We start from the raw sequence: 229,496 nt of genomic DNA on the forward strand, positions 1-229,496 counted from the left end.
GCGCTGCCGTCCGACTTGCATGTGTAAGGCATGCCGCCAGCGTTCAATCTGAGCCAGGATCAAACTCTTCAGTTCAAACCCTGTTACTGTTTTCTATTCTTCCGAATAGGTCGCTCACTCAACGTACTGACGATGATTAATCCATCTCTCGACAGATAAACCTTCCTCTGATACTTCGCGTGAGACTCTTGATACTTTTGCTTGGCCAGTTCCAAATAACCGGCCGCACTCACCATCAAGCGCCCACACTTATCGGCTGTTAGTTTTTAAAGAGCAATCCGCCAAGACTTCCTACCTCGCCGCATCGAGCACTTAGCTCAACCGCTTCGTCTTGCGTCGCTGCATCAGCAGCAGAGAAACGAGATTATGAAGAATCTTTTTCTCCTTGTCAACAGTTTTTTCTGCTTTCGCTTCCAAAACTAGGGACTTCGGAGACCGCCTGTTTCTTTGGCGGCGCTCATCTTGCGACGAGGAGCGGAATTCTAGGCCAAGCAAACGCCAATGACAAGGTGATGACGCAAGATTTTTTACAGGCCATCCCGAGACGCTCACTTCCCCGTCCCGAAGACGACGTACATGGGCACCGCAGCCGCCATCGCGGCGTATCCGGCATCGCTCGGGTGAATGTGGTCGCCACTGTCGAAACGCCGCTGCAGCGCGCTCGGCCGCGCCGGATCGCGCAGCGCCTCATCGAAGTCGATGACGCCATCGAACGCCCGGCTCGCGCGGATCGACGCATTGACCGCCGTGCGAATCGCCTCGCGTTCCGGTGGCAGCGACGCCGGCGTGAGCGTCGCGCCGTAAATCTTCAGCCCGCGCTGGTGCGCCTGCGCGATGAGTCGTTGATACCCCCGCAGCAGCGCGTCGGCGTTGACCTCGGTATGCGGCGCATCGCAGTCGAGGCCGCCGTGCGCCGGCATCGCAGCGAAATTGATGTCGTTGATGCCGATCAGCACGATCACCGCGCGCACGCCCGGCTGTCGCAGCGCGTCGCGATCGAAGCGGCTTACGAGCGCCTCGCCGTAACAAGGCGAATTACTGAGCAGCCGGTTCCCGCTGATGCCCACGTTGACGACCGCCGCCTGCCCGCCGTTCTTCTGAGCGATTTCGCGTGCGAGAGCGTCCGGCCAGCGCCGATTGGCGTTCAGCGTCGAGCGCATGCCGTCGGTGATCGAATCCCCGATCGCAACGACTGCCCGCGCCGTCGGATTCTCCACTGACACGTTCGTCAGCCAAGCATACTGCGTGAAACGGGTGCGGAAGGCTGCCGGAGAAGCGTCGTCCGTGCGGTCTCCAGGCGTCGAAACGTAATTGACCTGGCTTGCAACGCGATGCCACGCGACCAGTTTCTGCTCTTTCCCCATGAACATGCTGACCGCGAGCGGCTGACCGGTGGCCACGTCGAACGCGATCGGATCGCTCGTGGCCTGCCCGCCCGGCGCGACCGTCACCATCTTGTTGCCGGCGAATAGCACGGGCCGGGCGCTGCCGCCCTGAATCGCGGGGCTGCTGCCGCTGACGGCGCGCGCAACGCTCATCGACTCGACGACGAGCGGCGCGGTTCCGTACACGTTGCTAATGTGCAAGCGCATTTGCTTGCCGGCAAGCTGCGAATAGATCACTTGCCGGACCGTTCGGCCCCCGACTTCCGGTGCGCGATAAAGCGGCGGCAGATTCGCGAGTTGCGGAATCGATTGGAGCGCCGTGCCCCAGGCGCTGACCCAATGGTCGTTGGCGGGCGATCCGGGCGTCTCGGCGGCGAACGCCAGCGACGCGGCGGTGAACGGAAAAGCGAGCGCGGCCGCGTAGAGTGCGGCGAGAAACTTGAGCTTCATTCGGCGGTGGCGTTCGGAAAAAGTCTAAATTGTGCCCGATCGTCACAGCGAACGCGCCGCCAGATCCGGAAGAAAACGCGCGTGACCGACCCGCCCGCATCGATTGGCCTCACAATGCAGCCAATCCCTTCACGACGTACCTTTATGCAACTCGAAAGCTCCACGCCCCGACTCGATTGGGAAGAGGACGGCGAAAGCCGTTCTGCCCGCTGGCGCTCCGAAAGCGGTAATCAGCCGCCGAAGCGTCTCGTCATCGGTCACGATCAAATGACAGCGGATCACGCCTACCGCCTTGCCTGCGAGGGCACGGCCATTCTCTGGCGCGGCGACTTCCAGAACGCGCGGCAGCTCTTGCAGGCGATGGCCCGGCGAATCGACAACAAACCGCGCAAGGCAAAGAAAGCGGCGTCGGACAAAGACAAGCCGGCGTCCCCGGTCGATGCGTTCAACATGCACCGTCTCGCGCAATCGCAGCGGGCGCGCACCCTCGCGATGCTCGTGCTTCCGCTCGACGAGCAGTACGTCATCCCGCTGCGCCGCGCGCCGGACGTGCGCGAAGCGTGCGAGGAAGCGTACGGCCCGCCGCAAGAGCCGTCGGTAGTCTCGTTGCGCGAGGTCCTCGGTCTGATCGGCGCGCACGAGTGGCGCAAAAAAGGCGTTGAAATCAAGGCGACGGGCGGCCGCATTCATCCGTACTACGGCGTCTTTTCGCCGGTACGCGGCGAGTACGTCGATTTGATCGCGAATCAGCCGTTGCCGTCGACATCGCTCGCGTTCGACGTCGGCACCGGTACGGGCGTGCTCGCGGCGGTGCTGGCGCGGCGCGGAGTGGAGCGCGTCGTTGCCACGGATGTCGATGCGCGAGCCCTCGCCTGCGCTCGCGAGAACATCGACCGGCTCGGGCTGCGCAAGCAGGTTCAGGTCGTCGAGGCCGATCTCTTCCCGGAAGGGCGCGCGCCGCTTGTCGTGTGCAATCCGCCGTGGCTGCCGGCGCGCCCGAGTTCGGCGATCGAGCACGCGATCTACGATGCGGAAAGCCGCATGCTGCGCGGTTTTCTCGGCGGCCTCGCCGCCCATCTGACGCCCGGCGGCGAAGGCTGGCTCATTCTGTCCGACTTTGCCGAGCATCTCGGGCTGCGCACGCGCGCGCAACTTCAGGAATGGATCGATGCAGCGGGGTTGAGAGTCGATGGTCGCATCGACGTGAAACCGCATCATCCGCGCGCGGCCGATAAGTCAGACCCGCTGCATACGGCACGCTCGGCAGAGGTGACGTCGCTTTGGCGGCTCGTTGCCGCGTGAGGGGCGGATTGCGTTCGTCGCACGGGCTCGAAGTGTCGTGAAGTTGGGCGCGAGGCCGAGCCTCGTTGACCGACCGACTGATCCCACGCGAGCTGCCGGACACTCGACGTTTTGCGCCCCGCGCATGCGTCGCATCGCGCTGCGTGAATGGCGGCGCTGAACGGGTCCGAGTCCGTTGCTTGCGGCTCGTCGTCTTGTGACGCTTTGAAGCAAAGCCATTTTCCGTTCGGCGCATGACTCGTCCGCGCGAAGCCGACGGTCGATCTCTTGTGTGCGGCTTGCCCGAAGCCGATTTCCGTTCGCGATAGACTCGTTGCGCGTGTGACGCCGTACGCTCGACAGCTTGCGTCCGGCGCACGGCGCATCTGTGCAGGTGCCTTGCGGCGATTCGGTATTTCCGGCCGGTGCATCAAGGTTGTCCCCGCCTGTCGTTGCGAGGCCCGCAGTTGCCGACTTCGCCTCTGGCGCATGTAGCTCATAGCCGCGATGCGCCGTGCTTTGCCGCTTCACGTTACAAACAAGCGGCGCGCCGCCGCGCAAGCTGAGCGGCAGGAAGCTCGACCGGTCGCTGCAAGGGCAGACGGCTCCAAGCCCGACGTTCTGTAGTGTTCGTTCCTAGCAGGACGTCGCGTCAGGCGCGTGCTTGAAGCTTGCGGGCGCCGCTCGCCGCAACCACCGAATTCACCCACAACCGCGCTCGCCCAGCCACGCAAGCGCGCCCTCCCCCGCGACGAGCCCGCTCGCAAAGCACGCCGTCAACAGATAACCGCCGGTCGGCGCTTCCCAGTCGAGCATTTCGCCCGCGCAGAATACGCCGGGCAGCGCGACCAGCATCGAGCGCTCGTCGAGCGAATCGAACGCGACGCCGCCCGCGCTGCTGATCACTTCCGCGATCGGCCGCGGACGTCGCACACGCAAGGGCAACGCCTTGATGCGCGCGGCGAGCGTGTCGAGATCGGCAAACTCCTCTTTTGTCAGACATTCACGCAGCAGGCCGGCCTTCGCGCCCGCGAGATGCAGCCGGCTCTGCAAATGGCTCGACAGAGACCGAGCGCCGCGCGGATGCAGCACCTCGTCCCGGACGCGCGCGACCGAAAGCTGCGGCAGGAGGTCGACGAGAATGCGCGCGCCGGCGTCGCCTTGCTCCATCAGACGATCGCGGATCTGCGCCGACAGCGCGTAGATCAGGCTGCCTTCGATGCCATGCTCGGTGACCAGGCACTCTCCGACCCGCCAGTCCACCGTGCCGTCCGCCTGTTCGAGGCCGATCGCGACCGACTTCAGCGGCTCGCCCGCGAAGCGTTCCCGAAAATGCGGCGACCAGTCCACGTCGAAACCGCAATTCGACGGCAGAAACGGCCGCACATCGACGCCACGCGCCGCCAGATGCATCATCGCGCTGCCGTCCGAGCCGAGTTGCGGCCAGCTCGCGCCGCCGACCGCCAGCACGAGCGCATCGTGGCGCACGCGCTTTTCGCCGTCGGGCGTCGCGAACCGCGATTCGCCTACACCAGCGTCCGTCCAGCCGAGCCAGCGATGCCGCATATGCAGCGTGACACCCGACGCGCGCAGCCGATGCAGCCATGCCCGCAGCATCGGCGCGGCTTTCATGTCCGTCGGGAAGACGCGGCCCGAGCTTCCCACGAAGGTTTCCACGCCCAGCCCGTGCACCCACTCGCGCAACGCGGCCGCGTCGAAGCGCGCGAGCAGCGGCGCAATGTCCGCGCGACGCTTGCCGTAGCGCGCGACGAAAGCGTCGGCAGGCTCGGAATGCGTCAGATTCATCCCGCCCTTGCCCGCCATCAAAAACTTCCGCCCGACCGACGGCATCGCGTCGAACACATCCACGCTCACGCCGCCCGCCGCGAGCGCTTCCGCCGCCATGAGCCCGGCCGGTCCGCCGCCTACGACCGCGACTTGCGCGGATTCGATGTTTTCAACTGAGGTCATGCTAGCTAGCGAGAAAACGAGGAGCGACATTGTCGCATCGCGTTCAATGGCTGGCGGACGAAGACGCGCGCCCGGCCGTAAGTCATTAAATAACAAAAAAGAATTTGGTGAGCGCCCGCCAGCCGGATACGATCCGGCGATTCGTTGCGTCCACAAATTTCTACTTTCCTGTCGATCATGTCCGTATCTATCGCGCCCGAGCGAACACCTTCCCGGGCCGGCGCCGCCGATGCGCGTCCCGTCATCCGCAGCGCCGCCGACGTCTCGAATCTCGTCAACCGCGGCGCGGCCATCGGCAGCGATGCGCGCATCGTCGTCGCCATCGCGCTCGGCGGCATCTTCCTCGATGCCTATGACCTCGGCGCGCTGGCGTTCGGTGTCAAGGATATCGCCCGCGAGTTCTCGCTGACGCCGACTGGAACCGGTTTCGTCGCCTCGGCGATTACGTTCGGCGCGATCATCGGCGCGTTCTTCGGCGGTTATCTCACTGACAAGATTGGCCGCTACCGCGTGTTCATGGCCGACATGTTCTTTTTCGTCGTCGCGGCGATCGCCTGCGCGCTCGCGCCGAACGCTTGGGTGCTCGGCGGAGCGCGCTTCGTGATGGGACTCGGTGTCGGGATCGATTTGCCGGTCGCCATGGCGTTCCTCGCGGAATTCTCGCGATTGCAAGGGCGCGGGAACAAGGCCGCTCGCGTCGCGATGTGGTGCCCGACGTGGTACGCCGCGATCAGCATTTCGTACTTGCTCGTGCTCGGTCTGTACGCGGCGCTGCCCGCGCACAACGCGGGCTGGCTCTGGCGGCTGATTCTCGGCTTCGGCGCGGTGCCGGCCATCGCGATCATCGCCATTCGCAGCCGCTACATGAGCGAGTCGCCCGTCTGGGCCGCGAATCAGGGCGATCTGCCGGCCGCCGCCGCGATCCTGAAACGCTCCTATGGCGTGGATGCCCGCGTCGACCCGGACGCGCTCGCCGCATCGAAAGCGGCGAAACCGCGCGGCGCGACGTGGAGCAACTACGGCGCGCTGCTGCGCGGCGTGTATCTGCGGCGCACCGTGCTGGCGACGGTCATCGCGATCGCGTCGTCGTTTGCGTACAACGCGGTGGCGTTCGGTCTGCCGGTCATCATTTCGAGTTTCCTCGCGCAGTCGATGCTCACGACGATTCTCGCCTCGCTCGCGCTGAATCTCTGCTTCGCGTTTGCCGGCGGCCTGTTCGCGGTGCGCACGGTGCCGAAGTTCGGCGCGTGGAAGCTGACGGTCGTCGGGTACGCGTTCCAGCTCGTGGCGCTCGTCGGGCTGGCGGTGGTCGGCAAACCGGCGACGGGCGCGCAGGTCGTCATCGCGATTGCGCTGCTCGCCGCCTTTCTGCTCGGCCAAGGCGTCGGGCCGGGTTCGCACAGCATGACGTTCGCGTCGCTGAGCTATCCGACGTCGTTGCGCGGCGTGGGCGTCGGCTTCAATCAGACGCTGATGCGCGCCAGTTCGACCGTTTCGCTCTTCCTGTTTCCGGTGCTGTCGGCGGCGCTCGGAACGAAAGTGTTCTGGATCATCGCAGTCGCGCCGCTCGCCGGCCTCGTCGCGCTGATGGCGGTGCGCTGGGAACCGTCGGGCTATGACGTGGACGCTGAAGACTTCGAGGGAAAACGCGTCGAGTAACGCGCTCGGAGCGATCTGGCCATGAAAAAGCGGTGCGACCGGAAACGGCCGCGCCGCTTTTTTTGTAATGCCTCGATGCATCGGCCAATCGCCTTTCTTCGAGCGACAGCGCACGGGAAGGTGAACAAGACAGCAGAATCCTTGGTTCAGCGAAGCGGTGCGCCCCAGAACGGCCGCGCCGCTTTTTTCTGACGCTTCGATGCATCGGCCAACCGCCTTAGCGCTCGACAAGGCGAACAAGACAGGCCAGCTTTTGGTCCAGCCAAGCGGTGCGCCCGGACACGGCCGCACCCTTTTTTCCGCCGCTTGATCGCCTCGGGAAAAACCCTCCCATCCCGAAAAATGCGATTCACCGACCGGCCGGTCGGTTTATAATCGGCGCACAGCGACTTTCCCAAGAGCGAGTGTCCGCCATGTACACCCAATCTCTCGACCTTCCCGGCCAGCCGACCGCGCCCGACGCGCCCGCCGACGCATCCGCGCAACAGCAACGCTTCGACGCAGTCATGCAAGCGGACGGCAAAATCGAGCCGCAGGACTGGATGCCCGAGGCCTACCGCAAGACACTCGTGCGGCAGATCTCGCAGCACGCGCATTCGGAAATCATCGGCATGCAGCCGGAGGGCAACTGGATCAGCCGCGCGCCGAGCTTGAAGCGCAAGGCCATCCTGCTCGCCAAGGTGCAGGACGAAGGCGGCCACGGTCTCTATCTATATAGCGCCGCCGAAACGCTCGGCGTCTCGCGCGACCAACTCGTCGCCGCGCTGCACGCGGGCAAGGCGAAATATTCGAGCATCTTCAACTATCCGACGCCCACGTGGGCCGACGTTGGCGTGATCGGCTGGCTGGTCGACGGCGCCGCGATCATGAACCAGATTCCGCTCTGCCGCTGCACGTACGGGCCGTACGCCCGCGCGATGATCCGCATCTGCAAGGAAGAGTCGTTCCATCAGCGGCAGGGTTTCGACGCGCTGCTCGCCATGATGAAGGGCACGCAGGCGCAGAAGGACCTCGTTCAGCAGGCCGTGAACCGCTGGTGGTGGCCCGTGCTGATGATGTTCGGCCCGAGCGACAAGGATTCGATTCACAGCGGGCAGTCGTTCGCGTGGGGCATCAAGCGCATTTCGAACGACGACCTGCGCCAGAAGTTCGTGGATGCCACCGTCGAGCAAGCCAAGATTCTCGGCGTGACGCTGCCCGATCCCGACCTCAAGTGGAACGCGGCGCGCGGCGCGCACGACTACGGCGAGATCGACTGGGACGAATTCTGGCGCGTCGTCAATGGCGACGGTCCGTGCAACAAGGAGCGACTCGCCACGCGCGTGAAGGCGCACGACGAGGGCGAATGGGTCCGCGAGGCCGCGCTCGCCTACGCCGAAAAACAGAAGGCGCGTGCGCAAAAGCAAGCCGCCTGAACGGGAGACATCGAATATGAGCAAGGAATGGCCGATCTGGGAAGTCTTCGTGCGCAGCAAGCAGGGGCTGGATCACAAGCATTGCGGCAGCCTGCACGCCGCCGACGCCGCCACCGCGCTGCGCATGGCGCGCGACGTCTACACGCGCCGCCAGGAAGGCGTGAGCATCTGGGTGGTGCCGTCGTCGGCGATCACGGCGTCGGACCCGACGGACAAGGGCGAATTCTTCGAACCGGCGGGCGACAAGATCTACCGGCATCCGACGTTCTTCGTGCTGCCCGACGAAATCAACCATATGTGAGCGCGCGACATGAGCACCGAACATCTCGCCTATGTGCTGCGCCTCGCCGATAACGCGCTGATTCTCGGTCAGCGCAACGCCGAATGGTGCAGCCACGGTCCCGCGCTGGAAGAGGACATTGCGCTGGCGAACATCAGCCTCGATCTAATCGGACAGGCGCGGCTGCTGTATTCGCACGCGGCCACGCTCGAATCAGCGTTGACGGGCGCGGCAAAGACCGAAGACGACTACGCCTATTTCCGTACTGAGCGCGAATTCGCTAACTACACGCTGGTCGAACTGCCGCACTTCGGCCCGCTCGCGGGCACGGCGCGCACCGAGCGCGATTACGCCGTGACCATCGTGCGCAACTTTCTGTACTCGGCTTTCATGGCGCACGTCTGGACCGCGCTTCAGGCTTCGTCGGACGCGCAACTCGCGGCCATCGCGGCGAAGTCGATCAAGGAGACGCGGTATCACGTGCATCACGCCCGCGACTGGCTCGTGCGTTTCGGCGACGGCACCGAGGAATCGCATCGCCGGGCGCAGGCGGCGCTCGACTATCTGATGCCGTACACGCGAGAGTTCTTCCATCCGGACGCGGTCGAGCGCGCAGTGGCCGAAGCCGGCATCGCGCCGCTCGCGAGCGATTTCGAAGCCGTCTGGCGCGACGACGTGCAATCCGCGCTCGACGAAGCCACGCTGCAAGCGCCCGCCGAAGCGAAGCACGTCAGCACGGGCAAGCTCGGCGAGCATTCCGAACACATGGGTTATCTGCTCGCGGAAATGCAAAGCCTCGCGCGGCAGCATCCGGGCGCGAGCTGGTAATCATGGACGCGACGATAGAACGCGCGTGGTCCGCGCTCGAAGCCGTGCCGGACCCGGAAATCCCGGTGGTGTCGATCCGCGAACTGGGCATTCTGCGCGACGTGCGCCACGGCGACGACGGCGTTCTAGAGGTCGTCATAACGCCGACGTACTCCGGCTGCCCGGCGATGTCGCAGATCGCGGAGGACATCGCCGAGGCAATCGAGCGCGCGCAACTCGGCGCGCATCGCGTGGAAACGGTGCTCGCGCCGGCGTGGACCACCGACTGGATCACGGACGAAGCGCGCGACAAGCTGCGCCGCTATGGCATCGCGCCGCCGGCAGGCGCATGCAGCAGCACGGAAAAGCCGATGCGCTTCATGCCCTACAAGAAGGAAGTCATCGCCTGTCCGCGCTGCGGCTCCACGCACACGGAAAAGCTCGCGCAATTCGGCTCGACGGCGTGCAAGGCGCTTTATCGGTGTCTCGATTGCCGCGAGCCGTTCGATTACTTCAAGCCGTACTGACCTCTCCACGACACGACTCTTATGGCGACTCCGCAATTCCATACGCTGCGTATCCGCGACGTGCGCCCCGAGACGGCCGACGCGGTCACGGTTTCCTTCGACGTGCCGCCGGAACTGCGCGACGCGTTTCGTTTCACGCAGGGCCAGTTCGTGACGCTGAAAACGCATATCGACGGCGAGGAAACGCGCCGCTCGTATTCCATCTGCGTCGGCGTGACCGACTACGACCGCGACGGCGAGCTGCGCATCGGCATCAAGCGCGTGCGCGGCGGGCGCTTCTCGAACTTCGCGTTCGATACGCTGAAACCCGGCCACGAAATCGACGTGATGACGCCCGATGGACGTTTCTTCACGCATCTGAACGCGGAACACGCGAAGCATTACGTCGCGTTCTCGGGCGGCTCGGGCATCACGCCGGTGCTGGCGATCATCAAGACCACGCTCGACATGGAGCCGACGAGCCGCTTCACGCTTGTTTACGGCAACCGCAGCGTGGACGCGATCATGTTCGCCGAGGAACTGGAAGACCTGAAGAACCGCTACATGAGCCGGTTCTCGCTGTATCACGTGCTGTCTGACGATTTGCAGGACGTCGAGCTTTTCAACGGCGTCCTCGACAAGGCCAAGTGCACGGCGTTTCTCGAATCGCTCCTGCCGCCCGGCGAGATCGACGAAGCGTTCATTTGCGGCCCCGGCCCGATGATGGACGCCGCCGAAGCGGCGCTGAAGGAATCGGGCGTCGCGCCGGAGCGCATTCACGTCGAACGGTTCGGCACGCCGTTGCCGCAGGCGGGCGCGCCGCAAATCGAGATCACCGAGAGCACGCCGGCGGCCGATCTGGAACTCGTCATCGACGGGAAAAAGCGCAAGCTGCGGCTGCCGTATGAAGGCGTGAGCGTGCTCGACGTCGGTCTGAAGGCGGGACTCGCGCTGCCGTACGCGTGCAAGGGCGGCGTCTGCTGCACGTGTCGCGCGAAAGTGCTGGAAGGCGAAGTCAAAATGGACAAGAACTACACGCTGGAACAGCACGAAATCGACGACGGCTTCGTGCTGACGTGCCAGTGTCATCCGGTGAGCGAGCGCGTGGTCGTGAGCTTCGACGAACGCTGATTCCGCGCGGCAACCCACACCGGCGCGTTCCGGGATTGGCTAAACTGGGGATCGCTCCTGCGAGCGGTCCTTCGTCTTTCCGGCAAGCCGACACCCATGAATACGATCCACGTCACCAATGGCGACTGCGCGGCCGACGCTCTCACTAAGGCGCTGCGGCTCGCCGAACGCACCGAACAGGTCATCGCGCTGCGCGACGATCTCGCTGTCGGGCCGTTGCGGGACATCGACGAATCGCCTGTCGCGCGGGCGGCGTTCTGGCGTCAGGTGTCCAATACGCCTGCCGATATCGAGGATCAGGTGCAGGGCCAGCTCGCGCTGCTTGGGCGGCTTGCGCGCGGCGACGGACAGCTCGTCGTCTGGCACGGACAAAGCGCGGCGGATCAACTCACGCTTCGGCGCGTGGCGTATTACCTGCGCAATGCGCCGCAGCGTCTGAACGAAGCGAAACTGGCGTTCGACGACCTCGCCATCGAGGCGCCGGACGCGCATCCCGAAACCGTGCGCCGGGCGGACCAAGCGACTTCCGTCGGCATGTTCTCGCCCAGACAACTTCTCGCGAAGCTGCCGACAGCCGCGCCTATCTCCGTGCTGCGCATCAGCCGGCTCGCGCTCGAATGGCAGGAGGCGAAGCATTCGAACGCGGAAAACCGTCGGCTGCGTGACAACATGCTCGTGTCCGGAACGTGGCTGGATGTCGATGACACGCTGCTCGAACTCGCCACTTCGGAATGGCAGCCTGCCCATCGCATCGCCGCGGGCGCGATGGCGCGGCGCTTCGATTTCCTGCTGACCGATTCGGTCGCGTTCTGGCGCTGCCGGGAACTGGTCACGGCGGGCCGGCTTAGAATACGCGGCACGCCGTCGGATATGGCTCACGCCGAATTGCGACGCTCATCGACTCAGGCCGAATAAGCCGAAAGAACGCTTCCGACACATGGCCCGCACCAAAGCGCCTGACCACGACACTCAACGCGAACAGATTCTCGAACTCGCCGCCGCCAAATTCGCGCAGACCAGCTATCCGAGCACGTCGATGTCGGACCTCGCCGCCGCGAGCGGCACCTCGAAGGCACGGCTCTATCACTACTACGAGAGCAAGGAAGCGATTCTGTTCGACCTGCTCGACCGCTACACGAAGCGGCTCATGCTGATCATCGCGGAAGTGGAAGGCGCGAGCCAGCGGCGCGGCCTGGGCGAGCGAGAAGCCTTCGCGGAACTCGTGCGCGCGTTTCTGGCGGAATACGAGACGTCGCACAGCCGGCACGTCGCGCTGCTCAACGACGTGAAGTATCTTGAAGATGCGCAGCGCGAAGTCGTGCTCGACCGTCAGCGGGATATCGTCGCAGCGTTCACGCGCCAACTCGCCCGCGCCTATCCGGAGCGCGTGACAAAAGAGAACCAGACCGCGCTCACGATGATGGTGTTCGGGATGATCAATTGGACATTCACCTGGCTGAAGCCGGGCGGCAAGCTCGGCTATCGCGATTTCGCGGAACAGGTCGTCGAGATGATCGAGCATGGACTCGCTGCCGATTAGTTCTGTTGCGCTGCGTCACTATGCCTGTTGCCGTCTAACTCGCTGTTTCTGCGGGGAATTGCTCAAACCTAGAACGCCTCCTCCACTCGTTTTAGGGGTTTTCCCCTACGCGTTTTCCTTGAAAGCGATAAAATTCGTTTTGCTTTGCAGCATACGAACAAGGAGAAACATCGTGGAACTGACCTTCAACCGCACCGCGCCGCAAATCGCCGCCGCCCCCGATCGGCCGTTGCCGGACGCCGCGCGCTTGCCGGTTCTCGTTCGCGAGCTGTCCTCCGCCGATCGTGAGCGCCTGCTCACTCACTTCCTCGCGCTTGACGAAGACGACCGCTTGCTCCGCTTCGGGCAGATCGTGCCGGACCACGTCATCGAAAACTACGTTCAGAACCTGAACTTTGCGAACGACACGGTGTTCGGCGTGTTCGGCAATTCGCTGGAACTGCTCGGCGTCGGTCATCTGGCGTATCTGCCGGCCGAGGGCGAGAAGCGCACTGCCGAATTCGGCGTCTCCGTGCTCGAAAGCGCGCGCGGTCGCGGCATCGGCAGCAAGCTGTTCGAGCGCGCCGCCATGCGCAGCCGTAATACGCACGTTTCCGTGCTGTACATGCATTGCCTGTCGCGCAACGCGAGGATGATGCACATAGCGCGCAAATCGGGCATGAAGATCGAATTCGCATACGGCGAAGCCGACGCGTATCTCTCGCTGCCGCCCGCGGATCAGACGAGCATCATGGCGGAAATGCTGCAAGAGCAAGCCGCCGTGTTCGACTACGCGATCAAGCGCCAGGCGCATCGCGCGTCGCAGGTTTTCCGGGCGTTCATGCCGACGGCCAACGCTGCCTGAGTTCATCGACAGCGCGGTTGGCGCTGTAGGCGACACCATGCGAAGGGCGGCTCAGGCCGCCCTTTTCGTTGTCGGAACGCGCTCAACGCAGCGGCAGCGCGGTCGTCTCCTTGATGCGTTCCAGCGAGAAACTCGAGCGCACGTCGATCACCGAAGGATGATGCAGCAGTTGGTCCTGCACGAAGCGCGAGAAGTGGTCCATGTCGCGCACCTGTACGCGCAGCAGGAAATCCATCTCTCCGGTCATCGCGTCGCAGGCGACCACTTCCGGCCATGACCGCACGGCTTCGCGGAACAGATCGCCGTGCGTCGGCGGATTGGGCGTGCCGGCCGACGCCGGCATGCCGCCGCGTTTCTCCAGCCGAACGTTCACATAAGCCAGCAAACCGAGACCGAGCTTCTTCGCGTCCAGCAGCGCGACGTAGCCGCGAATCACGCCCGTCTCCTCCAGCCGCCGGATGCGCCGCAAGCACGGACTCGGCGAAAGATTCACGCGGTCCGCGATCTCCTGATTCGACAGGCGACCGTTTTCCTGAAGAATCGCGAGGATTCTGCGGTCTATCGTATCGAGTTCGGGCTCGGCCATTTTCGGTCTCCAATGCGCGGACTGTTGGCAGTTTCGTGCGCCATCTTAGGAACCTGCGATTTGTTTCGCAAGTTTTTGCCGCCGCTCGCTGGCTAAACTTCTCTCCACGTCGCGGCGAAGCGCCGCATAGAAAACGGGAGACGCGCATGAGCACTACGACCTGGGAGAACCCCGTCGGCACCGACGGCTTCGAATTCATCGAATACACCGCGCCGGACCCGGTCGCGCTCGGCAAGCTGTTCGAGCAGATGGGTTTCACGGCGATCGCGCGGCATCGGCACAAGAACGTGACGTTGTACCGGCAGGGCGAAATCAACTTCATCGTCAATGCGGAGCCGGATTCGTTCGCGCAACGTTTCGCGCGCCTGCATGGACCGTCGATCTGCGCAATCGCGTTTCGCGTCGCGGACGCGGCGAAAGCGTACAAGCGCGCGCTCGAACTCGGCGCGTGGGGCTTCGACAACAAGACTGGCCCGATGGAACTGAACATTCCGGCGATCAAGGGCATCGGCGATTCGCTGATCTATTTCGTAGATCGCTGGCGCGGCAAGAACGGCGCAGAGCCGGGCAGCATCGGCGATATCAGCATTTACGACGTCGACTTCGAGCCGATTCCCGGCGCGAATCCGAATCCGGTCGGCCACGGACTGACTTACATCGACCATCTGACGCACAACGTGCATCGCGGCCGGATGATCGAATGGGCAGAGTTCTACGAGCGCCTCTTCAATTTCCGCGAGGTGCGCTATTTCGACATCGAAGGCAAGGTGACGGCGGTGAAGTCGAAAGCGATGACCTCGCCGTGCGGCAAGATTCGCATTCCGATCAACGAAGAAGGCTCGGAAAACGCCGGCCAGATTCAGGAATATCTCGACGCATATCGCGGCGAAGGCATTCAGCACATCGCGCTTGGCACCGACAATATCTATGAGACGGTCGACGGCCTGCGCGCGTCGAATATTGCGCTGCTCGACACCATCGACACGTATTACGAACTCGTGGACCGGCGCGTGCCGAATCACGGCGAATCGGTCGCGGAACTGAAAAAGCGCAAGATTCTGATCGACGGCATCCGCGACGAAATTCTGCTGCAAATCTTCACGGAGAATCAGATCGGCCCGATCTTCTTCGAGATCATTCAGCGCAAGGGCAATCAGGGCTTCGGCGAGGGCAACTTCAAGGCGCTGTTCGAATCCATCGAACTGGATCAGATGCGGCGCGGCGTGCTGAAAGACACGAGCGCCTAAGAACCGAAGGGCACAAAAAAAGGGACATGAACGCAGCGTTCATGTCCCTTTTGTCTTGTAGCGATGCTTTCAGGCGGCGGTGTCGTCGTTACTACGCTCGGACTCGCGGCGCTCGCCGCCGCGAACCTGCGGCGTCTGGGAGCGCACTTGCGCGACGGGGGGAACCGACGTGGCCCCGAACGGCGTGCCATTCGCCCGCGCGCCGCCCACCGGCGCGCTGATCGCGAAAAAGGCCGCCGAGACCATCAGGAAACTCTGGATGTGGCGTTGCTTCATTCTTTTCTCCTTCTGACTGCGTGTGTACGGCTGAATGCCGTTCCGCGCTCACGAAACCGCACGCGAAACTGCGCAAGCGCCCGTTTAGACAGAGCCGAGACCGGGGGTTCCGCGCATCGGTCACATTTACACCCTGTAACAAACGTCTCGACGTCCCGGGCCGCGCTTCAACGTTTTGACGCAAACCGCGCCTAAGTGAGGATTTTTTAACGGGTTTCTACCACTGTCTCGAAAGCGCGGGCATCGGCAAACTTGAAGTCCCGGCCTGCGCGTTCACAAGACGCAACGGCCCGAATCATGCTTTGGCGATCCCAAACTCGGGTGGAGGAGCACACAGAATGAACGCCCCGCTAGACGCAGAACAAAGAGCTTCGCTAGAAGCCGCGCTGAAATCCGTCACGCTCGACGACAAATACACCCTCGAACGCGGCCGCGCGTACATGAGCGGCATCCAGGCGCTGGTTCGCCTGCCGATGCTCCAGCAAGAACGCGACAGAGCCGCAGGCCTCAACACCGCCGGATTCATCTCCGGCTATCGCGGTTCTCCCCTCGGTGGTCTCGACCAGTCGCTCTGGAAGGCGAAGAAGTATCTCGCCGCGCATCAGGTCGTGTTTCAGCCGGGCCTGAACGAAGATCTCGCAGCCACCGCCGTCTGGGGGTCGCAGCAAGTCAACCTCTACCCGAGCGCGAAGTACGACGGCGTCTTTTCGATGTGGTACGGCAAAGGCCCCGGCGTCGACCGCTCCGGCGATGTCTTCAAGCACGGCAATTCCGCCGGATCGTCGCAGCACGGCGGCGTGCTCGTGCTCGCCGGGGACGACCACGCGGCGAAGTCATCGACGCTCGCGCACCAGTCCGAACACATCTTCAAGGCGTGCGGGCTGCCGGTGCTGTTCCCGTCGAACGTGCAGGAATATCTCGACTTCGGCCTGCACGGCTGGGCGATGTCGCGCTACTCCGGCCTTTGGGTCGCGATGAAATGCGTGACCGACGTGGTGGAATCGTCGGCGTCGGTGGATATCGACCCGCATCGCACGCAAATCGTGATTCCGACCGATTTCGCGATGCCCGACGGCGGCCTGAACATCCGCTGGCCCGATCCGCCGCTCGTGCAGGAAGCGCGTCTGCTCGACTACAAGTGGTACGCCGCGCTCGCCTACGTGCGCGCGAACAAGCTGGATCGCATCGAGATCGATGCGCCGCACGCGCGCTTCGGCATCATGACGGGCGGCAAGGCGTACCTCGACGTGCGTCAGGCGCTGACCGACCTCGGCCTCGACGATGAAACCTGCGCGCAGATCGGCATTCGTCTGTATAAGGTCGGCTGCGTGTGGCCGCTCGAAGCGCAAGGCGCGCAGGAATTCGCGCGCGGCCTCAAGGAGATTCTGGTCGTCGAAGAGAAGCGCCAGATTCTCGAATACGCGATCAAGGAAGAGCTTTACAACTGGCCCGATGCGCAGCGTCCGCGCGTTTTCGGCAAGTTCGATGAGAAAGACGGCGCAGGCGGCGAATGGTCCGTGCCGATGGGCAACTGGCTGCTGCCCGCGCACTACGAGCTTTCGCCCGCGATCATCGCGAAAGCCATTGCCGCGCGGCTCGCGAAATTCGACCTGCCCGCCGACGTGCGCGCCCGCATTGCGGCGCGCATCGCCGTGATCGAGGCGAAGGAAAAGGCGCTCGCGCGGCCGCGTGTCGAAGCCGAGCGCAAGCCGTGGTTCTGCTCCGGCTGTCCGCACAACACGTCGACGAACGTGCCGGAAGGATCGCGCGCGATGGCGGGCATCGGCTGTCACTACATGACGGTGTGGATGGACCGCAACACGAGCACGTTCAGCCAGATGGGCGGCGAAGGCGTGGCGTGGGTCGGGCAAGCGCCGTTCACCCACGACAAGCACGTGTTCGCCAATCTCGGCGACGGCACGTACTTCCACTCCGGCCTGCTCGCGATTCGCGCGGCGATCGCGTCGAAGGTCAACATTACGTACAAGATTCTGTACAACGACGCCGTCGCGATGACGGGCGGCCAGCCGGTCGACGGCGTGCTGACCGTGCCGCAGATCACGCATCAACTCGCGGCGGAAGGCGCGGCGAAGATCGTCATCGTCACGGATCAGCCGGAAAAATACACGCCGGACGTCGGCCTCGCGCCGGGCATCGACGTGCATCATCGCGACCAGCTCGACGACATGCAGCGCCAGTTGCGCGAAATTCCCGGCACGTCGATTCTGATCTATGACCAGACTTGCGCCACCGAGAAGCGCCGCCGCAGAAAGCGCGGCGCGTATCCCGATCCGGCGAAGCGCGTCGTCATCAACGAGGCCGTGTGCGAAGGCTGCGGCGATTGTTCGGTGAAGTCGAACTGCCTGTCCGTCGAGCCGCTCGACACCGAATACGGCACGAAACGGCAGATCAACCAGTCGACCTGCAACAAGGACTATTCGTGTCTGAACGGCTTCTGCCCGAGCTTCGTCACGGTGGAAGGCGGCCAGTTGAAGAAGCCGAAGGCGACGAGCGTGGCCGGCGACGCGGTGCCGCCCGTCCCGACGCCCGAACTACCCGAGATCGGCCGGCCGTACGGCGTGCTGGTGACGGGCGTCGGCGGAACGGGCGTGGTGACGATCGGCGCGCTGCTCGGCATGGCGGCGCATCTGGAGCAAAAGGGCGTCACCGTGCTGGACGTAACCGGCCTCGCGCAGAAGGGCGGCGCCGTAATGAGCCACGTGCAGATCGCGAACCGCCCGACCGACATTCACGCGACGCGCATCGCGATGGGCGAGGCGGATCTCGTCATCGGCTGCGACGCGATTGTCACGGCCAGCGACGAATGCGGCTCGCGGATGCAGCCGGGTCGCACGCGCGTGGTCGTGAACAGCGCGCAGACGCCAACGGCCGCTTTCATCAAGGACCCGAATTGGCGCTTCCCGGGGGCGAGCGCGGAAGCCGATATTCGCGCGGCGGCGGGCGAGCATGTCGCGCTCGTCGATGCGAACCGCTTCGCCGTCGCGCTGATGGGCGACGCGATCTACACGAATCCGTTCGTGCTCGGCTACGCGTGGCAGATGGGCTGGGTGCCGTTGCGGCATGAGTCGATCGTGCGGGCCATCGAGCTGAACGCCGTGCAGGTCGAGAAGAATCTCGCTGCGTTCGAATGGGGCCGACGCGCCGCGCATGATCTCCCGGCTGTCAGGCGTCTCGCGCAAGGGACGCAGGATGCGACGCCGAGCAAGGTCATCGCGCTGCATACGCCGAAGGCGCTGGATGCGCTGATCGACAAGCGCCTCGACTACCTCTCGAAGTATCAGAACGCCGCATACGCCGCGAAGTATGGACGGCTGGTTGCGCAGGTGCGCGCGGCGGAAGCCGAACTCGGCGTCGGCGACTATCTGCTGACCGAGGCCGTCGCGAAGAATCTGCACAAGCTGATGGCCTATAAAGACGAGTACGAAGTCGCGCGTCTGTATGCCGATCCGGCGTTCATCGAGAAGGTGAAGAGCAGTTTCGAAGGCGACTGGAAGATCAAGATGCATCTTGCGCCGCCGTCTTTCTCCAAGAAGGACGCGCATGGGCATCTGGTGAAGAAGCAGTACGGTCCGTGGATGATGTCCGCCATGCGCGTGCTCGCGCGGCTGAAGTTCCTGCGCGGCACGGCGCTCGATCCGTTCGGCCGCACGGAAGAGCGGAAGATGGAGCGCGCGTTGATCGGCGAGTATGAAGCGCTGGTCAAGGAACTGATCGATGGATTGACGCCGCAGAGGCTGCCGCTGGCGATCGAACTGGCGAGCCTTCCCGATTCGATGCGCGGCTACGGGCATATCAAGGAAAACAACGTCAAGGCGGCGAAGGTGAAGTGGGAAAAGCTGCTGGCGCGGTGGCGTTCGAACGAAGGTGGGGAGAAGCGGCAGGTGGCTTGATTCTCGCCGCTTCACGCTCGAAGGCGGTTCGCGAAAGCGAATCGCCTTTTTTATTTCGATGCGTCCGCATGGCCGAAGATGGTGTCGATGAATCGGTACGCTTCGTCAAGGCGGACTCGCTCGAACGGCGCTGCGTGGTGCGCGTACAGCAACGGCGTTCCCAAGCGATGAATCACCCTCACGTCCAGGCGAAACAGCGTACCGATCGGATACTGCGCGCGCATGCTTTTGCTGCATTCGACGCGCAGGTCGGTGCTCAACCCTTGGCCCGCTAGCGGGCGCACGCGCACGGGTGACGCCGAGTTCTCGCCCTGCGCACGAAACGTCTCAACGATGATCTCCAACGACTGCGCCATGCCTTTATTCGTATTCCGAATTGAATTACGGGAGAGACCGTGGAGATTCGACTGTTCAAGATAAGACATTATCAAAAAAAACGGCGATCCAGTCCCCCGAATCGCCGTCCATTACTACTTCACTAAGCCGCGTTATTTCGCCTTCATCACGCTGGCGTTTGCCGAAGCCACCGCCGTCATATTAATAATCCGCCGCACGGTCGCCGCCGGCGTCAAAATATGAACGGGCTTGGAAGCGCCCAGCAGGAACGGCCCAACCGTCACGCCCTCGCCGCTCACCATCTTCAGCAAGTTGTACGTGATATTCGCCGCTTCCACGTTCGGCATGATAAGCAGATTCGCCTCGCCCGAAAGCGTCGTGCCGGGGAACGCCGCCTTACGCACGGTTTCCGACAGAGCCGCATCGCCGTGCATTTCGCCATCGACTTCGAGATTCGGCGCGCGCTCCGCGATCAGCTTGCGCGCCTCGGCCATGCGCTTGCTCGATGCGCTCGGCACGCTGCCGAAATTCGAGTTCGACACCAGCGCCACCTTCGGCTGAATGCCGAATCGCTCGATCTCGCGCGCCGCGAGAATCGTCATGTCGGCGAGTTGCTCGGGCGTCGGCAATTCGTTGACGTACGTGTCGCTGATGAAGATATTGCGCCCTTGCAGCATCAGCAGATTCATCGCCGCGAAGTTGTCCGCGCCTTCCGCCTTGCCGAGCACCTGATCGATGAACTTGAGGTGATCCTGATACGTATCGATGAGGCCGCAGATCATGCCGTCCGCATCGCCCGTATGAACGAGGATCGCGCCGATCAGCGTGTTGAACTTGCGCAGCGCCGCCTTCGCGCTTTCCGGCGTCACGCCCTGACGCGCCGCGATTTCGTGATACGCCTGCCAGCTCTTCTGATAGCGCGGATCGTCTTCCGGATTCACGATCTCGAAATCGACGCCCGGCTTCAGCTTCGAGCCCATCTTCTGCAAACGCATTTCGACGACCGCCGGCCGGCCAATGATGATCGGCTTCGCGATCTTCTCCAGCAGCACGAATTGCGCGGCGCGCAGCACGCGCTCGTCCTCGCCTTCCGCGAACGCGATGCGCGCCGGCGCGGCCTTCGCCGCCGCGAACACGGGCCGCATGACCATGCCGGTGCGGTAGACGGTCGCGCCGAGCGTCTCGCGATACGCGTCCATGTCCTGAATCGGGCGCGTCGCGACGCCAGAATCCATCGCGGCTTGCGCGACAGCCGGCGCAATCTTGATGATGAGGCGCGGATCGAACGGCTTCGGAATCAGGTACTCCGGACCGAATTCGAGCGAATGGCCTTCGTACGCTTTCGCGACTTCATCGCCCTGATCGGTTTCTTCGGCCAGTTCCGCGATCGCGCGAACGCACGCGAGCTTCATCTCTTCCGTGATGGTCGTCGCGCCGACGTCGAGCGCGCCACGGAAGATGAACGGAAAGCACAGCACGTTGTTGACCTGGTTCGGATAGTCCGAACGGCCCGTCGCGATGATGCAGTCCGGGCGCACCTTCTTCGCCTCTTCCGGCCGGATCTCCGGCTCGGGGTTCGCCAGCGCGAGAATCAGCGGCTTGTCGGCCATGGTCGCGACCATTTCCGGCTTGAGCACGCCCGCGCTCGAACAGCCGAGAAACACGTCGCAACCGTGCATCGCGTCGCCGAGCGTGCGCGCGTCGGTGCTCGCCTGATACCGCTCCTTCGACGCATCCAGATTGCCGCGTCCTTCGTAGATCACGCCCTTCGAGTCGACGACGATCGTGTTCGACTTCTTCAGGCCCAGATCGATGAGCAGGTCCAGACACGCGATGGCCGCAGCGCCCGCGCCCGAGCAGACCAGCTTCACGTTGTCGAGCGTCTTGCCGACCACTTTCAGGCCGTTGAGTATCGCTGCCGACGCGATGATCGCAGTACCGTGCTGATCGTCATGGAAAACGGGAATCTTCATGCGCTCGCGCAGCTTCTTTTCGATGTAGAAGCATTCCGGCGCCTTGATGTCTTCCAGATTGATGCCGCCGAGCGTCGGTTCGAGCATCGCGATGGCGTCCACAAGCTTGTCCGGGTCGGTCTCGTTCAGTTCGATATCGAACACGTCGATGCCCGCGAACTTCTTGAACAGGCACCCTTTGCCTTCCATGACCGGCTTGGCCGCGAGCGGACCGATGTTGCCGAGGCCGAGCACGGCTGTGCCGTTCGTCACGACGCCGACCAGATTCGCGCGCGACGTGTACTTCTGCGCGTCGAGCGGTTCGTCGTAGATCGCCATGCACGCAGCCGCGACACCCGGCGAATACGCGAGCGACAGGTCGAGCTGGTTGGATAGGGGTTTGGTCGGCGTGACCGAGATCTTGCCGGGACGCGGATTCTGGTGGTATGCGAGAGCGCTTTGCTTCAGTTGTTCGTCCATGATTAGCCTGAGACGTTAGAAATTTTTCGAACAGGGTTCACAGCCGGCGGCCGCTCGGCACTGTGGGCGGGATGTGAATCGATGGACCAATGTTGTCAGTCACCCGGCGCGTCGGATAGACGCAGCGTGCCGCCCGGCAGGGATGAAGCGGGCGAACGGAGCCTTGTTTTTAGCTGTTCAGTGTACACCGCGTATCTCAAATGGCGCGACGCAGCATTGCACGCGGAAGCGTTGCTGGGCGTGCGTTTCGTCGGAAGAAGACGCGCGGCTCGCCTTTCAGTCGAGTTCCGCGCCGCGCTTTTCGGGGATCAGAAAGAGCGTCGCCGCCACATCCAGCAAATAGATGCTGGCGAGAAACGCGAGTGCCACCGCGAACGTGTAGCGCGCCGCCAGCGCGCCCACCACGACCGGCCCGAGTCCGCCGACCGCCCGCCCGATGTTGAACAGCACGTTCTGCGCGGTGGCGCGCGCTTCGGTCGGATAGATCTCGGAGATCAGCGCGCCGTAGCCGCCGATCATCCCGTTGACGAACACGCCCATCGCCGCGCCGCCGATCAGGAGCGCGGCCGGGCTCGTCAGGTTCGAATAAACGAAGACCATGGCGACCGCGCCGATCTGATAGGCGAGAAACGCGGGCTTGCGTCCGAAGCGGTCGGCCGCCATGCCGAACAGCCAGATGCCGAGCGCCATGCCGAGCACGGTCGCGGCCGTCCAGACGCCGGATTTCGTGAGCGAATAGCCGAACGTCTTCGACAGATAGCTCGGCAGCCAGATCATCAGCCCGTAATAACCGAAGTTCTGCACTGAGCAGAGCACGATCACGCCGAGGCTCGCGCGCGCGGTACGCGCACTGTCGAACAGGCGCTTCAGCGGCAGCTTGCGCGCGGCGCTTCCGGTGCGGCGCGCGGTGAAAAGCGCAGGTTCGGCCACGCTCCGCCGCACCAGAAACGAGACGACGGCCGGCATCAGGCCGACCGCGAACATGCCGCGCCAGCCGATCATCGGCAGAAGCAGCGGCGTGAGGAGCGCGGCGGCGAGCACGCCGAGCTGCCAGCCGAGCCCGACATAGGACGACACGCGCGCTCGCTGCCGCGCGGGCCACGCTTCCGCGACGAGCGCCATGCCGATGCCGAACTCGCCGCCCAGCCCGACGCCCGCCATCGTGCGATAGAACAGCAAGTCGCCGTATCCGCGTGCGAGTGCGCAAAGACCCGTGAAGACGGCGAACACCAGAATGGTCCACGTGAGCATGCGCACGCGCCCGAAGTAGTCCGACAGCACGCCGAACACGACGCCGCCCGCCACCGCGCCCGCGAGCGTCCACGTGACGAGCGCGCCGGATTGCGCGGGCGACAAGTGCAAGTCGGCAGCGATCGCGGGGAGCATGAAGCCGAGAATCAGCAAGTCGAAGCCGTCCATCGCGTAGCCGAGCACGGATGCGGCGAGCGCATGCCACGCGTGGCGAGGCAAGGAATCGGGGGAGTCGGGTGTCGTCGGGGCGTATTTCATCGAAGGCGGTCGGAAGCGGTCGCAAGCGGTCGGAAGGCGCGGCGAGTGTACTGGCGAGCGGCCCGCCGTCACAACCGGAAAAAAGTCACCCGGAGGCGCGCCGCCGCGCTGCTCGCCCCGCCGCGCAGGCTCGGGTAAAATCGCGGGTTAGCTGTGCATGGGACAACGCAGGCGCTTACGTGCCGGGTCCCGTCGACACGCGCGCAGAAAAACGCCGGACAGCCCTTCGAAAGACGGCTCGTCGGCGTCCGGTTCATGCGCCAGGGCCCTCGCGGCCGCCTTCCGCTTCCAGAAGCGCCACATCAGTCCAAGGATTCGCCCATGACAGGCTTCGATCGCCAGACGATCTCCGACACCACCGCCAAGATGCTGCTCGAAGTGCAGGCGGTGCACTTCAACGCGGAAAAACCGTTCATCTTCACGTCCGGCTGGGCAAGCCCGGTGTACATCGACTGCCGCAAGCTGATCTCGTATCCGCGCGTGCGCCGCGGCCTGATGGAAATGGCCGAAGCGACCATTCTGCGCGATGTCGGCTACGAGCAGATCGACGCTGTCGCGGGCGGCGAGACCGCCGGCATTCCGTTCGCCGCGTGGATCGCCGATCGTCTGATGGTGCCGATGCAGTATGTGCGCAAGAAGCCGAAGGGCTTCGGCCGCAACGCGCAGATCGAAGGCTTGCTGACCGAAGGCCAGCGCGTGCTGCTGGTCGAAGACCTGACCACGGACAGCCGCAGCAAGATCAACTTCATCAACGCGCTCCGCACGGCTGGCGCGACGGTGAATCACTGCTTCGTGCTCTTCCACTACAACATCTTCAAGGAGAGCGTGTCCGTGCTGAAGGACATCGACGTGAATCTCCACGCGCTCGCCACGTGGTGGGACGTGTTGCGCGTCGCGAAGGAACAGGGCTATTTCGAAACCAAGACGCTCGATGAAGTCGAGAAATTCCTTCATGCGCCAGCCGAATGGTCAGCTGCGCACGGCGGCGCCACTGCCACGCCGCAATAAATAATCGTTGCGAGCAGGCGATTAAAACGAAAAAGCCGCTGATTTCAGTCAGCGGCTTTTTTTCGTTTCGGCCGATTGGCGTCTATAACGATTTCGAATCCGACACCGGCGTATCTTCGAGCGAACCGTCGCCTGTATAGGCGGACAGATTCATTAATCCGTTGCTTTGCGCGTACTGGAATAATTCCGAGTCTCGTTCTATGCCCAGTTTGCGCATTGCCGTGTTCTTCTGCGTGCTGATGGTCTTGATACTGCGCCGCAGTTGCCCCGCGATTTCCGTAATGGTCATGCCGGACACGAAAAGGCGCACCACTTCGAGTTCACGCTTCGACAGAATAACGCCGCGCTGCTGCCCCGACGCGCCGATGCCCATGCTGTCGAGCGCCGCCTTCACCGACGGCCCGAGGTATTCCTGCCCGCGCATCACATGCTGGATCGCCCAGCCGATGTGGTTCATGTCGTCGGCCTTGTTGATGATCGACACGACGCCGACTTCACGCAAACGTTTGAGCAAAGCCGGATTTTCGAGCATGGTCAGCACGACGAGCCGGACCTTCGGAAACTGGCGGCCGATGTAGCCGAGCAGCGGCATGCCGTCGCCGTATGAACCGCCGGGCATGGCGAGATCCGTCACCAGCACGTCGCACGGCGTTTTCTGCAATAGCTGGACGAGTTCGGTGGATTGACGCGCCTGGCCAACGACATCGACTTCCGGAAACTTGCTGAGCGCCTGCGCGGCGCCGAACAAAATCACAGGATGGTCGTCTGCAATGATGACCTGAATTCGCTGGCTCATTTATTCTTCTCCCAAATCCGGTCGACTGACTGCCACGCGAATCAAGTTCAAATGGTTCATATGTTGATCTACGAGTTTGAGTCTTCACCATCAGCCGCGCGCACAAAGAAATACGACTGATTCGCGCCATAGGTTTGGCCCCAAGGATCAAGCTTTTAATGCTTTGTTGCAATGTTAAACTGCAACCTCCTACGAAGCGCATCACTGAGACAAAAAACATCGTTGCAGCCGGCGAAACGCTGCTATATGAGTTCCAGCCGCTGCCAGGAGTCAGCCATGCGCCTCGCAAGTCGGATCTTGCGTTCCGGTCACGCTGTCGCTGCATTCACGCTCGGGGTCGCGAGTGCGGCGGCGCTTCTGTGCCATGCGCGCGGCGCGGCCGCGCAAGACGTCTTCTCCGTGACGAGTCCGGAACTGGCCCCCGGCAAGACCGTCGGGCACGAACAGCTCTTCAACGATTCGGATTGCAAGGGCGGCAACCGCTCACCGCAGCTTTCGTGGCGCGGCGCGCCCGCGCAGACGCGCAGCTTCGCCGTGACGATTTTCGATCCCGACGCGCCGGGGCGCGGCTGGTGGCACTGGGCCGTCGCCGGCATTCCGTCGACCGTGACGCACCTGCCGGCGAATGCGAGCGCCTCGGGCGCGTTGCGCAAGATTGGCGCGGTCGAGGCGCGCAACGACTGGGACACGGACGGCTACGGCGGTCCCTGCCCGCCGCCCGGCAAGCCGCATCGCTACATCGTGACTGTGTACGCGCTGAATAGCGACGACTTGCGCCTGCGTCAGGGCACGCCCGCGCTCATGTTCGACCACGAAATCCGCGCGACCGCCATCGCCAGCGCGCAACTGACCTTTACCGTCGGACGATAGCGCCCGCGCGATTGTTTCGCTGCGTGCGTGCGCTAGCCCCGGTAGCACGGAAAACGGCTGCGCTAGACTGACTGCGTCCATGCGTCCATGGTTTTGCCGCGCTGTGCGCCATGCAGCGCCGCGAACCGCGCATCCGGACACGACCGCCGCTCACCATGCAACACGCGCGTCGCTCGCGCGCGCCGCCACGCGCGGCAAGAGGGAATCATGCCGAACATCGTCATCGTCTATCACAGCGGCTACGGTCACACGAAGAAAGTCGCGGAAGCCGTGCTCGCCGGTGCAACCGACGCCGGCGCGAACGGCCGGCTGATGCCCGTCGGCGAAATGGACGACGCCGCCTGGGCCGAGCTCGAGGCCGCCGACGCCATCGTGTTCGGCGCGCCGACGTACATGGGCGGACCGTCCGCCGACTTCAAGAAGTTCGCCGACGCCAGTTCCAAGCCCTGGTTCGAGCAGAAGTGGAAAGACAAGATCGCGGCGGGCTTCACCAACTCCGCGCACATGAACGGCGACAAGTTCCTGACCATTTCCTACTTCGTCACGCTGGCGATGCAGCACGGCATGATCTGGGTCGGCGCGGGCCTGATGCCGTCGAATACGAAAGCCGCCACGCGCAACGACCTGAATTTCGTCGGCGGCTTCACGGGGCTGCTCACGCAATCGCCCGCAGATGCGTCGCCGGAAGAAGCGCCGCCGCCCGGCGATATCGAGACGGCGAAGACGTTCGGCGCGCGCATCGCCGCCGTCGCCGCGCGGTGGGCGGACCGTCCGGGCGCATCGGAAGCGGCTCCGGCCACGCCGTGACGCGTCAGCAGCAGCCGCGCGGTCTCGGCGGCTCGTCTCGCAAGTAGCGCAGACGCGCCGGCGTGATTCGACGGTGCGCACGCTTCGCTGCCCTGCTTCTCTCCCCAGCCGAAGCGCGCGCCGCTTCGACGAACGGCGCTTTCGCACCTTCTAATTCCGCGCAGGAATCGACATCAACCGGTCGCGAAATCGACTTAGAATGGCGGTTTTGCGGCGGCGCACGCGCGGCGGCCACGAACCAGCGAGATCGAGATGACCACGAAAGTATTTGTCGACGGACAGGAAGGCACCACCGGCCTGAAGATTTTCGAATATCTGTCGCAGCGCCGTGACATCGAAGTGCTGCGCATCGACGAGGCGAAGCGCAAGGACGTCGAGGAGCGTCGCCGCCTGATCAACGCGTCGGACGTGACGTTTCTGTGCCTGCCGGATGTCGCCTCCCGCGAGTCGGTTTCGCTGGTCGAGCCGGGCAACGACCGGACCTGCGTGATCGACGCGAGCACCGCCTTTCGCACGCACGACGACTGGGCGTACGGCCTGCCCGAGCTTTCCCGCGCGCAGCGTGACCGGCTTCGCACGGCGAAGCGCATTGCGGTGCCGGGCTGCCACGCATCGGCGTTCGTGCTGTCCATGCAGCCGCTCGTCGCGGGCGGGCTCGTGCCGGCCGATTTCCACGCGCACGCCTATTCGATCACCGGCTACAGCGGCGGCGGCAAGAAGATGATCGCGGAATACGAAGCGGGCGGCGACGCGCGCCTCAATAGCCCGCGCGCTTACGCGCTCGGCTTGACGCACAAGCATCTGCCGGAAATGTCCGTGCGCACTGGCTTGTCGCGCGCGCCGATTTTCACGCCGATCGTCGGACCGTTCCTGAAGGGTCTCGCGGTCACGACCTACTTCTCGCCCGACCAGCTCACGCGCGCCGCCAGGCCGCAGGACGTGCGCGACATGCTCGCCGAATACTATGCGGGCGAGCCGTTCGTGCGCGTGATGCCGTTCGACGCGGAAAGCAATCTGGACAACGGCTTCTTCGACGCCCAGGCCTGCAACGACACGAATCGCGTCGACGTCTTTGTGTTCGGCAACGACGAGCGTTTTGTCACCGTGACGCGGCTCGACAATCTGGGCAAGGGTGCGTCCGGTGCGGCGATTCAGTGCATGAATCTCGCCATCGGCGCCGACGAAGCGACCGGACTGGCGCGCTGAGTGCGCCGAGTGCGCTCAGTCAGACACTGTGTCGAGGACGAGCCGGCCTGCGGGCCGGCTTTTTAATGCGCCGCAACACGAAAACGACGGACGAAAAAAAAGCCCGCCTAGGTCGGCGGGCTGAATCCATATCAGTGGAGACATGGAGGAGACGGGGACCACTATAGCAAGAAATTTGGTGCGTTGCAACAAGGCCGGTCAGGGCTGTGTCATCGACAGAATGAATTGCAACTGATCCGCCGAGATGGGTTTGACGAGGTGGATGTCGAAGCCCGCCTCCAGTGTCATATCGCGATGCTGCGGCTGACCCCATCCGGTTAGCGCGACGAGCAGCATCGCGGCTCCGTTCGGCGCTTCGCGTAGTGCCCGCGCGGCGGCGAGGCCGTCGACCAGCGGCATCCCGAGATCGAGGATCACCACTTCGGGCGCGAACTGCGCCGCCACTTCCACTGCCTGCGCGCCGTTAGCGGCGAGCGCCACTTCGTGACCCATGCCGTTGAGCAAATTTGCGAGGCCGGCGAGCGCGTCGTCGTCGTCGTCGGCTATCAGGATGCGCTTGGTCATGATGGCCTCACCGGTTGGCGGAGATTTCGAGCTTTAGTTTGTTGGAACCGGCTGATGCCGCCGTGATTTCCGTGCGTGCTCCGCGTGCGCCGATATAGAAATGCTGGCGCGCGGGCGAGTTTTGATCGTGCGTCGCGTCCGGCAGACACGAGGCGATGTCTGCGGCGACGCCTTGTAGCGCGTCGGCGCTGGAGCCGCCGTGCGGCGTCCACGCGCAGCGATAGTTCGTCTGCGAGGCGGCGCACTGCGCGTCGTCGCCGTAAGGCGACGCGAGCGGCCGGCCGTCGCTGGCCGTGAGCGAGGAGAAGGTCGGCGATGCCGCGACGATGCGCTTGAGCGCAACGCAGGGGCTCGGCGTATCGTCGGCGCGGGCGGCGGGCGCGGTCGTCAGCACACCGCAATAAAGTGCGGCGAGCGCGACGCCTGAAATCTTCGCTTGCATCCCTGTCTCCTGTCGGCCGCACTTGGGGCTTCAGCCCTTAGTGCGGCCCCATGCATCGCGGTCGGCCGCACTTAGGGCTTCAGCCCTTAGTGCGGCCCCATGCATCGCGGTCGGCCGCACTTGGGGCTTCAGCCCTTAGTGCGGCCCCATGCATCGCGGTCGGCCGTACTTGGGGCTTCAGCTCATAGTGCTGCTTCATGCATCGCGGTCGGCTGCACTTGGGGCTTTGGCCCTCAGTGCTGCTCCATGCATCGCGGTCGGCCGCACTTAGGGCTTTGGTCCTTAGCGCTGCTTCATGCATCGCGGTCGGCTGCGCTTGGGGCTTTGGCCCTTAATGCTGCTTCATGCAACGCGGTCGGCTGCGCTTGGGGCTTTGGCCCTTAGTGCCGCTCGTGCATCGCGGTCGGCCGCACTTGGGGCTTCAGCCCTTAGTGCTGCTCCTTGCATCGCGGTCGGCTGCACTTGGAGCTTTGGTCCCTAGTGCTGCTTTATGCATCGCGGTCGGCTGCACTTGGAGCTTTGGTCCCTAGTGCTGCTTTATGCATCGCGGTCGGCCGCACTTGGAGCTTTGGTCCCTAGTGCTGCTTCATGCATCGCGGTCGGCGCTGTTCGCTACACAACTGCATTCAGAACCGACGCTTCAGCCAGCGCCTATCCATTCGCAGCGGCTCCACGCATCGCCGCACCCGCGAACCCGGCGCGCTGCGGCTAAACATTGAGCCCATACATCGGCGTGCGTTCAAAAGCGTCACGCGCCTTCAGCGTCCCGGCATTCCACGGCGCGGTCTGCCGCCGCTACGGCGCGATCCCTTATCGAAGTCCGCTCAAACTGCTCTGCCAGGCGCGAGCCTGCAAACCGTTTCGCCGCAAATATGAGACCGTTGAACGAGCCCACTATCCATCGCTCGCCTGCCCGCGTATGTTCGGCACCGAATCAAACTCTGATACAGATCGAGCAAACCGTGCGCCCGTTCGCTCGACGCTTCGAGCGCTAGCGCACATAACATCGGCGGTGAAAGCTCAGTGCCGGAGCAGCGCCATCATCGCGCCGAAGCCGACGAACAGGCCGCCAGTCAGCCGATTGAATGCCTGCGCGACCGCCGCGCTTTTCAGCTTCTCGCCGATGCGCGAGCCGAGCCCCGCGTAGACCGCGTACCAGCTGACTTCGATGACCGCGAGCGTCGCAACCAGCACCGCGAATTGCGACAGCACGGGCCGCGACGCATCGATGAATTGCGGCAGAAGCGCCGCCGCGAAGAGGATCGACTTGGGATTGCTGCCCGCAATCACAAAGCCGTTGCGATAAAGCGCCGATGGCCCCGTCGACCGGGCACGCGCGCCGCCGCTTTCGTCGCGCACCTCGACTGCGCCCGCCTTCGCGCGCCAGCTCTTCACGCCGAGCCAAACGAGGTAAGCCGCGCCGATCAGGCGCAGCGCGTCGAAGAGACGCGGCCACGCTTGCAGAAAAACGCCGAGCCCCGCCACCGATATCGACAACATCAGAATTAGCGCGCTGAGGCACCCCGCCATCGTCGCGACGGAGCGGCGCAGCCCGAAGCGCGCGCCGTGCGTCATCACGAGCAGCATGTTGGGCCCCGGAATCGCGGATACGACGAACACCGTGGCGACGAATAACCACCAGACATGCAGGCTCATTGCGGATCTCGGGGAAAGAGCGGGACGTCGATTATGCCGCGTCTTTCCCGCGCCGAACTCACTGCCCGGCGCGCCGCGCGGCCACTCGGCCCAGCACCGCGAAATCCTTATCGCCGTCGCCGTGTGCGAGGGCATCGACCAGGTTATCGCGCACCACGCTCGCCACGGGCAACGGCACGTTCACGGCTTCGCCGGCTGCAATGGCGAGGCGCACGTCCTTCAGCCCAAGACGCGCCTTGAACAGCGCGGGCTCGTAGCGGCGCTCCGCGATCATCTTCCCGTAGCCCTGATACACGGGCCCCGGAAACAGCGAGTTCGTGATGACATCGAGGAAAGTCTGCGCCTCGATGCCGTGACCCGTGACGAGCGCCGCCGCTTCGCCGACCGTCTCGATCGCCGAGCCCAGCATGAAATTCGCCGCGAGCTTCAGCACGTTCGCATGCTCCGGCTGCTGGCCGACGCGCCACGTCTTCTGGCCCATTGCGTCCAGCACCGGCTGCACGCGCTCGATGTCCGCGTCCGCGCCCGCCGCGAGAATGTTGAGCTTGCCCGCAGCGGCGACATCCGGCCGGCCGAGCACCGGCGCGGCCACATAGCCGACGCCGTGCTGCGCGTGCAACTGCGCGAGCTCGACGGCGAGCGCAGTCGAGATCGTCGCCATGTTCACGTGCACGAGGCCCTTCGAAGCATGCTTGAGCAAGCCGCTTTCGACGAGAACGGATCGCAGCGCGTTGTCATCGGCGAGCATGGAGAACACGGCATCGCCGGAGAACGCCTGCTCGGGTGTATCGACCACCGACGCGCCCTGGTCCGCCAATGCCCGGGTTTTCTCGCGCGAGCGGTTCCATACGCGCACCGAGTGACCCGCTTTCAGCGCGTTGCTCGCCATCGCGCCGCCCATTTCGCCCAATCCGATGAATCCGATATCCATTGCCTGTGCTCCTTTCACTGAGTTCCCGTTGCGCCCACGGCGCGCGGCCGTGCGCCAGTAGAGCACATCGCCCGGCAGCACGCAGCGGCGCGCAATGCCATACTTGCTCGCATGGTCAACGCGCGCTTTCATTTTCACGATGAACTGAACGACTTCCTCGCCCGGCCGCAGCGAGGGCGAACGTTCGAGTGCGCGTGTCCGCCGACATCGTCGACCAAGCACATGATCGAAGCGCTCGGCGTGCCGCACACCGAAGTCGGCCTGATCGTGCGTAACGGCGTGCCCGCCGGCTTCGATGCGCAGATCCAGCCCGGCGATTGCATCGAGGTTTATCCGGCGGGACACGCGCCGCCCGATGTCGCGGATGGCGGCTCGCTGCTGCGCCCGCCCTTGCAGCCGGCGAATCTGCGCTTCATCGCGGACGCGCATCTCGGCGGGCTCGCGCAACTGCTGCGGCTCGCGGGCTTCGACACGCGCTACGACAACAACTTCCCCGACGATGAAATCGAGCGCCTCGCGCACGAAGAATCGCGCGTCGTGCTCACGCGCGACCGCGAGTTGCTCAAGCGCCGCACCGTGCTGCACGGCTGCTACGTGCGCGCGCTGCAACCGGACGAACAGTGGCGCGAGATCGCGGACCGGCTGAATCTCGCCGCGCATGTGCGCGCGTTTCGCCTGTGTCTGATGTGCAATGCGCCGCTGCGCGCCGCCGCGCCCGACGAGATCGACGGCCGCGTGCCCGACGGCGTGCGCGAACGCCACACGCGCTTCGTCACATGCGATGTCTGCCGCCGCGTCTTCTGGGAAGGCTCGCATTGGCGGCGCATGCGCGCGCGCATCGACGCGATGGCGGAAACCGGTCCGGCTTGAAGCGAGCAAGGCCGAGCGCGGCAGCCGGGCCAGTACAATACGGCTCCATCGACACTGCGGCCCCGGAGCATCACGTGAACAAATTCCAGCTGGAACAGAACAAGGCGTTCAAACTCGCCAACGACCTCAAGCAAGGCGGGCGCGCACGCGTGGGCGCGGACGACGCGCCGAAAGCCGACCGACGCGAGCAGCGCAAGCTCGATCAGGCGAAGGGGCTCGTCCCGTTCGCGTGCAAGCTCGACGAAAAGCTCGTGAAGCAGCTGAAGGAACGCGCCGAAACGCACGAAGGCGGCATGACCGAAGCGCTCGCCGAACTGCTCGTCGCCGCGGGCCTTTCGCGCTGAGCGCCGCTCAGACGCTCCCTTCTTTCTCGATCACCAGAATGCGCGCCGCCCCGACCGGCTCGGCGTAATGCTCGTCGCCGGCCTGGGCGTGGAAGATATCGCCCGCCTTCAGCGTCAGCGTGCGCTCGCCTTCTGCGTCGCGCACGTGCATCCGCACCAGGCCGTCCATCACGGCGAACACTTCTTCGCCGTCGTTGACGTGCCATTTGTACGGCGCATCCGTCCAGTGCAGACGGCACGACGTGCCGTTCATCACGCAGATATCGAGCGCGCCCCACGCGCGCTCGGCCGTGAACTTGCCGCTTTCGATCACTTTCATGCGATGCCGCCTAGCGAGTGAGTTCGCGCGCTTCGTCGACGTCGGCGTGGCGCGTCGCAGGAATGGCCGCCACCGCGATCAGCGAGAGCACGACGCCGCCCATCACATAGAACGTCGGCGCGAGTTGCGAGCCGGTGACGCGAATGAGCCACGTCACGATGAGTTGCCCGAAGCCGCCGAAGATCATCACCGCGATGTTGTATGCGAGTGAGAGGCCGGTCGAGCGCAGGTGCGCGGGAAACAGCTCGGAGAGCAGCGCGCCGAACGGCCCGTAGTAGCCCGACAGCACGATCGAGAGCGCAGCCTGCACGATCACGAGGCGCATCACGCTCGGCTCCGCCGCGAGCCACGCGAAGAGCGGATAGATGATGACGAGCGTGATCGCGAGCGACCACAGCGTGAGCGCCTTGCGTCCGATACGGTCGGACCACGCGCCCGCCACCGGAGAGAGCACCGTCAACAGCAGATTGCCGACGATCAGCGCCGTGAACGACTGGCCGTACGGCAGCTTGAGTTGCTTGACCGCGAAGGTCGGCAGATACGCGATCAGCACATAGACCGTCACCGTCAGCGCGATCACCGCGCCGAGACCGCACAGCACTTCGCGGCCATGCGTGCGGAAGACCTCGCCCAGCGTCGCGCGGCGCGCGGCCTTCTTCACGTGCATGAACGCTTCCGTGTCCGACATGTTGCGGCGGATATACAGGCCGATTGGCCCGATCACGAGCCCGATGATGAACGGCACACGCCAGCCCCACGACTCCAGCGCTTGCGGCGACAGCCCGCGCGAGATCGCCGCGCCCACGACGGCGCCGAGCAGGAGCGCCGCCGCCTGACTCGCCATCTGGAAGCTGCCGTAGAAACCGCGCTTGGAAAACGGCGCGGCCTCGATCAGAAGCGCGGTGGAACTGCCGAACTCGCCGCCCGCCGAGAAGCCCTGCAACAGCCGCGCGACGACGATCAGAACCGGCGCGCCGATGCCGATGGCCGAGTAAGGCGGCGCAATCGCGAGCAGCAGAATGCCGAGCGTCATCAGCGCGATCACGAGCGTGAGCGCGGGTTTGCGCCCGGCGCGGTCGGCGTACAGCCCGAGCACGATGCCGCCCACGGGCCGCATCACGAAGGCCACGCCGAAGCTGGCCGTGGTGAGGAGAATCGACGAGTAGTCGTTCTCGCTCGGAAAGAAGAGCCGCGCGATCACCACCGTCATAAAGCCGAATACGACGAAGTCGTACCATTCCAGCGCGTTGCCGATCACCGCCGCGCTGACCGCGCGCGCATTCAATGGTCTGTCTGCCATGCGAATCCCTGTAGATTGATCGATCGGCGCCGGGCGTGCGCGGCCGGGATATTTTTTCCTTGGCGAGTGTAAAGACCGCGCGTGGCCTTATCAAGCGACACGCAACGAAGAAAAGCGCGCCGGGCTTCGCAGCCGGGCGCGCTTCGTCGGGGTCGTCGGTTCTAGCTCAGGCCTTCTTCGCGTAGGCGCTGCACCAGCCCTTCGCGGCGACCTGCTTGCCGCCGAACATCGGACACGGCGCGAACGGATCGGACGCCTTGCCCTGATAGAACTGGCAGTTGCCGCAATCCTGGCCCGCTGCGTACTTCGGGAACTTGGCCTTGTCGACCTTGCTCGCGTCCATCTTGTAGCCGAGCGCCTGCGCGGTCGGGTCGCTTTCCTCGACCTTCGGCGCATCGGCGAAAGCGACGCGCGAGCCGAGCGCAAGCGTCGACGCAACGCCTACGCTCGTCATCAGAAATGTGCGACGGGATGTCTTCATGGTGACTCGCTCCATGTTGTATTGGGGGAAAGCGCCGTTCTTACGACGGCGATGCCCGAGCATAACAACACACAAGCGTTTCGATGAGGACAAATGTCGGAGATAAGCGCTAAGGAACGCTCAGCGCAACATGTCGGCGACCCGTTCGCCAATGGCGAGCGACGCTGTCAGCCCCGGCGATTCCATGCCGAACAGGTTCACGAGCCCCGGCACGCCATGCGCCGATTTGCCCTGGATCATGAAATCCGCCGCCGCCTGGCCGGGACCGGAGAGCTTCGGCCGAATGCCGGCGTACGCCGGTTGCAGCGCGCCGTCGGGCAAGCCGGGCCAATACGCGCGAATGGCTGCATAGAAGGAATCGGCGCGGCGCGGATCGACGTCGTAGTTGATCGACGGCACCCATTCCACGTCGGGACCGAACTTCGCCTGCCCGCCCATATCGATTGTCAGATGCACGCCGAGTCCCGCTTCGTTCGGCATCGGATAGATGAGGCGCTCGAAGGGCGCGCGTCCGCTCACGCTGAAGTAATTGCCCTTGGCGAAGTAGAGCGGCGGCACGTGACGGTCGTCGAGGCCGCGAATGCGCCGCGCGATGTCGTTCGCGTGCAGTCCCGCGCTGTTGATCAGATACGACGCCCGGAAACGCGCCGGCGCCTGCCCGCCCGTCTCCACGATAAAGCAGCCTTCGCGCGCCTCGATGCTTGCCAACGGCGTATGAAACACCACGCCTGCGCCGTGATTTTCCGCGTCGCCCTGCAGCGCGAGCATGTATTGATGACTGTCGACAATGCCCGTGCGCGGCGAATACACCGCTTCGACGCATTGCAGTTGCGGCTCCATGTCCCGCGCCTGTGCGCCGCTGATTCGCATGAGCCCTTCTACGCGATTCTCGACGCCCTTCTGCTCGATCGCCGCGAGCTGCGGAATCTGATTGCGCGCCGTGGCCACGAGCAGCTTTCCGCATTGCCGGTGCGGCACGCCATGCGCCTCGCAGAACGCGTACAGCATTTCGCGCCCGCGCACGCACAGTTCCGCCTTGAGCGAGCCGCGCGGATAGTAGATGCCCGCGTGTATCACCTCGCTGTTGCGCGAACTCGTGCCGATGCCGATGGCTTCGCCCGCTTCCAGCACCATCACTTCACGCCCGCGCAACGCAAGCGCCCGCGCGATGGCGAGCCCGACGACGCCCGCCCCGATTACCACGCATTCGATCCGATCCATGTCCTTGCCCGCGCCTTCTCGATGCGACCTATTCTACGTGCGGGATTATTGCGCGTCGCACAATCACGCACGCAGCGAGCAGCGTTTTCCGGTGCAATTCGGAAAAAGGCAAGAATCTGGCCGCCAGACGCTGAAAATAGCGCGGTTCAACGGCGTTTATCGCAAATCGCGAAACCGCAGCTGGCTAGAAGCCCATGAATTTGCGACGCGATTGCCGGTCCAGTTCGATGTCGCGCGCCTCGACGTGGTGCCTGCCGTCGATGCGCGCGTTGCCGAACGCGTTCAACATCGCGCGCCGCATGCCGCGCGGCGACGCCTGCGTGAGCGCATCGAGCGGCGCGTCGCCGAGCGTCTCGGGAAAGCGGCTGCCCCAGGCGTGCGCCTCGCGAATTTCCGCGTAGATAGCCTGCGCGATGCGCCGCGCGCCCTCGCGGTCCGGCGCCGGAATCTCGTAGACGTTCATGCGGTTGAGAAGCGGCTCGGGAATCGCGCGCGCGTCGTTGGCCGTGGCGATCCACACGACATTGCCCGCGTTGATCGGCACCTCGGCGAATTCGTCGATGAAGCTCTGCGCCGTATCGTGTTCCAGCAAAGCGTAGAGCGCGCCGAGCGGATCGTATTGCGCGTCGCCGGTGGCCTTGTCGATTTCATCGACGGTCATCACGGGGTTCGCGTAGCTGCCGTTCACGAGCGCGTCGAAGACCTTGCCCGGCTTCGCATTGCGCCATTGCGACGACGCGCCCGAGAGAATCCAGCCCGCCGTGAGCGAGCTCATCGCGACATAGTGGCAGGACGTGCCGAGCAGCCGCGAAAGCTGCTTCGCAAAGTGCGTCTTGCCGATGCCCGGTTCGCCGAGCAGCAGCATCGGCATGAGTTCGAGGCGGTCGTCGGTTTCGAGGCACAGCGCGATCTGCTTGCGGATATCGTCGAGCGGTTCTTCGAAATTCGGCAGCGATGCCGCGAGATCGTCGATGGAAGGCATGCGGTTGGGCTTCACGCAGAAGCGCAGATTGCCCACCTTCAGCATCTTTTCGTAGGTCGCGCGCAAGGCTTCGCTCGCGCCCTCGGAGAGATCGTTCAGCGCGCCCTCGACATCGTCGAGACTGTAGACCTTGCTGAACGACGCCACTGCCAGTTCTTGTTTGACCACGGCCGTCGTCATGTCGCACCCCGTCTTTTTTCGCTTCGACGAGTTCAGTGTATCGATGAAAGAATCACGCGCAAGCGAGCAGTCGCGGGCGTCTGCTGCCAATTTTGAGAAAGCGGGCACGGACGGCGCACGCGAGTATCATCGTCGCGATGCCGCGGCGGGCGGGTTCGGAACGTGCTCACCAAGCCGCGAGGTTGGAATCGACGGGACGCGGCCTCACATGATCTGTTGATGCGCTGAACCGCGCCCTGTCTGTCTTGTCAGAACGAAGTCGCCGGGCAACACGCGTTCGGCGGCCGCCGCGCCATGTGAGTTGCGCGCGTCGGCTGCCATCCGATTAGCCCGAGCGCCGGAGAAGCTTTCAATGACTAAAACGAATCGCATCGCATTCGCCCGTCTCATCGGATCCGCGCTCGTCTCCTGCGCGTGTCTCGCTGCGAGCCACGGCGTTTTTGCGCAAAGCACGCCGCAACCGGTCAACTGGGAGTTGCAAGTGGTGCGCGACGGCCAGCAGATCGACTCTTTCTCTGCCACCACGAACGTCGGCCAGGCGAAAACCGATACGCATCACAACATCGTGCAGAACCGCGTCGGCTGCGCGGACAAGCCGGCCGGCGACATCGACCTGCAACGCACGCTCACGGTTTCGCCGACACACGCGAGCGCCGACGACATCACGCTCGCCATCGAGGCGCAGGAAACGCTGGAGAGCGACGCATCGCAGACGTCGGCCTCGGGCTGCAAGGTGCCGCCGACACCGCGTCAGGTCGCCGCGTCGCATCCCGGCCTCGTGTTGAAACCGGGCGAATGGGCGCAGTGGCAGATCATCGACAGCAATCCGTCGCTGCTGTACCGGGTGCGCGCGAGCCTGGCTCCGTCCGCGCCGGCGCAGTGACATAGCCCACGCCCGCGCCATCACGCACACAAAAACGAACGCATGCGAAATCCAGAACATCTTCCGCCAGCACCGTCCGCGAATGCGGTCACGCCGGATTTCACGGCGGTGAGCTGGAATCTGCACAAGGGTCGCTCGCCGCTCGGCCTGCGCGCATGGAACGCAATGCAGCGCTGGGTGCAGACCACCAACGCGGACGTCTACTTTCTTCAGGAAGCCATGGCGCGGCGGCTGCCGCAGCCGGTGCTCGCAAGCGGCTTCGGCAAGCCGCTTTCCGCGCCGCTCGACGATGTCTGGCATTGCCAGGCCACCGAAATCGCCACCGCGCTCGAACTGCAGATCGCGCTCGGGCCGAACGTCTTCAAGCCGTCGTGGCGGCACGGCAACGCGATCCTTTCGCCGCATCCGCTGGATCTGTCCGGACGCTGGGACATCTCGGCGCATCGGTTCGAGAAGCGCGGGCTGCTCGTCGCGCGCGCGACCTTCGCGGGTCATGCAATCACGCTCTTGTGCGCGCACCTCGCGCTCACGCGCGCCGCGCGGCTGCGTCAGATGAACTGGATCGCGCACTGGATCGCGAAGGAAGCGCCCGAAGGCCCGCTCGTGCTGGCGGGCGACTTCAACGACTGGCGCAACGATTCGGTGCCGCTTTTCGGCGAACTCGGCATGAATGAAGTGGCGACGATGCTCGGTGAATCGGGGCGCACGTTTCCGGCGTTCTCGCCGGCGCTCGCGCTCGACAAGATGTTCGTGCGCGGTCTGAAGCCGGTCCAGTGGATTGTGCCGACGCAGGATACCGCTTGGCTGTCGGATCACTTGCCTTATATGGCAAAGCTGCGCATAGCGGATTGAAACGGCCGCTCAAGGACGCAACTCAGGGGCGCGTGAGCAGCGCCTCGAGGTCGTTGATGGAAACCGGCTTGGTCAGATGATGATCGAAGCCGGCGTCGAGCGCGGTCTGCCGGTCCTCCGCGCTGCCGTAGCCGGTGAGCGCGAGCAGAAGCGCGTCGCGGGTCGCATCGCGTTTGCGCATCTCGCGCGCCACGTCGAGCCCGTTCATGCCCGGCAAGCCGATATCCAGCACCACGACGTCCGGCCGGAAGTCGTCGATGGAGTCGAGCGCGCACACGCCGTCGGACTCGGTGCGCACTTGGTGGCCGAGCGCCTCCAGCAGCATCGACAGGGCGAAAGCCGCATCGGCGCTGTCATCGACGAGGAGGATACGGCGGCCCAGCGCGCCGTGATTCGTTTCGGCGTTGAAAGTCATGCGCAGTTTTCGCATCTTAATGAGATAGTCGGCCGACTGTAGCACATGCGGCACGGTCGGACAGAAGAGACCGCAATGCCGCCGCGCGACGGCTCTGCTATCGTGATTCTTTCGGCTGCACCCGCACTGCCATGTTCGATCTCTTCGACGACATTCCCAAGCCCGATATCGCGTGGCATCCGGACTGGATCGACGCGGACGCCGGCTCCGACCTGATGGCCGCGCTGATCGACGAAGTGCGCTGGCAGCAGGACACCATGAACACGCCGGGCGGCCGCGTGCCGCTGCCGCGCCTCACCGCGTGGCAAGGCGAGCCCGACGCGGTCTACGTCTATTCGGGCATCCGCAACGTGCCGCAGCCGTGGACGCCCGCCGTCGCTCAGTTACGCGACGCCGCGCAAGCCACGTGCGGTGCGCGCTTCAACAGCGTGCTCATCAACCGATACCGCGGCGGGCAGGACAGCATGGGCTGGCACGCCGACAAGGAGCGCGAGCTCGGCCCGGAGCCGGTAATCGCATCGGTGAGTCTGGGCGCGACGCGCACATTCGAATTCCGCCACGCCCGCACGCACGCCACGCATGCGCTTTCGCTCACGCACGGCAGCCTCCTCGTCATGCGCGGACGCACGCAGCAGGAATGGGTGCATCGCCTGCCGAAAGAGCCGGGCGCGCGCGGCGAGCGCATCAATCTCACGTTTCGCTGGGTGGACGCGTCGAAAGCCCGCAAGTGAGCCGCGCAGACGGCACGATCAAGGCCGCCGCGCGATGAAGTCGATCTCCACGAGCGCATCGCGCGCGAGCCCCGTCACGCCGACACAGGTGCGCGCCGGCAACGGCTTCGGCTGGAAGTACGATCGGTAGACGGCGTTCATCGCGTCGTAGTCGCGTTTGAACTCCGTCAGGAAGATGCGCGCGCTCACGACGTGATCGAGCGTCAGGCCGAGGCCGGTCAAAACGAGAATCAGGTTGTTCATCACGCGCCGCGTTTGTGCCGCGACGCCTTCGGGCAGCGGCGCGCTGTCGTCGTCGGGATCGGTCGGCATCTGGCCGGTGAGAAACACCCAGCCGTCGGCTTCGGCCGCGTGCGAGAACGGGCCGACGGGCGTCGGCGCGCCGTCGATCATCGAGAATTTGGGTGGATGGCTCATGGCGTGGTATCGAGTGCAGGGTCCGCTACGTTAGCGCGTCAAAATTGACGCGGCTTGCAGGAAGGACTGCCGACGCGCCGCAAACAAGAACGCGGCGAACCCTTCGGCCCGCCGCGTCATCCCGTAGCGTCATCCATTACCAGCCGTGGCGATCGTGCCAGCGCTCTTCGCGCCGCTCGCGCCGCCATTCGTGCTCGCGCCATTCGCGCCGCTCACGCCATGCGCGCTCGCGCCAGCGGTCGCCGCCATCGCCATAGCCGTATCCGTACGCGACGGGCACCGCCGGCTGCACGTACACCGGCTGCGCCGGCGCGTAGTAAGGCACCCCGTAGGCCGGCACGCCGATGCCCACTGCGACGTCGACGTGTGCGGACGCCGATGCCGACGCGGCCAGCGCCGCCATGCCTGCGAGCCCGATAACCGTACCAAGAAGTTTCTTTTTCATTTCGCTTTCCTCCCTGCACCGAGTGCCGTGTGAGTCAGATGCAGTCTAGAGAGCGACGCCTGACACAGGTGCAACAGCGATGCCAGAAAGGTAACGCGAAGTAACGGCATGGAGCGCTAGCGCACGCGCTTGCCAGTCTCGTCGATGATTACTTCGCCGTCTTCCTTCGCGAACGGTCCCTTCTGCGGCGAAGGCAGCAGGTCGATCACGAGTTCCGACGGCCGGCACAGCCGCGCGCCGAGCGGCGTATCGACGAACGGCCGGTTGATGAGAATCGGATGCGCGAGCATCGCGTCGATGAGTTGATCGTCGCTGAGCAACGGATCGTCGAGCCCGAGTTCCGCGTAGGGCGTGCCCTTTTCGCGCAGCGCCTCGCGCACGCTGAGGCCCGAACGGGCGATCAGCGCGACGAGCGTCTCGCGGCTCGGCGGCGCCGTCAGATATTCGACGACGTTCGGCTCGATGCCCGCGTTGCGGATCAGCGCAAGCGTATTGCGCGAGGTGCCGCACTTCGGGTTGTGATAGATGGTGACGGTCATGGCGCGCTCCGTGTGACTGTGGATGCTCGCATTCTAGGGCCGCAGTCGCGGCGCGTACACGGAGCATGTCGTGCGCGTCTGCGTCGCGTCATGTCGCCGACCGGATCGCGAGCGTATAAGCGAATCTGCTGTTCATTGGAAAAACGCGGCCTATAACTTGAATTGCGTGCGGCGCGCAGGTTGCTGAACGCGATGCAGCGACATGACACCGTGCCGCGAGTCATTGCGCCAGCGCCGGCACCGCGCGATACCGATGCGCGGCCCGCGCGCCAGCGTGTCACTATCAAGGAGCACAACATGAAATCACGTCTCGTCATGGCGGCCGTCGCCGCCTCGTTGCTTGCTACCGCGGGCGTTGCCTCGGCGCAGCAAAGCTACTATCGGACCGCACAGGTGCCGGGCCAGGCCACGCCCGACACGTGGACGCAGTCCGCCGACACCCAAAGCCAGACCGGCGACATGTCCTACGGCGGCGTTTCCTCCACGCGCAGCGATACCGGCTCGGCCACCATGCGCCGCGACGCGATCTCGAAGCCGTGCACGCGTGGCCCGCAGTGCGACATCTTCTTCGGCAACTGACAAACGCTTGCGCTTGCATCGGTGCATCGGTGCATCGAGGGCGCGTCTTTTCGTCCACGCGGACGCGCCCCTTCTCACTCTCCCAGCGAAGACCGCCCTCATGCTCCGCGACGCGTTCCTCGCCCAGCTTTCCGCCGAAGGCTTTCACGAAGTCGTGACGGTCACGCGCGAACCGGACGTCTCGCTCGACCTTCACGCACATCCGTTCGAAGCGAAGGCGCTCATCGTCGAAGGAGAAATCACCTTGTGCGTCGGCGGCGAGGCGCGGCTGTATCGCGCGGGCGATGTCTTTCATCTGCCGGCGAACGTCGAGCATTCCGAACAATACGGGCCGCAAGGCGTGAGCTATCTCGTCGGTCGCAAATAGCGCCAAGCCGCGCGGCGCACGCTCGTGCCGCTTCGATGCCGGTTCGCGAAGGGTTCGCTACACTCGTGTCATTCAGCGATCTTGCATGCGACCGGAGAGGCCCGATGGCGGCGACGAAGAAGACGGAGAACGCGGCACGCATTCGTGTCGGTATCGGCGGATGGGACTTCGAGCCGTGGCGCGGCACGTTCTATCCCGAAGGTCTCACGCACAAGCGCGAGCTCGAATACGCGAGCCGCGCGCTCACGAGCATCGAGATCAACGGCACGTTCTACCGTTTGCAGAAGCCCGACACGTTCGCCAAGTGGCGCGACGAAACGCCCGACGACTTCGTGTTTTCGCTGAAGGCGCCGCGCTATGCCACGAATCGCCGCGTGCTGGCCGAGGCGGGCGATTCCATCGAACGCTTCTTCGCGAGCGGCGTGCTCGAACTGCAGGACAAGCTCGGCGCGATCAACTGGCAGTTCGCGCCCACCAAGCACTTCGATCCTGAGGACTTCGAGAGCTTTCTGAAGCTGTTGCCGGCCACCGTCGAAGGCCGGGCGATTCGTCATGCCGTGGAAGTGCGGCACGAGAGTTTCGCCGATGCCGCTTTCGTCGCGCTGCTCAGGAAGTACGGTATTGCCGTGGTGGTGGCGGGCGATTCGACGTATCCGCAGATAGCGGATATCACGGCGCCGTTCGTCTACGCGCGCATCATGGGCACGACCGAGAAGCAAAAGCTCGGCTACTCGAAGGCGGCGCTCGATCGCTGGGCCGCGCGCGCGACGCAATGGGCGGCGGGCGGTGCGCCGGAGGACTTGCAGATGGTCGGCAAGGCGCCGTCGAAGGCGTCGGCGCGCGATGTTTATCTCTACGTCATCAGCGGGCATAAGGCCGCTAATCCTGCCGCCGCAATGGCGCTCATCGAGCGGTTGAAGCGGGCGGCGTAGCTCAAGCGGGCGGGGGCGCATTCACGGCGCATTCACGGCGCATGAAACGAGGCGTCGCGGCATGGCGATTCCGTCGTTGCGCACCTGCGTTGCGCGGGCGATCAGGCGCGCCCGCCTGACGCCGGACGACCCTCGCTTTCGCCGACGCCCGGCAACACCGCTGCCGACCTGACACGTTCCAGCGGCACGATGCGCAACTCGGGCGGACACTCGCGCCAAAGCGCCCTTACTTCGCTCCCTGCCCGATCTCGTGGTTCGCCAGAAGCTCGAGCGCCCGCACCATCCCAGAGTGATCCCACGCCTTGCCGCCGTGCGCCGCGCACGCGTTGAAGAGCGCCTGGCACGTCGCCGTGTTCGGCAGCGAGACGCCGAGCGATTGCGCCGTCGAGAGCGCCAGATTCAAATCCTTCTGATGCAGTTCGATCCGAAAGCCCGGATTGAACGTGCGTTTGGTCATCCGCTCGCCGTGGACTTCGAGAATCCGCGACGAGGCGAAACCGCCCATCAACGCCGTGCGAACCTTCTCCGCATCGACGCCGGCTTTCGACGCGAGCAGGAGCGCCTCGCCGACCGCCTCGATGGTCGCCGCGACGATCACCTGGTTCGCGACCTTGCAGACCTGTCCGGCTCCGACATCACCGATCAGCGAGACGTTCTTGCCCATCATGTCGAAGAGCGGCTTGACCTTGTCGAACGTGGCCTGCGCGCCGCCGACCATGATCGTGAGCGATGCCGCTTTCGCGCCGACTTCGCCGCCGGACACGGGCGCATCCAGATAATCCGCGCCGCGCTCGCGAACTTTCGCGGCGAACTCGCGCGTCGCGATCGGCGAGATCGAGCTCATGTCCACGACGATCTGACCGGCACGCAGCGACCCCGCGACGCCGTTCTCGCCGAAGAGCACGCGCTCCACATCGGGCGTGTCCGGCACCATGAGGAACACGATGTCGGCATTCTGCGCGACTTCCCCCGGGCTGTTGCACGCGGTGGCGCCAGCCTGCGTCAGCTCGGCCGGCACGCCGCTGCGCGTGAACGCGGCCAGCTCCACGCCGTTCTTGACGAGATTCGCCGCCATGGGATGCCCCATGATGCCGAGACCGATAAAGCCTGCTTTCGTCGTCATGAATCTGCTCCTTGTATTCGGGTTCCGGTCGGGCGCGCGTGCTGCTCGCGCCCTATTCTGCGATGAAGTGTTTCTTCACGGCCTGCGCCGCGTTTCTGAGCATGCCGAGATCGGCGCACACTGCGACGAGCGTACAGCCCATCGACAGATAACGCTCGGCGTCCTGCTGCACGGGCGCGAGAATGCCGCTCGCCTTGCCGGCCGCGTGCGCCCGCTCGAAGACGTGCGCGATGGCCGCCTGCACGTCCGGATGGTTCGCGTTGCCGAGCTGACCGTACGCGGCAGCAAGATCCGACGGACCGACGAAAAGCGCATCGACGCCGTCTACGGCCGCGATCTCGTCGATGGCATCGACGGCTGCGCGGCTCTCGATCTGCACGGCGACGCTGATATTGTCGTTCGCCATTTTGAAGTAATCCGCGACCGTGCCGTAGCGGTTCCCGCGATGTCCGACCGAGACGCCGCGAATCCCCTCGGGCGGATAGCGCGTCGCGGCGACCGCGCGCGCGGCGTCGGCGGCGCTGTCGACGAACGGAATCAGGAAATTGACGAAGCCGGCGTCGAGCAGCCGCTTGATCCCCACGGGCTCATTCGCGGGCGGCCGCACGACCGGCGCGCTCACGCTGTCCTTGAGCGACATCAGTTGCGGAATGAGCGTGAGCGTGTCGTTGGGCGCGTGCTCGGCATCGAGCAGCATCCAGTCGAAGCCGACGACGCCGAGCAGTTCCGTGACGATCGGACTTGCCAGCGACGCCCAGCAGCCGATGAGCTTCTCGCGGGCGCGCAGAGAAGTCCTGAAGGCGTTGGGCAACGGTTGGTACGGGGTCGACGACGGCATGGTGCCTCCTTGAGGTGGCTGCGCGCTTCCGGATGTTGGCGTCCGGGATATGGTTGTCTGACGTCTTATCTATAGTACCGTCGCTTTTAGTTCCTGAAACAGTCGAGTTAACCCGCACTGCTGCCAGCCTACCAAGGCCTCGCACGCTCGAATGTTGTATGACGTCTTATTTTGACCTTTGATGGCGCCGTCCCCGCTTCTTTGCTGCAAGCCTGTGTTCTCAGCAGCCCAACCGCGCGTCTAAGTAAACAAAAGGATCGCATGTGTATACGTGGTAGTAGTTAACAAGCCTCCCATGAAACAGTGGATAACCGGCTTCGCGCGTTTCGCGTCAGACACTTGCGAAGTAAACAACTTCGGTATGGCAACGAAGTTTTCGGCGCGACGAGAGGACAACTTTCAGCGCGTTCGACGGGGCGCAGACTTATGCAGAAACGGCGAACAGGTTTCGCGGTGCGGTGGTCACAGGGTTGTCCACAGCGACATAGTCGGCGGTTAAAAAAAAGCGCCTCCGAGGAGACGCTTTCGAGCTTTCGAGCCGACGAAACCAACTCACTCCACCGTCACCGACTTCGCCAGATTGCGCGGCTTGTCGACATCCGTACCGCGCGCGCAAGCCGTGTGATACGCGAGCAATTGCAGCGGCACGACGTGCAGGATCGGCGACAGCGCCCCGTAGTGCTCAGGCATGCGGATCACATGAATGCCGTCTTCGCTGACGATGCGCGTGTCCGCATCCGCGAACACATAAAGCTCGCCGCCACGCGCCCGCACTTCCTGCATGTTCGACTTCAGCTTCTCCAACAGCGCGTCGTTCGGCGCGACGGTCACGACCGGCATCGCCTCGGTCACGAGCGCGAGCGGCCCGTGCTTCAGTTCGCCGGCCGGGTACGCTTCCGCGTGGATATACGAAATCTCCTTCAGCTTCAGCGCGCCTTCGAGCGCGATCGGGTAATGCAGCCCGCGGCCAAGGAACAGCGCATTCTCCTTGCGCGCGAACTCTTCTGACCACGCGATAATCTGCGGCTCCAGCGCCAGCACGCTATTGAGCGCCGCAGGCAAATGACGCAACTGACCGAGATACGCCGCTTCCTGCTTCGCATCGACGCGGCCGCGCATCTTCGCCAGGGTCACCGCGAGCACGAACAGGCCGACAAGCTGCGTCGTGAACGCCTTGGTCGACGCCACGCCGATTTCGGTCCCCGCGTGCGTCAGAAACGCGAGTTCCGTCTGGCGCACCATCGCGCTCGTCCCTACGTTGCAGACGGCGAGCGTATGCGCGTGCCCGAGCGATTGCGCGTGCTTGAGCGCGGCGAGCGTATCGGCGGTTTCGCCCGACTGCGAGATGACGACAACCAGCGCCTTCGGATTCGGCACCGACTCGCGATACCGGTACTCGCTCGCAATCTCGACTTGCGTCGGAATCTTCGCGATGGATTCGAGCCAGTACTTCGCCGTCAGCCCCGAGTAATAGCTCGTGCCGCACGCGAGAATCAGGAGACTGTCGATGCCCGAGAACACGTCGCCCGCTTCCTCGCCGAAGAGACGCGGCTCGAAACTGTCGGCTTGCGGAATGGTGTCCGTGATTGCGCGCGGCTGCTCGAAAATCTCCTTCTGCATGAAATGGCGATACGGCCCGAGCTCCACCGCGCCGCCATAAGCCGTCACGACGCGCACTTCGCGCTCGGCGGGCAAGCCGTCGCGGTCGGCGATCTTCACGCCGTCGAGCGAGATTTCGACGACATCGCCTTCTTCCAGAAACGCGAAGCGGTCGGTGCTGCCGGCGAGCGCGAGCGCGTCCGATGCCAGGAAGTTCTCTCCCTGGCCCACGCCCACGACGAGCGGCGAACCCTGGCGCGCGCCCACGACCGTATGCGGCTGATCCTTATGCATCACCGCGATGGCGTACGCGCCGTGCAGTTGCTTGACGGCCTCGCGCACGGTCTGGAACAGATCGCCGCGATACATGCTGTGAATCAGATGCGCGATGACCTCGGTATCCGTCTGCGACACGAACTCATAGCCCTTGTCGCGCAGCGTCGCGCGCAGCGACTCGTAGTTCTCGATGATCCCGTTATGCACCAGCGCGACGGTATCGCGCGAAAAGATCGGGTGCGCGTTGTCGGTGACCGGCGCGCCGTGCGTCGCCCAGCGGGTGTGCGCAATGCCCGTCATGCCGCCGATGCCCGTTTCCCGCACTTGCGCGTCGAGATCCGACACGCGCGCGACGCTGCGCGCCCGGCGCGGCTCGCCGTTGCTCAGCACAGCCACGCCGCACGAGTCGTAGCCGCGATATTCGAGCCGCCGCAATCCTTCGACGAGCACCGAGACGATATTCCGTTGCGCAACCGCGCCGACAATTCCGCACATGTCGTTATTCCTTTGATGTCAAAACCGAACGCACAATGAAAAAAAGCCGAGCCTTCCGGCCCGGCCTCGCGCGCTTCACACTTTCTTTTTGGTCGGCCGGATGTAGCCCGTCTTGCTGACCTGGTGCTTTTCGTTCAGCACCAGTTCGCCTTCGCCGACATCCTTCCAGACGGTCGTGCCCGCCGCGATGGTCACGCCGCGCCCGACGCGCACCGGCGCCACGAGCTGCGTATCCGAGCCGATGAACACGTCGTCGCCGATCACGGTGCGATGCTTGTTCGCGCCGTCGTAATTGCAGGTGATCGTGCCCGCGCCCACGTTGACGCGCGCACCGATATCCGAATCGCCGATATAAGTGAGGTGGTTCGCCTTCGAGCCGCGGCCCATCACGGCGTTCTTCACTTCCACGAAATTGCCGACATGCGCTTCGTCGCCGAGCACGGCGCCCGGACGCAGCCGCGCGTACGGTCCGAGCACGACGTTCGCGCCGGCGGTGCCGCCTTCGATATGCGTGTACGCATCGACGCGCGTTCCCGCGCCGATCGACGCATCGCGAATCACGCAGTTCGGCCCGATGCTCACGTTGTCGCCAAGCGTCACGCGGCCTTCGAACACGCAGTTGACGTCGATAGACACGTCCGCGCCGCATTCGAGCGTGCCGCGCACGTCGATGCGCGCAGGATCGGCGAGCGTCACGCCCGCTTCCAGCAGCGCATACGCGACGTTACGCTGATGGATGCGCTCCAGTTCGGCCAGTTGAACCTTGCTGTTCACGCCGAGCGTTTCCCACTCGGCGTCCGGCTGCGCGGTGACAACTTCGACGCCCGCTTCGATCGCGCGCTCGACGACGTCCGTCAGATAGAACTCGCCCTGCGCGTTGTCGTTCTTCAGCGACGCGAGCCATTGTTCGAGCGTGCGCGTCGGGGAAACGACGATGCCCGTGTTGATCTCGGTGATGCGCCGCTCCGCTTCGCTCGCGTCTTTCTGCTCGACGATCTTTCGCACCGCGCCGCCCGCGTCGCGCACGATGCGCCCGTAGCCGGTCGGATCGTCCACCGTCACGGTCAGCACGCCGTAGCGTTCGCTGCTGGCGGCATCGAGCAGACGCTTCAGCGTGCTCGCGCGCGTGAGCGGCACGTCGCCGTACAAAACGAGCGTCGGCACCGAGGAATCCAGAAGCGGCAGCGCCTGCTGCACGGCGTGTCCCGTGCCGAGCTGCTGCTCCTGCACGGCGAATTGCACGTCGGGCGCGCCGACGGCTTCGCGCACCTTCTCGGCGCCGTGTCCGATCACCACGACGAGGCGCGTGGGCGAAAGCGTTCGCGCCGTGTCGATGACATGCGCGAGGAGCGGCCGGCCCGCCAGAGGATGAAGGACTTTCGGCAGGGCGGAGCGCATGCGCTTGCCCATGCCGGCAGCCAGAATCACGATGTTCATCGCTTGAGTTCTGCAGGTTTCAGGTCGCGCCAATATAGCATGCGAACTTTTTCGAAAATGCGTGCGAAAGCCGCGCCGCGTCTCGTGCTACGGGCTTTCACAGATCGTCGAACTGGACAATTGAAATGGCGTTTCGCGATGCTGACGGTTCGCTTGCGCACGGTTCTTCGTCGAACGCGATATCGCCTTGCGGATCGGCCTCGCCGGTGGCCCGCAGGCTCGCGAACGGAAAGAGCGCCGGATCCATCAGATGCGACGGCACCACCTTCGAGAGCGCATTGAACATGTTCTCGACGCGCCCCGGAAAACGCTTGTCCCACTCGCGAATCAGCGCCTTCATTTCGGCGCGCTTCAGGTTCGGCTGACTGCCGCACAGGTTGCACGGAATGATGGGAAATTCGCGCAGTTCGGCGAACTTTTCCAGGTCCGTTTCCTTGACGTACGCGAGCGGACGGATCACCACGTTCTTGCCGTCGTCGGATTGCAGCTTGGGCGGCATGCCCTTCAGCTTGCCGCCGTAGAACATGTTGAGCAGAAGCGTTTGCAGAATGTCGTCGCGATGATGCCCGAGCGCGATCTTCGTCGCGCCGAGTTCGCCCGCCACGCGATACAGAATGCCGCGCCGCAGCCGCGAGCACAGCGAACACGTCGTCTTGCCTTCCGGCACCAGCCGCTTGACGATGCTGTACGTGTCCTGATTCTCGATGTGAAACGGAATGTCGAGCCTGGCTAAATACTCGGGCAGCACGTGCTCCGGAAAACCCGGCTGCTTCTGATCGAGATTGACGGCGACGATATCGAAGTCGATCGGCGCGCGCTCGCGCAGGCGCATGAGGATATCGAGCATCGCGTAGCTGTCCTTGCCGCCGGACAGGCAGACCATGACCTTGTCGCCCTGCTCGATCATGTTGAAGTCGCCGATTGCCTGCCCGACCTGACGCACGATCCGCTTGAAGAGCTTATTGTTCTCGTACGCTTCCTTCTGCTCGCGCCTGGTCAACGCCTCGCGCGCGGGCTTCTCTTCTGCTGCGTGCTCCATGGCTTCACGCGCGTTCATGCTCGTTCCTCTTTGATGCGAAAGACTTCGACGCCCACGGCGTCGCAGTCGGGATAGACATCGGGCTTTTGCGTCGATACCGCGACCGCGCGCACGTTCGGATGCGCGAGCAAGGCGGCGGCGACGTCGTCGCACAGCGTTTCCTGTAGATGGATGTGGCCGCGATTCACGCGCGCCGCGATGGTCGAGCGCATGAAGTCGTAATCGACCACTTCGGAGAGCTTGTCCGCGACGGGCGTGGACAGCGCGAGCGGCACGAACAGCTCGACGTTGAACACCACGCGCTGCTCGCCGCGCTTTTCGAAGTCATGCACGCCGATATTGATGCGCACTTCGTAGTTGCGCAGGAAAAGCCGCCGGCAATCGGTCAGCCGGGGATGAGAAAGTGCGGCAAGCATGGCGTTATCCAATAGTTATCGCGGCGCGGTTCAGATTTTTTCCGCGCCGATCATGTACATCACGTCGCGCGGGCTCGGCACGAGATGCTGGCCGCCATCGACCACGAGCGTCGTGCCGGTCACGCCGTGCGCGTTCGCCAGATAGCAGGCGGCCTGCGCCACGTCCGCAACGGTCGATGCGCGCTTGAGCGGCGTCACGCGATGCGCCGCTTCGAACGATTCGGGCGTCTGCGCGGCCGAGATCAGCGTGAGGCCCGGCGCCAGCCCGACCACGCGCAGTTTCGGCGCGAGCGCCTGCGCGAGCGCGACGGTAGCCGTGTCGAGCGCCGCCTTCGTCAGCGTGTACGACAGGTAATCCGGGTTCATGTTGTACAGCTTCTGGTCGAGCACGTTGATGACCACGGCGCGCAGCGATTCGTCGTCTTCAGCGGCATCGGGCGTGGCTTCGTGCAGCGTGCGCGCCAGCGTGAGCGGCGCGGCGACGTTGACGGCGGTCATCTGCATGAGCTTCGCGTAGCCGAAGTCGGCGGCGGTGTCTTCATCGAAACGCGATGCGCAATTCACGACGCAATGCAGAGCGCCGAAGGTTTCGACGCACGCCGGCACGAGCCGCGCGACTTCGGCTTCGATGCGGAGATCCGCGTTCAGCGCAACCGCGCGCCGCCCGAGCGATTCGATTTGCGCGACCGTTTCGCGCGCTTCCTGCTCCGAGCGGCCGTAATGCACGCCGACGTCCCAGCCTTGCCGCGCGAATTCCAGCGCGATGCCCCGCCCGATGCGCTTTCCGGCGCCCGTCACGAGCACGGCGCGTCCGCGCTGCGTGGATGACGCCGGCGAGAAAGGCGCATTCGCGCCCGAAGACGGCGAATTGGCGGGAGAAAGCGGCGTGGAGGCGCTCATTTACAATACTGGGATGAATCCGAATCGACCAACCGATAGTTTACCTGCTCCCGGCCCCGACGCGCTCGCGCAATCGGCCGCGCTGACGCGGGCGATCCGAGAACGCATCGCGGCGGCGGGCGGCTGGCTGCCGTTCGACCAGTACATGGAACTCGCGCTTTACGCGCCCGGCCTCGGCTACTACAGCGGCGGCGCCATGAAATTCGGCCGTCGCGCCGACGATGGCAGCGACTTCATCACCGCGCCCGAGCTGTCGCCGCTCTTTGCGACGACGCTCGCGCGACCCATCGCGCAGGCTTTGCAGGAAAGCGGCACGCGGCGCGTGATGGAATTCGGCGCGGGCACGGGCAAGCTCGCGGCGGGTTTGCTGACGGCGCTCGCCGACCTCGGCGTAGAGATAGACGGTTACGCGATCGTCGATCTGTCAGGCGAACTGCGCGAGCGTCAACGCGCGACGATTCAGGCGCAAGCGCCTGCTCAGGCCGCGAAGGTCGAATGGCTGGACGCGCTGCCCGATGCGTTCGAAGGCGTGGTGATCGGCAATGAAGTGCTGGACGCGATGCCGGTGCGTCTCGTCGTGCGCAAGCTGGGCGCGTGGCACGAACGCGGCGTGGTAATCGAGAACGAAGGCTTCGCTTTCGATGATCGCGCGGTCACGCCGGATGCGCAGATCGAACTGATCGACGCGGCCATCGACGAAGCGAACGACGACGAGCCATTCACCGAATACCTGACGGAGACGCACGAGGCCGCGCTCGCGTTCACGAAGACGGTTTGCACGATGCTCACGCGCGGCGCGGCGTTTTTCATCGACTATGGCTTTCCGCGGCGCGAGTTCTATCACGCGCAGCGCGCGACGGGCACGTTGATGTGTCATTACCGGCATCGCGCGCATGCGGACCCGTTCCTTTATCCGGGATTGCAGGATTTGACGGCGCACGTCGAGTTCACGGGCATCGCGGAGGCCGGCGTGGAAACGGGCGCGGATCTGCTCGGCTTCACGTCGCAGGCGCGGTTTCTGATGAATGCCGGCATCACCGATGTGCTCAGCGCGCTCGATCCTGCGGACGTGAAGCGATTTCTGCCTGCGGCGAATGCGGTGCAGAAGCTGCTCTCGGAAGCCGAGATGGGCGAGCTATTCAAGGTAATCGCGTTCTCGCGCGGCATCGAAGGGACGCTCGATGCCTTCGCTGCGGGCGATCGTTCGCACGCGCTATGAGGCCGCAGTCATGATTCGCTGGGTGGTCACGACGTTTATCGCGCTTGCGATTCTTTCCGGGTCGATGCCGTGGCTCAGGAAGTTTGGCATCGGGCGGTTGCCCGGGGATTTTACTTTGCGGATTTTTGGGCGGGAGTACTCGTTTCCGTTTATGTCTACGGTGGTCATTTCTATTCTGCTTTCTTTGATTGCGCGGGCGCTCTGATTTTTTGCCTTTCGGCGCGGCGCGGCTCGGCTCGGCAGGCTCCGCTATCGCGCTCGGTCTTCTGCTGCTTTTTTTCGTGACACTTGTATTCGTGTCGGTCTATTGGCGTTGCCCCTCCCCGGGGCGGGGGTCACTTTCTTTGCTGCTGCAAAGAAAGTAACCAAAGAAAGCAGCTTTTTTTCTGGCCCGCAGCATCTAGAGCGTGGTCACTTCGCAGAGAAGCATCGGCACTCAGCTTGAATCAACCCTGAATCACCCTCCGCGCCCGCTGTCCGCCACGTCCTCCGAGCCCCTCGGCTCGATAAAACCAACAGGACACAACCGCTGTGCCTAAAATTGACGCGTGCCAAGGCCAAGGCCAAGGCCAAGGCAAAGGCAAAGGCAAAGTCGTGCCAAGCCAAGCCACTTGCCGACGGTCAACAGGATCCGCAAAGAATCGCCATCGGCGACAAGCGCGGGCATACGCGTCGAGTCCGAACGTGCCTAGGGTAGGAGTTCTCGTTGATTTCGTTGTTTAGTGACGCGAAGTGCCCCACTGGTTTTATCGAGCCAAGGGGCTCGGAGGACGTGGTGCTCAGTGGGCGTGGAGGGTGATTCAAGGTTGATTGAAGCTGAGTGCCAATGCTTTTCTGCGGAGTGACCACGCTCTTGCTGCTGCGGGCCAAGAAAAAAGCTGCTTTCTTTGGTTACTTTCTTTGCAGCAGCAAAGAAAGTGACCCCCGCCCCGGGGAGGGGCAACGCCAATAGACCGACACGAATACAAGTTTCATTAAAGAAAGAGCACACCGAGCGTTACGGCGTAAAGACCGCCCAAATCAGAGCGCACCACTCGCCCAAGCCAAACCCAAAGTTCAAGAAGAACAAAGTGCCCCCGAGCGCCCCCCGCTCAACACCCGCCCGACCGCCTCCACCCTCGCCTCATGCACCGCATCCTTGATCCGCGAAGGCTCATGCGCAAACCGCTGCGCCACAGCCCCGGCATCGACCGACCGCGCCGCCACGAGCGTCTCCCGCAGCCGCTCCGCCTGCGGATACGCCTTCTGCTCGAGCCCCAGCCGCCCGCGCGCATCGGCAAGACACGCCTGTAGCGCCTCGGCAAAGCGCGCCGGCTTGCGCAGTGCATCGGTGCGTTCGAAAAGCCGCACGAGCGCCGCCGCGCCCATGTCCATCACGCGATGAATATTGCCGTGCTCACGCGCAACGAGCATCGCCAGATCGCGGCATTCGTTCGGCACGCGCAAGCGCTCGCACAACGGCTTCAGCAAATCGACGCTGCGTCCCTCGTGCCCGAGATGCCGCGGCAAGATATCGTCCGGCGTCGTCGCCTTGCCCAGATCGTGCGTGAGCGCGGCAAAGCGAACCGGCAGCGCATAGCCCTGCGAGGCCGCATAGTCGACCACCATCATCACATGCACGCCCGTGTCCACTTCCGGGTGATAGTCGGCGCGCTGCGGGACGCCCCACAGCGCATCCACCTCCGGCAGAATCCGCGCGAGCGCGCCGCAGCCGCGCAGCACCTCGAACATGCGCGACGGCCGCTTCTCCATCAGCCCGCGCGAAATCTCCTGCCACACGCGCTCGGGAACGAGCGCATCGACTTCGCCGGCTTCGACCATCTTCTTCATCAACGCTTCCGTGTCCGGCGCGACGGTGAAGTCCGCGAAACGCGCCGCAAACCGCGCAAGCCGAAGTATGCGCACTGGATCTTCAATGAACGCATCGCCCACATGCCGGAAACGCTTCGCGCTGAGGTCGCCCTGTCCGTCGAACGGGTCGATCACCGGACCGGTCAGCTCGCCTGCCGCGTTGACCTCGCGCGCCATCGCGTTGATCGTGAGATCGCGCCGCGCCAAGTCTTCCTCCAGCGTCACATCCGGCGAATAGTAGAACTGAAAGCCGTGATAGCCCGCCGCCGTCTTGCGCTCGGTCCGCGCGAGCGCGTATTCCTCGTGCGTCACCGGATGCAGGAACACCGGAAAGTCCTTGCCGACCGGCTTGTACCCTTGCGCGACCATCTGTTCGGGCGTCGCGCCGACGACCACGTAATCGCGGTCCACCACCGGCACGCCCAGCAACGCGTCGCGGATCGCGCCGCCTACCGCGTAAATATTCATCGCGCGTTGTCCTTCCTTGCATCATCGATCCACGCGGCCACGGCCGGCAGCGCCGTCACGCGAGCCGAGTACTCTCGCGCGCCTTCGCTGATGGCGGGCGCATACGAGTTGAAGCGCATGACCACGGGCGCGAACATCGCGTCCGCTATGCAGAAATCGCCGAACAGGAACGGCCCGCCCGACTGCGCGAGACAGCCGGTCCAGATCGCATCGATCCGCGCGATATCCGCGAGCGCGCCGGGCGTCGCGCCGATGCCGGGCTCGCGCGTCGTGATGTGCATCGGCATGTTCTGGCGCAGGTCGGCGAAGCCCGCATGCATCTCCGCGCTGATGCTGCGGGCGTGCGCGCGAGCGGCGGCTTCGCGCGGCCAGAGCGCATGCTGCGGATACCGCTCGGCAAGCGTTTCCATGATGGCGAGCGATTCCCACACGGTCTCGCCGCTATCGGTGATCAGGCACGGCACTTTGCCCGATGGCGTCACATCGAGAATCTTCGCCTTGGTGCCGGGCTCGCCGAGCCGGATGAGCGCTTCATCGAACGGAATGCCGAAATGCCTGAGCAGCACCCAGGGACGCATGGACCAGGAAGACGAATTCTTGTCGCCAATAACGAGTTTCATGCGGTCGAAGAATCAACGGTGCGCCGTGGCGCGGAAAGTATTGAAGCGCGAACGCGGCGACATGCCCGTCAGATACAGCGGCGCGATTGCCTCGATGCTCGCCGGCTCGCCGATGCCCAGTTCCGGCGCGAGCGGCCCGCTCGCGATGCTCGGCGTCTTCATCGAGTCGAGGTTGTCGCGCGACATCAGCGGTTCGCCGGGCGCCATTTCGAGCGTCATCGCCTGAAGGCGGCCGAGACTTTCCGGCAGCTTCACAATGCGCGCATGCTTGCCGATGGTCGCGCCCGCGAAGCGCACGAGTTCCGCGAGCGTATAGACGGCCGGGCCCGCGAGTTCGTAGACCATGCGGTTCGCGGCATCGAGGTCGAGCACGTTGACGATGGCCTTCGCGACGTCGCCGACGAAAACCGGCTGAAATTCGGCGTCCGCGCAGGCAAGCGGAATCACCGGAAACAGCCGTTCGAGAAACGCAAACTGGTTGAGCAGATTGTCCTCGGGACCGAAGACCACCGAACTGCGGAAAATCGTCCAGTCGAGGCCGGATTCGCGGACCTGCTTCTCGCCATCGCCCTTCGAGCGCAGATACATGCTCGGACCTTCGGAGTCCGCGCCGATGGCGCTCATATGAATGAGCCTGCGCACGCCCTTTGCCGCGCACGCCGCGACGATCTTGCGCGGCAGTTCGACATGCGCCCGCGCGAACTCGGGGCCGTACGGATCGCCGCGCCGCCCCTGCAGCACGCCGACGAGATTGATGACCGCATCGGCTTCCGCGACGAACGCGGCGAGCTTGATGGGATCGTGGACATCGGTTTCAAGCACGTCCACCGGCAGTAACGTGAGATGCGCGGCGTTCGAGCGACGCCGCGTGGCAATCCGCACGTTCTTGCCGAGATCGACCAGCGCGTTGACGAGATGGCTGCCGATAAAGCCGGAGCCGCCGATGATCGCCACGTTCTGATGTTGCATGTTCGCCCCTTGTGTCGCGGCTGTCCGCTTGCGCTGACGAATGCGGGGCTACGAGGTAAGGACGAGCCGCCGCGCGTGCTTCCGATGAACGGATGGCCGAGCGCGGCGTGGTGTGAAGCGCGCTTACGGCGCGATATAACCTAGCCGCGCCTTCAGCGATTGCGGACGGCCTTCGAACAGCGCAGCGTAATACACGGTGTTCGACAGCACGTTCTTCACGTAATCGCGCGTCTCGGAAAACGGAATGGTTTCAGCAAAAACCGCGCCCTCGACCGGCGCGCGCAAATCCTGCCGCCATTGGCGCGGCCTGCCCGGACCGGCGTTGTAGCCGGCGGTGGCGAGCACCGGCGAGTTGTCGAACTGATTGTAGATCATCGACAGGTAGTTCGTGCCGAGCAGGATGTTGGTGTCGATGTCGTTCATCTGCGCGCGCGACAGCGAGCCGAGACCGATCTTCTTCGCGACGAGTTGCGCCGTGCCGGGCATCAACTGCATGAGGCCGCCCGCGCCCACGTCCGAGCGCGCGTTGATGATGAAGCGCGATTCCTGGCGAATCAGACCGTAGGCCCATTCGGTGTCGAGCCCGGTGCTTTGCGCGTCGCGCTCGACGGTCTCGCGGAACGGCGACAGATACCGCAGCGTGAAATCGTGCTCCGTCTTGGTCTTGTCGGCGGTGTTCACCGTGCGGTCGTACAACTCGATGCGCTTCGCATATTGCGCGGCGGCAAGCAGTTGACGGTCCGTCATGCTGCGCAGCGGCCAGTTCCACTCGCGATTGCCTTCGAGCCGCATGTTGAGCGCATAGAAACGCTGCGACAGCGCGAAACCCGGCACCGACTGCATCTGCGCGATTTCGGCGTCGGAAACGGTCGTGCGCGGCGGCAGCGTGATCTTCTGGCCGAGTTCTTCCAGCGCGAGCTGGCCGTAGAAGTTGTACTGATCCGCGATGCTCTGGAATTCCTGATTCGCCGTGGCCGCGTCGCCCGCTTGCTTGACTGCGCGCGCATGCCAATAAACCCACGCGGGCTGACTGCGCAGCGTGGACGGCATCTGCTCGATTGACCAGCGCACCATGTTCCAGTCGCCCGCGAGCAGCGCGCTGCGCGTGCGCCATTCGTACGCCGGATTCGACAACGGCGCATTCGCCGACAGCCGATACCAGTCCGCCGCAGACGGCATGCGCTTCAACGCCGCCTGATAGCCGATGGTGCCCCAGCCGATCGCGCGCTCCGCCGGCGTGAGGCTCGGCGCAACGGAACTGAACGTGGCCGCGGCCATCGCCGGATCGTTGCGCGCCATGCGCGTGATCGCGAGCAGCGTCAGTTGATGCGCAGGCGTGTTCGGCATGACGCCGCGCGCCAGATAAAGCGGCGGCTTGTTGACGGCGTTGTCGAGCAGTTCGGACTTCGGCCGTTCCTGACCGAGCGCATCGACGATATTCGCGCCGGTCGTCGTGTAGTTCTGCTCGTAGGCGAGGCGGATCTGCTGCCAGATGTCGTCGCTCGTGAACTGGCCGGACTCCGCGAGCGCCGCAATCAGATCGACGCAGCCGTCGCCGTACCATTTCGGATCGACGAGCAGCGCGCGCGCCGCCTCCGCGATGTTCTCGCCCCGCGACTGCCGCGCTTCGAGCGCATAGCATTTGACCTGCGTGTCGTCGTTGAGCACGAAGCGCGAATACTGCTGCTCGAAGTTGCGCCAGTCGTGACGGCCGCCGAGCACGACGAGGTAGTCGTTGCGCATGCGGTCGGCAATGGCCTGACCCTCGTAGCGTTGCAGGAACGACAGCACCGGCGCGTCGGGCGCGTCGGGGCGCGCGTGGCCTTGCGCATCGAAAAGCTGCGGCTTGATCGTGAAGTACTCGACGTAACCCGGCGCCGGATAGTTCGGAATCTGCGCGGCGAGCGCGGCGGCACGGCCGGCGTCGTTCGCGCGGGCCGCCTCGCGCAACTGCATGAAGACGCGGTCGTCGGAGGACGGCGAAAAGTCGGCGTCCGGGCGCACGGCCGAGGCCGTGCCGCAGGCGACGAGCGTCGCGGCGGCAAGGGCGTAACCGACCGCAAGATATACTCGGTTGAAGCGTTTTGACATCGTTATTACTGGAGCGCGAGGTGGTCCAAAGATCGGTTGAAAGCATAGCACGCAACGTTTGCGCGGAACCTGTTCGCGCGGAGCCGAAGAGCGCCTTGCGCGCCACGCTGCTCGCGCGCCGCGAGGCGCAAGCCGAAGACCCAGCGCAAGCGGCGCGCAACGCAGCGCTGGCCGAGCGGCTGCGCGCGGTGCTGGATGAGCGCGCGGTCCGGCGCATCGGGTTTTACTGGCCGGTGGCGGGCGAGTTCGACGCGCGCGCGGTAATCGCGGACTGGCTCGCATCGGACCATGATCGCGAGGCCGCGTTGCCGGTGGTCGTGCAGCCGCATGCGCCGATGGCCTTCCACGCATGGCACGCCCAATCGCCGATGAAGCCGGGCCGCTATCGCATTCCGGTGCCGGAAGAAGAGAGAGCCGTGGTGCCGGAATTGCTGCTCGTGCCGTGCGTCGGTTTCGATGTGGACCGGTATCGCCTCGGCTACGGCGGCGGCTATTACGACCGCACGCTCGCCGCGTGGCCGGTCGCAAGGAAGCCGGCGACCATCGGCATAGCCTATGAAATGGGCAAGCTCGGCGCTCTGCCGCGCGAATCGCACGACATGCCGCTCGATACGATCGTCACCGAAGCGGCGCGCTACTGAGCCGCGTTTAGAGCGACGCCGCCGCGCGCGCGGCGGTGTCGTAGAGGCCGGATGCGTTGCGCATCAGCAAGGCGGCCTCGCCGATTTGTTCGTTGGTCAGCCGGCTCTCGCGCAGCGCGGAAATCAGGCAGCTTTCCCGCACTTCGCGGTATTTGCCGCACAGCTCGCGCCCCGCCGGCGTCGTCGTGAAGAACACCTCCTTGCCGGCCTTTTCGCTCGTCACGTAGCCGCGCGTCACGAGTTTCTTGAGCGCGTAGGTCGCCACATGCGTGTCCTCGATATTCAGCACGAAGCAGATGTCCGCGAGCTTCTTCTTGCGGTCGCGATGGTTCACGTGATGCAGCAGCGACACTTCCACCGCCGTCATGTCCTTCGCGCCCGCCGCCGACATGCAGCGCACCATCCATCGGTTGAACGCGTTGCTCGCCATGATGAGCGCGTACTCGAATTCGGAGAGCTCGGCGCTGGTTTCGGAGACGAGGTGCTCGGACGACACGATCTTGGTTGGCTGACGCGACATGGCGATGACCGTAGAAAAGTGCGTCGCAGTGTAGCGCAATGCGTTCGCGCCACACTCCAGACAAACGCGTATTGATAATTTCTTGATAATTTATTGACAATGTAACATTCTGAGACGGCGTGGCGAAAGCGGTCTCCCCACGAAAACGCCGCCGTGCTCGAAGGACACACTCGAACGCATGACCAGACCACGTATTTATCCGCTCGGCGAAAGCGCGCTCGTCTGCGACGTCGCGCCGCCCGTCACGATCGAATGTCAGCGCCGCGTCTGGACGCTCGCGGATTACGCGCGCCTGCTCCCGCATGTCGTGGAAGTCGTGCCGGGCATGAACAACCTGACGATCGTATTCGATCCGCTCGAGGCCGACTACGAAAGCCTCGCGGCGCAACTCGACGCACAATGGGACGTCGCCGGCCACGCCGACACCGAAGGCACGCAGATCGACATCCCGGTGCGCTACGGCGGCGACGACGGCCCCGACCTCGCGGCGCTGGCCGAGCACGTCGGCTTGTCGGTCGATGAAGTCGTGAAGCGTCACACGCAAGCCGAATACATTGTGTTCTTCCTCGGCTTTCAGCCGGGCTTCGCTTATCTCGGCGGGCTCGATCCCGCGCTGCACATGCCGCGCCGCCGCGAGCCGCGTCTGGAAGTGCCGGCGGGATCGGTCGGGATCGGCGGGGCGCAGACGGGCATTTATCCGGCAACGTCGCCGGGCGGATGGCAGCTGCTCGGCCGCACGGACGTGAAGCTCTTCGACCCCGCCCGCAATCCGCCGACGCTGATGCAGCCCGGCGACCGCGTGCGCTTCACCGCCGTGGAGGTGCGCGCATGATCGACGTGATTCGCGCGGGCGTGCTCTCCTCGGTGCAGGATCTCGGCCGCCCCGGTTACCGGCATCTCGGCGTCAGCTCGGGCGGTGCGCTGGATGCGCTGTCGCTCGAAATCGGCAATCGCATCGTCGGCAACCGGCCGGATGCGGCGGGCATCGAAGTGACCTTCGGCCCGACCGTGCTGCGCTTCAAGCGCGCGACGCGCATCGCTATCACGGGCACGGACTTCGGCGCGACGCTCGGCGACGTGCCGGTCTATTCGTGGTGGAGCCTGCCCGTGCGCGCGGGCCAGGAGCTGACGCTTCGCGCGGCCAAGCGCGGCATGCGCTGCTACGTGTGCATCGCGGGCGGCATCGACGTGTTGCCGATGCTCGGCTCGCGCAGTACCGATCTCGGCGCCTGCTTCGGCGGACTCGGCGGACGTGCGCTCCGCGACGGCGACCGCTTGCCGGTGGGCGTGCCGCAGCCGCACAAAGGCATCGCGTTCTCGCCGGAAGAACCCGCGTTCGGCGTAAAAGCGCCCGCGTGGTGCAAGTTCGTTCTCGTCGATGAGCCCGTGCGCCGCGGCCGCCACGCGCCCGGCCTCGCGTGGGCCGCGCCGATTCGCGTGCTGCGCGGCCCGGAATACGCGAGCTTCACCGACGAGTCGCAGCGCGACTTCTGGGACGATGAGTGGACGATCACGCCGAACAGCAACCGCATGGGCTTCCGGCTCGCGGGCACGCCGCTCGAGCGCCGCGCGAAGACGGAACTGCTCTCGCACGCGGTGCTGCCCGGCACGATTCAGGTTCCGCCGAACGGCCAGCCGATCATTCTGATGGGCGACGCGCAAACGACGGGCGGCTATCCGAAGATCGGCGCGGTCATCAAGGCCGACTTGTGGAAGCTCGCGCAAGTGCGGCTGAACGGCGGCGTGCGCTTCGTCGAGACATCGGTGGAGGAGGCGCGTCACGCGCTCGCCGAAGAGCGCCAGTACGTGAGCCAGGTGGAAACGGCCATCGCGATGCACGAAGAACGCATCGGGCGATGAAAGACAACCCAACGCAACGACTACTTCAAACGACATCATCATGCAGATCGATCTGAACGCCGATCTCGGCGAAGGCTGCGGCTCCGACGAAGCCCTGCTCGACCTCGTCAGCTCCGCGAACATCGCGTGCGGCTGGCATGCGGGCGGCGCAACCGCCATGCGCGACTGCGTGCGCTGGGCCGTGCAGAAAGGCGTGGCGATCGGCGCGCATCCGAGCTTCAACGATCCGGAGAACTTCGGCCGCAAGGAAATGGACCTGCCGCCCGACGAAATCTACGCGGGCGTGCTGTATCAACTCGGCGCGCTCGCGGCCATCGCGAAGGCGGAAGGCGGACGCGTCGCGCATGTGAAGCCGCACGGCGCGCTGTACAACCAGGCGGCCAGGACGCCGGAAATCGCGGATGCCATCGCCGCCGCCGTGCGCGACTTCGATCCGTCGCTGCTCGTGTTCGGTCTCGCCAATAGCGGATTGATCGATGCGGCGCGGCGCGCGGGACTCGTCGCCATCGAGGAAGTATTCGCGGATCGCGGTTATCGCGCGGATGGTTCGCTCGTGCCGCGCAAGGAGCCGGGCGCGCTGCTCGACGACGAAGACGCCGTGCTGCAACGCACGCTCTCGATGGTCCGCGACCAGCGCGTGCAGGCCGTCTCGGGCGACTGGGTGCCGCTCAACGCGCAGACCATCTGCCTGCACGGCGACGGCGAGCACGCGCTGGCGTTCGCGCGGCGCATTCGCGGCGCGCTGGCGGATGCGGGCATCGGCGTTCGCGCCGCTCAAGCCGCCTGAGCCTTTTTTAGCATCGAACGCCCCGCCTTGCCGGGGCGTTTTAGCAAGCGGCCGCAAGAGCCGCCCGTCGTTCGCTGTCACCACGCGCCCGCATCGAGGCGCGATGTTTGAATCGACAAACCGTTTGGAGATCTCATGGCAACCGCAGTCAATCTATGGCCGCTCATCGGCGTGGCCGTCATCATCGTGGGCTTTGTGCTGCGCTTTAATCCGATGCTGATCGTGGCGGCCGCCGCGATCGTCACCGGCCTGGCGGCGCACTTTCCGCCCGAGCGCATTCTCACGGCCATCGGCAGCGGCTTTCTGAAGACGCGCAACATTCCTCTCATCATTTTGCTGCCGCTCGCGGTGATCGGCCTGCTCGAACGCCACGGACTGCGCGAGCGCGCGCAGATCTGGATTTCGAGCATTCGCGCGGCGACGGCCGGGCGTCTCCTGATCGTCTATCTGCTCGTGCGTGAGTTGACGGCGGCGGTCGGGCTGACGGGCCTGGGCGGTCATCCGCAGATGGTGCGGCCGCTCCTCGCGCCGATGGCCGAAGGCGCGACCGAAGCGCGTCACGGCAAGCTCTCCGACGCCGTGCGCTTCAAGCTGCGCGCGTACGCGGCGGCGACCGACAACGTGGGCCTCTTCTTCGGCGAAGACATCTTCGTGGCGTTCGGCGCCATTGTGCTGATGGTCACGTTCCTGAAGGAAGCGGGCATCGTCGTGGAGCCGATGCACGTCGCCGTCTGGGGCATCCCGACGGCCATCTGCGCGTTCCTCATCCACGGTTTCCGGCTGTGGCTGCTCGACCGCCAACTGACGCGCGAACTCGACGCACTGACGCGCAACGTCGCGGGAGAGAAGGCATGACGCTCACCATCAACTATCTGTTCTATCTCGTCGGCATCGTGCTCGTGGTCGTCGCGGGCATGATTCTCACGGACAAGTCGCATCCGCGGCGGCTTTCGGCGGGCACGTTCTGGCTGGTCTACGCGCTCATTTTTCTGATCGGCGACTGGCTGCCGGTGTCGGTCGTCGGCGTGCTGGTGGTGGCGATGGCGCTGATCGCGGGCTTCGGCGGCGTCACGGGCGCGAAGCCGAAGATGCTCTCCGAGGAAACGCGCCGCCAGAGCGCCATGCGCCTCGGCAACAAGCTCTTCGTGCCCGCGCTGACCATTCCCGTCGTTACCGTAATCCTCACGCTCGGCGCGAGCCACCTCGTGTTCGGCGGCAAGCCGCTGATCGAACTGAAGAACGTGACGCTGATCGGCTTCGGCATCGGTTGCGTGATCGCGCTGGCAGTGGCGTGCGTGATGACTCGCGATACCGTCGGCCAGTCGATGCGCGAAACGCGCCGCCTGATCGACGCGCTCTCGTGGGCCGCCGTGCTGCCGCAGATGCTCGGCATGCTCGGGCTCGTGTTCTCGGACGCGGGCGTTGGCAAGGCGGTGGCGCACGTCACGACGGCTTACGTGAACATGGATTACCGGCTCGTCGCGGTGGCGGTGTACTGCATCGGCATGGCGCTTTTCACGATGGTGATGGGCAATGGCTTTGCCGCGTTTCCGGTGATGACGGGCGGCGTCGGCGTGCCGATTCTTGTCGGCGTGTTCCACGGCAATCCCGCGACGATGGTTGCCATCGGCATGTTTTCGGGCTACTGCGGCACGTTGATGACGCCGATGGCCGCGAACTTCAACATCGTGCCCGCCGCGCTTCTGGAGTTGCCGGACAAGAACGCGGTCATCAAGGTGCAGGTGCCGACCGCGCTGACGTTGCTGATCGTGAACATCTTCTTGCTGAACTGGCTGATGTTCATTTGATGCGGCGGTCGCGCCTGAGTGTCAGGCGGGCGCGACCACGAACCCGCGCTTTCGCAGCAATTCCAGCACGCCGCGCGGCCCGCCCAGATGCAGCGCGCCGATGGCCACGAACACCGGCTTGTCGGGCGCGGCGAGCTGCACCATCCGCGCGACGAAGCGCCGGTTGCGCTCGTAGACCACGCGGTTGTCCACTTGCGCGGCGAGCGCCTTCGACCGCGCGAGCTTGCTGCTTTTCGCGTCGTCCCAGGCTTTGAGCGCGTCGGCATCGCCAATTCGCCATAGCCGATGCAGTTCCTTCACGTCGGCGATGTTTTCGGCGGGCGTCTGCACCAGATCTTCCGCGAGCATCTCACGCTGCTGCGCGGACGTGAGCCGCGTGAACGTCGAAATCTGCTCGTTCAACGTTTCCAGTCCGACGATCTTGCCGCGCACGCGCAGATAGACGTTCTGCAATTGCGCTTCGGTGCCGTACTCGCTCAGGAAGCCGGCCTTCAGCGTGTCGTAGGTTTCGATCAGCATCGACGCGAGCCACGGCCGCGTATGCCGCAGTTCCTTGAGCGCCGCCGGATTGCTGCGCATGCGCGCTTCCACCTTCTTCCACATGGAATCCGGCAGATAGTCGATCAGGCATTCGCTATGGCACATGCCATAGCGGTTCACGTCGTCTTGCGACGACAGGAGTTCGTCCGGGGAGATTTCGAGCGCGAGCGTCGGAGACGCATAGAGCGCCGCGAGAATCGGCTGGCGGAAAGGCTGCTCGGGCGGATAGTCGCTCGCGAAACCGACATGCAGGGTGCCGAGCACATAGAGGGTCGTCGCGCCCTTCGTCGCAACGTAGAACGGCATGCGCGGCGGCTGCGCGCGCACGGGGCCGCTCGCCGTGGTGCCGTTGCTGCGATCCACGCGCAACGGCTGCGCGGGCGGATCGGGAACGTCGGTGGCGCTGGCGTCCCCGGCCGGTTGCGGCGTGCCGCCCGGCGGCGCACGCGATCCCGTGACGGCGAAACTCGCGGGCGAAACGACGACGCAGACCGTCACCACCATCGTCCACGCCACGAACCTGCATCGCGAGCGAGCGAGCAACGCCGCAACCCACAACGCCGCGCAAACCGCGAGCGCCGCCGCACTCGATGCAACGCGGCGCGCCCGGTCACCAACCGGCCGCGCCGCCTGCGATTCAGGCGTCGCCTTCACCGACCTCCTCGGCGCGATGGCACGAGACCTGACGGCCATCGACCACCCGCAGCGCCGGCTCCTCGACGCGGCATCGCTCGATCGCGTACGGGCAACGCTGATGGAACGTGCAGCCCGACGGCGGATTGAGCGGCGAGGGCATTTCGCCTTGCAGCCTGATCTTGATGCGCCGGTCTTCCTCGAAGAGCGCGGGCGTCGCGGACATCAGCGAGCGCGTGTACGGATGCCGTGGATTCGCGAAGATCGTCTTCTTGTCGCCCAGCTCGGCGATGCCGCCGAAGTACATCACCATCACGTCGTCGGCAATGTGCTCGACCACCGACAAGTTGTGCGAAATGAACACGTAGCTCGTGCCGAACTGCTGTTGCAGATCCATGAACAGATTGAGAATCTGCGCCTGAATCGATACATCCAGCGCCGACACGGGTTCGTCTGCGACCACGATCTGCGGATCGAGAATCATCGCCCGCGCGATCGCCACGCGCTGACGCTGCCCGCCCGAAAACATGTGCGGATAGCGCGACCCGTGCTCGGGGCGCAAGCCGACCGTGCGCATCATCTGCGCGATCCGCTCGGCGCGTTCCGTCGACGAGAGCTTCGTGTTGATTGCAAGCGGCTCGCCGAGCGTCTGCTCGACGGTCTTGCGCGGGTTCAGCGACGCGAACGGATTCTGGAACACCATCTGCACGCGCTGACGCAGTTCCGCGATTTCCGCCTTGCTCGCGCCCGCCACGTCTTCGCCTTCGATCAGCAGCCGGCCGGACGTCGGCGCTTCGATCATCGTCAGCTGGCGCGCGAGCGTGGACTTGCCGCAGCCCGATTCGCCGACGACCGCGAGCGTGCGGCCGCGCTGCAATTCGAACGACACGCCGTTGAGCGCCTTCACCGTGCCTTGCGTGAACATGCTGCGCTTCACGGTGTAGTGCTTCGTGAGCCGGTCGGCGGCGAGCACGATGTCCTGCGTCTTTTCCTTCGGTATCGCGTTCATCGCGCGCCCTCCTCGACAATCTGCGCCTCGCGTTCGGCGCGCACCGCCTGCGCGACTTCCTGTGCCACGTTAAGCGGCTTGATGCAGCGCGCGCGCACGGCCACATCGCGCGCGTCGAGCTGATACAGATTCGGCCTGCCCTTCCAGCAGTCATCGACCACATACTTGCAGCGCGGCGCGAAGAGACAGCCGCTCGGCCGGTCGTCGCGGCCCGGCACCATGCCCGGCAGCGCCGCGAGACGCGCCGCGCCGCGGCTGTGCTCGGGAATCGCGGCAAGCAGCGCCTCCGTGTACGGATGATGCGGCTCGCTGAAAATGGTCGGCACGTGATTCGTTTCGATGACCTCGCCCGCGTACATGACCGCGACGCGCTGCGCGACCTCCGACACGACCGCCAGATCGTGCGAAATCAGCACGAGCGCCATGCCGCGTTCCTTCTGCAGGCGCACGAGCAGTTCCATGATCTGCGCCTGAATGGTCACGTCGAGCGCGGTAGTCGGTTCGTCCGCGATCAGGAGCTTCGGATTGCACGCGACCGCCATCGCGATCATCACGCGCTGGTTCATGCCGCCCGACATCTGATGCGGGAACGTCTCGATGCGGTTCTTCGCGTCAGGAATGCCGACCTGATCAAGCAGTTCGAGGGCGCGTTTGTTGAGCGCATCGCCGCGCAAGCCTTCGTGCAGCCGCAGCACTTCCCTGATCTGATAGCCGACCGTGTAGCTCGGGTTCAGGCTCGTGAGCGCGTCCTGAAACACCATCGCGATGTCCTTGCCGATGATCTTCCGGCGCGCGCGCGCCGAAGCCTTCAGCAAGTCGTGACCGTCGAAGGTGACCTGATCGGCGGTGACTTTGCCGGGATGGTCGATAAGGCCCATCAGCGCCATCATCGTCACGCTCTTGCCCGAGCCGGATTCGCCGACGACGCCGACGACTTCGCCCGGTTTAACCGAAAGATCGATGCGATCGACCGCTTGGGTGCCGCCGAACGTCACTTGCAGGTTACGGATAGTCAGTAAGTCAGTCATGTCATGCCATCCGTTTCAGTTTCGGATCGAGCGCGTCGCGCAGCCCGTCGCCGAGCAGATTGATGACGAGCACCGAGACGAGAATCGAGAGGCCCGGCATCGTCACGATCCACCATGCGCTTTCGATGTAATCGCGCGCCGAGGCGAGCATGGCGCCCCATTCCGCCGCGGGCGGCTGCACGCCGAGGCCGAGAAAGCCGAGCGCGGCGGCATCCAGAATCGCCGATGAAAAGCCGAGCGTCGCCTGCACGATGAGCGGCGCGGCGCAGTTGGGCAGCACTTGCGAGAACATGAGCCGCGCGGTGCTCGCGCCCGCCACGCGCGATGCCGTCACGTATTCCTTCTGCAATTCGCCGAGCGCCGAAGCACGCGTGAGACGCACATAACCCGGCAGCGCGACGATGGCGATGGCGAGCATCGTGTTGACGAGCCCCGGCCCGATGATCGCGACGACGGCTACCGCGAGCAGCAGCGACGGCAGGGCGAGCAGCACGTCCATCACGCGCATGATCGGCGTATCGAGCCAGTGGAAGAACGCGGCCATCAAGCCGAGCACGACGCCCGGAATCAGCGCGAGCACCACGGACACGAAGCCGATCCAGAACGACAGCCGCGCGCCGTACATCAGGCGCGAGAGAATGTCGCGGCCCGCTTCGTCGGTGCCGAGCAGGAACATGCGATTGCCGCCATCGAGCCACGCGGGCGGAATCTTGACGTGATCGCGATACTGCTCGATCGGGCTATGCGGCGCGATCATCGGCGCGAAAATCGCGATGAACAGCAGCACGAGCACAATGATGCCCGCCGCCACCGCGCCGCGATTGCGCGAGAAGTTCGCCCAGAACTCGCGCGCCGCGACCATGCGGCCGGACGGCGGCGTCAATGCGCCGGGCGGAAGATTGTTTTGAACGTCAGCCATTCGTTATGCCTCGCGCCGAGCCGCCTCAAGCGAGGCATGCGCCTCCTTGGGGGGCAGCGAACAAATGTAAGCGTGGGGGACCATGTTTTCCTCAGCGAGTATGGCGAATGCGCGGATTCAACACGCCGTACAACAGATCGACAACCAGGTTCACGACGATCACGAGCGTCGCGATCATCAGAATGCCGCCTTGCACGACCGGATAATCGCGGCGCGAAATGGCGTCGATGAGCCACTTGCCGACGCCCGGCCACGAGAACAGCGTCTCCGTCAGCACCGCGCCCGCGAGCAGCGTGCCGACCTGCAAGCCGATCACGGTCACGACCGGAATCAGCGCGTTGCGCAGCGCATGCACGACGACCACGCGCAGCGGCGAAAGCCCCTTCGCGCGCGCCGTGCGGATGTAGTCCTCGCGCAGCACTTCGAGCATCGACGAGCGCGTCATGCGCGCGACCACCGCGAGCGGAATCGTGCCGAGCACGATGGTCGGCAGAATCAGATGCGAGAGCGCCGACGTGAACGCGCCTTCATCGGTCGAAAAAAGCGAATCGATCAGCATGAAGCCGGTTACGTGCGGAATGTCGTATTCCACCGCGATGCGGCCTGACACAGGCGTCCAGCCGAGCTTCGCCGAGAAGAACATGATGAGGATCAAGCCCCACCAGAAGATCGGCATGGAGTAGCCGGTGAGCGCCGTGCCCATGACGCCGTGATCGACCGCCGTGCCGCGCTTGAGCGCCGCCGCCACGCCCGCCGGCAAGCCGACGACGAGCGCGAAGATCATCGCGCAGATGGACAGCTCGACGGTCGCCGGAAAGCGCGCCATGAATTCGCCCATCACGCTCGTATTGGTGATGATGGACGTGCCGAGATCGCCCTTGAGCGCATGGCCGACATAGTGGAAATATTGAAGCGGCAGCGGCTGGTCCAGCCCGAGGCGCTTCATGGCTTCGGCGTGGGCCGCCGGGTCCACGCCCCGTTCGCCCATCATGACTTCGATGGGATCGCCCGGGATCAGGTGGATGAGCGCGAACGCGAGAATCGTAATGCCGATGAACGTCGGTATCACCATTCCTATGCGTCGCAAAACGAATCGGAACATGATCGCCCTTTGGTTCGTTCTTGGGGATAAATACGCTACCGGCGGCCGGATCGTTTCGATCCGCGCCGCCGGACGTGTTTCGACTAGTTAAGGTTTAGTGCAAAAAGCATTCCGCCAGCAAGACTTACTGCAGGCCGACGCCATCGAAACGCACATAGCCAAGCGGCTCGATCTTCATGTTCGTCACCTTCTTGCTGACCGGCTGATAGACGGTCGAATGCGCGATCGGCGAGAACGGCAGTTGTTGCGCGAAGATCTGCTGCGCGTCGGTGTACGCCTTCGTGCGAGCGGCCACATCCGTCGTGGAACGGCCCTTCACGACGAGATCGTCGAACGGCTTGTAGCACCACTTCGAGAAATTGCTGCCCTTCACCGCGTCGCAGCCGAGCAGCGTGCCGAGCCAGTTGTCGGGGTCGCCGTTGTCGCCCGTCCAGCCGATCAGGAGCGCGTCGTGTTCGCCCGCGTGCGCGCGCTTCAGATACTCGCCCCACTCGTACGACACGATGTTCGCCTTCACGCCGATCTTCGCCCAGTCGGCCTGGATCATCTCGGCCATCAGACGCGCGTTCGGGTTGTAGGCGCGCTGCACGGGCATGGCCCACAGCGTGATCTCGAAGCCGTTCGGGAAACCGGCTTTGCTAAGGAGTTGCTTGGCCTTCGCGGTGTCGTATGCGTTCGCCTTCAGGTTCTTGTCGTAGGACCACTGCGTCGGCGGCATCGGTGCGGTGGCCGGCTGACCCGCGCCCTGATACACGGAATCGATGATCGCCTTCTTGTTGATCGCCATGTCGAGCGCGCGGCGCACGTCCGCGTTGCCGAGATTGCTCTTCGTCACGTTATACGCAACGTAGCCTTCGTTGAAGCCGGCCTGCGACGGCGTATCCACATTCGACGCCGACTTCAGCGCGGAGATATCGCCCGGGCGCGGATAGCTCATCACCTGGCACTCGTTGCTCTTCAGCTTCTGCACGCGCACGGCAGCGTCCGGCGTGATCGAGAAGATCAGCTTGGAGATTTGCACTGCGTTCGGCTTCCAGTAATCCGGATTGCCGTCGAAGCGAATGGTCGCGTCCTTCGTATAGCTGCGGAAGATAAACGGGCCGGTGCCGAGCGGATACTGGTTGATGTCCGCGGCCTTGCCGTCCTTCAACAGCTTGTCCGCATATTCGGCGGAGAGAATGGAGGCGTACTCCATCGCCATGTTCTGAATGAACGGCGCGCTCACTTCCTTCAGCGTGAACTTGACGGTGTACGGGTCGACTTTTTCGATCTTCGAGATCAGCTTGTCGAGGCCCAGGTCCGTGAAGTACGGGAACTGCACGTTGTACGCCTTGCGGAACGGCTGATTCGGGTCGAGCATGCGGTTGAACGTGAAGAGCACGTCGTCCGCGTTGAATTCGCGCGTCGGCTTGAAATAGGACGTGGTCTGGAACTTCACGCCGTGACGCAGATGGAACGTGTACGTCAGGCCGTCCGGCGAGACTTCCCATTTTTCCGCGAGACCCGGTTCCACCTTCGTGCCGCCGCGCTCGAATTCGACGAGGCGGTTGTACACGGTGAACGTGTTCGCGGTGAAATCGGTGCCGGTGGTGTACTGCGCGGGATCGAAACCGGCGGGGCTGCCTTCCGAGCAGTAAACAAGCGTCTTGTTCGGGATTGCCGCGTTCGCGGCGCTCGCCGCGAAAAGCGTTGCCGTGGCGACGGCGCCCATGAGCGCCGACATGCGGGCGACTCGCAACAGGCCATTTTTCTTCATGTTTCCTCCAAGTCAGTGCCGACTTTTGGCCGGCGTAGCGCGATCTTACTTGATCGCGTCCTCCGCTTTGTTAGCGGACGAAAAAACCGGCCGCAACACTAGCACGAACAAATATGACGTGGGTAGACAGTTTTCCCCACGATGCAGGCGGATCGGGCTTCTGCGAAAAAGCGCGTCACGCCACGGATGCAGGGCGAAGAAGGAAAGCGCGCAGAGTTGCGCGAGAACGAGGAAACGTGCGGCGCGGGCTGAGTGCGCGAGGTCGGAAGCGGATGCGTGGCACCGGCATTCGACGGGCTGCTGGTCGCAAGCGAATCTGAGGACTCTGGACTGTCAGGCGAAGTGCCGTAGCGGGGTCCGCGGGTCACTGTTCAACGGAGGGAAAGAATGAACCGCGCGGCGAGCGCCGCGCGGGTGATGCAGGAAACGCGAGAGTCAGGCGCTTTGGAAACCGAGCCGTTCGCAGATGGTCCTGGTCGCGGCCGCGCCGTTGAGCGTGTAGAAATGCAGTCCGGGCGCGCCGTCGTCGATCAGGCGACGGCACAGGCCCGTCACCACGTCGAGACCGAACTCGCGAATGGACTCGCGATCATCGCCGTAGCTTTCCAGGCGCCGCGCGATCCACCTCGGCACTTCCGCGCCGCACATGTCGGAGAAGCGCATGAGCTGCGAGAAGTTCGTGATCGGCATGATGCCCGGCGTGATGGGCACGTCCACGCCCAGCTTCCTCGCTTCGCCGACGAAGCGGAAATACGCGTCCGCGTTGAAGAAGTACTGCGTGATCGCGGCGTTCGCGCCCGCCTTCACCTTGCGCGCGAAGTTCTCCATATCGGCGCGCGGCGAACGCGCTTGCGGATGAAACTCCGGATACGCGGCCACCTCGATATGGAACCAGTCGCCGTGCTCCTGGCGAATGAACGCGACCAGTTCCGACGCATAACGCAGTTCGCCGAATTCGCCCATGCCCGAAGGCAGGTCGCCGCGCAACGCGACGATATGGCGAATGCCGTGCTCGCGGTACGCGCCGAGAATCGCGCGCAGGCTTTCGCGCGACGAGCCGATGCACGACAGATGCGGCGCGGCCTGCAAGCCTTCGGCCGCCATTTCGAGCACGGTATCGAGCGTGCCTTGCTGCGTAGAGCCGCCCGCGCCGAACGTCACGGAGACGAACTTCGGCGCGAGCCTGGCGAGCTCCGCGCGGGAAGCGCGCAGCTTCTGCACGCCTTCCTGCGTCTTCGGCGGGAAAAACTCGAATGAGAGTTCGATGGGTTTCATGATGATGTGCGCGCAGAAAGCGCGGCGGCTAGCCGAAGTTGCGCTGCCCGAACACGAGCGCCGACAGGAGCCACGACACGATGCTGTAGAGAATCGAGCCGAAGAACGCCGACCAGAAACCCGAGACCTCGAAGCCCTTCAGCAGCGACGAGCACAGCCAGAAGCACAGTGCATTCACCACGAGGATGAAGACGCCTAGCGTGAGGATGGTCACCGGCAACGTCAGGATAATGAGCACCGGACGCAGCACGGCGTTGATCAGCCCGAGCACCACCGCGACAATCAACGCCGTGCCGAAACTGCGAATGTGAATGGACGGCACGAGATAGGTGATGATCAGAAGCGCGAGCGCGTTGATCAGCCATGTCAGCAGCACGGTCATCGAGGGTTCTCCGGTTTGTCGTCGTTCGGGCAAAGCGCGGCGCGGATGCATGCGCATCCGCGCCGGCCCCGCCGCCGCGTGCGATTAATAGCGGTAGTGGTTCGGCTTGAACGGACCGTTCTTGTCGACGCCGATATAGCCTGCCTGCTCGTCCGACAGCACGGTCAGTTCCGCGCCGATGCGGCCCAGATGCAGGCGCGCGACCTTCTCGTCCAGATGCTTCGGCAGCACGTACACCTTGTTCTCGTACTTGTCGCCTTGCGTGAAGAGTTCGATCTGCGCGAGCGTCTGGTTCGTGAACGAGTTCGACATGACGAACGACGGATGGCCCGTCGCGCAGCCGAGATTCACGAGGCGGCCTTCGGCCAGCAGAATGATGCGCTTGCCGTCCGGGAAGATGATGTGATCGACCTGCGGCTTGATGTTGTCCCACGTGTACTGGCGCGTGGAGGCAACGTCGATTTCCGAATCGAAGTGACCGATGTTGCAGACGATCGCGTTATTGCGCATCGCCTTCATGTGGTCGTGATTGATGACGTGGTAGTTGCCGGTCGCCGTCACGAAGATGTCGGCCTTGTCGGCGGCGTATTCCATCGTCACGACGCGGTAGCCTTCCATCGCCGCTTGCAGCGCGCAGATCGGATCGATTTCCGTGACCCACACCGTTGCGCCGAGCCCGCGCAGCGATTGCGCGCAGCCCTTGCCCACGTCGCCGTAACCGGCCACGACCGCGATCTTGCCCGCGATCATCACATCGGTCGCGCGCTTGATGCCGTCCACGAGCGACTCGCGGCAGCCGTACAGGTTGTCGAACTTCGACTTCGTGACCGAATCGTTCACGTTGATGGCCGGGAACGGCAGGCGGCCGTCCTTTTCCATCTGATACAGGCGATGCACGCCCGTGGTCGTTTCTTCCGTCACGCCCTGGATGTGCGCGAGGCGCGTGGAGTACCACGTCGGATCGGCGTCGAGGTGCTTGGCGATCGACTTGTACAGCGCGACTTCTTCCTCGTTCGTCGGCTTGGCGATGACCGAGCGGTCTTTCTCCGCCTTCGAGCCGAGGATCAGGAGCAGCGTGGCATCGCCGCCGTCATCGAGAATCATGTTGGCGAACTCGCCGTTCGGCCACTCGAAGATGCGGTGCGAGAATTCCCAGTACTCGTCGAGCGATTCGCCCTTGAAAGCGAACACCGGCGTGCCGCCATCGGCGATGGCGGCGGCGGCGTGATCCTGCGTCGAGAAGATGTTGCACGACGCCCAGCGCACGTCCGCGCCCAGCGCCTTCAGCGTTTCGATGAGCACGCCGGTCTGGATGGTCATGTGCAGCGAGCCCGCGACGCGCGCGCCCTTGAGCGGCTGCTGCGCCTTGTATTCTTCGCGGATTTGCACGAGACCGGGCATTTCCGTCTCGGCAATGTCGAGTTCCTTGCGGCCCCATGCGGCGAGCGACATGTCGGCGACAACGAAATCCTGGGTGTTGTTGGAATCGAGAACTGCGGCGTTCATCACGCCCTCCTTTCTAAAAAAGACTAGAAATGTTGACGTGAGCGCCGTTCGAATGCGGTGGCTCGGCGGGCGCACAATGACGCGCTTTCGAACCGTCCGGATTGAATGCCACCGAGCCTGGCGGATGAGGCTTTTTGCAAGCCGCTCAACCGTCGCAACGCTCCTCGGGGGCGAGTGGCGATTGTAGCAAAGTCTTATTGGATCGTTTGCGTTTCAGCACACGCTGATTCAAATCTTCGACGCCGCGTGAGCCGCATTTACCGATGCGCGCATCTAAAACGGCAGCGCGGAGAGCGCCGGCGCGAGCAGCACCATCACGACGCCCGCGATCATCATGGTGAGGCTCGCGACCACGCCTTCTTCGCTGCCCAATTCGCGCGCTTTCGCCGTGCCGACGCCATGCGCCGCCGCGCCGAAAAGGGCCCCGCGCGCGAGCCGCGTGCGCAGCGGCACGAGCGCGAGCACGATCTCGCCGAAGAGCATGCCGCAGACGCCCGTCGCGATCACGAAGAGCGCGGTGAGGTCTTTCGGCGCGTGGATCTTGTCGGAGACGACGAGCGCGAACGGCGTGGATACCGAGCGCGTTGCAAGGCTGCGCTGCAATTCCGGCGACAGATGCAGCAGCTTCGCGAGCGCGAGCGACCCGCCCACGGCAACCAGAATGCCGACCGTGACGCCGACCGTCAGCGAGATCCAGTGGCGCTTCAGGAGCGCGCGGTACTCGTAGATCGGCACCGCGAACGCGACGGTGGCCGGGCCGAGCAGCCACATGAGCCAGCGCGTATCGGCGAAGTAGACCGAATACGGAATGCGCGCCGTCACGACGATCAGCGCGAGCACGGCCGGAGCGGAAAGCATCGGCGTGAGCCACGGGCTGCGGAATCGCGCGTAGAGACGCTTGGACGCGAAGTACAGCGCAACCGTCAGCACGAAGCAGCCGGCGGCGATCAGGCGCGCGGCCTCGTCGGCGAGAAGCGAGGCGTAGAAGTGGTGCATGGACGTATGGTCAAGCGCGAGCCACGTGACGCGCGACGAGCGCGCGGCGCAACGCGAGACGGCGTTCGAGGCGCGCGGCGCGATCCACGGCGAACGCGACGGCGACCATCACCATCAGCGTGCCCGCGACCACGACGAGCGCGAGCCGCCAGCCGTCTTCCATGAACAGGCCGCCGTACTGCACGGCCGCGACCGCTGCGGGAATGAAAAACAACAGCATGTCGCCGAGCAGCCAGTCGGCGCCTGCCTTCACCCATCGCGGCGCGATGCCGCCGCAAAACAGCAGCGCGAGCAACGCGACAAGGCCGACCACGCCGCCCGGCACCGGCAACGCGAGCTTGCGCGCGACGAAATCGGCGACGAACCAGATCACCGCGATGCCGCCCGCCTGTACTGCGACGAGGGCGAACCGGCTGATAGCGGCGCGAGCAGGGTTCGTGGCGCTTGCATTCGAGAGGACGGCGGACATGGTGTGGTGTGCGATCAGGGTTAACCTGTAGCCGAGTATAGAGGCGTCATTTCCATAATTAAAATGACTTAACCTTATCCGCTTCATTCCAATTCGGAATTCGAGGCTGATCATGGAACTGCGCGCGTTGCGGTATTTCGTCGAAGTCGTCAAACAGAAGAGCTTTACCGCCGCCGCCGAGCACATGTTCGTCACGCAGCCGACCATCAGCAAGATGGTGAAGGCGCTCGAAGACGAAGTCGGCTCGCCGCTGTTGTTGCGCGAAGGCCGGCAGATGGTGCTGACCGATGCGGGACAGATCGTCTACCAACGCGGCGTGGACGTGCTGGCGGCGCACGCTCGTCTGGAGGCGGAACTCAACGACCTCGGCACGTTCGGGCGGGGAACGCTCACCATCGGCATTCCGCCGATGGGCGGATCGCTTTTCACGCCCGCCATCGCGGCGTTCAGGCGGCGGTATCCGAAAGTGGAGCTAAAGCTGTTCGAGCGCGGGTCGAAGGCGATCGAGGCCGCGCTCATGGACGGCGAACTGGAACTGGGCGGCGTCCTGCAACCCGTCGATACCGCCATGTTCGACGTGTTGCCGGTCAGCCGTCAGCTGCTATGGCTCGTCGCGCCGAAAGGCGCGCGCTGGGAGGACGTGCGCGAAGTGCCGCTGGCGGATCTCGCTGCCGAGCCGTTCGTGTTCTACGGCGAAAGCCTGGCGCTCAACGATATCGTGATGAACGCGTGCCGCGCGGCGGGCTTCACGCCGACCATCGTCGGGCGCAGCGGGCATTGGGATTTCATGGCGGCGCTGGTGCAGGCGGGAATCGGCATTGCGCTGCTGCCGGCGCCGTATTGCCGACGCCTCGACACCGACGCGTTCACGTGCCGCCCGGTTGTCGCGCCGGAGATTCACTGGGACATGGCGCTCGGCTGGCGGCGCAACGGCTATCTGTCGCATGCGGCGCGAGCGTGGATCGAGGTTGCGCGTGAAGTGCTGCCCGCCAACCTCGATCAGGACTTCATGGCCGATGGCTTCGCCCGCACGCGGGGCAAGAAGGCGGACGCGGGCGAGTGATCTTCGTTGCGAGGAAACGCGCCCGCATTGCTCGGCCCGGTCAGTTGACTTCCGTGAACTCGATGCGGCGATTCGCCATGCGGCCCGCCGGCGTCGAGTTGTCGGCAATCGGATTGACCTCGCCGAGACCCTCGGCCTTCAACGAACCGGCCGGAATGCCGTGCTTCACCAGATAGCCGCGCACGGCTTCCGCGCGCTTCTTCGACAATTCGACGTTCAGCGCCGCGCTGCCGGTGTTGTCGGAATAACCGGCGATTCGCAGCATGATGGGCGCGCCGTGAGCGTCGCAGTCTTTCAGTGCCTGCGCCGACTTCGCGAGCGCGGCCATCGCGCTTGCGGGCGGCGTATTGGAACCGGTGCGGAAGTTGATGGGCTTGAGGTTCAGCATTCGCGCGATGGCGGGTGCCGAGCAGGTTTCCGCAGTTGCCGGCGCGGATGCAGGCGCGGCCGCCGATGCCGCCGATGCAGCATCCGAAGCCGCCGCGTCCGGACGCGCCGAAGCGAGACCGATGCTCCAGCCCGAGCCGAACAGCGCCCTCAGCTTTTCCAGCCAGCCGAGTTTGGCGTCAGCGGCCTTGCCGGCCAGTTCGATCTTGTCGCCGTCGATCTGCACGCGCGCGCCCGGCAGCGTCATGACGGGCACGAGGGTGTCCAGTTTGTCGAGCCAGGCCGAAGGTTTCGTGTCCGGGTCGACCGAGACGTTCGCGTGGAACTTGTCCGCGCCGAACCTGGCCGACAGCAGGTCAATCAGCCGTTGACGCTCCTCGTCGCTGCCGACGGTCGCCTTGACGGTCGGCACGCCCGACGCATCGACGGTGATCGCGGCGAGCGCGTTCTTGCCCGGGAGCAGCGTCGGCATGGACGCTTGGCTGGCCACGGCCGCGCCGCTCGCCACGGCGTCGGACGACGCGGCAGCAACAGCGGAATCCGAAGCCGCCCCGGAAGCCGCGCCCGACGCCGACGCGTCCGCTTGCGCATCCTGCGCGGCGTCTTTGGGCTTGTCTTCCGTCGAGCAACCGCGCGCGACCAACGCCGCGAACAGTGCGAGCGCTGCGGCGTTCGCCACCCACAGCCACTTGCGCCTGTTCGACTTCTCCTTGGTTTCCTCGCTCTCGGGCGCGGGGTACAAGTCGCTATGAATCGGGAACGCGGCGGCTTCCTGCGTGGACGGATGCTCCAGATGCGACGACACCGCCTTCAGCCGCGACGCCACGCCCGCCAGAAACGCGCCGACCGAGCCGAGGCCGAGCGCCTGCGCGAAGGCGTCCGTCATGTTGGCGCGAACGACAGGCAACTGGTGCCCGAGCAGCGTGGGCAACTGGCCGACCTGACCGTTGTGCTGCGTGAAGTGGCGCTTGAGCAGCCCGAGAAGGGTCGCGCCGACCACGCCGGCCAGGACGCGCGTGACGTGCGCCGGTACGCCCGAGTAGTCGGCAATGCGTTCGCTCAGCGCGTTGACGTTGTCGTGCGAGGCGACCGCGCCGTCCACCGAAGCGCTCGTGGCCAGCAGCGTTTGCATGCCGTCGTCGTTCAGCACGAAGTGCGGCAGTTCTTCGGCGATATGCGTATTGACGGCCGGCGACATGACCGCGTTGAACAGATTGCGCGCGCCGTCGAGCGACGACGCCTTGTTCATCATCGAGCCGATGAGCGCAGGCCCGCACAGCGACACGACGCGCTTGGCGGATTCGGGCGCGCAGCCGACGCGCGCGGCGAGATGCTGCAACACGCTTTCGTTCAAAGCGCCCTGCACCGACTGATTGAGGTTGATGCTCATTGAAAATGACTTCCAGAAAAGCGTTGTTGCACCGGGCCGAGCGCCCGATTCAGGCCGAACGATTATAGGTTCGGGGTCCTGCAAGTCGGCATGGCGGACTGAACAATCGGATTTGTCTCAGCTCTCGTTCCTTTAGGACTGCGCCTCAGAAAACTTGTCGTCGCTGTGACAACCGGGCGCTCGCGTCCGGTCGCCAATGAAGAGAGCGATGCCTCTACCCGTGCGCCGAAACGCCGGCCTATGATTCATGAATTCGAGATGGCTCCGACGCCGCCCGAGACAGGAGACCGCTGTATGAATGCTTCATCCGCCGATGCACCCGCCAGCCGGTTCGGTCAGACGCACGAGGTCACGAATCAGGCGCCGCCGCTCGAGCGTTACGACGCGTTCGCCACCGATTGCGCGCTCGCGGCGGCGGTCGAGCGCGAAGGCGCCGGCTGGCACACCGACGCCCTCTCGCGCGACGGCTGCGCGCTCACGCAGCCCGATGTTCTCGCGCTCGCCGATCTGGCCAACCGCCATACGCCGGAACTGGCGACGCACGATGCGCGCGGCGAGCGCATCGACGCAATCGAGTTTCATCCCGCGTGGCACGAACTTCTGCGCCGGTTGCGGCACGCTGGCCTGCACGCTTTGCCGTTCGAACCGCACGCCCGCGCCGGCTCCATGGCCGCGCGTTGCGCCGGCTACTTTCTGCACGGCCAGCTCGAATCCGGTTCGCTGTGTCCGGTCACGATGACTTTCGCCAGCATTCCGGTGTTGCGCAACGAGCCGGCCTTGTACGCGCGGCTCGCCGGACCGCTGCTGTCGCGCGAGCACGACCCGCGCGACATTGCGCTCGAAGCCGGCAAGCGTTCGATGATGATCGGCATGGGCATGACCGAGAAGCAGGGCGGCTCCGACGTGCGCAGCAACCGCACGCGCGCCGAGCCGCTCGGCGCGGGCGGGCGCGGCGGCGAATACCGGCTCGTCGGCCACAAATGGTTTTTCTCCGCGCCGCAGTGCGACGCGCATCTGGTGCTCGCGCGCGCTTCGGCCGAAGGCGGGCTGTCGTGCTTCTATGTGCCGCGTTTCACGCCGGACGGCCGCAAGAACGCGGTTCACGTGCAGCGTCTGAAGGACAAGCTCGGCAATCGCTCGAATGCGAGCAGCGAGGTCGAATTCTTCGATGCCTACGGCGTCATGGTCGGCGAAGAAGGGCGCGGCGTGCCGACGATCATCGAAATGGCGAACTTCACGCGGCTCGACTGCGTGATCGGCAGCGCGGCGCTCATGCGCGCGGCGCTCGTGCAGGCGATTCATCACGCGCGGCATCGGAGCGCGTTCGGCGCGCGGCTCGTCGATCAGCCGTTGATGCGCAACGTCCTCGCGGATCTCGCGCTGGAATGCGAGGCCGCGACGCTCCTGTTCATGCGGCTCGCGGGCGCGTTCGAACGCAGCGCGGCGGCGGGCAGCGCGCCGACCGAGCGCGCGTGGCGGCGCATCGTGACGCCGGCGGCGAAGTTCTGGGTCTGCAAGCGCGCGCTCGAATTCACCGGCGAAGCCATGGAAGTCTGGGGCGGCAACGGCTATGTCGAATCCGGCCCGATGGCGCGTTTCTATCGCGAAGCGCCTGTCAATTCGATCTGGGAGGGCTCGGGCAACGTGATGTGCCTCGACGTGCTGCGCGCGTTCGAGCGCGAGCAGGACGCGGCGCATGTGCTTCTCGACGATTGGCGCGACGCGGCATCCGCGCATCCGGCGCTGGGCGCGGCGCTCGGCGCGCTCATCGGGATGCTGACGGGCGATGCATCGGAACGAGAAGCGTCGGCGCGGCGCATCGCGCAGCAATTGGCGCTGTGCGCGCAGGGCGTGTTGCTCGCGCGTCACGCGCCGGAGGACGTGGCGCAGGCGTTTATCGAGACGCGTCTCGGCGACGCACGCGGCGAAACGGGGCGCGTCTACGGCACGCTGCCGGCGCGCTTCGACCATGCGAGGATCATGGCGCGGGCGTTTGCAGATTAGCGAGAAGCAGCGGGCCGCCCTTCATCGCACCGCGCGCCCCTCCTCCCGCAGGCGACGCACGCGGCGAAACGGGGCGCGTCTACGGCACGCTGCCGGCGCGCTTCGACCATGCGAGGATCGTGGCGCGGGCGTTTGCAGATTAGCGAGAAGCAGCGGGCCGCCCTTCATCGCACCGCGCGCCCCTCCTCCCGCAGGCGACGCACGCGGCGAAACGGGGCGCGTCTACGACACGCTGCCGGCGCGCTTCGACCATGCGGGGATCGTGGCGCGGGCGTTTGCAGATTAGCGAGAAGCAGCGGGCCGCCCTTCATCGCACCGCACGCCCCTCCTCCCGCAGGCGACGCACGCGGCGAAACGGGGCGCGTCTACGGCGCGCTGCCGGCGCGCTTCGACCATGCGAGGATCGTGGCGCGGGCGTTTGGGGGCTAGTGCGACGGCGGCGGCGCGAAAGCGCGCGCCGAGGCTTTCCCGTCGCAGAGAAAGCAGCAGCAATCGACAATGCTTGCGGGCGGGGAACAGCGTCGCCGCCGACGCGCGACCACCCTTACCGCACCGCCCGCCCCGCCTCCCGCAGCGGCTCTTCGTTCTCCAGCCGATACACCCACGAAAGCAGTTCGGCCACCGCCTGATACAGCGCAGGCGGAATATGCGCGTCGAGGTCCACCTGCATCAGCAGCGAGACCATGTCCGGCGATTCGTGCACGTAGACGCCCGCCTCTTTCGCGCGCTGCACGATCATCTCGGCGACGATCCCGTAACCCTTCGCGACGACGCGCGGCGTCGCTTCGCGATTGCCGGCTTCGTAGGTGAGCGCGGTCGCCTGCTTGCGGCCATACGGCGTGCTCATGTCGCGCCTCCTTCATTGCGCGGCGACGCGCGAAACAGATGTTCGAGCGGCGATCGAACCGGCTTCGGCGCCGCGTGGCCTGCGTCGTGCGCGAGCTCGGTGCCTGCCGCGCCGTCGATCGAGCGCACCGAAAACGACGCCAGCGCGATGCCCGCCGCATCCAGTTGACGCGCGAACGCCGCGCCGTCCGCCGCGAGCCGGGCCGCGCCCTTGTCGCTCGCATTGATGCGCGCGACGAGCTTCTCTCCGCTCAAGACCAGTTCGGCGTCCACCGTGCCAAGCGCAGGCAGGGACAGCGTGATGCGGGTGCGCCACGCGCGCTCGTCCGCCGCCGGTTCCGGCGCGCGGGCATCGCGCGGCTCGCGGGCGATTTCCCATTCGAAGCGCGTGCCCGGCCACGCCTCGCCCTGCCAGCGGAACTGCCCGTTGGCGAGAAGATCGAGCTGCTGGCGCACGATGTCGAGCGTGGCCGGATGCACGCCCGCCGCCACCGAAGCCTGCATCGCCGACCCCGAACCGGACGGCGCGGGCTGCGCGCTCGCACTGCTGGCGCTCGCGGCTCCGCTCTGCGAATTCGAAAGGGCCGACGCGGGCGCGTCGCGCACCGACGCGGCGAGCGCCGCCGCCTGCTGCGGCGTCTGCGGCATCTCGACGGCGCGCGCGGGCGTCGGCGCGGCGACGTCGTGAAGATCGGGGAAAGCGGGCGACGCGGAAAACGCCGGCGCGGCATGCGCCGCGTCCTGCGCGCCTTCGCTCGCGAAATCGAACGGCAGCGACAGCACGCGCGGATCGACGCGGGCCTGCGGCTCGTTGCCGAGCGAGGCTGCGGTGCGCTGGCCTGCGAGCCATTGCGCGAGATGCGATTCGTAGAAGAGTCCGCTCTCGCCGACGGTCTTCGCCAGCTCGCCCGCCAGCACCGACGCCGGCAGCGGCGGTAAGTTCTGGCTCGCGGCGCGCGCCGCGGCGACGGCGGCGGCGTTCGACGAAAAAGCGGTATCGAAAAGGCCGGTGGTGAGCGCGGCGAACGCGCTCGCGGGGCGCGGCGGCGTCGGCCACAACGGCGCGTCGCCGATGACGGCCGACGCGGTGCCGGACAAGCGCGAGATCACGTCGAGCGTGCGCGCGACGCTGGAAAGCTCGGTCTGCGCCGATGCCGCCGGGCCCGCGCCCGCTGCGCCGGATTCGGGCGTGTCGGGCGTATCGACCGTGGCGGACGTGCCCGCCTGCGTCGTCGTGCGTCCCGCGGCGGCGCCCGCCGCGCCGTTCACCGCGTCGGCTGCGCGGATCGCGGAAAGGACGAGGTCCGAGCGGCCGGCCAGGAGCGTTGCTATCGCGGAGTCGAATCCTGTCATGCCGAGATTCCTCAAGTACGTCCGCGAAGCCTCGCGGCGTGTCTGCCTAACGCAGTCCTATCATCTTTTTGAGCACGCGCGCCGGACTGTTGACCGCGAAGAGCGCGGACAGGCGCGCGAGACTCGGCGATGTCAGGTCGCGGATGGCGGCGTCGTCGGCGAGAATCTTCTTCACGAGGTCGAGCTTGCGTGCCCGCGCGGTCTCGTCGAGCGCCGATGCGTGATCGGCGTCCTTCAACTGCTCGACGAGGTCGCGATACGTGCCCTGCATCGCCTTCAAATCGCCCAGGTCGCCTTCGCGCGCCGCTCTCAGCATCTGGGAGGACAGCGCGGCAATGGCTTCGTAGTGAGCGAAGTATTCTTCTGTCGTTTTCATTCTTCTGCGGCAGTCGCCCACCGATTTTCGTTCAGACGGCCGCGGCGGTCATTTGCGCCACTTCCGGTCCGATACCGACCCACGCTTCCTCGAGCGTCGCCAGCAGATTGTCGACTTCCACGAGCATCGTCTCGCTCTGCTCCATGTTCGCCTGCAAGAGACGCCGCGTCATGTACGAATAGAGCGCGTCGAGCCGCTGCGCGATTTCGCCGCCCGCGTCCTTGTTGAGCGCCTGCTGAAGCCCGCTTTCCACGATGCTGATTGCCTTGCCGATCGCCTGGCCGCGCGCGCCCACGTTGTTCTGCTGCGTGTGCATGCGCGCCTGCGCGATGGCCTGCCGCGCGCCTTGATAGAGCATCACGATGAGCCGGTGCGGGCTGGCTCCCATGACGCCGGTCTGAACGCCGACGCGCGCATATGCGTTGGCTCCCGCCTGTCCCTGCGAAAACATCGATGGCTCCTGTCTCGACGACTGTTACGGCTTTTCGCCCCGGCCGGCCGGCACGCGCGCGTTCGCGCGTGTCTCGGCCCCGTGTCGTCCCGTGCAAATCCATGCAGCCGGCGAGCGTGGCCCGAAGCCCTCACCCGCGCCGCCTGCAACCTGTATCCCCCGCGACGCGGGGCACGCGGCATGTCGCCGTGTCGCTCCCGCGTCTGCCCCGGTTTTTTCCGGCCTGCGAACATCCGCGCCGGCTCGAAATACGAAGGCGCGGCTCGCTTTCGCGAGCGAACCGTCGTTCGCCGGGCTGCTAACGGGGTTATCGGAGAAACGCGCAAAAGCTTTAGGGCGCAAGGGTTTGAGGGCGAAAACCAGGAACAAAGCCACGCTCGAAAAGGCAGGATCGGAACGGTCCGCGGCGCTCGCCGGGCGTTAGACGGAGATCTGCATGATGTCGTTGTACGCGCTCACGAGCTTGTTACGCACCTGCAAGCCGAACTGGAGGCCGACGTTGGCCTTCTGCATGTCCACCATCACGTCGTTGAGCGAAACGTTCGGCGCGCCGATTTCGAATGCATGCGCCTCGTTGAGCGCGGTCGTCTGGTTGGCGCTGATCTTGTCGATGGACGACTTGAGCGCGTCCGCGAAGCTGCCTGCGGTCGCCGCGCCCGAACCTGCGCTTTGTCCGGTCACCGCGCCGGACGCCACCGTGGCCGCGCTGCCCGCGCCGCCGGCGGCCTGCGCCGACATCGACTGAATGGCGCTCATCGCGGCGGAAAGCGGATTGATCGGAAAGTTCATATTGACTCCGTGTGACAGCAAATTGATGCAGGACCGTGGAAATGCCGGCGTCTCGCCGGCTCGGACGGGCCGGTAAAAATGGCTCGTCCGGGTATGAAAAAGATTAGCAGCGGGCCCCGTTTCGAAGCGTACGAAGAACGGGGAAAACCCCGCTCTATTCACCGAATCGACTTGCGAGGTAGTGCGGATAATCCATCTCGTGAAAAGACTTCCTCAACCGCGGACGACACTGCGGCGCGGGAAGAAGCCAAGATTCGGAGCTTCGACGCTAATGGAAACGCCCAACAACTCATTGATCACGCCCGACGCCAGAATGGGCCTGGCGGGTGCGCAGCCGGGCGCGGCAGGTGCGCCCGCGGCGGGCGCGGGCCTTTCCGCCGGCGGTTTCGCGCAGCGGGTGCCAATGCTTTCGCAGTTTCGCTCGAACCCGCGCGTGCCGCTGATCGTCGCCGTCGCGATTCTGGCGATGGTCGTCGCCGGCCTCGTGATGTGGTCGCGCCAGCCGGACTACCGCGTGCTGTTCAGCAATCTGTCGGACCGCGACGGCGGCGCGATCGTTACCGCGCTTCAGCAGGGCAACATTCCCTACAAGCTGTCCGACGGCGGCGGCGCCATTCTCGTGCCGGCCGAGCAGGTTCACGAAACGCGTCTGCGTCTCGCGAGCCAGGGCTTGCCGAAAAACGGCTCGGTCGGCTTCGAGCTGATGGACAACCAGAAGTTCGGCATCAGCCAGTTCGCCGAGCAGATCAACTACCAGCGCGCGCTCGAAGGCGAGCTGGAGCGCACCATCGGTTCCATTTCGTCGGTGAAGTCGGCGCGCGTGCATCTCGCCATTCCGAAGCCGAGCGTGTTCGTGCGCGACAAGGAACTGCCGACCGCCTCGGTGATGGTGAATCTCTACCCGGGCCGCGTGCTCGACGAAGGGCAAGTGCTCGCGATCGCGCACATGGTGGCCTCGGGCGTGCCGGACATGCCGGTCAAGAACGTGAACATCGTCGATCAGGACGGCAACCTGCTCACGAGCCAGAGCGCCGTCAACGGCCTCGACGCGTCGCAGCTGAAATACGTGCAACAGATCGAGCACAACACGCAAAAGCGCATCGACGCGATTCTTTCGCCGCTCTTCGGCGCGGGCAATGCGCGGTCGCAGGTGAGCGCCGACATCGACTTCTCGAAGCTCGAACAGACCGCCGAAAGCTACGGCCCGAACGCCAACCCGCAGAACACGGCGATCCGCAGCCAGCAGTCGAGCGAATCGAGCGAAACGTCGGGCAGCGGCGCCTCGGGCGTGCCGGGCGCGCTCTCGAACCAGCCGCCGCAGCCGGCGTCCGCGCCGATCGACGCCGCCGCGTCGGGCACGACCGCGACGCGTTCCACGCCGAGCAATCTGCGCAAGGACACCACGACGAACTACGAAGTGGATCGCACCGTGCGCCACTACGAGCAGGCGACGGGCGGCATCAAGCGTCTGTCCGTGGCGGTGGTCGTGAATTACGAGCGGCAGGTCGATGCCAAGGGCAACGTCACGATGAAGCCGCTCGCCGCCGACAAGCTCGCGCAAGTGCAGCAGCTCGTGAAGGACGCGATGGGCTTCGACGAGAAGCGCGGCGATTCGGTCAACGTGGTGAACAGCGCGTTCACGTCGGACTCGGACCTGACGCCCGCCGTGCCGTGGTGGCGCACGCCGGACATGATTGCGCGCGGCATCTCGCTCGCGAAGTACGTGGGTATCGGCATCGTCGCGCTGTTCCTGTACTTCAGCATGGTGAAGCCCGCCATGCGCCGCGCGTTCCCGCCGCCGCCGGAAGAAGCGCCCGCGCTCGCCGCACCGGACGAACTCTCGCTGCTGGACGGTCCCACGCTCAACGGCGAAGCGAAGCAGGACGAAGACAAGGATGCCGAGGTCAGCCTCCTCGGTCATGAAAGCAACAAGGCCAAATTCGATCGAAATCTCGACTACGCGCGAATGGTCGCGCGGCAGGACCCGAGAATCGTTGCGACGGTCGTGAAGAACTGGGTGTCCGATGAACGCTGAAGGTCTCAATAAAGCCGCGCTCCTCCTGATGTCGATCGGAGAGGAAGAAGCCGCCGAAGTTTTCAAGTATCTCGCCCCGCGCGAGGTGCAGAAGATCGGCGCGACCATGGCGGCGCTCAAGAACGTGACGCGCGAGCAGCTCGACAACGTGCTGACGGAATTCGTCGGCGAAGCCGAGAAGCACACGGCGCTTTCGCTGGATTCGAGCGAGTACATCCGCTCGGTGCTGACCAAGGCGCTCGGCGAGACAAAGGCCGGCGCGTTGATCGACCGCATTCTGCAAGGCAGCGATACCAGCGGTATCGAAGGTCTCAAGTGGATGGACTCGGGCGCGGTCGCGGAACTCATCAAGAACGAGCATCCGCAGATCATCGCGACGATTCTCGTGCACCTGGACCGCGATCAGGCATCCGAAATCGTGTCGCTCCTGAACGACCGCCTGCGCAACGACGTGCTCCTGCGCATCGCGACGCTCGACGGCATTCAGCCCGCCGCGCTGCGCGAACTCGACGACGTGCTCACGACGCTGCTTTCAGGCAGCGACAACCTGAAGCGCGCGCCGATGGGCGGCATTCGCACGGCGGCGGAGATTCTCAACTTCATGTCGAGCAATCACGAAGAAGGCGTGCTTTCGAACGTGCGCGAGTACGACGCGGAACTGGCGCAGAAGATCATCGACCAGATGTTCGTGTTCGAGAACCTGCTCGACCTGGAAGACCGCGCGATCCAGTTGCTGCTGAAGGAAGTGGAGTCGGAAACGCTGATCGTGTCGCTGAAGGGCGCGCAGCCCGCGCTGCGCCAGAAGTTCCTCTCGAACATGTCGCAGCGCGCGGCCGAACTGCTCGCCGAAGACCTCGATTCGCGCGGTCCGGTGCGCGTGTCGGAAGTCGAGCAGCAGCAGCGCAAGATTCTCCAGATCGTCCGCAATCTGGCGGAAAACGGCCAGATTCAGCTAGGCGGCAAGGCGGAGGACGCGTATGTCTGACGCCGCCACCCAGAACCGGGGCGAGAAGGCGCCCGTCTCCGCGTATCAACGCTGGGAGATGGCGTCGTTCGATCCCGTCACCGTCGACAACAGCGCGGCGGAACAGGCGGCGCTCGAAGCGCATCTGCGCCGCATCGAGGAAGACGCGCACGCGCACGGCGTCGCGAAGGGGCACGTCGCCGGTCAGGCGCTCGGCTATCAGGCGGGCTTCGAGCAAGGCCATGCGAAGGGTTTCGAGGACGGCCGCAAGGAAGCGCTCGCGCAGGCCGCGCAACTCGCGCAGATCGCCGATGCGTTCAAGACCGCGCTTCAGGCCGCCGACGCCGCCATCGCGGAAACGCTGGCCGCGCTGGCCGTCGATATCGCGCAGCAGGTCGTGCGTCAGCATCTGGCGCTCGATCCGACCGCGCTCGTCGCCGTCGCCCGTGAAGTGATCGCCGCCGAGCCGGAGCTCGCGGGCGCGCCGACGCTCATCGTGAGCCCGGCCGACCTGCCGATCGTCGATTCGTATCTGAAGGATGAACTGGAATCGGCGGGCTGGACGGTGCGTCCGGACCCGGCAATCGAACGCGGCGGCTGCAAGGCGCACGCCGCGACCGGCGAGATCGACGCGACCAACGCGTCGCGCTGGGAACGCGTCGCTGCCGCGCTCGGGAGGAGCAAGCCGTGGTGAACCATCGCATCACGCAGGACGGGCTGTCCGCGCTGGAACAGGAAATCGCGCGGGCGTCGTTCGGGCCGCTCGCGAGCGAAGAGGCCGCAAGCGACGCCACGCCGGACGCGCACGCCGCGCACACCATCGCCGAACTGGCGAAGCTCGCGGGCAATCCGCACATCGATGCGTGGCGCGACAAGCTCGACGCGATGAAGTCGCGCAACGCCATCGCGAAGCCGCTGCGTCCGTGCGGGCGTCTGACGCGCGCCGCCGGCCTTGTGCTCGAAGCAGTCGGGCTCAAGATGGGCGTCGGCTCCGAATGCATGATCGAACTGCCGCCCGGCAGCGCGATCCCGACCGCTGAAGCCGAAGTCGTCGGCTTCGCGGGCGACAAGCTCTTTCTGATGCCGACCACCGAGATGGGCGGCCTCTTGCCCGGCGCGCGCGTGTATCCGCTGGAAAGCGCGCCGATCAACGATCCGATGGCGGGCGCGAAGCGTCTGCCGGTCGGCTGGGAAATGCTCGGCCGCGTGGTCGATGCGTCCGGCCGTCCGCTCGACGGGCTCGGCCCGCTCGGCGCGAAGGTGGATGCGCCGCTCGCCGCGCCGGTCATCAACCCGCTGAACCGCGAGCCGATTCACAAGGTGCTCGACGTTGGCGTGCGCGCGATCAACTCGCTGCTCACGGTCGGGCGCGGCCAGCGCATGGGCCTGTTCGCGGGTTCCGGCGTGGGTAAGTCAGTACTGCTCGGCACGATGGCGCGTTATACGAGCGCGGAAGTGATCGTGATCGGGCTGATCGGCGAACGTGGCCGCGAAGTGAAGGAGTTCATCGAGCAGATTCTGGGCGAAGACGGTCTCGCGCGCTCGGTCGTCGTGGCCGCGCCTGCGGACGTGTCGCCGGTGCTGCGGATGCAGGCCGCCGCGTACACGACCTCGCTCGCCGAATATTTCCGCGATCAGGGCAAGCACGTGCTGATGCTGATGGATTCGCTCACGCGCTACGCGATGGCGCAGCGCGAGATCGCGCTCGCGATCGGCGAGCCGCCGGCGACCAAGGGCTATCCGCCTTCGGTGTTCGCCAAGCTGCCGGCGCTCGTCGAGCGTACCGGCAACGGGCCGGAAGGCGGCGGTTCCATCACTGCGTTCTATACGGTGCTGACCGAGGGCGACGACCAGCAGGACCCGATCGCCGACTCGGCGCGGGCCATTCTGGACGGCCATATCGTGCTGAACCGGTCGCTGGCGGAGGCGGGGCATTACCCGGCTATCGACATCGAGCAGTCCATCAGCCGCGCGATGACTTCGCTCATCGACGAGAAGCATCTGGAGCGCGTGCGCCTCTTCAAGCAGATGCTGTCGCGCTATCAGCGCAACCGCGATCTCATCAACGTGGGCGCGTATTCGAGCGGCCGCGACGCGCTGCTCGACCGCGCAATTGCGCTGTATCCGCGCATGGAGTCGTTTTTACAGCAAGGTTTTCGTGAGCAGGCAAATTTCGAACCGAGTCTTGATTTGTTGCATCAGCTTTTCGACTAGTATTCGAGCCATTCGTCATAAGAACACGTAGAGCCCTGAAGACCACAGGAACCGCCACGTCATGTCCAAGAATCTGCCGATCAACACGCTCATCGAACTCGCGCAAGAAGAGCTCGACGCCGCCACCAAGAAACTCGGGAAGTTGCAGCAGGAACGCAACGAAGCCGAGAAACAGCTCGAATCGCTCGTTGCTTACCGCGACGAGTATCACGCGCGCTTCACGGCATCTGCCCAGCAAGGCACGACGGCGCAGACGCTGCGCAACTTCCAGGCGTTCGTCGATACGCTCGATTCGGCCATCGCGCAGCAGCGCATGCTGCTCGTGACGGCCGATCAGCGCATCGAGGCGGCGAAGCCCGAATGGCGGCTCAAGAAGCAGAAGGTCGGCAGCTACGAGGTGTTGGCTGCACGGGGCGAAGCGGTTCTCGCGCGCAAAGCGGCGCGTGTCGAACAGCGCGAAGCGGACGAGCATGCGGCGAAGGTGCTGCGCATGCGGGCCGAGCGCGCCTGACGGATTTTTAGCGGCGCTGCTGTCATGGCAGCGAGCGTCGCGTGTAGTTCATTACAGGATTCCAGAGGTCGAATATGTCCTCCGTTTCAACCATCGGCGCGCTCACGGGCGCGAACTCGTCGAGCGCATCGACGGCCAAGCGCGCGGCGAGCGCGGGCGTTTCGTTCGGGCAGACGCTGCAAGGCATCACCGACCGCGCGAACGCGGACGCCCTCGCGGCGAAGGCGCTTACGTCCGGCGACAAGTCGAGCGTGCACGACGCCCCGAAGCCCGACGACACCGCGAACGCTGGCAAGAGCGATGACGCGCAGGCGTCGACATCGGCGGACGCGAGCGGCAAGACCGACGCGACGCACGACGCGCCGAAGCATGCGGACAAGGGCGACGGCGCGGACGCGTCGAAGCCGGCCGCGAATGCCGAGGCGAGCGCGAACGCCAAGCCCGCGATTGCTGCCGATGCCGCCGCGAAAGCCGCCGCCGAAGCGAAGGCGCGCGCCGACGCCGCCGACCCCGCGAATGCCGATGCCGACGCCGCCGCGCTCACCGATGCGGCGACTGGCGCGGCCACGGCGGCATCGACGGACGGCGACGCATCCGCGACCGGCGACGCGAAGAAGAGCACCGACGCGAAATCGGCTCAGGACGCGCTGCAGGCCGCGCTCGCGGCGATGAACGGCACGCCGGCCAATGCTGCTGCCGTGGCTGCGGCGGCGCATGTCGGCGGCAATGCTGCGAATGGCGCGAATGGCGCCAACGGCGCGAAGCCGACGGACGGGACGACGAGCGAAACGCAGGGCGCCTTGCTCGGCGCGGGCGCGAAGGGCGCGCGCGGCATGGTGTTGGCGAACGGCGCATCGGGCGATGCGAAGAACGCCGCCACGAGCGCGGCGCAGACGAACGCCGCCGCGCTTGCGACGGCGCAGGACGCGCTGACGCCGGCGGGCGACGGCGCGAGCGCTGCGTACAAGCAGTCTGCCGATGCGGCGGCGCATGCGGTGGCGTTGCAGGCGGCATCGGCGAATTCGGGCTTATCGAGCCCGCAAGGCGCGATGACGTCGGCGACGAGCGCGGCGATTGCGCCGCACGTGGGCGCATCCGGCTGGGACGATGCGTTCAGCCAGAAGGTCGTGTTCGTGTCGAAGTCGGATCAGCAGAGCGCCGAGCTCACGTTGAATCCGAAGGATCTCGGGCCGCTTCAGGTGACGCTTCAGGTCGCCGACAATCATGCGCACGCGCTTTTCGTGTCGCAGCATGCGCAGGTGCGTGAGGCGGTGGAAGCCGCGATGCCGAAGCTTCGCGAGGCGATGGAAGCCAACGGCATCAGTCTCGGCAGTACCAGTGTCTCGGATGGGTCGGCGTTTGCGCGCCAGTCGCAAGGGGATGGTCAGGGTGGGTCTTCCTCTTCCTCTCGCGGAGGGCGGGGTGCTGGCGGCGGCGGACTCGAGGACGCTGGCGGGGGCGTTGCCGCAGTCGTGCGGCGGACCGTGGGGCTGGTGGATACTTTTGCTTAAAGGCTTCTCTTTCCCCGATGGGCGTTGGTTCTTCGGGGAATTCGTTCTCACTTCGGTCTATTGGCGTTGCCCCTTTTCGGGGCGGGGTTGCGGACCTAACGCAGTAGCGCTTGGGGCGGTCTTTTGTTCTTTCTTTCTTTCTTTCTTTCTTTCTTTCTTTCGTTCTTTCGTTCGTTCGTGACACTTGTATTCGTGTCGGTCTATTAGCGTTGCCCCTCCCCGGGGCGGGGGTCACTTTCTTTGCCGCTGCAAAGAAAGTAACCAAAGAAAGCAGCTTTTCTTGGCCCGCTGCAACACGAGCGTGGTCACTTCGCAGCAACGCATTGGCACTCAGCTTGAATCAACCCTGAATCACCCTCCACGCCCACTGAGCACCACGTCCTCCGAGCCCCTGGGCTCGACAAAACCAACAGGACACAACGGCTCTGCCCCGAAGTAGATACATGGCAAGTCCAAGCCAAGCCCAAGCCGAGCCGAGCCAAGCCAAGCCAAGCCAAGCCAAGCCAAGCCAAGCCAAGCCAAGCCAAGCCAAGCCAAGCAGAGCGTAGCCGAGCCAATTCAAGCCAAATCAATCAACGACGTGCAACCGGATGTGCAAGGAAAGCATCGTCATTAGCGACGGGCGCGGGCACAGGCGCCGCGCGTCGTGGCGCCCGCCCTCGCGGGCTTGGCTCGGTCCGGCCCGGCCCGGCCCGGCCCGGCCGTGTCTAAGCCGAAGATGTGTGGATATGGGAGTGGCAAGAAGCGCCCCACTGGTTTTATCGAGCCAAGGGGCTCGGAGGACGTGGCCGACAGTGGGCGTGGAGGGTGATTCAGGGTTGATTCAAGCTGAGGGCCAATGCTTTTCTGCGGAGTGACCACGCTCTTGCTGCTGCGGGCCAAGAAAAAAGCTGCTTTCTTTGGTTACTTTCTTTGCAGCAGCAAAGAAAGTGACCCCCGCCCCGGGGAGGGGCAACGCTAATAGACCGACACGAATACAAGTGTCACGAAAAAAGAAAGACCGCCCCAAGACCAAGTCCCACGAAAGAAAGAACGGACGAAGCGTTACTGCGTAGGTTCGCGAACCCGCGCCAACAGCCATGCGCAACTACAAGCTCCACGCAAAGACCACCGCACCGGGTCGTCAGGGCAGCCCCTGACCAACCGTCGAGAATCCCAAAAAGGCACCAAAAACCCCCTCTGTTCGACCCATCACGACAAGCCGCGATAGCGAACAATTCAACCTATCGAAAGAGGCACGCATTCATGGCTACCACTACTGCAAACCAGCAACCCATCGTTCCCGCGAAGAGCGGCAAGCTCAAGCGCATTCTGATCATCGCCATCGGGGCGATCGTGCTGCTTGGCGCAGGCGCCGGCGGCGCCTACTTCGTGCTCGGCAAATCCGCGCACGGCCCCGCGAAGCCCGCGCCGCTGCCGCCGCCCGTGTTCTTCCCGCTCGAGTCGCTGACAGTCAACCTGCAAGCCGACGACGGCATCATGCATTACCTGCGCGTCGGTCTCACGCTCAAGCTCAAGGACGAGAAAGGGCAAGCCGCGCTCACCGAACGCATGCCGGAAATCCGCAGCCGCATCCTGCTGCTGCTCTCCGCCAAGCACCCGGACGACCTCGCGGGCATCGACGGCAAACGCAAGCTCGCCGACGAACTGCGCGCAACCGTCGAAACCGCCGCCAGCACGCCCGAGCAGCCGGCCCACATCCAGGAAGTGCTCTTTACTGAATTCGTCGTTCAGTAAGCGCCCGGCACCCAATCAAGGAACGAGAGAGTCATGGGCCACGAAGAGTTCATGTCGCAAGAGGAGGTCGATGCCCTCCTCAAGGGCGTCACCGGCGAGATCGACCAGGTCTCCGACGAAAACAAGCCAGCCGGCGTGCGTCCGTACAACATCGCGACGCAGGAACGCATCGTCCGCGGCCGGATGCCCGGCCTCGAAATCATCAACGACCGCTTCGCGCGCCTCATGCGCGTGGGCATCTTCAACTTCATGCGGCGCTCGGCGGAAATCTCCGTCGGCCCGGTGAAGGTGCAGAAGTACAGCGAATTCACGCGCAATCTGCCGATCCCGACCAACCTGAACCTGGTCCATGTGAAGCCTCTGCGCGGCACGTCGCTGTTCGTGTTCGATCCGAACCTCGTGTTCTTCGTCGTCGATAACCTCTTCGGCGGCGACGGGCGGTTTCATACGCGCGTCGAAGGCCGCGAGTTCACGCAGACCGAGCAGCGCATCATCCACAAGCTGCTGAACCTCGTGTTCGAGCACTACGCCGCCTCGTGGCGCAGCGTGCGCCCGCTCCAGTTCGAATACATGCGCTCGGAGATGCACACGCAGTTCGCCAACGTCGCGACGCCGAACGAGATCGTCATCGTGACGCAGTTCACCATCGAGTTCGGCTCGATCGGCGGCACGCTGCACATCTGCTTCCCGTACTCGATGATCGAGCCGATCCGCGACGTGCTCTCCTCGCCGATTCAGGGCGAGGCGCTCGAAGTGGACCGCCGCTGGGTGCGGGTGCTGTCCCAGCAGGTGCAGTCGGCGGAAGTGGAGCTGACGGTGGATCTCGCCGAGATTCGCTCGTCGTTCGCGAAGCTGCTCAACATGCGCGCGGGCGATGTTTTGCCGATCGACATTCCCGAGCAGGTCGTCGCGAAGGTGGACGGCGTGCCGGTGATGGAATGCGGTTACGGAATTTTCAATGGTCAATATGCGCTGCGTGTCCAGAACATGATCAGCAGCGCCAGCGATTCGACGAAGGAAGGTAGTTATGAGTGATCTGATGCAGGAAGGCACCCAGCCCGGCGCGACCGACATGAAAGACGAAGAACTCTCGATGGACGATTGGGCGAGCGCGCTTGCCGAGCAGAACGGCAACGAAGCGCCGGTCGCATCGGCGGGCGTGTTTCAGCCGCTGTCGAAGGCCGCGCCGCCCTCGACGCGCAACGACATCGACATGATTCTCGACATCCCCGTGCAGATGACGGTGGAACTCGGGCGCACGAAGATCGCGATCCGCAACCTGCTGCAACTGGCGCAGGGCTCGGTCGTGGAACTCGACGGCCTCGCGGGCGAACCGATGGACGTGCTCGTGAACGGCTGTCTGATCGCGCAGGGCGAAGTGGTGGTCGTGAACGACAAGTTCGGCATTCGCCTGACGGACATCATCACGCCGTCCGAACGTATCCGGAAGCTGAATCGATGAAACGCCTGACCGCTGTCGTCGTGTTAGCCGCGCCAATCTTCGCCCATGCCGCCGACATGAACGCCGTGAACCACGCCGCGCAGATCGCCTCGGGCGTCGGCGCGGGCAGCGCGGTGCCGTCGCTCGGCTTCGGCGCGGTGCTGCAAACGCTGCTGGGGCTCGCCGTCGTCATCGGCTTCGTGTTCGGCTGCGCATGGCTCGCCCGCAAGTTCGGCTATCAGGGCGGCAAGCGAAGCGGGCTCGTGAAGGTTGTGGGCGGCGCATCGCTCGGCAACAAGGAGCGCGTGGCAGTGGTCGAGATCGGCGATACGTGGCTCGTGCTCGGCGCAGGCCCCGGCAACGTGCGGCTTCTGCACACGATGCCCGCCGGTTCCGCGGAAGCCGAAGTGCCGGCCGGCGTGACGGGATCGCCCGCGCAAACGTTGCCGGGTTCGTTCGGCCAGCGGTTTCGCGATGCGCTCGCCGGCGAAGCGAACAAGCGGCTTCAGAAGTTCGTCGGTACCGGCAAGTAAAGTCGATCGTTCCAGCCGATTCATCGGGCGTGCTCCGCGAGGGCCACGCCCGTTTTGCTTTTCGGCGACGCGTGCTTTCGCAATAGAACGAGTTAGCGCCGAATCTCCCTTCTGTTCGCGCCATCGTTTGCGGCCGGGATAGTCAACAATTCACGCTATCGAAAGAGGCAGGACACCATGGCTATCACATTCGTCATTTTTCAGAGTCAGCGGCTTGGCGACGCGCTCAAGCGTCTCATGCAGTTCGTCGGCGGGAGCAAGTAATGCAGGTCGGTCGTCACATCGCGCGGGGCGTGAAGCTCGCGCTTCCGGTTCTCATCGCGCTGTCGCCGCTCGCGGCGCTCGCGCAGAGCACGGCGGGTTTGCCCGCGTTCAACACAAGCCCCGGCCCCAACGGCGGCACGACGTATTCGCTCAGCGTGCAGACCATGCTGCTGCTGACGATGCTCTCGTTCCTGCCCGCGATGGTCCTGATGATGACGAGCTTCACGCGCATCATCATCGTGCTGTCGCTCTTGCGCCAGGCGCTGGGCACGTCGAGCACGCCGCCGAATCAGGTGCTCGTCGGGCTCGCGCTCTTCCTCTCGTTCTTCGTGATGTCGCCGGTGCTCGACCGCGCCTACAACGACGCGTACAAGCCCTTCTCCGAAGGCCAGATCGCGATGAATCAGGCCATGACGCGCGGCGTCGCGCCCTTCAAGCAGTTCATGCTGAAGCAGACGCGCGAATCCGACCTTGCGCTGTTCGCCCGCATTTCGAAGGCTCCGCCGATGAACGGCCCGGAAGACGTGCCGCTTTCCCTGCTCGTGCCGTCGTTCATTACGAGCGAGCTGAAGACCGGTTTTCAGATCGGCTTCACGATCTTCATTCCGTTCCTCATCATCGACATGGTGGTGGCGAGCGTGCTGATGTCGATGGGCATGATGATGGTGTCGCCCACGACCATCGCGCTGCCTTTCAAGCTGATGCTGTTCGTGCTCGTCGATGGCTGGCAGTTGCTGATCGGCTCGCTGGCTCAAAGTTTCGTATCGTAAGGAGACGCGCATGACACCCGAATCCGTCATGACGATGGCGCATCAGGCGATGGTCGTCGCGCTGTTGCTCGCCGCGCCGTTGCTGCTGGTCGCGCTCGTCGTGGGTCTCGTCGTGAGCCTGTTTCAGGCGGCCACGCAGATCAACGAATCGACGCTCTCATTCATTCCGAAGCTGATCGCGGTCGCCGTGACGCTCGTGATCGCCGGTCCGTGGATGCTCTCGACGCTGCTCGACTACATGCGCCACGTGTTCACGATCACGCCCGCGATCACCGGCTGAGCGTTCGATGTTCTCCGTCACCTACGCGCAACTGAACGGCTGGCTCACCGCGTTCCTGTGGCCGTTCGTGCGTATTCTCGCGCTCCTCGCCACCGCGCCGGTGCTGAGCCACATGGCCATTCCGACGCGCGTGAAGATTGCGCTCGGCGCATTCATCACGCTGATCGTCGCGCCGACCTTGCCCGCGATGCCGCAAACGACGGTGTTCTCGGCGGCGGGCATCTGGATCATCGTCAATCAGTTTCTGATCGGCGCGGCCATCGGCATGACGATGCAGATTGCATTCGCCGCCGTCGATGCCGCGGGCGAGTTCATCGGCCAGCAAATGGGCCTCGGCTTTGCCATGCTTTACGATCCGCGCGAGGGCGGCAATGCGGTGGTCATCTCGCGCTATCTGAACACGCTCGCGATGCTCGCGTTTCTCGTGTTCGACGGCCATCTGCAATTGATCAGCGCGCTCGTGACGACGTTCCAGAACGTGCCGATCGAGGCGAACGTGGTGGCGGCCGCATCGCATGCGCAGGGCTGGCGCGTGCTCGTCGGCTATGGGACCAGCATTTTCGGCACGGGCCTGCTGCTTTCGCTGCCGATCGTGGCGGCGCTGCTCATCTCGAATCTGGCGCTCGGCATTCTCAATCGGGCCGCGCCGCAGATCGGGATTTTTCAGGTGGGATTTCCGGTCACGATGCTGGTCGGCTTGCTGCTCTTGCAACTCATGCTGCCTAATCTGATGCCGTTCTTCTTGCGCATCTTCGATGCGGGTATCGCGCAGGTGGGGCGGGTGGCTGGGGCGCTTTATTGAGGGTTGCCGTCGGCGGGATGCCGCCTCGGCATTTGGTTCCTTCCACGTCCCTGCCACGTTATCGGTCGGTCGACACGCGTATTTGATTGCGGCGGTCGACCCGGCAGACCGACTGTCAACAACGAAGTCACGCCTGTGTCGTCGTGCGATGCCGAAGGCCGCAACAGCGCACCGCTCTCACAAGCAATTTCCTACAAACCCCGCGCGCTCTTCCGTCTGGTTCAACGTCTGCCACTTTCCCCCACGTCACCGGTCGATCAACACGCATAATCACTGGCGGCAGTCGAGACGGCATACCGACCGTCAGCAATGACGTCAGGCGTTCGTCGTCGTGCGGTGTCGAAAACGACAACGGGGCATCGCTCTCCCGAGCAATGCCCCGCAAACCCCGCGCGTTCATCCGTCCGGTTCAATGTCTCCCACATCATCGGTCGACCGACCGTCAGCAACGAAGCTGCGCCATCGTCGTCGTGCGATGCTGGAGGCAGCAACGGGGCACCGCTCTCTCGAGCAATGCCCCGCAAACCCCGCGCGTTCATCCGTCCCGTTCGACTTCTGCTACTTCACTTGCGGCGGTCGACACGGCATGCCGACAGTCAGCACAGAAGTCACGCCTTAATCGTCGTCCAATGCGGAAACAGAAACGGAGCACCGCTCTCCCGAGCAATGCCCCGCCGCACTACTAAGCCCCTAAGCCAACCCGCCGCGCTCACCCGCCCAGATAATCGAACAACGACATCTTCTGAATCTGCGTGAACGCCATCTGCGCTGCCTGAAGCGAGTTCTGCGTCAACTCATACGAGCTGATCGACGAAACCAGGTCGATCTGCGTCAGGTTCGCCAGATCCGATGCGTTCTGGGTCTGGGTCGTCTGCATCGCCGTCTGCGTCGATTGAATCTGCTGCTCGCGTCCGCCCACCACCGTCTGCGCCGCCAGCACGTTGTTGAACGTGTTGGTGATCTTCGTGCCCGCCGTCGTCAGCGCGTTGGTCAGCGCGGCGTGCGCGCTGTCCGATCCGGTCGGCTGCTTCAGCGCGCTCACGAGGTTATCGAGCGTCGCAAAGATGTCGTTGTTGCCAGCGGTCGCGGGCTGCACCGTGAAGCTGTCGCCATTGCCGGGCGCGCCCGCAACAGACACCTTCTGGCCGCCGAGCGTGATGTCCGCGCTGCCCGTGTACGCGGTCGGCGTCGTCGGCAACGATGAATCCGCCGGCACCGCCGTGACCGTGTAGCTCGTGGTGCCCGCGGTGGCATCGACGGCGAACTGGATCGTGTAAGTACTGCCGTTGTTCGGATTGCTCGGGTCGGAGACGCTCACGCCGCCGATCGTGCCCGTGCCCGTGTTCGTCGCAGCCGCGCTCGAAACGGGCGTGCTTTCCGTGGGCGATACACTGCCGAAGATCGACTGGCCGGGGTCGCCCACCGCAATCGAACGTCCCGCGCTGATCTGCACCGTACGCTGGCCGGCATCGCCCGAATACATCGCGCCGACACCCGACGGGTTGTTCGCGTACGGCTGCGTGCCGCCCTTGAGGCCCGAAAAGATGTAATTGCCGTCGCTGTCCGTGGTGTTCGCGATGTTCATGAGCTGATCGCGATAGCCCTGAATCGCATTGGCGATGGCCGTGCGGTTCGCGTCCGTCAGCGAGCCGTCGCCGGCCTGCACGAGCTTCGTCTTGATGCTTTGCATCACGTCGCTCACGTCGCTCAGCGTGGAGTCTTCCTGTTGCAGCGAGGAGAGCGCCTTCGTCTGATTCGTGCCGTATTGCGTGAGCGCGTTGCCCTGCATCGTGAGCTGCACGGCCTGCGCCGCGCCGAGCGGGTCGTCGGACGCGGTCATGATGCGCTTGCCCGACGAAATCTGCTGATACATGGACGCCAGCGTGCTCTGCTGGTCGCTCATGGAAGCGACGTTCAGATTGAAGTACTGGGAACTGGAAATACGCATCGCGAGTTGCCTCAGTTGAAGATGCCGAGCAGCGTCTGGAACAGCGACGACGCGGTCTGAATCACCTTGCTGTTCGCCTGATAGAGCTGCTGATACTGGATAAGGTTGGCCGCTTCCTCGTTCAGGTTCACCCCTTGCACGGACTGCTGTGCCGATGTCGCCTGATTGAGCAGCGCGGTCTGCGACGAACTCGTCGCCTTGAGCTGATTGGTCTGGTTGCCGATGTCGTTCACGTAGCTCGCGTACGAACCCGTGAGCGTGTCGGTGCCGCCGTTGAGCGACTTCGCCGAGACGAGGTTCGCCATCGCGAGCGCGTTGCTGCCGTCGCTCGTGCCGCCCTTGTTCGCGGCGATATTGAACACGTCCTTGTCGGCCGGAGCGCCGCTCAATGTCGCGCTCACGCCGTTGGACGTGACCGTGAGTCCCTTCGAGGCGTCGTACGGAATCGTCGAGTTCGCGGTGTACGCGGTGCCGTTCACGGTCACATCGACGTTCGACGTGAAGCCGCCTGCGGCCTTGTCGTACGTGAGCGAGATGTTCGACGGCATGCTGTAGCCCGCCGTTACCGTCGCCGACGTGATCGAGCCGGTGCCCGTATTCGAAGTCGATGCCGAGCTCACCGCCGGCGATGCCGCCGCGATCGCGGTGGGGCTCTTCGTCGTCAGCGCGAAGTTGTCCAGCGCGCCGCGCGTCGGCTGAATGCTGAAGGAGTCGCCCTTCTGCATCGTGCCGGACACGGTGATGTTGAGGCCGTCGAATGTGCCGCTGTTGGCGGGCGGCGTAATGCTGCCGAGCGATTTACCCGACGCCGGATCCGTCACTTCGTAATCCGTACCGTTATACGTCAGGGTGTAGTCGCCCGTGGAAGGCTGCGACGCGTCGGCGAACGAGACTGCCACACTGCCGTTGCCCTTGTTGCGCGCGTCGGAATACACGCCGGGCGCGCCGGTCGAAAAGAGCGCGCCGCCGGCCTTGCCGCTGAGGTCGAGGCCCAGCGCGTTCTGGCTATTCAGTTGCGAGGCGAAGCTCGTCGCGATGGCGCCGAGTTGCGCCTGCGCGGGATCGAGCGTCTGGGTGCGGAAGTCGATCAGGCCGCCCACGACACCGCCCGTCAGCGCGGAATTGTCGATGTACGGCGTGTTCGCGGCGGTCTGCGGCGTGCCATCCGTGCGCTTGAACGCGACGGTCAGCTCGCTGGGATCGGAAGGCGACGCCACCGTTTGCAGCCCGTACTGCGTATTGCCGACGACGAGCGGCTGCCCGTTGCCGATGAACACGTTGTAGTTGCCGTCCTGCTGCACGACTTGCACGCCGATCATCGAACTGAGGTTCGTGACGGCCTGATCGCGTTGATCGAGCAACTGATTGGGCTGCTGGCCCGACGCGCTCGCGCCGTTGATCTGCTTGTTGAGATCGGCGATTTGCTGCGCGTAGTTATTGATCGACGAGACGGCGCTCGACAGTTGCGTGTTGACGCTCTGGCGAAGCTGGTCGTATTGCTCGCCGGCCGAGGTCATCTGGTCGGCGAGCGTCTGCGCGCTGCTGACGAGCGACTGGCGCGAGGCCGTGCTGCTCGGCGAGTTCGCCACCGACTGCAAGCCGGAGAAGTAGTTGCTGATGCCCGCGGCGATGCCCGACGTCGGATCGCCGACGAGGTTGTTGAGCTGCGAGAGCATCGTGTAATAGGTGTTCGCCGCGCTGCTGGACGACTGCGTGTTGTTGACTTGCGTCGTCAGGTACTGGCTGTACTGTCGCGTGACGGTGACCGTCTGCACGCCGTTGCCGAGATAGCCTGAGCCGGTGCTTTGACCGGACGCTTCCTGATACGCGACCTTCTCCAGCGTATAGCCGGGCGTTGCGGCGTTGCTGATGTTCTGGCCGGTCGTCGTCAGGCCCCACTGGGCCGCGTTCAGGCCCGACAGGCCGATGTTGATGATGTTGTTGGACATGCACGAATCCTTTTCTGGCGCTGCCGCTTGATTGCACGTTATATCGGCTGTTCGCCGGGGAAATTTAATGGTTTCCTTTTGACGCTCTTTAGGTTTCGCCTGCGGCGGGCGTTGTTTGGGTTCTTGCATTTTGCTTCGATGTTTGTGCTTCCTATGCGGCGATGTACGGGGCGTTCTTGGGCTAATTCGCGCGTTTGGTCTTGCGGTTCTTTCTTCGCTGCGGCGGCTCGTTCTTTTGTTCTTTCTTTCTTTCTTTCGTTCGTTCGTTCGTTCGTGACACTTGTATTCGCGTCGGTCTATTTGCGTTGCCCCTCCCCGGGGCGGGGGTCACTTTCTTTGCTGCTGCAAAGAAAGTAACCAAAGAAAGCAGCTTTTCTTGGCCCGCAGCAACACGAGCGTGGTCACTCCGCAGAAAAGCATTGGCACTCAGCTTGAATCAACCCTGAATCACCCTCCACGCCCACTGAGCACCACGTCCTCCGAGCCCCTGGGCTCGACAAAACCAACAGGACACAGCGGCTCTGCCCCGAAGTAGACACATGGCAAGTCCAAGCCAAGCCCAAGCCCAAGCCCAAGCCCGAGCCAAGCCGAGCCAAGCCAAGCCAAGCCAAGCCAAGCCAAGCCAAGCCAAGCAGAGCGTAGCCGAGCCAATTCAAGCCAAATCAATCAACGACGTGCAACTGGATGTGCAAGGAAAGCATCGTCATTAGCGACGGGCGCGGGCACAGGCGCCGCGCGTCGTGGCGCCCGCCCTCGCGGGCTTGGCTCGGTCCGGCCCGGCCGCCCGTGTCTAAGCCGAAGATGTGTGGATATGGGAGTGGCAAGAAGCGCCCCACTGGTTTTATCGAGCCAAGGGGCTCGGAGGACGTGGCCGACAGTGGGCGTGGAGGGTGATTCAGGGTTGATTCAAGCTGAGGGCCAATGCTTTTCTGCGGAGTGACCACGCTCTTGCTGCTGCGGGCCAAGAAAAAAGCTGCTTTCTTTGGTTACTTTCTTTGCAGCAGCAAAGAAAGTAACCCCCGCCCCGGGGAGGGGCAACGCTAATAGACCGACACGAATACAAGTGTCACGAAGAGAAAGCCCAAGCCTCGATAGACAGCAAAAAGCAACAAAGACCAGAAAAAGCGGTCCAACTTGCGGTTCCAAGCAAACCGCAAAAAAGCTACCGTGCTAATGCCCGCCGCTTCATCTCGAGCTGAGTAATGAGCCGCTGCAGCGTATTCTCCGCCGACCCCGGCATCGAAGTGAACTTGAATCCGAGCGTGAACCGGCGGTCGCCCTTGAGCGTAGTCGACTCGCGATGCGACACCAGCTTCATATCGAGCGTCACCTTGCCCGTCGCGGTGAAGTGCAGTTCGGCATCCTGAATTTCGACGCCCAGTTCCATGTCGGCCACGCGCTCGTCGGTCGTGCGCAACGCCACGCCGCCCAAGGACAGATCATGCACCTCGAAACGGAACCGGTCGCCGCCCGGCAGCGAGCCGCTGCAAATGTACGGGTCCAGCACCGGCGCTTCCACGCGGAAATATTCGCGGCGCTGCATGTAATACAGCACCGACGGAAATTCCGCCTCGAAAGCCGGACGGCCGTCGAACGACGTCTCGCGCGGCGTGGCCGTCGTGAACTCGACGCGCACGCCATCCGGCGCCGCGTGGAAAATCAGCTTCGGCGCTTGCAGCACGTCGCGGTTCTGCTCCGCAACGCCGCCCCAGTCGAACGTGAAGCGGTGCGACGTCACATCGACATCGAGGAGTCGTGTGACGATCTGCGCGTCGCCGTATTGCGCGGTCAGGAAATCGCCGCGATTGGCCAGATTGCGCAGCGCCACGCCGATTTCCAGCGGGTTGCGGCGTCCGAAATCCACTTCGTGGTCGCTGTCTTCCTCGGCGACGTCGTGTTTCTGATAACTATTCATGGTGCTAGCCGTGTCCATTTTGCCCGCGCATCGCCTGCGGCCCACGCCGCGCGGCTCGCCGGACCGATATCGATCCGGCACTGTCGTCTTCGGGTTAGCGGCATGCCTCCTGGAAAGTTTAGGGGCGCTCGCAACTTTCTTGTGTGGTGCGCCGTCCCATCCGACGTAAAACGTTTGCTGGACACAAGGTCCCCGCGCGCTTGCGCGATGCACCACGCCGGCGCGTCGTCAGGCGATCTGTCGCATGATCGAAATCAGCTTCTTCGCGTAGTGCGGATCGGTCGCGTAGCCGGCCTTCTGCATGCCGTGCGCGAAGCCCGCCACGTCGCGCGACGCCTCGATCACCGGCGCATAGCGCGGATTGTTCTTGATGACGCTCGCGTAGTCGTTGAGCGCATCTTCGTACGAATCGTAGGCGCGGAAACGCTCGACGACCTTCTTCGGCTGGCCGTTGACGTATTCGGTCGTGACGGAATTGACCGTCTTGCCGGTCCAGCCGGGCGTCGCCTTCACGCCGAAGATGTTGTGGCTCGTCGCGCCGTTCGCGTGCTTGATCTCGCGCTTGCCCCAGCCCGATTCCAGCGCCGCCTGGCCGATGATGAAGCGCGCCGGAATGCCCGTCGCCGCGCTCGCCGCCTGCGCGGGCGCAGCGAGCCGCTCGACGAACGCATTCACCTTGTCGGAGCCCACGCCGTGCGCCGGCGGTTCGAGCGCGCTTGCGGCCGTATAGCCCTTGCCTTCCGATAGCGACGCGCCGTTCTTGTTCGCTTGCGCGGCCGCGTAGGCTTTCGCCATCGCGTTCATCGCGGCGATGTTGCCCGCGTTCGATTCGATATCGCCGCCGCCGCCCGAGATCCCGCCCATCGCATTCATCGCGTTCATCGCATTGGCGCCTCCGCCCATGCCGCCCGCGTCGGTCTTGCCGCCTGCGTTGCGCATCAACTGCTTGAGCATCATGTCCGCCACGCCGATGCCCTTCGAGGACATCTGCTGCGACAACTGCTGATCGAGCATCGCGGTGAAAGACTTGGAATCGTTGGAATCGAACGGGCTGTCGGACGGCGTCGCATCGCGCATGCTCTTGAGCATCATCTGCGTGAAGACGGCGTCGAACTGCTTCGCGGCCGCCTTCAGGCCCTGCTGCGGATTGGCCTGTGCCTGCGCGCGCAGCGCGTCGAAGCCCTGCGTGTCGAGCGCGAAGCGGTTCGAAAGGTTAGCGAGGCCACCGCTCGTATCGGTCGATGCCAGCGCGGAGTTGGCGATGCCGCTCGTCAGGTTCGAGTTCATGTGCCGGGCTCCTTAGATGATTTCGAGGTCGGCGCGCAGCGCGCCTGCCGCCTTCATCGACTGGAGAATCGAAATCAGGTCCGCGGGCGTCGCGCCGAGCGCGTTGAGCGCCTTCACGACATCGGCGAGATTCGCGCCGGCCGAAAGCATCTTGAGCGCGCCGCTGTCCTGCTTCAATTGAATCTGCGACTGCTTCGCCGCCACCGTCTGCCCGTTCGAGAGCGCGTTCGGCTGGCTCACCGCCGTCTGCGTATTGATGATGACCGAGAGATTGCCGTGCGCGACCGCGCAGTTCTGCAACGTGACCATCTGATTCATCACGATGGAGCCGGTGCGCGCGTTCAGAATCACCTTCGCGGCGGCCTGCGCCGGACGCACGTCGATGTTCTGCAACTGCGCCATGAACTGCACCTGCTCGCTTGCGTCTTGCGGCGCGTGCAGCTGAATCGTCCGGCCGTCGAGCGCGAGCGCCGTGCCCATGCCGAACTGGTTGTTCACCGCCGCGACGATGCGCTGCGTCGTGTCGAAGTCCATCTCGCGCAGTTCCATCTGCATGACGCCGCCTTGCTGCTGCAACGCCGTCGGCACCGCGCGCTCGACGATGGCGCCCGCGGAAATGCGGCCCACTGCGAGCTGGTTCACCTGCACTTTGCTGCCATTCGCGCTCGCGCCCGCGCCGCCGACGACGAGGTTGCCCTGCGCCATCGCGTACACCTGGCCGTCCGCGCCCTTGAGCGGCGACATGAGCAGCGTGCCGCCGCGCAGGCTCTTCGCATTGCCGAGCGACGACACCGTGACGTCGATCGCTTCGCCGGGACGCGCGAAAGGCGGCAGCGTCGCGGTCACCATCACGGCGGCGACGTTCTTCAGCTGCATGTTCTGCGTCGTCGCCGAGTTCACCGTGATGCCGAGGTTGCCGAGCATGTTCGTCAAGCTCTGCGTGGTGAACGGCGTCTGCATGGTCTGGTCGCCGGTGCCGTCGAGACCCACGACGAGACCGTAGCCGATCAGCGGGTTATCGCGCACGCCCTGGAACGAGACGAGGTCTTTCAGGCGCTCGGCGTGCGCGTGCTGCGCGGAGGTCAGGGCCACGAGCGCGGCCGCGAGCGAGAACGAAACGAAACGGAGAAGCGGAGTCATGATCAGAACGGCGCCACGTTGAGGAAGAAGCGTTGCAGCCAGCCCATGTTCTCGGCTTCGTCGATATAGCCTTTCGCGGAATATTCGATCTTCGCGTCGGCGATCTGCGTGGAGTACACGGTGTTGCTGCCCGAGATGGTCGTCGGATTGACGACGCCCGAGAAGCGCACGAATTCGTTGCCCTGGTTGATGAGCATCTGTTTTTCGCCGCTCACCATCAGGTTGCCGTTGGGCAGCACTTCGGTGACGGTGACGGTGAGCGTGCCGCTGAAGGTGTTGGCCGCGCTCGCGCCGCCCGCCGCCGTGAACTTGTTCGCGCCGGTCGCGGACAGGTTCGTGTTGTTGAAGAGCCCGCCGAAGATGCCGGGCGTCGTCGGCACGGAGAACGAGCCGGAGCCGCCGCGATTGGTGTTCGCCGCCGACGACTTCGTCGCGTTCACGTTTTCCGAGATCACGATGGTCAGGATGTCGCCCACATTGCGCGGACGCTGGTCTTCGAAGAGCGGCCGGCCCGCGTAGCCCGCGTTGTAGATCGCGCCGGGCGAGCGCGTGCCGCCGGGCGGCTGCGGCGGACGCGCGGTCATCGGCTGCTGGACGATCGGCTCCTTCGGCACGAGGCCGCATGCGCCGAGCGCGGCGACGAGTGCGGCAACCGCTGCACGCTTGAAGATTTGAGTGGGCGACATCTTGGTGACTCGTATGAAGCTGAATGAAGCGTTAGTGTGACGCCATCCCTTGCGTTTTCATCCGTTGAAAAGAGGGTTAAACCTGCATCTGAGAAAGCGTTTGCAACATCTGGTCGGACGTGGTCACGGCCTTGCTGTTGATCTCGTACGCGCGCTGCGTCTGGATCATGTTGACCAGTTCCTGCACCACGTTCACGTTCGACGCTTCCACATAGCCCTGTTGCAGCGTGCCCGCGCCGTTCAGGCCCGGCTGCGACACGTTCGGCGCGCCGGAGCTGCCCGTCTCGGAGAAGAGGTTCTCGCCGCGCGCTTCGAGACCGGCCGGGTTGATGAACGTGGCGAGCTGAACGGAGCCGACGTTCGTCGCGGCCGTCGAGTTCGGCTGCGTGATGGACACGGTGCCGTCCGAGCCGATGGTGATCGACGTCGCGTTGCTCGGAATGGTGATCGCCGGGTTCAGCTGATAGCCGCTCGACGTGACGAGCTGGCCCTGCGCGTTGGTCTGGAACGAGCCGTCGCGCGTGTACGCCGTGGTGCCGTCGGGCATCGTCACCTGAAAGAAGCCCTGACCGTTGATGGCCACGTCCTTCGAGTTGCCCGTCTGTTGCAGGTTGCCCTGCGTGTAGAGGCGTTCCGTTGCGACTTGCTGGACGCCCGTGCCGAGCTGCACGCCCGAGGCGAGCTCGGTTTGCTGCGTCGAGTTGGCACCCGGCTGGCGCGTGGTCTGATACAGCAGGTCTTCGAACACTGCGCGCGAGCCCTTGAAGCCGTTGGTGCCCACGTTGGCGAGGTTGTTCGAGATGACGTCCATCTGCGCCTGCTGCGCATTCATGCCGGTCGCGGCGATATAGAGAGAGCGATTCATGTCTGTGTTGTCCTAGTGTCTTGCAGGCCGCTTAGGAGAAGTTGAGCAGCTTGTTAGCCGATTGTTCGTTCTGGTCCGCCGATTCCATGAGCTTCGTCTGCATCTGGAACTGGCGCGCGTTGGTGATCATCGAGACCATCGCGGAGACCGGGTTCACGTTGCTGCCTTCGAGCGCGCCGCCGGCCACGACCACATTCGGGTCCGCATCGGCGGGATCGCCCGACGCGGTGCGATAAAGACCGTCGTCGCCGCGCGAGAGCGTCGACGGGTCCGGATTGACGAGCTTCAGTTGATCCACCGTCGCAATGGCGGTCGGCGGATCGCCCGGAATCAGCGCGGACACCGTGCCGTCCTTGCCGATGGTCACTTCCGCGCCCGGCGGCACCGACAGCGGGCCGCCGTTGCCGAGCACCGGCAGGTTGTTCGCGGTGACGAGCTGGCCGTTCTGGTCGACGTGCAGATTGCCGGCGCGCGTGTACGCCTCGCCGCCGTCCGCCGTCTGCACGGAGAGCCAGCCCGGCCCTTGCACGGCGACATCGAGCGGATTGCCGGTCTGCTGGATCGGGCCGGCCGAGTAATCCGCCGTCGGCGTCGACGAGAGCACGAAAGTGCGCGTCGTGCCGTCGGCGGACTGGTTCTCGAACGACATCGGCACCTGACGGAACGCCGCGAGTTGCGCCTTGAAACCCGTGGTCGATGCGTTCGCCAGGTTGTTCGCCACGACAGCTTGCTGTTCCAGCGACTGGCTTGCGCCGGTCATCGCGGTGTAGATCAGACGGTCCATGAATCGCTTCCTTCTTTCCTGATGCGTCTATTGCGTGCGGACGGTGATTACAGATTGATCAGCGTCTGGTCGACGGTCTGCTGCGTCTTGATCGTCTGCGCGTTCGCCTGATAGTTGCGCTGCGCGGTGATCAGATTCACGAGCTCGCTCGTCAGATCGACGTTGGAGTTTTCCACCGCGCCGCCTTGCAGCGTGCCGTGGTTCGTCGAGCCCGGCACGCCCACTTGCGGCGCGCCCGAAGCCGCCGTTTGCGCGTACACGTTGCCGCCGAGGTTCTGCAGGCCGTTCTGGTTGTTGAAGTTGGCAACCGCGATTTGCCCGAGCGCCTTCGTTTCGCCGTTCGAGTAATTGCCGGTCAGCATGCCGTCGGTGCCGACGGTGAAGCCCGTCAGTTCGCCCGTGCTGTTGCCGTCCTGATGCAGGTTCGTGAGGCCGCTCTTCGCGCCGTATTGCGTGGTGCCGGAGAGATCGAGCGTCAACGATTGCGTCGTCGCGCCGGAGGGGTCCGCGCCGTTCGGAATGGTGAACGTGAACTTCGAGCCGCTCGTCAGGTTGCCCGACGAATCGAACGTCACCGCGCCCAGGTCGGTTTTCTGCGAGACCGGGTCGCCGTAGCCCGCGAACGCTTCCCACGAGCCGGTGCCGGTCTTCGTGAAGTAGACGGACACCTTCTGCGTGCCGCCGAGCGTGTCGTACACGTCCACCGAAGTCGATGCGTTGTACGTGTTGCCGTTGGCCGGATCGAAGCTGCTCGCCGCGTTGTTGCTGTCCTGCGAGTTCAGGTTGAACGCGGCGGTAATGGTCTTGGTCGCCGTGGGCGCGATGTTCGCGGTCGGGACGGAGAGCGGCACCGTGCTCGCGCCGTTGACGACGCCGCCCGAATCGGCCGCGTAGCCCATCAGTTGCAGGCCCGCCGAGTTGACGATCTTGCCGCTGTCGTCCAGATGGAAGACGCCGTTGCGCGAATACACGGTCGCGCCGTTGTTCGACAGCTGATAGAAGCCGTTGCCGTTGATCGCGACGTCGAGCGCCTGGTTGGTCGTCGTGATCGTGCCTTGCGAGAACTGCTGCTGGACTTCCGCGAGGCGCGTGCCGATGCCGATCTGGTTCGACACGGCCGTCGCCATGGAACTGGCGTACATGTCCGCGAACTGCGCGGCGCCCTGCTTGAAGCCGACGGTGTTCGCGTTCGCGATGTTGTTGCCGATCACGTCGAGGTCGCTCGACGCGGCGCCGAGGCCGCTCAGTGCTTGTTGGTAGCTCATGGTTTATCTCTTCGCCGGGCGCATCCCGGCGTCAAAGGAAAGTGGAATCAAAGAATCGAAGCGACGCTCGACAGCGCGACGGTCGAACCGTTGGACAGCTTCAGGCCCGGCGTGCCGCCCGTCATTTGCACGACGCTCTGCACCTGCGAGGCCGACAGCGTCGTCGCGGTCGCCTGCTGGCCGTTGATCGTGCCTTGCGCGGTGATCGTGTAGCTGCCGTCGGCGAGCGTGGCGCCCTTCGAGTCGACCGGCTTCCAGCCCGATACCGGCACGACGCCCGAGCCTTGCGCGCCGAGGTCCAGCGTGTTGACGATGTTGCCGGACTTGTCCTTTACGACGATCTGCAGGTCGCTCACGTCGTTGGCGAGCTGCACGCCGAACGTCGAAGACGCGCCGCTCGACACCGTCATGCTGCTTCCCGGCGCGAGCACGTTCGAGCCGATCAGCATGGCGGCCTGCGTGGACTGGCCCGCGGAAAGCTGCGTCGCGAGCGAGCTGAGCGACGTGTTCAGCTGACCGATGCCCGTGACCGTGTTGATCTGCGCGAGCTGCGAGGTCATCTGCGAGCTGTCGGCAGGATTCGTCGGGTCCTGATTCTTCAACTGCGTCACGAGCAGCGTGAGGAACGTGTTCTGCAGATCCGAAGCGGACGTGCCGCCCGTGCTGCTGGTGCTGCTCGACGAGCTGGACGCGCTCTTCGTGCCGTTCATGGTGTCCAGCAGCGTCTGCGACACCGTGGTGCCGTTGCTGCCGATGGTGGTGTTCGTCGTCACGGTTGGATTCCTCAGGTTCCGATGGTCAGAGTCTTGAGCATCAATTGCTTGGCGGTATTGAGCGTCTCGACGTTCGCCTGGTAGGAACGCGACGCGGAAATCATGTTGACCATTTCCTGCACCGGATCGACGTTGGGCAGCGTCACATAGCCGTCCGCGTTGGCCGCCGGGTTGCTCGGGTCGTAGCTGGTTTTCATCGGGCTCGGATCGTCGATGACGCCCGTCACCTGCACGCCGCCGACTTGCTGGCCGGAGCCGCTTTTCGCGCCGCCGAGCGGATCGACGGCGAAGACGACCTGCTTCGCCTTGTACGGCTGGCCGTCCGGACCGGTCGTGCTGTCCGCGTTCGCGAGATTCGACGCGGTCACGTTCAGGCGCTGCGCCTGAGCAGACATCGCCGAACCGGCGACGCTGAAAATGTTCATCAATGAAGGCATGGCTTTCTTAACTGTTGGACGTGATGGCGGACAACATCGACTTGATCTGCGAGGTCATCACGGTCATTCCGGCTTCGAAATGCAGCGCGTTGTCCGCGAACTGCACGCGTTCGGCGTCGAGATCGACGGTGTTGCCGTCGAGCGAAGGCTGGCTCGGCACGCGATACGCGAGGCGGCCGTAGTCGTCAGTCGAGCCGCCGGACGCGGTAAGCGTCGAGGTGCCGGACATGTGGCCCTTCGCGGTCACGGCCAACGAGCCGCTCGTGCTCACCGAGACCGGCTGCGCCATCCTGAGCGTCGCCGTGTTCGAGGCCGTGGCGGACGCGCCGTCTTTCTTCAGCGCCCCGGCGAGCGCGGTCGAGAAATCGACATCGCGCGCCTTGTAGCCGGGGGTGTCGGCGTTCGCGATATTCGACGACAGCAGTTCCTGCCGGTAAGCGCGCACATCGAGCGCCTCACGGCCGAACGCGAGTTCCTTGTCGAGTCTGTCTAGCATTCGTTTCTTCTCCGGTCCCATCCGGGATGGTTGTCGCCTGTCCCCGCCCAATCGCTGGGGGGTTTTTGCATGACACGCATCTTAGGAGCCGCGCGCAATAACTAATCCGATGAATAACCGGGAAACGCGGCCTCTATTCGAGGCTTGAGCGCGGCCCGGCGTATCTAGAATCTGCGTCGAGAGTGGGAAGCGGCGTTTTCATGGCCGCGACCGCACGCAGTGGCCGCAGCGCGCGGCCCGATCCCTTCAGGTACGCAGTCGCTAGCTACGCGGCGGCGAGGAGAGCAGTGATGAGCAGGTCCGCCAGACAGTCGTCGAAGGTTGCGATGCGTGCGAGCGCGATGAAGCGCGGCGCGCGGGCAGCGGCGCGCGGCGTGGCGGGCGCGTCGCTGATGCTCGGCTTCGCGGCGAGCGCGTTCGCGCAGCAGAGCGACGGCATGATCGCGATTCCGGGCAACGCGGAGACGAATCCCGCCGCCGTCGCGGAAATGGCGAAAAGTCTCGGCTCGTCGAAATCCGTGGCCGCAGCCGCACCCGCGCCGACGCCCGCTCCTGTGGCCGACATGGCGCGGGCATCGGGCTATCGCGCCGCGACGAGCGCCGCCGACGCCGCCATGCGCCACGCCGCGATCGCGCTGGAAGCGCGCGCCGAAGCCGCCGACGACGCCATGGACGACGCAGGCGGGCTGATCGTGGTTCCGGGGCCGGGCGAAGCGAAGCCCACTGCGGCCACGCCGGCGAAGGCGCCCGTCGCCGTCACGCGCGGCGATGCGACTTCAGCGGGCGCGCGGCCGATCGCTACTGCCGCGTCCGCATCGCGTGACGTGATGCCAGTCGTCGTCGCCCGCGACGACGCGACGCCCGGCGCGGCTGGCGCGCGCCCGATCGCGGCCGCCGCTGCATCGCCGATTCGCCCGGCCAATTATTCAGCCGCCGTTGCCGCCGCCTCGCCGATGAAACGCGTGAGTTTCTCGCCGGCCACAGTAGCCGCGCAGACGCCTTCAGTCGCCGCGACCGCGCAGGACGGCGAATCCATCCGCGTCGCCGCGCTCGCGTTCCTCCAGCAGCAGGCAGCGGGCTTGCCCGGCAAGGTAGATATCACCGTGACGCCGGTCTTTCCGCGCGGCCTCGCGCCCTGCTCCGCGCTCGACCCGTTCATGCCGACGGGCGCGCGTCTCTGGGGCCGCGTGACCGTGGGCGTGCGCTGCGTCGGCGACCGGCCGTGGACGCTGTATGTGCAGGCGCGCGTCTCCATCAACGCGACGTACTACACCGCCGCGCGCGCCATCGCGCCGGGCGAAGTGCTCGCGAGCGCCGATCTCATGGCCCGGGACGGCGATCTCACCGCGATGCCGCAAGCCGTCGTCACCGATCCGTCGCAGGCGGTCGGCGCGGTGGCGTTGTCGCGCGTGCCGGCCGGCTTGCCGCTGCGCACGGACATGCTGCGCGCCGCGAGTTCGGTGGCGATCGGCCAGACGGTGCACGTGGTCACCGACGGCACCGGCTTCTCCATTTCCGCCGATGGCAGCGCCATGAACAACGCCGCGCCCGGCCAGCAGGTTCGCGTGAAGACGGCCGGCGGACAGATCATCACCGGCATCGTGAAGGATAGTCAGACGGTCGAAGTCCGCATGTAAACGGGCTTGTGTGCGGCACCAGACGTTCTGTTGCAATTTGTTGCAAAGCTGGCAAAGCCTTGTGGGACATGGCAGAGCGGCAGATGACCAGGCACCGAGCAGGTTGCGTCTTCCCCGGCAGGGTAAAGTTTTTCAAAGCCACCGCCGATAAAGGACTCAACACGTTCGGGAATGGACATCGTGAAAATCGAATCGAATAGCAACACCTCTTTGAGCGGCCTGCAAGACGGGCTGCAACGTGCATCGCAAGGCGATGCGAAGACTGCCGCGCCGAGCGTGCAAGCGAACGGCGTCAGCGCCGGCCAGTCGACGGTCAGCCTGTCGAACTTGTCGTCGGACCTGCGCGCGTCGAACGGCTCGGACATCGATACGGCGAAGGTCGAATCGATCAAGGCCGCGATTCGCGACGGCAGCCTGAAGATGGACACCAGCAAGATCGCCGACGGCATTCTGAGCACCGCGCGCGACCTGCTGCAAACGAGAACCCCGCCGACCGGCGGCTGAACGCAACGGCCCGGGCACGTCCCGGCGCGCGAAGTGGACACGAGCCGGGCGGCGTTTATGAACCGCGTTTTTAGCGAGCTGCAATGAGAGACGCCCTGCTTGCCACTGTCACCGAAGAAGTCGCCGCCGTTCAGGCCTTCGAAGCCCTCCTCGAGCACGAGGAAAAAGCCCTGATCGCCGCGCAGCCGCTGGCCGCGCTGCCGGAAATCGTCGGCCAGAAGACGGCGCTGACCGAGCGCATCAGCGGGCTCGAAAAAGAGCGCGACGCGCACCTGAACGCGCTCGGTTTTCCGGGCGGATTCGCCGGCATGGAAGCCGCAGCGCAAGGCGATGCCCGCATCGCCGAGCAATGGAAGCTGCTGTGCGCCGCCGCGCGACGCGCGAAACAGGGCAACAACAACAACGGCGTGCTGATCCGCACGCGCATGGAGTACAACCGCAAGGCGCTCGCCGCCTTGCAGGTCGCGCCGTCGAAGGCCGGGTTCTACGGCCCGGACGGGCGCGTGCCGGGCGTTTGATCTCTTCCGGATTCGTCTCATCGCGGCGCGCGACCTTGCACGAGGTCGCGCGCCGTTTTCGTTTATCCGTCGATTAACCCCCCTTTCCCCGACTTAATCCCCCGATAGCCACTCGACGCCTTCCGCAATAATCGTTTGCATCAGAAAGCGGCTTCATGCCGTTGGCAACGAAGCACGAAGCGGAGCACGCAGTGGCAGAAGAAAGCGATCTCGAAAAAACCGAATCAGCCACTCCCAAGCGCCTTGAAAAGGCGCGGGAGGAAGGCCAGATTGCGCGCTCGCGGGAATTCGCGTCGTTTGCGCTGCTGGCGGCGGGATTTTTCGGCGTGCTGGCGCTGTCCGGGTCCATCAGCGGACACTTGCAGTCGATTCTGCGCAACGCCTTCACGTTCAATCACGACGTCGTGCTCGACACGCGACAGACGATGATCGGCGCGGCCAACGCCAGCAAGGAAGGCATGCTCGCCGTGCTGCCCGTGCTCGCGATGACCGCGTTCGCCGCGCTCGCCGCGCCGATGGCGCTCGGCGGCTGGCTCATCACCACCAAGCCGCTCGCGCCGAACTTCGGACGCCTCAACCCGATCAGCGGGCTCGGCAAGATCTTTTCGATTCAAGGCCCGATCCAGCTCGGCATGTCCATTTTGAAGACGCTCATCGTCGGCGGCGTGGCGGGCTGGGAAATCTGGAGCCGCAAGGCCGAAGTGCTCGGACTGCTGACGAAGCCGCTCGGTCTCGCGCTCGCCGACGCCATGCACCTCATCGTCGTGTGCTGCGGCATGGCCATCGGCGGACTGTTTCTCGTCGCCGCCGTCGACGTGCCGTACCAGATGTGGTCGTACGCGAAAAAGCTGCGCATGAGCAAGGAAGAAGTGAAGCGCGAGCACAAGGAAAACGAAGGCGATCCGCACGTGAAGGGCCGCATCCGCGCGCAGCAGCGTGCAGCCGCCCGCCGCCGCATGATGCAGGCGATTCCGACCGCCGACGTGATCGTCACGAACCCGACGCACTTCGCCGTCGCGCTCAAATACACGGACGGCGAGATGCGCGCGCCGCGCGTCGTCGCCAAGGGCGTGAATCTGGTGGCCGCGCGCATTCGCGAACTGGGCCGTGAGAACAACGTGCCGCTGCTGGAAGCGCCCCCGCTCGCGCGGGCGCTGTATCACAACGTGGAGATCAACCGCGAGATTCCGGGCGCGCTCTACGGCGCGGTCGCGCAAGTGCTGGCGTGGGTCTACCAGTTGAAGCGCTACAAGGAAGACGGCGGCATCAAGCCGGACGATCCTACCGATCTCGAAGTTCCGAAGGAACTGGACAAAGGCGGCGTATCCGACGCCGACGCCGATCAGGAAGCTACCGAAGCCCTGAACGACGGTAACACTGACAAGGGAGCCGCAGCATGAACGCGCGCGCAGGATTTTTCGCCAAACGGCCCGACGCGCTGGGCACGCAGAACATTCGGGCGCTCGCCGGCCCGATCCTGATCTGCATGATTCTCGGCATGATGATTTTGCCGTTGCCGGCGTTTCTGCTGGATCTGCTGTTCACCTTCAACATTGCGCTGGCGGTGATGGTGCTGCTCGTCAGCATGTACACGCAAAAGCCGCTCGACTTCGCGGCGTTCCCGAGCGTGCTCTTGTTCTCCACGCTGCTGCGCCTGTCGCTGAACGTGGCGTCGACGCGTATCGTGCTCTTGCAAGGCCACACCGGCCCGGATGCGGCGGGACAGGTGATCGAGTCGTTCGGGCACTTTCTCGTCGGCGGAAACTTCGCGGTCGGCATCGTCGTGTTCGTGATCCTGATGATCATCAACTTCATGGTCATTACGAAGGGCGCGGGACGTATTGCGGAAGTCGGCGCGCGCTTCACGCTCGACGCGATGCCCGGCAAACAGATGGCGATCGACGCCGACCTGAACGCCGGCCTTATCAACGAGGAAGTGGCGAAAAAGCGCCGCCAGAGCGTCGCGCAGGAAGCCGAGTTCTACGGCTCGATGGACGGTGCGTCGAAGTTCGTGCGCGGCGACGCTATCGCGGGCTTGCTCATCATGGTCATCAACGTGGTGGGCGGTCTGATTGTCGGCATGCTTCAGCACGACATGGACTTTGCGCACGCGGCGACCAACTACACGCTGCTCACCATCGGCGATGGCCTCGTCGCGCAGATTCCGTCGCTCATCATTTCGACGGCGGCAGGCGTGATCGTCTCGCGCGTCGCGACCGAAGAGGACATCGGCACGCAGCTGACCGGCCAGTTGTTTCAGAACCCGCGCGTCTTGATGATCACCGGCGTGATCGTCGGCGTGATGGGACTGATTCCGGGCATGCCGCACTTCGCGTTCATGCTGCTGGGCGGCGGGCTGATTTACGCCGCGCGCACGATGAACAAACGCGCCGCGAGCAAGAAGACGAGCGCGGTCACGGATGTCACGCCGATCGCATCGGCCGTGGCGGCGTCGGCCGAGAACGCGGAGGCGAGCTGGGAAGACGTGGCGCTTATCGATCCGCTCGGGCTCGAAGTAGGCTACCGCCTGATTCCGCTCGTGGATCGCAACGCGGATGGGGAACTGCTGAAGCGCATCAAGGGCATTCGCAAGAAGTTCGCGCAGGAAATCGGCTTCTTGCCACCGGTCATCCATATCCGCGACAACCTGGAATTGCGGCCGAACGGGTATCGCATCGCGCTGAAGGGCGTGGAAGTCGGCGTGGGCGAGGCGTTCCCCGGCCAGTGGCTCGCGATCAATCCCGGTCAGGTATCGGCGGCGCTGCCGGGCACGCAGACGACCGATCCCGCATTCGGCCTGCCGGCGGTGTGGATCGAGACGAACATGCGCGAACAGGCGCAGGTCTACGGCTATACGGTGGTGGATGCGAGCACGGTGGTCGCGACGCACTTGAATCACCTTGTCGTGACGCATGCCGCGGAACTGCTCGGCCGACAGGAAGTGCAGGCGCTCCTGGAGCGTATCGGCAAGGACACGCCGTCGCTCACGGAAGACCTCGTGCCGAAGACGCTTTCGCTCACGACGCTGCAGAAGGTGCTGCAAAACCTGCTCGACGAAAGCGTGCCGATCCGCGACATGCGCACCATTCTCGACGCGTTGCAGGAACACGCGCCGCGCATCTCGGATCCGTACGAACTCACGTCGGCGGTGCGTCTCGCGCTGGGCCGCGCGATCACGCAACAGTGGTATCCGGGCGCCGACGATTTGCAGGTGATGGGCCTCGATCCGACGCTGGAGCGCGTGCTGTCGCAGGCGCTATCGACGGGGCCGAATCCGGGACTGGAGCCGGGACTTGCGCAGACGCTGATGAACTCGACGCAGAACGCGATCATGCGACAGCAGAATCTGGGATTGCCGCCGGTGCTGCTCGTGCAGCATTCGCTGCGCGCGATGCTCGCGCGGTTCCTGCGCCGGAGCTTGCCGCAGCTGAAGGTGCTGTCTTATGCGGAAGTGCCGGATACGCGGAATGTGAAGGTGGTTAATTTGATTGGGGCGTGAGCGTCCGTCTCAATGCAGAACGGAGCCGATGAGACTGCGAAGATTGCGCGCGTCGAAAACGACCGTCTTCCACGTGTAGTAGTTGGCGCGCTCGAACTCCGTCTTGCCGACCGCCAACTGACTTTCCGCAATCGCCAGCACAAAACCCGGGAGTTTCTCGGCACGATATTGCAGGTGAATGAGTTCGCCTTCCAGCAGCCGCTTGGCTGAAGTCGCGGCGATGACGATGGAGGGCGTCGGCGTCTCGATGACATGATCAGCAACAAGCCCGCCGGAAATCGGCAATTCGACTTCCGACCGGTGCTGGAGCCCGAACTCTGCGGCGATATCCGCGATCGCGCGGGTGAGCCGTCCTTTGAAATCGCTTGGCGACTGACGCTCGACGCGGGATGTCGCGACCGCGAAAAGCTGCTGTGCCGCCTCCGCCACGCGAAAGACGTAAGGCGCAAGAAGACGTTCGTCAGAGGTCGAGGCGCGGAGGACTTCGTCCTCGCCCAGCCGAACGGGACTCCACTGCGCGATCTCCTGCGACCAGCGTTCCACGGCGCCCGATTCCACTTCCCCGCCCATCATGCCTGCGTTAAAGCACGCTTCTCCGTTCTCGTCGATGGAATAGCCGCCCTGGGACGGACGGATGCGGACGACCACATGGTCTCCCGTTCCCGGATACTGCAACGGCGTTACGATTCGCTGCACACCGTTTGTATCGGCGTGCACTTCGAACAAAGAGCAGAGCGTTTGTTTGAGCGGGTCCGCTAGCACAATAAATCGCCTTGTCCGTCCTGTTCGTTGGAGATGGTTATGCCTACAGCGTTGCAGAAGAATACGATAAGCGCGGCACGGTCATTCGCGGCGCGCGGGTCGTAGCGTCTGAGCAGCTTTAGACCGAGTTCGGGTGCGCCGGGCAACAGGCGATTCTTGTAATCGCTCGATGTATTGCAGGGAAGCTTGCAGTGCAGTCCCTTGTGACTCGGATGGTAATGCAGTTCGAAGAGCGGGTACAGATCGCCGCGCGGCAACATGCAGACCAGGTGTCCGTAGAACGAGCGATCTTCAAGCTGCTCGCCATCGCGCCACAGGAAAAGTACGGCGTGATCGTCTGATACGGGCATCAGGTCGGTCGCCTGAACGCGGGGCCGAGCCATCTTGTTGAACGGCTTTGGCCATCGCTGCTTCACCATGGGTCGAAACATTGGCGAAGCGGTCAGCGTTTTGCACGCATGCTTGTGCGCGGCAAGGTCCTTGGGTTCCAATGCGGTTCTCTCAGGTATTTCTACCGACGCATTGAGCGGCGCGCAGTCATCACGAGACATGCATTGACGATGCGGTCGATAGATTAGTTCTCGCTCTAACGATGCTAACCGCTTCGACAGTCGCCTCACGCTCCATACAAGGAATGTTGCACTCGCAGGACGAAACGCCTGCTAACACACAGCAATCATCAACACTCCACAATATTCACCGCCAATCCCCCGCGCGACGTCTCCTTATACTTCGTCTTCATATCCGCGCCGGTTTCGCGCATGGTCTTGATGACCGAATCCAGCGACACGTAGTGCGAGCCATCGCCGCGCATGGCCATGCGCGCCGCGTTCACGGCCTTCACCGAGCCCATCGCGTTGCGTTCGATGCACGGAATCTGCACCATGCCGCCCACCGGATCGCACGTGAGCCCGAGGTTGTGCTCCATGCCGATCTCCGCCGCGTTCTCCACCTGCGCAGGCGTCCCGCCGAGCACTGCCGCGAGGCCGCCCGCCGCCATCGAGCACGCGACGCCCACTTCGCCCTGACATCCCACTTCCGCGCCCGATATCGACGCGTTCATCTTGTACAGGATGCCGATGGCCGCCGCCGTCAACAGGAAGTCGATCACGCCTTGCGCGTTCGATCCCGGCACGAAGCGGTCGTAGTAATGGAGCACGGCCGGGATGATGCCCGCCGCGCCGTTCGTCGGCGCCGTCACGACGCGGCCGCCGACCGCGTTTTCTTCGTTCACCGCGATGGCGTACAAGTTGATCCAGTCGATCATCGAAAGCGGGTCGCGCAGCGCCTGCTCCGGCCGTCCCGTCAACGCGCGATAAAGCTGCGGCGCGCGGCGCTTGACCTGAAACGGCCCCGGCAGATGCCCTTCCGCATCCGGATTGCCGATGCCGCAGCCCCGCGCGACGCAATCCTGCATCACGCTCCAGATATGCAAGAGGCCCGCGCGGATTTCGTCGGGGCTGCGCCAGACACACTCGTTCTCCCACATCAGTTGCGCGATCGACTTGCCGGATTCGGCGCACATCTTCAGCAGTTCGTCGCCGGTCTGGAACGGATACGGCAACTGCGCGTGCGCCGTGAGCACGGCGGTATTCGGCGCGCCCGCCGTCACGACGAAGCCGCCGCCCACCGAAAGATACGTCGCTTCGCGTAGCAACTGGCCGCTGGCATCGAACGCATAGAGCTTCATGCCGTTCGGATGCTCGGGCAGCGCCTGCCGATAGAACGCGATGTTGTCCTTCACCGTGAACGGGACTTCGTGCTTGCCGAGCAAGGCGAGCGTCTTGGTTGCGCGCACCGCTTCGAGCCGCGGCACGATGGTGCCGGCATCGACGGTATCCGGCGCGTCGCCCATGAGTCCGAGCATGACGCCGCGATCCGTGCCGTGGCCCTTGCCCGTTGCGCCGAGCGAGCCGTACAGCTCGCATTTGACCGATGCCACTGCGTCCAGCAGCGCGTCGCGTTCGAGCCCTTGGGCGAACATGAGCGCGGCGCGCATCGGGCCGACGGTGTGCGAGCTGGACGGTCCGATGCCGACTTTGAAGAGATCGAAAACGCTGACTGCCATGACTGCTCCTGCAATTGGAAGTTACCGCGCCGGCAGCGGCAGACAGACCGCGAGCCACGCGGGCGGCGTCGGCGCGAGCCGCAGCGCCACCGGCGCATAGCGGCCGTCGAGACGCGCCGCCAGATAAAAAAGCTCCGCCGCGTTCTTCGGGTCCCACTGGCCCGAATAGCCCGGCAAGCCGGCCTCGCGCCGTTTCGCATCGAAGGCGACGCTCGAATGCACGAACTCTTCGTGCGTCTTCGTGCCGAGCGCGTACGGCGTCAGCCAGTTGAGCGCGCCGGCGAGCGTCGCGCCCGTCGGCGCGCGCTCCGGCAGCCAGTTGCGGTTATGCCGCCGCGCCGCGAGCGCCGCCGTCACGAGCGGCTGCAAGTCGTAGGTGACGTAGTGCAGCGCGTCGCGTTCGGCGAAATCGACCGTCGAACCGTCCGGCGCGATGTTGTCGCCAATATGCTCGACAAAAAGCCGCTGCGCCGCGTCGATCATCTTGCGGTCGTCGATAGTGAACGCGCCCATCGCGATCAGCTTCACGCGATGGCTCTGCCAATTGTTCCGGTACGTGCCCTTGAGCGGCCGCGGCTGCTTGTCGATATCCGCGACGTAACCGTTCACCAGCTTCGCAATGAACGCATTCGCCGCGTTGCGCGTTTTCACCGGCAGCGCGCTCGCCGTCAAATCGTAGGCGAGGATCAGCGATTCGACGTTCGTCTCGTCGATCGGGTTGAAGCTCGGCTGATATGTCGTGGTCCACGCCAGCAGGAACCGGTCGACAAGCCGCAGATAGCGCTCGTTGCCCGTGGCGCGCCAGGCGAGCGCGGCATCGCGCATCAGGTCGAGGTCTTTCTCCGCTTCGACGCTTTGGTCATGCATGCCTTGGTGCGGCAGCGTGCCTTCGGTGTGCAATGTGGCGCGGGCCTTCGGCGTCTCGTTGACGTGCGCGTGCACCGCGTTCACCAGCGCCTTCACGCCGGGATCGGCATTCGTGCGCTCGCTCGTCTGCATGGCCGGCGCAGCGCAAAAGTTCATCGCGGCATGCGCGGCAGGCGCGATCATCGAAAGCGCGCAAAGCGTCGCCAGCGTCGCGCGTGTCGCTCTGAAGCGGCTCGCCTCGTTCCCCTTTCGCACCTTCGGCGCCATACGCACTCCCTGATTGGCTTGGTCCGGGGTGAGATGTTAGCCGTTCTCGAACGCACCGCAAAACCGCCCGACAAAGCTTCACGCTTTCGGGCGGCGCGGCGCGCTGTGCGTCACGCGTCTGCGTACTCCGAAACTGGCACGCACGAGCACATCAGATTGCGGTCGCCATATGCGTTGTCAGCGCGGCCCACCGGCGACCAGTACTTGCGCGCGATGAGCGTCTTGACCGGATACGCCGCCTCTTCGCGCGTGTACGCGTGCTTCCATTCGTCCGCCGTGACGACGGCAGCCGTATGCGGCGCGTTTTTCAGCACGTTGTCTTCGCGGTCCGCGCGGCCTTCCTCGACTGCGCGGATTTCGTTGCGAATGGCGATCATCGCGTCGATGAAGCGGTCCAGCTCTTCCTTCGATTCCGATTCCGTCGGCTCGACCATCAGCGTGCCGGGCACGGGGAAGCTCATGGTCGGCGCGTGGAAACCGTAGTCGATCAGGCGCTTCGCCACGTCTTCCACCGAGATGCCGCTCGCTTCCTTGATCGGCCGCACATCGAGAATGCACTCGTGCGCGACGAGTCCGCCCGGGCCGCTGTACAGCACCGGGTAATGCGGCGCGAGGCGTTTCGCGACGTAGTTCGCGGCGAGGATCGCGCTTTCGGTGGCGGCGGTGAGGCCCTTCGCGCCCATCATCGCGATATACATCCACGAAATCGGCAGGATCGCGGCCGAGCCGTACGGCGCCGACGACACCGCGCCGATGCCCGCTTCGTCGCGCTGATAGCCGGTCGAAGTCTGGTTCGGCAGGAACTTCGCGAGATGCGCGCCGACCGCGACCGGACCGACGCCCGGTCCGCCGCCGCCATGCGGAATGCAGAACGTCTTGTGCAGGTTCAGATGCGAGACGTCGCCGCCGAACTGGCCGGGCGCGCACAGGCCGACCATCGCGTTCATGTTCGCGCCATCGACATACACCTGTCCGCCGTGCTGATGCACGATGTCGCAAATCTCGCGCACGTTGCGCTCGAACACGCCGTGCGTCGACGGATACGTGATCATGATCGCCGCGAGATTTGCCGAATGCTTCTCGGCCTTCGCCTTGAGATCGTCGATATCGACGTTGCCGTTCGCATCGCACGCGACGACCACCACCTGCATGCCCGCCATTTGCGCCGACGCCGGATTCGTGCCGTGCGCGGACGCCGGAATCAGACACACGTTGCGATGCCCTTCGCCGCGCGACTCGTGATACGCGTGGATGATGAGCAGGCCCGCGTACTCGCCTTGCGAACCCGCGTTGGGCTGCAACGACACCGCCGCGTAGCCGGTGCACGCGACGAGCATCTGTTCGAGCTGGTCGATCATCGTGCGGTAGCCGAGCGTCTGCTCGGCCGGCGCAAACGGGTGAAGCTGCGCGAACTCCGGCCACGTCACAGGCAGCATTTCCGACGTGGCGTTGAGCTTCATCGTGCAGGAGCCGAGCGGGATCATCGTGCGGTCGAGCGCGAGGTCCTTGTCGGCGAGGCTGCGCAGATAGCGCAGCATGTCGTGTTCGGAATGATGCCGGTTGAAAACCGGATGCGTGAGGTAATCGCTCGTGCGCTTAAGGTCTGCCGGAAGCGAATCGCTGATGGACGCGTCGAGCGCGTCGATATCGAATGTTTCCGTCTTGCCCGCGACTTCCGCGAACAGCGCGAAGAGCTTCTGCAAGTCGTCGCGCGTGGTGGTTTCGTCGAGCGATACGCCGACCTGCGTCGCGCTCACTCGCCGCAGGTTGATATGCGCGGCGTAAGCGGCCTGATGCAGCGCGGTCGTGTTCGCGCCGCTTTCGATCGTGACCGTATCGAAGAACGTCTCGTTCGCGATGCTGTAGCCGAGCTTCGCCACGCCCGCCGCGAAAATCGACGCGACGCGGTTCACGCGCTGCGCAATCGTCTTCAAGCCTTGCGGGCCGTGATAGACGGCGTACATGCTCGCCATGATCGCGAGCAAGGCCTGCGCCGTGCAGACATTCGATGTCGCCTTCTCGCGGCGAATGTGCTGCTCGCGCGTTTGCAATGCGAGACGCAGCGCGGAATTGCCTTGCGCATCGACGGTCACGCCGACGAGACGCCCCGGCATCTGGCGCTTGAATTCGTCGCGCACGGCCATGTAAGCCGCGTGCGGACCGCCGAAGCCGACCGGCACGCCGAACCGCTGCGTGTTGCCGATAGCGACGTCCGCGCCCCATTCGCCCGGCGGCGTAATGAGCGTGAGCGCGAGCAGATCCGCCGCCGCGACGACGTGGCCGCCCGCCGCGTGGACCGCTTCGGCGAGCGCGCGGTAGTCGTGCACGTCGCCGTTCGCGCCGGGATATTGCAGCAGAACGCCGAATGCGTTCGCGCTGGCGGCATCCGCTGCGGGACCGACCTTCACTTCGATGCCCGCGGGCTTCGCGCGCGTCTTCACCACTTCGATGGTTTGCGGCAGCACGTCGTCCGCAACGAAGAACACGTTCGACTTCGGCTTGCCGACGCGTTGCAGCAGCGTCATGGCTTCGGCGGCGGCGGTCGCTTCGTCGAGCAGCGATGCGTTCGACATCGCGAGGCCGGTCAGGTCCATCACCATCTGCTGGAAGTTCAGCAGCGCTTCGAGACGCCCCTGCGAGATTTCCGGCTGATACGGCGTGTACGCCGTGTACCACGCCGGATTCTCCAGCACGTTGCGCAGGATGACGGCAGGCGTGTGCGTGCCGTAATACCCCTGACCGATGAAGGTTCGAAACACCAGATTCTCGTCCGCGAGCTTGCGCAGCGCCGCCAGGGCCTCGGCTTCGCTCTTCGGCTGCGTGAACGCGCCGAGCGGCAGCGTTTCCTTGCGGCGGATCGTGTCGGGAATCACCGCGTCGATGAACGCCGCGCGCGACGCGAAACCGAGCGCATCGAGCATCGCGCGCTGGTCGGCCTCGTCGGGGCCGATGTGCCGGCCGGCGAACGCGTCGTGGCATTCGAGCGCGGCGAGTGACAGGGAAGTGCGGTTCATCGGACGATCCGGGTGTTCGAGCTTCATGTGAATTCCTGCGAAAGCGGCCCGCGTGCGAGCCGCCCTCGTCTGATAGAGAGTTATTCGCCGATCGACTTGCCGTAGCCTTCGGCGTCGAGCAGCTTGTCGAGGCCCGCATCGCTCGCGGGCTTGATCTTGAAGAGCCAGCTTTCGTACGGCGCGCCGTTCACCTGATCCGGCGATGACGTCAGCGCGTCATTGGACGCGACGACTTCGCCCGAGACCGGTGCGTAGATGTCGGAGGCGGCCTTCACGGATTCGATGACCGCGATCGCGTCGCCCGCCGCGACGGACTTGCCCGCCGCCGGCAGTTCGACGAACACGATGTCGCCGAGCGCTTCCTGCGCGTGATCGGTAATGCCGACGGTCAGCGTGCCGTCGGACTCCGTGCGGACCCATTCGTGCGATTCGGTGTATTTCAGATCGGCCGGGATGCTCATTGGATGCTCCTTGCGTGGTTCGTTCGTGAGGTTCTGGGTCGGAGGGAACGGGCGCGACGGCGTTATGCCAGATCGACGAGCACCTTGCCGTTGCGCACGAACGGAAGTTTTACCACGCGCGCGGGAACTTGCTTGTCGCGGATGACGACCTGCACCGTATCGCCCGGCGCGACGGCCGTCGGCACGCGAGCGAACGCAATCGACTCCTGCATGGACGGCGAGAACGTGCCGCTCGTGATCTCGCCTTCGCCGTGCGGCGTCACGACCTTCTGATGCGCGCGCAGCACGCCGCCCGCACGACCGTTTTCCTTGATGAGCACGAGCCCGACGAAATTCGCCTTCGAGCCGTTCGCCTCCAGCGCCGCCCGGCCGACGAAATCGCGCGGAGTTTTCAGGTCGACGGTCCACGCGAGGCCCGCGTCGAGCGGCGACACCGTTTCGTCCATGTCCTGACCGTAGAGGTTCATGCCGGCTTCGAGCCGCAGCGTGTCCCGCGCGCCGAGGCCGGCGGGCTTCACGCCCGCGGCGAGCAGCGCGTTCCACAGCTTTTCGATGTTCGCGGCCGGCACGACGATCTCGAAGCCGTCCTCGCCGGTATAGCCGGTGCGCGCGAGCATCAGTTCGCCGTACTGCGTGGAGGGGAACATGACCGCGTTGAACGGCTTGATGGCTTCGGTTTCGGCCCGCGTATCGGGCAGCACGTTCCAGACCTTCTCGCGTGCGTTCGGCCCTTGCACCGCGATGATGCCGAGATCGCGGCGCGGCGTGATCGCGAGGTTGAAATTGCCGTCGGCGTTCAGCCTCCCGAACCACGCGATGTCCTTGTCCGCCGTGCTCGCATTCACGACCACGCGAAAGCGCTTCTCGGAGAAGTAATAGACGATGAGGTCGTCGATCACGCCGCCGTCGTCTTTCAGCAGGCACGAGTAGAGCGCCCTGCCGGGCGTCGTCAGCTTGTCGACGTTGTTCGCGATTGCGTGGCGGAAGAACGCGCGGACCGCGTCGCCTTCGAAATCGACAACGCGCATGTGCGACACGTCGAACATGCCGGCGTCCGTGCGCACGGCGCGATGCTCGTCGATCTGCGAACCGTAGTTGACGGGCATGTCCCAGCCGCCGAAATCGACCATGCGCGCGTTGAGCGCGAGGTGAGCGGCGTGCAAGGGCGTGTGTTGAAGTTCGGTCATCGGGGCCTCGGTTCGCGGAGCAAAAAAGGCCACGCAGCGCGTTCTCGCTGCGGATGGCCGCCTTGCTCGCCGCTCGATGCAGCCAAGACAAGACACCGACCCGCGATGCGGTTGCGATGCGTGACCCCTCTGTCCTCGGTACCTGAGAGATTGCGCGGATTCGCGAGCGTGTGCTGGCGGTCCATCGCGCGCCCCTTCGGTGGGCAACTGGCCTGATGCGTGCCGTTGCCGCTCTCCAGAGTGCGAGGAATATGTCCTCGACGCGGCCGGTCCTTTTGCCTGAGAGTTTGTGGGTGTGCCCCTTCGGCGGCGCGGCTCTCGCTTCCATGAAGCGGCCACGCGCTCTCCCGACGCGTGCGGCAGAATTTACGCGAGGGGAATGGGGTTGTCAAACGGATTCGGGGCGGGGCGATTGCCCGAAACGACCGGGCGTGATCGGCACGAATCGTTACGTTCGCGGCGCGGCCGTCACCTACACTCGGATGTTCGCCGACTCACTTTCGAATCGATCATGGCTTCAGTCACCATCAACGGCCGGACCGTCACCGGTAATGCAATTTCCATTCGCGGCAAGCAAGTGACCGTGGACGGCGAAGTCGTCAGCGGCGAGGACTCGCCGCGCATCACCATCGAAATTCACGGCGACGTCGAGCGGATCGAAGTCGAAAGCTGCGACAAGCTCACGGTGCACGGAAAGGCCGGGGCCGTATCGGTCGTGTCGGGCAACGTCTTGTGCGGCGATGTCGGCGGGTCGGTGCAGACGGTTTCGGGAAATGTCGCGTGCCGCGACGTCGGCGGGAATGTGAGCACGACGTCCGGCACCATCAACAGGCGCTGACACTCACCCTCGCACGAACTCCACTCTCCGCCCTTCCCGCTCGCTCTGCATCGCGAGCTCGATGACCGTCATCACATCGACGGCATCTTGCGGCGTCACCGGGAACGGCTTGCCCTCGATCACCGACGCCGCCAGCGCGCGATAGAACTCCACAAACGCGCCATCGCGCGTCGCGAACTGATGCCGCAGATCGTGATCGCCGTCCACTTCGCGCAAGAGGCCCGGCGGATTCTTGCCGAATTCGGGATTGCCCGGCCGCATGCCCGAGCGAAGCTGGTCTTCCTGCACGTCGAGGCCGGTTTTCACGTAGCTGCCGCGCGTGCCGTGAATCGAAAAGCGTGGCGGCTCCAGCGCCGCGAGCGCGCTCGCGTGCAGCACCACTTCCTTGTCCGCGTAACCGAGCACGAGATGCACGTAGTCCGGCGCGTGCGCGTGGTCGCGATGCGCCTTCACGAACGCCGTCACCGTCTGCGGCGCGCCGAACAGCGTGAGCGCCTGATCGATCAGATGCGGCCCCAGATCGAACAGCAGACCGCCGCCTCGCGCCGCTTCTTCGCGCCAACGCTGCGGCACTTTCGGGCGAAAACGGTCGAAATGCGATTCGTAATGCGTGATGCGCCCGAGCCGCCCGCTTTCGATCAGCGCGCGCACGGTCAGGAAATCGCCGTCCCAGCGGCGATTGTGGAAAGGCGCAAAGAGCAATCCGCGCTCGGCGGCGAGATCGGCGAGCGCGCGGGCATCGCGGGCGGAAAGCGTCACCGGCTTGTCGACGACCACATGCTTGCCCGCCGACAGCGCACGGTGCGCGAGGTCGAAGTGAGTGTCGTTCGGCGTGGCGATCACGACGCACGGAACGTCGGTGAGCGCGATGAGCGCATCGAAGTCGGCGACGACTCGCGCATCCGGATAATCGGCGAGCGCGCGCTCGGCCTGACTTGTCGCGATGGCGGCGACCTTCGCGCGGCCGCAATGCTCGATAACCGGCGCGTGGAATGTCGCGCCGGCGAGGCCATAGCCCATCAGGCCGACTTTCAGTGCTGAACTCATGGAAGGCATCATCCTGTCGTGAATCGGTCGGATATTGTGGCATGAGCCCGCGCCGCCAGAAGCGCCATCGGCCAGCGAACAGGGGCCAAAACCCGCCGCGTCCTATCGTGTTAACATCGCGCTCTCGAATTTGCCGTGCGATCAACGGGTTGCGCGGCGGTGTTCGCAGTTCAATCGGCGGCGCGGCTTGGCTTTCTGCGCCGCTCGCCTCACTCGCCAAAGTCCAGAACGATGTCCGCAGGTCTCAACGCCGCCCAAAGCGAAGCGGTGCGCTATCTCGATGGTCCCTGTCTCGTGCTCGCGGGCGCGGGCAGCGGCAAGACGCGCGTCATCACGCAAAAGATCGCGCACCTGATCGAAGGACGCGGCTTCGAGCCGAAGCACATTGCCGCGCTCACCTTCACGAACAAGGCCGCGCTCGAAATGCGCGAGCGTACCGCGAAGCTGCTCGAAGGCAAGACTCTAACGACGCCCGGCAAGGAAGGCCGCAAGGTGCCGGTCAATCAGTTGACCATCTGCACGTTTCACTCGCTCGGCGTGCAGATCATGCGGCAGGAGGCGGAACACGTCGGCCTGAAGCCGCAGTTTTCCATCATGGATGCCGACGACTGCTTCGGCATGGTTCAGGAGCAACTCGGCACCACGGACAAGGGTCTGATCCGCAAGATCCAGTCGATCATCTCGCTGTGGAAAAACGCGATGGTCTCGCCGGATCAGGCCGCCGTGCTCGCGAGCAACGAGGACGAGCATCAGGCGGCAATCGTTTATCGCAGCTACGCCGCGACGCTGCACGCGTATCAGGCGCTGGATTTCGACGATCTGATCCTGCGCCCCGCGCAACTCTTCGCGGAAAACGAACAGGTGCGCGAGAAGTGGCAAAACCGCCTGCGCTATCTGTTGATCGACGAATATCAGGACACGAACGCCTGCCAGTACGAACTGCTCAAGCTGCTCGCCGGGCCGCGCGCCGCGTTCACGGCGGTCGGCGACGACGATCAGGCCATCTACGGCTGGCGCGGCGCGACGCTCGAAAACCTCGCGCAATTGAGCAAGGATTTTCCGAAGCTGCATGTGGTGAAGCTGGAGCAGAACTATCGCTCGACGGTGCGTATTCTCACGGCGGCGAACAACGTCATCGCGAACAATCCGAAGCTGTTTGAAAAGAAACTGTGGTCCGAGCACGGCATGGGCGACACCATCACCGTGACCGGCTGCAACGACGAAGAGCACGAAGCCGAGTCCGTCGTGTTTCGTCTTTCGGCGCACAAGTTCGAGCGGCGCGCGGCGTTTCGCGATTACGCGATTCTGTATCGCGGAAACTTTCAGGCGCGCATTTTCGAGCAAGTGCTGCGGCGGGAGCGCATTCCGTATGTGCTCTCGGGCGGACAGTCGTTTTTCGACCGCGCGGAGATCAAGGATCTGATCGCGTATCTGCGTCTGATTGCGAATCCCGATGACGATCCCGCGTTCATCCGCGCGATCACGACGCCCCGGCGCGGCGTCGGCAACACGACGCTGGAGGCGCTCGGCGCGTTCGCGGGCGCGGCGAAGGTGTCGCTCTTCGAAGCGGTGTTCATGGGCGGCATCGAGGCGCGGCTGTCGGCGCGGCAAGTCGAGCCGTTGCGCACGTTCTGCGAGTGGATTCGCCGCCTCTCGGACCGCGCGGGGCGCGATCCGGCGACCGAAGTGCTCGACGACATGATGGAAGCGATCCACTACGAAGCGTATCTCTACGATGCCTTCGACGAGCGGCAAGCGCAGTCCAAGTGGCAGAACGTGCTGGAGTTTCTCGAATGGCTGAAGCGCAAGGGCACGAAGCCTGCGGCATCGCCCGAAGCGGAGCAAACCGGTTACGACACCGCCGACGGTCTCGCCGACGAAGGCAAGAACCTGCTTGGGCTGATCCAGACTGTCGCGCTGATGTCGATGCTCGAAGGCAAGGACGAAGACCCCGACGCCGTGCGGCTCTCGACGGTACATGCGTCGAAGGGACTCGAATATCCGCACGTGTTTCTGGTCGGCGTCGAGGAAGGCATCATGCCGCACCGCGGCGGGTCCGACGACGACGCGCCGATCGACGACGCGCGCATCGAGGAAGAGCGCCGGCTCATGTATGTGGCGATCACGCGGGCGCAGCGCAGCTTGCATCTGAACTGGTGCAAGAAGCGAAAGCGCGCGCGGGAGACAGTGGTGTGCGAGCCGTCGCGCTTCATCCCCGAGATGCTGCTCGACGACGCCCCGCCCCCGACGCCCGAAGAAGCGCCGCTCTCGCCGAAGGATCGCATGGCGATGTTGAAAGCGATGTTGCAGAAGAACTGACGCTTCTGCGTTCCCGCGTTACTTCGCCGCGTTCACCATGTAATCGACGGCGGCTTTCACGTCCGCATCCGACGCGTTGGATCCGCCCTTCGGCGGCATGGCGCCCTTGCCGTGCAGCGCGTAGTTGTAGACGGTCTCCATCGGGTCCTTGAGACGCGGCGCCCACGCCGCCTTGTCGCCGAATTTCGGCGCGTTGAGCACGCCCGCCGCGTGACACGCCTGGCAGACCTGCTCGTAGAGCGCCTTGCCGGCCTGAGACGCATCGGCGCTTTGCGCGGCCGCCGCCGGAGCCGATGCCGTCTGCGGCACCGACGCAAGTGCCGCGACGGCGGCTGCGGCCTGCGCGTTTTCCGTCGAGCTTGCACCGGCTGTGCCGGAAGCCGCCGCCGGCGCCGAAGCCGACGAAGGCGCAGATGCCGAAGCCGCAGCGCCCGGCGCGGGCTGCGCCGGCTCGGCGAACTTCGCGCCGCCGTTGTTCGCCATGTAGACGACGGCGCGCGCAATCTCGAAATCGCTGTAATCGTCGGGGCTGGTGCCGCCGCGCGGGGGCATCGCGCCCTTGCCGGCCAGCGCGTTATGGACGAGCGTGTCGTAGCCTTCGCCGATGCGCGGCGCCCATGCGCCCGCATCGCCGAACTTGGGCGCGCCGGCCGTGCCAGTGGCGTGACACGTCGAGCACACGGCCTTGAAGACTTCCTCGCCGGTTTTGTAGACGCGCGGCGCGTTGGCGTCCCTGACGTTCACTTGCGCCGCCGGCGCGATTCTTTGTTCGACGGAGGCGTCGAGATTGGTGCCGGCGCCGGTGCGCGTCGTATTGTCGACGTAGACCGCGAGCAGAACGATGATGGCGACGGGAATGCCGAACCCCGCGATGACCGCCGCGATGAGTTGGCCGGGTGTCTTGATCGGGGCTCCGTGGGGGGCTTCGCTCATGCTTGTCTCGTCTCCCGTTTTTTTAGGTGAGTCGGTTCAGTGACAGCGTGACAGCTACCGCGCTTGACGCCCTGCGTCGCCGAGGGCACGGTCGATTATAGACGGAACGCTTACCGGAAGGCGCGGGGCGGCGGGTGCCGTGGCGCGGGCGTTTACCCGAATCGTGTGATGCTTCGCAGGCGGCGTCGAACCCCGCGCGATGGACGGACTCGCGGAAAACAGGTATCCTCTCGGATTCGCATGGGCCTTGCAGCCGTCTTCCGGCACCCGCACGCAAGGCTTTCCGCCGAAGCGCCCGTAGCTCAATGGATAGAGTACTGCCCTCCGAAGGCAGGGGTTGCTGGTTCGATCCCAGCCGGGCGCGCCAAGTCGCACATCTGTCGCTTCGTCGTCATCCCCCACGAAACTCAAGCCTCGCACCTGCTTTGCCGTTAACCCTACGGCCGACCGCGCCCATCACAAGCGCGTCGAACAAACAAAAACAAAATCCAGGGGTTCACATGCAGCAGGCCCACTACCCGCCACGCTGGCCTCATGCGTTCGCATGGGCGGCGCTTCGGCATCCCGAACGCGAACAAGCCACGCTGCGCGTCGTGCTGGGCGCCGCGGTCCTGCTGGCCTACGCGTGCTACGCGTGGCTCGTCCCTTCGCGCGATGCGTCGCTGGTCGCGCAAATCGTCGCGCTCTATGTGTTCTACGGCGCGGTCACGCTGCTCATCGTCACCCGGATGGCGTCGCCATCGAAAAAGCGGCTCGTCGTCACGACCATCGCCGATCAGGCGCTCGTCGGCGCCGCGCTCGCCGGAGGCGGCGAAACGGCATTGCCGCTCTTGTGGGTGATCTTCTGGTTTCTGATCGGCTCGGGCTGCCGCTACGGCAAGCGCACGCTCGCCGTCTCCTGCGCCACCGCGATGACCGTGATCGGCGCGCTCGCGCTCTGGCAGCCGTGGTGGAACGCGAACCCGTCCGCCGCGCTCGGGGTCGCGTTCAGCGTGCTCGCGGCTTCGGTGTATCTGACCGTGCTCGTCGATCGTCTCGGCAACGCCAATCGCGATCTCGCGCGCCAGGCATCGACCGATCCGCTCACGGGTCTCGCCAATCGCTACGCGCTGGAACACATCGTCAATCGCACGATGTCCGACGCAACGCAGGACACCGTTCTGCTTCTGATCGACCTCGACGGTTTCAAGGAAGTCAACGATACCTACGGCCACGCGGTCGGCGACCTGCTATTGCAGCAGTTCGCCAACGTGCTCGCCCGCCGCATGTCCAATAGCGACACCGTGGCGCGCCTCGGCGGCGACGAGTTCGTGGTGCTTGCGCATCAGGCGCAGAGCCGCACGGCCGTCCTCGCAATCACCGAAGGCATTCACGCGGCGCTCGCGTCGATCACGTCGGTGGAAGGGCGGCCGGTTTCCGTCTCGGCGAGCATCGGCGCGTGCATGTTGTCCAGCGCCGCTGACACGCGCCACGCCGACATCCACGCCGTCCTGCGCGCCGCCGACCGCGCGATGTATCGCGCGAAAAGTCTCGGCATCGGCAAAACGGTGTTCGCCGAAGCGCGAGACTTCGAAGCCGGCTAGCGCATTACGCCTCAACGCTTGTCCACGACTGCTCGCGCAGCTTGGCGCGCAAACGGGCGACCGCCTGGCTGTGCAGCTGACAGACGCGCGATTCGCTCACTTCCATCACCGCGCCGATTTCGCGCAGGTTCAGGCCGCGTTCGTAGTAGAGGCTCATCAGCAGCTTTTCGCGTTCCGGCAGCTTGTCGATGGCTTCGATCAACGCGCCGCGCAGGCTGTCGTCGAGCAGCGCGGACAGCGGGTCCGAGCGGTCGACGCAATAGCGGTCGAGGAACGGCTCGTCGTCGGCGGAGCGGTCGAAGTCTTCGTAGTAGATCAGCTGGCTGCCGTGCAGGTCTTGCAGCATCGACTGATATTCGTCGAGCGGCATTTTCATGTGCTCGGCGATTTCCACTTCGCTCGCGGCGCGGCCAAGGTTCTGCTCGACCTTGTGCACCGCCGATTCCACTTCGCGCGACGTCTTGCGCATGCTGCGCGGCAGCCAGTCGTTCGCGCGCAGTTCGTCGAGCATCGCGCCGCGAATGCGCTGGCTCGCATAAGTTTCGAATTGCGCGCCCTGATCTTCCTTGTAGCGGCTCGCCGCATCCAGAAGACCGATCATGCCGGCCTGAATCAGGTCGTCGAGATCGACGCTCGCCGGCATTTTGGCGACGAGCTGAAGTCCCAGCCGACGAACGAGCGGCGCATATTTAGTCAGGACGTCCGACTGTGAGAGTTTGCCTTGGGCGTTGTACATCTGAGTCACCTTAATCTTGATCACATCGACGCCGTACTGGTCAATGCATGACTGGAAAACATCGACGCCATGCGCCCCGTCTCCCGTCCGCCCTTGTCAGCCTCGCCAACCGAAAACCGCGCGTCATTCCGGACCTGCGTCTCGCCCCCAGACGGAGCGGGACGCATCGGCCAATGCAGAAGCTCCGCCGCGATCTGCCGGTAGTCGCGCGCCGCGGCTGTCGCCGGGAACGCTTCCACCACGCAGCGCGAGAGCTCCTTCGCCCGAGTGACGCGCGCATCCTCGGACACATACCCTGCCTGCACGAGCGACACGGCCAGATACCGGCTCGCGACGCCCGACAGGTTGTCGAACGCGACCGCCGCGTCGGCCGGGTTCTGCACGTGATTGACGAGCACGCGGAACTGGCCGATCGCATGGGCGTAGTGCAGACGCTTGATGCACGCGTACGCCTCGGTGATCGCGGACGCGGCCACCCGCGTCACGATGAGAAAGTCATGCGCCTGCGCCGCGAGCGACGAGAGCGCGCCGTATCGATCGAACTGCGCGTCGATCAGCACGATGTCCGCCTGACCGTCGAGCAGCGCGCGGCACTGCGCGGCGTCGTGGCTGATGCGCTCGTCGCGTGGCGCGGCGATCAGCGAGAAGCCGAACGGCGTGCGCGTCACCGCGTCCTGAAGCGCCTCGCGGCCCGACATCACCGCGGCGAGCGCCCCTGCGCCTGACGTACCGGCGAGGCGCGCAGCGGATGCCGCGTTCGCCCGCTCGTCGATCACGAGCACGTCCTTGCCATGCGCGGACAGCGCCGCGCCCAGATTCACGACCGCCGACGTGCAGCCGATGCCCGCCGGCCCGCCCGCCACCGCCACCACGCGGGAACCGGCTCGCGTGAGCAGCCTTCTCAGGCCTTCGGCCTGATCGAGCACGAACTTATCCAAAGCGGACCTCATGCAGTTCGGTGGTGGCGCGCGCGGACAATGCGGAAAGCAGTGCCGGCACCTCGTCGTCCTGCGGCACGAAGGGCGAGCCTTCGCGCGGAATGCAGAACGCGCTCTTGATCAGAAAACGCTTGGTCGCGACGTACAGGTTCTCCGGCACCTTCTGCCCGGTCGAAACGTAATGCACCGGCAGCTTGTAGCGGATGACGGTGTCGAGCACGCCGCCGAGATTGGTCGCTTCGTCGAGCTTGGTCAGGATGCAGCCCGCGAGCGGCGGCTGGTCGGCCGCGCTCTTGTAGGCCTGCACCACTTCGTTGAGCGTGTCGCCGTGGCTCGTCGCGTTGAGCAGCAACAGACGCTGCACCGGATGACCCGCGCCGCAGAGCATCGAAATCTGGTCGGACACCATGCGATCGCGCTGGCTCATGCCGATGGTGTCGATCAGCACGATGTGCTTGTTGCGCAGTTCCGAGAGCGCGAGTTGCAGGTCGGCGGCGTCTTTCACCGCGTGGACCGAGACGCCCAGAATCTTGCCGAAGATGCGCAGTTGCTCATGCGCGCCGATCCGGTAGCTGTCGGTGGTGAGCAGCGCGACCTTGCTTGCGCCGAAGCGCATCACGCAGCGCGCGGCGAGCTTGGCCGTCGTCGTGGTCTTGCCGACGCCCGTCGGGCCCATCAGCGCGAACACGCCGCCGCGTTCCATCAGCGCGTCTTCGCTCGCCATGACCGGCAGATTCGATTCGAGCACCTGCTGCACCCATTCCATCGCGTGCTCGGCGCTTTCCATCTCGGGCATGTTGTCCACGACCATGCGCACGAGTTGCGCGGAGAACCCGGCCGCGAACAGGCGCTTGGTGAGGCCGGCGTTGCCCGGGCTGCGGCGCTGGCGCTCGCCCCACAGCAGACCGGAGAAGTGCTCTTCCATCATCTCGCGCATCGACGAGAGCTCGTGCATCACCGTTTCGTTGACGACTTGCTCCATGCGGGCGCGGATCGCGTCGGTCACGACGGCGGCCGCGTTCGCGGGCAGGCCGTCGAGCGCATTGTCGGGCGAGCCTTCCGCTTGCGGCGCGCCCGCGTTGATCTTATGGGCGGCGCGGCGCGCGGCGACTTGCGCGGCTTCGCGCGCCCAGTCGGGCGTGTCGATCTTCGGCTGCGCGGGCTGGCGCATCGCGTAGTTGCCCGGCTCGGGCTTGTCGGCGAGCTTGTCGCCGCGCTTGTCGGCGGCTTTCGGTGCGGATGCCTTCGGCGGCACCGGCACGCCGAGACCTCGCGCAATCGCGGCCGATGCCGAAAGCGGACGATTCGACGGCATCGCGGCCTGCTCGGCGATGCGTCGCGCGTGCTCGATCAACCACGGGTTCGATTCGGCCATCGTGCGCGGCGCTTCGTCGCCAAAGGCGTCGCGCGGGGCGTCGTGGTGGTCGAGGTCATCTGTATCGGCTTCGGGATTCGCGCCGAAGACCGACGAGAACACGTCGCCGCTCGCGTAAGGATTCGCGGCGGCCGGTTGCTTTGCGGCCACGGCGGCTGCGGCTTGGGCGAGCGCGGCGCGCGGCGTGGCGCTCGGGAATGCGGCCGGCGCCTGTTCGTGCGCGGCCGGCGAAATGGATGCGATGTCGCGATCCGCCACGCCCACGATCTCCACGGAACCGTCGTCCAGCGTGCGATTCGACAACACGACGGCATCGGGGCCGAGCGCTTCACGAACCTGGCGCAGAGCGTCGCGGCTGTTCGCGCCAATGAATTTACGAATGTTCAAACTTGCCCCCGATGAGGTATGAGACTGCGATCTTTGCGAGGCGGGCGCTGCCGGATGTTTTGTGGCGTCCGCTTTTCAGTGAAGCCATTATTGCGAAGATGCCCTTCGGCCTATTGCGGGATAAAGGGTGAGAAACAGGGGTATTTCGACTGATGGACGACGCCCGCACGTCTCCGCGCCCCCAAGCCGGGAAAAGATTCCGCTCACCAGCGGGCAACGGGCCGCGCGGCGGCGTAAGCTCTAGGGCTCAACGCCCAATGCCCGGCTTCTGCCGGAACACAACAGGAGACTTGACCGCATGACCTCCGACGCTTCCCCTGCTCTTTCCCGCCAGACCACCGGCGCGCGTCTTGTCGTGGATGCGCTCGCGCATCACGGCGTCGAGCGTGTCTTTTGCGTGCCGGGCGAGAGCTTTCTCGCCGTCCTCGATTCACTGCACGACGAGACTGCGCAGATCCAGACCATCGTCTGCCGCCACGAGGCGGGCGCGGCGAACATGGCGGAAGCGGTCGGCAAGCTGACCGGGCGGCCGGGCGTCGCCATCGTGACGCGCGGGCCGGGCGCGACGCACGCGTCCATCGGCGTGCACACCGCGTATCAGGACTCGACGCCGATGATCCTGCTCATCGGCCAATGCGCGCGTGACCATATGGATCGCGAGGCGTTTCAGGAGATCGACTACCGCCGCATGTTCGGGCAGATGGCGAAGTGGGTCGCGCAGATCGACGATCCGCGCCGCGTGCCGGAATACATGAGTCACGCGTTTCATGTGGCGACGGCGGGGCGGCCCGGACCGGTCGTGCTCGCTCTGCCCGAGGACATGCTGACCGAGGCGTGCGAAGCCGTGCCGCCCGCGCCGCATTACCAGCGCGTCGCGGCGTCGCCTGCGCCCGCGCAGATGGAGCGGCTGCGCGATCTGCTGGCGAATGCGAAGAAGCCGTTTGTGATCGCGGGCGGCAGCGGCTGGACCGAAGCGGCGACGCAGGATTTCGCCCGCTTTATCGAGCGATGGCAACTGCCGGCGGGCTGCGCGTTCCGCTTCCAGGACACGCTGAACAACGAGCACCCGAACTACGCGGGCGATGTGGGCCTCGGCATCAATCCGGCGCTGGCGGCCCAAGTGCGCGACGCCGATGTGCTCTTCGTGCTCGGCCCGCGCATGGGCGAATCGACGACGGGCGGCTATACATTGCTCGACATCCCGAAGACGAAGCAGACGCTCATCCACGTTCATCAGGGCGCGGAGGAACTGGGGCGCGTGTATAGCGCCGACTTGCCGATCGTTTCGGGCATGCCGGAGATCGCGTCGCTCCTGGCTTTATTGGAACCGCCTGCCGAGGTTCCTTGGGCCGGAAGCGCCGAAGCCGCGCACGCCGCGTATCTCGACTGGCGCAAGCCGCGCCCGATGCTCGGCGACGTCCAGTTGGGCGAAATCATGCGTACGCTGTCGGAGCGTCTGCCCGCCGATGCGATTCTCACGAACGGCGCGGGGAATTATGCGACGTGGCTGCATCGGCACTACGCGTACCGGCACTTTCGCTCGCAGGTCGCTCCGACGAGCGGCGCGATGGGCTACGGCGTGCCTGCCGCGATCGCGGCGAAGTCGCTCTATCCGGAGCGCACGGTGATCGCCTTTGCGGGCGACGGCTGCTTCATGATGGCGAGCCATGAGATCGCGACGGCCATGCAATACGGGCTGGCGGTCATTTTCGTCGTGGTGAACAACGCGCAGTACGGCACGATCCGCATGCATCAGGAGCGGCACTATCCGCATCGCGTGCATGGCACCGGGCTGACGAATCCGGATTTCGTCGCGTATGCGCGGGCGTTCGGCGCGCACGGGGAGCGTGTCGAGGCAACCGATCAGTTCATGCCGGCGTTCGAGCGCGCGGTGAGTTCGGGGCTGCCTGCGGTCATCGAGATTCGCATTCCGCAGGATCAGAGCACGCCCGGGGCGACGCTGGAGCAGGTGCGGAAGCAGGGGAGGAAGTGAGATCTGGCTTCTTGGCTGGCTGCGTCAAGTGAAGCCGCCCCAAGCGTCGGGCATTGCACCGGCTCTTGGGGAGAATTGAGGTAAGACGGCTGATGAGACTTCTAAAGCTAATACGGAAGGCGCACCTCCCGCAGACGAAGACGGATTTTTGCTGGAAATAAAGTGAAGCGCGCGCTACTTTATGCCGGACTGTTGGTCTGTGGCGCGCTCGTCGCCGGTATAACCCGCTTGTATGTCGCGCTGCCGGATTCGAACAGACCCTGCGGCGATGAATGCGGTGGTCGAGCGTTGGCGACGGCACTTGAAAGCGCGGTAGGCGGAGCACTCATATGCCTGTTCGCGGGAATTTACCTGACGCGCCGTCGACGACGTGATCGAGTCTAGGAAGTCGATGCGCTCTAGCCAAGACAAACGGCCCGGCGTGCATTACGCACGCCGGGCCGTCCGAATGATGCCTGAGCTACTTACAGGGCTTACTTCCCGCCCACGCTCTGCAACGTCGTCCACTTCCCGCCGACGACCTTATACAGCGTGATCCCGCCGTTCTTCAGATCGCCCTTCGCGTCGTACGCGAGGTGGTTCGTCGTCACGCCTTGCATGTCGGTCTTCGCCAGCACCGGCAGATACTTCGCCGGGTCCGTCGAATTGGCTGCCTTCATCGCGGTGAACATGGCCATCGCGCCGTCGTATGCGTACGGCGAGTATGTCTGCACGTCTTCGTTGAAGCGCTTCTTGTACTTCGCTTCGTACGCCGCGCCGCCCGGCATTTCGTTCATCGGCAGGCCGGCGAGCGATGCCACCGTGCCGTCCGCCGCGTCGCCCGCAATCTTGATGAACGTGTCGGTCTTTACCATTTCGCCCGCCATCAGCGGCGCGCGGAAGCCGAGCGTCTTCATCTGCTTGACCATCGGGGCAGCCTGCGAATCCGCGCCGCCGTAGTACACGAGGTCCGGATTCATCGACTTGATCTTGGTCAGAATCGCCTTGAAGTCGACAGCCTTGTCGTTCGTGAATTCGCGATCGACGATCGTGCCGCCCGCCGCCTTCGCCGCCTTCTCGAACTGGTCGGCAAGACCCTGGCCGTATGCCGTGCGGTCATCGACGATGGCAATCTTCTTGACCTTCAGGTTCTTCACTGCGAATTCACCCGCGACCGATCCTTGCTGCGTGTCGGAGGTCATCATGCGGAACGCGGTCTTGAAACCCTGCGTCGTGTATTCCGGCGCGGTGGCCATCGCGATTTCGGGAATGCCGGCGTTCGCGTAGATGCGCGATGCCGGAATGGTCGTGCCCGAGTTGAAGTGGCCGAGCATGCCCTTGATGCCGTCATCCACGAGCTTTTGCGCGACGGTCGTGCCCGTGCGCGGGTCGGCCTGGTCGTCCGCCGAATCCAGCACGATGCGAACCGGCTTGCCGCCGATCACCGGCTTCGTCGCGTTGAACTCCTCGACCGCGAGCGTGATGCCGTTCTGGAAGTCCTTGCCGTAGTGGGCTTGCGCGCCGGTCATCGGGCCGGCGAAGCCGACCTTCACGTCGTCTGCCTGCTGTGCGAATGCGGTCCCCGCGAACGACAGGCCGGCGAGCGTCATGGCTGCTGCCAGCTTGGTCATCGTGTGCTTCATAGCTTCTCCTAATACCTGTGTGGATGGCAGCTTTTTGCCGGGATCGCCGTGCCTGCTGCCGTTTGTTTTGAATTTGTCTGAACCGGGCGCCGCAAGTCTCAACCGATCGTCATCAAATTCGCGTTACCGCCCGCCGCCGCCGTGTTCACGCTCACCGAGCGTTCCGTCAGCAGACGTTCGAGCGCGTAGTCTTCGCCGTCGTGGCCAGCGTCGGCGAACGTGCCCGCCGCGACGCCCTGCACCGATACGATCGGCCCCGGGCGTTTCGCGACTTCCTTCACGAGCGACAGCAGTTCGTCACTGTCGCCTTCGAACAGCACGGCATCGTAACCGGCTGCCGGATCCTTGCTCACCGACGCATGCGCTTTCAGCGACGGCGGCAGCGACGCCACCAGCTGCTCGCCCGCCGATCCCGCGAAGAGCGCCTTGTTGCCTGTGGCGAGCACCGCGGCGAATTGCGCGCGCGCGCCGCTCGCCGTCGATGCCACGCAGAACACCGTCCCCCGCGCGCTCAACGAATACGTGTTGCGCTCGCCCGTCGGACCGGACAGCACCGCCGTCGCGCCCGCGAGCACATGTTGCAGATAACCGTCGCAACGCGCGGCCGTCTGCGGATCGCGCTCGCCGATGGCCCAGTCGCGCAACGCGGTGAGCGCGGCGGCGGGCGTATTGGCGGACGGCGTTTCGTCGACGACCAGCGTGCTCGCGAGCGACTTCGGCAAGCCGGTCGGGCGCTTGGCGAGGAGCCGCTGCAAGTACAGCGCGCCACCCGCCTTCGGACCCGTGCCCGACAGACCTTCGCCGCCGAACGGCTGCACGCCGACGACTGCGCCGATCACGTTGCGGTTCACGTAGATGTTGCCCACGTGCGCGCGCTGGATCACATGCGCGATGGTTTCGTCGATGCGCGTGTGAATGCCGAGCGTGAGTCCGTACCCCGTCGAGCGAATTTGGTCGAGGAGTTTATCAAGAGACGCACGGCGGTAACGCACCACATGCAGCACCGGCCCGAACACTTCGCGCTTCAGCTCGTCGATGCTTTCCAGCTCGATGAGCGTCGGCGGCACGAAGGTGCCTTGGGCGCACGCATCGGGCAGCGGCTGCTGCACGACCTTGCGGCCCTTCTCGCGCATCGCCGCGATGTGCGCGTCGATGCTGCGCTTTGCGTCGGCGTCGATCACGGGACCTACATCCACCGACAGGCGGTCCGGATTGCCCACGGCGAGTTGTTTCATTGCGCCGGTCAGCATGTCGAGCGTGCGGTCGGCGACATCGTCTTGCAGACAGAGAACGCGCAGCGCCGAGCAGCGTTGACCGGCCGAATCGAAGGAAGACTGCATCACGTCCGCGACGACCTGCTCCGCGAGCGCCGACGAATCGACGATCATCGCGTTCTGGCCGCCGGTTTCGGCGATCAGCGGGATCGGGCGGCCCTCGGAATCCAGCCGCTCCGACAGCGTCTTATTGATGAGGCGCGCGACTTCCGTCGAGCCGGTGAACATGACGGCACGCGTGCGGGCATCCGCGACGAGCGCCGCGCCGACGGTCTCGCCATCGCCCGGCAGCAGTTGCACCGCGCCCGCCGGCACGCCGGCTTCGCGCAAGATACGCACGGCTTGCGCGGCGATGAGCGGCGTCTGCTCGGCGGGTTTCGCGAGCACCGGATTGCCCGCAGCAAGCGCGGCCGCGACCTGACCCATGAAAATGGCCAGCGGGAAATTCCACGGGCTGATGCACACCACGGGGCCGAGCGGGCGATGCGTGTCGTTCGAAAACTCCGCGCGAATCTGCGACGCGTAGTAGCGCAGGAAATCGACGGCTTCGCGAATTTCCGCGATCGCGTTCGGCAGCGATTTGCCCGCTTCGCGCACGACGAGTCCCATCAGCGTGTGCATCTGCGCTTCGAGCAGGTCGGCGGCGCGCGAGAGGCAATCGGCGCGGTCTTCGACGGGCGTCGCCTGCCAGATCGGCGCGGCGGCCACCGCGTTCGCGAGCGCGGCGCTCACCTGTTGCGACGACGCTTCGACCACGGTGCCGACCACATCGCGATGGTCCGCCGGATTGCGAATCTCGCGTGCGACGCCGTTTTGCGGGTCGTCGCGTTCCAGCATCGGCACGGCCTGCCACGGATGATTCGCGCTCGCGAGCAGCGCCGACGACAGCGACGCCAGCCGATGCTCGTTCGACAAGTCGAGGCCCATCGAATTGAGGCGCTCGTTGCCGTAAAGCTGGCGCGGCAGCGGAATCTTCGCGTGCGGCGCGCCGAGCGGCGTGATGGCTTGCGCTTCGTCGATCGGATCGCGCACGAGTTCTTTCACCGGAACCGATTCATCCGCGATGCGGTTCACGAACGACGTGTTCGCGCCGTTTTCAAGGAGACGCCGCACGAGATACGCGAGCAGCGTTTCGTGCGTGCCGACCGGCGCATACACGCGGCACGGGCGGTTCAGCTTGTCGCGGCCCGTGACTTCCTCGTACAGCGGCTCGCCCATGCCGTGCAGGCACTGGAATTCGTACTGGCCGGGATAGTAATTCTGCCCCGCGAGGTGATAGATGGCCGACAGCGTGAAGGCGTTGTGCGTCGCGAATTGCGGATAGACGGCATCCGGCGCGCCAAGCAGCTTCTTCGCGCAGGCGAGATACGAGATATCCGTATAAATCTTGCGCGTGTAGACCGGATACCCTTCGAGGCCGTCCACTTGCGCGCGCTTGATTTCGGTATCCCAGTACGCGCCTTTGACGAGACGAATCATCAAACGATGACGGCTGCGGCGCGCGAGATCCACCAGATAATCGATCACGAACGGGCACCGCTTCTGGTACGCCTGCACCACGAAGCCGATGCCGTTCCAGCCCGCGAGTTCGGGATCGAAGCACAGTGCTTCGAGCAGATCGAGCGAGAGTTCGAGACGGTCGGCTTCCTCGGCGTCGATGTTCAAGCCGATGTCATAGCGGCGAGCAAGTTGCGCCAGCGCGCGCACGCGCGGCAGCAGCTCGCTCATCGTGCGCTCTTGCTGCGAACGCGAGTAGCGCGGGTGCAGCGCAGACAGCTTGATCGAAATGCCCGGGCCTTCGTAGATGCCGCGCCCGCCGGCCGCCTTGCCGATCGCGTGAATGGCCTGCTCGTACGACGCGTAGTAGCGCTGCGCGTCTTCTTCCGTCGTCGCGGCTTCCCCGAGCATGTCGTAGGAATAGCGGAAACCGCGCGCTTCGAACTTGCGGCTGTTCGCGAGCGCTTCGGAGATGGTCTCGCCGGTGACGAACTGCTCGCCCATCAGACGCATCGCCATATCGACGCCCTTGCGGATCAGCGGCTCGCCGCCCTTGCCGATCATGCGCGTAAGCGCCGACGAGAGGCCGGCTTCGCTGTTCGTCGTCACGAGCTTGCCGGTGATCATCAGGCCCCACGTCGCGGCGTTGACGAACAACGACGGCGCCTGGCCCATGTGCGAGCGCCAGTCGCCCTTGCTGATCTTGTCGCGGATGAGCGCGTCGCGCGTGGCGCGATCGGGAATGCGCAGGAGCGCCTCGGCGAGACACATCAGCGCGACGCCTTCCTGACTCGACAGCGAGAATTCGTGGATCAGACCTTCGACGCCGCCGCCCTTGCTCTTCGCGCGCAGCGTTTCGACGAGCTTCGTCGCGAGCTTTTCGGTGTCGGCGGCAACGGTGGCCGGCAGTCGCGCCTGACCGATCAGAAACGGCACGCACTCGGGCTCCGGACGGCGATACGCCGCCGTGATCGCCGCGCGCAGCACGGACTGCGGTTGCACGTTCTGCGCGAATTCGAGGAAAGGGTGCGGCGCGCCGTCTTCGTCGCCGTCGACAGTCGCGGCGTCGCTCATTTCCGATGTGCCGTTCACGCCCGAGAGTTCCGGCGGAAGCTGGCCGTGCTCGATCCGCTCGAGATACGCGAAGATTGCCTGCTTGATGAGCCAGTGAGGGGTGCGTTCCAGTCGCGTGGCGGCGTCTTTCAGCCGGGACCGCAGCAAATCGTCGACTTTCACGCCAAGGGTTGTGCTCGCCATAATTCCTTCGTTTGCCGGTCACGCTTACCCGGCCAGGGACCTAAAAGTTGGCGAATCGTACTCCGCTGATATAAAAGGTGCAACCAGCATTTTCAAGACGGTTGCACCGCGCCGAAACCCTTGATCGGCGGGCTTCTCCGTGGTTTTTCCGATGCTTGTCCGGTGGCGGAATTCGCCTAGTAGTTTCCCTAACCCACGCTTTTTTGGGACAACCCCTAAGTAAATGAGTCCCCGCTGCCGATATAAAGCGATGCGCGCCGTCCGGCGCTACAAAAGCAGCTACGGGGAACAACAACATGAGCACGTGGATGGTGGTGGTCGGGGTTTGGGCGATGTTCGCGCTTTGCGTGGTGCTGTTCGTGCGCGGGGCGTCGTCGCGTACGCACCATGTCGACGATACGCGCGACGAGGCGACGCCGGTTCGCGGCGGCGCGGAGGCATCGCGCGCGAAAGTCTGACGGCGCGGGCGGCCCGCCGCGTTTACACGTCGAGCGGGTCGACTTCCACGTTCCAGCGCAGCACGCCTTTGAGCGAGCGCAGCACCGGCTGCCACGCTCGCAGCGCCATTTGCAGCGCGGCGCGCGAGCCGCTTTCCAGCAGCAGTTGCGCGCGGTGCACGTTGAACACCTTGACGATGGTGAGCGGCACGGGATCGTAGACGGTCACGCGGTCCGCGCCCGGCAACGGCGCGAACGCGGCGGCGGCTTCTTCGAGAAACGCGATCGCGGCTTCGAGCGTGCGGCCTTCGGCGCGCAGCATCGCCTGATAGACGAAGGGCGGCAGGCGCGCGTCCCGTCGCTCGGCAAGCGTGGCGTTCGCGAATCCGACGTAGTCTTGTCGCGACAGCGCGAGGTAAAGCGCGTGGCGCGGGTAACGCGTCTGGATCAGCACTTCGCCGGGCAGCCCGGCGCGGCCGGCGCGGCCGCTCACCTGCGTCAGTTGAGCGAAAAGCCGCTCGCTCGCGCGGAAGTCGTGCGAGAAGAGCGCCGTGTCCGCGTTCAGCACGCCGACGAGCGTGACACGCCGGAAATCGTGTCCTTTCGCGATCATCTGCGTGCCGACGAGAATATCGACCTCGCCCGCGTGGACGTCGGAAAACAGCGCCTGCGCGCTGCCTTTGCGGCGCGTGCTGTCGGCGTCGATGCGCAGCACGCGCGCGCCCGGCACCACGCTCGCGAGCGTTTCCTCGACGCGCTGCGTGCCACGGCCCATCGGCGCGATGTCGATGTTGCCGCAATCCGGGCACGACTTCGGAATGCGCGATTCCCAGCCGCAATGGTGGCAGCGCAGCGCGCGCTCCGGCTTATGCAACACCGCATACGCGCTGCAACGCGGGCAGCCGGCAACCCAGCCGCAGGCATCACACGAGAGGATCGGCGCGTAGCCGCGTCGGTTCAGAAAGACGAGGCTCTGCTCGCCGCGCTCAAGCCGCGATTTCAGCGCCGCGATGAGCGGCCCCGACAGCCCTTCGACTGACGCCCGGCCGCGCCTGTGCTCTTCTTCCAGATCGATGAGCCGCACGGTCGGCAGCACGGCGTCGGACACCGCGCGGCGCGTCAACGTGAGTCGCGTGTAGCGGCCCTGCTCGGCCTGCCACCAGGTTTCGAGCGAGGGCGTCGCGGACCCGAGCACCACCGGAATCTCCAGTTGCTTCGCGCGATACACCGCCAGATCGCGCGCCGAGTAGCGCAAGCCTTCCTGCTGCTTGTACGCCGGATCGTGTTCCTCGTCGACGACGATCATCGCGAGGTTCGGCATCGACGCAAGAATGGCGAGCCGCGTGCCCAGCACGATCCGCGCGCTGCCGGTGTGAGCCGCGAGCCAATTGCGCGCGCGCTCGCCTTCGGCGAGACCGCTGTGCATCGTGACGATGGAATCCGGCGCGAGCGCGGCGAATCGCTGGCGAAAAGCAGCTTCGAACTGCGGCGTGAGATTGATTTCCGGGACAAGGACGAGCGCCTGCGCGTCGCGCCGCGCTGCGAGCAATGCGGCCAGCGCGTGCAGATAGACCTCGGTCTTGCCGCTGCCGGTGACGCCGTGCAGCAGGAACGGCGCGAAGCCCTGCGCGCCCGCGATGGCGTCGACGGCTTCCCGTTGTTCGTCGGTGAGTTGCGGAAGCGACGCCCCGCCGGTTGGCGATGACGGCTCGTCGGGCCGTGCAGGTTCGCCTTGCGCGGCGCGTTCGATCCAGCCGCGCGCGAGCCAGTCGTCGAAAGTAGCGGACGCCTTCGGATGCATCGCGCGAGCGTCGGATACGGTCAACAACTCATGTTCCGCGAGCGCCGCCGCCAGACGGCGCAGCGCGTGGGCGCGCACGGGCAGCGCGTCCGGGAGCGCATCGTGACCAGCGGGCAGCAGCCGAAAGCGCTCCTCGACCGCGAGCAGCCGATTCCAGCGCGACGCGTCGCGCAAGGCCTGCGGAAGCGCCGGCAGAGCCACTTCGCCCAGTCCGCGCTGGTAATATTCCGCCGCGAAATGCGCGAGCGCGATCCACTGTGCGGAGAGCGGCGGGCATTCGAGACAGATGCGCGTCACGTCGCGCAGCTTGCTGGGCGGCACCTCGGTCGCAGACGTGACTTCGCAGATCAGCCCGACGACGTCGCGCCGTCCGAACGGCACCTCGACGAGTGCGCCGACGGCCGGTTCCCCCGCCAGCGCGTAGCGGTAGTCGAACAGCACGGGCATGGGCTGATCGACGGCAACACGCACGAAGAGGTCCGTCATTGTGCGAAGCGCCCGCGAGAGGCGGCACGGCGGCCGTGCGACGGCGGCGTAAGGCGAGCCGGCTCGAACTTGAAGTGGAATGTCAAAGTCGGCGAGAAGTGGCCGGTTTTTTCTAGTTTTCCGCTGCTTTCCACAGCCCTGTGGATAACTTTGTTGAGAAGTTCCGCGCGGCCCGCCGCAAAGAATGTCACGGATCGCTTATGTGCGTTTGCCCACATATCGGACAAGACTCTTATAAGTTGTTTTAAATCAGCGAGTTACTTCTAAAATAGCCGGTTTTTATGGCCTGCGCCCGTCGATACGTCTGATGGCGCGACGCAACGAACAAAATGTGCATAAGTCCACCTTGACATCGCGAGAGACCGCGAACGGCGGGCGATTGCCCTTGCACCGGTGCGCGCGTCGGCCGAGGCGCGTGCCGGCGTACGCTGCACCGCAGCATGGCCGACTATCGCGCGACGCCCCGCCCGCGCATGTAGCGGCTGTATTGATGCACCTCATCGACCAGTTCCGCGACGTGCTCGGGCGGCGTGAACTGCGAAATGCCGTGTCCGAGGTTGAACACGTGGCCCGGAAAATTCCCGAAGCTGTCCAGGACGCCCCGCGCTTCGGCGCGAATCGCTTCGGGTGGCGCGAAGAGCACGGCCGGATCGATATTGCCTTGTAGCGCGACGCGACCGCCAACCCGCTCACGCGCCGCGCCCAGATTCACCGTCCAGTCGAGGCCGACCGCATCCACGCCCGTGGCGGCGATCTCGTCGAGCCACAGGCCGCCGCCCTTCGTGAACGTGATGACCGGCACGCGCGCCCCGTCGTGCTCGCGCTTCAGACCCGCGACGACCTTCCCAATGTAATCCAGCGAGAAGCGTTGATACGCGCCGTCGGCAAGCGCCCCGCCCCACGTATCGAAGATCATGACCGCCTGCGCGCCCGCCTCGATCTGCGCGTTCAGATACGCCGTCACGGCCTGCGCGTTGATGTCGAGAATGCGGTGCATGAGGTCGGGCCGCGCGTAAGCCATCGCCTTCACGGTCCGGTGATCGTCCGAGCCGCCGCCTTCGACCATGTAGCACGCGAGCGTCCACGGGCTGCCGGAAAAACCGATGAGCGGCACCTTCTGGCGGCCTTGCGCGTCGGTGAGCGCGCGGCGGATCTGGCTCACGGCGTCGGTCACATAGCGCAGCGTCGCGTCGATGTCCGGCACCGACAGACGCTTCACGTCCTCTTCAGTGCGCACCGTGCGTTCAAAACGCGGACCTTCGCCCTGCACGAAGTTCAGGCCGAGGCCCATCGCGTCAGGGACGGTAAGGATGTCGGAGAAGAGAATCGCGGCGTCGAGCGGATAGCGTTCGAGCGGTTGCAGCGTGACTTCGGTCGCGAAATCCGGATTCTTCGCGAGGCCGAGGAAACTGCCGGCGCGCGAGCGCGTGGAGTTGTATTCGGGCAGATAACGGCCCGCCTGACGCATCAGCCAGATGGGCGTGTATTCGGTCGGCTGGCGCAGCAGCGCACGCAAAAAGGTGTCGTTGAGAAGTGTGTGTGCCACGTCGCTCGGTGCCGAAGCCTGAAGAATCGTCCATTCTACCGGACCGGCTGCCCGTTTTCGCGGCAGCGCGGCGGCAAATCGGCGCGCGTGGCGGGCTTTTCGAGATGATTTGCAGACGCACGGACGCTCGTTATCATCGATGGCCGCCGGCGTCGTCGCGGCCCATCACAACTAGAACCAGGAGCATCGATGAAACGCATGTCCTTCAGTCTTGCCGCCTGCGCGCTGACTTGGCCGCTTCTCGCATCGAGCGTCGCCGACGCCCAGACCGTTCAGGGCGGCAGCGTCGTGCAGGCCGCGCCCGCGTACGGCTCGCGGCTCGACGAAGTGCTCGCGCGCCACACGCTGCGCGTCTGCACGACCGGCGACTATAAACCGTATTCGTTCTTGCGGCCGGACGGTCAGTTCGAAGGCATCGACATCGATCTCGCGGACAGTCTCGCGAAGTCGCTCGGCGCGAAAGCCGAATATGTGAAGACGTCGTGGTCGAATCTGATGAACGACTTCGTCGCGAAGTGCGATCTCGCGGTGGGCGGCGTGTCGACGACGCTCGAGCGGCAGAAGCGCGCGTTCTTCACCGCGCCGTACATGGAAGACGGCAAGACGCCGATCGTGCGTTGCGGCGACGTCGACAAGTATCAGACCGTCGCGCAGATCGACCAGCCGAATGTGCGCACGATCGTCAATCCGGGCGGCACCAACGAACGGTTCGCGAAGCAATACTTCTCGCACTCGCAACTGATCGAGTATCCGGACAACGTGACGATCTTCAAGCAGATACTCGACGGCCGCGCCGACGTCATGGTCACGGACGCCTCCGAGACGCTGCTTCAGCAGAAGCTGAACCCCGGTCTGTGCTCAGTGCATCCGGACAAGCCATTCCAGTTCGGCGAGAAAGCGTATCTGCTGCCGCGCGGGGACGTCGCGTGGCAGCAGTATGTGGATCAGTGGCTGCACCTCGCGCGCTCGACCGGCGAGTTTCAGACTGTCGTCGATAAGTGGTTGAAGTAACGCGTTAGCGTTCCGCGTGCAGCAGTTCGCCCGCGCGCTCGCCGATTCGCCGCAACCAGTCGAGCGCCGCGCCGGACTGCGCATGCAGGCGGCCGAAACCATGCGTCATGTTCGTCGCGTCGATCATCTCGACGCGACCGCCGTTCGCCTCGAGGAAGCGCTGAAGCTCGTAGGCGTCGTCGTAGAGCGGATCGTAGGCCGCCGCGACGATCAACGCGCGCGCGGGCGTTCGTTCGTACGGCTCGACGAGCGGGAACGCGCGCACGTCGTGTTCGTCGGGCGCGGCGCCGGACAGAAACTGCGTCCAGTACCAGCGCATTTCGTCGTTGGTTAAGCCCGGCCCGTTTGCGTTGGCGAGACAGCTCGGGCTGTCGAACTGGCGTCGCATCACCGGATACAACAGCAGTTGCACATTGACGAGGCCCGCCACGCGCTGGTTTGCGCCGCGCGCCGCGACGACCGCCAGATGGGCGCCCGCGCTGTCGCCGCCGACGCCCAGCCTGTCCGTCGCGAAACCGAGCCGCGAGCGATGTTCCGCCATCCACAGAAGCGCGTCCAATGCGTCGTCGCATGGCGCCGGAAACGGATGCTCGGGCGCGAGCCGGTAATCGACGCTCGCGACGGCACACTGCGCATCGCGCGCGAGTCGCGCGACGAGTCCGTCGTGCGTCTCGATGTCGCCCACCACCCAGCCGCCGCCGTGAAAGTAGACAAGCAAGGGCAGCGGTCCGTTTGCAGCCTTCGGCCGATAAATGCGCGCGGCAATCGTGCGGCTTTGTAAAGAAACGTCAATGTCCTCGACGGCGATCGCGTCGTCGCGCTGGCCTGAGTAGGCCTGCGCGACCGCCTTGAAGCGCTGACGCACAGCGGAGGCATCTGCCTCGGGTCCGAGCGGCGGGAAGGCTTCCGCGACGCGGCTGTAATACTGAAGCAGGTCCGGATCGATCGTCATGCACGTCTCCAATGAGTATTTTTCGTAGTGGCGGCGCATTGAAAACACACCAAAAAATCGTTTTCATGCGTCCGCCCGTGCTATTTTTCTGAAGAATAGCGAAAACGGCTGTCGCCGTTTAGACTGCATTTTGCACCGAGCCCGCGGGAAATGAATAAACGCGGCGATTAACTTGCAATTAATGGGCAGACATAAGGCTTTTAAGGCGAGCATGTGTCGCTCGACGATTAATAGATTCGGGTTACAACCTGAAACACTTTGTTACGGCGATAGTCAATCAATTCGCCCACAATCTGTTCAAACGGTTTCAACACGGGTGGGTCTACATTGCGTTGCGGAAATCGCAATGCAAAGTCAGTAAAGGGCGTGGCCCGGCACTCCGAATAGGGGGCATCCGTGTTGGGATCGTTCTTCGGTTTGAAGGCAGAACCGAAGCTCCCACAGTTGGTCTCCTCGCGCTAACCCCGTAGCGTGTGGTTTTTAGCGGGCTCCAGGCCCGCTTTTTTTTCGCCTCGACAAACGTTTGCGTGCGTGCGCCGCTGGCGGTTGTCGTATCGTTAGTCCATGACAGAAGGGAGCGCGCTGCGCTCCCTTTGTCGTTTGGACGGCCGTCCTCAGGCTTTGTCAGGCGGTCTTGGCTTCTGCCAGCTTCAGTTCGTCGATCATCCGCGCGCGCATTACGAACTTCTGCACCTTGCCGGTCACCGTCATCGGTAGTTCGTCCACGAAGCGGATGTAGCGCGGAATCTTGTAGTGCGCGATCTGCCCTTCACAAAAATCCCGGATTTCCTGCTCCGTCGCCTGCTCGCCCGGACGCACGACGATCCAGGCGCAGACTTCCTCGCCATATTTCGCGTCGGGCACGCCAAAAACCTGAACCGACTGAATCTTGGGATGACGGAACAGAAATTCTTCGATCTCTCGCGGATAAATGTTCTCGCCGCCGCGTATCAGCATGTCCTTTAGCCGCCCGACGATATTGCAGTAGCCCTCGGCGTCCAGCGTCGCGAGATCGCCGGTGTGCATCCAGCCATCGACGATCGCCTCGCGCGTCTTGGCTTCGTCGCCCCAATAGCCTCTCATCACTGAATAACCGCGCGTGCACAATTCGCCCGTTTCGCCGACCGGCACGATTTGCCCGAGCGCATCGACAATCTTCACCTCCAGATGCGGCTGAATGCGGCCGACGGTGGCCGTGCGCTTGTCGAGCGGGTCCGTCGTCGAGCTCTGGAACGAAACGGGGCTTGTCTCCGTCATGCCGTACGCGATGGTGATCTCGCTCAGGTGCATTTTCGACACGACGCGCTTCATCGTTTCGATCGGGCACGGCGAGCCCGCCATGATGCCCGTGCGCAGGCGGCTCAGGTCGTACTTCGCGAATTCGGGGTGATCCAGTTCCGCGATGAACATGGTCGGCACGCCGTGCAGCGCGGTGCAGCCCTCTTCGTGAACGGCGGCGAGCGTCGCAGCGGGATCGAACGCTTCGCCGGGGAAAACCATCGCCGCGCCCGCCGATACGCATGCGAGCACCGCCAGCACCATGCCGAAGCAGTGATACAGCGGCACGGGAATGCAGAGCGAATCGGCCTCAGTCAGGCGCATGGCCATCGCAATGTAGCGCGCGTTGTTGACGATGTTCCGATGCGTGAGCGTCGCGCCCTTCGGGTTGCCGGTCGTGCCGCTCGTGAACTGGATGTTGATCGCGTCGTGGGCGTCCAGTTTGGCTTCGAGCGCGTCGAGTCGCGCGGTGTCGAGCGCGGCGCGGCCCCGGCGCATCACGTCGTCGAAATTGAGCATGCCGGGCGTGGTGCTATCGCCCATGCGAATCACCGTGCGCAGCGCAGGCAGCTTGGCCGCGTGCAGGTCGTTGAGCTCGGCGTCGGACAACTCGGGCGCGAGTGCTGCGAGCATGTCGAGATACTTCGACGTCTTGAACTGCTCGGCCGCGATGATGGCCGTGCAGCCGACCTTCTGCAGCGCGTATTCCAACTCAGCCAGCCGATACGCCGGGTTGATGTTCACCAACACGGCCCCGATGCGCGCGGTGGCGAACTGCGTCAGCAGCCATTCAGCGCGATTCGGCGACCAGATGCCGACGCGATCACCCGCTTTCAAGCCGAGTTGCAACAGCGCGGTCGCCAGGGCGTCGACCTCATTGGCGAACTCACGCCACGTCCAGCGGATGCTCTGTTCGCGGAATACGACGGCCGGTCGATCTGGAAAGCGAGCGACTGTTTCCAGAAGAAAGCGCGAGACGGTGGCATCGCTGAGAGGGATATCGGTCGCGCCGCGGACATAAGAAAGGCCGTCGCGCGGTTCGATCTGCGCGCCGGCGTACGTCGGTTCGTGTGCCATCGATAGACTCCGCCCGGATGAAGGCTAACTGGAAGGCTATTTTGCATGGCGACGCGGCCAGCGGGCATTCAGTGTTACCCGCAATGCTTGTCGGTCGGATCGGTCGAGGCTTCGCGGAATCAATGGGTTAGGCCCATAGGGGAAACCTCGCGCGTCCGTTATGCAGATTTGCCGAGGGCTTGCACGCATAAAAAAAGCAGCCCGGAGGCTGCTTTTCTTATCCGCGAATGTGCGTCTCGCTCAGTGCTTCGCGTGCGCCTTGCGCAGACGCTGAATCGCTGCGAGCTGGGCCGCGGCATACGCGAGTTCGGCTTGCGCAGTAGCGTACTCGAGTTCGGATGCGTTGTTCTGCATCGCTTCCTCGGCGCGCTTCTTCGCTTGCTCGGCCTTCGCTTCGTCCAGATCGGCGCCGCGAATGGCGGTGTCGGCCAGCACGGTCACGATGCCCGGCTGAATTTCGAGAATGCCGCCCGCGACGAACACGAACTCTTCCGAGCCGTCTTCCGCCTCGATACGGACGGCGCCCGGACGAATGCGCGTGATAAGCGGCGTGTGACCCGGCAGAATGCCGAGCTCACCGGACTCGCCCGGCAGCGCGACGAACTTCGCCTGGCCCGAGAAGATTTGCTCTTCCGCGCTGACGACGTCTACTTTGATGGTTGCCATGTTGTCCAACTCCTGGGTTGAGCGCAGTTCGGGGACGCCGGCTCTTAACCGGCGCCCGCTTCGATACACCCGACCTTTACTGGATCTTCTTGGCCTTTTCGAAGGCTTCGTCGATCGTGCCAACCATGTAGAACGCTTGTTCCGGCAGATGATCGCACTCGCCATCCACGATCATCTTGAAGCCGCGAATGGTTTCCTTCAGCGGCACGTACTTGCCCGGCGAACCCGTGAACACCTCAGCGACGTGGAACGGCTGCGACAGGAAACGCTGGATCTTGCGAGCGCGCGCGACCGACAGCTTGTCTTCCGGCGACAGTTCGTCCATGCCGAGAATCGCGATAATGTCGCGCAGTTCCTTGTAGCGCTGCAGCGTTTGCTGCACGCCGCGCGTGATCGAGTAATGCTCTTCGCCGATCACGTTCGGGTCGATCTGACGCGAGGTCGAATCGAGCGGGTCCACGGCCGGATAGATACCGAGCGAAGCGATATCACGCGACAACACGACGGTTGCGTCCAGGTGGCCGAAGGTCGTAGCCGGCGACGGGTCGGTCAAGTCGTCCGCAGGGACGTACACGGCCTGAACCGACGTGATCGAGCCGGTCTTGGTCGACGTGATGCGCTCTTGCAGCTTGCCCATTTCTTCAGCGAGCGTCGGCTGATAGCCCACTGCCGACGGCATACGGCCCAGCAGTGCGGACACTTCCGTTCCTGCCAGCGTGAAACGGTAGATGTTGTCCACGAAGAAAAGCACGTCGAGACCTTCGTCACGGAAGTGCTCGGCCATCGTCAGGCCGGTCAGCGCGACGCGCAGACGGTTGCCCGGCGGCTCGTTCATCTGGCCGTACACCAGCGCGACCTTGTCCAGAACGTTCGAGTCCTTCATTTCATGATAGAAGTCGTTCCCTTCACGGGTCCGCTCGCCAACACCGGCGAACACGGAGTAACCGCCGTGTTCCTTCGCGATGTTGTTGATGAGTTCCATCATGTTCACGGTCTTGCCCACGCCCGCACCGCCGAACAGACCCACCTTGCCGCCCTTCGCGAACGGGCAGATCAGGTCGATAACCTTGATGCCGGTTTCGAGCAGTTCGGTCGACGGCGACAGCTCGTCGAACGAAGGCGCTTGCTGGTGAATCGAGCGCAGCGTGGTCGAGTCGATCGGGCCCGCTTCGTCGATCGGACGGCCGAGCACGTCCATGATCCGGCCGAGCGTCGGCTTGCCGACCGGCACGCTGATCGGCTTGCCGGTGTTCTTGACCATCGTGCCGCGGCGCAGGCCGTCGGACGCACCCAGACAGATGGTGCGGACCACGCCGTCGCCCAGCTGCTGCTGGACTTCGAGCGTCAGTTCCGTGCCTTCCAGAATGAGCGCGTCGTAGATCTTCGGCATTTCCGCACGCGGAAATTCCACGTCGATAACGGCGCCGATGCACTGTACGATCTTGCCTTCTACCAAAGCAGTAGTACTCATCGCATTTCCTTTAGATACTGTGTTCTTTCACGCGGTCAGCAAAATCAGACCGCTGCGGCGCCGCCGACGATTTCCGACAATTCTTTCGTAATCGCTGCCTGACGGCTCTTGTTGTAGACGAGCTGCAGTTCGTTGATCACTTGTTTCGCGTTGTCCGACGCCGCCTTCATCGCGACCATGCGCGCCGATTGCTCCGACGCCATGTTCTCCGCGACCGCCTGATAGACGAGCGCCTCGACGTAGCGCACGAGCAGGTCGTCCACCACGGTTTGCGCGTCCGGCTCGTAGATGTAATCCCACGACGTCTTCGGCGTTTCGCCTTCGCTCCCCTGTTTATGGAGATCGTCGATCGACAGCGGCAGAAGTTGCTCGATCACCGGCTCCTGCTTCATCGTGTTGACGAAGCGCGTGTACGCCAGGTACACCGCGTTGACCTTGCCTTCCGAATACAAGTCGAGCTGCACCTTGATCGCGCCGATCAGCTTTTCCAGATGCGGCGTGTCGCCCAGTTGCGTCACTTGCGACACAACGCGCGCGCGCAGCCGGTTCAGAAAGCCGAGTCCCTTGCCGCCGATGGCCGACGCCTCGATGGACACGCCGCTCTGATCGAGTTCCTTGATCCGGTTCAGCGACGCACGCAGGATGTTCGTGTTCATGCCGCCGCACAGGCCCTTGTCGGTCGTGACGAGGATCAGGCCAGCCGCTTTCGCGCCGTCGTTCTTCACCATGAACGGGTGACGATACTCGGGATTCGCTGCGCTCATGTGCGCTGCGATTGCGCGGACTCGGTCAGCGTACGGACGAGCGGAACGCATGCGCTCCTGGGCGCGGCGCATCTTGGATGCGGCGACCATTTCCATCGCTTTCGTGATCTTGCGCGTGTTCTGCACGCTCTTGATCTTGCCGCGAATTTCCTTCATTCCAGCCATTGCTTACTCCTTGATCGAAGCCGCGCGGCGTGCATCCGATGATGCGCCGCGCGTTGCTCCTCAGTCCCGATCAATAAGCGCCCGACTTCTTGAAGTCCTTCAGCGCGGCATGCAGCGCGCCTTCGTCGTCCTTCGACAAGTCTTTGTTGTCTTCGATGCGCTTAATCAGATCGGCATGGCTCGTCTTCAGGTATTCGCGCAGGCCCTTTTCGAACGGCAGCACTTGCGCAACTTCCAGATCGTCGAGATAGCCGTTGTTGGCCGCGAACAGCGCCACCGACAGTTCCCACACTTGCAGCGGCTGATACTGCGGCTGCTTCAGCAGTTCCGTCACGCGACGGCCGCGCTCCAGCTGCTTGCGGGTCGCTTCGTCGAGGTCCGACGCGAACTGCGCGAACGCCGCCAGTTCACGATACTGCGCGAGGTCGGTACGGATACCGCCCGACAGCTTCTTCACGACCTTGGTCTGAGCCGCGCCACCGACGCGCGACACCGACACGCCCGCGTTGATCGCAGGGCGGATACCGGCGTTGAACAGGTCGGTTTCCAGGAAGATCTGGCCGTCGGTAATCGAAATCACGTTCGTCGGAACGAACGCGGTCACGTCGCCGGCTTGCGTTTCGATGACCGGCAGCGCCGTCAGCGAACCGCTCTTGCCCTTCACTTCGCCGTTCGTAAACTTCTCGACGTACTCTTCCGAGACGCGAGCCGCGCGCTCGAGCAGACGCGAGTGCAGATAGAACACGTCACCCGGATATGCTTCGCGGCCCGGCGGACGGCGCAGCAGCAGCGAAATCTGACGATACGCCCATGCTTGCTTGGTCAAGTCGTCGTAGACGATCAGCGCGTCTTCGCCGCGATCGCGGAAGTATTCGCCCATCGTGCAGCCGGCGTACGGCGCGAGGTACTGCATGGCCGCCGATTCGGAAGCCGAAGCCGCGACGACGATGGTGTAAGCCATGGCGCCGGTTTCTTCGAGCTTGCGCACCACGTTCATGATCGACGAAGCCTTCTGGCCGATCGCGACGTAGATACAGATGAGGTTCTTGCCCTTCTGGTTGATGATCGCGTCGACAGCCACGGCGCTCTTGCCGCACTGACGGTCGCCGATGATCAGCTCGCGCTGGCCGCGGCCGATCGGCACCATCGCGTCGATCGACTTCAGACCCGTCTGCACCGGCTGCGACACCGACTTACGCCAGATCACGCCCGGCGCGATCTTTTCGATAGCGTCGGTCATCTTGGCGTTGATCGGGCCCTTGCCGTCGATCGGGTTGCCGAGCGCATCGACCACGCGACCGATTAGTTCCGGGCCGACCGGCACTTCGAGAATGCGGCCCGTCGTCTTGACGATGTCGCCTTCCGTGATGTGCTCGTACTCACCGAGAATAACGGCGCCGACGGAATCGCGTTCGAGGTTCAGCGCAAGACCGATAGTGTTGCCCGGAAACTCGAGCATTTCGCCCTGCATCACGTCCGACAGGCCGTGAATACGCACGATACCGTCGGTCACGGAGATCACGGTGCCCTGGTTGCGAACGTCCGCGCTCGCTTCAAGGCCCTGGATCCGGCTCTTGATCAGCTCGCTGATCTCAGAGGGATTGAGTTGCATTATTCGCTCCTGATAGTCAATTCTGTTGCGTGCCAGCTAAGGCGCTTCCAAGAAGCGTCAGGCGGTGAGCGCCGTCTGCATGCTGGCTAGGCGCGCGCGGACCGAGGTATCGAGCACTTCGTCGCCGACCGTCACGCGAACGCCGCCGATCAGCGACTGATCGATTTCGACGATCGGTTTCAGCTTGCGCTCGAACTTGCGTTCGAGGCTTGCGACCAGGTCGTTCAACTGTGCGCCTTCGAGGGGGAACGCGCTGACGATATGCGCGTCGGCCGCACCTTCACGGGCGTTCTTCAGTTCGTCGAACTGGACGGCGATTTCCGGCAGCAGCGGCAGACGATGGTTGTCCACCAGCATGCGCACGAAGTTCTTTGCCTGAGCGTTGCCCTGAGCGAGCGGCGACTTCACCGCGGCGAGCAACAAGTCGGTGATCTGCTCGCGGCTCACTTTCGGGCTCGAGGCGACCGATTCCACTTCGGGCAGACGCGCAACCTGTGCCAGCTCCTCGACGAAGGTGGACCAGCCCGCGAGATCGCCGGTTTCGGCCACGCGGAACAGCGCTTCTGCGTAAGGACGAGCGATGGTTGCAAATTCGGCCATGATCAGAGCTCGGTTTTGAGTTGATTGAGCAGATCGGCATGAGCCTTCTGATCGACTTCGCGCCGCAGAATTTGCTCTGCGCCCTTCACGGCCAGCGCCGCGACTTCGGCACGCAGAGTTTCGCGCGCCTTGACGATTTGCTGGTCGGCGTCCGCCTTGGCCTGCGCGATGATGCGCGCGGCTTCGGCTTGCGCGTTGGCCTTGATTTCTTCGGCGACGGCGGCGGCGCGCTTCTCGGCGTCAGCAATGCGCTGCTGGCCGTCCGTGCGCGCCTGCGCGAGTTCCTGGTCGACGCGCTTGTGCGCGGCTTCCAGTTCCGCCTTGCCCTTGTCGGCGGCGGCGAGGCCGTCGGCAATCTTCTTCGAGCGCTCGTCGAGGGCGTTGATCAACGGCGGCCACACGAACTTCATCGTGAACCACGCGAGGATCAGAAACACGACCATTTGCGCAAACAGGGTTGCGTTGAGATTCACGGTGTTTCCTTAAACGTTGCTTGATCGGAGAGTGAAACGGTTAAAAGGCGCTAACCGGCTGTTGTGCTCGATCAGCGCCTCACCCGTTCCGTTCTGCGTCCTGTCAAAAAATCGGACGCGCACTTCCGAGAAACCTCAGCCTGCGAGACGCGCGAGCAGCGGGTTCGCGAACGCAAACAGCATTGCCACACCAACGCCGATCAGGAACGCCGCGTCGATCAGACCAGCCAGCAGGAACATCTTGGTCTGCAGCGGGTTCATCAGTTCCGGCTGGCGGGCGCACGCTTCAATGTACTTGCCGCCCATCAGACCGATACCGATACAGGCGCCGATTGCACCCAGGCCGATGATAATGCCGATACCGACGGCGGTCAGACCCTGGATGTTGGCGATGAAAGCTTGCATGATCACTCCTTTGATTAAAGACTTTGGAACTGGATTTATAAAAATTAAAACTGTGATTCTTTGACGATTCCGGACCCCGGCACGCTCACGTTAGTGCGTGTCATGCGCCTGGCCGAGATACACCAGCGTCAGCATCATGAAAATGAAGGCCTGCAGGAACACGATCAGGATGTGGAACACTGCCCACACCGTGCCCGCGATCACATGGCCAATGAAGCCGAGCACGGACAGGTTCGCACCGAAGGTCCACATGCTGCCGAGAAGCGCGATCAGCAGGAACAGCAGCTCGCCGGCGTACATGTTGCCGAAAAGTCGCATGCCGAGGGAAACCGTTTTGGCGGCGAACTCGATGATGTTCAGCGCGAGGTTCGGAAGCCACAGAACCGGATGCGAGCCGAACGGAGCGGACAGCAGTTCGTGCACGAAACCGCCGGCGCCCTTGATCTTGATGTTGTAGTACAGCATCAGCAGCAAGACGCCCAGCGCGATGCCAATGGTGCCGTTGAGGTCGGCCGTCGGCACGATGCGATGATGCGGAAGCGCGTGCTCGAGCCCGAGCCAGCCGATCACGCGGCCAGGCAAGTCAACGGGGATGAAGTCGAGCGAGTTCATCAGCGCGACCCAGACGAACACGGTCAGCGCGAGCGGCGCGATGAAACGGCGGCTGCCGTGGATCATCGACTTCGACTGGTCTTCGACCATCTCCACGAGCATTTCGATTGCGCACTGGAAACGGCCGGGGACGCCGGACGTCGCCCGACGAGCCGCGAGGCCCAGAATGATGATGGTCAAAAGGCCGCATACGATGGACCAGAACAGCGTGTCCAGATTCCAGACGTGGATGTCGAAGATCGACGTCTGCGGATGCGTGGAAAGATTCTGCAAGTGGTGCGCAATGTACTCGGACGGATCCAGAGCGTGCGTTCCTTCGCTAGCTGCCATATCGTTAAAGCCACCCAAATTGTCAAAAATCTTTCGCCGCCTTCGCTTCCGAGCCGCCGCTTCGCGTCGCGGCTCCGGGGCGAGAGGCCCGTGTGCGGAACGCGTTCCGCACTCATGTTCATGCTACCTACGGCCACGCTGCGCCGCACTTACCCGGGAGGTCATGAAGACCGGCCGGCGCAGCGTCATCGCAGCGCCATGGCGACCCAGTACGCTTTCAGCGCGACGATGTACGTGACGAGCAACGGCAGCCACAGCGCGCTCTTATACCAGAGCGCGACGGCGACGAACATAGCAATCGTCGCTCCCATCTTGACGCCTTCGCCGATCATCCAGCTCATGATCGTTTCGGCACCGCTTTTCGCCTTCAGCCGCGCGGCGAACAGAGCCGCGGGCACCCAGGCAATCGCTCCTCCCAGGAAGGCGGACAGCGCAGCATCGCCCGGCGGCTTGTAAAACAGCCACCAAAGCAGCGTCGCACCCAGGGACAAAACCATTTGCGCCGCCACGACGCGATACGGCGTGACACGCGATGGACGACTCACTTCCGGGCCGAACAGCTTTTCTGCCTGATCCCGTGTGAGCGGAACGATATTGTTATCTTGCGCTTCGGCGTCCCACGAGTCGTCAGTCGAATTGCGCGGCTGATTTCCGGTGGCGTGGTTATCGCCGGTCGAGCGAGCACTGACTTGCATGTTTCGTTTGCGCATGTGCGTCGCATATGCCCGAGGTCGCACGCGAAGTACTCGCGCTCGGCTTCAGGCCTTCAACCCAGTGTCCGGAGAATCACCTTGCGCTTTCGCGGCGCTTTCGAGGTGGCCTAGCTGATAAATCCGGGGGATTGTAAGCGATTGTTGTCACGGATTCAATAGTTTAGGTGCGTCAAAAGCCAAGCGGACGAACCTTAAAAAACGGTCTGAGAACCGAGATTTTTCTTGCGATTGCAAGCAGATTTTCAGATTGAAACCGATTGCGTCGGGTGCTTCAAACGAGCGCCCAGCCGATGACCATGGCCACGATCCAGAAGGGTATCGACACGATGTGAAACGGCGTCCACATGCCCTTCTCGCCGGACAGACGCACGGCAATGAGATTCGCGAGCGAGCCGATTGCCACGCCGAACCCGCCGACGCTCACGCCGAACGCGAGCGCGCGCCAGTCCTTCGAGAACTCCGCGAGCACGATGGCCGCCGGCACGTTGCTGATGCCCTGCGAGAGCACCGCGCCGGCGGCGTATGCGCGCACCGGCGAGTGGATGCCGATGCGCGCGATGGCGTCGTGGATCGTCGGCAACGCGGCAGCACTGCGGAGCACGATGAACATCAGCACGAAGATGAGCAGCAGGAGGTAGTCGATCTTCAGCACGACCTCGCGTCGCCAGAGTAGAAAGCCGACGGCCAGCGCAGCCAGCGCCGGACCCGCGTGATGCGCGTCCGCCAACGCGACGAAAACGCCGAACGCGACGATGCTGATGCCGCACAGTCTCCGGTCTACGCGATGCGCCTCCGCATCGCCGGAGAGGTCGAGCGGCGTCGCGCGAAACATCGCGAAAGTCAGCGCGAACAATAACGCCATCAGCGCCGCGCACAACGGCAGCACCTTCCACACGAACACGCCGAAGGAAACGCCGCTCGTCTGCCAGAGAAAGAGGTTCTGAGGATTGCCGAGCGGTGTCAGGATCGAGCCCGCGTTGACTGCCAGCGCAATCACGATCACGAGCTTCTTGATCGGCAGCGGCGCGAGCTTGTTGAGCGACAGCGCGAGCGGGACCACGGCGAACAGCGCGACATCGTTGGTCAGCAGCGTGGACAGGCCGGCCGCCAGCGCGACGAGCAGCAGCGCGAGCCCGCGCTCGCCATGTATGTGATGCACCAGCCGATGCGCCGCCCACATTAGGAATCCTGACAATTCGATCGCTTTGGTCAGGATCAGCAGACCGGCGAGCGTGAGCACCGTCTGCCAGTCGACCAGACCCGGCAGCGCCGTCAAAGGCTGCGGACGGACGACCTCGATGACGAGCAGCGCGAGCACGAGTATCGCGAGCACCGGTTCCTTCGAAATCGTCTTCCAGATGCGTGCCGGAAAGTCGGGGCGCACGCCCTTGGCATCGAGCTCGGACAAGAATCGACCCTTGCCTTTACGCTGCTGGCGTCGGCGTTTCGATGCTGCCGCGCAGCTTCGTCAGAATGCCTTCGAGCGCGTCCAGATTGCCGAAGTCGATCGTGACCTTACCGCGCCCCCGGCCGCCGACCTTGATTTTCACGCTGGCGGCGAGCAGGTCTGACAACTCCTCTTCCAGACGACGCGTGTCGCGTCCACCGTCGCTTGGCGGGCGCGCCTTGGCGGGCGTTTGCTTTAGCGTCGCGGCAACGAGGCGCTCCGTCTCCCGCACCGACAAGCGGCGATTTACCACATGATTGGCCAACTGAATCTGCGTGGCGGCGTCGACGGACAGCAGCGCGCGCGCGTGTCCCATGTCGAGATCGCCGGCGAGCAGCATCGTCTGAACGGGCGACGCCAAATTCAACAAACGCAGCAAGTTCGACACTGCGCTGCGCGAACGCCCGACCGCTTCGGCAGCCTGCTCGTGCGTGAAGCTGAATTCGTCGAGGAGACGCTGGATGCCCTGCGCCTCTTCCAGCGGATTCAGGTCCTCGCGCTGAATGTTTTCGATCAGCGCCATTGCTGCGGCGGCCTGATCGGGGACGTTCTTCACCAGCACCGGCACTTCGTCCAGACCGGCAAGACGCGCCGCGCGGAAACGCCGCTCGCCCGCGATGATCTCGTAATGATCGTCGCCGACGGAGCGCACGAGAATCGGCTGCATCAGACCCTGCGCGCGGATGCTGGAGGCAAGCTCCTGCAACGCGCCTTCGTCCATGCGCGTGCGCGGCTGATACTTACCTGCTTGCAGTTTGTCGAGCGCCAGAACCGTCGGCGTGCCCTCGCCTCGCACGGCCTCCGTGATGTCGACGCTGCCGCCGAGCAATGCGTCGAGACCGCGGCCCAAACCCTTTTTCTTCATCACAGCGTTCATTTCGGTTCCTCCGTCGGCGTTTCCTGCCGCATCGATTGGGGTTGCAGCGCGCGCAGGCGCTCGATCATTTCCGCGCCGAACTGCACGTACGCCTGCGCGCCGCGCGACGCCTTGTCGAACACGACGCCCGGCAAGCCGTAGCTGGGCGCCTCGGCGAGACGCACATTGCGCGGGATAACGACATCGAACACCTTGTCGCCGAAGTGCGCCTTGAGTTGATCCGACACCTGCTGCTGCAGCGTGATCCGCGGATCGAACATCACGCGCAACAATCCGATCACCTTGAGGTCGCGGTTGAGATTGGCGTGAATCTGCTTGATGGTGTTGACGAGGTCCGAGAGACCTTCGAGCGCGAAGTATTCGCACTGCATTGGGATGATGACGCCGTGCGCCGCGCACAGCGCGTTCAGCGTAAGGAGCGACAATGCGGGCGGGCAATCGATGAGCACGAAGTCATAGTCTGATGCTATATCCGCGATGGCAGCGCGTAGAATGCGCTCGCGGTTTTCCATGCCGACTAATTCCACTTCCGCGCCCGCGAGTTCGCGGTTCGCCGGCAGAACATCGTAACCCACGGCTTCCGGACTCACGCGTGCTTCGCGCAACGTGACTCCATCCACCAGCACTTCGTATACTGTGTTCTCGCAGGCGGCTTTATCCACGCCGCTGCCCATCGTCGCGTTGCCCTGCGGATCGAGGTCGATCAACAGCACGCGCTGGCCGAGCCCCGTCAGACTGGCTGCCAAATTCACTGCTGTCGTCGTCTTTCCAACGCCGCCCTTCTGATTCGCGACGCAGAAGATTTTTGCCATCGTTTAATGTCCTCGTTTCTTCGCTGTCAGAAGATCAGCATGGCTGGAGTGCGGCACGGGCTTCACGCATCGAATCGAATCTCGACGAGATGCCGCTCCGCGTCGAGCAACGGCACCGCCAGGCGTTCGATATTTTTGACCGCCGCGCCCTGCGGCAGGCGCGCGATTTCGGCGTCGGGCTTCACACCTTTCATCGCAAGGATGCAGCCGTGGTCCGCAACCAGATGTCGGGCAAGTGTAGCGAAATCCGTGAGCTCTGCGAACGCGCGGGACACGATCACATCGAATTTTTCCGGTACGTCGACGCCTGGTTTCAGCGCTTCGACTCGCCCGGTCACAACATACAGATTCGGCAGTCCCAGTTGGGCTTTCGCCTGTGACTGAAAAGCGGTTTTCTTATGAACGATGTCGTTCAGCGTGACGCGCAGCTCCGGTAAGGCGATTGCCAGCACGATCCCAGGCAACCCGCCGCCAGAACCGACGTCGAGTAACGTCGTTGCATGTCGGCTCGAAACTGCGGGCACGATCGCGAGCGAATCCAGAATGTGCTGGATAAGCATCTGCCGTGGATCGCGTATGGCCGTCAGGTTGTAGACCGCGTTCCATTTGCTCAACAGCGCGACGTAGTCGAGCAACTTCCGTTTCTGTTCGGCAGAGAGCGCGACGCCTAGCTCGACGGCGCCCTCATTCAGCAATGAATCGAGATCCGTCATTGCACCGCCGACGTCGTAGGCGTCTGTTCGTCGCCACTGCTCCCCTTGCCTCGGCGGCCCAGCCCGCGTTTCAGGTGAACCATGAGCAGCGAGATAGCTGCGGGCGTGATTCCCGAAATCCGCGACGCCTGCCCAATCGTCTCCGGACGATGTTGCATCAGCTTCTGCCGCGCCTCGAACGACAGGCCACGTACGTCGTTGTAGTCGATGCCTTCCGGCAAACGCGTATTCTCCTGCGCGCCGTTGCGCACGATTTCGTCCGCTTGGCGTTCGATATAGCCCTGATACTTGACGCCGATCTCAATCTGTTCCTTGATCTGCTCAAGAAGAACCGGATCGTCTGCTAGCGGAGTGTCCGGGCCAGACGTGCCGCCGCGCAGCGCGCAGACGCCGTCGTAAGAGACGCCAGGGCGACGCAGTAGGTCTGCCAAGCTGTATTCATGGTCAATCGGCTTGCCTAGCAAGGCGGTCGCTTCTTCCGCCGGCAACGTCTTGGGATTCACCCACGTCGAACGCAAGCGTTCTGTTTCACGTGAAACAGCGTCGCGCTTTCGGCTGAACGCGTCCCAGCGTAGGTCGTCGATGACGCCGATTTTCCGGCCAGTTTCCGTCAACCGCATGTCCGCGTTGTCTTCTCGAAGCGACAACCGATACTCGGCGCGGCTTGTGAACATGCGATAAGGCTCAGACACGCCGCGGGTGACGAGGTCATCAACCAGCACGCCGAGATATGCCTGATCGCGCCTCGGGCACCACGCGTCCTTCCCTTGCACCTGCAATCCCGCGTTGATGCCGGCCAACAGCCCTTGTGCCGCAGCTTCTTCGTAGCCCGTCGTGCCGTTGATCTGCCCGGCGAAAAACAGGCCGTTGATCGCTTTAGTCTCCAGCGATGCTTTCAATGCGCGCGGATCGAAGTAGTCGTATTCGATCGCATAGCCTGGCCGCAGGATATGCGCGTGTTCCAGACCACGCATTGACCGGACGAGCTCGAGCTGTACGTCGAACGGAAGGCTGGTGGAGATTCCATTCGGGTAAAACTCATTGGTCGTCAGCCCTTCGGGTTCGAGGAAGATCTGATGCGCGTCCTTGGAAGCGAACCGGTGAATCTTGTCCTCGATGGACGGACAATAACGCGGCCCGACGCCCTCAATAACGCCCGTGTACATCGGCGACCGGTCTAGTCCGGAGCGAATTATGTCGTGCGTCCGCGAATTCGTGTGCGTCACCCAGCAGGGCATCTGCCGCGGGTGCTGTTTTATGCGGCCCAGGAACGAGAAAACCGGAATCGGATCGAGATCTCCAGGCTGCTCTTCCAGCACGGAGAAGTCGATCGTCCGCCCGTCGATACGCGGCGGCGTCCCGGTTTTCAGCCGCCCTTGCGGCAGCTTCAACTCCTTCAAGCGCGCCGACAGTGAGACTGCGGCCGGATCACCCGCCCGCCCGCCGACGTAGTTGTTTAGGCCAACGTGAATCTTCCCGTCAAGGAACGTCCCGGCGGTCAGCACGACCGCTCGGGCGCGAAATCGCAGGCCCACTTGCGTCACAGCACCGACTACGCGGTCGCCTTCAACCATCAAGTCGTCGACCGCCTGCTGGAACAACCACAGGTTCGGCTGATTTTCGAGCCGATGCCGGATGGCCTGCTTATAGAGCACGCGATCCGCCTGGGCACGCGTCGCGCGTACGGCCGGGCCCTTAGAGGAATTGAGGATGCGAAACTGAATGCCGGACTCGTCTGTCGCCGCTGCCATCGCACCGCCGAGGGCGTCGACCTCCTTCACGAGGTGGCCCTTGCCGATACCGCCGATCGACGGATTGCAGCTCATTTGCCCGAGCGTTTCGATGTTATGGGTCAAAAGCAGCGTTTTGCAGCCCATTCTTGCCGAAGCTAGCGCGGCCTCAGTGCCTGCATGACCGCCGCCAACGACGATCACGTCAAATTCTGTGGGATAAAGCATGGAAATTTCGTGCTCGGACGACACGAACCGAAGAAGGAATATCGCAAGATTATATAGGCATCGCCCGTCATCGTTTTCGGCTCGCGACGCGCAGGCGAAAAAAATGGCGTGTTTCACGTGAAACACGCCACTGAAAAACGCCTAGACCGACGCGCTAGGCAGCCTGCTTGGCTAGCCCCAGATAGGTCTCGATGACCTGCGGATTGTGCCGCAAACTTTCAGCCTCGCCTTCTAACGCGAACTCCCCGGTTTCAAGCACATATCCGTAATCGGATATCTGCAGCGCCGCGCGGGCATTCTGCTCGATCAGGAGCGTTGCAACCCCGGTCTGCTTGAGCGCGCTGACGATGTGGAAGATCTCTTTCACAATCAGAGGCGCCAGTCCGAGGCTCGGCTCGTCCAGCATGAGAAGGCGCGGCTTGCCCATCAAAGCCCGACCCACGGCGAGCATCTGCCGTTCACCGCCGGAGAGCGTCCCCGCTGCCTGCTTGCGTCGCTCCTTGAGCCGGGGAAAGAGTTCGTAGACGTGGCTTAACTGATCCAGATAATCGCGCTCTCCCGCCCGCTTACGGCGATATGCGCCCAGCACGAGATTGTCCTCGACCGTCATCGTCGAAAAGAGCTCGCGTTTCTCCGGCACCAAGCACATTCCACGTGAAACGCGCCGCTCGATCGCCAGCGCCGACACATCTTCGCCCATGTAGCGAATCACGCCCTTCGCATGGCCGCTCTGTGGCAATGCCCCCATGATGGCGTTAAGCAACGTCGACTTCCCGGCGCCGTTCGGTCCGATGACCGACACAATCTGCCCGGCGGCTACTTGCAGGTTCCAGTTGTGCAAGGCTTCAACCTTACCGTAGCGCACGGCCAAGTCGCTGACTTCAAGAATGGTTTCAGCCATCACTCCACCCCGCCAAGATAAGCTTCGAGCACAGCCGGGTTCTCCTGCACGTCCTTTGGCAGTCCCTCGGCGATTTTGGTACCGAACTCCATAACGACGAGCCGGTCGGTCAGATTCATCACAAAGTCCATGTCATGTTCGACCAGCAAGATGCTCATGCCTTCCGCCCGCAGCTTCCGGAGCAACTCGGCCAGTTGCTGCTTCTCCTGGTAACGAAGTCCCGCCGCCGGCTCGTCGAGCAGCAGCAACGTCGGGTCGCAGCACAGCGCCCGCGCGATCTCAAGAATCCGTTGTTGACCGAGCGCAAGACTGCCCGCCTCGGCATAAAGATGCTTCTCCAGCCCGACGCGCGCAATCTGCTTTGCCGCTTCGGACATGAGGCGCGCTTCCTCAGCCGCGTTGAGCCGGACGACGCTGCGCCATACGCCCGTGCTGCCACGCAGATGCGCGCCGATCGCCACATTCTCCAGCACGGTCATCCCGGGCAGCATCTTGACGTGCTGAAACGTCCGTCCGATGCCCCGCTTCACGATCTCCCGCGACGTTAGCTTGTCGATGCGCGCGCCGTGGAACGTGATCGCTCCGCTCGTTGCTTGCAGGACGCCCGTGACGAGATTGAACGTGGTCGACTTGCCAGCCCCGTTCGGCCCGATCAAGCCGACGATCTCGCCGGCCTTCACATCAAAGCTCACGTCGTTCACGGCGACGAGGCCGCCGAACTGCTTCCGCGCCGTATCGACGATTAGCAGCGGCTCACCCGTCGCCGGTTTGCTGCGCTGCGGCAAAGGCTCGCCGTGCTCCGGGACGTGCGCGCGCGGCCCTCGCGGAAACACACGCGCCACAAACGGCCACACGCCCTGCCGTGCATATTGCAACAGCAGGACCATCACGACTCCGAAGACGATAATCTCGAAATTGCCGTTCGCGCCGATGAGTTTCGGCAGCAGCGTCTGGAGATAGTCCTGCAGCACGGTGAGGATGGTCGCCCCTAAAATCGCACCCCACACATGCGACACCCCGCCGACGACCGCCATGAACAGAAACTCGATGCCGTGGTTGAGGCCGAACGGCGTCGGATTCACCGCGCGCTGCAAATGCGCATAGAGAAAGCCCGAGATAGCCGCGAGCACCGCGGCATAGATAAAAATAACGACGCGCATCCACGCCGTATTGACGCCCATCGCTTCGGCCATGATGCCGCCGCCGCGCAGCGCCCGAATCGCGCGGCCGGGGCGACTATTAAGCAGATTCTGAACAGACACGACCGCGAGCAGCACCACGACCCAGATGAGGTAGTAGATGCTGCGCCCCGATTCGAGCTGCCAGCCGAACAGGTTGAGCACCGGAATCCCGTTGATGCCGTCGTACTTGCCCAGCAGTTCCATATTCCCGAAGAGATAGAACAGCGAGAGCCCCCAGGCGATCGTGCCGAGCGGCAGAAAGTGCCCGGAGAGGCGCATCGTGACGAGGCCGAGCAACAGCGCGATAAACGCCGTCAGCACGACGCCTGCCATCAGCGCGAGCCACGGCGAGACGCCATAACGCGTCGTCAGGAACGCAGTCGCGTAGGCGCCGACGCCCACGAACGCCGCCTGCCCGAAGCTCGTCATGCCGCCGATGCCGGTCAAGAGCACCAGCCCGATAGCGACAATCGAATACAGGCCGATGTAGTTGAGAAGCGTGATCCAGTATTCCGGCACGGCGACCGGCCCCGGCAGCACCGGCAGCGCGAATACGACGAGCAGAAACAGCCAGAAGAAGCGATATCGATGGAGAAAGGTCATGGCTTACTCCTCTTCTTCGTCGGTATGCGGGCTGGCCAGGCTTCGCCATAACAGCACCGGGATAATGAGCGTGAAGACGATCACCTCCTTATACGCGCTCGCCCAAAACGACGAATACGACTCCAGCAGCCCGACGAGCAACGAGCCGGCCGCGGCCAGCGGATAGCTGACAAGACCGCCGACGATTGCGCCGACGAAGCCCTTCAGGCCGATCAGGAATCCCGAGTCGTAGTAGATGGTCGTGATCGGCGCGACCAGCACGCCGCACAGCGCGCCGAGACCCGCCGCGAGCGTGAACGCGAGACGCCCGGCCTGCGCCGTGCCGATGCCGACGAGCCGCGCGCCCAGCCGGTTCACCGACGTCGCGCGCAGCGCCTTGCCGGAAATCGAGCGGTCGAAGTAGAAGTACAACGCGACGATCAGCACGAGCGCCGTGCCGACGACCCACAGACTCTGCCCCGATATCGACACACTGCCGACGTTGAAGCTGGCGTCGGAAAACGCCGTCGTGCGCGAGCCTTCCGCGCCGAACATGACGAGCCCGAGCCCGACCATCGCGAAGTGCACGGCCACCGCGACGATCAAGAGCAGCAGCGTGCTCGCCTCCGCGATCGGCTCATACGCCAGCCGGTACACGAACGGTCCCATGGGCACGACGATCAAAAGCGTCAGCGCGATCTGCGCGAGCATCGGCAGCGTCTGCCCGAACACGGCTTGCGTCAACGCCCATACCGCGACCGGGAACAGCAGATATTTGCCCGCGAGCACGGCCAAGAGCCGCCCTATCCGATGATGCCGCGCCGGATGCCGCACGATACCCGCGACTTCGGCGATAAAGCAGCCCACGCCCATCGCGATAAGCAGAAAGCAGGTCGCGGGCAGCTTCTGCGTTTGCAGCGCGGCGAGCGTGAGCGCGCCATAGGCGACGAACTCGCCCTGCGGAATAAAGATGACGCGCGTCACCGAAAACACCAGCACCAGCGCAAGCGCAAGTAACGCGTAGATGGCGCCCGTCGTGATGCCGTCTTGCGCGAGAATCGCCGCAATCGATAAGTCCATACTTCCTCTTCAGAGCTTCTTCGAAACGTGAGGGCCGTGATCGGCCGATGAACATGGGAAAAGCGGCGCACCACTGGCGCGCCGCTTCTCTATCTTGAAAACAACCTGCGCGGTCAGTCGTTCAGAAGCTTCCACTTGCCGTCGACGATCTGCACCATCACGCGCGCGCGGTCGTCGAAGCCGTTGTGGTCAATCGGCGTCGTGTTCATGATGCCGTGGGAGACCGGCAGGTCCTTCAGGTTCTCCAGCGCCGCGCGCAATGCCTCGCGGAACTCGGGCGTCCCCGGCTGACCTTTCTTGAGCGCCTCGGGAATCGCGCGGGCAAGCATTTGTCCGGCGTCCCACGCGTGGCCGCCGAAGGTCGAGAGCGAGCCTGCGCCGTACGCCTTCTCGTACGCGTTCTTGTACGCAGCCGACGACTTCTTCACTGGATTGCTGTCCGGCAATTGCTCGGTCACGAGCACCGGACCGGCCGGCAGAATCTCGCCTTCGCAGTCCTTGCCGCACACGCGCAAGAAGTCGTTATTGGCGACGCCGTGCGTCTGATACACCTTGCCCTTGTAGCCGCGCTCCTTCAGCGTCTTGGCCGGCAACGCGGCCGGCGTGCCCGCGCCCGCGATCAGCACGGCATCCGGATTCGCGCCCATCGTCTTTAGCACCTGACCCGTCACCGATGTATCGGGGCGGTTATACCGCTCGTTCGTGACGATCTTCAGCTTGTGCGCAGCCGCCGCCGCGTTGAAGACCGAATACCAGCCGTCGCCGTACGCATCCGAGAAACCGATGAAGCCCACCGTTTTCACGCCGTGCTTTTCCATGTGACTTGCGATCGCATCGGCCATCAGCGCGTCGTTTTGCGGCGTCTTGAAAACCCACGCCTTCTTGGCGTCCATCGGCGCGATGATCGACGCGGACGCGGCCATCGAGATCATCGGCGTCTTGGCGCTTGACGCCGGATCGATCATCGCGAGCGAATTCGGCGTGACCGTCGAGCCGATGATCGCATCGACGTGATCTTCGTCGATCAGCTTGCGCGTGTTCTGCACGGCGCGGCTCGTGTCGGTGCCGTCGTCGAGCACGATGTATTCGACCGACTTGCCGCCGATTTCCTTCGGCAGCAGCGCGACGGTGTTTTTCTCGGGAATCCCGAGCGACGCGGCCGGCCCTGTGGCCGACAGCGTCACGCCGATCTTCACCTGCGCGTACACTGCGCCCGCGCCGAATATCGCGCTGCCGGCGACTGCCAGCGCAATGCCGCTTTTGATCCATGCTTTCTTCGTTTTCATTGCTCGTCTCCAAACGCGATCCAGCTTTTCGCGCACCCCCGTGGTGCGCTGCTGCGAGTTGTTATCGATAACCCTGGCGATTCAGCCGCCCCAATCTATGGACCACCCCGGCGCATGCCTAGGCTCGTTTTCCCTGACCAATCGGGGCGTCGCGCGTGGCGTGCGCGCCCTCTTCTTTCGAACGAAAAAAAAGGCGCGTTGGTGGAAACGCGCCTTGGTTGGAATCGACTCACATATCGACGGTCAGTTGCCCGAGAGCTTCCACTTGCCGCCGACGATCTCCACCATCACCCGCGCCCGCTGATCGAGACCGGAGTGGTCGTTCGCGCTCATGTTGAAGATGCCGTGCGATGCCGCGAGATTCTTCGTGTCTTCGATCGCAGCGCGCAAAGCCTCGCGAAACGCGGGCGTGCCCGGCTGCCCCTTTTTCAGCGCGACGGGAATCGCGTGTTGCAGAATCAGGCCCGCGTCCCACGCGTGGCCGCCGAACGTAGACACCGCGCCCGCGCCATACGCGCTTTCGTACGCCTTCTTGTAGGTCAGCGCGGCCTGCTTCACGGGATTGCTGTCCGGCAATTGTTCCGCGACGAGCAGCGGCCCGGCAGGCAGGAACGTTCCTTCGCAATCCTTGCCGCATACGCGCAGGAAGTCGTTGTTCGCGACACCGTGCGTCTGATAGATCTTGCCCTTGTAGCCGCGCTCCTTGAGCGTCTTCTGCGGCAGCGCGGCCGGGGTGCCCGCACCCGCGATCAGCACCGCGTCCGCGTTCTGCGACATCATCTTGAGCACCTGGCCGGTGACGGACGCGTCGTTGCGCGCAAAGCGTTCATTCGCGACAACGCGGATCTTCGCGAGGTCCGCCGCCTTCGAGAATTCCTTGAACCAGCTCTCGCCGTACGCGTCGGAGAAGCCGATGAACGCCACCGTCTTCACGCCGTGATTCGACATGTGCTGCGCGATGGCGGTTGCCATGAGAATGTCGTTCTGCGGCGTCTTGAAGACCCACGCGCGCTTGCCGTCCATCGGTTCGACGATGCTCGCGGCCGCGGCCATCGAGATCATCGGCGTGGTGGTGTCGGCGGCGATGTCGATCATCGCGAGCGAGTTGGGAACGACCGTGGAGCCGATCAGCGCGTCGACGTGATCTTCGCTCGTGAGCTTGCGCGCGTTCTTGACGGCTTGCGTGGAATCGGTGGCGTCATCGAGAACGATGTACTGCACTTTCTGCCCCGCGACTTCCTTCGGCAATAGCGCGATGGTGTTCTTTTCGGGAATGCCGAGCGATGCGGCCGGGCCTGTAGCCGATACCGTCACGCCTATTTTCACGTCTGCAAAAACCTGAGTGCTGAATACCGCCGATAATCCCGCGACGGCCATTGCGACCGCCTTACCGCGTAATGCCCACTTCATTGATTTCCACCCCGTCGATCGTGTGTTCGAATAGAAGTAACGCCAGATTTCTTGCTGCGGATTATCTGTTGCGAATCGCCGACCGAAGAGTCGGGAAATGCAGTGTAGCCATGAGAGCGCCGCGCATCAAGCGTTTCGGCCACATCTGGCAGACGTTTTAGTGGATATGCTCTGACCGGTGAATCGCGCTCGATGCGCGGCTTGGATGAATCCGTCAGGCGATTCGTATTATCGGCCGGAAAAATAAAAAGGCGCCGTTGGACTCATCCAACAGCGCCTTTCGTCTCGGGCACTTCGTGCCTCATGTCTCCTCGTTCTCCACCTCAAAAATCTGGGTGCTTCAGAACTAGGACGGATATTAATATCCGCATCATTTCGCCACAACCTAGCATTTACCCTAGTGGTGCATGCAAGCACCTTAAAAGGGCGCTTTTTGCGCCGTTAACTACCGGCTTGCCGATGACACTTGTTTCGGATTTCCAATTAAATCCTATCCCTGCAACGGCCTCACCCGCGCGACGATTTCGCCCACGATGCCGCGCCTGAACGCCAGCACGCACGCAATGAAGATGATGCCCGTCACGATGGTCACCGATTCGCCGAGCGAGTTGAACCACGCCACGCCCGTCACCTTCGCGATGCCCGCGCCGATATCGCCGAGCCGGTCTTCCAGCGCCACGATGATCGCGGCGCCGAGCAGCGGGCCGAACATCGTGCTCATGCCGCCGACGAGCGTCATCAGCACGACGAGGCCGGACATCGTCCAGTATGCGTCGCCGAGCGTTTCGAAACCGAGCACCAGCGTCTTCGTCGCGCCCGCGAGGCCCGCCAGCCCCGCCGACAACACGAACGCGAGCAGCTTGTAGCGCGCGGTGTCGTAACCGAGCGAGACCGCGCGCGGCTCGTTTTCCTTGATCGCGATCAGCACCTGCCCGAACGGCGAATGCACGATGCGCACGATCAGCGCGAACGCGAGCAGCATCAGCGCCAGCACGACGTAGTAGAGCGTCACGTCGCTGCCCAGATCGAGCACGCCGAACAGTTTGCCGCGCGGCACGCCTTGCAGGCCGTCTTCGCCGTGCGTGAACGGCGCTTGCAGAAACACGAAGTAGACCATCTGCGCGAGCGCGAGCGTGACCATCGCGAAATAGATGCCTTGCCGCCGGATCGCGAGCAGTCCGACGATCACGCCCAGGAGCGTCGCGGCTGCCGTGCCGAGCACGACGCCGAGCTCGGGCGTGAAGCCGAGCGTCTGAATCGCATATCCGGCCGTGTAGCCCGCGCTCGACAGAAACATCGCGTGCCCGAACGACAGCAAACCCGTATAACCGATCAGCAGGTTGAACGCCGCCGCGAAGAGCGCGAAGCACAGCACCTTCATCATGAAGACCGGATACACGCCCGCGAACGGCACCGCGATCAACGCGACCAGCAACAGCGCGTAGAGCACTTTTCTCTGCATCATTTTTCCTTGCCGAAGAGTCCCGCCGGGCGCACGAGCAGCACCAGCGCCATGATGACGAAGACGACCGTCGCGGACGCTTCCGGATAGAACACGCGCGTGAAGCCTTCGATCACGCCGAGCAGCAGACCCGTGAGAATCGAGCCCATGATCGAGCCCATGCCGCCGATCACCACGACCGCGAACACGGTGATGATCATCGACTGGCCCATGAGCGGCGACACCTGAATGACCGGCGCGGCCAGCACGCCCGCGAACGCCGCGAGCGCGACGCCGAATCCGTAGGTGAGCGTGATCATGAGCGGCACATTGACGCCGAACGCTTCAACGAGCTTCGGGTTCTCCGTGCCTGCGCGCAGATACGCGCCGAGGCGCGTCTTCTCGATCACGAACCACGTCGCAAAACACACGATGAGCGACGCCACCACGACCCACGCGCGATAGTTCGGCAGAAACATGAAGCCGAGATTGGTCGCGCCGGACAAGAGCGACGGCACGTCGTACGGCTGGCCCGACGAACCATAGATGGAACGGAACACGCCTTCGATCACGAGCGTCAAGCCGAAAGTGAGAAGGAGCCCGTAGAGATGATCGAGCTTGTACAGCCAGCGCAGCATGGATCGCTCGATGACCACGCCCAGCAAGCCGACGATGATCGGCGCGAGCAGCAGCATCGCCCAGTACGGGACGTTGAAGTACGAATAGCCCATCCACGCGAGCATGGCGCCCAGCATGAAGAGCGCGCCGTGCGCGAAGTTGATGACGTTGAGCAAGCCGAAGATCACCGCGAGCCCGAGACTCAGGATCGCGTAGAACGAACCGTTCACCAGTCCGAGCAGCAACTGGCTCATCATCGCGGCGAGCGGGATGCCGAATATTTCCATTGAACCTGCCGAGGGTTGGATCGAAGCATGGCCGCAAGCAGTCGCGCCGGACCGCTTGCGGCGTCAGTCGCCGAGAAAGTTACTTCCAGGCCGCGCAGCGCGACTCGGCCTTGGTGCCGAAAGCCTGATCGCCCGGAATCGTGGCCGTGATCTTGTAGTAGTCCCACGGTTCCTTCGATTCCGACGGCTTCTTCACTTCCATCAGGTACATGTCGTGAATCATCGCGCCGTCCTCGCGAACGTAGCCCTTCGCGTAGAAGTCGTCGATCTTCGCCTTCTTCATCTGCGCCATGACCTTGTCGCTGTCCGTCGTGCCGGCGGCCTGCACGGCCTTCAGGTACGTGGTGACGGCGGAATAGTCGGCGGCTTGCAGGCTCGTCGGCATCTTCTTCATCTTCGCGAAGTAGCGCTTGGCCCACTCGCGCGTCTTGTCGTCCTTGTTCCAGTACCAGCTATCCGTCGCCACGAGTCCTTGCGTCGTCTCGAGTCCGAGGCTGTGAATATCGGAGAGGAAGATCAGCAGCGCGGCGATCTTCATCGACTTGGTGATGCCGAATTCCTTCGCGGCCTTGATCGAATTGATCGTGTCGCCGCCCGCGTTCGCGAGCCCGAGGACCTGCGCCTTCGATCCCTGCGCCTGCAACAGGAACGATGAGAAGTCCGACGCCGACAGCGGATGACGCACCGCCCCGAGCACCTGTCCGCCGTTTGCCTTCACGACATCCGACGTGTTCTTCTCCAGCGCCTTGCCGAACGCGTAGTCGGCGGTCAGGAAGTACCACGTCTTGCCGCCCTGCTTCGTCACCGCGGAACCGGTGCCTTTGGCGAGCGCCATCGTGTCGTATGCGTAGTGCACGGTGTACGGCGAGCACTGTTCGTTCGTGAGGTTGTCCGCGCCCGCGCCGATGTTGATGTACGGCGTCTTCTTCTCCGCCGCGACTTGCGCGGTGGAGAGGGCGGTGGCCGAGTTCGTGCCGCCGATGATCGCGTTCACGCCGTCGCGGTCGATCCACTCACGCGCGCGCGATGCCGCGATATCCGCCTTGTTCTGATGGTCCGCATACACGAGTTCGATGGGCTTGCCGTTCACCTTGCCGCCGAAGTCCGCGATCGCCATGCGGATGGCCTCCAGCCCGCCTTGTCCGTCGATGTCGGCGTAGAGGCCCGACAAGTCGGTGACGAAACCGATCTTGACGCTGTTGCCGTCGGCAGCCTGCGCGCCGCTGCTCATGAGCGTCACACTCGCCGCCGCAGCCGCAAAGCAAAGAGTAGAGAGGCGCGCGAGGGTCTTCTTTTTCATTCCAGTCTCCATGAGTTTTTGATTGTTGCTGCGCTGCTGGTGTTACTGGTGTTGTCGTGTCGCCGTGATGGCCGGCCGATGCGCGATGCGTGTCACACACCGAGCAGTTCGTGCAGCACCGGCATCTTCGCTTCGAGTTCCCCCGCGCCGAAATGCTCGACGATGTTCCCGTGTTCCATCACATAGAAGCGGTCCGCGAGCGGTGCCGCGAACCGGAAGTTCTGCTCGACCATCACGACCGTGTAGCCGCGCGATTTCAGCATCAGGATCATGCGCGCGAGTGTCTGCACGATGACCGGCGCGAGGCCTTCGGAGATTTCATCGAGAAGCAGAAGGTTCGCGCCCGTGCGCAGGATTCGCGCGACGGCGAGCATCTGTTGTTCGCCGCCTGAAAGACGCGTGCCCTGACTCGCGCGCCGCTCGTTCAAGTTCGGGAACATGGAATACAGCTCGTCGAGCGACATGGCCTGTTTCGGATCGCCAATGAGCGGCGGCAGAAGCAGATTCTCCTCGCACGACAAGCTCGAGAAAATGCCGCGCTCTTCCGGACAATAGCCGACCCCGTGATGCGCGATCTTGTGCGTGGGCAGCCCGATGGTCTCGCGTCCGCCCACGCGAATCGAGCCCGTGCGCCGCCCGGTGAGACCCATGATGGCGCGAAGCGTCGTCGTTCGTCCCGCGCCGTTGCGGCCGAGCAGCGTCACGACTTCGCCGCGATTCACCTTCAGGTCCACGCCATGCAGAATGTGCGATTCCCCGTACCACGCCTGCAAGCCTTCAATTTCGAGCGCGGGCGCATTCCCCGCCGCGCCGTTCGCCTCGCGCGAGCGGCGTTCTTCCGTGATCGTGCTCATGCGTGCGCTCCGGTGAGCGCCGCGTCGGCGCTGCCCATGTAGGCTTCCATCACGAGCGGATTCTTCGATACTTCCGCGTAGCTGCCTTCCGCGAGCACTTCGCCGCGTTGAAGCACGGTAATGGTGTCGGAGATACCGGCAATCACGTTCATGTTGTGCTCGACCATGAGAATGGTACGTCCCGCCGATACCTTCTTGATGAGCGCGGTCACGCGATCCACGTCCTCGTGTCCCATGCCTTGCGTCGGTTCGTCGAGCAGCATGAGTTCGGGCTCCATCGAAAGCGTCGTGGCGATTTCGAGCGCGCGCTTGCGGCCGTACGAAAGCTCGACGGTTTTCACATCCGCGAAATCGGTGAGGCCGACTTGCGTGAGCAGGTCCATCGCGCGATCGTTCAAGGCATCGAGCGAACGTTCGCTGCGCCAGAACTGAAACGACGTGCCGAGCTGCCGCTGCAAGCCGATACGCACGTTCTGCAGCACGGTCAGATGCGGAAAGACGGCGGAAATCTGAAACGAGCGGATGATGCCGCGCCGCGCGATATGCGCGGGGCGCTCGCGCGTGATGTCGGTGCCGTTGAAGACGATCTGGCCCGCAGTCGGTTCGAGAAATTTGGTGAGCAGATTGAAGCAAGTGGTCTTGCCCGCGCCGTTCGGTCCGATCAGCGCATGGATCGAACCGCGGCGCACGCGCAGGTTCACGTCATTCACGGCCGTGAAGCCTCTGAATTCTTTCGTGAGTCCTCGCGTTTCCAGAATGGTGTCGCCGAGAATCATGTCCCCTTCCATGCGAAGTGAGGCGCTGAACGATGTGTTCGCCTGCGCTTTATTTTTCTGTCGCGCGCACCGGACGGTGTCTCCGTCACGATGCCGCTTCGCTTCTTACCGCTTCGTACGCCTCTTGCGTGCCGCACAAAAGCGTGCACGAGGTAAGCCGAGCATCACGTGATCCGGGGCCATTGTCGCGCCAATGATGCAGCGCAATCATTGGGATTTGCACTAAGGGATTAGCACTGACTCATGCAAGCCCCGAAGCGCCGTCCGCGCAGGCGTCGAAGGCATGACGCGTGCTGCGCGACGGCCCGCCGCTATGCGAGCGCCGCCGCGATGACTTCCTGCGACCGCACTGCGCGCCGGTCTTCGCGAATCATGTCGCTCGCGCGTTCGGCGATCATCAACGTCGGGGAGTTGGTGTTGCCCGAAGTGATGACCGGCATCACCGATGCATCCACTACGCGCAAACCCTGCACGCCGAGCACGCGCAAGCGGCTGTCGACGACCGCGCCCGGATCGTTGTCGATGCCCATGCGGCAGGTGCCGACCGGATGGAAGATGGTCGTGCCGATATCGCCCGCCGCTTTTGCGAGTTCTTCTTCCGTTTGATACTGCACGCCCGGCAGAATCTCTTCCGGCGCATAGCGCGCCAATGCCGGCGCGCTCGCGATGCGCCGCGTAAGACGCAGCGAGTTCGCGGCCACTTCGCGGTCGCGGTCGGTCGAGAGATAGTTGGGCGCGATGAGCGGCGGAGTATGTGTATCCGGCGACGTGATATGGATGCTTCCGCGGGATGTCGGCCGCAGATTGCACACCGACGCCGTAAAGGCATTGAACGCATGCAGCGGCTCGCCGAAGCGTTCGAGCGACAACGGCTGCACGTGATACTGCACATCAGGCCGCTTGATCGATGCATCGTCCGGATTCGACTTGGCGAACACGCCAAGCTGCGAAGGCGCCATCGACATGGGACCGCTGCGCATGAACGCGTACTGCATGCCGATCAGCAGTTTGCCCCACCAGCGCGCCGAAAGCGTGTTGAGCGTGCGCACGCCGTTGACCCTGTACGCCATGCGCAACTGCAAGTGGTCCTGCAGATTCTCGCCGACGCCGCGCAGATCGCGCACTACGTCGATGCCGAGCCGCTGCAAGCGCGCGCCATTGCCGATGCCCGAGAGCTCGAGTATCTGCGGCGAATTCACCGCGCCTGCGCTCAGCACCACTTCACGGCGCGCCTTCGCGATGTAGTCCACATCGCCGCCGCGATATTCCACGCCCACGCAACGCGTGCCTTCGAACACGAGCCGTTGCGTGTGCGCGCCGGTGATCGTCGTGAGATTCGGGCGCTTCATCGCTTCGCGCAGGAACGCCTTCGCCGCATTCCAGCGAATGCCGCCGCGCTGGTTGACATCGAAATAACCGACGCCTGTGTTGTCGCCGCGATTGAAGTCGTCTGTGGCGGGAATGCCGCTCTGCTGCGCGGCTTGCGCGAACGTCTCCAGGATCTTCCACTTGAGCCGCTGCTTCTCCACGCGCCATTCGCCGCCCGCGCCGTGCCATTGATTCGCCCCGCCGTGATGATCCTCGCTGCGCATGAAGACGGGCAGCACGGAGTCCCACGACCAGTTGGAATCGCCCGTGATGTGCGCCCACTCGTCGTAGTCTTCGCGCTGGCCGCGCATGTAGATCATGCCGTTGATCGACGAGCATCCACCGAGCACGCGCCCGCGTGGATACGACAGCGCCCGTCCGTTGAGGCCGGGTTCGGCTTGCGTCTTGTACAGCCAGTCCGTGCGCGGATTGCCGATGCAATACAGATAGCCCACCGGAATGTGGATCCAGTGGTAGTCGTCCTTGCCGCCCGCTTCGAGCAGCAGCACGGTAACGTCGGGGTCTTCCGTGAGGCGATTGGCAAGCACGCATCCGGCCGTGCCCGCGCCGACGATGATGTAGTCGAATTCGCCTTCGAGCTTGCGGGCGTTCTGTTTCATGACTTGTCTCCTGTTCGGCGTGGGCGTCTGTGTGTCCTTGTCTGCGCCCTTTCCGATGTGTCGGACACATCGGTGCCGTCAAGCGTACTGCGGTCGCCGTCCGCCGATCCAATGAGATATGTTCAAGAGCGATATAAGACGCGCTAATATCAGCCGATGGACTACACCCTGCTCCGCGCGTTTCTGACCGTGGCGCGTGAAGGCAACCTCACGCGCGCCGCGGCGCAACTGCATCTGACGCAGCCGGCGGTGAGCCTGCAGATCAAGAACCTGCAGGAGACGCTGGGCGTAGTGCTGTTCGCGCGGACGTCGCATGGTCTTCTGCTGACGCGCGATGGCGAAGCCCTGCTGCCGCACGCCGAACGCGCGCTCGCGGCCGCCGCCGATGTGCAGCGCGCGGCCGCTGCGCTGCGGCATGACGTCAGCGGAACGCTGCGCATCGGGACTATTCTCGATCCCGAGTTCTTGCGGCTCGGCGGCTTCCTGCGGCAACTGGTCGAAGCGCATCCGCGCATTGAAACGGCGCTGCGTCACGGCATGTCGGGCTGGGTGCTGGAACGCGTACGCTCGCGCGAGCTGGACGTCGGCTACTACATCGGCGATCCCGCAAAAGACGGTTCGCGCGACGGCGAGCGTTTCCATGTCGTGCGATTGACGCCTTTCTCGTATCGCGTGCTCGCGCCGGCCGGCTGGCACAACCGCGTGAACAAGGGCAAGCGCGCGTGGGCGACGCTCGCCAAGCTGCCGTGGATCTGGACGCCGCCGGAATCCGCGCATAACCGGCTGCTGTCGCGCGTGTTCCGCGAGGCGGGCGCGACGCCGGTGATCGTCGCGGAAGTGGATCAGGAGCCGTCGATGCTCGATCTCGTGAAATCGGGCGTGGGATTGTCGCTCGCGCGAGACTCTATCGCGCTTGCGGAGGCGCACGCGCACGCGCTCACGATCGTCGAAGGCGTCACCGTGCCGACGCAGCTTTCGTTCGTCGCGCTCGCCGAGCGTCGTGAGGAACCGGCCATCGCGGCGGCGCTGCGCCTGATCGATGCGCAGTGGTCCGTGTAACCCAGGCGTCACGGTTTCTTTGCTAGTCTCGCTGCTGCGCCCTCACTCAAGAACAACCGGAGACCTCGCTCATGGCACGCAATATCGAAATCAAGGCACGCGCGCATCAATTCGACGAACTGCGAGAACGCGCAGCCGCGCTCGCCACGGATGCGCCGCTCGTGTTCCGGCAACAGGACTTTTTCTACGACGTGCCGACCGGCCGCCTGAAGCTGCGCCAGTTCGACGACGGCACGCCGTCCGAACTGATCTTCTATCAGCGCGACGACCGCGACGGCCCGAAAGTCTCGTACTACTCGCGCAGCCCGGTGACGAACCCCGAAGCCATGCACGCGCTGCTCGCGCAGGCGCTCACCACGCGCGGCATCGTTTCGAAGGAGCGGCATGTGTTTCTGGTCGGGCGCACGCGCATTCATCTGGATCGTGTGGACGGTCTCGGCGATTTCATCGAACTGGAAGTGCTGCTCGGCCAGGAAGACGACGAAGCCGGCGGCGAAGCGGAAGCGCACGCCATGTTCGAGCGCCTCGGCGTGGGCGCGGCGGATCTCGTGCCGGTCGCGTATGTGGATCTGCTGAACGCCGGTCAGGACGCGTCCGCCGCGAGGTGAGCGAGCGGCAACGGGCCGTTGCGCTTGAACGTCGTGAGCACGATGTTCGAGCGCACGCTGTCGACGCCCGGCACGCGCATCAGCTTCTTCATGACGAAGCCGGAAAGCGCGTTCAGATCCGGCGCGACGATGCGCAACAGATAATCCGCATCGCCGACGGTCGCGTGGCATTCGAGCACTTCGGGCAGCGTGTCGATTTCCTGCTGAAACTGCTCGATCACCGAATCGCTGTGATGCTTCAGCTTCAGGCTGGTGAACGCGGTCACGCCGAGACCGAGCTTCTCGGGCCGTAACATCACGCGGTAGCCTTCGATCACGCCGATGGCTTCGAGCCGCTGCAAGCGCCGTCCGATCTGCGACGGCGAGAGCGGCACCTGCTCGCCGAGCTGCTGATGCGTGGCGCGCCCGAAGCGTTGCAGGACATCCAGCAGGGCGAGGTCGAAGTGGTCCAGTTCCAGCATGGCGGGCGCGCGCGAAGACGGGGGAAGATGCGACTTTAGCGCATCGGCCGCGGAAAACCGCCATAACCACGCGGGAAGCGCGCCGTTCGCGCACGACCTGAATATCGGCTTACGGTAGCCAACAAGGTAACGTCCGTATTACCAACCATGACATAGCCGAAAGGCGACCCACGCCGTCCGCGCCCGGCGTCACGCGCTGTGCAAGCCAAAAAAAGCAGAACCGTAAGCCGCTGCGGAGCCTATCTTTCATCCATGTAGGCGAATGTTCAAGTCGGCGTAAACTTGTTTAACTCCGCCGCCGACGGGCGTGCGGCCGTCGACGAGGCTCGCCAGATTGAAGCTGTACAATCAGCAGCGCACCACGGACAGCGCAGTGCCGCTGAGAGACGGCAAGCGGCCGCATCCACGAAGATTCGGCTCGACGGTGCGCCGAGTGGCAGACAGCCACGTCCAGGGACAGGCATTCGGTGTATAGCCGCTCGCGCGAACGAGGCGTCGGCGGCGCCGCATAAGAGGTAACGGTTTTGATCCGGCTCGAACCTGCGCCGCCGCGTCGTCAATCACCGGCCTGGGCGCCCGGCTCGAGCGCAACCCAATTGTACTGAGCGACTTCATGCGAATCCTTCTGATTGAAGACGACCGCCCTATTGCGCGCGGCATTCAAAGCAGCCTGGAGCAATCCGGCTTCACCGTCGACATGGTTCACGACGGCATCTTCGCCGAGCAGGCGCTCGCGCAAAACCGCCACGAGCTCGTCATTCTCGATCTGGGCCTGCCCGGCATCGACGGCATGACGCTGCTCTCGCGCTTTCGCCAGGGCAACCGGCACACGCCGGTTATTATCCTCACCGCGCGCGACGAACTGCACGACCGCGTGCAGGGCCTGAACAGCGGCGCCGATGACTACATGCTCAAGCCCTTCGAGCCGCAGGAACTCGAAGCCCGCATTCGCGCCGTGATGCGCCGCAGCGGTCCGCACGGCGACGTGCCGCGCCCCGAAGTGACGCTCGGCGGCTTGCGGCTCTCGGGCGTGGATCGCCGCATCTTCAACGACGAGCGCCCGCTCGAACTCTCGCCGCGCGAATTCGCGGTGCTCGAAATGCTGCTGCTGCGTCATGGCCGCGTGGTCAGCAAGGCGCAGTTGCAGGATCACCTGACGCACTTCGGCGGCGATCTCGGCGACACGGCGATCGAAGTCTACGTGCATCGCGTGCGCAAGAAGCTGGAGAACACGCGCGTGGAAATCGTCACGGTGCGCGGTTTCGGTTATCTGCTTCAGGAGATCCGGCAGGCGGCGTGAGGAACCGGCCGCTTCTGCCCTAGAACGCTTTGCGACTTCCCACCCGGCGCGCGGGCGATGAGCGCTTCGCCCGCGAAGACTGGCTCGATCTGGCGCGATCGAAGCCCGCTCACCCTGCCGTGCCTCCGAGCCTGCGGCGCACGCTGCTGCGCCGCCTCGCCGCGCCGCTGTCCCTGCTCGCGCTGATGAGCGGGCTCATGGCGTACTGGCTCGCCTGGCAGTACACGCAGCATGTGGTGGACCGCTCGCTCGCGGATCTTGCCACGGCTATCTCCAAGCAGATCCAGCTTGCCGGCGTCGATGCACCCGTCACCGTGCCGCCGCTCGCGCAGGCGATGTTCTCCGATCCCATCGAGCAGCTCGTCTATCGCATCAGCACGGGCGATGAGGAGATCGCCGGCGATTCCGACTTGCCGCTCACGGGCACATCCGTGCGGCGCATTCACTACGCCTACGTCTTCGAGACGCACTATCAGGGCACCAGCGTGCGCGCCGCGCAGGTTCGCGTGCCGCAGCCGCGCGGCAATCCGATCGTCGTCGAAGTGGCGCAGCGCGTGGGGTCGCGGTATCGCATCGCGGTGGAGTTTCTCGTCGCGATCATGATGCCGCTCTTGCTGTTGCTGCTCGCCGGCTGGGTGATCGTCTGGCGCGTCGTGAACCAGCAGTTGAACCCGCTCACCGATCTGGCCGACGCGCTCAATCGCCAGACGCACATCTCACTTGAACCGGTCGACGAATCGCACGTGCCGAGCGAAGTCCGCCCGCTCACGAGCGCGATGAACGCGCTGCTCGTGCGTCTGCAGGCGGCGCTGGATGCGCAGCGCAAGTTCATCGCGGATGCCGCGCATCAGTTGCGCACGCCGCTGACCGCCGTGAAGCTGCACGCGGAGCAGGCGCTCAGTTCACGCGACCCCGCGAAGGCTCTCGAAGCGGTGAAGGAATTGCGCGCGTCGGCGGACCGTGCCGTGCGGCTGTCGAATCAGTTGTTGTCGCTGGCGCGCGCCGAACCGGGCGAGCAGGCGGCGCGCTTCGCGGATTTCGATCTCGCCGCGCTCGCGTTCGAAACCGGCGCCGAATGGGTGCCGCGGGCGCTTTCGGCCGGCGTCGATCTCGGCTTTCAACGCACGGACGATCCCGAGAACGAACATCCGATCGTCGTGCGCGGCAATGTCGTGCTGGCGCGGGAAGTGATCGCCAATTTGATCGACAACGCGCTCAAGTACGTGCCGCCTTCACGCTATGACGGCGCGCGCATCACGCTGACGGTCGGCGAATGGCGCGACGCAACGGGCGCGCGCTTCGGCGAAGTGGTGATCGAGGACAACGGTCCGGGCGTGCCGGGCGACCAGCAGCCGGATCTCTTCAAGCGATTCTTCCGTGGCGACGGACAAACCGTGGAAGGCGGCGCGGGCCTCGGGCTTGCCATCGTGCACGACATCGTCGTGCTGCACGGCGGCAGCGTCCATTACGAGGATGCGCCGGAAGGCGGGGCCCGGTTCATCGTGCGTCTGCCGGTCAAAGCGCATGCTTCGGCGACCGATTCCGCGCGGCACTAGGCGGCGCGGTCCGCTTACTTCTTCTCTTTCTTCGCCTTCTTTTCTGGCTTGAGCGCGAGCATCGTTCCACGACACTTCTTCGCGCCGCAGCGGCACTCGTATTCCTTCTTGAGCTTCTTGGTGATGCGCCCTTCGATCACGAGCCCGTAGTCGTAATTGAGCTCTTCGTCCGGCTCGATGTCGCGCAGCGCGCGAATGAACACGCGGCCTTCGATTTCCTCGGCCTCGCAATTCGGCGCGCAGGAATGGTTGATGTATTTCGCGCTGTTGCCGTCGATCTTGCCGTCGATCACGCGCCCGTCTTCCAGCGCGAAGTAGAACGTGTGATTCGGCTCGTCGGGGTTATGCGGATGCCGGCGCAGCGCCTCTTTCCACGAGATGCGCTCTCCCTTGTACTCCATCACCTCGTCGCCGGCCGCGATGGGCTTCGCGGCGAACACGCCCTTGCCATGCACGCCCGAGCGGCGAACGGTGATCCTCCGTGAACTCATCGAATGGTCCTTCAATAACGAATCTATGTGGGGCGCCTGATCTGCACTTCATGGACCCTTCGGCCCGCTCGGCAATAAAAAAACGCGGTGGCCTCGAAGGCGCCGCGTTCGACCGTCAGCACGGTATCGTACACTCCCGCGCGCTTCGATCTCAACCGCTCGGCATCAACGCTGTCCGAACGAAATGTCGCCGAACAGATGCTTCTGCTCGCGCGGCTGCGAGCGCCAGTACTGCGGCGGCGCGCTGACGGTCGCGCCGAGTTCGGCCGCCGCGTGCCACGGCCAGCGCGGATCGTAGAGCATGGCGCGCGCCATCGCGACGAAATCGGCCTGCCCGCTCGCGACGATCTCTTCCGCGTGCTTCGCATCGGTGATGAGACCGACTGCGATGGTATTCACGCCGGTCGCTTCCTTCACGGCCTTGGCAAACGGCACCTGATAGCCGGGCTCGAGCGGAATCTTCTGCTGCGGCGATACGCCACCCGAGGAAACGTCGATCCAGTCGACACCGCGCTCCTTCAGTTGCGCGGCGAACGCGATGGTGTCTTCGATATCCCATCCGCCTTCGACCCAATCGGTCGCCGAAACGCGCACGCCGACCGGCTTGTCGGCGGGAAACGCGGCGCGCACGGCATCGAAGATTTCGAGCGGATAGCGCATGCGGTTCTCCCGCGAGCCGCCGTACTCGTCCGTGCGCTGATTGGCGAGCGGCGACAGGAACTGGTGCAGCAGATAACCGTGTGCCGCGTGAACTTCGAGCGCGTCGATGCCGAGACGCGCCGCGCGCCGCGCCGACGCGGCAAACGCTTCTTTCACGCGCAGCAGGCCGGCGGTATCCAGCGCGAGAGGCGGTGTTTCGTCCGGCTTGTGAGCGACGGCCGACGGCGCATGCGTCATCCAGCCGCCATCCGCGACGGAGATGAGCTGGCCGCCTTCCCACGGCTTCTGACTCGATGCCTTGCGGCCCGCGTGCGCGAGCTGCATGGTCACCGCGATGTTCGAGTGCTGGCGGATGGCGGCGAGCACGGGACGCAAGGCCGCTTCGGTCGCGTCGTCCCACAGGCCGAGATCACCCGGCGTGATGCGTCCGTCCGGCTCCACGGCCGTCGCCTCGATGCACAGCATGCCCGCGCCGGAGAGCGCCAGATGGCCGAGATGGATCATGTGCCACGCGGTGGCTTCGCCGCCCTCGGCGGAGTACTGGCACATCGGCGAGACGACAATGCGATTCGGCAGCTGCAGACTGCGCAGGGTGGCCGGAGTGAACAGCGCGCTCATGTCTTAAGCCCGTCGCGAAGAAAGGAGCGAACGAGAATAGCACCTGCCTTTTGTTCGTGCAGCGCCGGGCTCAGTCTCGATGCGCGTCGACCGGAAAGCGGTCGAGCCATTCGCCGAACATCGCGCGCGCGGCGCGTTCCAGTGCGGGACCATGTTGCGCGGTGGCTTCGCGCAACGCGGTGGCGGTCGTGCCGCAGCGGGCGAGATCGCCCGGATAGGTGACGAGCCAGTTCTCGAAGCGATCCGCGAGCACTTCGGCGTGACATTGGAGCGCGAGCACATGGTCGCCCCAGGAAAACGCCTGATGCGCGCATCGCTCAGTGGACGCGAGCAGCGTCGCGCCGTCGGGAAGATCGAACGTATCGCCGTGCCAGTGGAATACGGGCACCGCGTGACCGTCCGCTTCGAGATGACGCAACGGCGAGGCGCGCCCCGCTTCCGTCAGCGTGAGCGGCGACCAGCCGAGTTCCAGATCATTCGATGAATAGACGCGCGAGCCGAGCGCCCGCGCGATCAGTTGCGAGCCGAGACAGATGCCGATGGTGGGAAGCCCCGCGGCGATGCGCTTTTCGAGCATCGACAAAAGCGGAGCGAGATGCGGATACTGCGCGTCTTCATACGCGCCGATGGGCCCGCCGAGCACGACGAGCAACGACGGATCGAGCGGATTCGGCGCGCCGATGCGCCCGCGCCCGACATCGAGATAGCGCACGAGATGGCCGCGATCGCCGACGACGAGCTCCAGACTGCCGAGGTCTTCGAAATGAACGTGGCGAATGGCCAGGACTTCAGGTTTCATCGGCGGCTTTCCGTGGATCGGCGTGCGTGGCTCGGAACGTCTGAACATGACGAGCCGCGCCTCGCGGCGAGGCGCGACGGGCACAGTCTAACCGACTGGCCGCCGCCTCACAGCGTGGAATGCCGCAAATGCCGCTGCGCCCGAACTCAGGCGATCTGCGCGAAGACCTTCCAGCTCTTCTTCTGCGTGTTGAGATCGCCTTCTTCGTATACCGAACAGTCGAGACGAAGATCGGTGTCCGCCATGTCGATCTGCAGAAGCGCGCAATGGTGCGGGACCTTCTTCGGGTTCTTGCTGACCTCGAAGTGCGTGCACGAGAGACACATGCGATGCGCCGGAATCTGCTGCTGGGCTTCCAGTTGGCGAATGGTCTTGAGCAGCGTGCGATAGAACGTCGCCTGCTCGTCTTCGCGCAGCGTGCCGACCGCCTTCGACAGGAAGTCGGGCCATTGCAGCGCCTTCTTCGCCGCCGTGCGTCCGCGCGACGTCAGGCGCACGGCCAGCGCGCGGCCGTCGTCCAGCGCGCGGCGCTTTTCGACGAGCCCTTTGCCTTCGAGCGTGCTCACGGCATCGCTCGTGGTCGCGGCCGTCAGCGCCGTCTCGCGTGCGATTTCGCCGAGGCGCATCGGCCCCTTGCGCTGCATCAGCAACACGAGAATTTCACCCTGGGTAGGCGTCAGCCCCGCACCTTCCGCCCATTCCCATGCCTGGCTGCGCATCGCCGTGCTCAGCCGCAGCAGGCCGTGGGTCACCCGCCCCGTCGCCTGCTCTCCGTAAACGCCTTCACTCATAATGTTTCGCTTGTTTTCCGCTTTATGGGTTTCGACAGCCCGTTCGCTGATAAGCGAACACCTCGCCCCGAAAGCCGCCCCGATTCACGTTGCCCCGTTCTTCGGGATGACTCCCGGTTTGTGGTCCCCGCCGTCTCAAAATTCAGGCGTACCAAGCCAATTCGGTTTGCCTGAATGGGGACATTGCACCCTCTTCGTTTTGCGCCTTCTTCTATGGTGCCGTGGCGCTGCTTTTTCGCCGACTATACCCCGCCATCAGCGAAGTCGCCATTCTAAGCGACTGAGACCAAACGTACACCTTAATTATCCACGCAAAACTGTGGATAAGCCGTGGAAAAGCGCGGTATTTCGTTGAGACTGCGCTCTGGACCACCAACCGACTGCCACTCGAGCCAAAAGGACTGCCGTTCATTGCCAATTACCGTCATGGTGCCTGCTTTTTTGCCAACGGCTACATGCCCCGTAACGGTCCGTAACGTTTCTTACCGCTACAGGATTCCTGTGTTGTCCGCATTAACTGCGCGTTCACCGACAGCCTTCCCAATGTATACGGACGCTACACGGAAACCTTGAGGAAAGTGTTTGGTTGCGCTCAAACGTTAGCGCGCGCATTTTAATCTCACTGCGGCATGCACGCATTCCCTACACACGAAAAAACAATAAAGCCGCTTAGGAGATGTCCAAGCGGCCTATGTGGGCGAACCGTCAATACATCACGATGCTCGAGAAGTCTTAAGCGTGCCTTAAGGATTTTTGAATCACGCCATTCACGCGCTTCGCTTACGCTCGCCATTGGAGACATTGCTGTCTCACGGCTTCGTGCAGGGACTTCTCCTTGTCGAACACGCCGCGCAGCCACGTCGCGTCGTTGACGCCGCCGCGCGCGATGTCGGCGATCTGCGCGAGCGCGGCCTGCGATCCAAGCGCTTCCGCATGCGGCGCGAGCACGTCGAGCGTCGCCAGAATGTCTTCGGCAACCGTGCGCCGCTCGCCCGTTTGCGGATGGACGCACGTGCCTTCCATCCCGAAGCGGCATGCCTCGAAGCGGTTGAACGTATAGACGAGATAATCGTCTTCCTGCGGCATGAGCGGCTTGTCGAGCAGCAGATAGCGCGAGAGCGTCTGGATATAGCAGGCGATGGCCGCCGCGCGATCCACCGAAAGCGGCGTATCCATCACGCGGACTTCGATGGTGCCGAAGCCGGGCTTCGGGCGAATGTCCCAGTAGAAGTCTTTCATGCTGTTCACCACGCCCGTGTGGACCATCTTCGAGAAGTATTCCTCGAAGCTGTCCCACGTCAGCACGAACGGCGCGCGGCCGGACAGCGGAAACGCGAACACCGAATTGAGCCGCGCCGAGTGAAAGCCCGTATCGACGCCCTGGATATACGGTGAAGACGCCGAGAGCGCGATGAAGTGCGGAATGTAGCGCGACATCGAATGCAGCAGGAAAAGCGCGCTGTTCGGGTCCGGGCAGCCGATATGCACGTGCTGGCCGAACACCGTGAACTGCTTGGCGAGATAGCCGTACAGTTCCGAGATGTACTGAAAGCGCGGCGCGTCGTAGATCTGGCGGTCGCTCCATTGCTGGAATGCATGCGTGCCGCCGCCGGCCAGCCCGACATTCAGCTGGTCGGCCGCCGCCACGAGCGTATCGCGAATCTTGCGCAGGTCCGTCAAGGCTTGCTCGTGCGTCGTGCAGATGCCGGTCGAGAGCTCGATCATGCTTTCGGTGATCTCGGGCGTGATGTTGCCCGGAATCTTCTCGTCCTTGATGAGACGCATGAGGTCGGACGCGGCCTTGGTCAGGTCGTAGTCGTGCGTATTCACGACCTGGATTTCGAGCTCGACGCCGAACGTGAACGGTTCCGAGTTGATGAAGGGTTCTAGTGCCATGACGCCTCTTGTTGAATCAATGCTTTCCCGGCCGGGCGATGCTTGAATGCGCTCACTCGCGCCGCTCGCCCACCGCCGACAAACTACGGTACACCACGAACGGCGTCGCGATCTGCAGAAGCACGATCGAGCACATCACGATGGCGCGCAGCGTCGGATCGTAATCGGGATACAGCACATACATATCGTCGACAAGCAGATACGCGAGCGCCGACATCGGCGTCAACGCCACGCCGAGCGCCACGCCCTGCTTCCATTCGAGCCCGCTCGGCTTCGCGAAGATCAGCACGCCGACCAGCTTGCCGACGAAGCGTGCGAGCACGAGCCCGAGCGCCGCGACGCCGCCGAGCGCGATATCTCGCCACGCAAACGATGTCAGCGTCAGCGCAAACAAAATGACGGTGAGCAGCCATCCCGCCGAACCGAAGTGCGACGGCCACAACTGCGGCCGCTCGTCCGCGTTTTTCACGATGATGCCGGCCGCGAGCAACGCGAAGATCGTCGAGAGCTTGAAGAGGTGAGCGATGGCGATGGCGAGCAGCACGAGCCCGAAGAGCGCCACGAACGAATGCTCATCGTTGGCGTTCAGGCGTCGATAAAGCAGGTTGCAGCCGCGCGCCAGCAAGAACGCCAGCACGAGCGACCCGATCAGCAGATAAAGCGGCTGAAGGATCGTCGCGAAGGCGTTGCCGTAAATCTCCTGATGCAGCACGCCCGCCGCCAGCTTTTCGACGATCACCGCGTACATGCTGTTCAACGCGGTCAGCGTCATCAGGCGCTGCGTCACCTGGCCTTCCGCGCGCAGCTCGGTTTTCAGCTGAATGACCATGGCCGGCGACGTGGACATCGCGATGGCGGCGATCACCACCGACGGCATCGTCGGCACATGGAACAGGATCAGCGCGATCAGCACGAGACCGAACGTGAGCGTCGATTCCGCAATGCTCGACAGAATCAGATACGGATTTCGGCGGATCCAGCGCAGATCGAGCCGGCCGCCTAGTTCGAAAAGCAGCAGCCCGAGCGCGACGTCGAGCAGCGGACGCGACAGACCGCCCGCGCTCGCGTCGATCACGCCGAGGCCCGCGTTGCCCGCAATCAGCCCGATCACCGCATAACCGGTGATGCGCGGCAGACGCCACGCGCGCCATAGCAGTTCTCCGGCGAGCCCCGCGGTGACGAGCGCGAGACCGGCCCAGAGAATGGCGTCGGGTTCGAGCGGCCAGGCGGGCAGAAATGAAAATGCCGAATTCATCGTGTGGGCTTCTCCTTCGTTGCTTCAGGCAGAGGGGCACGTCCGGCCGCGCGGTGGGCGAAAACGTCAGCGGACGACACGCATGCTCACAACCCGCTCCCGCCACGGGCGTCGTTCATTCAGGCGAAACGAATACGAACGAACACGGCGTCACGGAACCGGCCGTGCACGGATTAGACGATGCATCCCGGTCCAATGCGACGCTTATAGCGAGACTGGCCGGACGCAGCGAACGGCGTTGCAGCGCGATGATCGGAGTGTCGCGTTGCAAGCGTCGTTCCATTGAGGCGCTCGCCGTCTGGACGGCGCGACGCAGGAAGAAGCGCGATTGTGCCACACAGTCATGTCCCCGGCTGAAACTGCAAGTTTATGATTCTTATGAGGTAAGGCCGACCGCAAACGTTCTTCTTCGGAAAAGCTGACCGGCGGTCCACGCGTTTCCTGGATTCCCGGTGAAGTCGTCTCCAGGTGTTTACAGGTTTACTGTATATAAACGTAGTAGTAGTTAACAAGGCGCCGCAGCCGCTGTGGATAACTGACTTTTGTGTTTTCCGATCAAGCACATGTAAACCGAAAAAGCGCGCGGTAAACCTGATCGTGCAGCGCCGTTAACTCGGAACAACTTTTGGCGATTCACGGGCGGTCTCCGGCTTGTCCCGTTTACGTGCACAACGCGCCCACAGCTCCTTCTTGCGGATTTCGCCGACTTATCCACAGATTTCCGAGGATAACTAGCCCGGGCCGATTTCTCCGTGACGTAACGCTCGTAAAAAGAAACGCGCGGGATCGACGGCTTCGGCCAGTTCGCGTTCGACTGGCCACGGCTCGCCCTCCGCTTGAGACGCGATCAGTTCTGCCGCGAGCGTCGCCCAGACCAGACCGCGCGAACCGAAGGCGAACGCGCCGTACAAGCCCGGCGCGCGCGGCAGGTCGAGCGGCCATGCGCCGGAAAGGCGCCGGGCATCGCGGCGGCCGGCGGCTTCGTCGGCGAGCGTGCCGATCATCGGCATGCGATCGCTCGTCACGCAGCGAAACGCCACGCGGCCCTGCGCGACCCGTATATCCTCCAGCCCGGCGAGCATGCGTCCGACGCGCTCGACGTTCTCCGCATGCCCGGCTTCGCGGACGTGCGGATCAGTCTCGTCGATGTCGTACGTCGCGCCGATCAACGTGCGCCGCGCGCCGAGCGGCACCGCATAGCCGTCGCCGACCACGGGCAGCGTCAGCGCATCGAGCGGGCAGCTCTGCACAATCGAAAGCTGACCGCGCACGCCGCGCGTCGGATCTCCGTGCAGGCCGGCCAGACGCGCCGCGTCGTGCGCGTTGGCGAGCACCAGAACCGGCGCTTTCGCGATCAGTTCGCCTCGGGCGTCGAAGGCACGCCAGTCGCGGCCGTCGAATGCAATCTGCATGACCGCCGTATTCATGTGTGTGGTGAGCGCGTCGCCGGCTGTCGCGAGTTGCGCGGCGCAGACCGCGGCCGGCGAAATGGCGCCGCCGCGCGGAAAGAGCCAGCCGCCGCGCGCCACTTCCACGCCTGCCGCGCGCGAAGCTTCGTCGCGCGACATCGGCGTCACGTAGTCGAGCGGATAGCCGAATCGCCCGATGGCGTCGGCGAGCGCATTCGCGTCTTCTTGCGTATCGGCGATTTGGAGCAGACCGGCGCTGCGCCGCAAGTCGTGGCCAGCGGCTTCGAGGGTCTGCCATCGTTGCAGCGCGCACAGGAAGCCCGCCCGCGTGAGGCGCGCGGCGATGCTGTCGTCGCGCCACACAATCGGGTGAAAGACGCCCGCAGGATTACCCGACGCGTCCCGCGCGGGCGACGCGTGCCGGTCGATCAGCGTCACGCGCCAGCCGCGCGACGCGAAGCACGACGTCACCGCGCACCCCGCCAGTCCCGCGCCGATGACGATGGCCTCGCGTGCGCTCACATCCACGGGCAGCGGCGGATCGTGACGCCGAACGCGCCAGCGCGGCGCGAAGCGCCCAGCGATTCGATCGTCGCTTCGACGGCATTCGAAGCCGGAGGCGGCGAGCGCGCGCGTCCACGAGTCGCGGCCCGGCTCGGCGACGTCGACGCAGAGCGTCGCGCCGTCGCCGGCGAAGCGCGCGAGGGTCTTACTCCACTTGCGCGGATCGTCGTCTTGCGTCGCGTCGACATGAAATGCGTCGGCGCGCAGCCAGAGCTTCGACAGCATGTCGTCGCCGACGGCAAGCGTGAGTACGACGCGCCCCGCTTCGAATTCGAGCCGATGCACGCCGGGCACGCGCATCGGCCAGACGCGGGCGAGTTCGGCCAAGAGAGGATCGCTGGCGGCGGGCGGCGGCGCATCCAGCGCGCGCAGCGGCGCGACCGCGACCACATGCAGGCGCTCGCAGCGCGCGGCGTCGTCGCGCCAGAGACGCCATAACGCCAGAAAGAGACTGTAAGTGTCGAAGCGCGCGGCGGCATCGACGAAGGTGAAAACGCGCTTCGTCTTCCAGCGCGCCGGCAGATCGTGCAGCGCGAGAAGCGGCTCGCTAACGGGCGATGTATCGGTCATGCATCAAGCCTGGGAGGGAAAGCGGGCGTCTGTGAGGCGTCGGATAGTCGGCGAACGCCGCCACGCGCCGCACCGAAGCACGACCGGTTGCATCCGCGAAAGCCAGTCCCGACAAGGCTTACAGCGCGAAACGGACAATGGCCCGGCGATGAAACGTTGGCAAAAACCAACGGCGCGCTGTCCGATCAGGCGGCTTCGGCATACGAAAGCGAGCCGCGCGGAATCGACCCACGGAGGCCGCCCGGAACACCCCGTTACATAAGGGTAAATCTTTGAAACCCTTGTCCAGATTGGGTTTGCGCTGCGCTATCATACCAAGCGCCTCGTTCGAAGGCGGCGCGAGGGATTTGATGGGATGCAACGCCGGTGGCATGGCGCGAAACTGCGCCGAACCGTCGGACGGACGCGCCAGAGGCCCGTCCCTACTCGACTGCACGGCTTGCGCACGTATAATCGGCGCGTTCGCGCTGTTCGTGTCAACCTAAACTGATAAAGGAACCTTAATGAACAAACAGGAATTGATCGACGCCGTAGCCGCTCAGACCGGCGCCAGCAAAGCTCAAACCGGCGAGACGCTGGACACGTTGCTCGAAGTCATCAAGAAGGCTGTCTCGAAGGGTGACGCAGTTCAGTTGATCGGTTTCGGCAGCTTCGGTTCGGGAAAGCGCGCAGCGCGCACCGGGCGTAACCCGAAGACCGGCGAATCCATCAAGATTCCGGCCGCCAAGACCGTCAAGTTCACGGCTGGCAAGGCATTCAAGGACGCAGTCAACAAGCGCTGAGCGTCTGGCCCGTCGCGGCCCGCCTCGCTGCGCAGCGCCTGGCAGCACTTTTGAGCGCCTATCAGCGCCATCGCTCGTGTTCAGTTGCACCGTGTTCGTATCTTGATAGCGCCCGTCTTGCGCAAGCTACTCAGGTTCGTCCGCATGAGCGGAAAAAAGCCGGAGACCAAGAGGACCATGAAACCCGCCATCGGCGGGTTTTTTTTCGACTGCGCATTCAGCGTCTATTAATGCCGATGGTCTTCGCAATCGCAGTCCGGTCCGTGGTCGTGCTCGTGATCGTGCTCATGCTCGTGGTCTTCGACATCCCACGCGGGAAACGGGTCGCGGAACTGCTGCCACGCATCGCTGCCGAGCGTCCATTCGTCGTCAGTCAGAAGGCACGCGTCGAACTTTCGCTGCCACGCCTCGATGTCGAGATCGACGCCCATCAGCACCAGTTCCTGCCGTCGATCGCCGATGCTGTTGTCGTCCGGATCGCCGAACCATTCCGCGACGATCTCCGCTTCCAGCTCCGGATCATCCGTTGGCCATTCGCTTCTGTCCTGCGCGGCCCACCATACGCCGGCCGGACCGTGCCGCAACGTGCCGCCCGCCTGTGACAGCGACCCGCCGACGACACTGCGCGTCGCGAGCCAGAAGAAGCCCTTCGTGCGCAGCACGTCGCGCCATTCCTCATGCAGCAGATTCCAGAGCCGCTCGGGATGAAACGGCCTGCGCGCCCGATAAACGAAATGCCGGACACCGGACGCATCTGCGTCGCTGCTGGCTTCGTGTTCATCATTCAGAATCGCGAGCCAGCCTGCAGCGCTGCCGGTTGCGTCAAGATCGAAACGGCCGGTGTTCACTAGTTCGCCGAGCGGCGCTTTGCCGTGTTCCGTCCGCAGCAGAACGGCGCGCGGATTCAACGCGTGGAAGATGTGCGCGAGCCGGTCCAGTTCGTCCTGGTCGACGAGGTCCGTCTTGCTGATCACGATCACGTCGCAGAATTCGATCTGCTCCACGAGCGCCTCGACGACGGTTTTGTCTTCATCGGACGCTTCGCCATCGGGCACGATGCCGCGTTCGGAAAGCGACTCCGCCGACGCGTAGTCGCGCATGAAGCTCGATGCATCGACGACGCTGACAAACGTATCGAGATGCGCGCGGCCTCTGAAAGGCGCGTCTTCGTCATCGCCGAAAGCGAAGTGCTCGGCGATATCCATCGGATTCACGCCGGGCGGCGCTTCGATCACGATCGCATCGAAACGAGGCTCCTGCTCGGCGAGTTGAATGATGGCATCGGCGATAGCGTGCATCGCATCATCGCCTGCGCCGCAAGCGAAGGATCCGATGCGCACGCCCTCGCTGTTGGTGCGCAATGCATCGAGGAGCGTGGACTTGCCCGCGCCGACGAAACCCGAGAGCACGGTGACTGGCAGTGGCGTTTGGTTCATTGCGGGCGTGTGGACGAGAATCGAAGTCACGATTCTGCATCAAACGCGAGGTGAGCGGAGGCAAGGCGCCGAGCGGCGCGGCGGCTCCCGCGCTGACGAACCTGAAATTTACTTCGACGCCTGCAGCAACTTCCAGCGCCGCAGAATCTCGATGATCTGCGCGGAGTACTTGTCGCGCAGCGCAGGCGTTTCGGAATGGTAAGCACCGACGGCCTGCCACGAATTGCCGTACTTGTTCATCTTCTGGCGCAAATGCCATGCGGCGACATAGACGCTCTTGCACGGCTCCATCAGCGTGCCGCTGGAAATGCCGTATTGAGAGAGCGTGTTGAGGTGGATCGAATTGATCTGCATCAGCCCGTAGTCGGTCGAGCCATTGGCGTTCTTGTTGATGGCGTCGGGCTTGTTGTGGGATTCCTGCCAGGCGATGGCGCGCAGAATGAGCGGATTGACCTTCTGATACTTCGCTGCTTCGTCGAAACAGTCGGCGTGAGCGGAGGCGGCCGCCAGCATGGCGCCGCAACCCATCGCAAGTATTCGCAGGAATCGCTTCATCTTCGTTCTACTCCATCCGCCTGTGCGGAACCGTCATGCTGCCGGCGCCGCGCCTCGCGCGTGCGCCAAGTTCGTTGTCCGCTCCCGTCTGACGCCCGCGGCATCGGGAAAACCCGAGCTTTACGTCGACGCCTGGAGAACGGAACCGCCCGTATGATACCGGCTGACGTCTTCGACCATAAGTTGGCTAGCCGACATAGGTCCAGCGGACGGCGGATTGCACCAACGGGAATCCTCTGCTGACTATCGGCGGTTTCTTAAACGTATGAATAATAAAGTAATCTAATCGGGTTACAATTCGGGTCCCGTGTGCGTCGCTTGTATGACAAAAGCCTTCCGATGGGTTATCGGCAGGGCGTCGGAAAGCTTGAGCGCACTGGAACACTTGGCATGCAGCCGCCGGGCGAAAGCGGCGGCGAACGAACCTGCACTTTTTCGTTACACAAAGCTGCTATCGTCACATTTTTATAAATAATCGTGGTTGGGCGGACACGTTCGCACCACGGTTGGCAGCGCCCTCGGATTGACGAACGGTGCTGCCTTAGCCGGTTCTTTGTACCCGGCTCAGACATCACATCCATGAGAAGACAACCTATGGCACTGCGTCGCATCGCGACGGCACTGCTGGCGGCGGGACTTATCGTCGCGCAAGCCGCGCACGCGCAAGTGACGTTGAATTTCGTCAATGCCGATATCGACCAGGTCGCGAAGGCGATCGGCGCGGCCACCGGCAAAACCATCATCGTCGATCCCCGCGTCAAGGGACAGCTCAACCTCGTCTCCGAAAATCCGGTGCCGGAGGAGCAGGCGCTGAAGACGCTGCAGGCGTCGCTGCGCATGCAGGGCTTCTCGCTGGTGCAGGATCACGGCGTCCTGAAAGTCGTGCCCGAAGCCGACGCCAAGCTGCAAGGCGTGCCGACCTACGTCGGCAATGCGCCGCCGGCGCGCGGCGATCAGGTCGTCACGCAGGTGTTCGTGCTGCACAACGAGTCGGCGAACAACATTCTGCCGGTGCTGCGGCCGCTCATTTCGCCGAACAACACCATCGCGGCCTACCCCGCGAACAACACGCTCGTCGTCACGGACTACGCGGACAATGTGCGGCGCATCGCGGGCATCATCGCGGGCATCGACACGGCGGCGGGCCGTGAAGTTGACATCGTGCAGCTGAAGAACGCGAACGCAATCGATGTCGCGGACCAGATGAACAAGCTGCTCGATCCCGGCACGATCGGCAGTACGGACGCGACGCTGAAAGTCACCGTCACGGCCGACCCGCGCACCAACTCGCTGATGTTCCGCGCCTCCAGCAGCGCGCGGCTCGCGGCCGCGAAGGCGCTGGCGAAAAAGCTCGATGCGCCGACGTCCGAACCGGGCAACATGCACGTCGTTCCGCTGCGCAACGCCGACGCGACGCGGCTCGCGAAGACGCTGCGCGCCATGCTGGGCAAGGGCGGCGGCAACTCGGACAACTCGTCGAGCAGCTCCAATTCCAACTCGTCGAATTCCTTCGGGCAAAGCGGGCTTGGCAATTCGTCGAGTTCCACGGGCACCTCCGGCGTTCCGCCTCTGCCCGGCGGCCTCGGCAGCAGCGGTTCGGGCACGGGCAACAACCCGATGTCCGGCACCGGCGGCACGCGCGACGCGGGCTTCTCCTCGAACAAGGACAACGACACCGGAAACGACACGGGCGGCGGCGGCATGATCCAGGCGGATTCCGCGACGAATTCGCTCATCATCACCGCGGCTGATCCGGTCTACCGCAATTTGCGCACGGTGATCGACCAACTCGACGCGCGCCGCTCGCAGGTCTATATCGAGGCGTTGATCGTCGAACTCTCGGCGACCACGGGCGCGAACCTCGGCATTCAGTGGCAGGGCCTGCTGCTCTCGAACGGCGGCAACAACGCGCTCTACGGCAGCACGAGCTTCGGCTCGGGCAACACGAACATCTTCGACCTGACCGTGCAGGGCAATGCGATCGCGCAGAATCCGTCGGCGGTCACCTCGACCACGGGCCTCCTCGCCAATGGCCTGAACATCGGCCTGCTGCACCGCTTCGGCAATCTGTTCGGGCTCGGCGGCCTGCTTCAGGCGCTCTCCACTTCGGCGGATGCGAACATTCTGTCCACGCCGAACCTCATCACGCTCGACAACGAGGAAGCGAAAATCGTCGTGGGCCAGAACGTGCCGGTGGTGACGGGCTCGTACGCCACGCCGACCGCGAACGCCGCCACGTCCGTGACCGCGTTCAACACGTTCGACCGGCGCGACGTGGGCGTGACGCTGCACGTCAAGCCGCAGATTACGGACGGCGGCGTGCTCAAGCTCCAGATCTATCAGGAAGATTCGAGCGTCGATGCAACGACCAAGACCGATCCGGGCGGCGTGACCATCAACACGCGCTCGGTGCAGTCGACCATTCTGGCCGACGACGGCGAGATCGTCGTGCTCGGCGGCCTGATGCAGGATCAGTACAACAACAACAACAGCAAGATTCCGCTGCTCGGCGATATTCCGTTCATCGGCAGCCTGTTCCGCAGCGAAAGCAAGACGCGCACGAAGACGAACCTCATGGTGTTCCTGCGCCCGGTGATCGTTCGCGATCAGGCGACGGCCTCGCAGATCGCCAACACGCGCTATGAATATCTGCGCAATCAGCAGTACGGTTCGACGACGGACAACCGCCTCATCAAGGACCAGAACGTGCCGGTGATGCCGCCGAAGCCGCTCGGACCGAGCGAAGGCGGCGGCGCGCCGGCCCAGAATCTGCTCGACTGGAACAACCTGACGCGCGGTGTGCCGAGCACGACGCTGCCGCAGGATCCGAACGCCGGTCCCGCGCCGCAGCCGTATCAGAGCGCGCCGCAGAATAGTTACCCGGCGCCCGCGAACGGCGCGACCAACGCGATGCCCGGTAACGCGGCGACCAACGCCATGCCCGGCAACGCCGCGACGGGCTATGCGGTGCCGAACAACGCGCCGAGCGCCGCGCCGCTCGGCGGCAATCAGACGGGAGGACAGCCGTGAACACGCTGAACGCCGAAGCCGACACCACGACCACCACGGAAGCAACGGCCGCGTCGCCGCTCGCAGCGCGGCTCGTGCCCTACGGCTTCGCGCGTACCGGCCAGATTCTGGTCGCCCAGCAGCATGCCGACGGCATCGAAGTGTGGATCAGCGAGCGCACGAACGACGCGGCGCTCGCGGAAGTCGCGCGCAATTTCGGCGCGCTCACGATTGTCCGCAAGTCCGGCGACGAACTCGCCGCCGCGATCAACTCGGCGTACGCCCGTAACGACGGCAGCGCGGCGCAGGTGGTCGGCGAAGTGGAAGGCGAAGTCGATCTCTCGCGCCTGATGCAGGACATTCCCGAAGTGGAAGACCTGCTGGAATCCGAAGACGACGCGCCGATCATCCGCATGATCAACGCGCTCCTGACGCAGGCGGCGCGCGAACAGGCGTCGGATATTCACATCGAGCCGTTCGAAAACGCGTCGGTCGTGCGCTTTCGCGTCGACGGCACGCTGCGCGACGTCGTGCGCCCGAAGAAGGCGCTGCACGGCGCGCTGATTTCGCGCATCAAGATCATGGCGCAGCTCGATATCGCCGAGAAACGTTTGCCGCAGGATGGCCGCATCACGCTGCGCGTCGGCGGCCGCCCGGTGGATGTGCGCGTGTCCACGCTGCCGACCGGCCACGGCGAGCGCGCCGTGCTGCGTCTGCTCGAAAAGGATGCGCAGCGGCTGAACCTCGAAACGCTCGGCATGGCGCGCGACACGCTCGTCCAGTTCGACAAGCTGATTGGCCGGCCGCACGGCATCGTGCTCGTGACCGGGCCGACCGGCTCGGGCAAGACGACCACGCTCTATGCGTCGATGTCGCGGCTCGAAACCACGACCACCAACATCATGACGGTGGAAGACCCGATCGAATACGATCTGTCGGGCATCGGCCAGACGCAGGTGAACGAGCGCATCGGCATGACGTTCGCGCGGGCGTTGCGCTCCATTCTGCGTCAGGATCCGGACATCATCATGATCGGTGAAATCCGCGACCTCGAAACTGCGCAGATCGCGGTGCAGGCGTCGCTGACCGGCCACCTCGTGCTCGCCACGCTGCACACGAACGACGCCGCCTCCGCCGTCACGCGTCTGACGGACATGGGCGTGGAGCCGTATCTGCTCGCGTCGTCGCTGCTTGGCGTGCTCGCGCAGCGTCTCGTGCGCCAGCTGTGCCCGGTGTGCAAGGAAGAGCGCGAGGAAGAAGACGGCGTGAAGCACTGGCATCCTGTCGGTTGCGACCGATGCGGCCAGTCGGGCTACGTGGGCCGGCGCGGCGTGTACGAACTGCTGCTGATCGACGACGCCATTCGCCCGCTGATCCATCGCAACGCCGCCGATGCCGAGATTCTCGCGGCGGGCCGCGCGCACGGCATGCGCACGCTGCGCGAAGACGGGAACCGCTGGCTGAACGCGGGCGTGACATCGCTCGAAGAAGTGCTGCGCGTGACAGGCGGAGACTAAGCGTATGCCGGCGTTCCGTTTCGAAGCCATCGACCAGGCGGGCAAGACGCAGACCGGCGTGCTCGACGCCGACAGCGCCCGCGCCGCGCGCAGCCATCTGCGCACGCAAGGACTGACGCCGCTCGTCGTCGAGGCCGCGGGCACGCGCACGCGCGGCGAACGGCAGCAGCGGCTCTCGCTCGGTCGACGGCTGTCGCAGCGCGAACAGGCCATTCTCACGCGCCAGCTCGCCAGTCTTTTGATCGCCGGCCTGCCGCTCGGCGAAACGTTATCCGTGCTCACCGAGCAGTCCGAGCGGGATTACATCCGCGAACTGATGGCCGCGATCCGCGCCGAAGTGCTCGGCGGCCATTCGTTCGCGAACGCGCTCGCGCAGCATCCGAAGGATTTCCCCGAGATTTATCGCGCGCTCGTCGCGGCGGGCGAGCATACCGGCAAGCTCGGCCTCGTGCTTTCGCGTCTCGCGGACTACATCGAGCAGCGCAACGCGTTGAAGCAGAAGATCGTTCTTGCGTTCACGTATCCGGGCATCGTGACGATCATCGCGTTCGGCATCGTCACGTTCCTGTTGAGTTACGTGGTGCCGCAGGTTGTGAACGTGTTCGCGAGCACGAAGCAGGCGCTGCCGTTTCTCACCGTGATGATGATGGCGCTGTCCGCCTTCGTGCGTAGTTACTGGTGGGCGGTGCTGATCGGCGTGGTGCTGGTCGCGTGGCTCGTGCGGCGCATCCTGTCGCGGCCGGGGCCGCGCCTGGCGTTCGACCGCTGGCTCTTGACGGCGCCGCTCGTCGGCAAGCTGGTGCGCGGCTATAACACCGTGCGCTTCGCCAGCACGCTCGCAATTCTCACGGCCGCCGGCGTGCCGATCCTGCGCGCGCTGCAAGCGGCGGGCGAAACGTTGAGCAATGCCGCGATGCGCCAGAACGTCGACGACGCGATCGTGCGCGTGCGCGAAGGCTCGGCGCTCTCGCGCGCGCTCGCCAATACGAAGACGTTTCCGCCCGTGCTCGTGCATCTGATCCGCTCGGGCGAAGCCACCGGCGACGTCACCACGATGCTCGACCGTGCGTCCGAAGGCGAAGCGCGCGAACTCGAACGCCGCACGATGTTTCTCACGAGCCTGCTCGAACCGCTCCTGATTCTCGCGATGGGCGGCGTCGTGCTGGTGATCGTGCTCGCGGTGATGCTGCCGATCATCGAACTGAATAATCTGGTGCAGTAATGAACGCCCTGCAAACCCGCCTGCTCACGCTCGCCGCTCTCGCGCTCTTTTGCGTGACGGTGACTTATTGGGTCGTCACGCTGACTTCTCGCCAGACCGCGCCGCTGCCCGCCGCCGCCGCGACGCGCACGCCGTCGGTCGAACAGGCCGCGACGATCTTCGGCGGGCAACTGGAGCGGCAAGCGAATTCGGACGTGCATCTGTTCGGCATTCTCGCGCTGCAAGGCGGCGCGGCGGCCATCGTCAGCTACGGCGGCGAGCCGCCGCGGGCGGTGTCGCTCGGCGGGCCGCTCGCGCAGGGCGTGAAGCTCTCGCAGGTGAAAGCGCGTTCGATCATCGTCGAACGCAACGGCGTGAAGTCGGAAATCTTCCTGCCGCCCGTGCCGCCCGGACCGACGATCTACGTCCGTTGAGCACGCCAGGCCGCGCGTTGACAGCGGTCACGGCGCGATGAAAGCGGGTCGATAGAATGCTCGGCGGCTTCGGTCGAACGGAGCCGCATGTTTCTTAAATCAAGCGGGCGCAAGCCCTGAATCAACACGAGGTAGCAGTCATGCAAATGTGGACGCAACGCCGCATGGAAATCACCCAGGCCAAGGCGCGCCGTCAACGCGGTTTTACGCTCATCGAGATCATGGTCGTGATCGCGATTCTCGGCATTCTCGCCGCGCTGATCGTGCCGAAGATCATGAGCCGCCCCGACGAAGCGCGTCGGGTGGCCGCGAAGCAGGACATCGGCACCATCATGCAGGCCATGAAGCTGTACCGGCTGGACAACGGCCGTTATCCGACGCAGGAGCAGGGTCTGCGCGCGCTCGTCGAAAAGCCGACGACGGAACCCGTGCCGAACAACTGGAAGGACGGCGGCTATCTGGAACGCCTGCCGGCTGATCCGTGGGGCGGTCAGTATCAGTATCTGAATCCGGGCGTGCACGGCGAAATCGACGTGTTCAGCTACGGCGCGGACAACAAGGCGGGCGGCGAGGGCAACGATGCCGACGTCGGCTCGTGGCAGTAAAAGGAACGTGAAGTGAACAGGCACGGCAGGCACAGCGCGGCGCGTCGCAATGCGGGTTTCACGCTGCTGGAAATGCTCGTCGTGCTGGTCATCGCGGGCTTGCTCGTGTCGCTCGCGTCGCTGCAGCTCACGCGCAATCCGCGCACCGATCTGAACGAGGAAGCGCAACGGCTCGCGCTGCTGTTCGAATCGGCGGGCGACGAAGCGCAAGTGCGCGCCCGGCCGATCGCGTTTCAGCCGGTGGAAGGCGGGTTCCGCTTCGACATTCGCACCGAAGACGGCTGGCGCCCGCTGCGCGACGACCTCTTGCGCGCCCGCCGCTGGGAAGGCGGCGTGACGAGCGTGAGCATTCAGTTTCTCGATTCCGACAAGTCCGTGAGCCGGCTCGTCTTCGGCACCGAAGCCATAGACACGCCCATGGAAATCACGCTCGTTTCGGCGGTAGGCCGCGCGACGATCATCGGCAGCGGCAACGGCCGCTTTCAGGTGCGGTGATGCGCGCGCGATCCACGAAACGCGGCGCGGAACGCGGCTTCACGATGATCGAAGTGCTCGTCGCGCTGGCAATCCTCGCGGTGGCGCTCGCGGCGTCGCTGCGAGCGGTCGGGTCGATGGCGACCAGCGAAGCGGACCTGCATCGGCGTCTGCTCGCAGGATGGAGCGCCGACAACGAACTCGCGCAACTGCGGCTCGCGCATGTGTTTCCGGACATCGGCTCGCGCACCTTCGACTGCTCGCAGGGCAATCTGAAGCTCGTCTGCACACAGCGCGTCTCGGCGACGCCGAATCCTATTTTCCGTCGCGTCGAAATGTTCGTCGCGACGCCCGGGCGCGCCGGTTATCTCGCGCAGATGGTCACGGTGGTGGCGAATGAAACAAATCGTTCGCTCTGAGCCCCGCCGCGCGGCGCGCCGGCAGCGCGGTTTCACGCTGCTCGAAATGCTCATCGCTATCGCCATTCTCGCGGTGATCGCGGTGTTGTCGTGGCGCGGGCTGGACCAGATCATTCGCGGCCGCGCGACCATCACGAACGCGATGGAAGACGAGCGCGTGGTCGCGCAGTTGTTCGACCAGATGCGCATCGACGCGCGTCAGGCCGCGACCGACGACGAAGCCGGCCAGCCCGCCGTTTCGCTCGGCAACGGCACCCTGCAGATCGTGCGCGGCGTGTTCGCGCCGGCCACCGCGCCGCGCCTTCAGGTGGTGCGCTATCGGCTGACGGACGGGCGCATCGTGCGATTTGCGTCGCCGCCGCTCGAAAACGTCGGTGAGGTGCGGCGCGCGCTGTCGTCCGCCGATACCGCCGATGGCTGGAGCGCGGTTCCGTTGCTGGGCGGCGTCCGGTCGCTCGCGACGCGCGTCTACATTCCGCAAAAGGGCTGGACGACGCGCATGGCCGACGTGCTTTCGCAGATCAACGAGAACGACAACAATCTGAAGGTGCCGCAACTGGGCAACGCGCCGCTCGCGCGTGCCGTGTCGGGCATTCAGGTGGCGGTCGGCGCGCCGAATCTGCGCGTGCCGATCACGCGCGTGTTTCTGGTCGGAGAATGACGATGCGTGCATCGGGCCTGAGCAAAAGACAGCGCGGCGTCGCAATCATCAGCGCGTTGCTGGTGGTCGCGCTCTCGTCGATTCTCGTGTCGGGCATGTTGTGGCGGCAGCAGGTGCAGGTGCGGCGCATCGAAAATCAGCGGCTGCTTGCGCAGGCGCAGTGGATTTCGCGCAGCGCGCTCGACTGGACGCGGCTCATTCTGCGTTCCGAAGCCGATACTTCGCCGACCGTCACGTATCTCGGCGGCGTGTGGGGCGTGCCCATCGCGAAGACGAAGCTCTCCGACTTTCTCGGACAGATCGGCGAAGTGCGTTCGCAGGAAGGCGCGCAGACGTTCCTGTCCGGCTCCATCGAAGACGCGCAGGCGAAGTTCAACTTGCGTAACCTCGTCGCGACGCCGACGCCCGGCGTGCTGACCATCAACGTCGAGCAGATTCAGGCGTTTCAGCGGCTTCTGACGATGCTCGGCATCAACGGATCGCTCGCGAAGACGGTCGCCTTGCAGATGCGCGCGGGACTCTCGCGCTCCGCGACGCGCTTCCAGACGCAGACCGGCAACGCCGCGACTGCGGCGAGCTCGCCCGCGGAGGCCATGGCGGCGATTGCGCAAGGCGGCGGCACGGGCGGCGGCAATTTCACCGACGATCCCGGCCTCAAGGACGCCGATAGCGACGCGCCGGTCGCGCCGCTGCAAATGATCAGCGTGGACTCGCTGCTCGACGTGCCCGGCTTTTCGGCCGAAGCGGTCGCGAAGCTGCGGCCGTTCGTGACCGTGCTGCCGACGACGACCGCCGTGAACATGAACACCGCGCCGGCTACCGTGGTCGCGGCCGTGGTGCCGGGCATGAGCCTCTCGCAGGCGCAGGCGTTCGTCGCCCGGCGCGAGACGGTGTTTTTCCACGATATCGGCAACGTGCAGCTCGCGTTGACCGGCGCGGGCGTCCGTTCCACGTCGATCGACCCGAACCAGCTCGACGTCACCACGCGCTATTTTGTGATTCACGGCCGCGTCGAACATGAGCGCGCGCAACTGGAGCGCACGACGCTCGTGTACCGCGATCCGACGACGCACACCACGCGCATCGTCTTTACGCGCGACGCGCTCTGATGACGCTGTTACTGACAAGAGGAAGTGGCCTTTGAGCACACTGATCGTTCTATTACCGCCGCGCGATCCCGCCGTGCGCTCGCAGGAGTGGCAACTGCCCGACCTGCCGTTTCTGCTGCTGGACAAGCGCGGCGAGACGCAGCGCGCCGGCCGCGCCGCTGTCGGCCTTCTGCCGCGCGCCAACGCGACCGTGCTGATCGTCGCGGCGCGCGACACGCTGCTGCTCGCCGCCACCGTTCCGCCGCTCAAAGGTCCGAGGCTGCGCCAGGCGTTGCCGAACGTGGTCGAAGACCAGTTGATTCAGGACCCGCAGACGTGCCACATCGCCGTCGATCCGGTCGCGCTCGCCGACGGGCGGCGCGTGGTCGCGGTGATCGATCGCGGCTGGTTCCGCTTTGTCTGCGATGCGTTCATGAGCACCGGGCATCGCAATCTGAAGGCGGTTCCGGCCACGCGCTGCCTGCCCGTTCCGGCCGCCGCGCCTGTCATCGAGACGCCGGAAGGCGAAGAAGAAGCCGCCGAAGCGCCGCCGACGCCCTTTATCGCGGGATTGCTCGGCAACGTGATTTCGACCGCGCCCGCGCTGATCGGTGACGTGCAAGCGGCGGCGCCCGCGACCGGCGGCGCGCCCCGCGTGGAAATCGCCATCGCGCGCGGCGAACGCGCGGCGCTCGGCGAAGGGCTCGCGTTGCCCATCGATTCGATTGCGCCCACGCTCGACGCGCTCGCGGGCGAGCATCCGTTGACGCTGTATTCGCTTGCCGATATTCCCGGCGACGAGCCGCGTCTCGCGGCGTCGGGCAAACATGCGGCCGTCGCGAGCGCGCAGCCGCTCGCATTCGAGGCGCTCGCCCGCAATGCGCTCGCGAGCCGCTTCGACCTGTGCCAGTTCGAATTCGCCGCGCAGCCGTGGCGGCTCGACCGCGCGACCATGCGCCGCCTGCGCGTGCCGATCGCGCTCGTGGCGGCGTCGGTCATCGTGTCGATTGTCGGCATCAACGTGCAGTGGATTCAGCTTTCGCGCCAGCGCGACGCCATCAACGCGCAGATGACCGAACTGCTGCTCAACGCGTTCCCCAAGACCACGACCGTGCTCGACGCGCCCGACCAGATGTCGCGCAATCTCGACCGGCTGCGCGTGGCGTCGGGCGAGTTGTCGCCGTCGGATTTTCTGTCGCTCGCCGACGGCCTCGCGCGCTCGCTCGGTCCCGTGCCGGTGAACGGCATCGCTGGGCTGGATTATCGGGACCGTCATCTGGAAGTGACTTTCAAGCCGGACATCAAGGTCGATCCTGACCTCGGCAAGCGCCTCGCGGCCAATGGGCTGAACGGCGCCATCGACACGAACACCGGCAAATGGACCATCAGGAGCGGCCAATGAAAGCGGAAATCGGACGAACGCTCTCCGAGTTCTGGGAGGCGCGCACGCCGCGCGAAAAGACGCTGTTGATGTGGGGCGGCCTGCTGCTCGGCATTGCGCTGATTTATCTCGTGCTGTGGGCGCCCGCGTACGAAGGACGCGCCCGCCTGCGCGACACCCTGCCGACGATGCAGCGCCAGCTCGCCACGATGACCGCGCAAGCGAACGAAGCGCGCTCGCTCGCGGGCAGCGCCGAGGGCGTGACGCCGACGGGCGGCGCGCTGCGCGATGCGCTCGCGAAGTCGCTCGCGGACAACAACATGCAGCCGACGCAGGTGCAGGTCATCGGCGCGGCGGTGCAGATTCAGTTGAAGAACGCGTCGTTTCCGAACTGGACGATGTGGCTCGACGACGCGCGCAAGCAGTTCAAGGTGCAGGTGTCGGAAGCGCACATTCAGGCGCTGAAGCCGGACGGTCAGGTGGACCTGACGGCATCGCTGCAACCGGCCAGCGTCAAATGAGCTACTGGACTCGCCGACTCAGGCTCGCGCTGCCGGGACTCATCGTAATGGTGCTGTCGGTGGCGGGAACGCTGCTCGTGATGATGCCCGCCGCGTGGATCACGCCGCAGTTCGCGAAGGCGACGGGCGGCCACGTGAATCTCGCCGATCCTTCGGGTTCGCTGTGGCGCGGCTCGGCAACGCTGATGCTCGCGGCGAGCAGCGACGGCTCCGGCGCGACGCTGCTGCCGGGGCGCATCGAATGGACGACGGCGTTCTGGCCGCTTTTCACGGGCCGCGTGCATATGACCATGCGCCAGACGGAGGCGATGCCGGATCCCCTGGTCGTCGATGCCACGACGCGCGGCGCGACGCTTTCGGCGGGCGGAATCGCGGTTCCGGCGACGCTGCTCGCCGGTCTAGGCGCGCCGTTCAATACGCTGAACTTCGAGGGAACGGTGCGGCTTTCGTGGACCGAATTCCGGTTGCTCGGCAAAAACGCTTACGGACAGTTCGTGGTGACGCTCGACGACATGGCTTCGCGCGTGTCGCGGGTCAAGCCGCTCGGGTCGTATCGGGTCGCGTTGCAGGCTCAAGGGGCGACGGCGAGCATCGATCTCTCGACAACCCGCGGCCCTTTGCTGTTGACCGGCAGCGGCGTGATCTCGCAAGACGCGACGACCTTCGAAGGCACCGCGAAAGCGGAGCCGCAGCAGCGCGAGAATCTGGCGGGACTGTTGAATTTGCTCGGCCGACACACCGATCCCGATACCGTCGCGCTGACGTTCGCGCATTATTAGAGCGCGAGATCAGCCGCCGGCTGCGTTCTTTTCCGTCGCGGACACAGCCTCGGGCGCGGAAGCCGGGGCCGGCGCTTGCACGCCGCCCGTCTCGCGGTTCATCTGCGCGACGTCCCAGCCGCCGCCCAGCGCCTTCACCAGCCCCACCGACGCCACCATGCGCTGGCCCGCGATGCTCGCGAGCTTCTGTTCGGCCGTGAACGCCGTGGTCTGCGCGGTCAGCACGCTGATGAACGCGACCGTTCCCGCCTTGTACTGATTGTTGATGATGGCGAGCGCCTGCTGCGCGGACTGAACCGCCTGCTGCTGCACGACGATTTCCTTCTCGAGAATGCGCAGAGACGCGAGATTGTCTTCGACGTCCTGAAACGCGGTCAGCACCGTTTGCCGATACGTCGCAACGTTCTGATCGTAGGCGGCGCGGGCGGCTTCCGTGCGCGCCGCGCGCAAGCCGCCGTCGAAAATCGTCGCGGCGATATCCGGCCCGAGCGTCCAGAAACGCGACGGCGCGCGTAGCAATTGCGACAACACCGTGCTTTCGAACCCGCCCTGCGCCGACAGCGTGAGCGTCGGGAAATACGCCGCCATCTCGATGCCGATTTGTTCGTTCGCCGCCGCCGCCTTGCGCTCGGCCGACGCGATATCCGGACGCCGCTCCAGCAGCGCGGACGGCATCGCCGTGGGAATGGTCGGCGGCGTGGCGTCGAGCGGCATTGCGGGGAGCGAGAACGTCGACGCGGGCTCGCCGACGAGGACCGCGACGGCATGCTCGTACTGCGCGCGCGCCACGCCGTTATCGATGGCCGCGGCCTGTGCAGACTGCAACTGCGTCTGCGCCTGAATCACGTCCGAGCGCGCGACGATGCCTTGCGCATACTGGTTCTGCGTGAGCCTGAGCGACTGCTGATACGCGGCGACGGTCTCGTCGAGCAGCTCTTGCTGCAGGTCGAGCGCGCGCAACTGGAAGTACGTCTGCGCAAGCGTCGCCTGGGCGGACAGACGCGCGTTGGCGAGGTCCGCAGCCGCGCCCTGCTGCCCCGCCTTCTGTGCCGTCACCGTCCGGCCGATGCTGCCCCACAAGTCCGGCTCCCACGATGCATCGAGCGCGAGGCTGTAGTCGTTGCCGACCGTGCTGCGGCTTGTGGCTGTGCCGGTCGTCAGGCGGCTGCCCGAACGCGACGCCGACGCGGACGCCCCGATGGTCGGGAAATACGCCGCCCGCGCCTCGCCGACCAGCGCGCGCGCCTGCCGATACGCCGCCGCGTACTGCGCGATGGTCTGGTTCGACTGATTCAGACGGGTTTCGAGATCGTTCAGTTGCGCGTCGTCGTAGACGCTCCACCAGTCGCCGCGGTCCTCACGGTCGGCGGGCTGCGCGACTTTCCAGCCTTCGGGCGCTTCCTTGTACGCAGCGGGCATCGGCGTGGTGGGACGCTGATAATCCGGGCCGACGGCGCAACCGGCAATCGACATCGCGCAGGCGGTGGCAATCGCAATGGCGCTCAGATTGCGCGCGGTGCGGCGAGCGGCGGGATGGCGGGACGTGATGGAAGCGGAAACGGCGGGGCGATACGGCATCTGCTTGTCGAGAATTCGGTTGGCGGCGGTTCGTCCGGTGCGGCGAACGCGGTCAGCCGAGATAGTAACGGAACGCCCGCTGCGCGATTCGCAGCGGGCGTCGGGCAGACGTTAGGGTAACGGCTTCGCCGTAAGGCGGGTGTTACGTGCGGGAGAATATAGGTTACGGCGCGTTACTCGTGACGATGACCGCGATTCAACGGCCGGTCGAGCCGCCCGTGCACGGCCCGCCGATCAGCCCGCGGGACGACGCACCGCCCGATTTCTCCGATGCCCCGCCCTTGCGCCGATGCCGGTTTTCGAACCAGCCCATTCCGAGGACCGCCAGCGAGCCGCCCGGCAGCAGGAACACGATCAGATAAAGCGCGAGCTTCCACGAATTCAACTTCGGCGGGACGAAGTGACGGGAAGCACTGGCGATCGTGCTGCTGACTTGGCCGATGCGTCGGCTGGCGGTGCGGGCGGTCTCTGCGAAGCGGGTCATTTACGGTCTCTTCAGGCGTCGTTCGAACGACGCAGCTGGGATCAAAACATGGTCTCGGGCGGCGCATGAAGCGCATAACTCGTTGCATAGAATAATATTGACTATGCAACTACTTTTCAAGATACTGGCGATTGCTTTTTACCGAACTGTTGTTTCGCGGCACCCCGCGCCGACGTCAACCGCATGGATAGCGAACCGCTCTACGATCCCGCCACGATCCGCCTCGAAACGAGCCTCGGCTATCACCTCGCGAAGGCTCGCAATGTGTTGGTCGCGCGCACGGACGAGGCGCTGAAGCCGCTCGATCTCACGTCGCAGCAAATCGGCGTCATCCTTTCGCTGGCGTCGGGGCGGGCCCGTACGCCGCTCGAACTGTCGCGAGAAATGTCGTATGACAGCGGGTCGATGACGCGCATGCTCGACAGGCTGGAAAAGAAAGGCTTCGTCAGCCGCACGCGCAGCGACGCGGACCGGCGCATTGTCGAACTCACGTTGACTGGGCGGGGGCAAGACGCCGCCGCGCGGCTGCCGGCCATTGGCGCGGCGGTGCTCAACCAGCAACTGCACGGTTTCAGCCGCGCCGAACTGGATTCGCTGATCGCCATGCTGGCACGCATCATCGGCAATTCGCCGGCAGACGGTAGCGCCTGCGGGCTCGACGAGTCCGACGGCGAATAGAGCGATTCATCGACTTTTGACTGGCACTTGTTGCCCTATTCACTGTCTGGGCAGAGAATGCCGCGACACGCATCATCCACGCGCTGGAGCACAAGAACAATGTCAACAACCGCCACGACCGCGCCTAGTCCCGCCGCTCCGGCTCCCTTGACCGGCGGTATCCTCGCCTTGCTGACGATGGGTCTCGCGCTCGGCACGTTCATGGAAGTGCTCGATACGTCCATCGCCAACGTCGCTGTGCCGACCATCTCCGGCAGCCTCGGCGTCGCGACGAGCGAAGGCACCTGGGTCATTTCGTCGTATTCGGTTGCCTCCGCGATCGCGGTGCCGCTGACCGGTTGGCTCGCGCGGCGCGTCGGCGAGGTGAAGCTCTTCACCATTTCCGTGCTGCTGTTCTCGGTCGCCTCGGCGCTGTGCGGCTTTGCGCAGAACTTCGAGTCGCTGATAGCATTCCGGCTGCTGCAAGGTCTCGTCTCCGGCCCGATGGTCCCGCTTTCGCAAACCATCCTCATGCGCAGTTATCCGCCGGAAAAGCGCGGGCTCGCTCTTGGTCTGTGGGCGATGACCGTGATCGTCGCGCCGATCTTCGGCCCGGTGATGGGTGGCTACATCACCGACAACTACACGTGGCCGTGGATCTTCTATATCAACGTGCCGATCGGCGTGTTCTCGGCGGCTATCGCGTATTTCCTCCTGCGCGGCCATGAGACGAAGACGACGAATCAGCGCATCGACGGCGTCGGGCTCGCGCTGCTGGTGATCGGCGTCGCGAGTCTGCAAATGATGCTCGACCTCGGCAAGGACCGCGACTGGTTCAATTCGAACTTCATCGTCGCGCTGGCGATCATCGCGGCCATCTCGCTCGCGTTCATGTTCGTCTGGGAGATCACGGAGAAAGAGCCGGTCATCGACTTGTCGCTCTTTCGCGACCGCAATTTCGCGATGGGCGTGCTTATCACGTCGCTCGGCTTTCTCGCGTTCTTCGGATCGGTCGTCGTGCTGCCGCTGTGGCTGCAAACCGTGCTCGGCTACACGCCCTGGCTCGCCGGACTCGCGACCGCGCCGGTCGGCATCCTCGCGCTGGTGCTTTCGCCGATGATCGGCCAAAACATGCATCGCATGAACCTGCGCGTCGTGGCGAGCTTCGCGTTTATCGTGTTCGCGTTCGTGTCGTACTGGAACTCGACGTTCACGCTCGACACGCCGTTCCACGACATCGTGTATCCGCGTCTGATTCAGGGCATCGGCGTGGCGTGCTTCTTCGTGCCGATGACGACGATCACGCTCTCCAGCGTCTCCGACGAAAGGCTGGCGGGCGCGGCGGGGCTATCGAATTTTCTGCGGACGCTGTCGGGCGCGATCGGCACGGCGGTGAGCACCACGTTCTGGGAAAACGACATGATCCGGCATCACGCCGTGCTCACCGAATCGGTCACGCCGTACGCCCAGACGACCACCGCGTATTCCGATTTGCTGTCGGGCGTGGGCCTGTCGGGACAGGCGCTCACCGCGCAACTGGATCGCGTCGTGGCCGCCCAGGCGTACATGATGTCGACCAACGACTTCTTCCGTATCTCGTTCTATGCGTTTCTGGTGCTCGCCGCGATGGTCTGGCTGACGCGTCCGCGCAAGGGCGCGTCGGCGTCGATGGGGCATTGACGCGCCGGCGTCACTGAATCGGCGTGACGGACTGCGCGGGCTGGCTGTCCAGATTAAGCGGCACCGACTGCATCTGCTGCGGCTGCTGAACGGCTTGCGGCGTCGCATTCACGGGCCGCGACGTGCCGTTGCGCACGAACTGCTTGAAGTCCGCGCCCGCCTGCCACGGATTCGGGTCGCATCCGAGCGGGCTGTCGCAATGCGCCGCGAAGCCGATGGTCGCGGTGCCTTCGTTGCTCGGCGTCTTCGTGACCTGATACGCGAGCGCGCGCTTGCCGCTCGATGGACCGGCCGTCTGAATCACCGAATCGGTGATGGCCTGCAACTTGTATTCGGAATGATTCGTCACCCAGACCTGAGCGCGCGCCCACCAGGCGTCGCATTCGAGCTTGCTCATGCAGGTGAGCGGCGCGGTGGCCTGTTCGATCGTCTGGCTGCTGACCTGCGTTTCGGCCGCGCACCCGGCGATCAAGGCCAGCGACGCGGCTGCGCTGATGAGTCGGTAGTTCATCGCATTCCCGATAGTCGATAAAAAGCCGATTTTGGCCCGCACGCGCGTGCGCTGTTCGGCGCGTTTCCCTCTGTTGCAAAACGCGTCGTTTTTGCCGCTCGCGCCACGGCGCAGCAAGAAAAAAGTGCCCGTTATGCGCGCTTAAACACCGACGCTGTCGGGCTTGTAGTTCCCGTATGCGGCGATGAACGCGTCGAACGGCTCGGTCTGCTCGCGTTCGATGGCGGCTTGTTCGGCCAGCGACTGCGCCGCGAGCGCTTCCATCTTGCGCTCTTCGTCAGGCGGCAGCGGGCGACGGCGGAAGTGGTCCGCGTGCTCGCGGCTGATATCGAACGCGAACTCGTCGAAGGACTGCTTCTTGTCGCGCATCATCTGAAGCACGCGCGCCGACGGCGTCAACGAAGCATCCGCGATGCGCGGGCGCAGCGCCGTGAGTGCGCGCATGTGGTCGTCGTTGCCGGAAAGCGCGTCGAGCGTCCCCGCGACCGGCTCGATCGCATCGAACAATTCGTTCGCCCATTCCTGCATGGACACGTCCGCGCCGTCGCGACGCAGCGTGAGGCCCGGCTTGCGTCCTTCCTTCGTGATGGCGCTGAAGTTGTCGTTTGCCTCGATGCTGGCCTCGCGCGGCAACAGCGGGCTGTCTTCCAGTGCACAGTAAAGCAGATACGCATCCAGGAAACGCGCGGTCTCCAGTGCGATGCCAGCCGGCGCGAACGGATCGATATCCAGACAGCGCACTTCGATGTACTGCACGCCGCGCTCGGCCAGCGCGTGCAGCGGGCGCTCGCCGGAGCGCGTGACGCGCTTCGGGCGGATGGTCGAGTAGAACTCGTTTTCGATCTGCAGCACGTTCGTGTTGATCTGCACCCACTCGCCGTTGCGCTGCGTGCCGATGGCTTCGTACGGCGCGTACGGCTGGCTCACGGCTTTCGCGAGCACGTCGAGGTAAGCGTCCAGACGGTCGTAGCTCGGCAGCAGATCCGCCTGCGCCGGATTGTTCGTGTAGCCGAGATCGCTCATCCGCAGGCTGGTGGCATGCGGCAGATAGAACGTGTCGCTGCCGAAGGCTTCCAGTCGATGCGGCTTGCCTTCGACGAAGCGCTTGTTCAGCGCGGGCGACGCGCCGAACAGATACATCAAGAGCCAGCTCGTGCGGCGGAAATTGCGGATCAGCGCGAAGTAACGCTCCGAGCGGAAATCCTGCAACGACAGCGTGCTCGCCGGATCGAGCGCCTGCCACGCGCGCCACACGTTCTCGTCGAGCGAATAGTTGTAGTGAATGCCGGCGATGCATTGCATCGTGCGGCTGTAGCGCAGCGCGAGTCCGCGGCGATACACGTGCTTCAGCTTGCCGATGTTCGACGTGCCGTAATAGCCGAGCGGAATCTCGTTCTCGGGGGGCAACTCGTTTGGCATCGAGTGGTTCCACAGCAGCTCGTCGCCGAGATGCGCGTACGCGAAGCGATGGATAGCGTCGAGGCGCTCCAGCGCGCGCGCGGCGTCCGGCTCGGCGGGCGTGATGAGTTCGACGAGCGCTTCCGAGTAGTCCGTCGTGATCAACGGATGCGTGAGCGCCGAGCCGAACGACCGCGGATGCGGCGTCATCGCGAGCTTGCCTTCGGACGTCACGCGCAGGCTTTCTTTTTCGATGCCGCGCAAGCCCTGGCGCAGGGCGTCGGCATGCGAGCCCGACGCGAGCGCGGCGAGCCTGCGCCGATACGCGCCGGCTGCGGAGTGAGCGGAATTCGTGTTTGCCATTGAAGCGTTCTGCAAGGAGCGCACTGGAACGCGCTCGGTCAAATTTTCGGGTAGCGGGCACTTTAACATCTCGGTGTTGCCCGTGCTTGGGGCGCCGATTGGCGCGGTTCGCAGCGCGATCGACGCGAAACGCCGTTGCAATGAAAAAGCGCCCGCGCGTCGTTCGACGCCGGGCGCTTCGACCGAAATCCGGCTCTCAGGCGACCTTTCCGGCTTCGCTATGCGCGCGCTCGGTGTCGAGCAACGCTTCCTTGCGCGACAGTCCCCAGCGATAGCCCGCGATCGCGCCGTCCTTGCCGATCACGCGATGGCACGGAATCGCCAGCGCCACCGGATTCGACGCGCATGCGCTCGCGACGGCCCGCACCGCGCCCGGCGAACCGACCGACGCGGCGATGTCCGTGTAGCTGCGCGTCTCGCCGTAGGGAATGCGGCAGAGCGCGTCCCACACGCGCTGTTGAAACGCGGTCGCGCCGATGTCGAGCGGCAGATCGAAGCGCTCGCGCGAGCCGTGCAGATACGCGCGAATCTGCGCGATGAACGGCTCCATGCGCGCGTCGTCCTGCATGCGCTCCGCGAGCGCGAAGTCGACCGCGAGTTGGTCGACGAGCGTGGCAGGATCATCGCCGAATGCGATCTTGCAGACGCCCTTGTCCGTCGCGGCGACGAGCACGGCGCCGAGCGGCGTGGCGGCGGTGGCATAACGCACGGTCAGCCCCGCGCCCTTGCGCCGATACGCGGAAGGCGTCATGCCCAGTTCCGCCGGCGCGGCCTCGTACATGCGCGACGGCGAACCGAAGCCCGCGTCCTGCGCCGCGCGCGTGACGTCGCGGCCGCGCTGCAACGCGTCGCGTAGCACGCCTGCCCGCCGCGCGGCCTGATACTGCCGCGGCGAAATGCCGACGATCCGCGAAAACAGCCTTTGCAGATGGAACGGGCTGACATGCACGGCGTCGCTCAGTTGCGCGAGCGTCATGCGCTGCTGCGGATCGGCGTCGAGCACCTTGCACGCGCGCTCGACAATGGCGAGTTCGCGCGGCAGGCTCGTCGGCTGGCAACGCTTGCACGGGCGATAGCCTGCGGCTTCGGCTTCTTCGCTCGTCGTGAAGAAAAAGACGTTCTCCCGACGCGGCGCCCGCGACGCGCACGACGGCCGGCAGAACACGCCGGTCGTGCGCACGGCGAAGAAGAATGTGCCGTCGGCTTTGGCGTCGCGCTCGGCGACGGCTTGCCAGCGGCTTTCGTCGGTTTGATAGCGGGTGAATTCAGGGGCGTTCATGATGACCTCGGCGGCTTTTGGGTACGCGTCCAATGTAAAGCCGTGCCGGTGAGGTTACGCGCCGTTCCTTGCTCTGTCATTTTCCCCGAGTCCAGCGTTGCAACAAAAAGTGACGCGCAGATACCACACTTCGGCGCCATAGGGGTTTTTACTAAAATTTCTATTGCGTCGCATCAACCCGCTGTGTATTATTGGAACTGTCTCCTCCATGTCTCCTCCTGATATGGATTCAGCCCGCCGACTAGGCGGGCTTTTTTTTGCCTCTCGCGCAGCACGCGCAAAAAAACCGGGCGCGAAGGCCCGGTTCTCTCTAGTCGGCGCGACTTACAGCACGTAGCGCGACAAATCCTCGTCTTCTGCGACATCGCCCAATGCGCGATCCACGTACGCCGCGTCGATCTTCACCGGCTGGCCCGCGTGATTCCCCGCCGCGAACGACACTTCCTCCAGCAGCTTTTCGATCACCGTATAGAGCCGCCGCGCGCCGATGTTCTCGGTCTTCTCGTTCACGGAGAACGCAATTTCGGCCAAACGCCGGATACCGTCATCGGCGAAATCCAGTTCCACGTCTTCGGTGGCGAGCAGCGCCTTGTACTGCTTGACGAGACTCGCATCGGTCGAATTCAGGATCGACTCGAAATCGCCCACGGACAGCGAATCCAGCTCGACGCGAATCGGGAAACGCCCCTGCAATTCGGGAATCAGATCGCTCGGCTTCGCGAGATGAAACGCGCCGCTCGCGATGAACAGAATGTGATCCGTCTTGATCATCCCGTACTTCGTGTTGATGGTCGTGCCTTCAACGAGCGGCAGCAAGTCGCGCTGCACGCCCGCCCGCGAGACTTCCGCCCCGCCGACTTCGCTGCGCGACGCGATCTTGTCGATCTCGTCCAGAAACACGATGCCGTTCTGCTCGACGTTCTGCACCGCCTTCGTCTTGACCTCTTCGTCGTTGAGCAGTTTGCCGGCTTCCTCGTCGGTCAGCAGCTTCAGCGCCTCCTTCACCTTCACCTTGCGGCGCGTCTTCTTGCCGCCGCCGATATTCGCGAACATCGAGCGAATCTGCTCGGTCATGTCTTCCATGCCCGGCGGCCCCATGATGTCCATGCCGACTTGCGGCAGCTCGACGTCCAGTTCGATTTCCTTGTCGTCCAGCGCGCCTTCGCGCAGGCGCTTGCGGAACGTCTGGCGCGTGGTGTTATCGCCTTCGCTGGTCGACTCCGCCGCGCCGAAGCCCACCGGGCGCGCGCTCGGCAGCAGGATATCCAGAATGCGGTCTTCCGCGCGATCTTCCGCCTTGGTGCGCACCTTCTTCATTTCCGCCTCGCGCGTCTGCTTGACGGAAATTTCGATCAGATCGCGCACGATGCTGTCGACATCGCGGCCCACGTAGCCGACTTCGGTGAACTTCGTCGCCTCGATCTTGATGAACGGCGCGTCCGCGAGCTTCGCGAGACGCCGCGCGATTTCGGTCTTGCCGACGCCCGTCGGCCCGATCATCAGAATGTTCTTCGGCGTGATTTCCTGGCGCAGCGGCTCGGCGACCTGCTGGCGACGCCAGCGGTTGCGCAGCGCGACGGCAACCGCCTTCTTTGCGCGCCCCTGGCCGATGATGTGTTTGTCGAGTTCCGAGACGATTTCGGAGGGAGTCATGGTGGTCATCGCTGGGTTCCTTTATTCGATCGTCTCGATGACGCGATTGTGATTGGTATAGATGCACATGTCGCCGGCGATGGTCAGCGCCTTTTCGACGATTTCGCGCGGCGAAAGCTCGGTGTTTTCCGCGAGCGCCTGCGCGGCGGCTTGCGCATACGCGCCGCCGGAGCCGATCGCGCAGATGCCGTTTTCGGGATCGAGCACGTCGCCGTTGCCGGTGATCACGAGCGTGGCTTGCGCGTCGGCCGCGATTAGCATGGCTTCGAGACGGCGCAGCATGCGGTCGGTGCGCCAGTCTTTCGCCAGTTCGACGGCGGCGCGCGTCAGATTGCCCTGATGCTTCTCCAGCTTCGCTTCAAAGCGATCCAGCAGCGAGAACGCGTCGGCCGTGCCGCCGGCGAAGCCGACCAGCACCTTGCCGCCATAGATGCGGCGCACTTTCTTGGCGCCGCCCTTCATGACGATGTTGCCGAGCGTCACCTGACCATCGCCGCCCAACGCGACTTTGCCGCCGCGTCGCACGGAGACGATGGTCGTGCCGTGAAATTGTTCCATGTGCGTTCCTTAAGAAAACCAGAAGAACGCGGGCGGCTTGCGATCAGTGACGAGCCGCCACGCAGTCGAGAATTCGATGGAGTGCACGGCGCGGGGTTCCGCCTGGCCGGAAGGCTCGGAGCGTACGGCGCCGCGCGCGCGCCTTCGCGATGAGCGGGCGCGTTCGGAGCAGTTTAGGGCGCGGCCTGAATTATCAAGGTGTGGGTTGTTTGGACGCCCGAAAAGCAAAAGGCACACGCTAATGGTGTGCCTTTCGTGTGCCTTTTTCGGGTGTCAGCGCCCGACTTCGCGGATTTTCGCGGCGGCGCGTTCCCCGTTGCGGGCGGACCCGCACCGTTCGCCGCGCGGTTGCCGCTTCAGTCGCCGAAGAGTTTCTGGCGCAGTTCGCGGCGCTCTTGCGCTTCGAGCGAGAGCGTGGCCGTGGGGCGCGCGAGCAGACGCGGAATGCCGATCGGCTCGCCGGTTTCTTCGCACCAGCCGTAGTCGCCGGATTCGATGCGCGCGAGCGATTGCTGCACCTTCTTCAGGAGCTTGCGTTCGCGGTCGCGCGTGCGCAGTTCCAGTGCATGCTCTTCTTCGATGGTCGCGCGGTCCGCCGGGTCCGGCACGATCACCGTTTCCCGCAGGTTTTCCGTCGTCTGGCCGGCATTCTTGAGAATGTCCGCTTGCAACTGCTCGAGCCGGTTCTTGAAGAAGGCGAGTTGTTCCTCGTTCATGTAGTCCTTCTCGCTCATCTTCAGGATTTCGGCTTCGGTCAAGAGTTTCGTTGTCATCTGCTTGCTTCTTCAATGTAAGGCGATGTCTTCGCAACGCCCGCACTTGCGTTGCCCGCATGCATGCAGCGTTTTGGCGTCACGCGACACTTGATGCGGGGCCGAACTCCTCTGGAAACCGATATTGGCTGCTCCGATAACGCTCGCCTCGTGGCCCTCGCGGCCTATCAGCAGATCGTCCGCCGGGGCATCCTTTTCTGACATCCGCCGGCCAACGCCCGTATTCGTATGCGCCGAACGGATTCGCCCTTCTCCAGTGGGGCTGTATTGTAACTGAACCGCAATTTCCGACGATAACCGAGGAAAACCCTGTCGAAAGCCGCCGGAATTTCAAAAATATAACGCCTGAACACGCAAAAAGCGATGTCGCTTGGTGGGCGCGACTACATAACCGCGACAATAAACGCCCACGAAAAACGCCGCCGGCAAGGTTCGCGGGCGGCGTTTATCTTCGCATCGACGTTGCGTCCCGCCTTTCTGCGCGCTTGGCGCAGATCAGCGAAATGCGTGCCGGGTCGTTATTTCACCAGGCAGGCGTCGAGGCCGTCGGTGATCAGATCCTTTGGCAGCTCGATACCGATGAACACCATCTTGCTGTTCTTCTTCTCGATCGGCATCCACTTGGCGGCGAGATCACTGCCCATCATCTGATGCACGCCCTGAAAGACGACCTTGCGATCGACGCCCTTCATATACAGCACGCCCTTGTAGCGCAGAAGGCGCTCGCCATAAATCTGCAAAATGCCGCCGAGGAAGTCTTCGAGACGGTTCGGGTCGAACGGCTTGTCGCTGCGATACACGAAAGACTTGATCTTGTCGTCGTGGTGCGCGTGATGATGGTGGTGGTGATGCTCGTGATCGTGGCTGTGATCGTGACCGCACGTGGCGTGGTCGTGATCGTCATCATCGTGCGCGTGATCATGCGCGTGAGCGTGGTCATGATCGTGGTCGTCTTCCGCGAGGAAGTCCGGGTCGATCTCCAGCTTCGAATTCAGATTGAACCCGCGCAGATCGAAAATTTCCTTGATGTCCGCATCGCCGAAATTTACGACCTTGATCGCGGCGCGCGGGTTCATGTGCAGCAGCCGGTGCTTCAGTGCTTCGAGCGCGTCTGCATCCACTAGATCGGACTTGGTGATGAACAGCCGATCCGCGAAACCGACTTGGCGCTGCACCACTTCGTGCTGATCCAGCTGCGCGTTCGCGTGCTTCGCATCGACGAGCGTGATGATCGCGTCGAGCAGGAATTCGTCGGCGACCGTGTTATCCATGAAGAACGTCTGCGCGACCGGACCCGGATTCGCGAGACCCGTGGTTTCGATCACCACGCGGTCGAAATCGAGCGTGCCCGCCTTCTTGCGGTTCGCGAGGTCTTCGAGCGCGCGCGCCAGATCGCCGCGAATCGTGCAGCAGATGCAGCCGTTGCTCATCTGGATGATCTGCTCGTTCGTTTCCTGCACGAGAATTTCGTTGTCGATGTTCTCTTCGCCGAACTCGTTCTCGATCACGGCGATCTTCATGCCGTGCTTTTCGTTCAGGATGCGCTTGAGCAGCGTGGTTTTGCCGCTGCCCAGAAAGCCGGTCAGGATGGTTACGGGAATCATGGTGTCGCCTGTTTCCTTGTCAGTGTTCGGAATCGCGCGGCCGGTCGGTGGCGCACTGAATCGGTTATTGAAACATATTCGCCCAGCAGACGCTTTGCGCCGCGTGACCTTGCCGCAGCCAGATAAGGCCGCTTACGCGATTTGCAACAGCAGGCCCTTAAGGTACTCGCCTTCGGGAAACGCGGTGAGCAGCGGATGATCGACGCCCGCGCCCAGGCGCTTCAGGATGCGCGCATCGACGCGGGCATCGGCCGCCGCGCCCGCGACGATCTTCTGAAACAGATCCGCATCGATCGCGCCCGAGCACGAATACGTGAAGAGCAGCCCGCCCGGACGCAGCAGCTTGAAACCGCTCAGATTGATGTCCTTGTACGCGCGCGCGGCGCGGTCCACGGTTTCGCGCGACGGCGCGAACTTCGGCGGGTCCAGCACGATCAGGTCGAAACGCTGCCCTTCGTCGTACAGACGGCGCAGCGTCTTGAATGCGTCGGCGTCGAGCCATTCGGCTCTTTCCGCGTCGAACCCGTTGGCCTTGACGTTCTCCCGCGCGAGCGCGAGCGCCTCGCCGGACGAATCCACCGACACCACGCGCGCAGCGCCGCCCTTCAACGCCGCGAGCGAAAACCCGCCCGTGTAGCAGAAGCAGTTCAGCACCTCGCGGCCGTGCGCGTTCTGCTGCACGAGCACGCGGTTGTCGCGCTGGTCCACGTAGAAGCCGGTCTTGTGGCCGTGCTTCACGTCGACGTGATAACGCACGCCGCATTCGTTCGTGATGAGCGTCTCCGGCGGCGGATCGCCCGCGAGCACGCCGGTCGTCTGCTCCAGCCCTTCCTTCTGGCGGATCGACACATCGGAGCGTTCGTAGACGTTCGGGCAGCCGGTCGCGGCGATCAGCGCATCGACGATCGCCGGCTTCCACGCCTCGACGCCCGTCGCCATGAACTGACAGACGAGCTGCGCGTGCGAGCCTTGACCGGCGACGTAGTAATCGACGATGAGGCCCGGCAAGCCGTCCGCTTCGCCGAAGACGAGGCGCGTCGCGCCGGTGTCACGCACCATCGTCTGCCGATGCGCGACCGCGCGCTGCACGCGGCGTTTGAAAAACGCATGATCGACCGGCTCGGCTTCGTCGAACGTCCAGACGCGGGCGCGAATCTGTGAATGCGGGCTGTACGACGCGCGAGCGAGAAAGCGGCCATCGGCGGCCCGCACGGTGACGGTCGCGCCGGGCGCGGGATTGCCGTCGATGCGCGCGATGGCGTTCGCGTAGATCCACGGATGGCGGCGAACGAGCGACTTGTCCTTCGCCGGTTTGAGCGTGATGGTGTTCATTGCGATGATGAGAGCAGCGCGCGTGGCGCCGCGGTGTTAGTCGCGCTTCTTCGCGCGCGGATGCGCCGAGTCGTAGACGCGAGCAAGGTGCTGAAAGTCCAGCGACGTATAGATCTGCGTCGCGGTGATGCTCGCATGGCCGAGCAGTTCCTGCACCGCGCGCAGGTCGCCGCTCGACTGCAAAACGTGCGTGGCGAACGAATGCCGCAATACGTGCGGATGAACATTCGCCGGAATGCCCGCGAGCAGCGCCATGCGCTTGACGCGCTCGCGCACCACGCCTGGCGACATGCGGTTGCCGCGCACGGATAAAAAGAGCGCGTGTGGATCGAGCTTGACGAATCCGCCGCGTACGTCGATCCACGCGCGCAGCGCATCGATCGCCTTGCGGCCGACCGGCACCTTGCGCATGCGCTTGCCTTTGCCGAGCACGGTGACTTCGGCGGCGGCCAGATCGAGCCAGCCGGCGGACTGATGTTCCTTCGTATCGACGTGGCGGACATCGAGCCCGACCAGTTCCGAAAGCCGCAGCCCCGACGAATAGAACAGTTCGAGCATGGCGTGATCGCGCAGCCCTTCGGTGCTGTCGGCGCGCGGCGCGTCCATCAGGGCCATTGCGTCGTCGACGGAAAGCGCCTTCGGAAGCGTCTTTTCGCGCTTCGGCGCGCGCACGGTCGCCACGGGATTGGCGGGCATCTCGACGCGTTCGGCGAGCCAGCGATAAAACGCGCGCCACGCCGACAGCCGATGCGCGATGGAGCGCGGCGACAGCCCCGCCGCGTGCGCGCGCACGACCGCGCCGCGCATGTCGGCGGCCGTCAGCGTTTCCAGCGCGCGGCCCTTGGCGAGCGCGCGCAGTTCGCCTAGTTCGTACGTGTAGCCGCGCAGCGTGTGTTCCGACAGACGCCGCTCGTGTTCGAGCATCGCGAGATAAGCGGCGATGTGATCGGCGGGCTGCACGTTGCGTCGCTCAGTTCGGCAGCAGGCGGCTCAGCGCCGCGCTCGCCAGCACGCCGATCTGCGCGAGGAAATCCGTCGCCATGCCGTCGTGGAAGCGCCGCGCGTCGGGCGAGCCCATTACGAGCAGGCCGAACGCGGGCGCATCCGGGCCGGCTTGCGGATCGCGCAGCGCGACGAGCGCAATCGACTGAATGCCGCGTTCGGCGGACGCGTCTTCGAGCGAGCCGCCGCCGGACGCCGAAGCCGAATTCGCCACGCCGAGCCACTGCGCTGCCGCAAAGCCGCTGTTCGCGCCGCAATACGGCGCGTCGAGGCTGCCCGCGAAAATACGCACTTCCTCGCCGACGTGGCGCGCGAAATCCGCCTGCCGGTAAGCTTCATCGACATCCCAGATGCGCAACGCGGCATGCGGCACGTCGAACACTTCGCACAGTCCTTTGCTGATGGTGGACGGCAGCGCGTACGGGTCGCGCTGGCCGGTCACGCGCACGGTCCAGCGGTTGAACTTCGTGGCGATGCTGTCGTTTTCGTGGCCGTAGCGCAGCAGTTCGGCAAGCCGCCGTTCGAGCTGCTTGTTCTTGTCACGCAGCATTTCCATCTGGCGTTCCTGCAACGACACGGCCGACTTGCCGTGCGGATTCGAAAGCCGGATGGTGCCGAGCAGTTCGGCGTGCTCGACGAAAAAGTCGGGGTTGTCGAGCAGATAGTCGGCGACTTCGCGTGGATTCATGTTTGCCTGATACGTTTGAATGCGTGGGCTCAAGTCAGCCGATGTCCGAAAGCTCGATCTCGCCTTCGAAGACCGTCGCGGCGGGGCCGGCCATGAAAAGCGCGGCGGATTCGTCGCGTGCGCCGTCCCAATCGATCGTGAGCGTGCCGCCGTGCGTCTCGACGCGTACCGGCGATTCGAGCACGCCGCGCCGGATTCCTGCGGCCACCGCCGCACATGCGCCCGTGCCGCAGGCAAGGGTTTCGCCCGCGCCGCGCTCGAACACGCGCAGCTTGACCGAATGACGGTCGACGATCTGCATGAAGCCCGCGTTGACGCGCTCGGGAAACCGCGCATGGCGCTCGATGAGCGGCCCTTCGGCGAGCACGGGATACGCTTCCACGTCGTCCACGATCTGCACCGCGTGCGGATTGCCCATCGACACGACGGACACCCAGCGCGTCTTTCCGCCGATATCGATCGGCCAAAGCGTATCGTTGCCTTCGCTGCGGCCTTCGAGCCCGCTGGCGTCGAACGGCACGCGCGGCGGATCGAACGCCGGCGCGCCCATGTCGACGGTCACTTCGCCGTTGTCCTGCATCGTTAGCGTGATGACGCCCTTCTGCACCTGCACGCGCACCGTCGAGGCAGCGGTCAGTCCGCGATCGCGCACGAACTTCACGAAACAGCGCGCGCCATTGCCGCAATGCTCGACTTCGCCGCCATCGCAATTGAAGATGCGGTACTTGAAGTCGACGCCATCGACGGTCGGCTTTTCGACCAGCAGCAGTTGGTCCGCGCCGACGCCGAAGTGACGGTCGGCGAGCGCGCGAACCTGCGCGGCGCTCAGATCGAGCGCCTGCGAGTAGCCGTCGAGCACGACGAAGTCGTTGCCCGCGCCCTGCATCTTGGTGAACTTGAGTTTCATGGCCGCTATTGTATGTGAGCCTCGGTGCGGCGTTTCGCGCCGCGCGGCTCAATAAAAACTCGCCTCGCCCGGCGGCCGCGTCTTGAAGCGCTTGTGTACCCAGTAATACTGCTCGGGAATGCGCGGAATCTGCTCTTCGAGAAAGGCGTTCATGCGGCGGGCGTCGGCTTCGTCGTCGCCGGTCGGATAGTTATCCCACGGCTCGAAGATTTTCAGCCGATAACCCTTGTAGTCCGGCAGCACTTCGCCGATGAACGGCACGACTTGCGCCTTGCCCGTCTTCGCCAGCCGGCCGACGGCAGTCAGCGTGCAGGTCGGAATGCCGAAGAACGGCACGAAGGTGGAATTGCGCATGCCGTAATCCATGTCCGCGCCGAGCATGACGGGCTTGCGGTCGCGCAGCCAGCGCAGCACGATGCGCGCGCTGTCCGCGCGGCTCGCCATGTCCGCGCCGAAGCGGGCCCGCTGCCGCTTGGCAATCTCTTCGACCTGCGGATTCGAGAACGGCTGATACAGCGATCCGCATTGCCGGTGCAGCGAGTAGTTCAGAAAGATCGACCCCGCCTCGATGCCGACGAAGTGCAGGCCGAGAAAGAGCGTGGGCGGCAAGTCCGGATCGCTGAGATCGACGGCGCTGTCCACTTCGATCAGCTTCTCCAGCTTCTTCGCCGATCCGAACCACTGCACGCTGCGCTCGACATAGCTGCGAATGGCGTGGCGGAAGTGCATCTGCGCGACTTCTTCGCGGCGCTCGGGCGACCATTCGGGAAAGCAGAGCTTGAGGTTCGTATGCACGATGCGCTTGCGCCGGCTCGGAATCTGATAAAGCAGCCAGCCGAGGCCATCGCCGAAACGCGCGGTAATGCCGTAAGGAATGATCGCAAGAAACTTCAGAAAGCCAATCGCGAGCGACACGCCGATGCGCCCTAGCATGACGTGCTCCCGCGAACATACGGGCGGTGGCTACCGGCGGAGGATAAGCGCGGGACGAATGACAACAAGCGTTCGACTCTGTAAAAACACGGGAAACCGGTATAATAAGACCTTCGCCGAGTTAATGGACAACTTGCGGGGCGAAGCCGGCCTGAGCCAGATACATGCATCGCGTGCATCGAGGTTCAGGACGGAGAAAGGACATCCGCTAAAGCGTCGCCGCTTCAGACTCCAAACGAAGTCGGCTACGTGAATCTCAACCGTACTCAATTGGAGTCTGAAGCGTGTCGAACGACTACCTGTTTACCTCCGAATCCGTTTCCGAAGGCCACCCGGACAAGGTCGCCGACCAAATCTCCGACGCCATTCTCGACGCCATCCTGTCTCAGGACAAATACTCGCGCGTCGCGGCGGAAACCCTTTGCAATACCGGTCTCGTCGTCCTCGCGGGCGAAATCACGACCACCGCGAACGTCGATTACATCCAGATCGCGCGGGACACCATCAAGCGCATCGGCTACGACAACACGGACTACGGCATCGACTATCGCGGCTGCGCGGTGCTCGTCGCGTATGACAAGCAATCGCCGGATATCGCGCAAGGCGTGAACAAGGCGCACGACGACAATCTCGATCAGGGCGCGGGCGACCAGGGCCTCATGTTCGGCTACGCGTGCGACGAAACGCCCGAACTCATGCCGCTGCCCATCCACCTGTCGCACCGTCTCGTCGAGCGTCAGGCGAACCTGCGCCGCGACGGCCGCCTGCCGTGGCTGCGTCCGGACGCGAAGTCGCAGGTCACCGTGCGCTACGTGGACGGCAAGCCGCACTCCATCGACACCGTCGTGCTCTCCACGCAGCACGCGCCGGACATCGATCTGCCGCAACTGCGCGAAGCCGTGATCGAAGAAGTCATCAAGCCGACGCTGCCGAACGAACTCATCAAGGGCGATATCAAGTTCCTGGTGAACCCGACCGGCCGGTTCGTGATCGGCGGTCCGCAAGGCGACTGCGGTCTGACGGGCCGCAAGATCATCGTCGATACGTACGGCGGCGCGGCTCCGCACGGCGGCGGCGCGTTCTCGGGCAAGGATCCGTCGAAGGTGGACCGCTCGGCCGCTTACGCGGGCCGTTACGTCGCGAAGAACGTGGTCGCGGCCGGTCTGGCGTCGCGCTGCCTGATTCAGGTGTCGTACGCCATCGGCGTCGCGCGTCCGACTTCGGTGATGGTGAACACGTTCGGCACCGGCCGCGTGTCGGATGCCGAGATCACCAAGCTCGTGCTGGAACATTTCGATCTGCGTCCGAAGGGCATCATCCAGATGCTCGACCTGCTGCGCCCGATCTACGAGAAGTCGGCGGCGTACGGTCACTTCGGCCGCGAAGAGCCGGAATTTTCGTGGGAAGCCGCGGACAAGGCGCTGTTGCTGGCGGAAGCCGCCGGCACCGAACCGGTGGTGCGCGTGGCGTGAGCTTCAGCGCAAAAGAAAAACGGCAGGCATCGCGCCTGCCGTTTTTTTTCGTCCTCGCTGCGCGATAAGGCCGCTTTAGCGGACCGCGAACGCGTACCAGCCGGCGCTGGTCGCCGACGTGCGACGCGGCCGGCGGCTCGTCAGCGCCGCGGCTCGCGGCTTGGGCGATGGCGCGCGCAGCTGCATCGGGCGGCGCAAAAGCGTGCGCAGCGACACGTCGCGCGAGGCGGCGCGCGCGCGGAGGTTCAGGAAGAATCCGCGGAACCAGGAGCGGATGCCATCGACCGGATGCGCGTTCGCGGGTTGCGGCGCAAGCGCCTGAGTGCGGGCGGAATGATGCCGCAACGCGCGGATCATGCCGCGCCGGGCGGGCCGAGCGGCACGGGATGCGGCGCGTCGAAGGCCCTTAGCGATTCGGTGGTTCATGTCGGCGATAGGTTAGTCTGCGTGGTGGCAAACTCGACAGTAGTCGTCTCAAAAATAGCGTTCAAGGCTTCGATTCAACCCCGGCAACGAAGTTGCACCGAAACGATGCGGCCAATGTACCGGACGTGCGTGACTGTCGTAAGTCCGCGTTTTCCCTGCCGGCTAGTGAAGCAGTCGCTTCATGGCGCGGCGCGCGAGCCGTGCTGCGAGCGCCTTTGCGGCCCGCGCGACTTACAATGCCCGTATTCGCCCCAATTTCGGGTATTGCGCTGGCTGCATGAGGCGATATCGAAGCGCGCGCCGAGGCTTAAACGAACATGTCTGAACAAACGTCGCTGAAATCGAAAAGTGATCAGGTGCACGAACTGCGCCAAATGGGCTTCGTCATCGTGAAGGGGCTGGTGTCCGACGCACGCTGCGACGCGTTGCGCGACGTCGCGCAGCGGCAACTGGCCGAAGCCGCCGCGCCGCTCGAATACGAAGCCGACCTGAAGTATCCGGGCGCGCCGGAATCGAAGCACGCGCCGGGCGGACATACCGTGCGGCGGCTTCTGGATGCTTACGGGCGCCACCCGCTGTTCTCGGAATTCGCGACATCGCCCGAAGTGCGCGGCTGGATGGAGCTGTACTTCGGCGAGACGCCGTATCTATCGCGCGCGCATCACAACTGCGTGATGACCAAGCACCCCGCGTACGGCAGCCTGACGGGCTGGCATCGCGATGTGCGTTACTGGGCGTTCGAGCGCGACGATCTGGTTTCCGCGTGGGTGGCGCTCGGCGATGAAACCGTCGGGAACGGCGCGCTGTGGTTCGTGCCGCGATCGCATAAGCTCGCGTTCACGTCGGACCGGTTCGACGACGCGAAATTCTTCCGCGCCGATTTGCCGGAAAACACGGCGCTGATTCACACGGCGGTTTCGCCCACGCTCGCCAAGGGCGATGTCGTGTTCTTTCACTGCAACACGCTGCATTCGGCAGGAAAGAATCTCACCGATCAGGTGAAGTTCTCGCTCGTCTACACCTATCGCGGCGCGAGCAACGCGGCGTTGCCGGGCACGCGTTCCGCGTCGAAACCGGAAGTCGCGCTCGTCTGATCGTTCAGCGTTTCGAGGGCAGCGCGAGGCCGATCAGCCCCGCAAGCGACGCGACAATGCCGCCCGCGATCAGCCAGATCGTCTTGTTGGTCGGCGAACCCGTGAAGAAGCGCGAGACGTCGTTGCTCAACGAGTGAAACGACTGTCCGCCGAAGTACAAAAGCACGATGC

General features: G+C 64.4%; 209 protein-coding genes, 1 tRNA gene, 1 rRNA gene, 1 pseudogene and 3 riboswitches (1 of these 215 running past the window's edge). Of the genes and pseudogenes, 80 read left to right on the forward strand and 132 right to left on the reverse strand.

Annotated elements, in window-relative coordinates:
• Together NCR37_RS12485 and NCR37_RS12490 are read right to left on the reverse strand one after the other, a co-directional pair.
• Positions 1-75, reverse strand: a 16S ribosomal RNA gene (locus NCR37_RS12485); the annotation flags it as partial.
• A gap of 473 nt (positions 76-548) precedes the next feature.
• Entirely contained in the window at positions 549-1,835 is a 1,287-nt protein-coding gene (locus NCR37_RS12490) for an SGNH/GDSL hydrolase family protein (RefSeq protein ID WP_250473249.1), read from the reverse strand.
• A gap of 144 nt (positions 1,836-1,979) precedes the next feature.
• Between NCR37_RS12490 and NCR37_RS12495 the strand changes: the two genes are divergently transcribed.
• Positions 1,980-3,137 carry a methyltransferase gene (locus tag NCR37_RS12495; protein ID WP_250473250.1) on the forward strand — a complete coding sequence of 386 codons (1,158 nt, stop codon included), beginning with the start codon at positions 1,980-1,982 and terminating at the stop codon, positions 3,135-3,137.
• Positions 3,138-3,818: 681 nt separating this feature from the next.
• Here the strand turns inward: NCR37_RS12495 and NCR37_RS12500 are convergent.
• On the reverse strand, positions 3,819-5,087 hold the full coding sequence (locus NCR37_RS12500; protein WP_250473251.1) for a TIGR03862 family flavoprotein: 1,269 nt from the start codon (positions 5,085-5,087) through the stop codon (positions 3,819-3,821).
• A 177-nt stretch (positions 5,088-5,264) separates the two neighbouring features.
• Here NCR37_RS12500 and NCR37_RS12505 point away from each other — a divergent pair, with 177 nt between their 5' ends.
• From NCR37_RS12505 to NCR37_RS12545, 9 genes are all read left to right on the forward strand, one after another.
• Positions 5,265-6,746, forward strand: coding sequence for an MFS transporter (locus NCR37_RS12505; protein WP_250473252.1), 1,482 nt, complete (start codon positions 5,265-5,267; stop codon positions 6,744-6,746).
• Between the two features lie 413 nt (positions 6,747-7,159).
• The gene (gene paaA / locus NCR37_RS12510) at positions 7,160-8,161 is read left to right on the forward strand and encodes a 1,2-phenylacetyl-CoA epoxidase subunit PaaA (RefSeq protein WP_250473253.1); all 1,002 of its coding nucleotides are present in this window, start codon (positions 7,160-7,162) and stop codon (positions 8,159-8,161) included.
• A 16-nt stretch (positions 8,162-8,177) separates the two neighbouring features.
• Positions 8,178-8,462, forward strand: coding sequence for a 1,2-phenylacetyl-CoA epoxidase subunit PaaB (paaB, locus tag NCR37_RS12515; protein WP_250473254.1), 285 nt, complete (start codon positions 8,178-8,180; stop codon positions 8,460-8,462).
• Between the two features lie 9 nt (positions 8,463-8,471).
• The gene (gene paaC / locus NCR37_RS12520) at positions 8,472-9,269 is read left to right on the forward strand and encodes a 1,2-phenylacetyl-CoA epoxidase subunit PaaC (RefSeq protein ID WP_250473255.1); all 798 of its coding nucleotides are present in this window, start codon (positions 8,472-8,474) and stop codon (positions 9,267-9,269) included.
• Between the two features lie 2 nt (positions 9,270-9,271).
• Positions 9,272-9,775 (forward strand): 1,2-phenylacetyl-CoA epoxidase subunit PaaD, encoded by a 504-nt coding sequence (gene paaD / locus NCR37_RS12525; protein ID WP_250473256.1) that lies wholly within the window; start codon positions 9,272-9,274, stop codon positions 9,773-9,775.
• Between the two features lie 21 nt (positions 9,776-9,796).
• Complete coding sequence (gene paaE, locus NCR37_RS12530) at positions 9,797-10,885, forward strand: 1,2-phenylacetyl-CoA epoxidase subunit PaaE (RefSeq protein WP_250473257.1); 1,089 nt, start codon at positions 9,797-9,799, stop codon at positions 10,883-10,885.
• Positions 10,886-10,981: 96 nt separating this feature from the next.
• Complete coding sequence (locus tag NCR37_RS12535; RefSeq protein ID WP_250473258.1) at positions 10,982-11,800, forward strand: DUF1835 domain-containing protein; 819 nt, start codon at positions 10,982-10,984, stop codon at positions 11,798-11,800.
• Positions 11,801-11,822: 22 nt separating this feature from the next.
• On the forward strand, positions 11,823-12,425 hold the full coding sequence (locus NCR37_RS12540; protein ID WP_250473259.1) for a TetR/AcrR family transcriptional regulator: 603 nt from the start codon (positions 11,823-11,825) through the stop codon (positions 12,423-12,425).
• Between the two features lie 178 nt (positions 12,426-12,603).
• Complete coding sequence (locus tag NCR37_RS12545) at positions 12,604-13,269, forward strand: GNAT family N-acetyltransferase (protein ID WP_502800520.1); 666 nt, start codon at positions 12,604-12,606, stop codon at positions 13,267-13,269.
• Positions 13,270-13,351: 82 nt separating this feature from the next.
• Here NCR37_RS12545 and NCR37_RS12550 read toward each other — a convergent pair whose 3' ends face one another.
• The gene (locus NCR37_RS12550) at positions 13,352-13,855 is read right to left on the reverse strand and encodes an Lrp/AsnC family transcriptional regulator (protein WP_175938279.1); all 504 of its coding nucleotides are present in this window, start codon (positions 13,853-13,855) and stop codon (positions 13,352-13,354) included.
• 146 nt (positions 13,856-14,001) lie between these two features.
• Here NCR37_RS12550 and hppD point away from each other — a divergent pair, with 146 nt between their 5' ends.
• On the forward strand, positions 14,002-15,102 hold the full coding sequence (hppD, locus tag NCR37_RS12555; protein WP_175938281.1) for a 4-hydroxyphenylpyruvate dioxygenase: 1,101 nt from the start codon (positions 14,002-14,004) through the stop codon (positions 15,100-15,102).
• 69 nt (positions 15,103-15,171) lie between these two features.
• Here the strand turns inward: hppD and NCR37_RS12560 are convergent, their stop codons facing one another.
• Positions 15,172-15,378: a hypothetical protein gene (locus NCR37_RS12560; protein WP_250473260.1), complete on the reverse strand. Its 207-nt coding sequence runs from the start codon at positions 15,376-15,378 to the stop codon at positions 15,172-15,174.
• A 338-nt stretch (positions 15,379-15,716) separates the two neighbouring features.
• Between NCR37_RS12560 and NCR37_RS12565 the strand changes: the two genes are divergently transcribed.
• A complete protein-coding gene (locus tag NCR37_RS12565) occupies positions 15,717-19,289 on the forward strand; it encodes an indolepyruvate ferredoxin oxidoreductase family protein (RefSeq protein ID WP_250473261.1) in 3,573 nt (1,190 codons plus the stop codon).
• Positions 19,290-19,339: 50 nt separating this feature from the next.
• Here the strand turns inward: NCR37_RS12565 and NCR37_RS12570 are convergent, their stop codons facing one another.
• The 3 genes from NCR37_RS12570 to NCR37_RS12580 all read right to left on the reverse strand — a co-directional run bounded on the left by NCR37_RS12570 (position 19,340) and on the right by NCR37_RS12580 (position 23,566).
• The gene (locus tag NCR37_RS12570) at positions 19,340-19,645 is read right to left on the reverse strand and encodes a hypothetical protein (protein ID WP_250473262.1); all 306 of its coding nucleotides are present in this window, start codon (positions 19,643-19,645) and stop codon (positions 19,340-19,342) included.
• 132 nt (positions 19,646-19,777) lie between these two features.
• Positions 19,778-22,057: an NADP-dependent malic enzyme gene (locus NCR37_RS12575; RefSeq protein WP_250473263.1), complete on the reverse strand. Its 2,280-nt coding sequence runs from the start codon at positions 22,055-22,057 to the stop codon at positions 19,778-19,780.
• A gap of 276 nt (positions 22,058-22,333) precedes the next feature.
• Positions 22,334-23,566: an MFS transporter gene (locus NCR37_RS12580; protein WP_250473264.1), complete on the reverse strand. Its 1,233-nt coding sequence runs from the start codon at positions 23,564-23,566 to the stop codon at positions 22,334-22,336.
• 321 nt (positions 23,567-23,887) lie between these two features.
• On the opposite strand from NCR37_RS12580, the gene NCR37_RS12585 reads away from it, so the two are divergent.
• Complete coding sequence (locus tag NCR37_RS12585) at positions 23,888-24,574, forward strand: orotate phosphoribosyltransferase (protein WP_250473265.1); 687 nt, start codon at positions 23,888-23,890, stop codon at positions 24,572-24,574.
• An 82-nt stretch (positions 24,575-24,656) separates the two neighbouring features.
• Here the strand turns inward: NCR37_RS12585 and NCR37_RS12590 are convergent, their stop codons facing one another.
• A complete protein-coding gene (locus NCR37_RS12590) occupies positions 24,657-25,370 on the reverse strand; it encodes a response regulator (protein ID WP_250473266.1) in 714 nt (237 codons plus the stop codon).
• A 276-nt stretch (positions 25,371-25,646) separates the two neighbouring features.
• Between NCR37_RS12590 and NCR37_RS12595 the strand changes: the two genes are divergently transcribed.
• The 3 genes from NCR37_RS12595 (at position 25,647) to argC (ending at position 28,253) form a co-directional block, all read left to right on the forward strand.
• Positions 25,647-26,240 carry a YbhB/YbcL family Raf kinase inhibitor-like protein gene (locus tag NCR37_RS12595; RefSeq protein WP_250473267.1) on the forward strand — a complete coding sequence of 198 codons (594 nt, stop codon included), beginning with the start codon at positions 25,647-25,649 and terminating at the stop codon, positions 26,238-26,240.
• Positions 26,241-26,447: 207 nt separating this feature from the next.
• Positions 26,448-27,047: a flavodoxin family protein gene (locus tag NCR37_RS12600; protein ID WP_250473268.1), complete on the forward strand. Its 600-nt coding sequence runs from the start codon at positions 26,448-26,450 to the stop codon at positions 27,045-27,047.
• Positions 27,048-27,299: 252 nt separating this feature from the next.
• Complete coding sequence (gene argC / locus NCR37_RS12605) at positions 27,300-28,253, forward strand: N-acetyl-gamma-glutamyl-phosphate reductase (RefSeq protein ID WP_250473269.1); 954 nt, start codon at positions 27,300-27,302, stop codon at positions 28,251-28,253.
• Positions 28,254-28,451: 198 nt separating this feature from the next.
• Here the strand turns inward: argC and NCR37_RS12610 are convergent, their stop codons facing one another.
• The 4 genes from NCR37_RS12610 to NCR37_RS12625 form a co-directional block, all read right to left on the reverse strand.
• Complete coding sequence (locus NCR37_RS12610) at positions 28,452-28,817, reverse strand: response regulator (protein ID WP_250473270.1); 366 nt, start codon at positions 28,815-28,817, stop codon at positions 28,452-28,454.
• Between the two features lie 7 nt (positions 28,818-28,824).
• On the reverse strand, positions 28,825-29,259 hold the full coding sequence (locus NCR37_RS12615) for a hypothetical protein (protein ID WP_250473271.1): 435 nt from the start codon (positions 29,257-29,259) through the stop codon (positions 28,825-28,827).
• Between the two features lie 1,020 nt (positions 29,260-30,279).
• Positions 30,280-30,915: a LysE family translocator gene (locus NCR37_RS12620; protein ID WP_250473272.1), complete on the reverse strand. Its 636-nt coding sequence runs from the start codon at positions 30,913-30,915 to the stop codon at positions 30,280-30,282.
• A 58-nt stretch (positions 30,916-30,973) separates the two neighbouring features.
• On the reverse strand, positions 30,974-31,978 hold the full coding sequence (locus NCR37_RS12625) for an NAD(P)-dependent oxidoreductase (RefSeq protein ID WP_284506865.1): 1,005 nt from the start codon (positions 31,976-31,978) through the stop codon (positions 30,974-30,976).
• Between NCR37_RS12625 and NCR37_RS12630 the strand changes: the two genes are divergently transcribed.
• Both NCR37_RS12630 and NCR37_RS12635 read left to right on the forward strand, forming a co-directional pair.
• Complete coding sequence (locus tag NCR37_RS12630) at positions 31,958-32,716, forward strand: Mut7-C RNAse domain-containing protein (protein ID WP_250473274.1); 759 nt, start codon at positions 31,958-31,960, stop codon at positions 32,714-32,716. The two genes, NCR37_RS12625 and NCR37_RS12630, sit on opposite strands and share 21 nt — an antisense overlap.
• A 74-nt stretch (positions 32,717-32,790) precedes the next feature.
• Positions 32,791-33,060 (forward strand): hypothetical protein, encoded by a 270-nt coding sequence (locus NCR37_RS12635; protein WP_250473275.1) that lies wholly within the window; start codon positions 32,791-32,793, stop codon positions 33,058-33,060.
• A gap of 7 nt (positions 33,061-33,067) precedes the next feature.
• Here NCR37_RS12635 and NCR37_RS12640 read toward each other — a convergent pair whose 3' ends face one another.
• The 5 genes from NCR37_RS12640 to NCR37_RS12660 all read right to left on the reverse strand — a co-directional run bounded on the left by NCR37_RS12640 (position 33,068) and on the right by NCR37_RS12660 (position 37,543).
• Positions 33,068-33,379, reverse strand: a complete 312-nt coding sequence (locus tag NCR37_RS12640; RefSeq protein ID WP_250473276.1) for a cupin domain-containing protein — start codon at positions 33,377-33,379, stop codon at positions 33,068-33,070.
• A 10-nt stretch (positions 33,380-33,389) separates the two neighbouring features.
• On the reverse strand, positions 33,390-34,679 hold the full coding sequence (locus tag NCR37_RS12645) for an MFS transporter (protein WP_250473277.1): 1,290 nt from the start codon (positions 34,677-34,679) through the stop codon (positions 33,390-33,392).
• 166 nt (positions 34,680-34,845) lie between these two features.
• Positions 34,846-35,160, reverse strand: coding sequence for a high-potential iron-sulfur protein (locus NCR37_RS12650; protein ID WP_248320668.1), 315 nt, complete (start codon positions 35,158-35,160; stop codon positions 34,846-34,848).
• Positions 35,161-35,280: 120 nt separating this feature from the next.
• Complete coding sequence (locus tag NCR37_RS12655) at positions 35,281-36,381, reverse strand: NAD(P)/FAD-dependent oxidoreductase (protein WP_250473278.1); 1,101 nt, start codon at positions 36,379-36,381, stop codon at positions 35,281-35,283.
• 184 nt (positions 36,382-36,565) lie between these two features.
• Complete coding sequence (locus NCR37_RS12660) at positions 36,566-37,543, reverse strand: AAA family ATPase (protein WP_250473279.1); 978 nt, start codon at positions 37,541-37,543, stop codon at positions 36,566-36,568.
• A 352-nt stretch (positions 37,544-37,895) separates the two neighbouring features.
• On the opposite strand from NCR37_RS12660, the gene NCR37_RS12665 reads away from it, so the two are divergent.
• Together NCR37_RS12665 and NCR37_RS12670 are read left to right on the forward strand one after the other, a co-directional pair.
• Entirely contained in the window at positions 37,896-38,426 is a 531-nt protein-coding gene (locus tag NCR37_RS12665; RefSeq protein ID WP_250473280.1) for a hypothetical protein, read from the forward strand.
• Positions 38,427-38,468: 42 nt separating this feature from the next.
• Entirely contained in the window at positions 38,469-39,278 is an 810-nt protein-coding gene (locus NCR37_RS12670; RefSeq protein WP_206467178.1) for an endonuclease/exonuclease/phosphatase family protein, read from the forward strand.
• 22 nt (positions 39,279-39,300) lie between these two features.
• Here the strand turns inward: NCR37_RS12670 and NCR37_RS12675 are convergent, their stop codons facing one another.
• A complete protein-coding gene (locus NCR37_RS12675; protein ID WP_250473281.1) occupies positions 39,301-39,693 on the reverse strand; it encodes a response regulator in 393 nt (130 codons plus the stop codon).
• Positions 39,694-39,824: 131 nt separating this feature from the next.
• Between NCR37_RS12675 and NCR37_RS12680 the strand changes: the two genes are divergently transcribed.
• Entirely contained in the window at positions 39,825-40,424 is a 600-nt protein-coding gene (locus NCR37_RS12680) for an alpha-ketoglutarate-dependent dioxygenase AlkB family protein (protein WP_250473282.1), read from the forward strand.
• Positions 40,425-40,442: 18 nt separating this feature from the next.
• Here the strand turns inward: NCR37_RS12680 and NCR37_RS12685 are convergent, their stop codons facing one another.
• The 3 genes from NCR37_RS12685 to arsC all read right to left on the reverse strand — a co-directional run bounded on the left by NCR37_RS12685 (position 40,443) and on the right by arsC (position 41,825).
• Complete coding sequence (locus tag NCR37_RS12685; protein ID WP_250473283.1) at positions 40,443-40,841, reverse strand: RidA family protein; 399 nt, start codon at positions 40,839-40,841, stop codon at positions 40,443-40,445.
• Between the two features lie 136 nt (positions 40,842-40,977).
• Positions 40,978-41,286: a hypothetical protein gene (locus tag NCR37_RS12690; protein WP_250473284.1), complete on the reverse strand. Its 309-nt coding sequence runs from the start codon at positions 41,284-41,286 to the stop codon at positions 40,978-40,980.
• Positions 41,287-41,402: 116 nt separating this feature from the next.
• The gene (gene arsC / locus NCR37_RS12695) at positions 41,403-41,825 is read right to left on the reverse strand and encodes an arsenate reductase (glutaredoxin) (protein WP_175938337.1); all 423 of its coding nucleotides are present in this window, start codon (positions 41,823-41,825) and stop codon (positions 41,403-41,405) included.
• 297 nt (positions 41,826-42,122) lie between these two features.
• Here arsC and NCR37_RS12700 point away from each other — a divergent pair, with 297 nt between their 5' ends.
• The 3 genes from NCR37_RS12700 to NCR37_RS12710 all read left to right on the forward strand — a co-directional run bounded on the left by NCR37_RS12700 (position 42,123) and on the right by NCR37_RS12710 (position 43,703).
• Positions 42,123-42,404 (forward strand): hypothetical protein, encoded by a 282-nt coding sequence (locus tag NCR37_RS12700; RefSeq protein WP_250473285.1) that lies wholly within the window; start codon positions 42,123-42,125, stop codon positions 42,402-42,404.
• A gap of 100 nt (positions 42,405-42,504) precedes the next feature.
• Complete coding sequence (locus NCR37_RS12705; protein WP_250473286.1) at positions 42,505-42,771, forward strand: cupin domain-containing protein; 267 nt, start codon at positions 42,505-42,507, stop codon at positions 42,769-42,771.
• A gap of 104 nt (positions 42,772-42,875) precedes the next feature.
• Positions 42,876-43,703: a DUF72 domain-containing protein gene (locus NCR37_RS12710; RefSeq protein WP_250473287.1), complete on the forward strand. Its 828-nt coding sequence runs from the start codon at positions 42,876-42,878 to the stop codon at positions 43,701-43,703.
• A 226-nt stretch (positions 43,704-43,929) separates the two neighbouring features.
• Here NCR37_RS12710 and NCR37_RS12715 read toward each other — a convergent pair.
• The 7 genes and pseudogenes from NCR37_RS12715 to NCR37_RS12745 all read right to left on the reverse strand — a co-directional run.
• Positions 43,930-44,862, reverse strand: a pseudogene (locus NCR37_RS12715) (2-hydroxy-3-oxopropionate reductase); the annotation flags it as partial.
• A 16-nt stretch (positions 44,863-44,878) separates the two neighbouring features.
• Positions 44,879-45,664: a 2-dehydro-3-deoxyglucarate aldolase gene (gene garL, locus NCR37_RS12720; RefSeq protein ID WP_206467188.1), complete on the reverse strand. Its 786-nt coding sequence runs from the start codon at positions 45,662-45,664 to the stop codon at positions 44,879-44,881.
• Positions 45,665-46,216: 552 nt separating this feature from the next.
• Positions 46,217-48,034, reverse strand: coding sequence for a glutamine--fructose-6-phosphate transaminase (isomerizing) (glmS, locus tag NCR37_RS12725; protein WP_250473289.1), 1,818 nt, complete (start codon positions 48,032-48,034; stop codon positions 46,217-46,219).
• Positions 48,035-48,109: 75 nt separating this feature from the next.
• Positions 48,110-49,471: a bifunctional UDP-N-acetylglucosamine diphosphorylase/glucosamine-1-phosphate N-acetyltransferase GlmU gene (gene glmU, locus NCR37_RS12730; RefSeq protein WP_250473290.1), complete on the reverse strand. Its 1,362-nt coding sequence runs from the start codon at positions 49,469-49,471 to the stop codon at positions 48,110-48,112.
• 97 nt (positions 49,472-49,568) lie between these two features.
• Positions 49,569-50,528: a tRNA 2-thiocytidine(32) synthetase TtcA gene (gene ttcA, locus NCR37_RS12735; RefSeq protein WP_250473291.1), complete on the reverse strand. Its 960-nt coding sequence runs from the start codon at positions 50,526-50,528 to the stop codon at positions 49,569-49,571.
• Positions 50,525-50,926, reverse strand: coding sequence for a dihydroneopterin aldolase (locus NCR37_RS12740; RefSeq protein WP_175938461.1), 402 nt, complete (start codon positions 50,924-50,926; stop codon positions 50,525-50,527). Before NCR37_RS12740 ends, ttcA begins: the two co-directional genes overlap by 4 nt.
• A gap of 30 nt (positions 50,927-50,956) precedes the next feature.
• Positions 50,957-51,826 carry an SDR family oxidoreductase gene (locus tag NCR37_RS12745; RefSeq protein WP_250473292.1) on the reverse strand — a complete coding sequence of 290 codons (870 nt, stop codon included), beginning with the start codon at positions 51,824-51,826 and terminating at the stop codon, positions 50,957-50,959.
• Between the two features lie 13 nt (positions 51,827-51,839).
• Here NCR37_RS12745 and NCR37_RS12750 point away from each other — a divergent pair, with 13 nt between their 5' ends.
• Positions 51,840-53,045 (forward strand): class I SAM-dependent methyltransferase, encoded by a 1,206-nt coding sequence (locus NCR37_RS12750; protein WP_250473293.1) that lies wholly within the window; start codon positions 51,840-51,842, stop codon positions 53,043-53,045.
• A gap of 10 nt (positions 53,046-53,055) precedes the next feature.
• A complete protein-coding gene (locus NCR37_RS12755; protein WP_175940549.1) occupies positions 53,056-53,250 on the forward strand; it encodes a DUF2905 domain-containing protein in 195 nt (64 codons plus the stop codon).
• Between the two features lie 851 nt (positions 53,251-54,101).
• On the opposite strand, the gene NCR37_RS12760 is transcribed toward NCR37_RS12755, so the two are convergent.
• The 4 genes from NCR37_RS12760 to NCR37_RS12775 all read right to left on the reverse strand — a co-directional run bounded on the left by NCR37_RS12760 (position 54,102) and on the right by NCR37_RS12775 (position 59,044).
• Positions 54,102-55,364: a multifunctional CCA addition/repair protein gene (locus tag NCR37_RS12760; RefSeq protein ID WP_250473294.1), complete on the reverse strand. Its 1,263-nt coding sequence runs from the start codon at positions 55,362-55,364 to the stop codon at positions 54,102-54,104.
• Complete coding sequence (locus NCR37_RS12765) at positions 55,361-55,984, reverse strand: glutathione S-transferase family protein (protein WP_250473295.1); 624 nt, start codon at positions 55,982-55,984, stop codon at positions 55,361-55,363. The genes NCR37_RS12760 and NCR37_RS12765 overlap by 4 nt, the downstream gene beginning before the upstream one ends.
• 12 nt (positions 55,985-55,996) lie before the next feature.
• Positions 55,997-56,953 carry a complex I NDUFA9 subunit family protein gene (locus tag NCR37_RS12770; protein WP_244847448.1) on the reverse strand — a complete coding sequence of 319 codons (957 nt, stop codon included), beginning with the start codon at positions 56,951-56,953 and terminating at the stop codon, positions 55,997-55,999.
• 123 nt (positions 56,954-57,076) lie between these two features.
• Positions 57,077-59,044 carry a lytic transglycosylase domain-containing protein gene (locus NCR37_RS12775; protein ID WP_250473296.1) on the reverse strand — a complete coding sequence of 656 codons (1,968 nt, stop codon included), beginning with the start codon at positions 59,042-59,044 and terminating at the stop codon, positions 57,077-57,079.
• 8 nt (positions 59,045-59,052) lie between these two features.
• On the opposite strand from NCR37_RS12775, the gene NCR37_RS12780 reads away from it, so the two are divergent.
• Entirely contained in the window at positions 59,053-59,685 is a 633-nt protein-coding gene (locus tag NCR37_RS12780; protein ID WP_502800521.1) for a 5-formyltetrahydrofolate cyclo-ligase, read from the forward strand.
• Between the two features lie 7 nt (positions 59,686-59,692).
• Here the strand turns inward: NCR37_RS12780 and NCR37_RS12785 are convergent, their stop codons facing one another.
• The gene (locus NCR37_RS12785; protein ID WP_250473298.1) at positions 59,693-60,205 is read right to left on the reverse strand and encodes a winged helix DNA-binding protein; all 513 of its coding nucleotides are present in this window, start codon (positions 60,203-60,205) and stop codon (positions 59,693-59,695) included.
• 178 nt (positions 60,206-60,383) lie between these two features.
• On the opposite strand from NCR37_RS12785, the gene pxpB reads away from it, so the two are divergent.
• The 5 genes from pxpB (at position 60,384) to NCR37_RS12810 (ending at position 64,660) form a co-directional block, all read left to right on the forward strand.
• Positions 60,384-61,037, forward strand: a complete 654-nt coding sequence (pxpB, locus tag NCR37_RS12790; protein WP_250473299.1) for a 5-oxoprolinase subunit PxpB — start codon at positions 60,384-60,386, stop codon at positions 61,035-61,037.
• Positions 61,034-62,065, forward strand: a complete 1,032-nt coding sequence (locus NCR37_RS12795; RefSeq protein ID WP_250473300.1) for a 5-oxoprolinase subunit C family protein — start codon at positions 61,034-61,036, stop codon at positions 62,063-62,065. Before pxpB ends, NCR37_RS12795 begins: the two co-directional genes overlap by 4 nt.
• 40 nt (positions 62,066-62,105) lie before the next feature.
• Positions 62,106-62,852, forward strand: a complete 747-nt coding sequence (pxpA, locus tag NCR37_RS12800; RefSeq protein WP_250473301.1) for a 5-oxoprolinase subunit PxpA — start codon at positions 62,106-62,108, stop codon at positions 62,850-62,852.
• A gap of 135 nt (positions 62,853-62,987) precedes the next feature.
• Positions 62,988-63,707, forward strand: coding sequence for a DUF969 domain-containing protein (locus tag NCR37_RS12805; protein ID WP_175938485.1), 720 nt, complete (start codon positions 62,988-62,990; stop codon positions 63,705-63,707).
• Positions 63,704-64,660, forward strand: a complete 957-nt coding sequence (locus NCR37_RS12810) for a DUF979 domain-containing protein (RefSeq protein WP_206467199.1) — start codon at positions 63,704-63,706, stop codon at positions 64,658-64,660. Before NCR37_RS12805 ends, NCR37_RS12810 begins: the two co-directional genes overlap by 4 nt.
• Before the next feature lie 21 nt (positions 64,661-64,681).
• On the opposite strand, the gene NCR37_RS12815 is transcribed toward NCR37_RS12810, so the two are convergent.
• The 11 genes from NCR37_RS12815 to NCR37_RS12865 all read right to left on the reverse strand — a co-directional run bounded on the left by NCR37_RS12815 (position 64,682) and on the right by NCR37_RS12865 (position 76,275).
• A complete protein-coding gene (locus NCR37_RS12815) occupies positions 64,682-65,893 on the reverse strand; it encodes a TraB/GumN family protein (protein ID WP_502800518.1) in 1,212 nt (403 codons plus the stop codon).
• Positions 65,838-66,842 carry a peptide ABC transporter ATP-binding protein gene (locus NCR37_RS12820; RefSeq protein ID WP_250473303.1) on the reverse strand — a complete coding sequence of 335 codons (1,005 nt, stop codon included), beginning with the start codon at positions 66,840-66,842 and terminating at the stop codon, positions 65,838-65,840. The genes NCR37_RS12815 and NCR37_RS12820 overlap by 56 nt, the downstream gene beginning before the upstream one ends.
• Complete coding sequence (locus NCR37_RS12825) at positions 66,839-67,870, reverse strand: ABC transporter ATP-binding protein (RefSeq protein ID WP_250473304.1); 1,032 nt, start codon at positions 67,868-67,870, stop codon at positions 66,839-66,841. Before NCR37_RS12825 ends, NCR37_RS12820 begins: the two co-directional genes overlap by 4 nt.
• 1 nt (position 67,871) lies before the next feature.
• Positions 67,872-68,789: an ABC transporter permease subunit gene (locus NCR37_RS12830; RefSeq protein ID WP_250473305.1), complete on the reverse strand. Its 918-nt coding sequence runs from the start codon at positions 68,787-68,789 to the stop codon at positions 67,872-67,874.
• A 91-nt stretch (positions 68,790-68,880) separates the two neighbouring features.
• Positions 68,881-69,891 (reverse strand): ABC transporter permease subunit, encoded by a 1,011-nt coding sequence (locus NCR37_RS12835; RefSeq protein ID WP_250473306.1) that lies wholly within the window; start codon positions 69,889-69,891, stop codon positions 68,881-68,883.
• A gap of 124 nt (positions 69,892-70,015) precedes the next feature.
• Positions 70,016-71,647 carry an ABC transporter substrate-binding protein gene (locus NCR37_RS12840; RefSeq protein ID WP_250473307.1) on the reverse strand — a complete coding sequence of 544 codons (1,632 nt, stop codon included), beginning with the start codon at positions 71,645-71,647 and terminating at the stop codon, positions 70,016-70,018.
• Positions 71,648-72,082: 435 nt separating this feature from the next.
• Entirely contained in the window at positions 72,083-72,922 is an 840-nt protein-coding gene (gene metF / locus NCR37_RS12845) for a methylenetetrahydrofolate reductase [NAD(P)H] (protein ID WP_250473308.1), read from the reverse strand.
• Positions 72,923-72,950: 28 nt separating this feature from the next.
• The gene (locus NCR37_RS12850) at positions 72,951-73,304 is read right to left on the reverse strand and encodes a phage holin family protein (RefSeq protein ID WP_250473309.1); all 354 of its coding nucleotides are present in this window, start codon (positions 73,302-73,304) and stop codon (positions 72,951-72,953) included.
• A gap of 84 nt (positions 73,305-73,388) precedes the next feature.
• On the reverse strand, positions 73,389-74,810 hold the full coding sequence (gene ahcY / locus NCR37_RS12855) for an adenosylhomocysteinase (RefSeq protein WP_250473310.1): 1,422 nt from the start codon (positions 74,808-74,810) through the stop codon (positions 73,389-73,391).
• 32 nt (positions 74,811-74,842) lie between these two features.
• A riboswitch (S-adenosyl-L-homocysteine riboswitch) is annotated at positions 74,843-74,982 on the reverse strand.
• 101 nt (positions 74,983-75,083) lie between these two features.
• Complete coding sequence (locus NCR37_RS12860) at positions 75,084-75,806, reverse strand: LrgB family protein (protein ID WP_250473311.1); 723 nt, start codon at positions 75,804-75,806, stop codon at positions 75,084-75,086.
• A gap of 10 nt (positions 75,807-75,816) precedes the next feature.
• Positions 75,817-76,275, reverse strand: a complete 459-nt coding sequence (locus tag NCR37_RS12865) for a CidA/LrgA family protein (RefSeq protein WP_250473312.1) — start codon at positions 76,273-76,275, stop codon at positions 75,817-75,819.
• A gap of 112 nt (positions 76,276-76,387) precedes the next feature.
• Here NCR37_RS12865 and NCR37_RS12870 point away from each other — a divergent pair, with 112 nt between their 5' ends.
• Positions 76,388-77,338, forward strand: coding sequence for a LysR family transcriptional regulator (locus NCR37_RS12870; protein ID WP_250473313.1), 951 nt, complete (start codon positions 76,388-76,390; stop codon positions 77,336-77,338).
• A 40-nt stretch (positions 77,339-77,378) separates the two neighbouring features.
• On the opposite strand, the gene NCR37_RS12875 is transcribed toward NCR37_RS12870, so the two are convergent.
• Positions 77,379-79,115, reverse strand: coding sequence for an OmpA family protein (locus tag NCR37_RS12875; protein WP_250473314.1), 1,737 nt, complete (start codon positions 79,113-79,115; stop codon positions 77,379-77,381).
• Positions 79,116-79,409: 294 nt separating this feature from the next.
• Between NCR37_RS12875 and NCR37_RS12880 the strand changes: the two genes are divergently transcribed.
• Positions 79,410-81,119 (forward strand): isovaleryl-CoA dehydrogenase, encoded by a 1,710-nt coding sequence (locus tag NCR37_RS12880; protein ID WP_250473315.1) that lies wholly within the window; start codon positions 79,410-79,412, stop codon positions 81,117-81,119.
• Between the two features lie 544 nt (positions 81,120-81,663).
• On the opposite strand, the gene NCR37_RS12885 is transcribed toward NCR37_RS12880, so the two are convergent.
• The 5 genes from NCR37_RS12885 to fliE all read right to left on the reverse strand — a co-directional run bounded on the left by NCR37_RS12885 (position 81,664) and on the right by fliE (position 84,934).
• Positions 81,664-81,966 carry an EscU/YscU/HrcU family type III secretion system export apparatus switch protein gene (locus tag NCR37_RS12885; protein ID WP_206467213.1) on the reverse strand — a complete coding sequence of 101 codons (303 nt, stop codon included), beginning with the start codon at positions 81,964-81,966 and terminating at the stop codon, positions 81,664-81,666.
• The gene (gene fliK, locus NCR37_RS12890) at positions 81,963-83,318 is read right to left on the reverse strand and encodes a flagellar hook-length control protein FliK (RefSeq protein ID WP_250473316.1); all 1,356 of its coding nucleotides are present in this window, start codon (positions 83,316-83,318) and stop codon (positions 81,963-81,965) included. Before fliK ends, NCR37_RS12885 begins: the two co-directional genes overlap by 4 nt.
• Positions 83,319-83,364: 46 nt before the next feature.
• Positions 83,365-83,694 carry a flagellar protein FliT gene (locus NCR37_RS12895; RefSeq protein ID WP_250473317.1) on the reverse strand — a complete coding sequence of 110 codons (330 nt, stop codon included), beginning with the start codon at positions 83,692-83,694 and terminating at the stop codon, positions 83,365-83,367.
• Between the two features lie 31 nt (positions 83,695-83,725).
• Positions 83,726-84,145, reverse strand: coding sequence for a flagellar export chaperone FliS (gene fliS, locus NCR37_RS12900; RefSeq protein ID WP_175938522.1), 420 nt, complete (start codon positions 84,143-84,145; stop codon positions 83,726-83,728).
• A gap of 420 nt (positions 84,146-84,565) precedes the next feature.
• Entirely contained in the window at positions 84,566-84,934 is a 369-nt protein-coding gene (gene fliE / locus NCR37_RS12905; RefSeq protein ID WP_175938523.1) for a flagellar hook-basal body complex protein FliE, read from the reverse strand.
• Between the two features lie 271 nt (positions 84,935-85,205).
• On the opposite strand from fliE, the gene fliF reads away from it, so the two are divergent.
• The 13 genes from fliF to fliR all read left to right on the forward strand — a co-directional run bounded on the left by fliF (position 85,206) and on the right by fliR (position 97,996).
• Positions 85,206-86,969 (forward strand): flagellar basal-body MS-ring/collar protein FliF, encoded by a 1,764-nt coding sequence (fliF, locus tag NCR37_RS12910; RefSeq protein ID WP_250473318.1) that lies wholly within the window; start codon positions 85,206-85,208, stop codon positions 86,967-86,969.
• A complete protein-coding gene (gene fliG, locus NCR37_RS12915) occupies positions 86,959-87,954 on the forward strand; it encodes a flagellar motor switch protein FliG (RefSeq protein WP_248320701.1) in 996 nt (331 codons plus the stop codon). Before fliF ends, fliG begins: the two co-directional genes overlap by 11 nt.
• Entirely contained in the window at positions 87,947-88,627 is a 681-nt protein-coding gene (gene fliH / locus NCR37_RS12920) for a flagellar assembly protein FliH (RefSeq protein WP_250473319.1), read from the forward strand. Before fliG ends, fliH begins: the two co-directional genes overlap by 8 nt.
• Positions 88,621-90,147: a flagellar protein export ATPase FliI gene (gene fliI, locus NCR37_RS12925; protein WP_250473320.1), complete on the forward strand. Its 1,527-nt coding sequence runs from the start codon at positions 88,621-88,623 to the stop codon at positions 90,145-90,147. The genes fliH and fliI overlap by 7 nt, the downstream gene beginning before the upstream one ends.
• Before the next feature lie 61 nt (positions 90,148-90,208).
• A complete protein-coding gene (fliJ, locus tag NCR37_RS12930) occupies positions 90,209-90,658 on the forward strand; it encodes a flagellar export protein FliJ (protein ID WP_175938533.1) in 450 nt (149 codons plus the stop codon).
• Between the two features lie 74 nt (positions 90,659-90,732).
• Positions 90,733-92,169 carry a flagellar hook-length control protein FliK gene (locus NCR37_RS12935; protein WP_250473321.1) on the forward strand — a complete coding sequence of 479 codons (1,437 nt, stop codon included), beginning with the start codon at positions 90,733-90,735 and terminating at the stop codon, positions 92,167-92,169.
• 1,245 nt (positions 92,170-93,414) lie between these two features.
• Positions 93,415-93,906: a flagellar basal body-associated protein FliL gene (gene fliL, locus NCR37_RS12940; protein WP_250473322.1), complete on the forward strand. Its 492-nt coding sequence runs from the start codon at positions 93,415-93,417 to the stop codon at positions 93,904-93,906.
• A 33-nt stretch (positions 93,907-93,939) separates the two neighbouring features.
• Complete coding sequence (gene fliM, locus NCR37_RS12945) at positions 93,940-94,941, forward strand: flagellar motor switch protein FliM (RefSeq protein ID WP_175938539.1); 1,002 nt, start codon at positions 93,940-93,942, stop codon at positions 94,939-94,941.
• A 4-nt stretch (positions 94,942-94,945) separates the two neighbouring features.
• Positions 94,946-95,368, forward strand: coding sequence for a flagellar motor switch protein FliN (gene fliN / locus NCR37_RS12950; protein ID WP_502800522.1), 423 nt, complete (start codon positions 94,946-94,948; stop codon positions 95,366-95,368).
• On the forward strand, positions 95,365-95,880 hold the full coding sequence (gene fliO, locus NCR37_RS12955) for a flagellar biosynthetic protein FliO (protein ID WP_250473324.1): 516 nt from the start codon (positions 95,365-95,367) through the stop codon (positions 95,878-95,880). Before fliN ends, fliO begins: the two co-directional genes overlap by 4 nt.
• 263 nt (positions 95,881-96,143) lie before the next feature.
• Positions 96,144-96,914 carry a flagellar type III secretion system pore protein FliP gene (gene fliP / locus NCR37_RS12960; RefSeq protein WP_250473325.1) on the forward strand — a complete coding sequence of 257 codons (771 nt, stop codon included), beginning with the start codon at positions 96,144-96,146 and terminating at the stop codon, positions 96,912-96,914.
• Positions 96,915-96,924: 10 nt separating this feature from the next.
• Positions 96,925-97,194: a flagellar biosynthesis protein FliQ gene (gene fliQ, locus NCR37_RS12965; protein WP_175938546.1), complete on the forward strand. Its 270-nt coding sequence runs from the start codon at positions 96,925-96,927 to the stop codon at positions 97,192-97,194.
• A gap of 7 nt (positions 97,195-97,201) precedes the next feature.
• Positions 97,202-97,996, forward strand: coding sequence for a flagellar biosynthetic protein FliR (gene fliR / locus NCR37_RS12970; RefSeq protein WP_248320707.1), 795 nt, complete (start codon positions 97,202-97,204; stop codon positions 97,994-97,996).
• Positions 97,997-98,705: 709 nt separating this feature from the next.
• On the opposite strand, the gene flgL is transcribed toward fliR, so the two are convergent.
• The 12 genes from flgL to flgB form a co-directional block, all read right to left on the reverse strand.
• Complete coding sequence (gene flgL, locus NCR37_RS12975; protein ID WP_250473326.1) at positions 98,706-99,944, reverse strand: flagellar hook-associated protein FlgL; 1,239 nt, start codon at positions 99,942-99,944, stop codon at positions 98,706-98,708.
• 11 nt (positions 99,945-99,955) lie between these two features.
• A complete protein-coding gene (gene flgK / locus NCR37_RS12980; RefSeq protein ID WP_250473327.1) occupies positions 99,956-101,893 on the reverse strand; it encodes a flagellar hook-associated protein FlgK in 1,938 nt (645 codons plus the stop codon).
• A 1,162-nt stretch (positions 101,894-103,055) separates the two neighbouring features.
• The gene (locus NCR37_RS12985) at positions 103,056-103,808 is read right to left on the reverse strand and encodes a flagellar brake protein (protein ID WP_250473328.1); all 753 of its coding nucleotides are present in this window, start codon (positions 103,806-103,808) and stop codon (positions 103,056-103,058) included.
• 228 nt (positions 103,809-104,036) lie between these two features.
• Positions 104,037-105,095 (reverse strand): flagellar assembly peptidoglycan hydrolase FlgJ, encoded by a 1,059-nt coding sequence (gene flgJ / locus NCR37_RS12990; RefSeq protein ID WP_250473329.1) that lies wholly within the window; start codon positions 105,093-105,095, stop codon positions 104,037-104,039.
• 12 nt (positions 105,096-105,107) lie between these two features.
• Complete coding sequence (locus NCR37_RS12995; RefSeq protein WP_250473330.1) at positions 105,108-106,235, reverse strand: flagellar basal body P-ring protein FlgI; 1,128 nt, start codon at positions 106,233-106,235, stop codon at positions 105,108-105,110.
• A gap of 2 nt (positions 106,236-106,237) precedes the next feature.
• Positions 106,238-106,921 (reverse strand): flagellar basal body L-ring protein FlgH, encoded by a 684-nt coding sequence (locus NCR37_RS13000; RefSeq protein WP_250473331.1) that lies wholly within the window; start codon positions 106,919-106,921, stop codon positions 106,238-106,240.
• Positions 106,922-106,997: 76 nt separating this feature from the next.
• Positions 106,998-107,786: a flagellar basal-body rod protein FlgG gene (flgG, locus tag NCR37_RS13005; protein WP_250473332.1), complete on the reverse strand. Its 789-nt coding sequence runs from the start codon at positions 107,784-107,786 to the stop codon at positions 106,998-107,000.
• A gap of 31 nt (positions 107,787-107,817) precedes the next feature.
• Complete coding sequence (flgF, locus tag NCR37_RS13010) at positions 107,818-108,570, reverse strand: flagellar basal-body rod protein FlgF (RefSeq protein ID WP_244847490.1); 753 nt, start codon at positions 108,568-108,570, stop codon at positions 107,818-107,820.
• A 47-nt stretch (positions 108,571-108,617) separates the two neighbouring features.
• Complete coding sequence (flgE, locus tag NCR37_RS13015) at positions 108,618-109,835, reverse strand: flagellar hook protein FlgE (protein WP_250473333.1); 1,218 nt, start codon at positions 109,833-109,835, stop codon at positions 108,618-108,620.
• A gap of 47 nt (positions 109,836-109,882) precedes the next feature.
• Positions 109,883-110,608 carry a flagellar hook assembly protein FlgD gene (locus NCR37_RS13020; protein WP_250473334.1) on the reverse strand — a complete coding sequence of 242 codons (726 nt, stop codon included), beginning with the start codon at positions 110,606-110,608 and terminating at the stop codon, positions 109,883-109,885.
• A gap of 11 nt (positions 110,609-110,619) precedes the next feature.
• A complete protein-coding gene (gene flgC, locus NCR37_RS13025; RefSeq protein ID WP_035962196.1) occupies positions 110,620-111,045 on the reverse strand; it encodes a flagellar basal body rod protein FlgC in 426 nt (141 codons plus the stop codon).
• A gap of 7 nt (positions 111,046-111,052) precedes the next feature.
• Complete coding sequence (gene flgB / locus NCR37_RS13030) at positions 111,053-111,541, reverse strand: flagellar basal body rod protein FlgB (RefSeq protein WP_250473335.1); 489 nt, start codon at positions 111,539-111,541, stop codon at positions 111,053-111,055.
• A gap of 290 nt (positions 111,542-111,831) precedes the next feature.
• On the opposite strand from flgB, the gene flgA reads away from it, so the two are divergent.
• The 5 genes from flgA to flhA all read left to right on the forward strand — a co-directional run bounded on the left by flgA (position 111,832) and on the right by flhA (position 117,699).
• Positions 111,832-113,178 (forward strand): flagellar basal body P-ring formation chaperone FlgA, encoded by a 1,347-nt coding sequence (gene flgA / locus NCR37_RS13035; RefSeq protein WP_250473336.1) that lies wholly within the window; start codon positions 111,832-111,834, stop codon positions 113,176-113,178.
• A 180-nt stretch (positions 113,179-113,358) separates the two neighbouring features.
• Positions 113,359-113,682 (forward strand): flagellar biosynthesis anti-sigma factor FlgM, encoded by a 324-nt coding sequence (gene flgM, locus NCR37_RS13040; RefSeq protein WP_250473421.1) that lies wholly within the window; start codon positions 113,359-113,361, stop codon positions 113,680-113,682.
• Positions 113,683-113,765: 83 nt separating this feature from the next.
• Complete coding sequence (locus tag NCR37_RS13045) at positions 113,766-114,200, forward strand: flagella synthesis protein FlgN (protein WP_250473337.1); 435 nt, start codon at positions 113,766-113,768, stop codon at positions 114,198-114,200.
• A gap of 191 nt (positions 114,201-114,391) precedes the next feature.
• Positions 114,392-115,600: a flagellar biosynthesis protein FlhB gene (gene flhB / locus NCR37_RS13050; protein WP_250473422.1), complete on the forward strand. Its 1,209-nt coding sequence runs from the start codon at positions 114,392-114,394 to the stop codon at positions 115,598-115,600.
• Entirely contained in the window at positions 115,597-117,699 is a 2,103-nt protein-coding gene (gene flhA / locus NCR37_RS13055; RefSeq protein WP_250473338.1) for a flagellar biosynthesis protein FlhA, read from the forward strand. Before flhB ends, flhA begins: the two co-directional genes overlap by 4 nt.
• Before the next feature lie 9 nt (positions 117,700-117,708).
• Here flhA and NCR37_RS13060 read toward each other — a convergent pair whose 3' ends face one another.
• The 7 genes from NCR37_RS13060 to gcvT all read right to left on the reverse strand — a co-directional run bounded on the left by NCR37_RS13060 (position 117,709) and on the right by gcvT (position 126,325).
• Positions 117,709-118,416, reverse strand: a complete 708-nt coding sequence (locus tag NCR37_RS13060; RefSeq protein WP_250473423.1) for a hypothetical protein — start codon at positions 118,414-118,416, stop codon at positions 117,709-117,711.
• A 38-nt stretch (positions 118,417-118,454) separates the two neighbouring features.
• The gene (locus tag NCR37_RS13065; protein ID WP_250473339.1) at positions 118,455-118,952 is read right to left on the reverse strand and encodes a hypothetical protein; all 498 of its coding nucleotides are present in this window, start codon (positions 118,950-118,952) and stop codon (positions 118,455-118,457) included.
• A gap of 188 nt (positions 118,953-119,140) precedes the next feature.
• A complete protein-coding gene (locus tag NCR37_RS13070) occupies positions 119,141-120,529 on the reverse strand; it encodes an L-serine ammonia-lyase (protein WP_250473340.1) in 1,389 nt (462 codons plus the stop codon).
• Positions 120,530-120,550: 21 nt separating this feature from the next.
• Positions 120,551-121,579, reverse strand: coding sequence for an alginate lyase family protein (locus NCR37_RS13075; protein ID WP_502800523.1), 1,029 nt, complete (start codon positions 121,577-121,579; stop codon positions 120,551-120,553).
• Positions 121,580-121,773: 194 nt separating this feature from the next.
• Positions 121,774-124,704, reverse strand: coding sequence for an aminomethyl-transferring glycine dehydrogenase (gene gcvP, locus NCR37_RS13080; RefSeq protein ID WP_250473342.1), 2,931 nt, complete (start codon positions 124,702-124,704; stop codon positions 121,774-121,776).
• 53 nt (positions 124,705-124,757) lie between these two features.
• Positions 124,758-125,138, reverse strand: coding sequence for a glycine cleavage system protein GcvH (gene gcvH, locus NCR37_RS13085; protein ID WP_250473343.1), 381 nt, complete (start codon positions 125,136-125,138; stop codon positions 124,758-124,760).
• A 62-nt stretch (positions 125,139-125,200) separates the two neighbouring features.
• The gene (gene gcvT, locus NCR37_RS13090) at positions 125,201-126,325 is read right to left on the reverse strand and encodes a glycine cleavage system aminomethyltransferase GcvT (RefSeq protein WP_250473344.1); all 1,125 of its coding nucleotides are present in this window, start codon (positions 126,323-126,325) and stop codon (positions 125,201-125,203) included.
• Positions 126,326-126,444: 119 nt separating this feature from the next.
• Positions 126,445-126,574: riboswitch (glycine riboswitch) on the reverse strand.
• Between the two features lie 7 nt (positions 126,575-126,581).
• Positions 126,582-126,685, reverse strand: a riboswitch (glycine riboswitch).
• A 151-nt stretch (positions 126,686-126,836) separates the two neighbouring features.
• On the opposite strand from gcvT, the gene NCR37_RS13095 reads away from it, so the two are divergent.
• Positions 126,837-127,163, forward strand: a complete 327-nt coding sequence (locus NCR37_RS13095) for a hypothetical protein (RefSeq protein ID WP_250473345.1) — start codon at positions 126,837-126,839, stop codon at positions 127,161-127,163.
• Between the two features lie 3 nt (positions 127,164-127,166).
• Here the strand turns inward: NCR37_RS13095 and NCR37_RS13100 are convergent, their stop codons facing one another.
• A complete protein-coding gene (locus NCR37_RS13100; RefSeq protein ID WP_250473346.1) occupies positions 127,167-128,210 on the reverse strand; it encodes an oxidoreductase in 1,044 nt (347 codons plus the stop codon).
• Positions 128,211-128,441: 231 nt separating this feature from the next.
• On the opposite strand from NCR37_RS13100, the gene NCR37_RS13105 reads away from it, so the two are divergent.
• Positions 128,442-130,529, forward strand: a complete 2,088-nt coding sequence (locus NCR37_RS13105) for a UvrD-helicase domain-containing protein (RefSeq protein WP_250473347.1) — start codon at positions 128,442-128,444, stop codon at positions 130,527-130,529.
• 18 nt (positions 130,530-130,547) lie between these two features.
• On the opposite strand, the gene NCR37_RS13110 is transcribed toward NCR37_RS13105, so the two are convergent.
• Positions 130,548-131,462 (reverse strand): c-type cytochrome, encoded by a 915-nt coding sequence (locus NCR37_RS13110; protein ID WP_250473348.1) that lies wholly within the window; start codon positions 131,460-131,462, stop codon positions 130,548-130,550.
• Positions 131,463-131,753: 291 nt separating this feature from the next.
• Here NCR37_RS13110 and NCR37_RS13115 point away from each other — a divergent pair.
• A tRNA-Arg gene (locus NCR37_RS13115) sits at positions 131,754-131,829 on the forward strand.
• Between the two features lie 133 nt (positions 131,830-131,962).
• Positions 131,963-133,045 (forward strand): GGDEF domain-containing protein, encoded by a 1,083-nt coding sequence (locus NCR37_RS13120; protein WP_250473349.1) that lies wholly within the window; start codon positions 131,963-131,965, stop codon positions 133,043-133,045.
• Between the two features lie 4 nt (positions 133,046-133,049).
• On the opposite strand, the gene NCR37_RS13125 is transcribed toward NCR37_RS13120, so the two are convergent.
• Genes NCR37_RS13125 through flhF form a run of 3 tightly spaced genes read right to left on the reverse strand, consistent with a single transcriptional unit; the run spans position 133,050 to position 136,481 of the window.
• The gene (locus tag NCR37_RS13125) at positions 133,050-133,781 is read right to left on the reverse strand and encodes an RNA polymerase sigma factor FliA (protein WP_175938629.1); all 732 of its coding nucleotides are present in this window, start codon (positions 133,779-133,781) and stop codon (positions 133,050-133,052) included.
• Between the two features lie 20 nt (positions 133,782-133,801).
• Positions 133,802-134,719: a MinD/ParA family ATP-binding protein gene (locus tag NCR37_RS13130; RefSeq protein WP_250473424.1), complete on the reverse strand. Its 918-nt coding sequence runs from the start codon at positions 134,717-134,719 to the stop codon at positions 133,802-133,804.
• On the reverse strand, positions 134,712-136,481 hold the full coding sequence (gene flhF / locus NCR37_RS13135; RefSeq protein WP_250473350.1) for a flagellar biosynthesis GTPase FlhF: 1,770 nt from the start codon (positions 136,479-136,481) through the stop codon (positions 134,712-134,714). The genes NCR37_RS13130 and flhF overlap by 8 nt, the downstream gene beginning before the upstream one ends.
• A 298-nt stretch (positions 136,482-136,779) precedes the next feature.
• Between flhF and NCR37_RS13140 the strand changes: the two genes are divergently transcribed.
• On the forward strand, positions 136,780-138,474 hold the full coding sequence (locus NCR37_RS13140) for a thiamine pyrophosphate-binding protein (RefSeq protein WP_250473351.1): 1,695 nt from the start codon (positions 136,780-136,782) through the stop codon (positions 138,472-138,474).
• A 473-nt stretch (positions 138,475-138,947) separates the two neighbouring features.
• On the opposite strand, the gene NCR37_RS13145 is transcribed toward NCR37_RS13140, so the two are convergent.
• Both NCR37_RS13145 and putA read right to left on the reverse strand, forming a co-directional pair.
• Positions 138,948-140,096: a branched-chain amino acid ABC transporter substrate-binding protein gene (locus NCR37_RS13145; RefSeq protein ID WP_248320737.1), complete on the reverse strand. Its 1,149-nt coding sequence runs from the start codon at positions 140,094-140,096 to the stop codon at positions 138,948-138,950.
• Positions 140,097-140,194: 98 nt separating this feature from the next.
• A complete protein-coding gene (gene putA / locus NCR37_RS13150; RefSeq protein WP_250473352.1) occupies positions 140,195-144,124 on the reverse strand; it encodes a trifunctional transcriptional regulator/proline dehydrogenase/L-glutamate gamma-semialdehyde dehydrogenase in 3,930 nt (1,309 codons plus the stop codon).
• 296 nt (positions 144,125-144,420) lie between these two features.
• Here putA and NCR37_RS13155 point away from each other — a divergent pair, with 296 nt between their 5' ends.
• Entirely contained in the window at positions 144,421-144,582 is a 162-nt protein-coding gene (locus NCR37_RS13155) for a hypothetical protein (protein WP_250473353.1), read from the forward strand.
• A gap of 22 nt (positions 144,583-144,604) precedes the next feature.
• Here the strand turns inward: NCR37_RS13155 and NCR37_RS13160 are convergent, their stop codons facing one another.
• Both NCR37_RS13160 and hemE read right to left on the reverse strand, forming a co-directional pair.
• Complete coding sequence (locus NCR37_RS13160) at positions 144,605-146,848, reverse strand: primosomal protein N' (protein WP_250473354.1); 2,244 nt, start codon at positions 146,846-146,848, stop codon at positions 144,605-144,607.
• A gap of 448 nt (positions 146,849-147,296) precedes the next feature.
• Complete coding sequence (hemE, locus tag NCR37_RS13165; protein WP_250473355.1) at positions 147,297-148,394, reverse strand: uroporphyrinogen decarboxylase; 1,098 nt, start codon at positions 148,392-148,394, stop codon at positions 147,297-147,299.
• Positions 148,395-148,592: 198 nt separating this feature from the next.
• Here hemE and NCR37_RS13170 point away from each other — a divergent pair, with 198 nt between their 5' ends.
• Positions 148,593-149,405, forward strand: a complete 813-nt coding sequence (locus NCR37_RS13170; protein ID WP_502800524.1) for a transporter substrate-binding domain-containing protein — start codon at positions 148,593-148,595, stop codon at positions 149,403-149,405.
• 4 nt (positions 149,406-149,409) lie between these two features.
• Here NCR37_RS13170 and NCR37_RS13175 read toward each other — a convergent pair whose 3' ends face one another.
• From NCR37_RS13175 to NCR37_RS13305, 27 genes are all read right to left on the reverse strand, one after another.
• A complete protein-coding gene (locus NCR37_RS13175; RefSeq protein WP_250473357.1) occupies positions 149,410-150,357 on the reverse strand; it encodes an alpha/beta hydrolase in 948 nt (315 codons plus the stop codon).
• A 624-nt stretch (positions 150,358-150,981) separates the two neighbouring features.
• Positions 150,982-152,712: an AMP-binding protein gene (locus NCR37_RS13180; RefSeq protein ID WP_250473358.1), complete on the reverse strand. Its 1,731-nt coding sequence runs from the start codon at positions 152,710-152,712 to the stop codon at positions 150,982-150,984.
• A 240-nt stretch (positions 152,713-152,952) separates the two neighbouring features.
• Positions 152,953-153,378 carry a F0F1 ATP synthase subunit epsilon gene (locus tag NCR37_RS13185; RefSeq protein ID WP_175938650.1) on the reverse strand — a complete coding sequence of 142 codons (426 nt, stop codon included), beginning with the start codon at positions 153,376-153,378 and terminating at the stop codon, positions 152,953-152,955.
• Positions 153,379-153,454: 76 nt separating this feature from the next.
• The gene (atpD, locus tag NCR37_RS13190) at positions 153,455-154,849 is read right to left on the reverse strand and encodes a F0F1 ATP synthase subunit beta (RefSeq protein ID WP_250473359.1); all 1,395 of its coding nucleotides are present in this window, start codon (positions 154,847-154,849) and stop codon (positions 153,455-153,457) included.
• 44 nt (positions 154,850-154,893) lie between these two features.
• Positions 154,894-155,778 (reverse strand): F0F1 ATP synthase subunit gamma, encoded by an 885-nt coding sequence (atpG, locus tag NCR37_RS13195; protein WP_244847527.1) that lies wholly within the window; start codon positions 155,776-155,778, stop codon positions 154,894-154,896.
• A gap of 70 nt (positions 155,779-155,848) precedes the next feature.
• The gene (gene atpA, locus NCR37_RS13200) at positions 155,849-157,390 is read right to left on the reverse strand and encodes a F0F1 ATP synthase subunit alpha (RefSeq protein ID WP_159837343.1); all 1,542 of its coding nucleotides are present in this window, start codon (positions 157,388-157,390) and stop codon (positions 155,849-155,851) included.
• Between the two features lie 57 nt (positions 157,391-157,447).
• A complete protein-coding gene (locus tag NCR37_RS13205) occupies positions 157,448-157,990 on the reverse strand; it encodes a F0F1 ATP synthase subunit delta (protein WP_175938660.1) in 543 nt (180 codons plus the stop codon).
• Between the two features lie 2 nt (positions 157,991-157,992).
• Entirely contained in the window at positions 157,993-158,463 is a 471-nt protein-coding gene (locus tag NCR37_RS13210; RefSeq protein WP_250473360.1) for a F0F1 ATP synthase subunit B, read from the reverse strand.
• Between the two features lie 135 nt (positions 158,464-158,598).
• On the reverse strand, positions 158,599-158,868 hold the full coding sequence (gene atpE, locus NCR37_RS13215; protein WP_175938665.1) for a F0F1 ATP synthase subunit C: 270 nt from the start codon (positions 158,866-158,868) through the stop codon (positions 158,599-158,601).
• Positions 158,869-158,958: 90 nt separating this feature from the next.
• Entirely contained in the window at positions 158,959-159,810 is an 852-nt protein-coding gene (gene atpB, locus NCR37_RS13220; protein ID WP_250473361.1) for a F0F1 ATP synthase subunit A, read from the reverse strand.
• A 185-nt stretch (positions 159,811-159,995) separates the two neighbouring features.
• Positions 159,996-160,520 carry an ATP synthase subunit I gene (locus tag NCR37_RS13225; protein WP_250473362.1) on the reverse strand — a complete coding sequence of 175 codons (525 nt, stop codon included), beginning with the start codon at positions 160,518-160,520 and terminating at the stop codon, positions 159,996-159,998.
• 274 nt (positions 160,521-160,794) lie between these two features.
• Complete coding sequence (locus NCR37_RS13230) at positions 160,795-161,931, reverse strand: SLC13 family permease (RefSeq protein ID WP_284506869.1); 1,137 nt, start codon at positions 161,929-161,931, stop codon at positions 160,795-160,797.
• 16 nt (positions 161,932-161,947) lie between these two features.
• A complete protein-coding gene (locus tag NCR37_RS13235; protein WP_175938671.1) occupies positions 161,948-162,847 on the reverse strand; it encodes a ParB/RepB/Spo0J family partition protein in 900 nt (299 codons plus the stop codon).
• Positions 162,844-163,659 (reverse strand): ParA family protein, encoded by an 816-nt coding sequence (locus NCR37_RS13240; protein ID WP_250473363.1) that lies wholly within the window; start codon positions 163,657-163,659, stop codon positions 162,844-162,846. Before NCR37_RS13240 ends, NCR37_RS13235 begins: the two co-directional genes overlap by 4 nt.
• A 62-nt stretch (positions 163,660-163,721) precedes the next feature.
• Positions 163,722-164,372 (reverse strand): 16S rRNA (guanine(527)-N(7))-methyltransferase RsmG, encoded by a 651-nt coding sequence (rsmG, locus tag NCR37_RS13245; protein WP_250473364.1) that lies wholly within the window; start codon positions 164,370-164,372, stop codon positions 163,722-163,724.
• Positions 164,369-166,330, reverse strand: a complete 1,962-nt coding sequence (mnmG, locus tag NCR37_RS13250; protein WP_250473365.1) for a tRNA uridine-5-carboxymethylaminomethyl(34) synthesis enzyme MnmG — start codon at positions 166,328-166,330, stop codon at positions 164,369-164,371. Before mnmG ends, rsmG begins: the two co-directional genes overlap by 4 nt.
• 154 nt (positions 166,331-166,484) lie before the next feature.
• On the reverse strand, positions 166,485-167,231 hold the full coding sequence (locus tag NCR37_RS13255; protein ID WP_250473366.1) for an ABC transporter ATP-binding protein: 747 nt from the start codon (positions 167,229-167,231) through the stop codon (positions 166,485-166,487).
• Positions 167,231-169,015, reverse strand: coding sequence for a branched-chain amino acid ABC transporter ATP-binding protein/permease (locus NCR37_RS13260; protein ID WP_250473367.1), 1,785 nt, complete (start codon positions 169,013-169,015; stop codon positions 167,231-167,233). Before NCR37_RS13260 ends, NCR37_RS13255 begins: the two co-directional genes overlap by 1 nt.
• A 3-nt stretch (positions 169,016-169,018) precedes the next feature.
• Positions 169,019-170,074, reverse strand: a complete 1,056-nt coding sequence (locus NCR37_RS13265) for a branched-chain amino acid ABC transporter permease (protein WP_250473368.1) — start codon at positions 170,072-170,074, stop codon at positions 169,019-169,021.
• A gap of 113 nt (positions 170,075-170,187) precedes the next feature.
• Positions 170,188-171,360, reverse strand: a complete 1,173-nt coding sequence (locus NCR37_RS13270) for an ABC transporter substrate-binding protein (protein WP_250473369.1) — start codon at positions 171,358-171,360, stop codon at positions 170,188-170,190.
• A 243-nt stretch (positions 171,361-171,603) separates the two neighbouring features.
• Complete coding sequence (locus NCR37_RS13275) at positions 171,604-172,770, reverse strand: ABC transporter substrate-binding protein (RefSeq protein ID WP_250473370.1); 1,167 nt, start codon at positions 172,768-172,770, stop codon at positions 171,604-171,606.
• 490 nt (positions 172,771-173,260) lie between these two features.
• On the reverse strand, positions 173,261-174,232 hold the full coding sequence (locus tag NCR37_RS13280) for a branched-chain amino acid ABC transporter permease (RefSeq protein WP_250473426.1): 972 nt from the start codon (positions 174,230-174,232) through the stop codon (positions 173,261-173,263).
• Positions 174,232-175,116, reverse strand: coding sequence for a branched-chain amino acid ABC transporter permease (locus tag NCR37_RS13285; protein ID WP_250473371.1), 885 nt, complete (start codon positions 175,114-175,116; stop codon positions 174,232-174,234). Before NCR37_RS13285 ends, NCR37_RS13280 begins: the two co-directional genes overlap by 1 nt.
• Before the next feature lie 79 nt (positions 175,117-175,195).
• On the reverse strand, positions 175,196-176,416 hold the full coding sequence (locus NCR37_RS13290) for an ABC transporter substrate-binding protein (protein WP_206467262.1): 1,221 nt from the start codon (positions 176,414-176,416) through the stop codon (positions 175,196-175,198).
• Between the two features lie 92 nt (positions 176,417-176,508).
• Positions 176,509-177,270 (reverse strand): ABC transporter ATP-binding protein, encoded by a 762-nt coding sequence (locus NCR37_RS13295; RefSeq protein ID WP_250473372.1) that lies wholly within the window; start codon positions 177,268-177,270, stop codon positions 176,509-176,511.
• Positions 177,267-178,046: an ABC transporter ATP-binding protein gene (locus NCR37_RS13300; RefSeq protein WP_250473373.1), complete on the reverse strand. Its 780-nt coding sequence runs from the start codon at positions 178,044-178,046 to the stop codon at positions 177,267-177,269. Before NCR37_RS13300 ends, NCR37_RS13295 begins: the two co-directional genes overlap by 4 nt.
• Before the next feature lie 311 nt (positions 178,047-178,357).
• The gene (locus NCR37_RS13305) at positions 178,358-180,034 is read right to left on the reverse strand and encodes a GMC family oxidoreductase (protein WP_250473374.1); all 1,677 of its coding nucleotides are present in this window, start codon (positions 180,032-180,034) and stop codon (positions 178,358-178,360) included.
• 156 nt (positions 180,035-180,190) lie between these two features.
• Here NCR37_RS13305 and NCR37_RS13310 point away from each other — a divergent pair, with 156 nt between their 5' ends.
• Both NCR37_RS13310 and NCR37_RS13315 read left to right on the forward strand, forming a co-directional pair.
• The gene (locus tag NCR37_RS13310) at positions 180,191-181,093 is read left to right on the forward strand and encodes a LysR family transcriptional regulator (RefSeq protein ID WP_248320759.1); all 903 of its coding nucleotides are present in this window, start codon (positions 180,191-180,193) and stop codon (positions 181,091-181,093) included.
• Positions 181,094-181,164: 71 nt separating this feature from the next.
• A complete protein-coding gene (locus NCR37_RS13315; protein ID WP_250473375.1) occupies positions 181,165-181,701 on the forward strand; it encodes a class IV adenylate cyclase in 537 nt (178 codons plus the stop codon).
• On the opposite strand, the gene NCR37_RS13320 is transcribed toward NCR37_RS13315, so the two are convergent.
• Positions 181,677-182,162 (reverse strand): Lrp/AsnC family transcriptional regulator, encoded by a 486-nt coding sequence (locus tag NCR37_RS13320; protein WP_175938702.1) that lies wholly within the window; start codon positions 182,160-182,162, stop codon positions 181,677-181,679. The two genes, NCR37_RS13315 and NCR37_RS13320, sit on opposite strands and share 25 nt — an antisense overlap.
• Positions 182,163-182,775: 613 nt before the next feature.
• Between NCR37_RS13320 and NCR37_RS13325 the strand changes: the two genes are divergently transcribed.
• Both NCR37_RS13325 and NCR37_RS13330 read left to right on the forward strand, forming a co-directional pair.
• On the forward strand, positions 182,776-183,462 hold the full coding sequence (locus NCR37_RS13325) for a response regulator transcription factor (protein WP_035962098.1): 687 nt from the start codon (positions 182,776-182,778) through the stop codon (positions 183,460-183,462).
• 89 nt (positions 183,463-183,551) lie between these two features.
• Positions 183,552-185,018, forward strand: coding sequence for a sensor histidine kinase (locus NCR37_RS13330; RefSeq protein WP_250473427.1), 1,467 nt, complete (start codon positions 183,552-183,554; stop codon positions 185,016-185,018).
• A gap of 14 nt (positions 185,019-185,032) precedes the next feature.
• On the opposite strand, the gene NCR37_RS13335 is transcribed toward NCR37_RS13330, so the two are convergent.
• The 7 genes from NCR37_RS13335 to mnmC1 form a co-directional block, all read right to left on the reverse strand.
• Entirely contained in the window at positions 185,033-185,509 is a 477-nt protein-coding gene (locus NCR37_RS13335; RefSeq protein ID WP_250473376.1) for an SET domain-containing protein, read from the reverse strand.
• Positions 185,510-185,674: 165 nt separating this feature from the next.
• The gene (locus NCR37_RS13340; RefSeq protein WP_250473377.1) at positions 185,675-186,787 is read right to left on the reverse strand and encodes an NADH:flavin oxidoreductase/NADH oxidase; all 1,113 of its coding nucleotides are present in this window, start codon (positions 186,785-186,787) and stop codon (positions 185,675-185,677) included.
• 70 nt (positions 186,788-186,857) lie between these two features.
• Positions 186,858-187,586, reverse strand: a complete 729-nt coding sequence (locus tag NCR37_RS13345) for a glutamine amidotransferase (RefSeq protein ID WP_250473378.1) — start codon at positions 187,584-187,586, stop codon at positions 186,858-186,860.
• A gap of 146 nt (positions 187,587-187,732) precedes the next feature.
• Positions 187,733-188,377 carry a MarR family winged helix-turn-helix transcriptional regulator gene (locus NCR37_RS13350; RefSeq protein WP_250473379.1) on the reverse strand — a complete coding sequence of 215 codons (645 nt, stop codon included), beginning with the start codon at positions 188,375-188,377 and terminating at the stop codon, positions 187,733-187,735.
• Between the two features lie 780 nt (positions 188,378-189,157).
• Positions 189,158-190,273, reverse strand: coding sequence for a YbdK family carboxylate-amine ligase (locus NCR37_RS13355; protein WP_244847551.1), 1,116 nt, complete (start codon positions 190,271-190,273; stop codon positions 189,158-189,160).
• Between the two features lie 52 nt (positions 190,274-190,325).
• The gene (locus tag NCR37_RS13360) at positions 190,326-191,528 is read right to left on the reverse strand and encodes a cation:proton antiporter (RefSeq protein WP_250473380.1); all 1,203 of its coding nucleotides are present in this window, start codon (positions 191,526-191,528) and stop codon (positions 190,326-190,328) included.
• Positions 191,529-192,259: 731 nt separating this feature from the next.
• Positions 192,260-194,071: an FAD-dependent 5-carboxymethylaminomethyl-2-thiouridine(34) oxidoreductase MnmC1 gene (gene mnmC1 / locus NCR37_RS13365; protein WP_250473381.1), complete on the reverse strand. Its 1,812-nt coding sequence runs from the start codon at positions 194,069-194,071 to the stop codon at positions 192,260-192,262.
• Positions 194,072-194,574: 503 nt separating this feature from the next.
• Here mnmC1 and NCR37_RS13370 point away from each other — a divergent pair.
• Entirely contained in the window at positions 194,575-194,853 is a 279-nt protein-coding gene (locus NCR37_RS13370; protein WP_008352404.1) for an HU family DNA-binding protein, read from the forward strand.
• Between the two features lie 227 nt (positions 194,854-195,080).
• On the opposite strand, the gene NCR37_RS13375 is transcribed toward NCR37_RS13370, so the two are convergent.
• Positions 195,081-196,289 (reverse strand): GTP-binding protein, encoded by a 1,209-nt coding sequence (locus NCR37_RS13375; protein ID WP_250473382.1) that lies wholly within the window; start codon positions 196,287-196,289, stop codon positions 195,081-195,083.
• Positions 196,290-196,397: 108 nt separating this feature from the next.
• Entirely contained in the window at positions 196,398-196,844 is a 447-nt protein-coding gene (locus tag NCR37_RS13380; RefSeq protein WP_175938720.1) for a lytic transglycosylase domain-containing protein, read from the reverse strand.
• A 594-nt stretch (positions 196,845-197,438) separates the two neighbouring features.
• Between NCR37_RS13380 and gspD the strand changes: the two genes are divergently transcribed.
• The 12 genes from gspD to NCR37_RS13440 all read left to right on the forward strand — a co-directional run bounded on the left by gspD (position 197,439) and on the right by NCR37_RS13440 (position 208,933).
• On the forward strand, positions 197,439-199,874 hold the full coding sequence (gene gspD / locus NCR37_RS13385) for a type II secretion system secretin GspD (RefSeq protein ID WP_250473383.1): 2,436 nt from the start codon (positions 197,439-197,441) through the stop codon (positions 199,872-199,874).
• The gene (gspE, locus tag NCR37_RS13390; RefSeq protein ID WP_502800519.1) at positions 199,871-201,370 is read left to right on the forward strand and encodes a type II secretion system ATPase GspE; all 1,500 of its coding nucleotides are present in this window, start codon (positions 199,871-199,873) and stop codon (positions 201,368-201,370) included. The genes gspD and gspE overlap by 4 nt, the downstream gene beginning before the upstream one ends.
• Positions 201,371-201,374: 4 nt before the next feature.
• Entirely contained in the window at positions 201,375-202,592 is a 1,218-nt protein-coding gene (gspF, locus tag NCR37_RS13395) for a type II secretion system inner membrane protein GspF (RefSeq protein WP_250473384.1), read from the forward strand.
• Positions 202,592-203,005, forward strand: a complete 414-nt coding sequence (locus NCR37_RS13400; protein WP_206467272.1) for a general secretion pathway protein GspC — start codon at positions 202,592-202,594, stop codon at positions 203,003-203,005. Before gspF ends, NCR37_RS13400 begins: the two co-directional genes overlap by 1 nt.
• Before the next feature lie 140 nt (positions 203,006-203,145).
• Entirely contained in the window at positions 203,146-203,610 is a 465-nt protein-coding gene (gene gspG / locus NCR37_RS13405; protein WP_250473385.1) for a type II secretion system major pseudopilin GspG, read from the forward strand.
• A 12-nt stretch (positions 203,611-203,622) separates the two neighbouring features.
• Complete coding sequence (locus tag NCR37_RS13410) at positions 203,623-204,105, forward strand: GspH/FimT family pseudopilin (RefSeq protein ID WP_350029061.1); 483 nt, start codon at positions 203,623-203,625, stop codon at positions 204,103-204,105.
• Positions 204,105-204,503, forward strand: coding sequence for a type II secretion system minor pseudopilin GspI (gene gspI / locus NCR37_RS13415; RefSeq protein WP_250473386.1), 399 nt, complete (start codon positions 204,105-204,107; stop codon positions 204,501-204,503). The genes NCR37_RS13410 and gspI overlap by 1 nt, the downstream gene beginning before the upstream one ends.
• Positions 204,481-205,164, forward strand: a complete 684-nt coding sequence (locus NCR37_RS13420; protein WP_250473387.1) for a PulJ/GspJ family protein — start codon at positions 204,481-204,483, stop codon at positions 205,162-205,164. The genes gspI and NCR37_RS13420 overlap by 23 nt, the downstream gene beginning before the upstream one ends.
• Positions 205,161-206,273 (forward strand): type II secretion system minor pseudopilin GspK, encoded by a 1,113-nt coding sequence (gspK, locus tag NCR37_RS13425; RefSeq protein ID WP_250473388.1) that lies wholly within the window; start codon positions 205,161-205,163, stop codon positions 206,271-206,273. Before NCR37_RS13420 ends, gspK begins: the two co-directional genes overlap by 4 nt.
• A 31-nt stretch (positions 206,274-206,304) precedes the next feature.
• Complete coding sequence (gene gspL / locus NCR37_RS13430; protein WP_250473389.1) at positions 206,305-207,654, forward strand: type II secretion system protein GspL; 1,350 nt, start codon at positions 206,305-206,307, stop codon at positions 207,652-207,654.
• Positions 207,651-208,154 carry a type II secretion system protein M gene (locus NCR37_RS13435; RefSeq protein WP_250473390.1) on the forward strand — a complete coding sequence of 168 codons (504 nt, stop codon included), beginning with the start codon at positions 207,651-207,653 and terminating at the stop codon, positions 208,152-208,154. The genes gspL and NCR37_RS13435 overlap by 4 nt, the downstream gene beginning before the upstream one ends.
• Positions 208,151-208,933 (forward strand): type II secretion system protein N, encoded by a 783-nt coding sequence (locus NCR37_RS13440; protein ID WP_250473391.1) that lies wholly within the window; start codon positions 208,151-208,153, stop codon positions 208,931-208,933. Before NCR37_RS13435 ends, NCR37_RS13440 begins: the two co-directional genes overlap by 4 nt.
• Before the next feature lie 9 nt (positions 208,934-208,942).
• Here NCR37_RS13440 and NCR37_RS13445 read toward each other — a convergent pair whose 3' ends face one another.
• Both NCR37_RS13445 and NCR37_RS13450 read right to left on the reverse strand, forming a co-directional pair.
• Positions 208,943-210,511, reverse strand: a complete 1,569-nt coding sequence (locus tag NCR37_RS13445; RefSeq protein ID WP_284506870.1) for an efflux transporter outer membrane subunit — start codon at positions 210,509-210,511, stop codon at positions 208,943-208,945.
• Positions 210,512-210,707: 196 nt separating this feature from the next.
• The gene (locus NCR37_RS13450; RefSeq protein WP_250473392.1) at positions 210,708-210,995 is read right to left on the reverse strand and encodes a hypothetical protein; all 288 of its coding nucleotides are present in this window, start codon (positions 210,993-210,995) and stop codon (positions 210,708-210,710) included.
• A 183-nt stretch (positions 210,996-211,178) separates the two neighbouring features.
• Between NCR37_RS13450 and NCR37_RS13455 the strand changes: the two genes are divergently transcribed.
• Both NCR37_RS13455 and NCR37_RS13460 read left to right on the forward strand, forming a co-directional pair.
• The gene (locus NCR37_RS13455) at positions 211,179-211,673 is read left to right on the forward strand and encodes a MarR family winged helix-turn-helix transcriptional regulator (protein WP_250473393.1); all 495 of its coding nucleotides are present in this window, start codon (positions 211,179-211,181) and stop codon (positions 211,671-211,673) included.
• A 99-nt stretch (positions 211,674-211,772) separates the two neighbouring features.
• The gene (locus NCR37_RS13460) at positions 211,773-213,332 is read left to right on the forward strand and encodes a DHA2 family efflux MFS transporter permease subunit (RefSeq protein WP_250473394.1); all 1,560 of its coding nucleotides are present in this window, start codon (positions 211,773-211,775) and stop codon (positions 213,330-213,332) included.
• Between the two features lie 10 nt (positions 213,333-213,342).
• On the opposite strand, the gene NCR37_RS13465 is transcribed toward NCR37_RS13460, so the two are convergent.
• The 12 genes from NCR37_RS13465 to NCR37_RS13520 form a co-directional block, all read right to left on the reverse strand.
• A complete protein-coding gene (locus NCR37_RS13465) occupies positions 213,343-213,843 on the reverse strand; it encodes a hypothetical protein (protein ID WP_175938747.1) in 501 nt (166 codons plus the stop codon).
• A gap of 141 nt (positions 213,844-213,984) precedes the next feature.
• Positions 213,985-215,604, reverse strand: a complete 1,620-nt coding sequence (gene gshA / locus NCR37_RS13470; RefSeq protein ID WP_250473395.1) for a glutamate--cysteine ligase — start codon at positions 215,602-215,604, stop codon at positions 213,985-213,987.
• A gap of 196 nt (positions 215,605-215,800) precedes the next feature.
• Entirely contained in the window at positions 215,801-216,883 is a 1,083-nt protein-coding gene (gene ada, locus NCR37_RS13475; RefSeq protein ID WP_250473396.1) for a bifunctional DNA-binding transcriptional regulator/O6-methylguanine-DNA methyltransferase Ada, read from the reverse strand.
• Between the two features lie 324 nt (positions 216,884-217,207).
• Positions 217,208-218,545 (reverse strand): ATP-dependent protease ATPase subunit HslU, encoded by a 1,338-nt coding sequence (gene hslU, locus NCR37_RS13480; protein WP_250473397.1) that lies wholly within the window; start codon positions 218,543-218,545, stop codon positions 217,208-217,210.
• A gap of 12 nt (positions 218,546-218,557) precedes the next feature.
• The gene (gene hslV, locus NCR37_RS13485) at positions 218,558-219,094 is read right to left on the reverse strand and encodes an ATP-dependent protease subunit HslV (RefSeq protein WP_159837392.1); all 537 of its coding nucleotides are present in this window, start codon (positions 219,092-219,094) and stop codon (positions 218,558-218,560) included.
• Positions 219,095-219,450: 356 nt separating this feature from the next.
• Positions 219,451-219,867 (reverse strand): RNA polymerase-binding protein DksA, encoded by a 417-nt coding sequence (gene dksA / locus NCR37_RS13490; protein WP_061122132.1) that lies wholly within the window; start codon positions 219,865-219,867, stop codon positions 219,451-219,453.
• A 518-nt stretch (positions 219,868-220,385) separates the two neighbouring features.
• Positions 220,386-221,471 carry a CobW family GTP-binding protein gene (locus tag NCR37_RS13495; RefSeq protein WP_250473398.1) on the reverse strand — a complete coding sequence of 362 codons (1,086 nt, stop codon included), beginning with the start codon at positions 221,469-221,471 and terminating at the stop codon, positions 220,386-220,388.
• Between the two features lie 132 nt (positions 221,472-221,603).
• Positions 221,604-222,803, reverse strand: coding sequence for a class I SAM-dependent rRNA methyltransferase (locus NCR37_RS13500; protein ID WP_250473399.1), 1,200 nt, complete (start codon positions 222,801-222,803; stop codon positions 221,604-221,606).
• A 36-nt stretch (positions 222,804-222,839) separates the two neighbouring features.
• Complete coding sequence (xerC, locus tag NCR37_RS13505; RefSeq protein ID WP_350029062.1) at positions 222,840-223,763, reverse strand: tyrosine recombinase XerC; 924 nt, start codon at positions 223,761-223,763, stop codon at positions 222,840-222,842.
• A gap of 10 nt (positions 223,764-223,773) precedes the next feature.
• Positions 223,774-224,493, reverse strand: a complete 720-nt coding sequence (locus NCR37_RS13510) for a DUF484 family protein (RefSeq protein WP_250473400.1) — start codon at positions 224,491-224,493, stop codon at positions 223,774-223,776.
• Positions 224,494-224,527: 34 nt separating this feature from the next.
• The gene (dapF, locus tag NCR37_RS13515; protein WP_250473401.1) at positions 224,528-225,400 is read right to left on the reverse strand and encodes a diaminopimelate epimerase; all 873 of its coding nucleotides are present in this window, start codon (positions 225,398-225,400) and stop codon (positions 224,528-224,530) included.
• 48 nt (positions 225,401-225,448) lie between these two features.
• Positions 225,449-226,333, reverse strand: coding sequence for a lipid A biosynthesis lauroyl acyltransferase (locus NCR37_RS13520; RefSeq protein ID WP_250473402.1), 885 nt, complete (start codon positions 226,331-226,333; stop codon positions 225,449-225,451).
• Between the two features lie 284 nt (positions 226,334-226,617).
• Here NCR37_RS13520 and metK point away from each other — a divergent pair, with 284 nt between their 5' ends.
• Positions 226,618-227,805 carry a methionine adenosyltransferase gene (gene metK, locus NCR37_RS13525; RefSeq protein WP_250473403.1) on the forward strand — a complete coding sequence of 396 codons (1,188 nt, stop codon included), beginning with the start codon at positions 226,618-226,620 and terminating at the stop codon, positions 227,803-227,805.
• A 75-nt stretch (positions 227,806-227,880) separates the two neighbouring features.
• Here metK and NCR37_RS13530 read toward each other — a convergent pair whose 3' ends face one another.
• A complete protein-coding gene (locus NCR37_RS13530) occupies positions 227,881-228,162 on the reverse strand; it encodes a hypothetical protein (RefSeq protein ID WP_250473404.1) in 282 nt (93 codons plus the stop codon).
• Positions 228,163-228,548: 386 nt separating this feature from the next.
• On the opposite strand from NCR37_RS13530, the gene NCR37_RS13535 reads away from it, so the two are divergent.
• Entirely contained in the window at positions 228,549-229,325 is a 777-nt protein-coding gene (locus NCR37_RS13535) for a phytanoyl-CoA dioxygenase family protein (RefSeq protein ID WP_250473405.1), read from the forward strand.
• A 4-nt stretch (positions 229,326-229,329) separates the two neighbouring features.
• Here the strand turns inward: NCR37_RS13535 and NCR37_RS13540 are convergent, their stop codons facing one another.
• A protein-coding gene (locus NCR37_RS13540) for a DUF3185 family protein (protein WP_175938776.1) crosses the window boundary here: on the reverse strand, positions 229,330-229,496 show its 3' portion. 37 nt of this gene lie beyond the right edge of the window; the window shows 167 of its 204 coding nt (coding positions 38-204); its start codon lies off the right edge, out of view; it ends in the stop codon at positions 229,330-229,332.

Source organism: Caballeronia sp. GAFFF1, assembly GCF_023630705.1.
Lineage (GTDB): Bacteria > Pseudomonadota > Gammaproteobacteria > Burkholderiales > Burkholderiaceae > Caballeronia.

Coding starts and splice junctions, on each gene's coding strand:
- NCR37_RS12645 (WP_250473277.1), bottom strand. CDS start 34,679: ATGGCAGACAGACCATTGAATGCGCGCGCGGTCAGCGCGGCGGTGATC.
- NCR37_RS13350 (WP_250473379.1), bottom strand. CDS start 188,377: ATGAGTGAAGGCGTTTACGGAGAGCAGGCGACGGGGCGGGTGACCCAC.
- NCR37_RS13170 (WP_502800524.1), top strand. CDS start 148,593: ATGTCCTTCAGTCTTGCCGCCTGCGCGCTGACTTGGCCGCTTCTCGCA.
- NCR37_RS12805 (WP_175938485.1), top strand. CDS start 62,988: ATGGCAACCGCAGTCAATCTATGGCCGCTCATCGGCGTGGCCGTCATC.
- NCR37_RS12685 (WP_250473283.1), bottom strand. CDS start 40,841: ATGAGCCATCCACCCAAATTCTCGATGATCGACGGCGCGCCGACGCCC.
- NCR37_RS13265 (WP_250473368.1), bottom strand. CDS start 170,074: ATGGACTTATCGATTGCGGCGATTCTCGCGCAAGACGGCATCACGACG.
- fliM (WP_175938539.1), top strand. CDS start 93,940: ATGGGCCACGAAGAGTTCATGTCGCAAGAGGAGGTCGATGCCCTCCTC.
- ada (WP_250473396.1), bottom strand. CDS start 216,883: ATGAACGCCCCTGAATTCACCCGCTATCAAACCGACGAAAGCCGCTGG.
- NCR37_RS12840 (WP_250473307.1), bottom strand. CDS start 71,647: ATGAAGAAAAATGGCCTGTTGCGAGTCGCCCGCATGTCGGCGCTCATG.
- NCR37_RS12660 (WP_250473279.1), bottom strand. CDS start 37,543: ATGACGACGGCCGTGGTCAAACAAGAACTGGCAGTGGCGTCGTTCAGC.
- NCR37_RS12740 (WP_175938461.1), bottom strand. CDS start 50,926: ATGCTTGCCGCACTTTCTCATCCCCGGCTGACCGATTGCCGGCGGCTT.
- NCR37_RS12585 (WP_250473265.1), top strand. CDS start 23,888: ATGACAGGCTTCGATCGCCAGACGATCTCCGACACCACCGCCAAGATG.
- gshA (WP_250473395.1), bottom strand. CDS start 215,604: ATGGCAAACACGAATTCCGCTCACTCCGCAGCCGGCGCGTATCGGCGC.
- flgG (WP_250473332.1), bottom strand. CDS start 107,786: ATGAATCGCTCTCTCTATATCGCCGCGACCGGCATGAATGCGCAGCAG.
- NCR37_RS13435 (WP_250473390.1), top strand. CDS start 207,651: ATGAAAGCGGAAATCGGACGAACGCTCTCCGAGTTCTGGGAGGCGCGC.
- NCR37_RS12985 (WP_250473328.1), bottom strand. CDS start 103,808: ATGAATAGTTATCAGAAACACGACGTCGCCGAGGAAGACAGCGACCAC.
- NCR37_RS12655 (WP_250473278.1), bottom strand. CDS start 36,381: ATGGATCGGATCGAATGCGTGGTAATCGGGGCGGGCGTCGTCGGGCTC.
- argC (WP_250473269.1), top strand. CDS start 27,300: ATGACCACGAAAGTATTTGTCGACGGACAGGAAGGCACCACCGGCCTG.
- NCR37_RS13260 (WP_250473367.1), bottom strand. CDS start 169,015: ATGACCTTTCTCCATCGATATCGCTTCTTCTGGCTGTTTCTGCTCGTC.
- NCR37_RS13305 (WP_250473374.1), bottom strand. CDS start 180,034: ATGAAACAGAACGCCCGCAAGCTCGAAGGCGAATTCGACTACATCATC.
- NCR37_RS13510 (WP_250473400.1), bottom strand. CDS start 224,493: ATGAATCCACGCGAAGTCGCCGACTATCTGCTCGACAACCCCGACTTT.
- NCR37_RS13295 (WP_250473372.1), bottom strand. CDS start 177,270: ATGAGCACGATCACGGAAGAACGCCGCTCGCGCGAGGCGAACGGCGCG.
- NCR37_RS12565 (WP_250473261.1), top strand. CDS start 15,717: ATGAACGCCCCGCTAGACGCAGAACAAAGAGCTTCGCTAGAAGCCGCG.
- NCR37_RS13460 (WP_250473394.1), top strand. CDS start 211,773: ATGTCAACAACCGCCACGACCGCGCCTAGTCCCGCCGCTCCGGCTCCC.
- gspK (WP_250473388.1), top strand. CDS start 205,161: ATGACGATGCGTGCATCGGGCCTGAGCAAAAGACAGCGCGGCGTCGCA.
- NCR37_RS13000 (WP_250473331.1), bottom strand. CDS start 106,921: ATGTCGCCCACTCAAATCTTCAAGCGTGCAGCGGTTGCCGCACTCGTC.
- NCR37_RS13340 (WP_250473377.1), bottom strand. CDS start 186,787: ATGAGCGCGCTGTTCACTCCGGCCACCCTGCGCAGTCTGCAGCTGCCG.
- NCR37_RS13095 (WP_250473345.1), top strand. CDS start 126,837: ATGGCTTCAGTCACCATCAACGGCCGGACCGTCACCGGTAATGCAATT.
- NCR37_RS12835 (WP_250473306.1), bottom strand. CDS start 69,891: ATGTTCCGATTCGTTTTGCGACGCATAGGAATGGTGATACCGACGTTC.
- NCR37_RS12850 (WP_250473309.1), bottom strand. CDS start 73,304: ATGACCGTGCTGCTGACATGGCTGATCAACGCGCTCGCGCTTCTGATC.
- NCR37_RS12885 (WP_206467213.1), bottom strand. CDS start 81,966: ATGAGCACGCCGTATGGCCGCAAGCAGGCGACCGCGCTCACCTACGAA.
- NCR37_RS13105 (WP_250473347.1), top strand. CDS start 128,442: ATGTCCGCAGGTCTCAACGCCGCCCAAAGCGAAGCGGTGCGCTATCTC.
- NCR37_RS12580 (WP_250473264.1), bottom strand. CDS start 23,566: ATGAAATACGCCCCGACGACACCCGACTCCCCCGATTCCTTGCCTCGC.
- NCR37_RS13155 (WP_250473353.1), top strand. CDS start 144,421: ATGAGCACGTGGATGGTGGTGGTCGGGGTTTGGGCGATGTTCGCGCTT.
- NCR37_RS13100 (WP_250473346.1), bottom strand. CDS start 128,210: ATGAGTTCAGCACTGAAAGTCGGCCTGATGGGCTATGGCCTCGCCGGC.
- NCR37_RS13280 (WP_250473426.1), bottom strand. CDS start 174,232: ATGCAGAGAAAAGTGCTCTACGCGCTGTTGCTGGTCGCGTTGATCGCG.
- NCR37_RS13310 (WP_248320759.1), top strand. CDS start 180,191: ATGGACTACACCCTGCTCCGCGCGTTTCTGACCGTGGCGCGTGAAGGC.
- NCR37_RS13380 (WP_175938720.1), bottom strand. CDS start 196,844: ATGAAGCGATTCCTGCGAATACTTGCGATGGGTTGCGGCGCCATGCTG.
- NCR37_RS13275 (WP_250473370.1), bottom strand. CDS start 172,770: ATGAAGTGGGCATTACGCGGTAAGGCGGTCGCAATGGCCGTCGCGGGA.
- fliR (WP_248320707.1), top strand. CDS start 97,202: ATGTTCTCCGTCACCTACGCGCAACTGAACGGCTGGCTCACCGCGTTC.
- NCR37_RS12680 (WP_250473282.1), top strand. CDS start 39,825: ATGTTCGATCTCTTCGACGACATTCCCAAGCCCGATATCGCGTGGCAT.
- NCR37_RS12770 (WP_244847448.1), bottom strand. CDS start 56,953: ATGCAACATCAGAACGTGGCGATCATCGGCGGCTCCGGCTTTATCGGC.
- NCR37_RS12700 (WP_250473285.1), top strand. CDS start 42,123: ATGAAATCACGTCTCGTCATGGCGGCCGTCGCCGCCTCGTTGCTTGCT.
- NCR37_RS12600 (WP_250473268.1), top strand. CDS start 26,448: ATGCCGAACATCGTCATCGTCTATCACAGCGGCTACGGTCACACGAAG.
- NCR37_RS12810 (WP_206467199.1), top strand. CDS start 63,704: ATGACGCTCACCATCAACTATCTGTTCTATCTCGTCGGCATCGTGCTC.
- NCR37_RS13225 (WP_250473362.1), bottom strand. CDS start 160,520: ATGCGCAAACGAAACATGCAAGTCAGTGCTCGCTCGACCGGCGATAAC.
- gspI (WP_250473386.1), top strand. CDS start 204,105: ATGCGCGCGCGATCCACGAAACGCGGCGCGGAACGCGGCTTCACGATG.
- fliN (WP_502800522.1), top strand. CDS start 94,946: ATGCAGGAAGGCACCCAGCCCGGCGCGACCGACATGAAAGACGAAGAA.
- NCR37_RS12670 (WP_206467178.1), top strand. CDS start 38,469: ATGCGAAATCCAGAACATCTTCCGCCAGCACCGTCCGCGAATGCGGTC.
- gcvT (WP_250473344.1), bottom strand. CDS start 126,325: ATGACCGAACTTCAACACACGCCCTTGCACGCCGCTCACCTCGCGCTC.
- NCR37_RS12865 (WP_250473312.1), bottom strand. CDS start 76,275: ATGTCCGCCGTCCTCTCGAATGCAAGCGCCACGAACCCTGCTCGCGCC.
- NCR37_RS13290 (WP_206467262.1), bottom strand. CDS start 176,416: ATGAAAAAGAAGACCCTCGCGCGCCTCTCTACTCTTTGCTTTGCGGCT.
- NCR37_RS13520 (WP_250473402.1), bottom strand. CDS start 226,333: ATGCTAGGGCGCATCGGCGTGTCGCTCGCGATTGGCTTTCTGAAGTTT.
- NCR37_RS13465 (WP_175938747.1), bottom strand. CDS start 213,843: ATGAACTACCGACTCATCAGCGCAGCCGCGTCGCTGGCCTTGATCGCC.
- hppD (WP_175938281.1), top strand. CDS start 14,002: ATGAGCACTACGACCTGGGAGAACCCCGTCGGCACCGACGGCTTCGAA.
- NCR37_RS12750 (WP_250473293.1), top strand. CDS start 51,840: ATGAATCCGAATCGACCAACCGATAGTTTACCTGCTCCCGGCCCCGAC.
- NCR37_RS12550 (WP_175938279.1), bottom strand. CDS start 13,855: ATGGCCGAGCCCGAACTCGATACGATAGACCGCAGAATCCTCGCGATT.
- NCR37_RS12785 (WP_250473298.1), bottom strand. CDS start 60,205: ATGTCGCGTCAGCCAACCAAGATCGTGTCGTCCGAGCACCTCGTCTCC.
- NCR37_RS12650 (WP_248320668.1), bottom strand. CDS start 35,160: ATGAAGACATCCCGTCGCACATTTCTGATGACGAGCGTAGGCGTTGCG.
- NCR37_RS13500 (WP_250473399.1), bottom strand. CDS start 222,803: ATGAACACCATCACGCTCAAACCGGCGAAGGACAAGTCGCTCGTTCGC.
- NCR37_RS13125 (WP_175938629.1), bottom strand. CDS start 133,781: ATGTACAACGCCCAAGGCAAACTCTCACAGTCGGACGTCCTGACTAAA.
- fliP (WP_250473325.1), top strand. CDS start 96,144: ATGCAGGTCGGTCGTCACATCGCGCGGGGCGTGAAGCTCGCGCTTCCG.
- NCR37_RS13345 (WP_250473378.1), bottom strand. CDS start 187,586: ATGAAACCTGAAGTCCTGGCCATTCGCCACGTTCATTTCGAAGACCTC.
- fliH (WP_250473319.1), top strand. CDS start 87,947: ATGTCTGACGCCGCCACCCAGAACCGGGGCGAGAAGGCGCCCGTCTCC.
- paaD (WP_250473256.1), top strand. CDS start 9,272: ATGGACGCGACGATAGAACGCGCGTGGTCCGCGCTCGAAGCCGTGCCG.
- NCR37_RS13180 (WP_250473358.1), bottom strand. CDS start 152,712: ATGGCACACGAACCGACGTACGCCGGCGCGCAGATCGAACCGCGCGAC.
- NCR37_RS12870 (WP_250473313.1), top strand. CDS start 76,388: ATGGAACTGCGCGCGTTGCGGTATTTCGTCGAAGTCGTCAAACAGAAG.
- NCR37_RS12610 (WP_250473270.1), bottom strand. CDS start 28,817: ATGACCAAGCGCATCCTGATAGCCGACGACGACGACGACGCGCTCGCC.
- flgB (WP_250473335.1), bottom strand. CDS start 111,541: ATGCTAGACAGACTCGACAAGGAACTCGCGTTCGGCCGTGAGGCGCTC.
- paaA (WP_250473253.1), top strand. CDS start 7,160: ATGTACACCCAATCTCTCGACCTTCCCGGCCAGCCGACCGCGCCCGAC.
- NCR37_RS12665 (WP_250473280.1), top strand. CDS start 37,896: ATGACTAAAACGAATCGCATCGCATTCGCCCGTCTCATCGGATCCGCG.
- NCR37_RS13205 (WP_175938660.1), bottom strand. CDS start 157,990: ATGGCCGAATTTGCAACCATCGCTCGTCCTTACGCAGAAGCGCTGTTC.
- NCR37_RS13175 (WP_250473357.1), bottom strand. CDS start 150,357: ATGACGATCGATCCGGACCTGCTTCAGTATTACAGCCGCGTCGCGGAA.
- NCR37_RS12500 (WP_250473251.1), bottom strand. CDS start 5,087: ATGACCTCAGTTGAAAACATCGAATCCGCGCAAGTCGCGGTCGTAGGC.
- NCR37_RS13375 (WP_250473382.1), bottom strand. CDS start 196,289: ATGAACCAAACGCCACTGCCAGTCACCGTGCTCTCGGGTTTCGTCGGC.
- NCR37_RS13070 (WP_250473340.1), bottom strand. CDS start 120,529: ATGGCAGTCAGCGTTTTCGATCTCTTCAAAGTCGGCATCGGACCGTCC.
- gspG (WP_250473385.1), top strand. CDS start 203,146: ATGCAAATGTGGACGCAACGCCGCATGGAAATCACCCAGGCCAAGGCG.
- NCR37_RS12760 (WP_250473294.1), bottom strand. CDS start 55,364: ATGAATATTTACGCGGTAGGCGGCGCGATCCGCGACGCGTTGCTGGGC.
- NCR37_RS13045 (WP_250473337.1), top strand. CDS start 113,766: ATGAGAGACGCCCTGCTTGCCACTGTCACCGAAGAAGTCGCCGCCGTT.
- fliF (WP_250473318.1), top strand. CDS start 85,206: ATGGAAACGCCCAACAACTCATTGATCACGCCCGACGCCAGAATGGGC.
- fliE (WP_175938523.1), bottom strand. CDS start 84,934: ATGAACTTTCCGATCAATCCGCTTTCCGCCGCGATGAGCGCCATTCAG.
- NCR37_RS13320 (WP_175938702.1), bottom strand. CDS start 182,162: ATGCTGGAACTGGACCACTTCGACCTCGCCCTGCTGGATGTCCTGCAA.
- NCR37_RS12690 (WP_250473284.1), bottom strand. CDS start 41,286: ATGAAAAAGAAACTTCTTGGTACGGTTATCGGGCTCGCAGGCATGGCG.
- pxpB (WP_250473299.1), top strand. CDS start 60,384: ATGACCAGACCACGTATTTATCCGCTCGGCGAAAGCGCGCTCGTCTGC.
- ahcY (WP_250473310.1), bottom strand. CDS start 74,810: ATGAACGCCGCAGTTCTCGATTCCAACAACACCCAGGATTTCGTTGTC.
- atpG (WP_244847527.1), bottom strand. CDS start 155,778: ATGGCTGGAATGAAGGAAATTCGCGGCAAGATCAAGAGCGTGCAGAAC.
- NCR37_RS12615 (WP_250473271.1), bottom strand. CDS start 29,259: ATGCAAGCGAAGATTTCAGGCGTCGCGCTCGCCGCACTTTATTGCGGT.
- fliL (WP_250473322.1), top strand. CDS start 93,415: ATGGCTACCACTACTGCAAACCAGCAACCCATCGTTCCCGCGAAGAGC.
- paaE (WP_250473257.1), top strand. CDS start 9,797: ATGGCGACTCCGCAATTCCATACGCTGCGTATCCGCGACGTGCGCCCC.
- NCR37_RS12875 (WP_250473314.1), bottom strand. CDS start 79,115: ATGAGCATCAACCTCAATCAGTCGGTGCAGGGCGCTTTGAACGAAAGC.
- fliS (WP_175938522.1), bottom strand. CDS start 84,145: ATGTTTTCGCAGGGACAGGCGGGAGCCAACGCATATGCGCGCGTCGGC.
- fliJ (WP_175938533.1), top strand. CDS start 90,209: ATGTCCAAGAATCTGCCGATCAACACGCTCATCGAACTCGCGCAAGAA.
- NCR37_RS12640 (WP_250473276.1), bottom strand. CDS start 33,379: ATGAAAGTGATCGAAAGCGGCAAGTTCACGGCCGAGCGCGCGTGGGGC.
- fliG (WP_248320701.1), top strand. CDS start 86,959: ATGAACGCTGAAGGTCTCAATAAAGCCGCGCTCCTCCTGATGTCGATC.
- NCR37_RS12540 (WP_250473259.1), top strand. CDS start 11,823: ATGGCCCGCACCAAAGCGCCTGACCACGACACTCAACGCGAACAGATT.
- flgJ (WP_250473329.1), bottom strand. CDS start 105,095: ATGAACTCGAACCTGACGAGCGGCATCGCCAACTCCGCGCTGGCATCG.
- NCR37_RS12895 (WP_250473317.1), bottom strand. CDS start 83,694: ATGAAAACGACAGAAGAATACTTCGCTCACTACGAAGCCATTGCCGCG.
- NCR37_RS12995 (WP_250473330.1), bottom strand. CDS start 106,235: ATGACTCCGCTTCTCCGTTTCGTTTCGTTCTCGCTCGCGGCCGCGCTC.
- NCR37_RS12815 (WP_502800518.1), bottom strand. CDS start 65,893: ATGGCCGTCAGGTCTCGTGCCATCGCGCCGAGGAGGTCGGTGAAGGCG.
- NCR37_RS13360 (WP_250473380.1), bottom strand. CDS start 191,528: ATGAATTCGGCATTTTCATTTCTGCCCGCCTGGCCGCTCGAACCCGAC.
- NCR37_RS12590 (WP_250473266.1), bottom strand. CDS start 25,370: ATGAGCCAGCGAATTCAGGTCATCATTGCAGACGACCATCCTGTGATT.
- atpE (WP_175938665.1), bottom strand. CDS start 158,868: ATGCAAGCTTTCATCGCCAACATCCAGGGTCTGACCGCCGTCGGTATC.
- NCR37_RS12620 (WP_250473272.1), bottom strand. CDS start 30,915: ATGAGCCTGCATGTCTGGTGGTTATTCGTCGCCACGGTGTTCGTCGTA.
- NCR37_RS12675 (WP_250473281.1), bottom strand. CDS start 39,693: ATGACTTTCAACGCCGAAACGAATCACGGCGCGCTGGGCCGCCGTATC.
- flgL (WP_250473326.1), bottom strand. CDS start 99,944: ATGCGTATTTCCAGTTCCCAGTACTTCAATCTGAACGTCGCTTCCATG.
- NCR37_RS12630 (WP_250473274.1), top strand. CDS start 31,958: ATGGTCAACGCGCGCTTTCATTTTCACGATGAACTGAACGACTTCCTC.
- arsC (WP_175938337.1), bottom strand. CDS start 41,825: ATGACCGTCACCATCTATCACAACCCGAAGTGCGGCACCTCGCGCAAT.
- NCR37_RS13240 (WP_250473363.1), bottom strand. CDS start 163,659: ATGGCAAAAATCTTCTGCGTCGCGAATCAGAAGGGCGGCGTTGGAAAG.
- NCR37_RS12825 (WP_250473304.1), bottom strand. CDS start 67,870: ATGACTGACTTACTGACTATCCGTAACCTGCAAGTGACGTTCGGCGGC.
- NCR37_RS13140 (WP_250473351.1), top strand. CDS start 136,780: ATGACCTCCGACGCTTCCCCTGCTCTTTCCCGCCAGACCACCGGCGCG.
- NCR37_RS13300 (WP_250473373.1), bottom strand. CDS start 178,046: ATGATTCTCGGCGACACCATTCTGGAAACGCGAGGACTCACGAAAGAA.
- hslV (WP_159837392.1), bottom strand. CDS start 219,094: ATGGAACAATTTCACGGCACGACCATCGTCTCCGTGCGACGCGGCGGC.
- flgF (WP_244847490.1), bottom strand. CDS start 108,570: ATGGACCGTCTGATCTACACCGCGATGACCGGCGCAAGCCAGTCGCTG.
- NCR37_RS13440 (WP_250473391.1), top strand. CDS start 208,151: ATGAGCTACTGGACTCGCCGACTCAGGCTCGCGCTGCCGGGACTCATC.
- NCR37_RS13455 (WP_250473393.1), top strand. CDS start 211,179: ATGGATAGCGAACCGCTCTACGATCCCGCCACGATCCGCCTCGAAACG.
- NCR37_RS12495 (WP_250473250.1), top strand. CDS start 1,980: ATGCAACTCGAAAGCTCCACGCCCCGACTCGATTGGGAAGAGGACGGC.
- NCR37_RS12575 (WP_250473263.1), bottom strand. CDS start 22,057: ATGGACGAACAACTGAAGCAAAGCGCTCTCGCATACCACCAGAATCCG.
- hslU (WP_250473397.1), bottom strand. CDS start 218,545: ATGACCACCATGACTCCCTCCGAAATCGTCTCGGAACTCGACAAACAC.
- paaB (WP_250473254.1), top strand. CDS start 8,178: ATGAGCAAGGAATGGCCGATCTGGGAAGTCTTCGTGCGCAGCAAGCAG.
- NCR37_RS13370 (WP_008352404.1), top strand. CDS start 194,575: ATGAACAAACAGGAATTGATCGACGCCGTAGCCGCTCAGACCGGCGCC.
- gcvH (WP_250473343.1), bottom strand. CDS start 125,138: ATGAGCATCCCGGCCGATCTGAAATACACCGAATCGCACGAATGGGTC.
- NCR37_RS12625 (WP_284506865.1), bottom strand. CDS start 31,978: ATGAAAGCGCGCGTTGACCATGCGAGCAAGTATGGCATTGCGCGCCGC.
- NCR37_RS13450 (WP_250473392.1), bottom strand. CDS start 210,995: ATGACCCGCTTCGCAGAGACCGCCCGCACCGCCAGCCGACGCATCGGC.
- mnmC1 (WP_250473381.1), bottom strand. CDS start 194,071: ATGACCGATACATCGCCCGTTAGCGAGCCGCTTCTCGCGCTGCACGAT.
- flgE (WP_250473333.1), bottom strand. CDS start 109,835: ATGAGCTACCAACAAGCACTGAGCGGCCTCGGCGCCGCGTCGAGCGAC.
- flgK (WP_250473327.1), bottom strand. CDS start 101,893: ATGTCCAACAACATCATCAACATCGGCCTGTCGGGCCTGAACGCGGCC.
- mnmG (WP_250473365.1), bottom strand. CDS start 166,330: ATGCTTTATCCCACAGAATTTGACGTGATCGTCGTTGGCGGCGGTCAT.
- NCR37_RS12705 (WP_250473286.1), top strand. CDS start 42,505: ATGCTCCGCGACGCGTTCCTCGCCCAGCTTTCCGCCGAAGGCTTTCAC.
- NCR37_RS13400 (WP_206467272.1), top strand. CDS start 202,592: ATGAACGCCCTGCAAACCCGCCTGCTCACGCTCGCCGCTCTCGCGCTC.
- NCR37_RS13145 (WP_248320737.1), bottom strand. CDS start 140,096: ATGAAGCACACGATGACCAAGCTGGCAGCAGCCATGACGCTCGCCGGC.
- gspF (WP_250473384.1), top strand. CDS start 201,375: ATGCCGGCGTTCCGTTTCGAAGCCATCGACCAGGCGGGCAAGACGCAG.
- garL (WP_206467188.1), bottom strand. CDS start 45,664: ATGCCGTCGTCGACCCCGTACCAACCGTTGCCCAACGCCTTCAGGACT.
- NCR37_RS12535 (WP_250473258.1), top strand. CDS start 10,982: ATGAATACGATCCACGTCACCAATGGCGACTGCGCGGCCGACGCTCTC.
- NCR37_RS12570 (WP_250473262.1), bottom strand. CDS start 19,645: ATGGCGCAGTCGTTGGAGATCATCGTTGAGACGTTTCGTGCGCAGGGC.
- NCR37_RS13535 (WP_250473405.1), top strand. CDS start 228,549: ATGTCTGAACAAACGTCGCTGAAATCGAAAAGTGATCAGGTGCACGAA.
- NCR37_RS13530 (WP_250473404.1), bottom strand. CDS start 228,162: ATGATCCGCGCGTTGCGGCATCATTCCGCCCGCACTCAGGCGCTTGCG.
- NCR37_RS13420 (WP_250473387.1), top strand. CDS start 204,481: ATGAAACAAATCGTTCGCTCTGAGCCCCGCCGCGCGGCGCGCCGGCAG.
- NCR37_RS12710 (WP_250473287.1), top strand. CDS start 42,876: ATGGCGGCGACGAAGAAGACGGAGAACGCGGCACGCATTCGTGTCGGT.
- dksA (WP_061122132.1), bottom strand. CDS start 219,867: ATGACAACGAAACTCTTGACCGAAGCCGAAATCCTGAAGATGAGCGAG.
- NCR37_RS12860 (WP_250473311.1), bottom strand. CDS start 75,806: ATGCACCACTTCTACGCCTCGCTTCTCGCCGACGAGGCCGCGCGCCTG.
- dapF (WP_250473401.1), bottom strand. CDS start 225,400: ATGAAACTCAAGTTCACCAAGATGCAGGGCGCGGGCAACGACTTCGTC.
- gcvP (WP_250473342.1), bottom strand. CDS start 124,704: ATGAAGCTCGAACACCCGGATCGTCCGATGAACCGCACTTCCCTGTCA.
- NCR37_RS13335 (WP_250473376.1), bottom strand. CDS start 185,509: ATGAGTTCACGGAGGATCACCGTTCGCCGCTCGGGCGTGCATGGCAAG.
- glmS (WP_250473289.1), bottom strand. CDS start 48,034: ATGTGCGGAATTGTCGGCGCGGTTGCGCAACGGAATATCGTCTCGGTG.
- NCR37_RS12755 (WP_175940549.1), top strand. CDS start 53,056: ATGATTCGCTGGGTGGTCACGACGTTTATCGCGCTTGCGATTCTTTCC.
- fliO (WP_250473324.1), top strand. CDS start 95,365: ATGAAACGCCTGACCGCTGTCGTCGTGTTAGCCGCGCCAATCTTCGCC.
- atpD (WP_250473359.1), bottom strand. CDS start 154,849: ATGAGTACTACTGCTTTGGTAGAAGGCAAGATCGTACAGTGCATCGGC.
- NCR37_RS12775 (WP_250473296.1), bottom strand. CDS start 59,044: ATGTCAAAACGCTTCAACCGAGTATATCTTGCGGTCGGTTACGCCCTT.
- rsmG (WP_250473364.1), bottom strand. CDS start 164,372: ATGACGGATCTCGATTCATTGCTGAATGAGGGCGCCGTCGAGCTAGGC.
- flgC (WP_035962196.1), bottom strand. CDS start 111,045: ATGCCTTCATTGATGAACATTTTCAGCGTCGCCGGTTCGGCGATGTCT.
- NCR37_RS12830 (WP_250473305.1), bottom strand. CDS start 68,789: ATGGCTGACGTTCAAAACAATCTTCCGCCCGGCGCATTGACGCCGCCG.
- atpA (WP_159837343.1), bottom strand. CDS start 157,390: ATGCAACTCAATCCCTCTGAGATCAGCGAGCTGATCAAGAGCCGGATC.
- NCR37_RS12935 (WP_250473321.1), top strand. CDS start 90,733: ATGTCCTCCGTTTCAACCATCGGCGCGCTCACGGGCGCGAACTCGTCG.
- atpB (WP_250473361.1), bottom strand. CDS start 159,810: ATGGCAGCTAGCGAAGGAACGCACGCTCTGGATCCGTCCGAGTACATT.
- metF (WP_250473308.1), bottom strand. CDS start 72,922: ATGAAACCCATCGAACTCTCATTCGAGTTTTTCCCGCCGAAGACGCAG.
- NCR37_RS13075 (WP_502800523.1), bottom strand. CDS start 121,579: ATGATCGCGCCTGCCGCGCATGCCGCGATGAACTTTTGCGCTGCGCCG.
- NCR37_RS13315 (WP_250473375.1), top strand. CDS start 181,165: ATGGCACGCAATATCGAAATCAAGGCACGCGCGCATCAATTCGACGAA.
- NCR37_RS13285 (WP_250473371.1), bottom strand. CDS start 175,116: ATGGAAATATTCGGCATCCCGCTCGCCGCGATGATGAGCCAGTTGCTG.
- NCR37_RS13120 (WP_250473349.1), top strand. CDS start 131,963: ATGCAGCAGGCCCACTACCCGCCACGCTGGCCTCATGCGTTCGCATGG.
- flhA (WP_250473338.1), top strand. CDS start 115,597: ATGAACGCGCGCGCAGGATTTTTCGCCAAACGGCCCGACGCGCTGGGC.
- NCR37_RS13445 (WP_284506870.1), bottom strand. CDS start 210,511: ATGCCGTATCGCCCCGCCGTTTCCGCTTCCATCACGTCCCGCCATCCC.
- NCR37_RS13495 (WP_250473398.1), bottom strand. CDS start 221,471: ATGATTCCCGTAACCATCCTGACCGGCTTTCTGGGCAGCGGCAAAACC.
- NCR37_RS12505 (WP_250473252.1), top strand. CDS start 5,265: ATGTCCGTATCTATCGCGCCCGAGCGAACACCTTCCCGGGCCGGCGCC.
- NCR37_RS13355 (WP_244847551.1), bottom strand. CDS start 190,273: ATGGCACTAGAACCCTTCATCAACTCGGAACCGTTCACGTTCGGCGTC.
- paaC (WP_250473255.1), top strand. CDS start 8,472: ATGAGCACCGAACATCTCGCCTATGTGCTGCGCCTCGCCGATAACGCG.
- NCR37_RS12820 (WP_250473303.1), bottom strand. CDS start 66,842: ATGAACGCGATACCGAAGGAAAAGACGCAGGACATCGTGCTCGCCGCC.
- fliQ (WP_175938546.1), top strand. CDS start 96,925: ATGACACCCGAATCCGTCATGACGATGGCGCATCAGGCGATGGTCGTC.
- NCR37_RS13270 (WP_250473369.1), bottom strand. CDS start 171,360: ATGAAAACGAAGAAAGCATGGATCAAAAGCGGCATTGCGCTGGCAGTC.
- glmU (WP_250473290.1), bottom strand. CDS start 49,471: ATGAACATCGTGATTCTGGCTGCCGGCATGGGCAAGCGCATGCGCTCC.
- gspD (WP_250473383.1), top strand. CDS start 197,439: ATGGCACTGCGTCGCATCGCGACGGCACTGCTGGCGGCGGGACTTATC.
- fliK (WP_250473316.1), bottom strand. CDS start 83,318: ATGACAGGATTCGACTCCGCGATAGCAACGCTCCTGGCCGGCCGCTCG.
- ttcA (WP_250473291.1), bottom strand. CDS start 50,528: ATGAACGCGCGTGAAGCCATGGAGCACGCAGCAGAAGAGAAGCCCGCG.
- NCR37_RS13255 (WP_250473366.1), bottom strand. CDS start 167,231: ATGGCTGAAACCATTCTTGAAGTCAGCGACTTGGCCGTGCGCTACGGT.
- NCR37_RS13325 (WP_035962098.1), top strand. CDS start 182,776: ATGCGAATCCTTCTGATTGAAGACGACCGCCCTATTGCGCGCGGCATT.
- NCR37_RS12560 (WP_250473260.1), bottom strand. CDS start 15,378: ATGAAGCAACGCCACATCCAGAGTTTCCTGATGGTCTCGGCGGCCTTT.
- NCR37_RS12880 (WP_250473315.1), top strand. CDS start 79,410: ATGAATGCTTCATCCGCCGATGCACCCGCCAGCCGGTTCGGTCAGACG.
- NCR37_RS13110 (WP_250473348.1), bottom strand. CDS start 131,462: ATGAGCGAAGCCCCCCACGGAGCCCCGATCAAGACACCCGGCCAACTC.
- NCR37_RS13160 (WP_250473354.1), bottom strand. CDS start 146,848: ATGACGGACCTCTTCGTGCGTGTTGCCGTCGATCAGCCCATGCCCGTG.
- putA (WP_250473352.1), bottom strand. CDS start 144,124: ATGGCGAGCACAACCCTTGGCGTGAAAGTCGACGATTTGCTGCGGTCC.
- NCR37_RS12765 (WP_250473295.1), bottom strand. CDS start 55,984: ATGAAACTCGTTATTGGCGACAAGAATTCGTCTTCCTGGTCCATGCGT.
- NCR37_RS13185 (WP_175938650.1), bottom strand. CDS start 153,378: ATGGCAACCATCAAAGTAGACGTCGTCAGCGCGGAAGAGCAAATCTTC.
- NCR37_RS12745 (WP_250473292.1), bottom strand. CDS start 51,826: ATGAGCGCCTCCACGCCGCTTTCTCCCGCCAATTCGCCGTCTTCGGGC.
- NCR37_RS12595 (WP_250473267.1), top strand. CDS start 25,647: ATGCGCCTCGCAAGTCGGATCTTGCGTTCCGGTCACGCTGTCGCTGCA.
- flgA (WP_250473336.1), top strand. CDS start 111,832: ATGAGCAGGTCCGCCAGACAGTCGTCGAAGGTTGCGATGCGTGCGAGC.
- NCR37_RS13235 (WP_175938671.1), bottom strand. CDS start 162,847: ATGAACGCTGTGATGAAGAAAAAGGGTTTGGGCCGCGGTCTCGACGCA.
- NCR37_RS12490 (WP_250473249.1), bottom strand. CDS start 1,835: ATGAAGCTCAAGTTTCTCGCCGCACTCTACGCGGCCGCGCTCGCTTTT.
- pxpA (WP_250473301.1), top strand. CDS start 62,106: ATGCAGATCGATCTGAACGCCGATCTCGGCGAAGGCTGCGGCTCCGAC.
- NCR37_RS12795 (WP_250473300.1), top strand. CDS start 61,034: ATGATCGACGTGATTCGCGCGGGCGTGCTCTCCTCGGTGCAGGATCTC.